This is a genomic window from Bacillus cereus group sp. BceL220 (assembly GCF_051776965.1).
Classification (GTDB): Bacteria; Bacillota; Bacilli; order Bacillales; family Bacillaceae_G; genus Bacillus_A; species Bacillus_A cereus.
Map to the genome: position 1 here is coordinate 1 of NZ_JBPWBC010000009.1, position 199,895 is coordinate 199,895.

Consider the following 199,895-nt stretch of genomic DNA (forward strand, 5'->3'; position numbering starts at 1 on the left):
AATACGAAACGGATTAAGGCAAAATTAAAAATGAGCCCAGTACAATACCGGACTCACTTTTATCAAGCTGCCTAATGAAATAACCGTGTCTAACTTTTAGGGGTCACTTCACAATACCGGACTCACTTTTATCAAGCTGCCTAATGAAATAACCGTGTCTAACTTTTAGGGGTCACTTCATTTTCTTAAGAGATATGCTCTTCTTTTTTTCGTTAAATTATTCATCAACATAAATAATTGTTTTTTATTGTGAATAGCTTTTTTAGTTCTGTAAATAATAATCTTGATCATTGTTATGGAGGATAGGTGAAGCTTGAGATAGATCAATACCTTTCTCTAAAGTTTCTAATAAGTAATATCCAAGTGCTTTATCCTTTTGTATCAAGTTATGTAATAGGGTGCTTGCGCGAGCAATTCTATATTTTGTTTCATCAAGGGTTAAGGATGAATTATCTATTGTAATGAGGTGAAGCTCATCTTGTAGCTTTTGTAATAATGAAAGTTGAATGGTATCCGTCTTTCCCGTTTCAAGATTACTTAAATAAGCTGGTGATACACCAAGCTGTTTTGCAAAAGTGTTTAATCCAATTCCTTTTTGAGTGCGAAGTGTACGAATGTGTGTACCAATTTCATTTATCATAAGACTAACCTCCACGGATTTATTGAAAGGAATATGTAAAATGAATAAGCAAAAGAAAATTACAATTACATCAGTAAGCTATGTTCATGATCCAGAATCAGCTCGAAAGTGGTTTGAAGCATATATCAAGATTGTTGAAAAAGAATTAGTTAAAGCAATTAATAAGGACTAGCTGCTATTTTTGATACATACAGTGTAAATAGAACATCATGAGAGGAGGTCCTGAATTGAAGACCGTTGCATATTATAGAAGTTCAATTGATTCTCAGGAAAACTCAATCGAAATGCAACAAAATTCTGTTCTTACTCGCTCCATTGATATGGCATTGATTATCGATGAAGAATATATTGATGAAGCGGTATCAGCCCGAAAAATCGGTTTAAAAAAGCGTTCAGCCCTACAAAAATTATTACAAGATATCAAAAATAATAATGTCGAAACCTTATTTGTATTTAAGCGAGATCGACTAGCAAGAAATGTAATGGAGTATTATGAAATTTATCAAATACTAAGAAATAAGAAGATAAATGTTATTTTAACTGCACCAAATGAGCCACCAGTGTACTACACACCAATTGGTGAGTATCTTGAATTAATTATGGCGGGTATGGCCCAACGTGAAGGCGAACAAATTATTGAACGTTTAAAGCAAACATTAAAGTCAAATTTTCAAAGTGGTAAAAACCCAGGACGTCTTCCGTATGGTTTCAAATGGAATAAAGAAACGAAAGAAATTGAATTGATTGATGAACAGGTACAAATTGTTAAAAGGATTTATCAAGAGCTTGTATCGGGAAAATATGAATCCTTGAAAGAACTTTGTAGTGTATTAGGCTTGAAGGAAAACGGTAAGTTTTGGACTTCGGCTGATATAAGAAAAATTGCATTAAACCCGACATATATTGGATTGCGTACTATGAATATTTTTGGTGAAGATGTTACTAGTAAATATGAAAGACTTTCCATTATCGATAAGAATACATGGGAAAAAGCATGTAGTATTGTCACTGTTTTATCTCCCAAAAAGACTCACCAAGATTATGTATTCGAACAAGTGTTATTTCCATTGCAAGACTTGCTAATTTGTTCGAAATGTAATGAATCATTACAAAAAGTAAAGGCTAGAAGAAAAGACAATTTAAAATATAAATGTTTAAACCATTCTTCAGTTTACGTTTTTAAGAGTACAATCGAACCATTAGTCTTTGAACGCTGCAAAGAATATTTTCATAGCCTACTCACTTCTCATTTCTATGAATTATTTGATCGATATGAACAGGATGCTAAGAAGCAAGTAAAACAGAAAATACAAACCATTGAAGAGAAAATCAAGCTTATGAATGAAAAATTAATTACAAAAGTAGATACGTGGTATCATGAAACTGATGCACCTTATAAGGAACAGAAAGAAATCGAAATTATGGCTCTGTATGATGAGCTGGCAAAATATAAAAAACAAAAAGAACGGGTAATACAGGAATTAAGTGATGTAAAGCAATTACGTGAAAAGATAAGTAATTACCAATCCTCTATCTCATTGTCCTATGATGATATAAAGGAGAATCGACAGTTAGGTTCCTTTTTTCAAGATTTAATACAACAAGTTAAAACCGACGGAAAGAACTGCGAAATTGTTTTTAAACACCCATTCTTACGTACTCAAGAGGTGTTAACATCATGAAGCTTTCTCATATATTACAACCAAATATGAAGGCTGCTTTTTATGGCCGTCATTCTACGGATAAACAAGACATGGATATGCAATTGAATTCGGTTATGGAAGTGATTCGCAAATATGATTGCATTCATACTCATTCTTTTCTTGATAAGGCTGTTTCTGCTCGTAAAAATAAAATTACAAGTAGGAAAGAACTTGAAAATATGTTCGAAGCGGCAAAAAGAAAAGAATTTGATTTTGTCATTGTTTATAAGAGTGATCGTTTGGCCAGAGATCCTCTTGAGCATCAAACGATACGTATTGTCATGAAGACACTAGATATTCCCATCATTATTAGTTCAACCGAGAGTGTGTACAATACTGATACTGACTTGATTGTGCAACTTATGGAAGATGGTTTTACTAAATATGAAGTTGACACCATTATAGCCAGAACACGATCAGGTTTAGAAAACAAAGCAAAACAAGGGAAATGGCTTGGTGGTAAGCCGCCATTTGGTTACACATATGATAAGAGTAGTGAGCAATTTATTGAACACACCGAAGAGCTTTGCTATGTAAAAGAAATCTTCAATTTATATGTAAATGGTCATGGGTTTCAGTATATTGCTCATACACTCCCTAACGGTTCCCGCCGCGGAAAAGATTGGGGGAAAGAGAATGTAAAGGCGATTGTGCTTAATCCTTTTTATTGTGGTTTATTATCATGGCGTCGACAAACAGATGGAAAGCAAAATGAAAGGGATATTTGGATTGAAGCCCCGAATCACTATGTGAAACCAATTATTTCACGAACGACATGGGAAGCATGTTGGCGTATATATTCAGAGAAACGTAATGGAAACATGGTGCCTAAGCATTATAAGACAAGTTTTCTGCTACAAGGGCTGCTTTCTTGTGAAAAGTGCCAAGAATTAATGAAAACAAAGAATCAACAAACAGTAAGCTCTACAAATAAAAAGTACGGAGGGAAAATTTATTTCTGCCCTAACTGTAAATTAAGAATAGAGGCAGACCTCCTTCATGATAAAGTAGTGAATCAAACACTTACTGATGTGAAAATAAGTGGATTTCATAATGTATATCATGCGATAGAACAAAAAATTCAGTATGAGATACAAGAACTGAATAACAATATTCAAAAACATCAGCGTCTCTACGAAAACCACATCATCAAGCTTCACAATATTACAGAAGAACTCAAACAGCGTATGAAAAATAATGACGATAAACGTTTTTTGAAGTCTTTGGCGATTTATCGTTCGGATGTACAGCGAAAACTAGATGGGATCATACAACAAATAAACAACTTTAAACAGCAAATCACCCTCAAAGAAAAAGTCGAGAAAAGTAAGGAAATATGGTTACATACTTTGAATGAAGTATTTCAAGATGATGTCAAGCTTCAAGAAATAAGCGATATGGATAAAAGACGATTTTTATTACCTCTCATTCAATCTGTATCCATTAAAGAAAATAAAAAGCGTAACGAGTATGATATTTCATTACAGTTACGAACCGATTTTTCAAAGCGTGATGTAAAAAAACAAATCAGCTTGATTTTGTAAAACAGCTATCACACATTGGTGGCTGTTTTTTCGTTATTGATGTATCGGTATTTGGGTTGAACTGTAGATGAAAATTCTTTTGCTACTCGGTGATTAGGAAGGAGTGGTATACCACTCCTTCCTAATCACCGAGTTTGATACTCTTGGAAAAGAGCTTGTATCTTAGGGATAAAGGGATTGTCGTTGTTTATTATTATGGACAGTGATTTAGAGAAATAAACGTACTCGGTGATTAGGGATAAGAAAATATTTAAGACATTTGAGATTTCGGTAATTGAGTAAATAAAAATACGCTGTTATTTTTGGTGTAAAGAGATAGGAGAAATTAATAATTATTTAATCTAAAATATAATGTTATTTATGGGAGGACATTATTTCTTGAGGTGAAAATTATAAAGTTACAGGTAGGTCTTTGCAATAAAGTATACTTTTAAATTTGGTTACATCCCTGCTAATTAAACCAGTACAACCGCCACAGTACACTCATGTCAGCCTATAAAAATATTAAAGATGAAAACTTTAGATATTATATTTTAAAGCAAAAAGCAGACGTATTTCATGCGATGAAAAGCTTTTTTAGAGAAGAATCAGGTGAGAAAATGGCATAACCTCTTGTAAAGAGGTTCTTTTTTTGTAAACTTTTTATTTTTCTAGTTGACAATGATAATGAAAATCATTATCATTTATTCGAGAAATGATTACATTTCGAATTATATATTTTGGAGGAGATGTAAAGTTGAAACAAAATAAAAGAAAACGTATAAATGCAATGATTATAGCGGCGGCGTTATCACTTCCGTTTGCTGTTTATTCAACACCTGCTTTAGCGGCAGTAGCAATTGAGGCGAATAAAACTGGACAAGGTTTAGAAGATGGTACATATGACGCTGTTATTAAAGCGTATAAAGATAAAACGAATGAAGAGTCTATGGCAGCTGTTTATATAAAGGATCCTAAACTAACAATTGAGAATGGAAAGAAAATTGTAACAGCAACGTTAAGTGATAGTGATTTCTTTCAATACTTGAAAACAGAGGATATTCATACTCCAGGTGTGTTTCATGATGTGAAAGTAATATCAGAAGATAAAAAGAAAAATGGAACGAAAGTGATTCAGTTTGAAGTAGGGGAACTAGGAAAAAGGTATAATATGCGAATGCATATTTATATTCCAACAATGGCCTATGATAATAAGTACCAAGTACAGTTTGAAGTAAATACATTGAATTTAGATAAAGATGTTCCAGAAGCACAAAAGGAAAATAAAGAGGATAAAGTGGATCAACAAGATGCGAATGTAATAGTAGATAAGCAATTACAAAGGCATATTAATAAATATAACTTGAATAGAGAGAATCTAGATACTCCAATAACTAAGGAAGATTTATTAAAAGTTAAATCCTTAATAGTCGTTGAAGCTAAAAGTAAAGGAATAAAAGACGTAAGTGGTCTAGAATATATGACGAACTTAGAAAACTTAACGTTGGAAGAAGTTAAGTTAAAAAATATAAAATTTATCTCGGACTTGAGACAATTGAAATCATTAAGTATAACCTATGGTGAACTTGAAGATATTGGACCTTTGGCTAAGTTAGAGCATATTGAGTTTTTAACTTTGAGAAACAATAAAATCTCAGGTTTAAGCCCATTAAGCCAAATGAAGAAGATTAAAATGCTAGATTTAAATAGTAATTATATAAAAGATATTAAACCATTATTTACAGTGAAATCTTTAAGGACTTTGACTGTAGCAAATAATCAAATTAGTAATGCAGGTCTTGAAGGAGTTCACCAATTAAAGAATTTAAAGACATTTGAAATAAGCAATAATGGATTGAGTAATGTTGAACATATTAATGGAATGAATAAATTAATTGAATTAGGGCTTTCCAAAAATGAATTAGTAGATCTTACGCCATTATCAAAATTGTCAGGTTTACAGAAATTAAATCTAGAAGAAAACTATATTTCAGATATAACGCCACTTAGTCAATTAACAGGTTTATATGATTTAAAACTAGGTTCAAATGAAATTCGTGATGTTAGACCAGTTCAAGAACTAGGAAAAAGAATGTATATCGATATTCAAAGACAAAAAATTTTTTTAGATGATGTAGAAAAAGATAAGGAAGTTAAAATACCTATCTATAATTTACAAGGAGAGCCACTTGATACTATTCAATTGAAGAGTGAAGATGGGATCGTTAATAATGGTTCTGTTAAATGGGGGACTACCGGTGAAAAAACATATGAATTTATGTTGGATATAAATCCAGAAGAGAATCGTATTAAGTTTAATGGAACAGTAATTCAAAATGTTGTTGAAAGATTAGACGAAATCAAGGAAACAATAAAAGAGAATAATGAACAAAAGGAAAATGTAATTCTCGATAAAACTTTACAACAACATATTAATAAAGAGAATTTAGGTAGAGAGAATGTAAACGCTCCTATCACAAAAGAAGATTTATTACAGATTAAAAAACTAGAGATACTTGAAGAAAAAGGAAATGAGATAAAAAATATAACAGGTTTAGAGTACATGACGAACTTAGAAAATCTCACTTTAGAAGGAGTAGACCTGAAAAATATTGAGTTCATCTCAAACTTGAAACAATTGAATAATGTGAATGTATCTCATAATCAAATTGAAGATATAAAACCACTATCTTCATTGGAAAATTTACAGTGGTTAAATCTTGCGGACAATCATATTAAAGATGTAACGGTTATTGGTTCCATGCTAAACTTATTTAGCTTAAATCTAGCTGGGAATGAGATTCGTGATGTAAGGCCGTTAATACAATTAGGTCAGTGGTTTACAATTGATGTTGGAAGACAAAATATCATTTTAAATGATGCAAAAATAAACGAAGAAATTCAAGTTCCTGTATATGATTTAGAAGGAGAAAGTATTGAAAATATTCAATTGGCAAGTGAGGGAGGGACGTTTAATAACGGAGTAATAAAATGGAATACCCCAGGTGAAAAGGTGTATAAATTTGATTTAGATTCTGATGAAATTAGCATCAGGTTTAACGGAACAGTTATGCAGAATATAGTGGAAAAAGAAGAAGTAAAAGAACCGGTAAAAGAAGTTGAAGAAACAAAAGAAGAAGTGAAAGAACCGGTAAAAGAAGTTGAAGAAACAAAAGAAGAAGTAAAAAAGCCGGTAAAAGAAGTTGAAGAAGCAAAAGAAGAAGTGAAAGAACCAACAAAAGAAGTTGAAGGATTGAAAGAAAAAGTGAAAGAACCAATAAAAGAAGTTGAAGGATCGAAAGAAGAAGTGGACGAGCCAACAACAGGAGTGGACGAGCCAACAACAGGAGTGGACGAGCCAACAACAGGAGTTGAAGAGTCGAAAGCGGAGGTAAAAGAAACAGGAAAAGAAATTGAGGGTTCAAAAGAAGCAGTAAATCCATCCGAAGTAGTCCAAGAACAAAACATGAATAATCAAGTTGTGAAAGAAAATAAACCAGTTGCTAATAAACAGGAAGAAAGTAAGAAATCATTAGGAGCAACAGGTGGACAAGCGAATACATCAAAGTTACTTTCAGGCGTAGCATTAGTTCTTTCGGCACTGAGTATGTTTGTATTTAGAAAGAGATTATTTAAGAAGTAAATAACGTTTTATCTTATTATATTGTAAAATAATTATATAAGTTTTTGAGAAGACATTATCATGGCAGTTTCATTTTGAAATAGGCTTATGATAATGTCTTTTTTAAGGGGGATATAAATGGAGAAGGTGTTGGAGAGCGGTTATTACAAGGAGCAATTCAGTATATTTTCTCCTTTCAAGGGATGAGAGAGATAGAACTATGTTTGAATCCGAATAATGATGGTGCTATGAAGTTGTACAAGAAAGTAGGTTTTGAGGAGAAAGCATGTTTACAACACTATATAATAGAGTAAAAAACCCATTCTTATGAAAATTATATTTCATAAGAATGGGTTTTATTAATCTACTTTTCCCTCAGTTATTACGGATTTAGAAGTAATTTGAGGTGCTAATCGTTACATAACCTTCTTTATTTTTTGCGGAACTTCTTTTGCTTGTAAATTAACATCTTCTTTTCGAAGCTCCTTAAAGAGTGAAATAACCATAAGAACGACTACGATAGAAAATGGTAGCGCAGCAATTATAGCTGCTATTTGCAGTGCATTTAATCCTCCAGCTTGTAATAAAATAGCGGCAATTATCGCGATTGTTAATCCCCATATAAGTTTTAAACTATTTTTCGGTGATAAGCTTCCGTTACTCGTTTGCATGGAAACAACAAATGTTGCTGAATCAGCAGAAGTAACGAAAAATGTGGCTACTAAAATTAACCCGATAATCGTTAAAAATGTAGAGAATGGTAGATGTGAAATAACAGCAAATAATCCAATCTCTGTACCATTTTTTGCAATTTCATCAGCTATTCCAAGCGATTGGAACATTTCCATATGGATAGCGGTACCGCCAAATACTGCAAACCAAAATGTACAGATAAGAGTTGGGACTAATACAACTCCAAAAATAAATTCTTTTATTGTACGTCCTTTAGAAATACGTGCGATAAATGTGCCGACGAATGGAGACCAAGAGATCCACCATCCCCAATAGAAAATAGTCCAGTTTTCAATCCAAGAAGAAGATTTTTCACTAAATGCTCCTAAATTTAATCCCATACTAGGTAAACCGCCGATATAAGAACCGAGTGTAGATGTGAAATATTTCATAATAAATACAGTTGGTCCTAAAAGTAAGAAAGAGATGAGTAAAATACCTGCAAGAGAGAAATTCAAGTTACTCAAATATTTAATCCCACGATCTAAGCCAGTTTGTGCACTTGTTAAATATAAAATAGCGAAGATAGCTATAAGTACGAGCTGGGTAAGTAAAGTGTTATGAATGGAAGGGAATAAATAGCTTAATCCTCCAGCAATTTGTTGAGCACCAATCCCAACAGATGGTACAATGCCAAACACTGTGGCTAAAACAGCTAAAATATCAACTGTTTTTCCGATACGGGAATTTTTCGATCGATTAAATAATGGAGTAACTGTAGCCCCGATAGTGCTACCTTTTTGTTTGCGGAATGTGAAATATGCAATTGTTAAAGCGACCATTGCGTATAGTGACCACGGAAAGAGTCCCCAGTGGAAAAATGAATATTGCATAGCGAGTTTGGCGCTTTCTTCTGTACCTGCTTTTCCTGTTAATGGATCTGTAAAATGTGAAATCGGTTCAGCGATTCCATAAAAGAGGAGTCCAATTCCCATTCCTGCCCCAAACAACATGGATAGCCAAGATGGATAATTATATTTTGGCTTTTCTCCATCTTTACCAAGACGAATAGAACCGTACTTAGAAAATGCTAAATAAGCAGCCCAAATAATCATTGTAGTCATAAGTAGAGAGTAAAACCACCCAAATTTATTGAGGATAAATGAGTTTAAAGAAGATGTAACACTTTGTAAATCGTAGCCTTGTATCCAACTTGCTGGGGTAATTCCCCATATAATGAATAATGTTGTTAGCAAGAAGGAGATATAAAATACACTGTTTTCTTTTTTTATCATAGAATCCCACCCTTATTTAATAAAGTTAACAATTATAATAATCATAACAATTAAGTTTTTAATTGTCAAAAAATTCTCTTTTTGTAACATGAAAGGATGTAATTTGTTTTAGGGAGGTAAAGAGCAATGCGTTCACGATATGTACAAATTATAGGAAGAAATAATATGAAATATTGCATTTTATATTGTTACATCCAGATTTTATGTTAAATTCTTGAATGGAATATTAAAATAGGGGGCAAGGATATGAACAAGAAATCAAAGATCAATAAAGTGATGCTTAGCATTAGTACAATGGCTTTATCGTTAGGGGCACTTCAAACTCATGCAGCAGCGGAAGAAAAAGTACCGTATAACGTGTTGAAAACGAAACCGGTTGGAATTGAAAAGTCGGTAGATGAAGTTGGACATATTTCAAAAGTTGATGAAACTTTATCATTTCAAGAACGTTTAAAAGTAGGAGATTTTTCACAGCGACCAGCATCTATTACGAAGAAAACTGCAGTAAAGCAAGTTAAAGAAAGCTATTCAATGGCTGATTTAAACAAAATGAATGATCAAGAATTAGTTGAAACGTTAGGCAGTATTAAGTGGCACCAAATTACAGACTTATTCCAGTTTAATGAAGATGCAAAGGCTTTTTATAAAGATAAAGGAAAAATGCAAGTCATTATAGATGAATTAGCTCATAGAGGTAGTACATTTACGAAAGATGATTCAAAAGGAATTCAAACGTTTACTGAAGTGTTGCGTTCAGCTTTTTATCTTGCATTTTATAATAGTGAATTAAGCGACTTAAATGAAAGAAGCTTCCAGGATAAATGTTTACCTGCTTTAAAAGCAATCGCAAAAAATCCAAACTTTAAGCTTGGTACAGTTGAACAAGATACAGTCGTATCTGCATACGGTAAATTAATTAGTAATGCTTCAAGCGATGTTGAAACGGTTCAATACGCATCGAATATTTTAAAGCAATACAATGATAATTATACTACTTATGTAAATGATCGAATGAAGGGACAAGCAATATACGATATTATGCAAGGTATTGACTATGATATACAGTCGTACTTAACTGAGGCTCGTAAAGAAGCGAATGAAACGATGTGGTATGGAAAAGTAGATGGGTTTATTAATGAAATAAATCGTATTGCTCTTCTAAATGAAGTAACGTCAGAAAATAAATGGCTCGTTAATAATGGAATTTATTTTGCTAGCCGTTTAGGGAAGTTTCATAGCAATCCAAATAAAGGATTAGAGGTTGTTACAAAAGCCATGCATATGTACCCGCGCTTAAGTGAACCTTATTTTGTTGCGGTAGAACAAATTACAACAAATTATAATGGTAAAGATTATAGCGGGAATACAGTAGATTTAGAGAAAATACGTAAAGAAGGAAAAGAGCAATACTTACCAAAAACGTATACATTCGACGATGGATCAATTGTGTTCAAAACAGGAGATAAAGTATCAGAAGAAAAAATTAAGAGACTATATTGGGCTGCGAAGGAAGTAAAGGCACAGTATCACCGTGTAATTGGAAATGACAAAGCGTTAGAGCCAGGAAATGCGGATGATGTATTAACGATCGTAATTTATAATAGTCCAGATGAATATCAGTTAAATAGACAATTGTATGGATATGAAACAAACAACGGTGGAATTTATATTGAAGAGACAGGTACATTCTTTACATATGAGCGTACACCAGAGCAAAGTATTTATAGTTTAGAAGAGTTATTCCGTCATGAATTTACTCATTACCTGCAAGGTAGATATGAAGTACCAGGTCTATTTGGAAGAGGAGATATGTATCAAAATGAAAGGTTAACTTGGTTCCAAGAAGGAAATGCAGAGTTTTTCGCAGGATCTACTCGTACGAATAACGTTGTACCAAGAAAGAGCATAATTAGCGGATTATCATCTGATCCTGCAAGCCGTTATACAGCAGAGCGTACACTATTTGCTAAATACGGTTCTTGGGATTTCTATAATTACTCGTTCGCATTGCAGTCTTACTTATATACGCATCAGTTTGAAACATTTGATAAAATTCAAGATTTGATTCGTGCGAATGATGTGAAAAATTATGATGCATATCGTGAAAATCTAAGTAAAGATCCTAAGTTAAATAAAGAGTATCAAGAGTATATGCAGCAGTTAATTGATAATCAAGATACATACACTGTACCAGAAGTAGCCGGTGATTATTTAGCTGAACATGCAACGAAGTCATTAACAGCGGTGAAGAAAGAAATTAGTGATACGTTGCCTATGAAAGATACAAAAATGACAAAACATAATTCTCAATTCTTTAATACATTTACATTAGAAGGTACGTATACAGGAAGTGTCACAAAAGGTGAATCAGAAGATTGGAAAGCGATGAGTAAAAGAGTAAATGAATCTTTAGAACAATTGGCGCAAAAAGAATGGAGTGGCTACAAAACTGTTACAGCTTACTTCGTTAATTATCGTGTGAATAGTTCAAATGAATTTGAATATGATGTAGTCTTCCATGGAATTGCGAAAGATGATGGAGAAAATAAAGCTCCAACAGTTAATATAAATGGCCCTTATAATGGGCTTGTAAAAGAGGGAATTCAATTTAAAAGTGATGATTCAAACGATGAAGATGGAAAAATTGTTTCTTATTTATGGGAATTTGGAGATGGAAGCACAAGTGCAGAAGTGAATCCAGTACATGTATATGAAAAAGAAGGTTCTTATAAAGTATCGTTAAGAGTAAAAGACGATAAAGGAAAAGAGAGCAGAAGCGAAACAACTGTTACGATTAAAGATGGAAGTTTAACAGAATCAGAGCCAAATAATCGTCCAGAGGAAGCAAATCGTATCGAGCTAAATAGTAAGATAAAAGGTAGTCTTATTGGCGGGGACCACACTGATGTTTATACATTTAATGTAGCATCAGCGAAAGATATCGATATTTCTGTTTTAAATGAGTATGGAATTGGGATGACATGGGTACTTCACCATGAATCAGATATGCAAAATTATGCGGCTTACGGTCAAGCTAATGGGAATCATATAGAAGCAAAATTTAATGCAAAACCAGGTAAGTATTACTTGTATGTATATAAATATGATAATGGCGATGGAACATACGAATTGTCAGTAAAATAAGTGCTTTTCCAATGTATGTTTAACTTTACTTTTTGTGGAAAATAGTATATTATATAGATATATAATATATCGGTTATTTTCTAGGAGGAGCCTGTCACAATAGGTTTCTCCTGTTCTTTTTTAGAGGCCTGTCTTACAGGCTTTTATTTAAAAGGTAAATGACTGAAAATTAAGAACAATAATCTTTGAAAGAGGTGGGGCATACACATAACAAAAAAGGGGATTGTTTAAGAGAGGGGGATAAGAAATGGCTTTGTTTGGTTATCCACTTGAAACAATTTATTTATACGGATTTATTATTGCTACTATACTCACTGTTATTTATATCTTTTTTGGAGATATATTTGAATCGATATTTAGTTTTGGGGGCGGATCTGTATCCGTTGTTACTTTATTACTTAGTTTTTTCGCCATGTTATGTGGGCTTAGTTATATAGGAGAGTACTTATTCTCCTTTAATAGTATTACTATTTTCGGGGCTGCATTTGCTATATCTTTTATCGGTGTTTTCATCATGAAAATACTAATTTTAAAACCGATTGCAGAAGCAGAACAAAATACGATGCAACGTATGGATGAATTTATCGGTTACAAAGGAGAAGTCATTACGACAATTCCTACAGAAGGATTTGGTGAAGTATTAATTTCATCCCAATTTGGAAGTAATGCAATCCCAGCTAAAACTGTTGGAAAAAAAGATATTTCGCAAGGAACAGAGGTTATTATCGAGGGAGTCCAAGATGGTGTTTTACTTGTACAAAACATCGCTTATTCTTTAAAGAAACCAAAATTATAAGGGGGAATTTACATGACGATTCCATTAATTATCGGTGGAGTTTTACTCGCAATTTTAATTCTACTCATTTTAGTATTTATTACGAAGTATCGTACGGTTGGTCCGGATGAAGCGTTAATTGTTACAGGGAACTGGCTTGGTGGAGGAAAGAATGTAGTTACCACTGATGATGGAAAGAAGATTAAGATTATTCGCGGGGGCGGTACTTTCGTAGTTCCAATTATGCAGAGAGCAGAGCCTTTAAGCTTATTAAACTATAAATTAGAAGTTGGTACACGTGATACGTATACGAAACAAGGTGTACCGATCACAGTAAACGGTGTTTCTATTATTAAAGTGGGATCAACAATTGAAGAAGTTTCCACAGCAGCTGAACAATATTTAGGAAAAGAAACAGAAGAGTTAAAAATAGAAGCAAAAGAAGTTTTAGAAGGGCATCTCCGTGCTATCTTATCTTCTATGACAGTAGAAGATGCGTATAGTAATAGAGAGCAATTTGCTCAAAAGGTACATGAAGTAGCTTCTACAGATTTAAAGAAGATGGGACTTCGCATTGTTTCTTTCACAATTAAAGAAATAATGGATAAAAACGGATACTTAGATGCGCTTGGTCAGCCCCAAATTGCGACAGTTAAGCGTGATGCAACAATTGCGAATGCAGAGCGTGAAAAAGAAGCACGTATTGAAAAAGCCCGTGCTGAAAAAGAGGCAAAAGAAGCAGAATATCAACGTGATGCACAAATCGCTGAAGCTGAAAAACATAAAGAATTAAAAGTACAGTCTTATAAGAGAGAACAAGAACAAGCGCGTGCAGATGCGGATCTTTCTTACGAATTACAACAAGCGAAAGCACAACAAGGTGTTACAGAAGAGCAAATGCGCGTTAAAATCATTGAGCGTGAAAAGCAAATTGAGTTAGAAGAAAAAGAAATTGCTCGTCGTGAAAAGCAATATGATGCAGAAGTTAAGAAAAAAGCCGATGCAGATCGCTATGCTGTTGAGCAATCAGCGGAAGCAGAAAAAGTAAAACAAATTAAAAAAGCCGATGCGGATCAATATAAGATTGAAGCAGAAGCGAGAGCACGTGCAGAAGAAGTACGTGTAGAAGGTTTAGCGAAGGCGGAAATTGAAAAAGCACAAGGTCAAGCGAAAGCGGAAGTACAAAAAGCGCAAGGGACAGCAGAGGCAGATGTTATTAGATTAAAAGGTTTAGCAGAAGCAGAAGCGAAACAAAAAATCGCAGAAGCATTTGAATTATATGGTCAAGCGGCAATTATGGATATGGTTCTTAAAATGCTTCCAAGTTATGCGAAGGAACTTGCAAGTCCGCTTAGTAATATTGATAAAATCACAGTTGTCGATACAGGCGGCGGTGGTAAAAATAGCGGGGCCGGAAAAGTTGCGGGTTATGCGACTGATTTAATGGCAACGATGCAAGAAACGTTAAAAGCTTCTTCTGGCATTGACTTAAAAGAGCTATTAGAAGGATTTGCAGGAAAAGGAGCGGTACAACAATTATCAAGCGATAAACCTGTTGTATCTGTAGTAGAAGATGAGAAAAAAGAAGTAGATAAAGAATAGTAAGGTGGAAAGAACCTCTAGTAAGTGAAATACTAGAGGTTCTCCTATGAATTATAATATTTCGAATAATATACATTTTTATACATTGTTTTAATTATTTAATTTATATAGAATGAAAAAGATATGTATCAATTCTTTAGATGTATAAAAAGATAGAGAGTCTCATTGATACATTTAAATCGTATTATTTTTATAGAAAGATTAAATGTTAATTAATTACATTTAAAACGGTATGGAGGGGTAGAAGTATGTTTCAAGGGAAATTAAGGAGTAGTAGTTTAAAAACAAAGTTACTTGTATCATTTATTATTATTTTAATTCTTCCAAGTATTATAATTGGTTGGACGTCTTATCAACAGGCGAAGACGAATTTTAATGAAACAATTTTAAACTCGGCGAAAGATAATATAAAAATTTTGGATAATGTAATTAATAAGGAATTGGATAGTAAAAAAATAGATGCAACTTATTTTACGAAATTATTTACACAATCAAGTTACCAAGCAGATCAAATTCAAAACATACAGAATAAACTAGAAGAATACAATAAACTGCATCCAGAAATGGAAGCAATCTATACAGGATCTAGTAATGGACAGTTCATTCAATCACCAGCTATTCAGATGCCAGATGGATATAATCCTACAGAAAGAGATTGGTATAAAGAGGCAGTGAAGAAAAGCGGAGAAGTAATTGTAACTGCTCCATATAAGTCAAAAACGACAGGAAATATTGTTATTACACTAGCAAAACAAAACGAGGATAAAAGTGGAGTTCTTGGGATTGACTTAATCATTAATGATATTGTTACTACTTCTAAGATGGTTAATATCGGTAAGGAAGGATATGTAGCGATATTTGATCAAGATAAAAATGTAGTAGCGCACCCGAAAATGAAGCCAGGAGAGAAATTAGAAGAGAAACTTAGTAAAGAATTGTATAAACAGGAAGCTGGGGATTTTCATTATTCATTAGATGGTGAAGATCGCAATATCACTTTTAAAACGAATAAGAAAACTGGATGGAAAATAGCAGGAATTATGCCTTCCAAAGAAATTATCGAAGCGGCTGAACCTATTTTCTATAAAACAATAACTGTTCTTGGAATTTCACTAATAATCGGTGGGATTGTAATTTACTTCATAATTGCGTCTATTATTAAACCGTTAAAACAACTTGTCATATCATCGAAGAAGATTAGTGAAGGTGATTTAACAGAATCAATTACAGTTCATTCTAAAGATGAAATTGGACAGCTAGGAGAAAGTTTTAACGAGATGGCTGCATCGTTACAAAGTGTCATTTCCAATATAAACACTTCAGCAAGTCATGTAGCGGCATCTTCAGAAGAATTAACAGCTAGTATGAAGCAGACAAGCGAAGCAACGGAACAAATTACACAGGCTATAGAGCAAGTATCAAGTGGTGCAGAAATACAAACGAAAGAAGTTGAAGAAGGAGCAACATTGTTAGAAGAAGTTACAGAAGGAATTCAGCGTGTTGCAGATAGTTCTTCATTAGTATCTACAGCCTCTATGTATACGAAGAAAAAAGCTGAAAATGGTGGGAAGTTAGTTGAACAAACTGTGAATCAAATGCAATTAATTCATGAGTCTGTTTCACAGTCAGACAAAATCATTGGTTTGTTAGACGATAAGTCGAAACAAATTGGAGCAATCCTTGAAGTAATTCAACATATTGCAGAACAGACAAATTTATTAGCGTTAAATGCGGCAATTGAGGCTGCGAGAGCTGGAGAGCAAGGTAGAGGATTTGCAATTGTAGCAGATGAAGTGCGAAAGCTAGCAGAACAATCAGGACAGTCTTCTACGGAAATTGGGAAACTAGTGAAAGAGATTCAATTTGATATAAAAGAAACAGTAAGCTCTATGAATCAAGTTGGAGCAGAAGTACAATCAGGACTTGTAGTTGCAAATGAAACGAAGCAAAGCTTTGTCGAAATATTGAAGTCTACAAATGATACAGTTGTACAAATTGATAGCATGGTAGATGTAGCAAAACAAATGACGGTAGATGCAAAACAAGTAAGTGCATCTATTAATGAAATTGCAGCTACGATTGAAGAAAATGCCGCAAGTGTTCAAAATATTGCTGGTTCCTCTGAGGAACAATTAGCTTCAGTAGATGAAATAAATGCAGCAGCAGTCCATTTATCACAAATGGCAGAAGAATTACAAGAGATGATTGGTAAGTTTAAAATATAATAATAAACTGTTAAGAAACGAAGTAGTACTTATGCTTCGTTTCTTTTTTTATGAAGATAAAAAAGAAAGAAATATATAGTAACCGTGTTATGATAATAAAAAACTGTATTTTCTTTAAATTCTATCTTTAATCATGTTAGGGGAATGGTTTTGAAATTTAAAAAATTAAAACTCCAACCGAGAATTACATTAACTATTAGTACACTTATTTTAGTTGTACTTATGCTAACGAGTTATTTATTTTATTACATATTATCTGAAACGGTAGAAGAGCAAATTGGTAAACGGGCTTTGCATGTTGCGAAAACAGTTGCCGCGATACCAGAAATTCAGGAAGCTTTTCAAAAAGAAAATCCAGCTTCTATTATTCAGCCAATCGCAGAAAAAATTCGAATTGATACAGAGGCTGACTTTATTGTAGTTGGAAACAAAGAGGGGATTCGTTATGCACATCCTGAGCGAGATAAAATAGGAGAAAAAATGGTTGGCGGAGATAATAAAGGCGTTTTATTAGAAGGGAAATCTTATGTTTCTAAAGCTAATGGATCATTAGGCCCTTCGTTGCGTGGGAAAGTCCCAGTCCGTAACCAGGAAAATGAAATTATTGGTGTGGTGTCTGTTGGGTTTTCAATGGCTGATATTCATGGAGCGGTAGAAGTGTATGGAAAGCGTGTATTTTGGATTACAATAATAGGTCTTTTAATTGGGATAATCGGCTCTATATATTTAGCGGCAAGTATAAAAAGAATGATGTTCGGGATGGAACCAGAAGAAATTTCATCTTTATATGAAGAGCATAGTACAGTGATTCAATCTGTACGTGAAGGGATTATTGTAATCGATAAAAATGGCATGATTAGTTTAGTCAATCAAGCAGCTTATGATATTCTTTCGCTAGATAAGCAACAAAATATTATTGGGGAATTTATTTTAAATGTAATTCCTAATTCAACGATACTAGATGTACTTCAAACTGGTGAAGAACAGTTTGATCGTCAATTAAATATAAAAGGACAGGCTGTTATTGCGAACCGTCTACCTATTAAAGTAAAGAATAAAGTAACTGGCGTTGTATCGAGCTTACGTTTGAAATCTGAAATGGATCAGTTAACAGCAGAATTATCTCAGACGAAGCAATATACAGAGGCATTACGAGCGCAAACGCACGAATATAACAATTTATTGTATACGCTTTCAGGTCTTATCCAATTAGAATCATACGAAGATGCTTTAGAGCTTATTCATAAGGAAACAGCGGTATATCAAGATTTTGTTCAATTTATTATGAAGCGGATTCAAAATCCATGGCTAGGTGGAATTTTAATTGGATTTTATAATAGAGCACGAGAGTTGAAGATTGATTTTATGCTAGATAGAGAAAGTGGTTTAGACAAATTAAGTCCACATATTGAGAGTAATTATGTCGTTTCTATTTTAGGGAATTTAATTACGAATGCATTTGAAGCAATTGAAAAAAATGAAGAGAATGATAAGAAAGTAAGGATGTTTGTAACTGATATTGGAGAAGAAATATTAATTGAAGTGGAAGATTCAGGGCAAGGGATTCATGATGAAATAATTACTAGCATATTCTATAAAGGCTTTTCGACGAAAGAAGGAGGAGAGCGAGGATATGGATTAGCAAAAGTGAAAGAGTTAGTAGAAGATTTAAATGGAAGTATTGCAATCGAAAAAGGGGATTTAGGTGGTGCGTTATTTATTATTGCACTACCGAAAGAGAGAGGCGAATAGTAATGGGTGAGGAGATTGAAGTATTAATTGTAGAAGATGATATTCGGATTGCAGACATTCATCGTCGTTTTACTGAAAAAATTGAGGGATTTAAAGTAATTGGAACGGCAACGACTGGAGAACAAGCGAAAGAATGGCTAGAGCTTGTGAAGCCACAGCTTGTTTTATTAGATGTGTACTTACCTGATATGCAAGGAACGGAACTTGTCACATATATTAGGCATCATTTGCACGATACAGATATTATTATGATTACAGCGGCATCGGAAACAGATGTAGTAAGGCACGCGCTGCGAGGTGGAGTAACAGATTATATCGTAAAGCCACTAATGTTTGACCGATTTAAAGCAAGTCTGGAAGGCTATCAAAAAAAGATTATACAGTTAAAGAAAAACAATCAATTATCTACGGAGCAAATTGAATATTTATGGTCTCAAAGAGGCGTGAAGGGAGATCAAATAGAATATGCCCCGAAAGGGATAGATCCTTATACTTTAGCGAAAGTAAAAAAGCATATGTTAACAGTTAATGAAGAAGGGATTACAGCAGAAATGTTAAGCTCAATGATTGGAGTAAGCCGATCAACGGCAAGGCGCTATTTAGAGTATTTGATATCTAGGAAGAAAGTCCACGCAGAGCTAATATATGGAAGTGTTGGGAGACCGGAGAGACGTTATTTTCTTGTTTCTTCATAATAAAAAACAGTAGAGGATTTTATTTCTTCTACTGTTTTTTTGCATCTTATATTGGAATAATCCCAATCACAATTCCGGTAATTAACATAACCATTGTCGTTCCAACGGCCCACAATAAAGTGAAGCGTTGATGTTCACCGAAATCAACTTTGGCCATTCCGACCAATAAATAAGTGGAAGCGACAAGAGGACTTAATAAGTGAACGGGTTGCCCAAGTAAGGAAGCACGTCCCATTTCAGCTGCACTAATTCCGTAAGTAGCAGCAGCTTTCGTCAAAATAGGTAATACCCCGAAGTAAAATGCATCATTAGACATGAAAAATGTGAATGGCATACTGAGAAGTGCTGTAATAATTGGTAGTTGTGGTCCAAGTGCATCTGGTATAAGAGTTACTACACTGTTAGCCATTGCATCTACCATTTTTGTTCCAGATAAAATACCAGTGAAAATACCGGCAGCAAATACGAGAGAAACAACTGCTAATACATTCCCTGCATGAGAAGCAATACGTTCTTTCTGTTGCTCTAAGTTTGGATAGTTAATCATAACAGCGATAGCAAAAGCGACTGTAAATAAAACAGGTAACGGCATAACTTCTAGTATGAGACAGACAAGTAATGTGGCGGTTAATAAAAAGTTAATCCATAGAAGTTTAGGACGTTTATGCACTGCTGCTTCGACAGTTGCAGCTTGCTCATCCATTGTTTGCATTTGTTTTAAATACTGTACATCCATAATTCCTAAACGTTTTCTTTCTTTTTTTCCAAGATAGTAGGCAACGAAAACAACCCAAATTGCACCAGCAATCATTCCTGGAATAAGAGGTGTAAATAATTCGGAAGCCTCAAGTCCAAGTGCGCTCATAACACGAGCTGTGGGTCCACCCCAAGGTGTAAGATTTGTTACCCCTGCCCCTAACATAACAACTCCAGCTAATATGAGGGGGTTCATTCCAAGGCGCTTATATAGTGGATACATTGCGGAAACTGTAATCATGTATGTTGTTGTACCATCACCATCTAGAGAAACGATAATAGTCAATATAGCCGTTCCGACAACGATTTTTAAAGGATCTCCTTTTACAAATTTTAAAATCTTACTAATGACAGGATCGAATAAACCGCTATCAATCATAATTCCAAAATATAAAATAGCGAACATAAGCATAATACCAGTAGGTGCTAATTTTTGAATCCCCTCTAACATCATTGGCCCCATATTGGCATAGAATCCGCCAATTAATGCAAAAACACTCGGAATTAATATTAATGCTACTAGCGCTGACATACGTTTCGTCATAATTAAAAACATAAAGACAAATACCATCGCAAATCCAAGTAGTGCTAACATGTAATTTCCCCCTCAAAAGAATGATTGCGCTTTCAAAATAGAATAAAAATTCAGAAAAAGGTTTTTTATTTATAATAAAAGCATCTATTCAAATGGTAAATAATTTGAAAAATAACATCATTAGAAGCATAATTTTTATTTTGTTCATTTTGTTCACGGTAGTTAATTTGAATTTTTAAAAAGTAAGCTGCTTCTCGTAAGAATGGTAGAATAAGATGAAAATAGTGAAGTGTGAAATAGGGAGTAGATGTTATATGAAAACGAGAATTGAAGAGATTTATAGCTCTTATGAAGGAAAAGTAGAGGAGATTTTTATTAATGAATCTTCTTACGTATATGAATGGGAAAAATTACTGATGATCCGAAAAAATGACGGTGAGCTTAAAAAAATTGCAGTCGGGATTAGTGGAAATATAAGATTGGTAAATGTAGAAGTTGGACAGGAAATTAGTGCGGATACATTATTAGTTAAATTAGAAGATGATTTGTTAATTACAGGTTGCGAGTGATGAGAGATGTGTAGAAATAACTACACATCTTTTTTTGTTTCCTATATTACAAAAAGCACATTGTTTTTTCACAAATCTCACACAACCTTTTGGTATTCTTTTCGTGGAGTATACGGTTTCTAGGGAGGAATATTGATGAAAGTAAAATATGTCGTACTTGCTATATGTTTATGTTTCGTATTTACGGTAGTCGGGTGTGGGAAAAAGGAAACAGCAGCTGTTGCCATTGATGAGAAACATGATAAATGTGATATTTGCCAAATTGGGGTAACAGATAATCAATTTGCAACAGAAATTATTTTAGAAAATGGAAAAGCGTTAAAGTTTGATGATATCGGTTGTATGTATAAATGGATGGAGATCAACTCAGATGAAAAGACGAAAGAGAAATTTGTCCGAGATTATGATTCGAAAGATTGGATTTCGTTAGAAGACGCTACTTACGTATATGATAAAACAATAACGACACCGATGGCTTATAATGTCATTTCATTTAAAAATAAAAAAGATGCAGAGAGCTTTGTATCTAACTATAAGGGGAAAGTTCTTTCGTATAAAGAGCTAGCAGAGCATAAATGGGAAATGAATAAAGAGATGATGGGGAAACCGAAAGCAGGAAATCATGGTGGACATCATTAATAGAAAAAGACAACTATGTAGTTGTCTTTTTCTATTATTACTCAGGTGCAAATATAGAAAAGGTGTAAAATTTTTAGCAGAACGGTTACAATGGAATATAGTAACCTAAAGCAATCATTTATGTACTTTTTAGAAATATATACAAATGCGGTAAAAACGTGCTAAACTAATTGCTTCATAATGTTAATGATGGGGCCATCAGGCGTATCATTTCAATAGGTTGAGAAACATAGTATAAGCTTAAGATAATCCGATTAAAGAAGGAATCTAAAGGGCTTATGGATAAATGTACTCAAGAAGAGTTATTGTATGTGATGGAGGAATGGTTAAGAAAACATTATCTTTCATAGGAGCTGTAGTTGTGAGAAAACAAAAAATTTTATTATGTATTTTATTAGGACTTTTAATGACGGTAGTGGCTTGCGATAAGCAAGAAGAACCAGAATCGAAACCGGTTCATGTGAAAAATGAAAAGAAAAAAGAGAAGCATAAAGAACAGGAAGAATCTAAAGAAGAGAAAAGTATAAATTTAATGGACAAACAGTTGTTACTTTCAGCTACTCTTGGAGACACAGAGACAGCTATGAAGTTGATTCAGGATGGAGCGAATATAAACGTAGAAGGTGACAACGGAGAAACGCCTGTCCTTGCAGCGACGTACCAAAATCATGTAGAGACAGTTAAAGCATTAATTGGTGCAGGTGCTAATATTGAAATTAAAGATGAGAAAAAAAGTAATCCACTTCTTTATGCAAGTAGAGAAGGATATACGGATATTGTAAAAGTATTAATTAATGCAGGAGTTAATACGAAAGAAACGACTAGGTCAGGTGGGACAGCACTTATTTCTGCATCTGAACGTGGCCATGTAGAGGTTGTTAAAGAATTATTAGAGCATACAGATATTGATGTGAATTATAAAAATGAACGTGGTGGAACAGCGCTATTAGAAGCAATTGTATTAGGAAATGGTAGTGAAAACCATAAGAAAGTAATTCAATTGCTTATTGATCACGGTGCAGATGTAAACATGGCTAACAAGGAACATCTGACGCCACTGCAATACGCTGAAAAAAGAGGTTTTAAAGATATTGTAAATATGTTGAGGTTAGCTGGAGCGAATGAAGTAGTACAGCCACAACAACCAGTAGAGTAAAAAACGAAAAATAATCCCATTTAGATAGACAGAATGAAGAAATCAGTTAGTATGATGGATTCAGTAATGTGTATTTAAATGGGATTTTTATTTTGAACATGAAAAATAGATTATGAATGGATGGTAAATGGAGTAAATAAGGAGGATAAAAATGAGGCTCTCAAAACTTGATTTAATAGTAATTCAGGCAGAGGTTTTATTTGTTCATAATCGAGTAGGAAAAATAAAATATGTAAATGAACAAGGAAATCCGAAACCACCACGTTTTTTTCTTGGCAGAACTCGTGAAGGGAGTATAACGAGATATCATTGTAATGTGGATGATGAAACGGTAAGTAAGATTGAGAAGTTAATTCGAGAACCTTCAAAGCATATAGAGATAGCAAAGATTATTAATATATTAAATGAAGAAAGAACAGTGGAAAATATTTGGATGGGTCCTGCTTTCATGTTTCATAGTAATTTACATAAGCCGACTAGAACAATACAAATAACTGAGAAGAATAGAGAGCTTTTGCGAGAAAATTTTCCTAATCTAATAGAACAGATGGAATGGAGGAAACCTTATTTTGCAATTGTAAAAAATGAAAAGGTAGTTTCTGTTTGTTGCAGTGCCAGAAGTACGCCCGTAGCTGCTGAGGCAAGTGTGGAAACTTTAGCGGAATTTCAAGGGAATGGATATGGTACTGATGTTGTTACAGCCTGGGCCTTATCAATACAAGAGGAAAAGCGCATTCCACTTTATAGTACTGCTTGGGATAATTTTGCTTCGCAAGCAGTGGCAAGCAAACTAAAACTTATTAACTATGGAATGAATTTACATATTGATTGAATTTTAAGTATTGTTTCGTTCTATTTGTTTGTATTTAAATATATAGATTAATGTAAATGGTGATATGGTGAATATTAACATTCGGTTAACACCTAATTAACAATCTATCAAAACTGACTTAATAAATGCGTAATATAGTAAAGGTAACAAAATAACTAGGGTAGAGAACATTTGAGAACACCCACTTACATATAATGTGCCACTTTCTTAGGTGTGCTCTATTCCCTAGAGTTCAAATAAGGAGAAAGGCGTTCTATGTAAGTAGGTGTTTTTAGTTTGGATAAAAATAGAACAGTTAGGTGGAATAAATGTTTAAAGAACCTTATATTGCGATGATAAAGGATTGGAAAGGATACAAAGCATACAAAAAATTGCCGAAAACAGTTTTTCTTATGACTGGTTCAATGCTGGAATTACCAGAGCGTGTATATGAATTGCAGAAACATGGACATGATGTATTTCTTCATTGTGATTTTATACAAGGTTTAAATACGAATACAGAGGAAGCGCTTTTGTATATTCAAGATGTTATCGGGGCACAAGGTATTATTTCAACAAAGGGTTCGACAATTCGAAATGCTAATAAAATTGGATTGAAAACAATTCAACGTATTTTTATTGTAGATACTTTATCTCTTACTAAATCAATTGAAAATTGTAAAACGACTAGACCAAATGCAGTAGAGATTATGCCGGGGATTATGCCTTCTATAATTAAACAGCTAGTAGAGGAAATAGAGTTTCCTATTATTGCAGGCGGGTTGATTCAAACGCGAGAAGTTGCGGAAATTGCAATTCGTGCAGGAGCAAGTGCGATTTCAACAAGTCATTATGAAGTATGGATACATGAAGAAAAAAGGAGTGCAACTTTGTGATTGAATTGAAAAATGTTTCAAAGGTATATAAAAATGCAGAAGAGACAGCGGTTAAAGGCGTATCGGTTCATATTAAGAAGGGCGAATTTTTTGTTTTAGTTGGACCTTCGGGATGCGGGAAAAGCACATTATTACGAATGATCGCTGGCTTAGAAGAGATTTCTTCGGGAGATTTAATTATTAATGAACGTGTTGCAAATGATCTAGAGCCGAAAGACCGTAATCTATCAATGGTATTTCAAAATTATGCATTATATCCACACTTATCTGTAGAAGAAAATATTTTATTTGGACTTAAGGTAAGAAAAGTACAAAAAGAAGAGCGACAAAAGCGACTAATGGAAGCTATTGAAATGGTAGGACTGAAAGAGTATGTGAAAATGAAACCAGGTCAATTATCAGGCGGACAAAGACAGCGTGTTGCGCTTGCTAGGGCGATCGTGAGTCAAGCACCAATCTGTTTAATGGATGAACCACTTTCGAATTTAGATGCGAAATTACGTGCGCAAATGAGAATTGAAATTAGAGAAATTCAGCAGCGATTAGGAATTACGATAATTTACGTTACCCACGATCAAATAGAAGCGATGACTATGGGAGATCGTATCATGGTTTTAAATAAAGGAAGTATACAGCAAGTTGGAACACCACTTGACATATATAACGAACCAGCAAACGAATTTGTTGCAAGCTTTATAGGTTCTCCTTCTATGAATATAAATGATGGAGAAGTGGATAAAGAAAAAGGTGTATTACATATAGGGAAATTGCAAATTCCATTATCTATTGGACAGTTAAAGCAATTACCAGAAGGAATAATTCGTATAGGCATGCGTCCTGAGCATATTGCACTGTCTGAGGAAGGACAAGAAGTGACGCTGCAATCTGTAGAAGTATTAGGGAATGAATCTATATTAAACTTTGCGGTAAATGGAACAACTTGGAGTGCGAAAGTCATCGGACAGTTACTCTTGAACAAAGGTGACAAAGTAAAATTATTATTCTCACAAGAAAAGTTATGCTTCTTTAACGAAAACACGAATGAACGCTTAAAAGTGGTAGCTGAAGAAGAGTTGAAAGTGGTGGCGAAATAATGATCGAAGTAAGTAAGTTACCAGTTCAAACAAAGGTGTCAAAAAAGAAAAAAATATGGGGGAGAACGAAAGATTTAAGAATAGGATTATTGTTTTTGGCGCCATCTATTTTGCTATTTTCGATTTTTCTGTTCTATCCATTGTTTAGGACGATTTACTATAGTTTTTATTTAACCGATATACATGGAGAAGCTAATCTTTTCGTTGGCTTAGAAAATTATCAATATTTATTCTCTGATCCAGCCTTCTACAAAAGTATAAAATCAACTTTACTATTTGTTTTATATACAGTGCCTACAAGTATTATATTTGCTTTGTTTCTTGCATTGATTGCAAATGGAAAGGTAAGAGGTATTGGGTTATTCCGAGTTCTGTTTTCTTCGACGATGGGAATTTCAGTAGCTGCTAGTGCAGTGATTTGGCTATTTTTATTTCATCCAAGTGTAGGATTATTTAATAATATATTAGCCGCTATGAATCTTCCTGCAATCGCATGGTTAACGAGCCCGGACTGGGCACTATTCTCTGTATCAGTTACAACAGTTTGGGTGAATACAGGGTTTGCATTTTTAGTTATATTAGGTGGTTTACAAAATATCGATACGTCTTTATATGAGAGTGCATCTATAGATGGTGCTAGTTATTTATATAAGCTTCGCCGTGTTACATTACCGATGCTATCGCCAACTTTATTCTTTATTGTAACAGTAACGTTAATTAGTGCGTTCCAAAGCTTTGGACAAATTGATATTTTAACGCACGGTGGACCGAATGATGCAACGAATTTAATTGTGTACTCGATTTACAAAGAGGCGTTTGTGAATCATCAATTTGGAACAGCAAGTGCACAAGCGATGGTATTATTTGTTTTCATTTTCATTGCTACATTACTTCAATTTAAGTTTGCTGAGAGAAAGGTGCATTATAAATGATTGTTAAACAGTGGAAGCAAAATTTCCTATTATACATGCTGCTCATAATTAGTGCAGTAATGGTATTTTTTCCTGTACTGTATGCGTTTTTAATAAGCTTTATGACACCAGACGATATTCAAATGAGAAGGTTATTTCCAACTCAATTTACTTTTGATAATTTCATTAATATTTTTCAAAAAGTACCACTTTTTACATACTTATATAACAGTTTAATTGTATCGACAGTCGTTATGATTGGACAACTTATCGTATCAAGCTTAGCGGCGTATGCTTTTGTTTTTCTTCAATTTAAAGGGAGAAACTTAATTTTCTTCCTGTTTATTTCAACGATGCTTATTCCGTGGGAAGCAACGATGGTACCTAACTTTTTAACGATTCAAAACTTTGGCTGGATCAATAGTTTCGCTGGGATGACAGTGCCGTTTTTTGCAACAGCTTTCGGTATTTTCTTGTTACGTCAACATTTTATGACACTCCCGAATGAACTGAAAGAAGCTGCTTTTATTGAAGGGATTGGAAATATAAGATTTTTATTCAGCGTTGTAATACCGTATTGTAAAACGAGTTTTATTACGCTTGGAGTATATAGCTTTTTAACAACATGGAATATGTATTTATGGCCACTTTTAGTGACCACTGATGAAAAAGTAAGAACAGTGCAAATCGGTGTAAAGCAGCTTCAGTCTCAAGAAGTTGCAACTGATTGGGGAAGCGTAATGGCCGGTGTTACGGTTATCGTTATTCCAACATTGATTTTACTATTTTTAGGGCAAAAGCAATTACAACAAGGATTAACAAAAGGTGCAATTAAATAACTAAGAGAAGGTGAGATTTAAATGAGTCTAGTTAAAAAAGGTGCTGCTTTATTAATGGCAGCAACAATGGCATTATCTAGTGCCGCTTGTTCAAATAGTAAAACAGAGGGAAAACCTGAAGCACAGGCAAAAGTAGCACCAGTTGAAAAAAATGGTGATAAAACTGTAATTCGCTTCTGGCATGCGATGGGTGGAAAAACACAAGGAGTACTAGATGGTCTTGTTGCAGACTATAATAAGTCGCAAAATAAATACGAGATAAAGGCAGAGTTCCAAGGGACATATGAAGAGTCTTTAACGAAATTTAGAACGATGTCTGCAACGAAAGAAGCGCCAGCTCTTGTTCAATCGAGTGAAATTACAACGAAATATATGATTGATAGCAAAAAAATCACACCAATTGATAGCTGGATAAAAAAAGATAAGTACGATACGTCAAAATTAGAAAAAGCAATTACAAATTATTATTCAGTTGATGGAAAAATGTATTCTATGCCATTTAATTCATCTACACCAGTATTAATTTATAATAAAGATGCTTTTGCAAAGGCGGGCTTAGATCCAGAGAAAGCTCCAAAAACATATGCGGAATTACAAGAAGCAGCGAAAAAGTTAACGATTAAAGAAGGCGGAAATGTAAAACAATATGGATTCTCCATGCTTAACTACGGTTGGTTCTTTGAAGAATTGTTAGCGACACAAGGTGCTTTATATGTAGATAACGAAAACGGTCGTAAGGATGCTGCAAAGAAGGCGGTATTTAACGGTAAAGAAGGACAGAAAGTATTTGGAATGTTAGATGATTTAAATAAAGCTGGCGCCCTTGGAAAGTATGGAGCAAGTTGGGATGATATTCGTGCTGCGTTCCAGTCTGGACAAGTTGCTATGTATTTAGATTCTTCAGCAGGTGTTCGTGATTTAATTGATGCATCTAAGTTTAATGTAGGTGTTTCATATATTCCATATCCAGAGGATTCGAAACAAAATGGTGTTGTTATTGGGGGAGCATCATTATGGATGACGAATATGGTTTCAGAAGAAACGCAACAAGGTGCTTGGGACTTTATGAAATATTTAACGAAGCCAGACGTACAAGCGAAATGGCATACTGCAACAGGTTATTTCTCAATTAATCCAGATGCATATAATGAGCCATTAGTAAAAGAGCAATATGAAAAATATCCGCAGTTGAAAGTAACAGTAGATCAACTGCAAGCGACAAAGCAATCTCCAGCAACACAAGGTGCTTTAATTAGTGTATTCCCAGAATCACGAGATGCAGTTGTAAAAGCATTAGAAGCGATGTATGACGGGAAGAATAGTAAAGAAGCGTTAGATGAAGCTGCCAAAGCAACAGATAGAGCAATTAGTATTTCAGCTCGTACGAGTCAAAAATAAGAGAAAGCCGTATCCTTAAAAGGGATACGGCTTTCTTTATAGGGAGATAAGGGATCAAAGAAATGATGAAGTCTTATCTCTTTTATATGAGTAAAGGGTCTAGAGTGAATGTTGTCCTTTTCATTATTTATTTAACTCCATTGCGACTTGTTTACCATTTACGAAAACCTCTACTACCGCTACTACAACTTCCATTACTTTTTTCATCTCTCATCTCTCCTTGTTTTTTGTTTCATTTCTTACTTTCAGTATAAGGAAATACAGTAATTACAACTATCGAATTGGATGACAAGAGACTTACATTGTTGTAAGGATAATAGTTTAGTTTGTAATAAAGTGAAACTTTAATCAGTGGGGGTCTTACGGCCCGTTAATGCGTGATAAATATGATTCAAGGTTAAGATTCGGAATTTTCCGTTGTTTTGAACTATAATTAGAAAGAGGGGGGATAATATGAAAAGAATTCTTGTTATTAGTGATATTCATGGAGAGATAGAAAAGTTCGAACAGTTATTGGAAGAAGCTCAATATGATGCGAAACAGGATCAATTAATCTTACTGGGAGATTATGTAGATCGTGGTCCAAATGCGCGTGCTGTAATTGAAAAGGTAAGAGAATTGAAAGAAGAGGGAGCACTCATTTTAAAGGGAAATCATGAAGATATGATGATTAAGGCGTTAACGACAAATGAGGAACGTTCATGGAACCATTGGGTAAAAAGAAATGGTGGAGATAAGACATTATATAGCTATGGATTTGTAGAAGAAGATATTGTGGTTAATGAGAAAGACTTCCAAAAACCAATTTTACACTCTCGTGTATTAGAGGAACATATAAAGTTTATTCAAGAATTAGATCATTATATTGAAACAGAAGAGTATATATTTGTACATGCTGGGGTTGAACCGATGAAACGAGTTTCTGAATCTGAACCATATACGTTAATGTGGATCCGTAATGAATTTCATAATGGATATAGCGGTGAAAAGGTTGTTGTATTTGGGCATACGGAAACAAAAACGCTTCATGGTAGTGAGGAGTGCGGAGTGTATTTTGGTAGTAATCGTATTATTGGAATTGATGGCGGGGCTGTGTATGGCGGTCAGCTAAATTGTTTAGAGTTGCCGAGTAAAAAGGTATATGTAATAAAAAATTGAAAGAGATAAGAGGAATCTTATTTCTTTCAATTTTTTATTAAGCTAAATTTAAGACAAAGTTTTTATAATAAAACTTCAAAATTTTAGAAGGAAATAGTTAAAAATGAAATTACGTAATGCAACTACATTCTTTTGTTATGAAGAGAAGAAATGTAATAATAAATAGAATTGAACTATTTGATGGAAGGTGAGAGCATGCGTTTACTTGTAGTAGAAGATAATGCTTCGTTATTAGAGTCTATCGTACAAATTTTGCGTGATGAATTTGAAGTAGATACGGCAATAAATGGAGAAGATGGATTGTTTTTAGCTCTTCAAAATATATATGATGCAATTTTGCTGGATGTGATGATGCCAGGGATGGACGGATTTGAAGTGATTCAAAAAATACGTGATGAAAAGATTGAAACACCAGTCCTGTTTTTGACAGCGAGAGATTCTTTAGAAGATCGGGTGAAGGGATTGGACTTTGGTGGAGATGACTATATCGTTAAGCCATTTCAGGCCCCTGAATTAAAAGCGAGAATTCGCGCTTTACTACGCAGAAGTGGTAGTTTAACAACGCAGCAAACGATTCGTTATAGAGGGATTGAATTGTTCGGAAAAGATAAAGATGTTCAAGTAGATGGACAAGGTATTAAGCTGACATTGAAACAATATGAGCTACTAGAGTATCTCATTCAAAATAGCGGGAAGATTTTAATGCGTGAACAAATTTTTGATCGTGTTTGGGGATTTGATTCAGATACGACAGTAGCGATTGTAGAAGTGTATGTGCATCATTTACGTAAAAAATTAGAGCCATCCGGTTATCAGAAAGATATTCAAACCGTTCGAGGTATTGGATATATATTAAAAGAACAATGAAAAACGGAAGTATGTTTCAAAAAACACGCATTCGTTTGACTATAGTGAACTCATTAGTATTTATTCTATTAATAGGTATATTAGGTAGTATTATTTATTCATACACATATAAGCGTATTTATAATGAAGTGGATCAATCTATAAAAATGATAGCTCAGTATAGAGAAAAATTAGATGTTAAAATACCACCAAGAAAACGCATGGAGAATATCCAAATTGGAGATCCGCGAGTAACTAGAATAACTTGGAATGGAAAAATAGTGAAAATAGAGGGCGATAACCGTAAATTTCGTTCTATTTTTGAAGAGAATTTGGAAAAGTTTTCTCCAAAAAAATTAGAGGATTTACAAGATATTGAAGTACAAGGACGATATTTTAGAGCATTTTCGCTTCAAAAAGATGGAGAAATAGTTCAAATCGTGCGAGATATAACAGCGGAAGAAGGAATGTTAAATACTTTATTTTTAATTCTCGTTATAGGTTGTAGCATAGGAAGCCTCTGTGCGATAGGTATCGGCTTTTTCCTAGCTGGTAGAGCACTTGTACCTATTCAAAATTCATGGGAGAAACAGCAACAATTCGTTTCTGATGCATCACATGAACTAAGGACACCACTTGCAGTTATTCAATCAAAAACGGATGTTTTATTCCAGTCACCATCCGCTACAATAGAAGAAAAGGCGATGGATATTTCTACAATTTCAAAAGAATGTAGGCGGTTATCAAAACTCGTTAGTAATTTATTATTGCTAGCCCGTTCTGATTCTAATCAAATTGAGATGGATAAGAAAACATTTGAACTCGATAAATTGTTAGAAGAAATAGTAGCTCCATATAAGGAGATTGCTTCTTATCAAGAAAAAGAAATGATACTAAAAGTAGAACGTGACGTATCTTTTATAGGGGACAGAGAGCGGATTCATCAAATGATGGTCATACTGTTAGATAATGCGATGAAGTATACAAACGAAGGTGGGCATATTCAAATCGATTGCACGCAAACGAGTAGTTCAATTCGTATACAGGTGAAAGATGACGGGATAGGAGTGAAAGAAGAAGATATTCCGAAATTATTTGATCGTTTTTATCAAGGGGATAAAGCAAGAAGTACGTCAGAAGGAGCTGGATTAGGTCTTTCAATTGCAAATTGGATTGTAGAAAAGCATTATGGAAAAATATCAGTAGAGAGCAAATGGGGAGATGGCACTTGTTTTGAAGTGATTTTCCCTAAAAACCAAAAAATATAAGTAAGAAGACGACCTTGTTTTTACAAGGTCGTCTTTTTTTAAGGGAAAGTTAAGAAACTATTTATAACATGTATGATATACAGAAAGTTCGCCGTATGAAGAAGCGATTATAAAAAGGTATTTGAGCAGATTATATCGATCATAACGTTATTTCGATTATGTATAGGGAATGATGTAAAAGAAAGTGGAAGAGGGAGGAATTAATTTTGAAAAAGAAAATGATGACGGTATTCACTATTGGAGTAATGAGTTTAAGTATATTAGGGGGTGCCTCTCCTTCTGAAACACAAAAAGGAAAGACAGATTACACACAGCGCAGTAAAGAACAATTGAACAATGGTAAGATACATGCAGTGCATACAGAAGAAAAAGCAGAGAAACTAGGTATTGAAACGGAAGGAAAAGAACAAATTACACTAGAAAAAGAAATTCATGAAACAGAAGTAGGAAGGGAAGCAGAGCAGTTAGGCATATCGATTGAAGGAAAAGATGTTGGGACGCTGTCAGAAGAAATCTATGAAACAAAAGTAAAGCAAGAAGCGTTAAAGCTAGGTATATCTATAGAGAATACATCAATTGTCGATTTAATTACTCAAATTAATGCGATTAAAATTAAAGATGAAGCAGATAAATTAGGTATTTTGACAGATGGAAAAGAAATCGAAGACATCGCGGAAGAAATCTACGGAAAGAAAGTAAGAGAAGAAGCAGGAAAGTTAGATATTTCTCAAAAAGGAAAAGAAATTGAAGAGTTAGCACAAGAAGTGTACGAACAAAAAGTACAGGAAGAAGCAAAAAAATATCATATTGATTTGTATGGTAAAGATATATATCAAATATTAAGAGAAATTAATGAACAAAAGGTGCTACAAATGGCAGATGAGCTTAATATGGATAAAATGAATATGAATATTCAAGAGTTAGCGGAAAAGATTAAAAAAGATCAGCCTGAAAAAGGAAAAAAACTAAATTTTGTACCGATGATACGAACGGATGCTGACGCATTTTATTCTTATTTAACGAATTAATAAGGACGTGAAAGCGATAAGAAAATTGAAGTGGTATATATGTATAGCTTTACTAGGTGCAGTAATATGGAGTGTATATACAAATGGAATTCCAAAGTATATAGAGAAGTTTACATTCTCAAATATACAAAGAGGAAAAGAAACGGAGTTTAGTAATAACGATGAAAAAGTCATCTTATCAAATGTTCCATTAATTCGGCAGTTACCAGAATTGGATAGAGGCTGTGAAGTGACAAGCTTAGCGATGATGTTACAATACGCTGGTGTTTCAGTGGATAAGATGACATTAGCAAATGAAATAAAAAAAGTTGATTTTATAGATGATGGTGTGCGCGGAAATCCGAATGAAGGATTTGTAGGTAATATTTACACATTTTCTGAATCAGGATACGCTGTATATCATGGGCCACTTTTTCAGTTAGCGGAAAAATATTTACCTAATAAAGCTGTAGACTTAACAGAGAAGAATATAGAAGAAATTTATAAGAGTGTAAAAGCAGGACAACCGGTAGTTATGATTACGAATGCAACATTTGTACCATTAGATGAAGATGAATTTACTACATGGGAAACAAATAGTGGAGATGTTTCTATTACGTATAATGAACATTGTGTTGTACTTATTGGATATGATCAGGAATCTGTATATATTCGAGATCCACTTGAGGATAGCTTAGATGTAAAAGTACCGAGAGAAACCTTTGAACAGGCATGGGTACAAATGGGAAGTCAGGCAATTAGTTATGTAAAGAGCGCCAAATAAATTAGGACGAAGAGTTTTAGTAATATGACTATAAGGCGAAGGGTAAAGATTTGAGGATTATAAGAGAAGTTTTGTAGAGTAGAAGCTGTTAAGAAATGAGAGAACTTTAGTATATATAATGCTAAAGTTCTCTTATTTTTATGATTAAAATACGTATAAGGAGTAAATATGCAAAAATGCATAATTGACGAAAAATTTACATGTTATCATTATATATTGTTTTATATATATTAATTGTATAAAATGACACAAGTATCCACATTACATAAAGGAGGCTTATTATGCAAAAAATATTTAACTGGGTTAAATGTATGAGTATCAATAAAAAATTAATCATTTCATTTTTTATTATTTTAACTATACCAGGAATTATTATCGGTGGTGTTTCATATCAAACTGCCAAAATAAATTTTGAACATCAAATGACAGATAAAGCAAAGGAGAATATTTCGATTTTAAATACTGTTATTTCTCAAAATATAGAAGAGAAATTTGTTGATGCGACGTACTTTGCAGACATCTTAACAGAGGATACATATCCAAATGGACAAGAAGAAATAGTAAGAACGAAGTTAGCACAATATATAAAGCTTCATCCAGAAGTAGAAGGTATTTATATTGGAACAGAGACGGGAAAGTTTATAAGAGAACCATTTATTCAAATGGCTGATGGGTATAATCCAACAGATAGATCTTGGTATAAAGAAGCACATGAAAATAAAGGGAAAGTAATTGTTACTGCGCCATATCAGTCAGCATCTACAAAAAATATGGTAGTGACGATTGCGAAAGAAGTAAAAGATGGTAAAGGTGTTATAGGAATTAATTTAAACTTAGATAACATCTTAAAAATTTCCAAAATGATTAACATTGGTGAAAAAGGTTATGCAGTTATTTTAGATCAAAATAAGCAAATTGTTAGTCATCCATCTAGAAAACCAGGTGCAAAAGTTACTGATCCTTGGATTAAACCAATTTATGAAGATAAACAAGGAAATGTGTCTTATACAGAACAAGATGATAAAAAGAATTTAATCTTTGCAACAAATGAGAAAACGGGCTGGAAAGTAGTTGGCGTTATGTTCGATGAAGAAATTACCCAATCTGCCAGTCCAGTGTTTTATAAGACTTTGATTGTCATTGCTATTGCTATTGCATTTGGTAGTGTATTAATTTATTTCATTACAAAGTCTATTACAAGGCCATTACGAAAAATAGCTGAATCGGCATATAAAATTAGTAACGGAGATTTAACAGAGAAAATTACAATCCATTCCAAGGATGACATAGGAAAATTAGGGAATTCATTTAATGAAATGTCTACGTCTTTACAAGATGTTATTACCCAAATTAGCTTTTCAGCAGAACATGTTGCAGCATCGGCAGAAGAGTTAACAGCAAGCGTACAGCAAGCAAATGATGCGACAGACCAAATTACAATTGCAATGGAACAAGTATCAGGTGGGGCCGAATCACAAAGTCAAGGTGTTGAAGAAGGTGCGGCTACATTGCAACAAGTAAATACAGCAATTCAAGATGTAACTGGAAGCGCAGAGTCAATTTCTATTTCCTCATTACATGCGCGAGAAAGAGCTGAAGAGGGAGAAGATTTAGTTGAACAAACCGCAAAACAAATGCAGTCTATTTCTAGATCGGTATCCGAGTCAGATGCTATTATTAAACTTCTTGATGAGAAATCAAAGCAGGTAGGGGCTATTTCTGAAGCAATTCAAAACATCGCTACTCAAACGAACTTATTAGCTTTGAATGCGGCTATTGAAGCAGCAAGAGCAGGTGAACAGGGACGAGGATTTGCTATTGTAGCAGATGAGGTTAGAAAATTAGCAGAGCAATCAGGAGAGTCATCTGGAGAGATTGCAAATTTAATCGCAGAAATTAAGACGGATATTGAACATACTGTTAAGGCAATGGATAATGTGAATGGAGAAGTTCAACAAGGCCTTGATGTTGTAACAAAAACGAAAGTAAGTTTTACGGAAATTTTAAGTTCTACTACACATATTGTTTCTCAAGTTAATCAAATGGTAGAAACAACGAAGAGAATTGCTGGAGATGCAAATGAAGTGACAAATGCTATTGATGAAATTGCAGCTGCTGCAGAAGAAAATACAGCTAGTATGCAAAGTGTTGCAGCTTCAACAGAAGAACAGGTTAATTCCATGGAAGAAATTAGTTCAGCTTCGCAAAACTTAGCTGAGATGGCCGAAGAACTACAAGCGATGACTAGTAAATTTAAAGTATAATAATAGCAGATAAGTAAGGTGAAAATAATATCACCTTACTTATTTTTCTATTCAGCAATTAGGGGAGTCATTAACGGGATGAACAAAAGAAAAAGACTATGGAATTTGTGGAAAACGATTACATTGTTAGTTTGTACAGTTGTAATTTTTTCTTTACTTGTGACAGATATATTAATTAGTCATAATGTAGAACGGACGACGGAGGATAGCCAAGCAGAGAAAGCAAAAACAATTGCACACATTGTGGCGAATGATTCGATTGTAATCGATGGCTTGGTTGGGAAAGCAGATACCTCTGCAATCCAAACGTATACAAATAGGATATTAAAAAACACAGGTGTTCAATTTATTGTAGTTATGGACATGGATGGAATAAGAAAATCTCATCCAGATCCTCAAAAAATAGGTCATCATTTTATTGGCGGGGATGAAGGGCCTGTATTGAAAGGAAAAGAACATGTATCGTTAGCAGAAGGAACTTTAGGTATTTCCATGCGAGTGTTTGTACCAATATTTTCCGAAACAGGTGAACAACTTGGAGCAGTGGCTGTTGGTATTTCAGCAGATAATGTAAAAGAGAGAGTTAAGGAAAGTAGACATATCATTTATATTGGTGTCGGAGTTGGTGTATTAGTCGGAATTATAGGAGCAATATTGCTAGCTAGACATATAAAGAAAAGTTTATTCGGTCTTGAGCCGCACAGGATAGCAAAAATCCTTGAAGAAAGAAATACGATGCTACAATCTGTAAAGGAAGGTATTATTGCTGTAGATAAAGAGGCTAGAGTAACGTTAATTAATAATGAAGCGAAACGTCTATTTAAAAAAAGCGGACTTGAAGAAGATTTTATCGGTAAAGATGTTGAGTTGTATATGCCAAATTCACGTATAAAAGAAGTATTGCAAACGGGAGAAGTACAATTAAACGAAGAACAAAATATTTACGGAATTACGATTGTGACGAATCGAGTTCCTTTATATGTAAAAGGAGAAATAGTTGGTGCAATTGCAACATTTCGTGATAAAACAGAGATTAGAAAACTAGCAGAGGAACTAACTGGTATTAGACTATATGCAGAAGCATTACGGGCACAATCTCATGAGTTTATGAATAAGATGCATGTCGTATTAGGGCTTACACATATGAAACAGTATGAAGAATTACAGAAGTATATAAGCGGCATGGTATCAGAGCATCAATATGAAATTGGTGGAGTTATGAAAAGAATAAAAAGTCCAGTATTTGCTGGTTTTTTACTCGGGAAGCTCAGCTATGCTAGAGAGAAAAATATAAAATTAATTATAAGTGAAGATTCTTATATGCCGGAAATAGATGATGAAAGTATTATCCATGAACTTATTACGATTGTTGGAAATTTAATTGATAATGCATTAGAGGCAGTTACGAATTGTGAACAGAGACAAGTTGAAGTTAAGATACAACAAGGGGATATATTAACTATTACAGTGCAAGATACGGGAAAAGGTATACAAGAAAAAGAAATAGAGGAATTATTTACGAAAGGTTATTCCACAAAGGGAGATAACCGCGGTTATGGTTTGTATCTTGTAAAAGAAAGTATACAGCGAATAAATGGGGAAATTCATATGCATTCATTAGTAGGAAAGGGAACAACGATAACAATTGAAATACCTAAAGGTAGGGATGAGAGGCAAATATGATTAAAGTTTTAATTGTAGAAGATGACCCGATGGTAGCAATGTTAAATACGCATTATTTAGAGCAAGTAGGAGGGTTTGAGCTTGTTCAAGCAGTTAACTCAGTAAAGTCGGCGATAGAAATATTAGAGAAATCACGAGTAGATTTAGTATTACTTGATATTTTTATGCCTGAAGAGACTGGTTTTGAGCTTTTAATGTATATCCGGAACCAAGAAAAAGAAATCGATATTATAATGATTTCAGCTGTACATGATATGGGAAGTATTAAAAAAGCATTACAATATGGCGTAGTAGATTATTTAATTAAACCATTTACATTTGAACGATTTAAAGAGGCATTAACTATATATCGAGAAAAACTTACTTTCATGAAAGAACAACAAAAAATTAGTCAATCGGAATTAGATTCGTTAATTTTACAAAAAGAAAAAAGGGAGCCTACTGTCACGAAAGAGCTTCCGAAAGGGTTAACGAAGCAAACATTGCAATTAATTTGGCAGAAGATCGAGTCGTTGAATGGAAGGGCGTTTACAACAGATGAAATGGCACAATTAGTTGGAATTTCAAGAGTTTCTATTCGAAAATATGTAATGTTTCTGACTGACATTGGGGTGTTAGAAAACGAAATGATGTACCAACATGTGGGAAGACCTGTAAGTAAATTAAGATGTGTTGATCAAAAGAAAATAGAGTTTTACGTATAAGCGACTTAGTATAAGTCGCTTATACTTTTTTTAATTACAAAATCAATTACAAAACTTACAAAAACTATTTTTACTATTGAAAGCGTTTTAATATTGTTATTAAGAAAACGAGGGGGTGCCATATGGGAATTCAAAAGAATGTGGAAGCGGTATCATTTTCTGAAGGAAATGAAGTACAAAGAGAATCTTTCGCTTCTAAAATTATGAATGTAAAAATCGGTGTTATACCTTTACCGTTATATGTAGTATTGGCTGCTATTATTTATGGGGCATCTGTATATAATAAATTGCCAGCAGATATGATTGGTGGATTTGCAGTTATTATGATCATGGGGATTTTCTTAGGCGATATTGGGATGAGAATTCCAATTTTAAAAAATATCGGCGGTCCAGCAATACTTTCGTTATTTATTCCATCATTACTTGTATTTTTTAACTGGATGAATCCAGCTTCAATGGAAGCTGCGACTATGTTAATGAAAAAATCGAACTTTTTATATTTATATATTTCTTGTTTAGTAGTCGGAAGTATTTTAGGAATGAACCGTAAAGTGTTAGTACAAGGTTTCGTTCGCATGTTTATTCCTTTAGTAGTAGGGACGTTAGTTTCTGTAGCAGTAGGGTTATTGGTCGGTTCATTATTTGGATTTGAAATGAAGCACACATTCTTCTTTATCATCGTACCAATTGTGAGTGGTGGTATCGGGGAAGGGATTTTACCATTGTCGCTAGCTTATAGTGATATTTTAAATGAATCGTCAGCAACGTTTGTATCACAGCTTATTCCAGCAGCTATTATTGGAAATATGTTCGCAATTGTAAGTGCAGGGTATATGAAGCGTTTAGGTGAGAAGAAACCGGAGCTAAGTGGTAACGGTGTATTAGTGAAAACGGACAATCAAGCAGAATTATTAAAAGAACAAAATACAGAGAAACCAATTGACTTCTCATTAATGGGAGCAGGTTTATTAATTGCGTGTACGTTCTTCATCTTCGGAGGATTTGCTTCTAAGTTCATCGGTATTCCTGGGGCAATCATTATGATTTTCTCAGCAGCACTTGTGAAATACTTTAAATTAATGCCAGCAAAAATGGAGCAAGGAGCATTCCATTTATATAAATTTATTTCGAAGAATTTAACTTGGCCTTTAATGGTTGGATTAGGATTGCTATATATTCCGTTAAAAGACGTAGCAGCAGTTCTTTCGGTAGGATATGTTGTTGTGTGCGCATCGGTTGTTCTTACAATGGTAGCATCAGGTTTTCTTGTAGGGAAAGTGATGAAAATGTATCCAGTTGAATCGGCGATTGTAACTGGATGTCATAGCGGTTTAGGCGGAACTGGAGATGTTGCTATTTTATCTGCTTCAAATCGTATGGAATTAATGCCGTTCGCGCAAATTTCAACTCGTTTAGGCGGGGCGGCAATGGTTGTAACGGCGACAATATTATTAAAAATGTTTTCATGATCAAACAAGCTAGCTATATTCATATAGCTAGCTTGTCAAATTAAGGGGAGATTATAAGTATGTTAGCAAATCAAATTAATGAAAGATCATTGTTATTGCATAAAGAATTAGTAGGGAAAATTGAAATTACAAGTAAAGTAGAAGTAAATTCAGCGGATGATTTAAGCCTGACGTATACACCAGGTGTAGCGGAGTCTTGTAAAGCAATTGCGGCAGATGAAGAAACGGTGTATGACTATACAGCACGTGGCAATATGGTGGCAGTTGTTTCAGATGGAACAGCGGTACTTGGTTTAGGAAACATTGGACCGAAAGCGGCTATGCCTGTTATGGAAGGAAAAAGTATTTTATTTAAGAAATTTGCGAATGTAGATGCTTTCCCATTATGTTTAGGCACAACGGATGTAGATGAAATCGTTACCCTTGTAAAAAATTTAGAGCCTACATTTGCAGGGATTAATTTAGAAGATATTGCAGCACCGCGTTGTTTTGAAATTGAAAAACGACTAAAAGAAGAAACGAATATTCCTGTATTCCATGATGATCAACATGGAACAGCTATTGTCGTTTTAGCAGCTGTTATTAATGCATTAAAAGTTGTTAGCAAACAAATGGATAATGTGAAAATCGTTATTAACGGTGCGGGTTCGGCAGGAATTGCAATTGGAAAATTATTATTAAAGGCTGGTGCAAAGCACATTACGTTAGTTAGCCTAGAAGGTATTGTTTGTGAAGGTGAAACATGGATGAACGAAGCACAAATTGAAGTTTCCAAAAAGACAAATCGTGAACATGTGCGTGGAACGTTAAAAGAAGCGATTCACCAAGCTGATATTTTTATTGGCGTATCTGCTCCTAACGTATTAACGAAAGAACTTGTACAGACGATGAATGAGAAAGCAATTGTGTTTGCAATGGCGAATCCAATTCCAGAAATCTTCCCTGAGGATGCATTAGAGGCTGGGGCAGCTGTAGTAGGAACTGGGCGCTCGGATTATGCGAATCAAGTAAATAATGTATTGGCGTTTCCCGGAATATTCCGCGGTGCGTTAGATGTGCGCGCAACTGATATTACAGAAGAGATGAAATTAGCGGCAGCATATGGGATCGCTAACATCATTACTGACGAAGAACGTAATGCGAATTATGTAATCCCGAATCCATTAGATAAAAGAGTTGTTCCAAGTGTTGCAGAAGCAGTAGCGAAAGCAGCTATTGATTCGGGCGTGGCGCAAATTACGAAAATACCAAGTTATTAATAGCTAAAAGCAGTGCCTAAAAGGCACTGCTTTTTTGAGATAAGAAATCAAAATAATGAAGAAGTGTAGAATTATTTATGTTTCTTCACTATTTATTTAATTCCATTGCAACTTGTTTACCATTCACTAAAACCTCAGTTACTGCTACGATTACTTCTATCATTTTTTTCATCTCTCATCTCTCCTCGTTTCATTTCTTACTTTAAGTATAAGAGAAGAGAGATAATTCAACTATCGAAGTACATGACGTAGAAATTACATTATTGTAAGAAAGTGGTTTATTTTTGTCACTTTACTCAGCAGTGATTACAAACTGATCATAATATTTTTCATTCACATATATATTTAATAACCATAATCCAGATGAAGGTAGTGACATAGTGAGAGGGAGTTCGTTTGCAGTAGAATCGATTGTATTTGAAGTGGTCCAAGTTTGTTTGGAAGTTTCTTTTTGAAAGAGTACTGGTGTCGGAGTTACAGATCCTTGTTTTAGCGCAATAATAGACAATTTTCCAGTTGGTATTTCAGAATCTAGAAAGTACCACATTATTTCATTTTGTTCATTCGCGATAATAGGACTATCAGCCATTGCGATTTTTCCTTCGATGCCTTTTAAAGGTATTTTTCCGTCTATGAATGAGGGGGCTTCTTCCCAATTTACATCTTTTAAAACACTAAGATGAAAAAAGGAAGGTGCGTTCACTTGATTGGATGACGTTGCGACAGCTTCAGTTTTAGATGCTTTTGAATCAGGTTGTGCTGGTGTGCATCCAGTGATGAGGAAGGAGAGAAGTAGCATAGTTCCGATTTTTTTCATGGTGCCACACTCCTAGTTTTTATTGTTAGTGTAATTGTATTTGCTAGAAGGCGGGACAATTCCTTTAAAGTATAAAAAGAGGTCGTAAGTTTTGTACGACCTCTTTTGACATTTTTTATCCCGTAAAAGCCCGATTGGTGTAGGTTAATAATCAGTGAGAGATAGTCCCACTAATTAAAGTTTCACTTTATACTTGTTCAGTTGTATAGGTTGGTTCGGTTTCTTTTTGAGGCATCGTCAAAAAAATAACGGACAGAACGATACATACGCCGCCTAATAATTGATATGTTCCAAAAGATTCATTTAGCCAAGTAATTGAAACGATGGCAGCTACAAGGGGTTCAATGCTAGATAAAATGCTTGTTTCTGTTGCTGCTAAATATTTAAGACTACCGATATATAGAAGGAAAGAAAGGGTACCACTAATAATGATAAGAATAAGCATAGAAAAAGTTTTTAGTGTAAGGGTTTGTGAAAAGTGACTCCACCCGAATGAACGATTATAAATAAGTAGTGCAATTCCTCCGATTAACATCCCCCAACCAATTACTACAGTTGTCCCGCATTCTTTAATGAGAGAAGCCGGATGAAGGGTATAAAATGCAAATCCAATTGCTGTTAATAGTCCAAAAATAATAGCTTCTTTAGATAAAACAACATTTTCAATTGAGCCATTTGTAATAATAAAGTATGTTCCTATTAGCGCGGCTATAATTGCGAATAGTTGCATGGAAGCAGGGAATTTTCTTTGTTCAAATGCAACATACATGGTTATAAGAACAGGACCTAGAAATTGAAATAGTGTTGCTGTGACCGCGTTACTAATATGAACTGTTTCGATAAAGGCGTATTGCGCACCAAGCATGCCGAGAATAGAAAAAATAATAAGTTGTATAGAATATCTAGGGTGTTTCCAAATTTGAAATATGTTTTGTTTCTTTATAAGTAAGAAAGACAAAATAAATATTCCTGCAAGCAACAATCGAATTGTTAAAAAATCAATTGAGGATACATTAGTATGTTGAAATAGCCACTGAATCATTGGACCAGATAATCCCCATAATGTAGCCCCTGTAATAATCATAATGAGTCCGATACGTCTACCATTGTTCATTATCATGTTTCTCCTCTCCAGTATTTGATTTTTTATGTGTGACATGATAAAAGGAATTATATATAACTTCTGGTACTATAAAAAGTATCAGATTTTAGTTTTATTAAGGGGTCAGATATTATGTTAGAATTAACGCCTAATTTAAATATGAATAGTAAAAAGGCATTGTATGTGCAATTGTATGAGTATATAAAAAAAGAGATTAAAGATGGATCGATTGTCCCTTTTACGAAATTACCGGCTAAGCGAAAGTTAGCGATACATTTACAAGTAAGTAAAAATACAGTAGAGGCAGCGTACGAACAATTACTTGCAGAAGGTTATATTGAGTCGATATCGAGAAAAGGTTATTTTGTATGCAAGATTGAGCAAATGGTTCATGTAGAGGATAGCGGAGATAGAATAGAAGAAGTACCGTTTCAGGAGAAGAGTTATAAATTTGATTTTACACAAACAGGAATTGATACAAATGCTTTTCCATTCAATATGTATCGGAAAATTGTAAATGAAGTATGGCAGCCGCATAATAACGAACTTCTCTTTCTAGGACACCCTCAAGGAGAAGCAAGCTTAAGAGAAGAGATTGCGAATTATTTGTATGAATCTAGAGGTGTGCGTTGTTCAGCTAGTCAAATTGTATTAGGAGCGGGAACACAAATATTAGTGAAACTATTGTTTCAATTGTTAAAGGGAAGCAATTATGCAGTTGAAAACCCAGGGTATCATAGGAAGATGGTTGTTTTTGAACAGGGAGAAGCAAGAGTCCAAATGTTATCTTTAGATAGAGATGGAATTTGTATTGCAGATTTAGAAAATAGCAATGCGAATGTTGTATTTGTTACACCTTCCCATCAGTTTCCATATGGAATGATTATGCCTATTACGAGAAGGGTGCAGCTTTTACAATGGGCAAAGAAAGAAGAGAGCAGGTATATTATTGAAGATGATTATGATAGTGAATTTCGCTATTCTGGAAAGCCTATACCGGCGCTGCAAGGGTTAGATACAGAGGGGAAAGTTATTTATATGGGGACGCTATCTAAAGCATTATTGCCATCGCTACGGATGAGCTATATGGTGTTGCCGAAGAAATTAATTAAAAAGTATCAACAGCAATATTTATTTTATACACAAAGTGTTTCAAGAATGGACCAAGAAGTGATTAGAAGATTTTTAAATGAAGGCTATTGGGAAAAACATATTCATAAAATGCGTGTCGTCTACCGAAAGAAGAGAGATCGACTTGTTTTTGAAATAGAGAAGTATTTCTCTAATCGTGTTGAAGTGATAGGAGAAGATTCGGGATTACACATTTTATTAAAAGTGCATAATGGAATGCGGGAAGAAGAATTAATTCAAGAAGCTGCGAAACATAGTATCAAAATATATCCTGTGTCTACGTACTATAAAGACGATACTGCACCTGAAAATGTAGTTTTACTTGGGTTTGCGATATTATCAGAGGAAGAAATTGCGAAAGCGATTCAATTATTACACACGGCATGGTTTACAAGAAAGTAAAAAACATCCTCCAAACATGAGGATGTTTTTTATTATTTATTTTCATCTAAGAATAAGACCATATGCTCTTCGTCCCAATATTGTCCGTTATATTTTAATGAACGTTCTTGTACACCGAATGTTTTAAAACCTAATGATTCATAAAGTTTTTTCGCTCCATCGTTGCCAACAACAACATCAAGCATAACTTGTTCTACTTCTAAAGATTTAGCAAGCTCAAGACATTCTTTAATAAGTGCTTTTCCTGCTCCAAGTCCGCGCGCTTTGGGAGATACATATACAGAACCGATTTTAGCTTTATGTTCTTGTTTTACATATGGTTTCGTTTCCAGTGTTGCAACCCCGATTAATTTTCCATCTTTAAATGCACCTAGCGTATAGTTTTCATCTTGTGCTAATTTTTGTGCTTTATATTCAATCGCACACTCTTTATTAATAATATCTTCATAAGAAGAGCTGAATGCTTCAGGGTTTTGCTTTAATCCTTCTACGCGAAGTTCTAAGTAAATTTCTGCTTCGTCTTTTGTTAATACATGGATATCCAATTATATCACCCTCCAAATCTTTGCAAATGTACCTTTATTTTATATTGAAATAAGAATAATTTCAAAAGCTTAGCTTATATCAGCTGTTTTTATGAACAAAATAACACCAGTAGTGTTTACTACTACTGGTGTTTTCACACGCATATTACTCAAAAGGTAGTTCAATTATAAAGTTTGTTCCTGCTCCTAATTGGCTTGTTACTAGAATAGAACCGTTATGCAATTCTACAATTTCCTTTGCAACAGCTAGCCCGATACCTTTTCCGCCTGTAGCTCGTGTTCTAGATTTATCGACACGATAAAAGCGGTCAAAAATATGCGGGATATCTTCTTCAGGAATACCTTCACCTTCATCTTGTACACTTATTGTAAAAGAATCTGTTTTCATGAGTACACGTATCGTAATAGATGTGTTTTCTGGCGAATGTTGATAAGCGTTGTGTAATAAATTTAACATAACTTGTTCCATACGTCTTTCGTCTATGCAAACTTCTAAATCATCTTTGCAATATACATGAAGCTGCATTTGCTTATTTGTTAATGTTGTTTTTGTTTTTTCTACCATTCGTTCTAAAAATGGCTGAAGAAGTACTTTTTGTTTTTTTATAACAAATTGGTGTTGTTCTAATTGTACAAGCATAAATAAATCTTGGACGAGATCGGTTACACTATCCGTTTCATCCTCAATGATTTGTAAGTATTCTTCTCGCTCCTCTTTTGTTAAAGAGTCTCTCTTTGCTACCTTTGCATAACCTTTCATATAGGTCAATGGAGTTAATAGTTCATGAGCGACACTAGCGAGAAATTCATTGCGCTCTTTTTTCATATACGTAAGTTCACTCGATAAATCTTCAATTGTTTTTGCTAAACTACCGAGTTCATCATTTCGTTTAATACCTAATTGAATTGGCTTGTTTAATTTTGACATTTTTTCTGTCGCTCTTTTCATTTTTACAAGTGGTTCTGTAATAACGCGTGAAAAAACAAAGACAGAAATTGTTGTTAAAATAATTGTTAAAACGCTAATGATAAGAAATTGGTTCATGAGTTTAAGCAACATATTTTCTAGGAAAGATGTTTTTAATAACATATATAGCTTTCCTTGAAACTTTGTTGTGTTAAGTGGGCTTACTGTTGTGATGAACTTTGATTTTTTCCAGTTCCTTTCAACGACTAAGCCGCCGTCTGGGACAGTTTCTGTTTTACAAGTAAGTTGTTTTTGCATATCTTTTGTTACGGGTTCTGAGGTGGAAATAATTTTGCCGTTATGGTCAGTAATAATGATAGCTATATCGGAGTTAGAAATTGATTCCGATTCAACTAAGTGTGCAGCCTCATTCGTAATATCGAACTCAGGGTACACAGGACGTTTAGGATTTTTATTATGTTCAGCGTGTTTCATTTCTTTATAATATTCATCCCGTCTCTCGCGGCTTTTAATTTTTTTACTATAGCGATTACCTTTCTCTAAAAGAGCATCTGTTTCCTCTACAATACGCATTTTTGAAAGGCTTTTATAAAAAGATACGAAAGCAATTGTTTCAATACATAAAGCTAATATTAAAAAGTATGTCCCAATTTTAAGGGAAAGTTTACTCATTTTTTCACCATACCTTATTCATAATAAAGAGTCAGTGGTATACGATTTCCCACTGACCGAAGTAATTATTCACTTTTCCATTTATATCCGACTTTATAGACCGTTTCTAGGTAATCTTCAATCGGAAATCCTTTTTTGCGTAGTTTATCACGGATATTACGAATGTGTGAGTCAATTGTTCTATATTCGATATCTGTTTCATAGCCCCAAATTTTTTCGATTAAATCATCTCGGCTATAAGCACGGTTTGTATTTTGCAAAAATAGCCCGAGTAACGAAAATTCGATAGGAGTTAGCGAGATTTTTTCATCATAAACTGTGACAGTATGTTTCGTTTTATCCCACTCAATACCATTGAAACTAACAAAGCCATCTTTTTTTGTACGGCGTAATATAGCCTCGATTCGCGCGACTAATACATGCTCATCAAATGGTTTTGTAATATAATCATCTGCGCCCATCGTGAGGCCTTTCACCATATCGTAGTTTTGGTTGCGAGCTGTTAACATAATGATAGGAACGTTGGAAATTTGACGAATTTGATAGCAAGTATCCCATCCATCCATATTTGGCATCATAACATCTAATAAAATAATATCGAATTCTTTTTGTTCGATTAATTTTAGTGCTTCAAGGCCAGAGGTAGCTTTCATACAAAAATAGCCGCGAGGGCTTAAGAACAGATCTAATAATCGTAACATACGTTCTTCATCGTCTACTAATAAAATTTTTACCATAATCTTGTGCACCCCAAACTGTTCATTCTACTTGTATAGTTTACATGAAAATAATAAAAAACTCTTTTTATGTGATTGAATGGAGGGCTGATTTTTTCGCTCAGAGTAATTGACATAAAAAATGCACTAGTTTTGCACAACTATTTTTTATAATAGAAAACGTAGCGACACAAAATACCCTATGTTGCGACATAACGTCATGTCATTTTATTTATAAAATGACAATTCCATTCTATTGTGTATGTGAGATAGAGAGGGTTTTCGTATTCACCTCGCATCGGATAAGAAAAATTTCCTATCTCACACTTTTTTTAAAAGGAGATCATACACATGAATTCAAAAGAAGAAATTTCAAAAAAAGAAAAGCAAGATCGTAATACGGTTGTCATGTGCGTTGCCGTATCTATGGTTATTATTATAAGTTGCGTAAATAAAATTTTGGGGATTTTATAATATAAAAAAAGCTGATTGCTTCTTAAGAAGCAATCAGCTTTTTTCATTGTTAGGGGGAGTGTTCATATAATAAACCAAGGTAAAATTGCTAATCCAGAAGTTACAATTGCTGTAGTAAATATTAAAAGCATAGCTCGTTTGTTTTGTTTCATGTCACATTCTCCTCTACATATCAAGTACATGCGATCAGCGTGGGATGTAGTTCCCCACTGAGTAAAGTTTCACTTTATATTTTTAGTATAATGAATGGAAAGGTTTGGTACGATCGATAAAGGTGACATGAAGATTACATTGTTGTAATGAAAAAAACATCTTTCTTATTAAGAAAGATGTTTTTGGAAAACTCCCCCACTGAGTAAAGTTTCACCTTATATTGAAGTATTAATCATTTAAGAACAGAACCATATGTTCCTCGTCCCAATATTGACCGTTATGTTTTAATGAACGCTCTTGTACGCCGTAAGTTTGGAAACCTAATGACTCATATAATTTTTTTGCTGCATCGTTACCAACTACAACATCGAGCATAAGTTGTTCTACATGTAATTTATCGGCATTTTCAATAATTGCTTTAATTAGAGCTCGTCCTGCTCCAAGGCCACGCGCTTTTGGGGAAACAAAAACGGAGCCAATTTTTGCTTTATGTTCTTGTTTAATGAAAGGCTTTGTTTCTAAAGTAGCGATACCAATTAAATCGTTATCTTTGAAGACCCCTAGAGTATACTTATCCGGATTGCTTAATCGTTTTGCCATAGCAGCTACAGGATCCTCATGTTTAAGAACATCTTCATAAGAAGAGCTAAAAGCTTCCGGGTTCTTCGTTAAACCTTCCATACAAACTTTTAAATATATTTCTGCGTCCTCTGTCGTTAATAAGCGAATTTCCATCGTTGTAACCTCCTTGGTCGATTTTAAATAAAATAAATCCATTACTTTTATAAGAATGTGTATGCGTTTTGTTAGAAGTCTCTTTTAATTTGTAAAAGAATGAAAAGATATATGCTACAATGTTTTGTTTTAATTATGTAATGAAATTATATATTAACTTTATTAACTATTCAAGTGTTTAATATGTTACATTTTTATAACTAAAATAACTCCTCGATTGAGGAGTTATTTTAGTTATTCGATTGATAACCATCAATTCGATGTGGATGTGTGTAAATATTACAAGATTCATTTCTAATAAATCCTACGACTGTAATGCCTAAATCGTGAGCAAGTTGCAATGCTAGTTTTGTTGGGGCAGATTTAGATAGAACAATTTCACATCCGATTTTTGAAACTTTGAGTAAAATTTCGGATGAAATACGTCCGCTAAATGCGATAATTTTTCCTTTAACAGATATATCATTGCGTAAACAATGACCGTATATTTTGTCTAATGCATTATGTCTTCCGATATCCATTCTTGATAGAAGGATATTATTTCGATCACATAGCGCGGTATTGTGAACACCACCAGTTTGGCGAAAGGTAGTGGAAGATTGTTGTAAAGTATTCATTAAGTAAAAACATTCTTCAGGAGTAATTTTTACATGTATATCATGTAAGTCTTTTGCTTTTGCCGCATCGTTTACGAAAATAAAACCTTGTCTACCTTTTCCGCAGCAAGAAGTGATGTATCGTTTATTATATAAAGTTCGATAGAGCGGATTCACTTTTGATGATTTTACATGGACAATTCCGTTATCTTTTTGAACCCATAGTTCTTCAACATCGTTATAGGAAGAAATAATCCCCTCAGAAATTAAAAAACCAATTACCATATCTTCAATATAATTTGGTGTGCATACGACTGTTACATATTCTTCACCATTCAATTTAATAGTAATAGGAGATTCTGTAACAATCTCGTCAAGTTGTTTTGAAAATGTACCAGATTGATAACGTACAATTGTATAAGTCTCTTGCGTAGGCCCCATATTTAATTCCCCTTTTATATGTATTTCTCTCCCACATTTATCATAAAACAATGGGAAAAATAAAAACACCTATTAACAAGAAGATCACAGATTATTTTGGTTATTATTGTATATGTACGATATAATAGAACTGTAGAATAGTGATATTTTCAAGCTTTCGTAGTTATACCTTATAACATCTAGAATCGACTTCATAAGAAAGTATTTGGGTAGAGCGTTTCAAAAATATGTACAGTAATGCGGTTTTGAAAACGGATTCATAATTGTGTTGTACAGTTGGTTGTAAGGAGAGGGGAAACTATGGCAGAACAGACAGTCCGTGTAACCGTCGATGGTAAAGAATTTTCTGCATCAGGTGAAAAGACGATACTACAATTATTTAACGAGAGTAATTTGGAACATCCTCAAATTTGTCATGTACCAGAAGTAGATCCAATTCAAACTTGTGATACGTGTATTGTAGAAGTAAATGGAAAGTTATTGCGTGCTTGTTCAACGAAATTAGAGAACGGTATGCATATCGAAAGGCAGTCCCAGCGTGCAAAAGAGGCACAGACTGAGGCAATGGATCGAATATTAGAGAATCATCTACTGTATTGTACCGTTTGTGATAACAATAATGGTAACTGTAAAGTCCATAATACAGTACATATGATGGGAATTGAGGAACAGAAATATCCGTATGAGCCAAAAGTAAGTGCGTGTGAAGTGGATATGTCACATCCATTTTATCGATATGATCCAAATCAATGTATTGCTTGTGGGCAGTGTGTAGAAGTATGTCAAAACTTACAAGTGAATGAAACTATATCGATTGATTGGAGCTTAGACCGTCCACGTGTTATATGGGACAATGGTGTAAGTATAAATGACTCATCTTGTGTAAGTTGTGGACAGTGTGTAACAGTATGTCCATGTAATGCGTTAATGGAAAAAACAATGCTGGGTGAAGCCGGATTCATGACTGGATTGAAACCAGATGTGTTAGATCCGATGATTGATTTTGTAAAGGATGTAGAGCCTGGATATAGTAGTATTTTAGCAGTTTCAGAAGTAGAGGCTGCGATGCGTAAGACGAAAGTGAATAAAACAAAAACAGTTTGTACATTTTGTGGTGTAGGTTGTTCATTTGAAGTATGGACGAAAGACCGCCACATTTTGAAAGTACAGCCTGTTTCAGATGCGCCGGTTAACGGTATTTCCACATGTGTAAAAGGAAAATTTGGATGGGATTTTGTAAACAGTGAAGATCGTATTACAAAGCCATTAATTCGCCAAGGAGATATGTTTGTTGAAGCTTCATGGGAAGAGGCTCTTGAAGTTGTTGCATCCAATATGCAGCATATTAAATCAGAATATGGAAGTGATGCATTTGGATTTATTTCTTCTTCGAAAGTAACGAATGAAGAAAATTATCTTATGCAAAAACTAGCCCGTCAAATATATGGAACGAATAATGTAGACAACTGTTCCCGTTATTGTCAATCTCCAGCAACAGATGGTTTATTTAAAACTGTCGGTATGGGAGGGGACGCTGGAACAGTGAAGGATATTGCGGAAGCAGGCCTTGTCATTATCGTTGGAGCAAATCCAACAGAAGGACATCCTGTACTTGCAACGCGTGTAAAACGTGCTCATAAATTACATAACCAAAAATTAATTGTGGCGGACCTTCGTAAACATGAAATGGCAGAGCGTGCGGATTTATTCATTCATCCGCGCCAAGGAACTGATTATGTATGGCTCGCTGGTATTACGAAATATATTATTGATCAAGATTGGCACGATAAAAAGTTCATAGCTGAAAATGTGAAGAATTTTGATGAATATAGCAAAATGGTAGAAAAGTATACGCTTGATTATACAGAAGAAATTACGGGGATTTCGAAAGAAAATCTGAAAGAAATGGCTCGTATGGTATATGAAGCAGATGGTACTTGTGTACTTTGGGGAATGGGTGTAACTCAAAATACTGGAGGAAGTACAACTTCAGCAGCAATTTCAAATCTATTGCTTGTTACGGGTAATTATCGTCGTCCTGGTGCAGGAGCATATCCATTACGCGGACATAATAACGTACAAGGCGCTTGTGATATGGCAACATTACCAAACTGGCTTCCAGGTTACCAAGCAGTTTCAGATGATGCGCTCCGTGCGAAATTTGAAAAAGCATACGGTACTACAATTCCGAAAGCACCAGGCTTAAATAATATTGCAATGTTACTTGCGGCAGATGAAGGAAAACTGCGTGGTATGTATGTTATGGGTGAAGAAATGGCTTTAGTAGATTCGAATGCCAACCATGTACAACATATTTTAGCGAATTTAGATTTCCTTGTTGTTCAAGATATGTTCTTATCGAAAACAGCTCGTTTTGCTGATGTTATTTTACCGGCAGCACCAAGCTTAGAAAAAGAGGGAACATTTACGAATACAGAGCGCCGTATTCAAAGATTATATGAAGTATTGAAGCCGCTTGGTGATTCAAAGCCAGACTGGTGGATTTTACAAAAAGTAGCTCGTGCACTTGGCGGGGACTGGAATTATGAAAATCCAAGTGAAATCATGGATGAAATTGCATCGCTTGCACCTTTATATTCTCAGGCAACATACGATCGTTTAGAAGGATGGAATAGTTTATGTTGGGGTAGCCATGATGGCAGCGATACACCACTATTATATGTGGACGGATTTAACTTCCCAGATAAACTAGCTCGTCTATCATTAGATGAATGGGTACCACCAGTTGTAGCGCCAGATGAGTATGATTTACTTTTAAATAATGGTCGTATGTTAGAACATTTCCATGAAGGGAATATGACGAATAAATCGGCTGGTATTTTATCTAAAGTATCTGAAGTGTTCGTTGAAATCTCGCCTGAACTTGCCCTAGAGCGCAATGTGAAAGATGGTGGTCTTGTAGAATTAGCATCACCATTTGGGAAAATTAAAGTACAGGCACTTGTTACAGATCGTGTAACGGGGAAAGAGCTATATTTACCGATGCATGCAACGGTAAATGAAGAGGCAATCAATATTTTAACTGGAACGGCGACAGATCTTTATACGTGTACACCAGCGTACAAACAAACGATGGTAAAGATGCGTGTACTACGTGAAAAAGGGAATCGTCCGTTACCATCTTCAAACCCGAGAGATAAAAAGCGTAATCCGCAAAACGGTGTTGAAATCCAGCAAAAATGGCAAAGAAAACAATACGTATCACTTGTGGACTAGGGGGCGGAGAGAGTGGCGAAAGAAATTACTGTAATTAAAAAGAAAGTTGTAACAGAGGAAGAACAGAAACAGCAAGTAGCAGATGAACTTCTAAATGAGCTATCTAATAATCGTGAAGCAGTAGAAGAAACGATGCAGCTTTTAGCACAGTTGCAGAAGGCTGGTATATTAGATGCGGCAATTAGTTTACTTGCTGCGAAGGAAGATGTTTCAAAAATCGCTGTGGAGCAATTAAATCGTGAACCCGTTAAAAATGCGTTAAATAATATGATGGGGGCAGGAGAAGCGTTATCTTCAGTTGACCCAGAAATAACGAAGCAAATTACGTCAAGTTTAGTTACAGGATTGCAATTTGCAACAGATGAATTAAATAGTGGCAAAAAAACAAAAGTGATGGATTTCTTTAAAGTATTAAAAGATCCAGATATCAATAGAGCTATTACATTCGGTTTTAGCTTCTTGAAAGCATTTGGACAAGGGCTAGAGAAAAAATAGAATAAATGAAAAAGTGATGGGAAGTAGCCATCACTTTTTTCATTATATGTATAAGAGTGTTCATGTTAAGCGGAATATATTATTATTAAAAAGATGGATTAGAACTGGAAATATGGAATCCATCTCAAATACCGTTTTAGAATTTGGAGGAATATATGCAACACCGTAAAAAACTATCTATACCAGGAGTAATGAGACATTCCTTTCAAACAGTTAAATTTGCTTTTTGGAATGTATTAACTTTTCAACTTGCTTATAAATTATTAGCAGCGATTGTGTTTGTTCCGCTATTTGGAATTATTTTTAATAAGTTATTGTATTTTGGTGGTTATGCAAATGCGACAAATGATGAATTATTAGCGTTTTTAAAGACGCCTTATGGCATCTTAGCAATCGTAATTTTATCATTGTTAGCACTGTTTCTTATCTTTACGGAATTTGCGGTGCTTATTATTATTTCGTATTTCGCTCATAAAAGACAGAAGGTGAAATTACGTCCGATTTTATATAAAACGGTAACGTATTTACCTACTCTTTTCACATATTGCTTACCGGGATTTATTTTATATGCTGTCGTATTGTTGCCTCTTTTAAATATGGGATATGAAACGGCATTAATCCCGCAAATTCAAATTCCTAACTTTATTACAGGAGAACTGTTTAAGACAACGATGGGGCAAGTTGGTTATTACACGTTCTTTGCTGTAGTCGCGTATTTGAATCTTCGATGGATTTTCGTTCTACCTATTGTTGTTTTAGAGCAAAAATCATTTCGCGTGGCAGCACGTAAAAGTGCAAATTTAGTAAAGGAAAGCTTTTTTAAAGTACTACTCTTTTTAGTAGGATTTTTTATTTCAATTGGAATTGTATATGTCGTATTTTTGGGAATATATTTATTGTGCCTATGGGGTGTTTATGAATTTACAAACCCGAAAGGAACATTTGCATTATTAGCTGAATCAACGATTTCTGTATTTTTAACGAGCACATTGTATTTATTCAGCTTTATCGTGACGCCATTTTATATTATGGCGATTACGCGATTATACTTACAAAAGGTACCGGTTGAAGATGTTTTATTAGAAGAAGGATTAGATTATTCGAAAACGAAAGCAGATAAATGTTTCTTCCAAAAACATCGTTGGAAATTCATTGGCGTATACATTGTAGGGATTATTACTGCGGGAATGGTCGTTGCCTTCATTGTAACGTTTATTTCAAATTCGTATAAAGAACCGATTATTATGGCGCACCGCGGGTATATATCAAAAGGCGTAGAAAATACGAAAGAAGCTGTGCAAGGTGCTATTGATGCAAAAGCAGACTACGCTGAAATAGATGTATTACAAACGAAAGACGGTGAACTAGCGGTTATACATGATTTGAAGCTGAAACGTCTCGCAAATGCAAATGTGCATGTGTCAGATTTAACGATGGCTGAGTTAAGGCAGCTTACCCTTAGTCAAGATGGACTTTCAGGACAAATAAGTACACTTGATGAAATCATTAAGCTAGCAAATGGCAAAATCAAACTTAATATAGAAGTGAAGCTTCATGGGGGCGAAAAAGACTTTGTAAACAAAGTCTTAAAAACGATTAAAGATAATGAATTTGAGAAGCAATGTGTAATTCAAACGTTACACTATCCGCTTATTAAAGAGTTTAAGCGTGCAAATCCAGATATAAAAGTAGGGTATATATTGTATGCAAGTAGAGCTAACTTAAAGAATGTGAAGGCTGACTTTTACGTAGCAGAAGAATATATGTTAAATAAGAAATTAGTAAAAGAAGCAAGGAAGTTAAACAAACCAATTTACGTATGGACAGTAAATGATATGGAAAATTTAAAGGCATATTATAAGTTAAACGTAGATGGTATCATAACTGATTACCCTGAAGATGCACGTGAAACAATTAAGATGTTAAAAGAGCAAGAAGCGGAAGAAAGTGATCTGTTTGATAAAATTACTGAAACGACAGATGATTTGTTTTTAAAATTATTTATAAGTTACCCAGCTGCTAGCTAAATGCTAGCAGCTGTTTTTTTGTGAAAAGAATATATCTCTAAAGTATTAAGTAAATTAATAACTGTATATGTATACGTTATCGCTTAGTTTTTTACATTGTTACATTATTGTCAAATAATAAATGATTACTGTTTATTTTGAAGAAGTATAATAAAAATTGAGTGAAAGATAATGGAATGTCACGAAACCCCTAATAGAATCAATGTTTTATATATTTACACTATTCTAAATATATAAACTTTAGAAAAATGATATGTTAGCGTTTTCATAACTTTTAAGTTATGCTAGAATAAGGACATAAGTTATTAATTATTACAAAAAGAAAAAAGAATCTCTTTTTTCTGTTAATTATAAGGGGGCATTTCATTATGCGTATTGGGGTACCAGCAGAAATTAAAAACAACGAAAACCGTGTGGCAATGACACCAGCAGGTGTTGTACATTTAATTCGTAACAATCACGAAGTATTCATTCAAAAGGGTGCAGGTTTAGGATCTGGTTTCACAGACGCTCAATATGTTGAAGCGGGAGCAAAAATTGTTGATACAGCTGAAGAAGCTTGGAACATGGAAATGGTTATGAAAGTTAAAGAACCAATTGAAAGCGAATACAAACACTTCAGTGAAGGCTTAATCTTATTCACATACTTACACTTAGCTCCAGAGCCAGAATTAACAAAAGCGTTAATTGAGAAGAAAGTTGTTGCGATTGCATATGAAACAGTACAATTAGAAAACCGTTCTCTACCATTACTTGCACCTATGAGTGAAGTAGCTGGTCGTATGGCTGCACAAATTGGTGCGCAATTCCTTGAGAAAAACAAAGGCGGTAAAGGTATCTTACTTGCAGGTGTTCCAGGAGTTAAACGTGGTAAAGTAACAATCATCGGTGGTGGACAAGCTGGTACAAATGCTGCTAAAATTGCAGTTGGACTAGGTGCGGATGTAACAATCATCGACTTAAGCGCAGAACGTCTTCGTCAATTAGATGACATTTTCGGAAACCAAGTAAAAACTTTAATGTCTAATCCTTACAATATTGCAGAAGCTGTAAAAGAGTCTGATCTTGTAATCGGTGCAGTATTAATCCCAGGTGCAAAAGCTCCAAAACTTGTAACAGAAGAAATGATTAAATCAATGGAACCAGGTTCTGTTGTTGTAGATATCGCGATTGACCAAGGTGGTATTTTCGAAACAACTGACCGTATTACAACTCATGATAACCCAACTTACGAAAAACACGGCGTTGTTCATTATGCAGTTGCAAACATGCCAGGTGCGGTTCCACGTACATCAACTCTTGCATTAACAAACGTAACAGTACCATATGCAGTACAAATTGCTAACAAAGGCTACAAAGAAGCTTGCCTAGGCAACTCTGCATTACTAAAAGGTATTAACACATTAGATGGCTATGTAACATTTGAAGCAGTTGCAGAAGCTCACGGTGTAGAGTACAAAGGTGCTAAAGAATTATTAGAAGCAGAAACAGTATCTTGCTAATAGAAGCATTATACAAAACAAAATCGAACAATATATAATACAACATGATAAGAGCTAAGAGATAATACCTCTTAGCTCTTCTTAGTAAAAGGGGGCATACATCGTGGCCAACCTATTTAAAAAGAAATCCGTTACGCAATTGTTAGGGGAAAGTAAAAGTAAAACTTTGACGAAAACGCTAGGGGCATTTGACCTAACAATGCTAGGGATTGGTGCGATAATTGGTACAGGAGTTCTAGTATTAACTGGATTAGTAGCAGCAAGAGATGCTGGTCCAGCAGTTATTTTTTCATTTATGATTGCAGCAATTGTTTGTGGATTTGCAGCATTATGTTATGCAGAAGTTGCATCTACACTTCCTGTTTCAGGTAGTGTGTACACATATTCGTATGCAACAATTGGTGAGTTTGTTGCTCATTTAATGGGATGGACATTGTTATCCGTATATGTCGTAACGACTGCCGCAGTAGCTGGCGGATGGACGGGTTATTTCAATAATTTAGTGAGTGGACTGGGACTTGAAATTCCGAAAGCGTTGCTAACGATTCCAGCGCAAGGTGGTATGGTAAACTTACCAGCAGTTATCGTTACGTTAGTGATAACTTGGTTATTATCACGAGGTACGAAAGAAAGTAAGCGTGTGAATAACATAATGGTATTAATTAAAATTGGTATTGTTGTTTTATTCATTGCAGTTGGTGTATTCTACGTGAAACCAGAAAACTGGATACCATTTGCACCTTACGGTTTAAGTGGAGTGTTCGCAGGGGGAGCAGCAGTATTCTTTGCTTTCTTAGGATTTGATGCATTAGCAACTTCTGCTGAAGAAGTAAAAAATCCACAACGTGATCTACCAATTGGTATTATTGCTTCGTTAGTCATTTGTACAATCATTTATGTTGTAGTTTGTCTTGTTATGACAGGCATGGTTTCTTATAAGGAATTAGATGTACCTGAAGCTATGGCATATGTGTTAGAAGTTGTAGGACAAGATAAAGTGGCTGGTGTAATTGCTATTGGAGCTGTAATCGGTATTATGGCTGTAATTTTCGCTTACATTTATGCGACAACACGTGTATTCTTTGCAATGAGTCGTGACGGTTTATTACCGAAATCTTTTGCGAAAATTAACAAGAAGACTGAAGCGCCAACATTTTCAGTTTGGTTAACAGGAATTGGTAGTGCTTTAATTGCTGGATTTATCGATTTAAAAGAATTGTCGAATTTAGCGAATATTGGAGCGTTATTAACATTCGCCATGGTTGGTGTAACTGTTATCATTCTTCGTAAAACGCACCCGAAATTACAACGTGGATTTATGGTACCACTTGTACCGATCTTACCGATTATTTCAATTGCATGTTGTCTATTCTTAATGGTAAATTTACCGTTAACAACATGGATATACTTTGGTATTTGGTTAGCGATTGGAGTAGTTGTATACTTTGTTTATTCGAAAAAACATAGTCATTTAAAAGACGATGGAAGTTCGCAGGATAATTTAGAACAAGCTAATTAAAGGGATATAACACAGTAAGCCTTGTGCGTCTAGGGAGCGCGCAAGGCTTTTTCTTTTGTTGAAATAAAGGGAATGTATATTACTTTGTTGAATTTTTATGTCGGAATATGAAAAAGGGTGGGAGCAAAATGCAAGAAACGAAAGTTGTTGTGGGAGCAGAGGGGTATAATAATAACCCTGGTTGGTTACATACGAATGAAGAAGAATTAAATTTAGTACGAAGAGAAACCTGGCTTGATAAATTTCAACCTAATTCTTTATCGGTAATTTTGGCAGAACATGTATGGGAGCATTTATCATATGAAGAAGGAATTGAAGCTGCAAAAATTTGTTATGAATTTTTAATAGAGAATGGATATATTCGTTGTGCAGTACCAGATGCATTTTTTCCAGATGAAGAATATCAGCAAGGGGTACAAGTAGGTGGACCTGGTCCATTAGATCATCCTGCAGCAAGCCATAAAATTGTTCATAACTACAAAACAATCACGTCCATGTTTGAATCAGCAGGTTTTCAAGTGAGGCTTTTGGAATACTGTGGTGAGAATGGTAAGTTCCACTATAGTGATTGGAATGAGAAAGATGGATTTATTTATCGATCGAAACGTTTTGACCATAGAAATCGGGATAATCAGTTAGGATTTGTTTCTTTAATTGTGGATGCGGTGAAAAATGAAAAGTAAGTAAAAAGGGGTGTGCGAATTGTACATCCTTTTTTGTATGAGAATATAGAGGATGCGGAAAATATGTATATGACTTATTAAAATATGAACGGAATGTTCATAAAAAAATTCAGATTTCATTGACACATATGAGTAGGCGCTCATATAATAAGAGTATAAGATATATGAATGATTGTTCATATGTTCAATTAAAGAGGTGAGCTATAATGGCTGGAAATAAAGTAGAAACACCACAAGAGACATGTTCTCAAACGATAATTCATGAAGAAGTTGTTGAGCAAGTAAAACAAACAATTCCAACTGATGAAAGTTTAAGTAAAGTAGCAGAACTATTTAAAGTATTAGGTGACCGTACACGTACGAGAATATTACATGCGCTATTTGAAGCTGAAATGTGCGTTTGTGATTTAGCTTATTTATTAGGAATGACACAATCATCTATTTCGCATCAGCTTCGTGTGTTAAAGCAAGCGAAACTTGTGAAGAATCGTAAAGAAGGAAAGGTTGTTTATTATTCGTTAGCTGACCAGCACGTAATTCATATCTTCGAGCAAGCGTTTGAACACGTAAACGAAGAAGAATAAAAAGAACGCGAGGAGGGAGAACGATGGCTGAAGCGTTAGTGAAAAAGAAACTGATGTTAGAAGGTTTAGATTGTGCGAATTGTGCAATGAAAATTGAAAAAGGTGTTGGGAATATAGAAGGAGTAAATTCTTGCTCTGTAAACTTCGCAACAAAGACAATGATCTTAGAAACAGCACAAAATAAAGAAAACGAAGTTGTTACGGAAGCAAAACAACTCGTTACAAAATTAGAACCGCATATTAAAGTGCAAGAAGAGCAAAAAAATAAAATTGCTAAAGAAGTATTTATATTAGAAGGTTTAGATTGCGCGAACTGTGCAATGAAAATTGAAAATAAAGTGAAGGAAATGCCAGCTGTCTCAGAAGCAACTGTTGATTTCGTATCGAAGAAACTACGAGTAGAAGTTGCGAATAAAAGAGAACTAGAAGCAACTGTAGCAAATATAACAAATGTCGTTCAAAAGTTAGAGCCAGATGTGAAAGTTGTTCGTGAAGAGAAGAACGGTCATGACCACGGACATAGTCACGATCATGGTGAAGCAAACGTGAAAAAGATGGTAGGGAGATTAGTGGTCGGCGGAATTTTGACAGCAATTGCTGCATTAGCGAGCTTACCACAAATGGTAACAATTCCGTTATTCGTCCTTGCTTATTTATTAATAGGTGGAGATATCGTTTGGAGAGCGGTAAGAAACATAACTCGCGGCCAAGTATTTGATGAAAACTTCTTAATGGCAATTGCAACTGTAGGAGCCTTTGCAATTCAGCAATATTCAGAAGCCGTAGCAGTAATGCTATTTTATCAAGTAGGAGAACTATTCCAAAGCATTGCGGTAAACCGCTCTCGAAAATCAATTACTTCATTAATGGATATTCGTCCTGATTATGCGAATGTAAAGATTGGGAATGAAACGAAACAAGTATCACCAGAAGATGTACAAATTGGCGATTATATTATCGTTAAGCCAGGTGAGAAAGTACCATTAGACGGAAAAGTAATTGAAGGAACATCAATGGTAGATACTTCAGCATTAACTGGTGAATCTGTACCACGTGAAGTTGAAGTTGGAAATGATGTATTAAGTGGTTTTGTGAACCAAAACGGCGTGTTGACAATTGAAGTTACAAAAGAATTCGGTGAATCAACTGTATCGAAAATTTTAGATTTAGTTCAAAATGCAAGCAGTAAAAAAGCACCAACAGAAAATTTTATTACGAAGTTTGCGCGTTACTACACTCCAGTTGTAGTTATTACAGCTGCGATCATGGCGTTTATTCCACCGCTTATTTTAGAAGGGGCTACATTCTCTGAGTGGATTTATAGAGCTTTAGTGTTCTTAGTAATCTCTTGTCCATGTGCGTTAGTTGTATCCATTCCCCTTGGATTCTTTGGAGGTATCGGTGGTGCATCTAAAAGTGGTGTGTTAGTAAAAGGTAGTAACTATTTAGAAGCTTTAAATGATGTAAAATATATTGTTTTTGACAAAACAGGAACATTAACAAAAGGTGTTTTCAAAGTTACAAAAATGGAACCGAGTGAAGGTACTACAAGCGAAGAGTTATTAGAGTATGCGGCATTTGCTGAAGTGTATTCTAACCATCCGATTGCCCAATCTATTCGAAAGGCATATGGAAAATCAATTGATGAAAAAATAATCGATGATTATAACGAAATTTCTGGTCACGGTACAGTTGTAAAAGTACAAGGAAAAGAAATTTTTGCAGGTAATGCAAAATTAATGAGAAAAGAAAATATTGAATTTAAACAACCAGAAACAGTAGGTACATTAGTTCACGTTGCTGTAGATGGAAAATATGCAGGTTATATTGTTATCTCTGATGAGGTGAAAGAGGATTCGAAACAAGCGATTCAAAAGTTAAAAGAACTAGGTATTAAAAAGACAGTAATGTTAACTGGTGATGCAAAAACAGTTGGTGAAGCTGTCGGTAAAGAATTAGGCTTAGATGAAGTTCATGCGGAATTACTACCGCAACAAAAAGTAGAAGAGATTGAAAAAATTGATGCAGCGAAGCACGGAAAAGAAAAAATTGCCTTCGTTGGTGACGGTATTAATGATACACCAGTATTAGCCCGTGCAGACGTTGGTATTGCGATGGGTGGTTTAGGATCAGATGCAGCAATTGAAGCGGCAGACATCGTTATTATGACTGATGAGCCTTCGAAAATTGCGACAGCTGTAAAAATTGCAAAACGCACAAGAAGTATAGTATGGCAAAATATCATCTTTGCTTTAGGTGTAAAAGGGATCGTTCTATTACTTGGTGCCTTTGGTATTGCAACAATGTGGGAAGCTGTTTTCTCAGATGTTGGTGTGACACTACTTGCAGTGTTAAATGCAATGCGTGTATTACGAGTGAAGGATTTATAAAAAGAGGACGCAACCTGCGTCCTCTTTTTTATTAGTGATTTTGTTGAAATTGATTCAATAAAATAATATCAAATATTATTTTACTTTTAAATAGTATAATATTAAAATTTGCAAATAAAAAAACATTCGTCTTATTATTTTAATATATTTTTTACAAATATCCATATAGTATTGAAAAAAACAGAGAAGGAGAAACTTCTCTGTTTACTTTTGTATGTTTTTTTCAACTTGTTCTCGAACAGTTTGAATGTAATTCATTTTATGATCCCAACATTCTTGGCTTAAATCGACAGGATACTCTTCGGGATTTAAAGTTCGCATGTATTCTTCCCAAAATAGAGCGAGACTCTGTTCATTATATTGTTGAATATCTAATATACTTGGTAGTTCATATGTTCTTTCACCGTTAACGAAAATGTCTTTATGGAGTTCACGGGCTTCAAAGTTTGTTACGAATTTACTTATATATGTGTGAACTGGATGGAACATTTTTAAGCGCTCTTCTTTTCCAGGTTCTTCAGAATCTAACGCAATATAATCGCCTTCTGCATGATCGTTAACCCGATTGATAATACGATAAATTCGTTTCAGTCCTGGAGTGGTAATTTTTTCAGGATTAGATGAAATTTTAATCGTATCATTTAATTTTCCGTCAGTATCTTCAATCGCAACTAGTTTGTAAACAGCCCCTAATGCAGGTTGCTCAAAGGACGTAATTAATTTCGTCCCAACGCCCCATACGTCAATTTTTGCTCCTTGAGATTTAAGGTGCATAATTGTGTATTCATCTAAATCGCTAGAAGCGATAATTTTTGTATTTGTAAACCCTGATTCATCTAGTAGTTTTCGTGCCTTTTTCGATAAATAAGCCATATCACCACTATCAAGACGTATACCATAGAAATCAATACGATCCCCAAATTCTTTTGCAACACGAATTGCATTTGGAACACCAGATTTCAATGTGTCATATGTATCAACGAGAAAGACGCACTTTTTATGAGTTTCAGCGTATTTCTTAAATGCGACGTATTCATCGCGATATGCTTGAACGAACGAGTGCGCATGTGTGCCAGCTACAGGGATCCCAAAGCGTTTCCCAGCACGAACATTGCTTGTAGAGGAGAAACCACCAATAAAGGCAGCACGCGTCCCCCAAAGGGCAGCGTCGAACTCGTGGGCACGTCTTGTGCCGAACTCTAAAAGCTCATCATTATTTGCAGCATGTTTCATACGGGCTGCTTTTGTTGCAATTAATGTTTGGTAATTCACAATATTTAAGAGAGCGGTTTCAATAATTTGTGCTTCACCGAGTGGTGCATCAACGCGTAATAAAGGCTCGTTATTAAATACAACTTCACCTTCTTGCATACTACGAATCGTCCCAGTGAATTTCATATTTTGTAAATAATGAAGGAATTCTTCTTCAAATTGTAATTCTGCTAAATAAGCGATATCGCTTTCAGTAAAGCTGAAATTTTCTATGTACTCTACAATTTTCTCAAGGCCAGCAAAAACAGCATAACCGTTCTCGAATGGAAGCTTTCGAAAGTATAAATCAAACACGGAACGGCGATTATGAATACCATCTTTCCAATATGTATAAGCCATGTTGATTTGATATAGGTCTGTATGTAAGGCATAACTATCGTCTTTATAATGAGTCATCGCGAGAACACCTCCATAATTTGGTTATAGTATACCAATTTTTCACCATTCGTAGCAAAGAAGAGATATTGAAGTGAAGTCAAGAGAGAAAAAAATGAAATTATGCATATTTTTTAGAAAATTTATATTTATCAATTTATATTTCTCCAAATTTTATGTATTATTAGAGTAATGGGGTAATGAGAATGGAGGAGGACAATGCAACAAACATTAGAAAAAATAGGCAAACAAGTCTTTTACAAACGGCTTCAGCAAAAAATGACACAAGAAGAATTATGTCAGGGCATTTGTTCTGTCTCATACTTAAGTAAGATTGAAAATGGAAAGATCGAAGCATCAGAAGAAATTCTACAATTGCTCTGCACAAGACTAGAAATTGCCGTGACGGATTTGAGAGATGTAGAAGAAGATGTGAAGGGGAAGCTAGATGAATGGTTAAATGCACTAGTTCATTTAGACAAGCAACAAGTAGAACGTATATATGAAGAGTTGCAAGGTGAAATGAAGCATGTGTTGGATTTTGAAATTATAAATTATTATAAACTGCTGTATACGCGATATTTAATTATGAAAAGGGACTTAGTAGCTCTTGAAGAAGAATTGGATAAGTTGAAAAAGGTGTATAAAAAATATTCACCATTTCAAAAAATGCTTTATACGTATAGTAGGGCGTTATTATATTCTTTACAGTATAAATATACACAGGCTTTGGAGTACTTACTGCAAACGGAAACCATGGCGAAGGCACTGGGCTATTATGAAACGGGGATATATTATAATTTAGCGCTCACATATAGTCAGATGGAAATAGACCACATGACTTTATACTTTGCCAATGTTGCGTTAGAAGGCTTTAAGAGTGAGTATAAGTTTAGAAATATAATTAATTGTAAATTTCTAATTGCATTTAGTTATACTCGAAAAAAACAATATAATGAAGCGATGGAAATCTATAATCATATTCTAAGAGAAGCAAATTCTTTTGCGGATAAAGATAATATTATGTCAATCGCTTTAAATAATATTGGTTATTTGTATTACCGTCAAAAGAATTATGTGAAGGCAAAAGAGTACTATATAGAATGTTTAAAGTATAAAAAAGAAGAGGATATGAATTATATTGATGCTATGTATGAACTATCCTTACAATGTATTCAATTGGGAGAATTTGAAGACGCGAAGAAATGGATTGAAAAAGGTATTTTTGCTGCAAAGAAAGCTGAAAGATACAAAGGAATGTTATATTTACTATTAAGTTTACAATATAAGTATTTTGAAAAAAGAGATACTTATAAAAGGTTTTTGGAAACAGAGGTAGTTCCTTTTTTTAAAGCTGAAAACAATATAAAAGATTTGAAAACTATATATTTAGAGTTGGCGGAGTACTTAGAAGAATGCGCAGATTTTAAAGAAAGTAATTATTATTATAAATTAGCAATAAAATTATTAGAAGAATAAAAAGGAGTGAGATTATGAAAAAGTTTATTGTAGGAACATTTGTAATTATGTCAATTGCGGCGATAGTATTAGATATTCAGTATGCTTGGAAACCAGATGTCCTTGGTCAAGAAGCTAAAACCGTTGAACAAATTAATTCATAATGAAGAAACCCCTTTCCAACCGGAAAGGGTTTTTTCATTATTTGTTCCTCAAAATTCTACAAAACTTGAGAAATAAATTAATTGAATTTTTAGTATATTAATAGTGGAAACATAATGCTAATATGAAACTACTCTTTTTCAAAAAAATTTTTATTAGGGGGAAGGTTCATGAAAAAGAAAAGTTTAGCGTTAGTGTTAGCGACAGGAATGGCAGTTACAACGTTTGGAGGGACAGGCTCTGCATTTGCGGATTCTAAAAATGTACTCTCTACGAAGAAGTACAATGAGACAGTACAGTCACCTGAGTTTATTTCTGGTGATTTAACTGGAGCGACTGGTAAGAAAGCAGAATCTGTTGTGTTTGATTACTTAAACGCAGCAAAAGGTGATTACAAGCTAGGGGAAAAGAGTGCGCAAGATTCTTTCAAAGTGAAACAAGTGAAGAAAGATGCTGTAACTGATTCAACAGTAGTACGTATGCAACAAGTTTACGAAGGAGTACCTGTATGGGGTTCTACTCAAGTAGCTCACGTAAGTAAAGACGGTTCTTTAAAAGTATTGTCTGGAACAGTTGCACCTGATTTAGACAAAAAGGAAAAGTTAAAAAATAAAAATAAGATTGAAGGCGCAAAAGCAATTGAAATCGCGCAGCAAGATTTAGGGGTAACACCGAAATATGAGGTAGAACCAAAAGCGGACTTATATGTATATCAAAATGGTGAAGAAACAACATATGCATATGTTGTAAATCTAAATTTCTTAGATCCAAGTCCAGGAAACTACTACTATTTCATTGAAGCAGACAGCGGTAAAGTATTAAATAAATATAATAAATTGGATCATGTAGCAAATGAAGATAAATCACCAATTAAGCAAGAGGCTCCTAAACAGGATGCGAAAGCAGTAGTAAAACCTGTAACAGGAACAAATAAAGTAGGAACTGGTAAAGGTGTATTAGGAGATACGAAATCACTCAATACAACATTATCTGGCTCATCTTACTACTTACAAGATAATACGCGCGGAGCAACGATTTTCACATATGATGCGAAAAATCGTACTACATTGCCAGGAACTTTATGGTTAGATGCAGATAATGTTTTCAATGCAGCGTATGATGCAGCGGCAGTAGATGCTCATTACTATGCAGGTAAAACATATGATTATTATAAAGCTACATTTAATAGAAACTCTATTAATGATGCAGGGGCACCGTTAAAATCAACAGTTCATTACGGAAGTAAGTATAATAATGCATTCTGGAACGGCTCACAAATGGTATACGGAGATGGAGATGGTGTAACATTCACTTCATTATCTGGTGGAATTGACGTAATTGGTCACGAATTAACGCATGCTGTTACGGAAAATAGCTCGGACTTAATTTATCAAAATGAATCAGGAGCGTTAAATGAAGCGATTTCTGATATCTTTGGTACTTTAGTAGAATTCTATGATAACCGTAACCCAGATTGGGAGATTGGTGAAGATATTTACACGCCTGGTAAAGCAGGAGATGCGCTTCGCTCTATGAGTGATCCAGCGAAATATGGTGACCCAGACCATTATTCTAAGCGTTACACTGGTACTAGTGATAACGGTGGGGTTCATACAAACAGTGGTATCATTAACAAACAAGCTTATTTATTAGCAAATGGTGGTACGCATTCGGGTGTAACTGTAACGGGCATTGGTAAAGATAAGTTAGGTGCAATTTATTACCGTGCAAACACACAATATTTCACGCAATCTACTACATTTAGCCAAGCTCGTGCTGGTGCAGTACAAGCTGCAGCGGATTTATATGGTGCTAGCTCTGCAGAAGTAAATGCAGTGAAGCAATCATTTAGTGCTGTTGGTGTAAATTAAGGATTTAAGGGACAGCTATTAATAAAATACTTCAAAAATAAAGAAGGAGCATAGGCTCCTTCTTTATTTTTTTCTCCATTTTTTCCACAAATAGAACAATCCAATGCAACCTGCGATTGTTACAATCCACTTCGCTTCATTTGTTCCGTTCATAACATGATATGCCGAATATACTTCAATCAATAATGCCGGTATTTTACCTATTGTACTGGCAATACTGAAGGAGAGTAATGACATTTTCCCTAGAGCTGCAAATAAAGTCACGATACTTGATGGGATGAAAGGTATCAATCGAAACGATAGAACGAGTAGAAAGGCCTCTCTACCTTGTACATAAAGAAGACGCTCTACCTTTGGGTACTTATTTACTTTATCGTGAGTGAACTTTTGAAGGCCTATTCGGTAAATATAAAACGAGATAATAGCCCCTAAGGCCTCACCTGTGATCGAAATGATTGTGCCATTTGTTACACCGAAGAGCTGTATATTAATGGCGGTTAAAAAGATGCTAGGAATAACGCCTAAAAGACTAATGATGATGTTAATTAAGATACTAAGTGGAATTGCGATTGAATAGTATTCTGTTAAGAAATTTTGAATCGTTTCAGCCATTGTTTAAAATCCTTTATCTTTTTTTGCATTACACCATATTTCGTTTGTATAGGCAAGGGTAAATTTACATAATGTAGAAAAACGTTGATAAGAAGGAGTCTTTATACCTTATATGGGTATTAGGTATATAAAAACAGGGGTATTTTAAAATATTTTGAAAAACACTATAAAAACCTTTGTATGAAAGAGTTTTATAGTTATATTATCAGTGTTTTCATATGGGAAATAATCATAAAATATAGGGGGTATATATTATAAAAGTCGAAAAATAGAGGATTGATGAAATTACGCGGGTAAATATGGAAAAATAGATGAAAAAAATGAAAACTGATAGATTTTTTCGTTGTGAAATTGACTTTTAGTGAAGTTGCGATAATAATCATGAAAGAGGTGATATGATGAAACGAATAAGTAGTCTTTTCTTGAGTGGTTTATTGGCACTAATGCTGATCTTAAGTGGATGTGCAGGAAAAGAACAAAAAACAGAGAAACAAACAGGGAATCAATCGACATCAGTAGAAAAAATTAGTGATAATATTTTAGATGAAATGGAAGGGCCACCTAAAAATGGTCATACGATTGAAAGACATGTAGGCAAATCAGAAGAAGATTTGAAGAATCGCTTGAAGACAGATAAAGTATCAGCAGCAAGTACATACTATGACAAGGAAACAGCAACGAAAGCTGTAAAAGATAGTTTGAAGCAGCATGATAAGGAAATTCAAGACTGGTTAAAAAATTCTAAAGAGGCTCGTCTCGTACTAAATACAACACATTCATTCCCGGTTGGAAAAACGGTAATAAAGAAAAATATGAGTGTAAAAGACAAGTTGGTAAAAACTGTTACTGTTTTAGCAAGAGATAAGTCAGGAGAATTAGGGTTTAAGATTATTACTTCTTATCCATCTGATAAATAAGAAGGGGGAGTACATTATGTATACGACATTACAATACTTTCTTAAATCGTACTGTACGTTAAGTGTTCATGAGGATGAAATAGTAAGCGTGATGGAAGAGTTTATTGAACAAGAAGACGAAGAAATTGTTTTGAAATTACGTGATGAATTAATAAATATGAAGAAAAAGAACGCGTGGGAAGAGGCGTGTGTATTAGCTGCGAAGCAAGGCAATCGTATGTGGTCTTTAGAAGAAACGAAAGACCATCTTGAAACTTTTTTACTATTACTGCAAAAGAAAAAGGCGTGATATAATCACGCCTTTTTCTTTATGCTATTCGGTGGATATTATCTATTCTTTTGGAGCGCTTTTATATACGCTTTTTGAAATTTGTCCATTTGATATTACTTCCCCGTTTTGTGTTACTTTTTTATACGTAACCGCTGTGATTTTATCACTAGTCCTACTAATTACTTGAGAAGAAACTTCAACATTTTTACCAGTATTTGTACCGAAAATGCGTGTAGTAATACTACCTCCATTTGAAAATGCTTGAATATAAATATGATTGCCCGTATTATTTTTAAATTTTAAATCTGGACCATAATCTGCTACTGCTGCATCTTGCCCAAGTGGTAAATAATTTACCGGCATAGAATGATTGCTTCGAGAAACAATGCCTAAATCTGCCCTTAAAGCTGCGCTGTATAATGTACTACTGACTTGGCAAACTCCTCCGCCTGCACTTTGTATTACTTTACCTTGTGAATATACTGCTGCAGATTTATAACCATGTGCAGCATCAGTTACGCCAACGCGGCCGTTAAAACTAAACGTTTCATCAGGTGCGACAATAACCCCACTTAAAGTATTGGCTGACTTATTTACGTTAAATGATTGATTTCCGTTACGGCCGGCCATTGGAGTAGAATATTCAGCGATGACTTCTTTAATACCCATTTTCTGTATGTCTTCTGTAGAACGTTCTGGTTTTATAAATGTAACTGGCAATGTAACATCTGATTTACCAGTAGTAATAGCTTCGTTTGTTAAACCGTTTAGTTTCCCTTTATCAATTTTTTCTCCGTTTTGGCTTTGACTAACATTTACTGTTGAGCCTTCAATACTCAATTCTGCATTAACAGGATTTTTTAATGTTTCATTATATTTATCTTTTATAAAGGTTTCATAAGCTGTTGCATTTAATTGTGGTGTTAATTTATAGTCACGTTTTAATTCACCGTTTTCAGCTTGCTTACGCATTTTGTAACGATTCATTACGTTTCCTTCTTGTTCTTTGAAGATTTTGTCAATAATATCTTTCTCTTTATAATTTATCCCCAAATCTTTCCATGTGTAAGTTTGTTTATCGTTTTGGAATATGTAGGTAAGGGATTTTTGATCTAACTCATTTACCTTTTTATTAATAATTGCTTGAATATCTTTCTTATTTTTTCCTTCGAGAGAAATACCTTCAAATGTAGTATTTGGTAATGCAGTAGTATCTAATTGATTATTTAATTTGGATACATATTGATATCCCCCAACACCGCCTACACAAAGTAATATGCCCCCAGCAATTGCAGAACCAATCAGTATTTTACTTAGCTTCATGTATTTCCCCCCAGAAATTTATGTATAAATATATGTATTACATTTTTTGTATAAAAATGATGAAAATAACATTATGTACGTACTAGTATACTATTATTTTCACTGTGTGTGTAATGTTTTCATAAAAAATGTTACATCACTGTAATAATTGTCACTTCTTGTCACAATGTGTATGAAAAATATGTTGAAAAATATAATAAAAAGGCTGTCTAGAAAGATCTAGCAGCCTTTTTATTATAATTTTTTATGTTCATTTTTATTCGTAACACCGAGATGTTTTTGAAGGGTAGTTGAAATAGTATCGACGCTTTTTTCATTTGGAACGTAATAATAAATACCGCCTATATATTTATCTGTACCTTCTACTTGCATTTTTTCCATTTTTAAATTTGAATCCATTGAATTTTTTGTAATTGTCATCATATCATCAAACGTTAAATTGGTTTTTAAATCCTTATCTACAGCGTCTAGTAGGCCACCGATTTTATTAATAGAATTAAGAGATAGTGCCTTTTCAGCAATGGCCTCTAATACAAGCTGTTGTCGTTGGCCACGCATATAATCACTATCGATATGACGAGTTCTAGCTAGTGCCAGTGCCTCTTCTCCATTTAAATGTTGACGTCCTTTTTTTAGATGAATTGCATCTGCTTCATCTTTACTATTTTGCTCTGTGAACTCAACTGGAACGTCCACAGTAATACCACCAAGAGAATCAACAATTTTGATAAAGGATTTAAAGTTGAATTTTACATAATAATCAACTGGAACATCTAAAAAGTTCTCTACCGTATCAATTGTGCTGTCTACACCACCGAATACGTGAGCATGTGTAATTTTATCGTATTTATCACGTGATTTAATGTAGACGCGTGAGTCACGTGGAATGCTTACAAGTTTAACGGATTTATCGTTTTTATTAATTGTTGCAAGTAATAACGCATCTGTTCGAGTTGCTTTTCCATAACCTTTTTCCCTAATTTCACTTTCATCAACACCCATAATAAGTACGGAAATGTTGTCGGTCATAGGTTTAACAGCTTTTTCACGTTTACTGGACTTATCTCCTCGACCTAGTTCAGCATAAGCATTATTTAAGACGGACTTTGCTTTACTGTATATATGGAATGAGTAGCCTCCTGCTCCAAGTGCTACAATTAGTAATGGAATAAGAAGGAACCAAAGTAGGCGTTTTTTCTTTGAGCGTCCTTTTTTGGCTCGCGTATTGTTGTTCATGTCGGATTTCATCATTTTTTCTCCTTTAAAACTATCAAAGTGTATACATTTAGAAGTGTATTCAAACACATAAAAAATATTTTACGCTAAATAAAAGCGATTGTACATGTATAAAAAATAGATGTCTTGATTATTTATAAGACACCTATTCGTTATTGTATACAAAAGATAGGGATAAGAAAATGATAAAATTTTACCTAATTACAACATAATGCTTACGATAATTGCAGATAAAATACTAACGAGAGTAGCTCCATATAGTAATTTTAGGCCAAACCTCGCAACAACGTTTCCTTGTTCTTCGTTTAGTCCTTTTACCGCACCTGAAATAATACCAATGGAAGAAAAATTGGCAAAAGATACAAGGAAAACAGAAATAATACCAACTGTACGGGGAGAAAGGCTATTAGAAATTTTACTGAGGTCCATCATTGCAACAAATTCATTCGTTACAAGCTTCGTTGCCATAATGCTGCCAGCCGCGACAATTTCAGAACTTGGTACACCGATAAGGAATGCGATAGGTGCAAATACATAGCCGATTAATTGTTGGAACGTAATACCGAATATAATGAGGAACAGGTCATTAATACAACTAATTAATGCGACGAATCCGATGAGCATAGCGCCGACAACAATGGCTACACGAAAACCATCAAGAATGTATTCTCCAAGCATTTCAAAAAAGCTTTGTTTTTCACCTTTGATTTCTAAAATATCTTCGTCATCTTTAACGTCGTAAGGGTTAATGATGAGTACGATAATAAAACCGCTAAATAAATTGAGAACGAGTGCAGTTACTACATATTTAGGTTCAATCATTGTCATATAGGCACCTACGATAGACATAGATACGGTTGACATAGCAGAGGCACAAAGTGTATAAAGACGGTGTTTTGGAATTTGAGCTAATTGCTTTTTCACTGTAATAAAAACTTCTGATTGGCCGACAATGGCAGAGGCGATAGCGTTGTAAGATTCTAATTTCCCAAGACCATTTATTTTACTAAGAAAGTACCCGATCCAATGAATAAAAAATGGTAGTATTTTGAAATGTTGTAATATACCAATTAAAACAGAAATAAAGACGATTGGTAATAATACATTAAGGAAAAATGGCATTTCACCTTTATTTGCAAGACCACCAAATACGAAATTTATTCCATCAGCAGCATACTCGAGTAGCTTGGTAAACAAACTGGAAATGATTCTAATTAGTATGAGGCCGACTTCTGTATTTAGTAGTAAATAGGTTAAAATTAACTGTATAATAAGCATGATAAAAATTGGTTTAAATTTAATATGCTTCTTATTATTGCTAGCAATATAAGCGAGCAAGAAAACAACAATTAGTCCGACGAAAAAAGTAATGAATTTCATGATAAGCCCCCTAAAAGAGATATTCTGCTATATATGTTTTTCATTTCAAGAGAGAATATGCATCTTTGGTAAAGAAAGGAATAGAGAGAGTATGAATATATGTAGAGTGCATCACGTTGCAATTATTTGTTCGAATTATGAGACGTCAAAGGATTTTTATACTAGAATATTAGGATTCAAAGAACTGAATGAAGTATATAGAAAGGAACGAGATTCTTATAAATTAGATTTATGTGTAGGAGAAGAGTATCAAATCGAATTATTTTCATTTCCAAATCCGCCTGAGCGCAAAAGTTTTCCAGAAGCAGCAGGTCTTAGACATTTAGCATTTGCTGTTACAAATATAGAAGAAGCTGTGAAGCATTTAAATCAATGTGGTGTTGAGACAGAATCGATCCGTATTGATGAAATAACGGAGAAGAAATTCGTCTTTTTCCAAGATCCCGATGGTTTACCTTTAGAATTGTATGAGGTTTGAAAATTGGTGGATTTTATATAGAGTTGCTTTCCAATAATTGAAGAAACTAAAGTGAAACTTCTTTTTAAAAGGAGGTGTAACTTTAGCTAAGAAAGCTAAAGGACATATGTGGATATTTTAAAATTATTGATGGTAGTCATTCTTATTGGGTTAACAGCATTTTTTGTGGCTGTTGAGTTTGCAATTATTAAGGTACGTAGCAGTCGTATTGATCAACTCGTTAGCGAAAAAAGACGAGGTGCACTGGCAGCTAAAAAGGTAACTTCAAATTTAGATGAATATTTATCGGCCTGTCAGCTAGGTATTACAATTACTGCTTTAGGGCTCGGGTGGTTAGGGGAACCAACTATTAAACATTTACTCGAGCCGTTGTTTTTAAAATTACAATTCTCACCTGCAATTTCCAGTACAGTTTCATTTATTATTGCCTTTGCAGTAATTACATTTTTACATGTTGTCATTGGGGAACTTGCTCCAAAGACATTTGCTATACAAAAAGCAGAACAAGTTAGCTTATTGTTATCGAAACCACTTATTTATTTTTACCGAGTTATGTATCCGTTTATTTGGGCTTTGAATGGTTCAGCGAGGGTTGTTACTGGTTTATTCGGATTACATCCAGCTTCTGAACATGAAGTAGCTCATTCAGAAGAAGAATTAAGGTTAATCTTATCTGAGAGCTATGAGAGCGGAGAGATTAACCAAAGGGAATTTAAATATGTAAATAATATTTTTGAATTTGATAATAGAGTAGCAAAAGAAATTATGGTACCTCGTACGGAAGTTGTAGGCTTATATGAGGACGAACCATTTGAAACACATATTAAAGTAATCGCACAAGAAAAGTACACGAGATATCCTGTATTTGGTGAAGATAAAGATGAAATTATTGGGATGGTTAATGTAAAAGATTTATTTATTCGTTATATGGATGGGAATCGGGACGAGGAGTGCTCGATTATGCCATATACAAGGCCAGTTATTGAAGTGCTAGAAAATATTCCAATTCATGATTTACTATTACAAATGCAAAGAAAACACATTCCATTAGCTGTATTGTATGATGAATATGGTGGTACAGCAGGGATTGTTACACTAGAAGATATTTTAGAAGAAATTGTTGGAGAAATTCGAGATGAATACGATGAAGATGAGAATCCACCTATAGAGCATGTAAGTGAAGGGTATAAAATCGTAGAGGGAAAAGTGCTTATTAGTGAAGTAAATGATTTGCTTGGCATACATTTAATTGCTGATGATGTAGATACAATTGGTGGCTGGATTATGGTACAAAAACAAATCGTTGCTGAAGGAGATGTTATTGAGAAACACGGTTTTTATTTTAAAGTCCTTGAAAAGGATATGCATCAAATTAAACGAGTGGAAATAAGGAAAGTAGAAGAATGATTTTCTATAAACTTTAATAAAAAGGATATACAGAAAAATAAATGTTTGCGCTTTCAAAAAAGGTGCTATATAGTGAAGGTGGATACTGAAAAATTCTTCTGAATGATACTCGTGTTTTTAGAGGGCGGATTTTTTGGATAAGGATTTAGAATGAAAAAGTATAGGTGATAAAAATGATAGCAACGAAGGATATACGTATAGAAAAAGATTTTTTAGGTGAAAAAGAAGTACCAAATGCAGCTTATTATGGTGTACAAACATTACGTGCCGTAGAAAACTTCCCAATTACAGGATATCGCATTCATCCATCACTAATTACAGCAATGGCAATTGTGAAAAAAGCGGCGGCACTTGCGAATATAGATACTGGTTACTTAGCTAAAGACATTGGACATGAAATTGCAGAAGCAGCGCAAGAAATTGTTGATGGAAAGTTTCATGATCAATTTATCGTGGATCCTATTCAAGGCGGAGCCGGAACTTCTATTAATATGAATACAAATGAAGTAATTGCGAATAGAGCGTTAGAACGCATGGGGTATGAAAAAGGTGCGTATGCGAAAATTAGCCCAAACACTCATGTGAACATGGCCCAATCAACGAACGATGCGTTTCCAACAGGGATTCATATTGCAACTCTTATGATGTTAGAAGAGCTTCTTATTACAATGGAAGCACTTCATTCTGCTTTTCGTAAAAAAGCAAAAGAGTTTGATCACGTTATTAAAATGGGACGCACACATTTACAAGATGCAGTTCCAATTCGCCTTGGACAAGAATTTGAAGCGTATAGCCGAGTGCTTGAGCGTGATATAAAAAGAATTAAACAGTCTCGTCAACATTTATATGAAGTGAATATGGGGGCGACAGCTGTTGGTACAGGATTAAATGCAAATCCTACGTATATTGAACAAGTGGTAAAACATTTAAGAACGTTTAGTGGATTCCCACTTGTTGGTGCAGAGCATTTAGTTGATGCAACGCAAAATACAGATGCATACACAGAAGTATCTGCAGCACTTAAAGTATGTATGATGAACATGTCTAAAATTGCAAACGATCTTCGTATTATGGCGTCTGGGCCACGTGTTGGGTTAGCTGAAATTCAATTGCCAGCACGTCAGCCGGGTTCATCGATTATGCCAGGTAAAGTAAATCCAGTTATGGCAGAAGTAATTAATCAAGTCGCATTCCAAGTAATCGGAAACGATCATACAATTTGCTTAGCATCAGAAGCAGGACAATTAGAGTTAAACGTAATGGAGCCTGTGCTTGTATTTAATTTAATTCAATCTATAAGTATTATGAATAATGGATTCCGTGTATTCCGTGAATATTGTATTGAAGGAATTACAGCAAATGAAGAATTGCTGAAGCAATATGTTGAGAAAAGTGTTGGAATTATTACAGCAGTTAATCCTCATATTGGTTATGAAGCAGCATCTCGTATTGCACGTGAAGCAATTGAAACAGGAAAATCTGTTAGGGAGTTATGTTTAGAACATGGTGTACTGACAGAAGAGGAATTGGATATTATTTTAGATCCATTCGAAATGACTCACCCTGAAATTGCTGGAGCTTCTTTATTAAAAAATAAAAAAATGTAATGTGAAAAACACCGATCCATTTGGATCGGTGTTTTATTTTTAAAAGATATTAAATACAGCGTTTAATTGAAGTAAGCTAATAACAGCTAAGAAGATTAAACTGTATTTCATTGCTGTTTTAAATAGAGCAGATTCTTTCCCAACTAGTCCAACTGCGGCACAAGCAACTGCTACAGATTGTGGTGAAACCATTTTTGCCATTGTACCACCTACTACGTTTAAGGCAACGAGTGTAGAAGGAACGATGTTTAACTGGTCTGCTGTTACTGCTTGAAGTGGTGCGAATAAAGAACCACTTGAAACTACTGAACCTGTAATGAATACGCCAATCCATCCTAAGATTGGAGAAAGAACTGGGAATGCATTACCAGTAGAAGAGAATGCAAGTCCAAGTGTAGATGACATACCAGAGTAGTTCTCTACGTAAGCTAAAGCGATAACGCTACAAATTGTATATACTGGAGCTTTTAATTCTTTCATTGTTTCAATCATTAATTCTTTAACCATTTTACCTTTTACGCGGTAAACGATAAGTGAAACGATAATTGCTAGTACAATCGCAGTAGTTGTAGAAGAGAATACATCGAATTTGAAAACAGCTGCGAAAGGTGTATCAGCTTTTGTAATTGGTGTAGTTTTCATAACAGCATTATGAAGACCAGGGAACTGAATGTTAAATACTAAGTTTGCTAACGCACCATCTGGAGCAAATAAAGCTTTAATCGGTTTTAAGTTAAAGATTGTTACAAATGCAGTTAAGAATACGAATGGAGACCAAGCATATAAAATTTGATTGAATGTATGTGATACTTTAGTTTCTTGTTTTTCTTCTTTAGTAGAAGATTTTGGTTGCCAAACACGTAAGAATAATGCAAGAGCAATCATACTTACAACGGCTGCGAAAATGTTAGTAAGTTCTGCGCCTAAGAAGTAAGTTACAAGGAACTGAGTAATTGCGAAAGAAACACCACTTACAAGAATACCTTGCCAAGTTTCTTTAATACCTTTAATTCCATCGACCATTGAAACAAGTAAGAAAGGTAAGATGATACTAATGAAAGGTAAAATAAGAACAGTTTGACGACCGATAGTTAATGCGTCAAGTTCAGTTAATTGTGCTGGTACTGTAACTGGAATACCCATAGCACCCATAGCACCACCAGCGATATTAGCTACTAAACAAATACCTGCTGCTTTTAATGGGTTAAATCCCATACCTACAAGTAGTGCAGCTGTAATAGCAACTGGAACCCCTAAACCAGCTGCGCCTTCTAAGAAAGCACCGAAAGAATAAGCGATTAATAATACTTGTAAACGTTGATCATTTGTAATGCTTGAAATACTATCGCGAATAATATTGAATTGCTCTGTTTTAACAGTTAATTTGTAAAGGAAAATTGCAGCGATAACGATAGTACAAATTGGATAAAATCCAGATAAAACACCGAACCCGGCAGATGCTACAGCTACTGTTGCTGGCATTTTATAAACAAATATTGCAAGGATAATAGCGACAATCACACTATAAAGACCAGCCATGTAACTTTTCATTTTGAATCCCATTAAACAAATGATGAAACAAAAGATTGGAAGTGCTGCGATTAGTGCAGATAACCAAATATTGTTTAATGGGTCATAAATTTGTGTCCAAGTACTCATAATAATGACAACTCCTATCTATTATATGTGAAGAAATTCACATTATTTGTGAAACTATTCACAATCAACTTACATGCTTAGTATATTCTCCTTCAACACTATTGTCAACGTAAAAAAGTATAATTATTCCATAATAGTGTTAAAAGAAAAGCTTTGTTCATAAAGTAGACAAAAAACACACTCAAATGAATTTAAGTGTGTTGTATAAACTATTTGCATATTATTTTGCTTATTCAGATGGCATGTTTCCTATAAGTGTATATTAGATGCCGTCTTTTATATTGAGTATAAAGTTTAATATATGCAATTATCTGTCCTGTCTGATCTAGTGAGGGGGGAACGGTGAGTGGATTTAATAGGAAGTTTTGCACAACAATCCAACCGCTTGCAATACGAATAAAAAATAAGAAACAAATTTTTAATATCACATCATCTCTTTTTACTGAAAATTCCTTTTAGCGTAACAAAGAGGTTAATTATAGTTCAACTACATTACGATAGGTTATCAATTATAGACGGTATTTTACAATACCGTTACTGTGCATTTCAATGAGGTGAAAATATAACAAAAAGCCTGATAAAACAACGTTTGCAAGCAAAGTATTCGTAGGCCATTATTTTGCTTTTTCGTTATATCATATAGTATAATATTCAAAATCAACAAGGATTTTTTCCTGAATTTTTGTTGATGAAAATGGAAAAATTTTTCGGCTTTATAGGTTGATAAAGTTATGTCGTAACAGGAAATATAAGAACAGATATATAAATAAATAAAAAGAACATAAAAACGCAAATAAAAACGAAAATGAGGGGAACTTTATGAGCCAAAATCAATTCGAATGTCGTATTTCAGAAGAAGATGTACAAATGTTAAGAGCGTTAGCTCACCCACTTCGTCTACGTCTAGTAATGGAACTTATGCAAAGAGGAACATGTAATGTAACACAACTACAGGAAGTATTAGAAATTCCGCAATCAACGGTTTCACAACATTTAACGAAGTTAAAGCAAAATAAAGTAGTGCGCTTTGAAAGACGAGGATTAGAAGTGTATTACCAAATCCATAATGATAAAGTAAGTGCGGTAGTAAAAACATTATTTTCTTAAAATTTGAATATTATGGAAAAAGACGTGTGGAATATACGTCTTTTTTTATTTGTCAGAAAGGTAGCGAGAGAGTAAATATTAGCATGTGAGGAAGAAATGACTATCAATCAACATGCTGCTTTACGGAATATATTCTAAAAGGAAAAGAAAAAATAGAAAGGAGTGTAGTAAGCAAAAGGAGGGATATTAGTATGGATGTGAAACGTGTGAAACAAATCTTATCTTCTTCAAGTAGAATTGACGTTACATATGAGGGCGTACCAGTATGGATTGAGAGCTGTGATGAGCAGAAGGGGAGTGCTCAAGTGTATGATGTATCTAATCCTGGTGAGAGCGTTCATGTGGACGTGACAGCTTTAGAGGAGAAATAATAAAAAAGACGCTTCTAATTTTAGAAGCGTCTTTTTGTTATTCCATCATATGTGCAATTTTCTTAGAGAACATAAGAAGTACTAATCCTAGTACGATTACGATAACACCGATGCTCGCGAATACTTCTAAATATCCTAAAGATTGAGTGAAAGCAGCTAATTGTCCTGCTAAGAAGTTTGCACATCCAGTACCAGCTAACCATACACCCATTAATAAAGAAGCTAATTTAACAGGAGCGATTGCACTAACCATAGATAATCCGATTGGTGATAAGAATAATTCACCGATTGTGTGGAACATGTAAGTGAATACAATGAATAGTAAGTTTGCCTTCATTGTAATGTTACCTTCATCACTACCAGTTTTTAAAACAGCTAAAGTTAGAACTAAATATCCAATCCCTAGTAAAATCATACCTAGGGCCATTTTTGTTGGGATTTTTAAATCACCATTTTTTGTTTTTGAAAGTTTAATCCATAAAGCTGAAACAGGTAATGCTAGTAAGATAATGAATAGTGGGTTTACAGATTGGAACCAAGGTGTTGGAATTGTAAATCCACCAATTGTACGATCTACGAACTTATCTGTGTAAAGTGTTAAAGAACTACCAGCTTGTTCAAAGCCTGCCCAGAAGAATACAACGAAACAAGTTAAAATTAAAATTGCAGCTGTACGTTTTTTCTCTTGTGTTGTTAAAGGTTTTTTCTCAATTACTTTTGCAGTTTTTTCTTTAGACTTCTTACCTACAACAGTTGTACCAATTGTTCCTAAGTAACGAGGTGCTAAGAAATTAAAAGCAACCTGTCCAATGATCATACCGATACAAGCTGTTAAGAATCCATATTTGTAATCTGTGAAGTAACCGCAAATGAATGGAGCGATAAGAGCTCCTAAGTTAATTCCCATGTAGAAGATAGTGAAAGCACTATCACGACGAGAATCGTTGTCGCTATATAATTGACCTAGTAAAGTCGAAATATTTGGTTTGAAGAATCCGTTACCGATAACTAATAATCCTAATCCTAAAAATAGTCCAGTTTTCGTATTCATTGAAAATAGTACAAAGTTACCAATTGCCATGATGATACCGCCAATAGTAATGGCGTGTCGTTTCGTAATGAAATGGTCAGTTAACCAACCACCAATGATAGGTGTGAAATATACAAGCATTGTGAAAATACCGTAAATTTGAACTGCAACTGCTTTATCAAATCCTAAACCGCCACTTACTAAGCTCGTTGTTAAATAAAGAACTAATAAGCCACGCATTCCGTAATAACTAAATCTTTCCCATGCCTCTGTAAAGAACAACAAGTATAACCCTGGTGGATGTTTTTTTGGTGATTGTTGCTCTCCAGCTTTGTCTAATTTTAAAGCTGCATCCATTTTTGTTTCCCCCTAATCCTGTATAACGGATATTTATGTAATCATTTTAATTTACAAAATATTTAGAAGTCAATAGAATTATATGGAAATAGAAAGAAAATTTCTAAAAAAGTTCTATTTTTCTTCAACCGTTACTGTATTTTGCCCTGAAAACGAGATGATAAGCGTTTTCAAATGTAATAATTGAATTCTAAAAGAAAATAAAATAGTGATTAATCAGAAAATTTAGATTAAAAAATCTATTCTGATATAAAGAAAATATATTCTATTTACTTTTATAATATAACATATTGGGAATAAAAATACAAAATGAAATAATGTGACACTTCAGTGAAATGAAAAAACCAGCTCCATCAAAGAGAGAGCTGGTTAGAATAAAATTATTTAACAAAGCGTTTTTCGATATCATCTAATAGTAGGTTAGCAGCCATTACACCGCCAGCTGTATTCCAAATAACATCGTCGACTTTGTATGCTTTACCATTTTTTACGGCATTTAAATTTTTAAATAGAGGATCGTTTATATATTCTTTTTCTAGTTCAGATCCTTTTTTCTCATTTCCTTTATCGAATGTGAAGTAGAATAATACGTCACCATCCATAGCAGAAATACGCTCTTTAGATACGTTACGCTCTGCAAAATCATCTTTGTTTTGATCTCCAGGACGTTTAAATCCAAGTTCTTTTAAAATAACACCAGAGAATGTATCGCCATGATAAATACGAACATCACCAGGCATGAAACGAACCATAGAGATTTCTTGATTTACTTTATCGCCAAGTTTGCCTTTTAAATCTTTCATACGTGATTCGTAATCAGCTACAACTTTTTGACCTTCTTTTTCTTTATTTAATGCTTTTGCATAAAATTTGAAGTTATCTTTCCATTCCCCACGTAATGTTTCTGAGAACACAGTAGGTGCAATTGCTTTTAGTTGTTCGTACACTTTTTCGTGACGCATTTTGTTACCGATAATTAAGTCTGGTTTTAAAGAAGCAATTGTTTCAACGTTAACTTGTCCTTCATCACCAACAACTTTTACATCTTTCATTTTATCCTTAATATGTGGATACCATGGGTCACCCGTCCAAGATTTTACAGCACCAACTGGTTTCACACCTAATTCAAGTAAAGCTTCAGTTCCTTCATTTGTTAAGATAACTACACGTTTTGGATTAGCAGGAACTTCTGTTTTACCCATTGCATGTTCTACAGTAACCACTTCTTTTTTATTATCTTCTTTTGTAGATTCTTCTTTGTTATTTGATTTTCCACAAGCGCTTAAAAGCATTGAAAATGCTAGTAAAAATACAAATACTGTAAACGATTTTTTTCGCATGAAATTCATTATGTACCCCCTACATGTTGAGAATATTTTTCAATAGCAAGCATGATATTAAGCCTTTATCTTTTGATTGTCAATACATATGGTTGAAAATAATTCTCATTTCCGTTGACAATAAGAATTAAGTTGAAATACACTTACAACGTATCATTATACATTGAAGGGGAAACGCTGCATGTTATTAAAAACAAATCAAGCAAAATGGATTGGATTATTTGTTGGAATCATTGCAGTCGTTATTTGTATTTGGGGAAGTATTATTTTCGGATATACAAATACGAGCTGGAAATTAGCGCTAGATGCTTTTTTCCATTTTAATGGTTCTAATGAACATATTATTATTCAAAATGTGCGCCTTCCAAGGGCACTTATAGCAGCAAGTGTTGGTGCTAGTTTAGCCATCGCGGGTTGTCTTATGCAAACTTTAACTAAGAATCCACTTGCTTCTCCAGATTTTATTGGATTAAATTCAGGTGCTGCGTTCTTCATAGTTGTAGCAATTGTAATCTTTTCAGTAACATCATTATCAGCTTTCACATGGATTGCCTTTTTAGGAGCTGCGGTTGCAGCTGTACTTGTATTTGCTTCTAGTTCTTTAGGAAAAGAAGGGACTACTCCTCTTAAGTTAACGTTAGCAGGGGTCGCAATTAGTGCGTTATTTTCATCATTAACACAAGGATTACTTGTGTTAAATGAAAAAGCACTTGAAGAGGTATTATTTTGGCTTGCTGGATCTGTGCAAGGGAGAAAGTTAGAAATTTTACAATCTGTATTCCCATATTTATTAATAGGATGGATTGCATCTCTTATGATGGCAGGGAAAGTAAATACATTGATGATGGGAGAAGACGTCGCGAAAGGACTTGGACAACGAACAATTTTAATGAAATCATTCGTGTTACTTATTATTGTACTATTGTCTGGTGGTTCAGTTGCGGTTGCTGGCCCAATTGGATTTATTGGAATTATTACTCCGCATTTTGCTAGATTTCTTGTTGGAGTTGACCACAGATGGAGAGTGCCTTATAGCGGATTGTTAGGTGCAATACTACTAATATTGGCTGATATAGCAGCAAGATATGTCATTATGCCACAAGAAGTACCAGTAGGAGTTATGACAGCATTTATTGGAGCACCGTTCTTTATTTATATTGCACGTAAGAGAGGGCTTAGCAAATGAAGAAATATATTCCGTTTCGTATAGGAAAAGGCGAGCTCTCGTTTTTAATGTATAAACGAGCTTGTCTCGTCTTGTTAAGTTTACTAGTTGTTTTAATAGGATTATTCTTTGCGAGCGCAGGTATGGGAGACATGAAAATTGCTCCTTATGACGTATGGCAAGCAATTACCGGAAATGGCGATGCAATGTCAAATATGGTTGTAAATAAGTTTCGTATGCCACGTATTTTAATTGCTATCCTCGTAGGAATTGCGCTTGCGGTAGCGGGCTGTATTTTACAAGGGCTCGTTCGAAATCCGCTTGCTTCTCCTGATATCATCGGGATTACGGGCGGGGCAAGTGTCGCAGTTGTATTATTTTTAGCGTTATTTAGTGATAAAAATAATGCACTAACGGTAAGTATTCATTATATGCCGCTCGCAGCTTTTGCAGGAGCAACGATTGTAGCGGTTTTTGTATACTTATTTGCATGGCAAAATGATGGATTATCACCAATTAGTCTCGTTTTAATTGGTGTTGGATTTTGGGCATTAACGAAGGCGGCGACAACATTATTTATGTTGCTAGCACCAATTTATCAAGCGAGCCAAGCGAATGTATGGATTACGGGTACCGTTTACGGCTCTTCTTGGCAAAATGTTATGGTACTTGCGCCTTGGGTTCTCATTTTAACAGTAATATCATTTATCGCAGCTAGGCATTTAAATGCACAAGAGCTAGGGGATGATATAGCGGTAGGACTTGGGGTTCCTTTAACGAAGTCGCGTGTATTTATGTTATTACTTAGTACAGCTTTAATTGGTGGTGCGGTAGCTTTTGCCGGAGGGATTGGATTTGTCGGTTTAATGGCACCTCATATTTCACGAAGATTAGTTGGTTCTTTATACGGTGCATTACTCCCAGTTGCAGCTATTGTCGGTGCAATTCTAGTACTTGCTGCAGATTTAATAGGGCGTACAATTTTCACACCACTTGAAATTCCAGCAGGGGTATTTACATCAGCAATTGGTGCACCTTATTTCATTTATTTACTTTATAAAAGTCGGAATTAATAAAGGGAGATGAATATGCAAAAAGCATTGGAGACGAAACGCTTGACGTTGTCTTATGGTGAAACAATTATTATTGATGAGCTGAACTTAGAAATTCCAAAAGGAGAAATTACAATTTTTATCGGTTCTAACGGTTGCGGGAAATCAACTTTATTACGTTCACTAGCCAGATTATTAAAGCCAACAAATGGTGATATTTTGTTAGATAATCAAGCAATTCAAAGTATGCAAACGAAGCAAATTGCTCGTCAAATGGCGATTTTACCGCAAGGACCACAAGCACCAGAAGGACTTACAGTATTACAACTTGTAAAGCAAGGACGCTATCCATATCAAACATGGCTGAAGCAATGGTCAGAAAAAGACGAGGAAATGGTACAGAAGGCACTTGCAGCAACAGGTATGACAGAATTTGCTGAGCGTGATGTGCATGCTCTTTCAGGTGGGCAGCGTCAACGTGCTTGGATCGCAATGACACTTGCACAAGATACAGATATCATTTTACTGGATGAGCCAACTACATACTTAGATATGACTCACCAAATTGAAGTGCTAGATTTATTATTCGAATTAAATGAAACAGAACAAAGAACAATTGTTATGGTATTACATGATCTGAATTTAGCATGCCGCTATGCAGATAACATTGTAGCAATTCAAGATAAACAAATATATGCACAAGGTAAACCTGAAGAAGTGGTAGATGAGAAACTAGTACGTGATGTATTCCGAATGGAGTGTCAAATTAGTACGGATCCGTTGTTTGGAACACCGCTTTGTATCCCTCACGGAAGAGGAAGACGTGTAGTTAAAGAAGTTGCTCAGGCAATGAGATAAAAAAAACGATGAGTGAGTCATCGTTTTTTTATTTGGTACAAGAAAATAAGAGGAAGAGAGGAATACGTAAGCGACGTTTATACTCTTCTTCATCTTGAAAATAGGTTGGATTTGGTGTAGCTTCTTTTAATGATGTAATGGTAAATCCGGCTTGCTGTAATAATGTGAAATACTCTTCCGTTGTACGATGATATTTAATAACTTCTTGGTCAATCCATGGTTCAACCCGTTTGCCTAGTTTAAAATAATCATCGACGAGCCAACTCGTTCTTTTACTACTTGTTTGTAAGCTTTCAAATGAAGAAGTAATAACGGGATGTTGAACGCTAAAGGTAAAGGTGCCATTTGTTTTTAAAGTTTGAAACACATTTTGAAAAATGATATCAAGATGTTCAATATAATGTAAGGCGAGTCTAGAGGTTACTAAATCAAAAGTGGAAGAGGGATAGGTATAATCTTTGAGGTTTAAAAAATGAACAGATCCATTTTTATTTTCTAGTTGTTTTTTAGCTTTTCCATACATAAGCTCGGAGCCTTCAATGCCGGTGTAAGAGTAGCATCCCTTTTCTAATAATTCCGCACCAAACTTAGCATCACCACAGCCTAAATCGAGAATTTGTTTTCCTTGCACATGACCAATGAGCTGAAAGAATACTGGTTTTTCAATGGATTCATTTGGGCTATTTTCTCGGTATCTTCGTTTCATATATTGTTCGAAAAATGCTGTGTTATTGTATACATCAGATTCTGTAAATGCCATGTTTGAAGCCTCCCTAAATATTTTTTTAATTCTATCAAATATGAAAAGTAAATGATAGATTTATTGTAATGAATCATATATAATCTAGAATTGTAAGCGGTTACTTTAAACTATTTTTCTATAATAAATTCTGAAAACGTGTTAAGCTAGTAGAGGGATTATTAGAACTATTAAGACAATAATCCGCTTACATGAACGATGGGAGGCTTCACGATGTCTAGTAAAACACTTGCGAAATTTTTAGAAGAAAATTTAGAGGATTTAAAATCAAAGGGGCTTTATAACGTAATTGATCCGCTTGAGAGTTCAAATGGACCAATCATTACAATTGGCGGAAAAGAATATATTAACTTATCTTCAAACAACTATCTTGGATTAGCAACAGATAGCCGTTTGCAAGAAGCAGCAATTGGTGCTATTCATAAGTACGGTGTTGGAGCAGGGGCTGTTCGTACAATTAACGGTACTTTAGATTTGCATATTAAGTTAGAAGAAACAATTGCAAAGTTTAAACATACAGAAGCAGCAATTGCTTATCAATCAGGATTTAACTGTAATATGGCAGCGATTTCAGCTGTTATGGATAAAAATGATGCGATTCTTTCAGACGAATTAAATCATGCATCTATTATTGACGGTAGTCGTCTATCAAAAGCAAAAATTATTGTTTATAAACATTCTGATATGGAAGATTTACGCCAAAAAGCAATCGCGGCGAAAGAATCAGGTCTTTACAATAAATTAATGGTAATTACAGACGGTGTCTTTTCAATGGATGGAGATGTTGCAAAACTACCAGAAATTGTTGAGATTGCAGAAGAGTTAGATTTAATGACATACGTAGATGATGCACACGGTTCAGGTGTACTTGGAAAAGGTGCAGGAACTGTAAAGCACTTCGGTCTTTCTGATAAAGTTGATTTCCAAATTGGTACATTATCAAAAGCAATTGGGGTAATTGGTGGATATGTAGCAGGGAAACAAAACTTAATTGACTGGTTAAAAGTTCGTTCACGTCCATTCTTATTCTCTACAGCATTAACACCAGCTGATGCGGCAGCTTGCATGAGATCAATTGAAATCTTAATGGAAAGCACAGAGTTACATGATCGTCTATGGGAAAACGGTCGCTATTTAAAACAAGGGTTAAAAGAACTTGGCTTTAACATTGGGGAAAGTGAAACGCCAATTACACCTTGTATTATTGGGGACGAAGTATTAACACAAGAATTTAGTAAACGTCTAAATGAAGAAGGCGTATACGCAAAATCTATCGTGTTCCCAACTGTAGCAAAAGGAACAGGTCGTGTTCGTAATATGCCTACAGCAGCTCATACGAAAGAAATGTTAGATGAAGCAATTCGTAAGTATGAAAAAGTAGGGAAAGAAATGGGCATCATTTAAGTAACGACATCTTTTGAATAGCTTGCAAATGAGGAGTGGGGAAAATGAAAAAAATTCTAGTAACCGGTTCTTTAGGGCAAATTGGTTCTGAACTAGTAATGAAACTTCGTGATGTATACGGCGCATCAAATGTTATTGCAACAGATATTCGTGAAACAGACAGTGAAGTAGTAACGTCTGGTCCATTTGAAACGTTAGATGTAACAGATGGACAAAAACTACATGATATCGCAAAGCGTAATGAAGTAGATACAATTATTCATTTAGCAGCTTTACTTTCAGCAACAGCAGAAAAAAATCCGTTATTTGCATGGAATTTAAATATGGGTGGACTTGTAAATGCTCTAGAAGCAGCTCGTGAATTAAACTGTAAGTTCTTCACGCCAAGTTCTATCGGTGCATTCGGTCCATCGACGCCAAAAGATAATACACCGCAAGATACAATTCAGCGTCCTACTACGATGTATGGGGTAAACAAAGTAGCAGGAGAATTACTATGTGATTATTATTATCAAAAGTTTGGTGTAGATACGCGCGGTGTCCGTTTCCCAGGTTTAATTTCTTACGTAGCTCCTCCAGGAGGCGGAACAACTGATTATGCAGTTGAAATTTATTATGAGGCGATTAAAAAAGGTGCATACACCTCATACATTGCTGAAGGAACGTACATGGACATGATGTATATGCCTGATGCTTTACAAGCGATCATTTCATTAATGGAAGCTGATCCAAGTAAGCTAGTGCATAGAAATGCATTTAACATTACAGCAATGAGCTTCGAGCCAGAGCAAATTGCAGCGTCAATTCGTAAACACATTCCGACGTTTACAATGGATTATGCAGTAGATCCAGCTCGTCAAACAATCGCTGATAGCTGGCCAAACTCTATTGACGCAACAGCAGCAATGAAAGAGTGGGGCTTCAAAGCAGAATACGATTTAGATAAAATGACAACTGACATGCTGGCTAAGTTAAAAAAAAAGCTTGCAGCTGAGTTAGTGATGAATTAATAGGAAGGGTCGATTCTTAGGAATCGACTCTTTTTATTTGTATTTTGGGAATATGCAAATAATTACAAATGTGATAGAATGAGTTAATTTGTGTGTAAAGGGGAGACAAGGAACGGAGAAATGGGAGTTAGCAAAGGAAATTTACAATACGTCACGTTTAACGGGAACATTTAAACTTCGATCAGGACAAGTATCAAATCAATACTTTGATAAGTACTTATTTGAATCTAATCCAGTACTGTTATTAGAAATTACTAAACAGTTGAAAGAGCTCATTCCTCCTGATACAGAAGCACTCGCTGGTTTAGAGATGGGAGGAATTCCAGTAGCAACGGCATTATCTTTACAAACAGGTATACCAGTCGTATTTGTAAGAAAAGAAGCGAAGAAGTACGGCACATGTAAGTTGGCAGAGGGTGTTGATATTGCTGGGAAAAATGTTTGTGTTGTTGAAGATGTCATTACGACAGGCGGTCAAATATTATTAAGCACGAAAGATTTAAGAGAACTAGGTGCGAAAGTTAATCATGTTCTAGGTGTGATTGAACGAACAAAAGAAGGAAGAGATAACTTATTAGAAGATGGATTGCAGTTGCACTCCTTATTTACAATGGATGAGTTAATTGAAGGGGAAATGCAACATGCAAAGAGTTGATGTCGTATATGCACTAATACATGACGAAGAAACAGATAAAATATTAATGGTACATAATGTAGAACAAAACGTTTGGTCATTGCCAGGCGGGGCTGTAGAAAAAGGTGAAATATTAGAGGAAGCACTAATGAGAGAAGTGAAAGAAGAGACAGGTTTAACTGCTACGTTAGGTGGACTTGTTGCGATCAATGAAAAATTCTTTGAAGAATCAGGGAATCATGCGCTATTTTTTACATTCCGAGCGAATGTAGTAAAAGGTGAACTTATTGCGGAAGATGAAGGTGAAATTTCTGCAATAGAGTGGGTGGATCGAACAATTGCGAATGAGCGCTTCCCATACTATGACGGAGGATTTGAATCTTTGTTAGAAGTAGCCATTCCATACAAGTTTCAACCAGAAACAAAGTAATTGAACGAAAAAACAGGAGCCACAAGGCTCCTATTTTCTATTCAATCGTCTTCAGTAATAGTTTTTTCAGCAATGGTTTAATCTTCAATCGTAAATCTTCAGCATGATTTGCAACTAAGAAGTGATGGTTATAAATGTTTTTCATCAATTGATAAGTTGCTTCTTTCGCTTCGCCTTCTTCTATGAAGATACCGATTACTTCCATACCACTTTTACGCGCGAGTTTAACAGCTTCATGCGTATCTAAAATTCCGTCTTGTTGATAGTCTAGCGCAGAAGGCTCACCGTCTGTGAAGACTAGTAAGAATTTATGTTTCTCAGGTCTTTTGGCAAGTTTTTCAGAAACGATACGAATAATATATCCGTCGCGGTTATCTTCTTCTTCACGAAGTTGCATAATTTCTGGACCAACGTTTGGTAACGTTGAGTTTTTATAATTTATAACTTCATGAATAACGTTCGGCTTATCTTCAGGTTTAGCGCTAGAGGCATCTTCCCAAAATCCGCTAATAGCGTGCGGGATTTTTAAAGATTTTAAAGCTTCATGGAATAGTACAACACTCTTCTTCGTTTCTTCCATTTTGTTATACATAGAACCAGAACAGTCAACTAACAGTTGGAATGCAACATCGAGTTCTTGTGACTCTTGTCCTTTTTTATAAAACATCCGCGGTTGTTTTTCGGTATAAATACGAAGGAATTTCTTACGAAGTCTTCCGTAATATTTATCACTATTCGCATTCGTTTTATTTTCAATCGTTTTTTCGATAATTTTCTTTAATTCTTTTACATCTTTATTGACGACTGATTTGATAGCTTGGTAATCTTTTTTCTCATCAATATTTACTTTGCGAGCTTCTTTAAATGTATGAGAAGCACCTACATTATACTTCCCATATGCACCGTCGTCCTGGCTAGAAGCGTGTGAAGCCCTTGCTTCTTCTGTATCAGCGCCATCAAAGTTGGATTGTGTACTTTTTTGAGAAGTACCTTGTACAGAACCAAGTGCTTGGTCGCCATCTTCTGATTCACGAGCAGTATCGCCCATCATGTTTGTTTTTGTTCCGCTTTCTAATTCAAAGCGTAAAAAGTTCTCGTTTTCGTTATTTTTATTCTCACGATGCCATGTGGAGAAACTTTCATCCATTTTGTTTTTATTTTCATCGTCATCTATAAGCTGCGTATCATCATTTGCTAAATCTTCGACGCGACAGTTCTTTTCGTCTGCAAGAACAGATAAGTAAAGTGGAGCATGTCCGAAATAGTTGTTAAGCATATCACTTTCAAGAAGCGCCTCTAAGCGATAGCGAATTTTCTCAACGATATACATAATATCTTCTGTATTACGTGCTTGGAATGTTTCATGTAAAATCGCTTCAATTTGCTCAAAATATTCATTATTAAACATTTCATATTTATCGCTCGTTAATGAAAGATAGCATAGGCAAAATAGACGATCACCGTGATAATTACGAACGCGGTTTATTTCATTTTGAGAGCCGAAATAATTGCGGTACATTTCTTTTCGGCGTTTAAAAATATGTTTCGTGCCAGGACGTAAGTTCTTTACGATTTCCTCAACGCGTAAATCTTCTAATAGAACAAATAATTGTGTTAAAAACTTTTTTAGGGGCGATTCTTGCAATTCAATCGCATACGAACGAATTAAAGTCATGTCCGAGTAATGTTTATTACCAAGTGCTTTTAAGAACACTTCGCTTTTTAATCCGATTACTGTATCTTCTTCTTTTCGATCATCCCAAAAGTGACTAATGACAACTTTCTTTTCAATTTCGTCGTAGTATGCTTTATAGCCATATTCAAGATAGGCATCGTCTTCTTTTAGAAGGGCATACATTAAATTTTCCATTTGTAGAAACAGCGACGCATCAATTTTTTTGTCACTAAAAATTTGTCTCATAAATTATCCCTCAAAGAAATAACTTTCTGCTAATTCACGGACAGTCATTTGTTCTGTTTCATCATTAAGTTTTGCAATTATGCTTCGTTCAATAGCGCGCATAACAGGAATATATACACCTAAATCACATGCGTCGATAATACCACGAATACTTGCTGCTTCTTCACTTACACGTCCATCGCGAGCTAAAGGCATAAGGTCGCTTGCAAATGCAACAAACTTTTCAATTGTTGCAACATCATTTAATTTTGATTCTGCTAATAATAGTTCTTTTAATGTGTCACCTTGAATGTAAGGAACTTCAATAATAACGAAACGGTTTTTTAATGCTTCATTTAGTTCACTTGTTCCAACGTAACCTTCGTTAATCGCAGCAATTACACGGTATTCGTCATCACCGTATACAACCTCTTGTGTAAATGGGTTTGTGATCATTTTACGGTAATCTAATGCGCCGTGAAGTAGCGGTAAAGTTTCAGGTTTTGCCATATTGATTTCGTCAATATATAGGAAGTGACCGTTCTTCATTGCTTTCATAAGAGGACCGTTAACGAATGAAACTTCAGATGCACCATCTTTCGTTTGTAGTGTGTTGTATCCTAAAATACCTTCTACATCTAAGTCGACAGAGCAGTTAATGCTATGCATTGGTTTTTGGAATAAAGAAGAAAGAGTTTCCGCTAGTACTGTTTTACCACTACCAGTCGGTCCTTTTAATAGAATGTTCTTGCCAAGAAGAAGTGCTGTAATCGCATCTTCAATAATGCTATTATCAGACGCTTTATATATTTTCGTTCCGATTAAATGTGCATTTTCACCAGCTTCTTGTTTATTCTTTTCATGAATCGTAGAAAGCTGTTGTTTTAAATCAGAATGTATATGAAATTGTTCTAACATGTATTTCCCACCTAACATTATTTTCATAAAGTAATACATCTTATGATAACTTGTTTTAATATGGTATGCAAAGAAAAGGAAGGAGGATAAAGGGAAAAGAAAAAGCAATCAAGATGAAGTTGATTGCTTACAGTAAAGGAGAAATGAGCCTCATGAAAGACTCCAATATGCGTTTTTTTATACTTCTTTTTTGGAAAGAGTTCCATTTAATTTCAGTTGAATGTTTAAAGTCTTCTTCAAAATCACGTTTAATATCGTGAACTGTTTTTGATTCATAAAGTACGCTAATAATTTCGTAATTTAATTCAAAGCTACGTACATCCATGTTTGCTGTTCCAATAGTTGCAATTGTATCATCAACGAGTACAATTTTTGCATGCATAAAACCATCTTTATAACTGTAAATAGAAGCACCAGCTTTTAAAAGCGGAGTGAAATAGGATTGAGATGCTTGATCACTAATGATGCTATCACTTTTACCTGGATATAAAATCCGTACATCTATTCCGGCAATTGCACTTAAGCGTAATAATGTTAAAGTTTCTTGATCTGGAATAAAGTAGGGTGTAGCAATCCAAATTGATTTTTTTGCAGAGCCCATAACAGCTAATAATGTATTACGAATACTTTTATCATCGGAGCTTGGTCCGCTGGCTACGATTTGAACAGCACCTTCTGCATTTGAAATCTCTTTACCTGGGAAGTATTGTCTATTCATGAATTGATCCCAGGAATAAGTATTTAAACCACTAGAGGCATAGAGCCAGTCTTCTAGAAAGATTGCTTGTAATTTATATAATGCTTTTCCTTCTATTTTTAAATGACTATCACGCCAAACAGGAAATTTCTTTGAACGACCAAGATATTCATCACCGACATTGAGTCCTCCGGTAAAACCAATTTCTCCATCTACAATAACAATTTTTCGATGGTTACGATAATTGACAGTTTCAAGTAACCAAGCTGAAAAAATAGGGTCAAATTCTACAATTTCAATCCCAGCTTCTTTCATAGGTTGTAAAAATCGTCTTCTTAACGTATTACTTCCAAGGCCATCATAAAGGAAGCGTACAATAACACCATCTTTTGCTTTTTGTATTAAAGCATCTCGAACTTTTGTACCAATTTCATCAGATTTATAAATGTAGTATTGAATATGTATATGATGTTTTGCCTGCTCTATAGCTCGCAAAATTTCTGAAAATGTTTGATCTCCGTTTGTTAAAAGTTTTGTAGTTGTTTTATCTGCGGCAGGACCGCCCCCAAATTTTTGTATGACTTCTGTTAAATGTAAGGAACGTTCATTTAGTGGGACTGTGAGTAATAACTCTAGTCTTCTTCCTTCTAATATTTCACGGAATAATTTTCTTTGTTCTTCTGAACGATGGAGATGTTTTTTTCTTCTCCAGCGGCTGCGTCCGAAAATAGCGTATAAAAGCACACCTATAATAGGAAGAAGTGCTAATACTAAAAACCATGCTAATGTACTTTGTGGAGATCTATTTTCTATAAAAATAACGAATGAAATTCCTACGATTGTGATGGACCATAGAGCACCGACAAATGTATATAACGAGATATACGATGTATTTAATAGGAACAGAACGATAGATACAATTGTAAATATTAATAGTAATTGAACGATAGGCTTCTTCATTTCTATATAATTCCCCTAATCTTTTTTCAATATAGACTTCTTAAATAGAAGATGTAATATGACATCTTTATTATAAGGTGTTTTGCTTTTTTTACAAAATATAGACATTTCACCTATACTTTCCGCATTTGTCCTACATACAGTGTACTATCCCATTTTTTATCTCACTCTTAACGCATATGAAAATGAAAAAATCGAAAAGGAGCGGAGAAACATGAATTATATAGAAAATAATGGATTGTACTATCGGAATCATCATGGAGGACACAATCATAACGGCGGACATCATCACCATGGAGGACACAATCACTATGATCACCATCATCATCACGGAGGCGGCTGGGGCTGGGGTGGTGGTAGTTCATGGGGAGGCGGATTTTTCCCTGGAAGCTTTGCAGGAGGAGTGTTAGGCGGACTGACAGCGGGTGCATTAACAGGTGCAACAAGTGGAGGATATTATCCGGCTCCATATCCAGTAGCTTATCCATCACCATACCCTGTAACGTATCCAATGCCATACCCAGGTTATCAGCAAATCCCATATTCGTATTAAACTAAAAAAGAGGCTATCCTCTTTTTTAGTTTAATACGGTATTTATTTATAAAATACTTCCAAAATTAAGGTGAAAATATGTTAATATTTTGTTATTGTAATTCAAAAACATATACATTGATGTAGAGTTTTATATTATTATTCGTGAATAGTTATGTAGTATGTTCTAATTTCTATTTCGTTATTAAAAACAAAGAGATCAGATGTGAGTGGTATTAGTTGGAAACAAGGCTTGCATAGAGCCACTTAAAGGGATTGCAGTATAATAAGGCGCGAAATAATTAGGGAGATGAGAAGCTACTAGTTATAATTGGAACGGTATAATATTGCTTTTTATTACAAATAATATTATGTTATTTTAATCGGTCTATTTAAAAAGATAATTTATGTAATGGGCTAGTATTAGAAAATGAAATATCTCTATTTCTATGAAGAGAAACAGGTTGTGTTTTAGTCAGATAGAAGCAAGGAGAGATGCGCATGCTAGAACAGAGAGGTCATGCATTATATGACTCTTCATTGCGAGATTTAAAGTTAGCATTAGATGAGTCTTCAATTGTTGCAATTACAGATCGAAAAGGTCTTATTACATATGTAAATGATAAATTTTGTGAAATCTCTAAATACAAAAGAGAAGAATTAATTGGAAAAGATCACCGTATTTTAAATTCAGGACATCATCCAAAAACCTTTTTTCAAGACTTATGGAAACGTATTTTGAATGGGAAAGTATGGACAGGTGAGATTCGGAATCGAGCAAAAGATGGTACATATTATTGGGTCAAAACAACAATTGTTCCATTTTTAAATGAAAAAGGAGAGCCATACCAGTTTATCGCAATTCGAAATGATATTAGTAGTAGAAAAGAAGCGGAACATAGATTACGGCTAAGTGAAAGTCGTTATAGGGAACTTGCCTATCACGATGCTTTAACGAGTTTGCCTAACCGTTTACAATTAATAACGACCGTTAATAAATTGATTGCAGATAAAAAAGAATTTGGTATGATTTACTTTGATTTGGACCGTTTTAAATTAGTAAATGATACGTTAGGTCATATGATAGGAGATTTACTTTTAAGCGAAGTTGCTTCAAGGTTGCATTATGTACTAGGAGAGAAAGATGTTCTGGCTAGGCTAGGTGGCGACGAATTTGTGCTGTTAACAAAAAATCATAGACAAGATGATATGAGTCAGTTAGCGACATCTGTGTTGTCATGTTTCCAGGCACCATTTATGCTTGAAGGCCATGAAGTATACATTTCAGCTAGTCTAGGACTTTGTTCTTATCCACAAGACGGACAAGATGTGGAAACTTTATTGAAAAACTCTGACTTAGCTATGTATAGTGCAAAAGAACAGGGGAGAAACGCTGCATGTTTCTTTACAGATGAGCTACGCGCGAAAATAAATCGTAGAATGAAAGTTGAGTTTGCTTTGCAAAAGGCAATTCGTGATGAAGAGTTAGATGTAGCATTGCAGCCTATTATTGATTTGAAAACGAAGAGATATTCTGGTATAGAAGCTCTAGTACGTTGTATGACAGAAGACGGACCTATTTCACCAAGCGAATTTATCCCTGTTGCTGAAGAGTCTGGACTTATTATAAAGCTAGGAGACTGGGTATTAGAAAAGTCATGCCGATTGTTTAAAACATTGCCAAATTACCAAGAAGGACTAAAGTTATCTGTGAATTTATCTATACAACAATTAATGCAGAAACGTTTTATTTTGTCAGTACGTAGCATTTTAAAGAGAACTGGTTTTCCTCCGAACCGTTTAATATTAGAAATAACGGAAAGCATTGCAGTTCGCCATTTTGATTATATTATTGCTACATTACAAGAATTAAGAAATATGGGTGTTTTAATTGCTTTGGATGATTTCGGAACTGGCTATTCTTCCTTATATTATTTAAAACAACTACCACTGGATATTGTAAAAATTGATCGTAATTTTATTCGTGAATTTCATTATGATCACGCACAACCAGAACGAACGATTGTAAAATCCGTTATTGAAATTGCTCATAGTTTAAATTTAGCAGTAGTTGCTGAAGGGGTAGAAACAGTAGAGCAAGAGAGTTTGTTACAATCAATGAGCTGTGATTATGTACAGGGATTTTATTATGCGAAACCTTTATCTGTAGGAGAGCTAAAAGAAAAGTTAATTACAGATTTTTAATAAAAAAGAGAAGCCAGCAGCTTCTCTTTATTTAATCCGTTTTTTGTGAGTCTTTCATTAGTACAGGATAAAGAATAAGACCTAATACGAACAATCCAATTCCTAAGAAGAACGTTTTTAAGTCAGCAGTTCCTGTTTTGATAACCCAAATTGAGTATATAAATGCTAATGTAGTGATGATCCCGTCCTTTATTCGAGAACCAGGCATTATATCATACGTTTCTCCTGTAATAACCAGTTTGAATTGGTACAGAGTAGAAACAAGGTATGGAATTAAATAGGCTAATGTTGCTACGACGATAGCGAAACTATACGCTTCTGAAACAGTACCAGAAATCGTTGAAAATAAGAAGATTTGCGTCATTACATTTGTAATCAATAATGATTTTGAAGGACTACCTTTTTTATTTGTTTTCCCGAAAAACTTAGGGAAAAGTCCATTCTTTGCTGCCTGGTAAGGTACTTCTGAACTAACAACAATCCAGCCAACTGTAGATCCAAATAAAGATATAAGAGCGAGTAAAGCCATTATATATGCACCTTTATTTCCAATTGCTAAATTTAATGCGTCTACTAAAGGTTTTTGAGACTCTTTTAAAGCATCTTGCGGAAGAGCTCCCATTGTAAGTAAAGTAATTGACATGTAAATAAGAAGAGCGATAATTAATCCGAAAATCGTAGCTTTTTTTACATCGCGCTGTGATTTTGCACGATTAGAAAGCATAACTGCTGATTCAATACCGATAAATGCCCAGAGTGTTGCAATAGCAGCTGAATTGATTTGTCCACCTAATGAGATTGATTGTCCTGCTTCATTCATAAAGGTTTGACCGTCTCCGAAATTAGAGGCGTTGAAAATGAATAATGTAATTACAATAAACATTGTAAATCCGATAATTTTTGCAATGGTAGCAAGTAGATTCATGTTTCCAGCTCGATCAATATTTTGAGAAAGAATATATTGAATTCCCCAAAGCATAAGGCTACATACGAGGAAAGTTAATCCTTTTCCGAGTTCCAGTGAAAATCCATTTATTGAAAAAAGAATTTGCTTACTTTGTAAAACTGGAAAGAATGTTGATAAATATCCAGCAAAGGAAATAATAACAGATGCTGTTGCAGCCCAGTTAGCAGCCCAATATCCCCATGCCATACTATATCCTGCAACTTTACCAGCTTTTTTTGAAGGAAACATAGCTTGAGCATAGCTTTGTGGTCCAGCTTTTAATTCTGGTTTCCGAATCGCTAAATTTCCAAATACAAGTGCAATCATAAATACGCCAAGTCCTGTAATACTCCATGCGAGTGTAGAACCCATCGGACCTGATACTTGTGCTAAATTTGCTGGTAGCATAAATACGCCACCGCCAACCATATTCCCGATAACAAATGCTGTTAAAACCCATAATCCCCATTTTTTCGTTTCCATTTTTGTTAACTCCTTTGTAGTAAGTTTTGCTTAAACATCATTTTTTACTAGCTTTTTGACAATAAAAAAAGAGCCATGTAGATAAAAAAATACCTACATGGCTCTTTCGCCAAAGCGTAGGTACAACGGGAATAACCCTTGTACCTACGCGTAATTTTTCCGCTAGGTTTCAAGGGTTACGTATGATGATGATGTTTTTGTGCAAATGTAACTACAGTTGTTGTATAAGTAAGCATAGTTCTTTGCTCCCTTTCTCCTCTGATTTTGAAGTTAGTATACTACATGTTTTTTTGAATGAAAAGAAAAATATAAAAATTTTTATAAAAATACGTTTTAAAGATTAAATATTTACCTATATTTTTCTTGTACTGGAAAATAAGTGAGAGATTGGCAGAAGAGTGAAGCATGTTATAATACATATAGAATTAGAAGGTGACAAGGGGCTATTGTAGATGATGAGTAAGTATGAACAAATTTATACAGAAATCAGTAAATCTATTGATAATAAACAATTAAAAGAGGGATGCAAAATCCCATCAGAAACAGAATTAATGAAGCAGTATGAGGCAAGCCGAGGAACGGTAAGAAAAGCGGTAGATTTACTGCAAGAGCGTGGATATGTGCAAAAAATTCATGGAAAAGGTGTTTTTGTTTTAAAGCGAAAGAATATTGAATTTAATTTTGGCGGTATTGTAAGTTTCCAAGAAGAAAATGAACGTTTAGGACGTCATTGTATTACAGAAGTTGTGGAAATGGGCAAAGAAGAAGCCACAAAAGAAATTGCGAAATTATTAAATGTAAAAGAAAAAACAGAGATTGACCATATTAAACGTGTACGAAATATTGATGGAGAAAAAGTAATTTTAGATATAAATCATTTTGTATCTGAGTTTATTCCAGGATTAACGAAAGAAATTGCAACAGCATCGATTTATAAATACATCGAGAAAGAGCTTGGGCTACACATTAGTTATTCGCAGAGGGTAATTGAAGTACAGCCATGTACAGAGGATGACAGAAAGTATTTAGATTTAAATGGAACAGACTATGTTGTCGTTGTGAAAAACTTTACACATTTGTATGATGGAAGTCAGTTTGAATATACAGAATCACGCCACCGTTTAGATATTTTTCACTTTTCGGATGTGGCACGCAGGAAGTAAAGAGGTGGAACAAAATATTGTTTCATCTCTTTTTTTTATAAAAAAAACACAAACTCGTATATACGAGTGTTGACTAACTTATATATACGAGTTAATATGTAATTGTAAACGGTATCAAAAAAAGAAAAGAGGGACGGGAATATGGGGAAAGACTATCGTAAAACAGCAGAGGAAGTGTTGCAGTATATTGGTGGGAAAGACAATATTGAACAAGCTGCACATTGTGTGACGAGGCTCCGTATCGCTTTAAAAGATGAAAGTAAAATAGATAATGATAAATTACAGTCTGTTTCATTAGTGAAAGGAGCATTTCATAACGCTGGTATATTTCAAGTTGTAATTGGTCCAGGGGATGTAGATCGTGTTTACGCTGAATTGATAACGCTTGCAGGTATGAAAGAATCGACTGTAGCTGACGTAAAAGACTCTGGAAATCAGAAGTTAAATCCAGCTCAAAAGTTTGTGAAAATATTTTCGGATGTATTTATGCCGATATTACCAGCGATAGTAACAGCTGGTTTACTAATGGGTATTAACAATCTATTAGGGGCAAAGGACTTATTTTTTGATGGGAAAAATTTATTAGATGTTTATCCGAACTTAGGCGGGCTTTGGGATTTAATTAATATGATGGCCAATACAGCATTCGTATTCTTACCAGCACTTGTCGGGTGGTCAGCAACGAAGCGTTTTGGTGGTAGTCCAATACTAGGGATTGTTATGGGATTAATGCTTGTGCACCCGGCCTTATTAAACGCTTGGGACTATGGAAAAGCAGCGACTGGTTTAGAGGGTCAAAAGATTGAGTACTTCAATATTTTAGGACTGTTCCAAATTGAGAAGGTAGGATATCAAGGACAAATTTTACCTGTTTTAGTAGCAGCATTTGTATTAAGTAAAGTGGAAATTTTCTTAAAGAAACATGTACCAAATGCAATTCAATTATTAGTTGTACCAATTACAACAATCGTTGTGACAGGTGTGTTAGCATTAGGAATTATTGGTCCAGTTACACGTCATATTGGAGATTTATTAACAGTAGGATTAGTAGGTGTATATGAAACAGTACCAGTAGTTGGAGCAGTATTATTTGGAGCGTTATATGCACCGCTTGTAATTACAGGTATGCATCATATGTTTATTGCAATTGATTTACAATTGATTGCACAACATGGCGGTACATTTATTTGGCCGATGATCGCTCTTTCTAACATTGCGCAAGGTAGTGCGGCACTTGCGATGTTCTGGATTTCTAAAAATCAAAATGATAAAAGTATGGCATCAACATCAGCCATTTCAGCATACTTCGGTATTACAGAACCAGCGATGTTTGGTGTGAATTTACGAAATAAGTTCCCGTTCTATGCAGCGATTATAGGGTCTGCTGTGGCAGCGATATTCATTACATTAAATGGTGTATTAGCACCTGCTATCGGAATTGGCGGATTGCCAGCATTTATTTCTATCATTCCGAAATCGATTCCAATGTTTATTGTAGGAATGATTATTGCAGTTGTAATCCCATTTACTTTAACATGGTTATTTGCAAAAAGAGTCAAACAGAAGTAGGAGGAAGTTAAACATGAAAGATTGGCATAAAAGTGTAGTCTATCAAATTTATCCGAAGAGCTTTAATAGTTATTACAATAGAGAAACCGGGGATATAAAAGGTGTTACAGAGAAACTAGATTATTTAAAAGAACTCGGAGTGGATTATATATGGTTAACACCGATATACCAATCACCACAAAATGATAATGGATATGATGTAAGTGATTACTACAGCATTGATCCATCTTACGGAACGATGGAAGAGTTTGAAGAACTTTTAGCAGAAGCGAAAGTACGTAACATTGAGATTATGCTTGATATTGTTGTAAATCATAGTTCGACTGAACATAAGTGGTTTAAAGAAGCGAAGGAAGATAAAAATAGTCCATATCGTAATTACTATATTTGGCGTGATGAAAAAAATAATTGGCAGTCTAAGTTTGGTGGATCTGCTTGGAAATATGATGAGAAGACGGAGCAATATTATTTACATTTATTTGATGAAACACAAGCTGATTTAAATTGGGAAAATGAAAAACTTCGTGAAGAAGTATATGATATGATGCGTTTTTGGCTGGATAAAGGAGTAACAGGATTCCGATTAGATGTCATTAACTTAATTTCAAAAGACCAATGCTTCTTAAACGATGAAGGTAGTACTGCGACAAGTGATGGACGCAAGTATTATACAGATGGTCCGCGTGTTCATGAATATTTACAAGAGATGAACCGAAATGTTTTTGAAGGAAAAGATGTAATTACAGTTGGAGAAATGTCATCTACGACAATTGATAATTGTATTAAATATTCTAATCCTGAGCGTAATGAATTAAGCATGACGTTTAGTTTCCATCATTTAAAAGTAGATTATCCGAATGGTGATAAGTGGACGAAAGCAGAGTTTGATTTTATTAAATTAAAAGAGATTATGTCTAACTGGCAAATTGAAATGCAAAAAGGCGGAGGATGGAATGCGTTATTTTGGTGTAATCATGACCAGCCTCGCATCGTGTCACGCTTTGGTGATGACGGGAAGTACCGAAACGAATCTGCAAAGATGTTAGCGACAGCCATGCACATGCTGCAAGGAACGCCTTATATTTATCAAGGGGAAGAAATCGGTATGACGAATCCTAAATTTGAGTCCATCGAGCAATATCGTGATGTGGAATCGTTAAATATATACGATATAAAGCTAAAAGAAGGGCTATCAAAAGAAGAGATTATAGGGATTTTAAAGCAAAAATCTCGTGACAACTCGCGCACTCCAATGCAGTGGAATGAAGAGATGAACAGTGGTTTTACAACAAGTACACCTTGGATTTCAGCGGCTGAAAACTTTAAAGAAATAAACGTAGAGAAGGCATTAGAAGATAAAGAGTCCGTATTTTATCATTATAAAAAGTTAATAGAACTTAGAAAAACGTATGATGTAATTACTGAAGGAGAATATGCTATTTTGGATAAAAATGATCCTAAAATTTGGGCATATACTCGTACTACAGAAAGTGAAGTACTACTTGTTATAAATAACTTCTATGAAGAAGAAATAACGTACTCTGTACCAGCGCACGTTCAATTAGATGGAATGAAACAAGAAGTACTACTGTCGAATTATAAAGATGCCAGCAAGGATATTGCAAAACTTAACTTAAGACCATATGAATCAATTGTGTATCGATATACGAAATAAAAGGTTGTATGCCGCATGGGCATACAACCTTTTATTTTAGGACACCACTGTACAAAATGTTTACCTCTACCTCAGGTTTGAATTTTACTTTTGCATAATCTTTATTCCAATTTTTCTTCTTCCATAAGTCAGGGTGATAGGCGATAAGGTGTCTGCCGATACCGAAAGCATCACAGTTTGCTTTTTGTAACTTTTTCGTTATCTTTTTAGCTTCTTTCGTAAGTTGTTTAGACAATTCTTTATTTAGTTTTTTTCTTTCATCCATTTTGTAAAGATTATCTCTCGGAGCTTCAAGCGCTATAACTTTTAGTTGGAGCTTAATGTGAGCATAAACATTTCCTTTTTTATCTGTTGTTATTTTTAAGTCTCGTTTTAACTTTCGATTGCTAATTTCCATTGTTAAATAATCAGATGTTTTCTCTGCTTCATCGCTAGTAAGCTTCTGGGTTATACGGGCACTTGTTCCCATTTTTCCGGTTAATAATACGAATAAAACAGATTGTTTCAAAGGTAAATGCCCAGTTAATTTATCATTGTTAAATAAAGCTAGACCGTTTGTAATTACTTCTTTTCCTTTTATTTTTATAGAAGGGAGGGTAAAGTCTTTACCGGGATCTAACATTTTTGTAGCAGCTGTCTCTAAAGTTTCTTTTGGAAATACACTCATATCTTCTAAGCTTTTCACTTTTTTCTTTAGAAAATCTCCAATTAGTAAATTTCCTACTTTCTTTTTTTCTAGTATCTCGGATGTTTCACCATCTACTGCAATAAGTTTTACTAAAGCAGTTGGGTTTGTTGGGTCCCGAAAGCTGACATCTAAATAAGGTAATATACCTTTTTTTAGGATTTTGGTTCCTAGTAATTGAACACCATATTTAAAATAACGAATATTCCCAGTCACATTTTTTTTTAGGGCATCGCTTGTATCCCTTATGTTATGCCCCGTTGCTGAATGTATTTCATTTTCGAATGAAGATTGCTCTCCGCTTGAACTTTTTACGAGCTCGATTGTTTGCTGGAGTTTATTCTCTTCCGTAATATCAGATCCAATACTATAAGCTAACCTTGCTTCCCTTAATGGTTCTTGATCCCAACAGCCAGAAAGGAGGGAACTAGCAAATAATATAGAAAGTAATTTAACTTTTCTTGTGAACATACTGTTCTCCTTTCTTATTTCGTATCACAGAATAAAGTAGAAATAAAAGAGGGAGGACAACAATAAAAATATACGTGAACTTATCAGTGAAAGTTGAGATTACTTTTAATTCTTCAGGTGTATCTATAAATAAGGCTACACTAAAAGCAATAATACCAATGATTGGAACAGCTTTTTTATGATTAGCAAGATTGAATATATGTCCCACTCCGATTGAAGCAGCGCAATAATAACTAGCAATAGAAGCTGCAACTGTTATCATCCATATGGGAATGAATAGTAAATCCGTCCGGTCTATAATCCCAATATGTAAGGAACGTAATAAGTAAGCAACTGGTTCTGGAATAAGCTCAATTTGTTTTGGACTAAATACGATAAAGCAAATCCAAACAGTAAAAGTATAAAAAAGTGTTACAAATCCATTAGCGATAGAAATGGCCTTCAGTTTTGCGACAGAACTGCCATTTACTTTTGGAAAAGCGATAAGAATGATTTCAAAACCATACATGGCTGTAATTGTTTCTTTGGATGCTTGAATTATATTCCACCAGCCGGCTTCTGTAATGGGAAAAATATAAGAAAAATCAGCTCGGGAAAGCCCTAGGGCAATTAAAAGGGCCATTGGAATAATGAGGATAGAGGCCATGACATAAAATCGTACGATGACTTTAAAAGTGTTATAAGCTACATAACAACAAGCTATTGTAAATAGCATGAGAATGGCAGACCAAGGAGTAGCTTGTAATATCCATACTTTAATGACATTACAAGCATTCAACATAACCGTCATACCAATAAGCGTAAAATAAAAAACATAAGCAAAACCTAATAGTTTTCCAAACTTATTACCAAATAGCATACAAACGCTTTCATACATATCTGCATCAGGAAATCGCTTTAAGAAAAGCCACATAAGTAAAATAATAAGTTGAATTGCAAGCCCAGCGACGAGAGCGGAAATCCATCCACCTCCTTTTGCTATTGGGTGAAGACGGTTAGGTAGAGAAAGGATACCAACTCCGATTTGGCATTGAATAACGAAAAAGGTAAATTGAACGAGCGAAATTTTACTTTGCGTGTTTGTCACCGTCCTCATCCTCTCTCGTTACATGTTGTCGTTGCATTTTTTTCGGTTTTGGATCATGTGGTCGTTCCCAAAACGACCAAATTGGAAGTCTTACGAAAGAATCTTTCATATCTTTTATCCGCATCGGGGCAACAGGAGAAAGATATGGCGTATGAAATGAATGTAATTGACATAAATGAACGAAAGTTATAATTAGACCGAATGATATTCCGACGTATCCGAATATAGCAGCAAGAATCATTAATGGAAAACGAAGAATTCGAACTGCTGAACTCATATCGTTTGATGGAACGAGAAAAGATGAGATGGCAGTTAAAGCTACAACAATAATCATCGTATAAGAAACAAGTCCAGCTTTTACAATTGCATCACCAATTACTAAACCACCTACAATACCGATTGTTTGTCCAACTCGGCTTGGTAAGCGAATACCAGCTTCCCGTAATAATTCAAAGATTAATTCCATTAAGAGAGCTTCAAAAATAGGAGGAAGTGGTACTTTCTCTAATGAAGCTTTAATTGTATACACAAGTTCGAGCGGCAATACATCAGGATGAAAGGCTACGGTTGCGATATATATAGCTGGTAAGAGAAAAGCAATCAAGAAACTCACTAAGCGAATCATTCGGACGAAAGAACCGACAATCCAGCGGTTATTATAATCGTCAGGTGATTGATAGAAAGCAAATAACGTAACAGGAACGATAAGCGCTGTGGGATCTCCATCAGATAAAATAGCAACTCGGCCTTCCATTAAATTAGCGACAGTTCTATCTGGTCGCTCTGTATTTAATTGTTGTGGAAATGGTGAGAAAGACGTATCCTCTATAAATTCTTGTATATATCCCGGAGGCATAAGTGCATCTGTCTTAATCGTTTCTAACCTTCTTTTTACTTCTGTAACTAAATCGTCATTAGCTATGTTTTGCATATAAGCAATAGCTACTTTCGTGTGCATTTCTTCACCGAGTGTAAAATATTTAACAACTACATTTGGACTCTTAATGAGTTTACGAATAGAGGCTAAATTCGTTGCTAAATCTTCTACAAAACCAGTATGCGGTCCACGTACAATACCTTCATTATCAGGCTCTGTTATATCTCTTTTTAAAGATAGAGCCGTTTCAAAAATGCAAAAGCTTTCGACATGTTCATGAAAATATAAAGATTTACCTTGTAATAAAAGCTGCACACCATAATTTAAATTCGTTTCTTTTTTCATATTTAATGTAGAAAAAGCTTTATCTAAAGATAAATCCGATCGCGTTAATAATGGCTCAAGAGCTAATTGATGAATTAGATTTGGGTCTGCTAAAGATTCGATATATATGATTATTCCTTTTCCGTTTTGAAAAGGGAGATCTAATTTTTTTATATCATCAGAATGAGAAAGTTTATTTTCAATGTAATTAATGTTCTCAGGGAGTGATGGAAACATATGCTTTTGTTTTTTACTCTCTTGCTGTTCTTTTTGCTCTGTCATAATTTCCACCTCTTTTAGTATAAAGTTACTTCTGTTAATTTTTGCTTTTTGTGAGAAATTTATGCTTGGATTATTTTTGAAAAAGCAGCTTGAAAGTTACGTTACGTCATCTTTTATACTATAGAAAATAGGATATAGGGGATGATATAAATGACTTTGAGGCATATGTGGGGATGGAAAGAAGTTTTATATTTATTTGTGTTTGTATTTATTATTGTTCCAGTAACTGTTGAATCTCTTTTTTATGACTATGCTTTAAAAATAATAGGTAACTCATTATATGCTGGGGTATTAATGGGATTTATAATGGCAGTGATATTTACTACTGTAGTTTATCTTTTTTGTATAAAAAGGTATAAACTCTCGTGGAAAGATATTGGAATTCGGAAGCTTTCATGGAAAAATCTCTTATGGACAGTTGGAGCGGTTATTTTCTTAATTGTAGCTAGTATTGCTGTATTAGTGATAATGGAGAAAATGGGTATTTCTTTTGAGAACAGTAAGACGGAGACGGTCCAAAATGATAAATCAATCTATTCATTCTGTATCGCGGTAATTGGAGCAGCAATTATATCACCAATCTATGAAGAGATTTTATATCGAGGTGTTTTTTATACATTTTTTCGTGATCGATATGGCATGTGGGGCGGTATGTTTATAAGTTCCATAATATTTACCGTTGTCCATATTCCAACATATAACACATTACCGGTGAACTTTTTAAGTGGAGTAGTATTTGCTTGGTTATATGAGAAAACAAATTCTATTTTATCGGCTATGATTGCCCATGCATTATTCAATTTCATAGCAGTACTTCTCACATTTGTGTCGAATTAAGAAGATATATAGGAGGGATATATATGGAAATAGCTGTAGAACGTGTTTTTACGAAAGAGATTTTAAAAAGAGCAGCGGGTTTGTTTCATGTAACAGTAGAAGAAAAGCCACTTGGGGATTTTGAGAATTATATTTTTAAGGCGAAGGGTGATAATGATGAAGATTACGTATTACGTTTAACACATTCTTCTCATCGCTCTAAACAAGAGGTAGAGGCTGAACTAGATTTTTTACGATATGTTGCGGAGAATGGGGCAAAGGTAGCAGGACCTCTTCATTCAAAGTCTCAAAATCTTGTAGAAGAGATTAGAGCAGAGGATGGGACTTTCTTTTTCGCTTCCTTATTTACATATGCAAAAGGTGAGCAAGTAAAAGGAGAAGAATCGCCTTATTGGGGCGAGCCTCTCTTTGAAGCGTGGGGAAAAGCGATTGGACAACTGCATCGCCTTACAATGGATTATCCTAAAACAGACTACCGTGATACGTGGGAAGAAGACGAAAGTGGAATTGCTAATGAATTAGAAGATGAGAAAGTGAAAGAGGTTGCTGCTGTATTAATGGGGGAAATAAAGACTCTTCCAATTGGAAGAGAAACATTCGGCCTTATGCACGGCGATATTCATCCAGGTAATTTCCATTATGATGGGAAAGAGCTTACAATCTTTGATTTTGATGATGCGGCCTATAATTACTTCATTCATGATTTGGCAATGGTTCTTTATTACTCGGTCCTTTTTACACCGTGGACAGTGGAGGAGAAGACGACATTCGCTCGTAAACAGTTACAAGTGTTAAGAAAAGGATACGAATATGAGCACAGGCTGGCGGATAGTTGGTATGAATCGTTACCACTATTTTTACGCTTACGTGATATAGGTTTATATGGAACGCTTCAAAAGAAGTTTAAAGGGAAAGATATGCCTGATAATTTCTTGAAATTATCGGAAGAGCTATACGGAAGAATTATCGAAAAAGAAGCAATTGTGAATATATAATACATTTAGTTCAAAACAAAGTATATAAAACAAATATATACTTTGTTTTTTTATACAAAAATATGTTTACTTTATTAAAATAATATTGTCCTAGATTCGGTATACACTTATAATTTTATATATATTCTGAATATTCTTTATAAAAAGAGGAGGGGGAATGTTGGAAGCTATCGTAAGTTGGATCAATAATATTGTTTGGAGTCCAGCACTTGTTTATTTATGTTTAGGAGCAGGTTTATATTTTTCCATTCGAACGAGGTTTTTACAAGTAAGGCATGTAGGAGAAATGGTGAAGCTTACATTTCAAGGAGAAAAATCGGATGCTGGTGTTTCTTCGTTCCAGGCGTTAGCACTTTCTTTATCAGGGCGCGTTGGAACAGGAAATATTGCGGGTGTTGCAACGGCTGTTGCATTTGGTGGTCCAGGAGCTGTCTTTTGGATGTGGGCGGTAGCTTTTCTAGGAGCAGGTTCTGCTTATGTAGAATCGACACTTGCACAAATATATAAGACGAAGCATCAAGGGCAATTCCGTGGTGGTCCAGCTTATTACATTGAAAAAGGGTTAGGGGTTAAATGGTATGCATTAGTATTCGTTGCAGCAACAATTCTTGCAACGGGGATGCTGTTACCGGGTGTTCAGGCAAATAGTATTGCTGTAAGTTTGGAAACAGCTTTCGGTATTAATACTTCTGTATCTGGAGCGGTATTAGTAGCGGCATTAGCGCTTATTATTTTTGGTGGAGTTAAGCGAATTGTTAACGTAGCGCAAGTTGTAGTGCCATTTATGGCGCTTGGTTATATTTTAGTAGCTTGCGTCATTGTTGCTATGAATATTGAAAAATTACCAGATGCTTTCATGTTAATTTTAAAAAGTGCATTTGCATTAGAAGCAGCTTTTGGTGGAATTATTGGTTTAGCAATCTCTTGGGGAGTAAAACGTGGTATTTATTCCAATGAAGCAGGACAAGGAACTGGGGCCCATGCGGCGGCAGCTGCTGAAGTATCACATCCAGCTAAACAAGGGTTAGTACAAGCATTTTCCGTTTACATTGATACATTATTCGTCTGTTCAGCAACAGCATTTATGATGATTATTACAGGCATGTATAACGTATTTGATGCAAGCGGAAAAAACTTTATTGTCAATAAATTAAATGGTGCACAGCCGGGTCCTGGTTATACACAGGCAGCAGTAGAATTTGTTTTTCCTGGATTTGGAAATGGTTTCGTTGCAATCTCTTTACTATTCTTCGCGTTTACAACAATTATGGCGTATTACTACATTGCAGAAACGAATATTGCATACTTAAATCGTGATAAAGACCGTCCTTGGATGTCCATCGTACTAAAATTTGTATTCTTAGGAGTCGTATTCTATGGTTGTGTAAAAACAGCTGCAACAGCATGGGCTTTAGGTGACATTGGTGTAGGGATTATGGCATGGGTTAACATTATCGCGATTTTACTACTACAAAAACCAGCATTGATCGCATTAAAAGACTATGAAAAGCAGAAAAAAGAAGGGAAAGATCCAGTATTTGATCCGCAGGAATTAGGAATTAAAAATGCTGATTTCTGGGAGCATGAGTACGGGAAAGATAAGAAAGAAGAAGTATCTTAACAGAATAGAAATGAAGAAGCAAAGGGGAAACTCTTTGCTTTTTTTTATGGACAAATTGAAGCTAAAAGTTATTTTTGGGACTGTTTTTGAATATAAAAAGAATGTACATGCTTTGTTAGGGGAAGGGGTGAGTATGTTGATAGAGTTTCGTAACGTAAATAAATATTATGGCAACTTTCAAGTTTTGAAAAATATTAATGTGCAAGTGAAAAAAGGCGAAGTGGTAGTAGTAGTTGGTCCTTCAGGATCAGGAAAAAGCACGTTGCTTCGGTGTATAAATCAGCTAGAGACAATTACCGACGGAGAATTAATCGTACAAAATACGGAGGTACACAATGCAAAAACAGATATGAATGAATTACGCCGAAATATCGGGATGGTTTTTCAGCATTTTTATTTATACCCGCATAAAACGGTTCTTCAAAATATTACACTAGCACCTATTAAAGTAAATAAAGTTTCCAAAGAAGAAGCAGAAAAAACAGCAATGTTTTATTTAGAGAAAGTAGGAATCCCGGAGAAGGCTAATGTATATCCGCATCAACTATCCGGAGGACAACAGCAAAGGGTAGCAATTGCTAGAGGACTTGCGATGCAACCGGAAATTATGCTGTTCGATGAGCCTACGTCTGCTCTTGATCCGGAGATGATCGGGGAAGTACTTGATGTTATGAAAACGCTAGCTAAAGAAGGGATGACGATGGTCGTCGTCACGCATGAGATGGGATTTGCAAGAGAAGTAGCAGATCGAATTTTATTTATGGATGATGGCCAAATCATTGAGGATACAACACCAGTGCAATTCTTTGCAAGTCCTGAACAAGAAAGAGCGCGTCTATTTTTAAGAAGAGTGTTAAATCATTAAAGGAGGAATTTCATGCTTAAAATGAAAAAGTTGTTTACGTTAATCGTATTTTCATGTTTATTCGTACTTGTCGTTGCTGGGTGCGGAAGTAAAAAAGATGAGGCGAAAGAAACGAATACGAAGCAAGGCGGGGCTGTTGAACAAATTAAGAAGCGCGGGAAACTAGTAGTTGGAGTGAAGAATGATACGAACTTATTTGGCTTGAAAAATCCTTCAACAGGGCAGGTAGAAGGATTTGATGTTGATATCGCAAAGGCGCTTGCGAAAAAAATCCTTGGAGATGAAAAGAAACTAGAATTAAAAGAAGTAACGTCTAAAACGCGTATTCCACTACTGAAAAACGGTGACATTGATGCAATTATCGCAACAATGACAATTACGGAAGAACGTAAAAAAGAAGTTGATTTTTCAGATGTATATTTTAAAGCAGGGCAATCGTTACTTGTGAAAAAAGGAAGCAATATTAAGAGTATTGATGATATAAAACAAGGTGTGAAAGTATTAGCTGTAAAAGGCTCAACATCTACAAATAACATTCGTCAAAAGTCACCAGAAGCGACTGTATTAGAATTTGAAAATTACAGTGAGGCATTTACGGCGTTAAAAGCAGGAAAAGGTGATGTTTTAACGACAGATAATGCAATTCTTTACGGTATGGCAAAACAAGATTCAAATTATGAAGTTGTAGGGAAAATTTTCACGGATGAACCGTACGGAATTGCAGTGCAAAAAGGTGCAGATGATTTAACGAAAGAGATTAATAGCTTGCTAAAAGATATGAAAGCGAATGGAGAATACGATAAATTGTATGAGAAATGGATTGGTCAAAAACAAGAAAAATAAAGTGACACTTAATTGGAATAAATAATAAGAGTGAGAGGATGAGGGATGCTCATCCTCTTCTTGTAAAGAAAGAGGGGAGAATATGTGCCTGATTTTTCTATACTAACGAATAACATTGATATGTATTTAGAAGGCTTTAAGTATACAGTTATGTCTAGTGTAATTGCATTAATAGGAAGCTTTATTTTAGGAGTAATTTTGGCGGTAATGCGTATTGCACCGATTCGTATTTTAAATTGGGTAGGATCAGCTTTTGTAGAGTTTGTAAGAAATATTCCACTCGTATTAATTGCATTTATATTTTATTTCGCTTTACCTGTAATAGGAATTACTTTAAATGGTTTTGTAGCAGGAACAGTTACGCTTACGGTATATACGGCAGCGTTTATTGCGGAAGTTATTCGCGCTGGTATTCTATCAGTTGCGAAAGGTCAGATGGAAGCAGCACGTTCCTCAGGATTGACTTATACGCAAGCAATGTACCATGTCGTTTTACCTCAAGCGATGAAAATCGTAATCCCTCCTTTAGGAAATCAATTTCTCAATTTAGTAAAAAACTCTTCCATACTCGGAATTATCGCTGGTACGGATTTGATGTATCAAGGAGATTTAATTTCAACGAAGACGTTTGTTACGTTTGATGTCTATATATTTGTCGGGATGTTTTATTTAATATTAACAATTCCGCTCAGTATGCTAGTGCGTTATTTAGAAAAACGCTTGGCAAAGGAGGCGGTGTAAATGGATTTTAAGGGAGCAATTACAGGAGATCATATTCTATTTTTATTAAAAGGATTACTTATAACATTAGAGGTAGCGCTCGTAGCAATTGTACTTAGTTTTATTATTGGAAGTGTAATCGGTATATTGCGCTACACGAAAATACCTGTCGTCTCACAAGTATTAGGAGTTGTAGTTGAAGTGATTCGAAACTTACCACTACTGTTAATTATATTTTTCACGTATTTTGCACTTCCAGAAGCAGGCTTGAAATTAGAAATTATAACAGCTGCAATTGTTGCTTTAACAATATTTGAGGCAGCAATGATATCTGAAATTGTTCGAAGTGGTCTGTTATCTATTGAAAAAGGACAGATTGAGGCCGCAAGATCTTCAGGATTAACGTATGTGCAAGCGCTTTGGCATATTATTTTGCCACAAGCATTAAGGAGAATGGTCCCGCCGCTTGTCAGTCAGTTTATTTCATTGCTGAAGGATACGTCGCTAGCGGTTGTTATATCACTCCCAGAGCTTATGCATAATGCTCAAATTATTAGCGGGCAGAATGTAAATTATATGATTCCAACGTTTATAGTAGTAGCTTGTATGTATTTTATCGTAAATTATAGTTTATCAATTTTATCGAGAAGGTTAGAACTTCGTTGACTCTTACAATATATGTAAGAGTTTTTTCCTTGTTTATCCTTATTTTCCTCTAAATAGAATCTAAATCTTGCAATAATTAGATTTTTTATATTATTTTATCAGAAAAGTTTTAATTTTATATAGAAAATGTAATCGCTTTCGTGTATATTTTTATTATCAGAAAATTTTAACAAGACATAGGGGTATGGTAGGGGGAGGATTTAGATGCAGCAACCAACGAATGAGAAATTACATCGTACGATGAAGAGTAGACATTTATTTATGATCGCACTTGGTGGTGTAATCGGAACTGGTTTTTTCTTAGGTTCAGGTTACACTATTAATCAGGCTGGACCAGGGGGGGCCATCCTTTCATATTTAGTAGGCGGATTTATTATGTATTTAACAATGCTTTGTCTTGGAGAGTTAACGGTAGCAATGCCAGTTTCAGGTTCTTTCCAAAAGTATGCAACGAAGTTTATTGGACCAGGAACGGGCTTTATGATCGGCTGGCTATACTGGCTTGGCTGGGCAGTAACAGTAGGACTAGAATTAACGTCAATCGGTTTAATGATGAAAAGATGGTTTCCAAATGTTGATGTTTGGGTATGGTGCCTTGTATTCGGCGTTATTCTATATGCGTCAAATGCTATCTCAGCGAAAAGCTACGCTGAATTAGAATTTTGGTTTTCTAGTATTAAAGTAATTACAATCCTTGCATTTGTTGTTCTTGGTGGTAGTGCATTATTAGGATTTATATCATATGACGGAAAAGAAGCAGCACCTCTTTTCTCTAACTTTGTAAGCGATGGTGGACTTTTCCCGAATGGACTAGCTGCCGTATTACTTACAATGATTACAGTTAACTTCTCGTTCCAAGGAACAGAGTTAATCGGAATTGCAGCGGGAGAAAGTGAAAATCCAGAAAAAACAATTCCACGTGCGATCCGTAATACAGTATGGCGCATTATGTTATTCTTCATTTTAACAATGACAATTTTAGTAGGATTAATTTCTTGGAAGGAAGCAGGCGTAATTGAAAGTCCATTCGTAGTTGTATTTGATAAAATCGGTATTCCATATGCAGCTGATATTATGAACTTCGTTATTATTACTGCGTTATTATCTGTAGCGAACTCTGGATTATATGCAGCGACACGTATATTATGGTCACTTGCAAATGAAGGAATGGCACCAACTTCTTTCAAGAAAGTAAATAAACGTGGTATTCCAATTACAGCGCTAGTCGTAACGATTGCGGTAGCTGGATTATCCCTATTCACAAGTTTCCTTGCAGAAGATACAGTATACATGTACTTATTATCGATAGCTGGTTTATCGGCTGTTTCAAGTTGGATCATTATTGCTCTATCGCAACTTCGCTTTAGAAGTCAGTATATAAAAGGCGGAGGAAAGTTAGAGGACTTAAAGTATAGAACACCACTATATCCGATTGTTCCAATTTTAGCTTTAATTACAAATAGCATCGTTGTTATTAGTTTAGCGTTTATTCCTGAACAAAGAATGGCGTTATACTGCGGTATTCCATTTATCATTTTCTGCTATATATATTATTATTATATGAGTAAGAAACAGCAGAAACCGATGAAAGTGGAGATGGACAAAACAAATGAAACTAACAATCAAACACGATGATATAAAGGCAGATTTATCGTACGCTCAATTAGCGATTGGAAAAGAAAACGGGTATTCACCGTTACAATTACTCGTTTCTTCTATCGCAGGATGTAGTGCAATTGTCTTTCGAACAATTTTAGAAAAGAAACGTATTACATACGATACGTTTACGATCGAAACTGAAATTGGTAGAAGTGAAGCTTTATCCAAACCAGTTGAAAGTGTTCATTTGCACTATAAAATTAAAGCGGAAAACATTACAGAAGAGCAGTTGGACAAAGCATTGCAGCTTGCAGTGAAAAATTGTACGATTGTTCAATCTGTAAAAGATAGTATAAAGGTTACGGAAACAATTGAACTAATAAAATGAAACATAAAAACGTGAGAGCCGTATTCTCACGTTTTTATGTTTTTAGAAAGAGGGGAAAGTGTAGTGGACTGTTTAGGTTGTAAATTAGCAAACGAAGAGGAAAAAATATATAAAGTATATGAAGATGATTATGTAACTTGCTTTTTAGATCATGCGCCTTTCTACCCAGGACATACTTTAATTGTGCCAAAGCAGCATGTTGTAGAAGTAGACGAATTAGATGACGTTGTAGCAAGATCAATTATGGATGCTTCTAAGCTGATTGCAAAAGCGATTAAGGCATTATATAAACCAGATGGAATTACAGTTTGTCAAAATGGTGGAGTATTTAACGAGTTAACACATTACCATATGCATGTCGTACCAAGATATAAAGAGCGTTCGTTTGCTGAGTTTTATACGGTGCAACCGGAGGAAAAGAAGAATCATAACTTTGAAGAGATAAAGAATTTGTTAAAAGAAGCGATAGAGCAAATACTGCATATTGAAAAGGTGTAAAAGAATTTTTCTTAGAGATACAGTCAGGAAAATTCTAATATTAAAAAGCCCAATTTCTTAGTTACAATAGAGAAATTGGGCTTTTGCTTATTCTATTATTAAATTTTATCTATAAAAAGATTTTGCAGTGTCACAAAGTTACAGTGCTCATTCGTTATATAGAGTGAGAGGAGGAATTATATGAAAGTTACAAACAACGATTATGAAAAGATGGAAGAGCTATATGAGTTGTATGAACAAAAAATTTATTATGTAGCTTATTCTATTTTAAATAATATTCAACAGGCTGAAGATGCGGTTCAAGAGACGTTTATTACTCTTTATAAGAACTTGGAAAAGCTCCATAGCTTGAGCACTGAAGAGCTTAAACGCTATATTTTGAGGGTCGCGAAAAACAAGGCGATTGATAGTTACCGGAAAAATAAACGACATGAAACATTTTTAGAAGAATATGAAAGAGAATCAATAGAAGCAGTAGATGAAAATATTGAAGAGTGGGAAAAACGTAAAATGTCTGAGGTTCAAATTGATACATTGCTAAACGAGTTAAATGAATCTAACAGACAGGTGTTTAAGTACAAAGTCTTCTATAACTTAACGTATCAAGAAATTTCAAGTGTAATGGGGATTACGGAGGCTAATGTCCGCAAGCAGTTTGAACGCGCTCGAAAACGAGTCCAAAATATGATAGGAGGTATACAACATGACGAATTCAAAGAACTCCAAAGAAATATATGAACTTGCTGAAAAAATTGCTTTAGATGATTTTGATAAATCCGAAGAACAACATGAATTTTCACATACATATACGCGCAAAAAGAAATTGTTTATGGAGGAAATGAAGCTGAAAGATGGACAACCACAGAAAAAGCGTAAAAGACATCGTGTGTTAATCGCTGCTGCCTGCTTATTGATTGGTATGCCGACAACCGTTTTTGGTGCAGTGAAAGTCTATAATATGATTGTCCAAAAACAAAATTACGAAGTAAATGTTTCAGTAACAAACAAGGACTCGAAAAAGAGTGATAAGTGGTATAAGTTGAAGATTGGTAAATTGCCAGAAAATATGGAAGCAATTGATGACTCTGCTATGAAATATTCATTTAAAGATAACGACGCAAATGGAGGCTTTTCATTTAGTCTTTGGAGAGTAGGGGAAAATGCGGACTTTCAAACTTTATATTCAAAAAGCTACGAAGAAAAAGAGATAGGTGGCAAGAAAGCAGTAATTGTTCATAAAGAAACTGGAAACAACAATGTAATGTTTGATAGGAAGGTCTTTCTCTTTTTTGAGAAAGAAGGGATTATGTTAGAAAGTTTTATTGGATCAGATATAAATGAAGAACAAATGATAGATGTCTTAGGGAATATTTCACTTGAGCCCACGTCAAAAGAAAAGGCATCACATATATCAAATTATGATAAAAAGTATTTTAGCCAAGCAGATGAACCTAAAAAACCTAAAGTGATTCCTTTGAAAAAAGATAGCAAACGACTATTTCATATAGGGCAAAAGGTTCCAGTAACGATATCTATGGATAACAGCCAAATTGAATATGTGATAGAAAAAGTTGAAGTTTTTGATTCGATTAAAGATTTTAAACAAGAGAACTTTAATGAACTTGGCCTAGGGATATTAAGCAAGAAGAAGGCTTTAGATCAGACGGGAAAACTGCTATCGTACAGACGGGATGTATATAAATTAGGGAATGGTAAAGATTCAATTGATACATTAGTAGATTCGCAATTAGTTAATGTTAAATTTGTCTACTTGACAACAACAGTGAGAAATATTGGTAAACAGGCGACAGAAGAAATCTATATGCATCCATCCATAAAGCAGCTTAAATTTGAAGGGAATGCATGGAAATACGCTAAAGAAGAGGGAATGGATGCAACGCGTATTATGACGGGAGAAGTTGATTATTTAGAGCCTCACGGAGATGGGAAAAGCTTCTACAATATTGGCAATATCCGACCAGGAGAAACGGTAAAAGTTAACTTCGGTTATTTTGTAGATGAAGATAAACTAGATTCAATCTTTTTGGATGTTTTTAATTACAGAGGGACTGGCGACACTGAAAATATGAATGCGAAACATCGTTGGTGGTTTGATATTCGTCAATAGTAACAACTGAACAAAAAAGCTGCTTATATTTAGCAGCTTTTTTCGTCTTCATACATATGTAAAACTTCTTTTGCGCGTATACGTAAACCATCTATCAATTCTTTCGGTTCTAAAACTTTTGCATCGTTTCCAAGTCTATAAAATAAAGGAGTAATAAAGTTAATCTCACCTTTATCAATTGTTGAATTTATATATCCTGTCCCATCCTCGTTTACTATAACGAATTCCTCAAGATAAGGAACGCTTTTACATTGGCGTACGCCTTCTGTTGTCAGTAAAACATGTAACTGAGTAGGATTGTGTACTACGTTAGAGTTAGAGGCAAACCACTCTTCTAAATTCATGAATGTATCTGTATTTTCTTCCATCGATAATATTGAGAGAATACGATCAACGCGATACAGTAATACTTTTTTTCTACCGAAGTCATAGGACGGTAAGTACCATAACCCGTCGTGAGCATATACACCAATCGGATGAACATGTTTTGTTTTTATCCCTGATTTAGATTCGTATTGAAAGTGTAAATTTTTATTTTCAATAGCCGCTGTTAACACTTTGTTTAAAAGTGGGGTCTCAATTGTTCTCTTCGGATTCCAAAAGGAGATATAAGAACGTATTTTATCAACTTTCGCTTTCGCCTCATGTTGTAGAGAGCTATATAGTTTATGAGTAACAGAATTGATTTCTGTATTAAAAGGCAAGTCTCTATAGTAGCTTAAAGATTGAAAGGCAAAAAAGATGGAGACTGCTTCTTCTTCCGTAAATAAAATAGGCGGAATTACTCTATTCGTTAATACTTTATATCCTCCGTTGCGACCTTGTTCAGCGTAAATGGGCAATCCCATATCACCTAAATCTAAAATGTATCTATGGACAGTACGAACGGAAATATTAAATTCATCAGCTATTTCTTGAGCTGTAAATGTCTTTTTCGCAGAAGCAAATATAAGAATATCTAATAAGCGTTTAGCTTTTGACAAATGTATCACCTTTTTTCTTTTTAAACATGACATAAATTGTCGTGTTTTATTGTTAGTATATTGTTTACATCATATGTTATCAAGATGAGATGCAAGGAGGAAAAGATATGTCACGTGAAATAGTTTTATTTATTGCGGCGAGCTTAGATGGATATATTGCGAAAGAAGATGATGATTTACAGTGGTTAATGGAAACCGAAGGGGAGGGAGATAACGGTTATACAGAAATGTACGAAACGATTGATACAATAATTATGGGAAAAAGAACGTACGATTATGTAGTAGAGCATATAGAACCATTCCCGTATTTAGATAAAAAATGTTATGTTTTTTCTAACTCAGAAAAAGGTTCAAACGAACACGTGGAGTTTGTAAATGAAGATGTAGTGGAGTTTACAAAAAGGTTGAAAGAGCAAGAAGGATCTAAAATATGGATGGTCGGTGGAGGGAGTCTACTGAGAGAGTTCTTTAAGAATAATTTAATTGATGAATATGTTGTTACAATTACACCGCATATATTAGGTTCTGGAGTTCCGTTATTTCAAGACAAGAACCCGGAAATTAATTTAACTTTAACGGATACGAAACGTTTTGGGCAATTTGTAAATTTATATTATAAAGTAAAATGATAAAGTGAAACTTTAATCAGTGGGGGTTTTGTTCATCTCCCACTGATTATTAGTTGAACCAATCGGGCTTTTACGGGCAGTTGATCCCCCACCTAACTTCTTTGCTTCCGCTGAATTTTGATGTAGGGGTCTTACTGCCCGTTAATGCGGGATAAAGAAACACGACTATTGATGATAGTCGTGTTTTTTTATGGATGGTAATGAAATTATAAAACAAGATCCATGATCAACTTCACTCGTGACAGTAATCGTCCCGCCGTGTAGTTCTACGATCTCCTTCACGATAGAGAGCCCTAAGCCAGTTCCACCTGTAGCGCGTGTTCTTGCTTTATCGACACGGTAAAAGCGGTCGAAAATGTGAGGGAGGTCTTCAGGTGGAATACCTTCGCCTTCATCTTCAATTGTAATGGAGATACGTTTATGTTCTTCTGTAATAGAAATGTTTATATGAGAATGTTCTTTTGAATGTCTATAAGCGTTATTTAAAATGTTTACTATAACTTGTTCAAATCGCTGTTCATCTAAGTTTACTAGCAGTGTAGGAGAACAAGAGAAAGAAACTTTAATGTATCTTTCTTTATACATGGCGTTTACTTTTTCAGCTATACGAGTAAGGAAGGTGTGTAAATGCACTTCCTTTACTTGAATAGAAAAGTTATGTTGTTCCATTTGTGCAAGTGAAAATAAATCTTGAACTAAGTTTGTAATGTAATCAGATTCATCTTTTATAATCGATAAATATCGCAAACGTTGCTCAGGAGAGGTGCTTTCTTTTAAAGCAATGTCAGCATAACCTCTTACGTATGTTAACGGTGTTCGTAATTCGTGAGCAACACTTGCTAGAAATTCACTTCGCTCTGTTTTCATATAATGTAAATCATTTGCGAGCGTTTGAATAGATGATGCTAGTTCACCAATTTCATCATTTCGAGTAGTCGTTAACGAAACGGACAAATCGCCTTTACTCATTTTTTCAGTGGCATGTTTCATGTGTAACAATGGTTTTGTTAATAAACGTGATAATAGAAAGATGGTGATGGCTGTTAGTAGAAACGTAATGACTCCGGCAATAATGAATTGTCTTGTTAGCCCGTTAACCATTTCCTCGATTGATTCCGTCCCGAGAAACATATATACGTAGCCTTCCGTTTTTCCAGCCACTACAATGGGGCTAACTGTACATATATAATTAGATGTTTTCCAATGATTCTCTATAATTGCTCCGTCATGATCTGTCCGTGTTTGCATCTTTTCAATATGCTTTTTTATAGTAGTATTTATTTCATTGGATTTAGCTAGTACCTCCTTATTTGCATTTGTAATAACAACAGTAGTTTCGGCTTCGGATTCCATTAGTGCAACATGGGAGATTGTTTGCTTATCAAAATACTTTTCAAGGACATCTCTGTGACTATTTCCGCGCTTTAATAAAGCTGTCATTTCTTCATTTACTCTATTGTTGACAAGGCTATAATAAAGCGAGACAAATAGAACACTTTCGATTAAAAGTGTAACAATCAAAAAATAAAATCCGAGCTGAATAGAAATTCGCTTCATTGCTTTGCTCCTTAATCTAGAGTATCAACCCATCGATATCCGACTCCGTAAACAGTTTTTAAATGATGATCAATAGGGAAATGTGCTTTTCGCAATTTATCACGTAAATTGCGAATATGTGAATCGACTGTGCGATCTTCTGTATTTGTGTTTAACCCCCAAATTCGTTCGATGAGCTGATCACGGTTTAATACGTAGTTCACATGGCGTAAAAATAATCCGAGTAAAGAAAATTCAATTGGTGTGAGAAGGAGCTCTTCATTATGGACAGAAACGAAGTGTTTTGTTTCATCCCATACAATACCGTGATATTGGATTTGTTTATGTTCATTTGTACGTCTTAAAACGGCTTCAATTCTTGCGAAAAGTTCTTCTTCATGGAAAGGTTTCGTTACGTAATCATCGGCTCCGAGTTTTAATCCTTGAACGACATCTACTGTTTGATCACGAGCTGTAACCATAATGATAGGAATGTTACTAAAAGATCGGATTTTTTTGCACGTTTCCCATCCGTCCATCTTTGGCATCATAATATCGAGTAAAACAAATTTAAAGTTTTGATTTTCTATATGTAAAATAGCTTCTTCTCCTGAATTCGCACATACGCAGTTATATCCAATTGGAGTAAGATAAAGAGTTAATAATTCAAGCATTCTCGGTTCATCGTCTACGAGCAGTATATCAATCATAGAGAGCCCTCCATATTTATAATCGTTACTTAAAGTGTAATGCAAAATCATGAAGAAATGGTGCAGATTATGATGTGTCTGCATAATTTCTTCAGAATTGCTTGTTATTGTGGAGTTGAAATTACATTTTAGGTAATCATATTGGCTCAAAAATGATTAATACGGAGGCGGTATAGTGAAAAAAATGACCCGAATTTTTGGGATAACAATAATTACAGCAGTTGGTCTTGCTGCATGCGGACAAACGAATACAGACCATAAAAACCATGAATCTACAAAAGAGAAAAAAACAGAGCAAAAGGAAATGAAAATGAATCAGGAGGTAACGGCGCCAAAAGAAATGAACGAAGGGGCATCGAATGATTTATTAACGACAAGTTTAAAAAATGTGACGAGGTTAAATACAAATGATCCCCTGCAAATGGCAGTGTTAACTTCGCAAACGATATGGCCAGCAACCCATAAAGAGAACCAGCCAGGTGCTGTTATTTTAGTACCAGTGAGCGAGTGGCAATTAGGTATTGCGAGTGCAGACCTTATTCATCATCCGAATAACGGACCGATTTTATTTATAGAAAAAGAAAAAATACCAGAAATGACGTTAAAAGAAATAAAACGATTAAATCCAATCGGAACGAAAGATGGAACACAAATTATGGTGATGGGGGATGTAGGTACTAGCGCGCTTGAACAATTAAAAGGTTATAAAATAAAACAAATAAAAGAAACGAACCCAGCTATATTTGCTAAAGATGTTGATAAGGAGTATGCCGATATAACAGGAAGCTACCCAAATAGTGTTATTATCGGTTCGTCTGCAGAAGAAGGACGTTTATATACAACCCCCGCTGTAAACTGGATTTCTCATATGCCGGAACCACTACTCTATACAGAAAAGAATAAAGTGCCAGAAGCGACAATAGAGGCATTAAAGATGAGAAAAGATAAAGCAAATATATATGTACTAGGACCAGAAAAAATCGTTTCAAAAGAAGTAGAAAAAGAGTTAAGCAAATACGGGAAAGTAACGCGTATTAGCGGTGAGACTCCAACAGAAAATTCTATCGCATTTGCGAAGTTTAAAGATGAAAAAACAAAATTTGGCTGGGGATTCACAAAACCTGGTCACGGTTTATCATTTGTTTCAAGCAAAACACCAGATTTAGCAGTTGCTGGGGCACCTTTTTCACATATGGGTAAACACGCACCTGTTGTCTTGTTAGAAGAAGGGAAAGCTTCACAACCAGTGTATGATTTCCTTGCTACTATTCAGCCGAAGTTTAAAGATGATCCAACACTTGGACCATATAATCATGGCTTCTTATTAGGAAGTACGAGTGATATTTCATTTGAAACACAAGGAATACTAGATGAGAGGTTAGAAATTGTTCAGGAAAGTGGTCAAGGACACGGTGGACATTAATGAAATGAGAAAAGACGCTACTGATATAGCGTCTTTTTTTATTTTTCTCGACAAAATATGACAAAAAAGTTGTAACTGTTTCTGTTATGATAGTTTCGGAAATCTTACATTTTACATAATCGGAGGAAAAAGAATGTATAAAAAATTGGGTACTATTGCTTTAACAGGTGCACTTGCTTTTAGTTTAGCTGCTTGTGGTGAAACTGAAGTTAAAGAAGTGAGTAAAAACGATGCTCCTAAACAGGCTGAAAAGAAAGATAAAAAGGAAAAAGCTGAAAGCAAGATTTATAAAATTGGAGATACGGTAGAAGTTAATGGTCTACAGCTTACTTTCAGTTCAGCTAAATTCGTTGAGCCTAACGAATACATAAAAGCTGAAAAAGGGAAAGTACTAGAAATCGCTTTTAACGCTAAAAATAATGGCAAAAAAGATATATATTTTGGAACTTCTGAGTTGAAAGTTGCTGATACTAACGGCAACCAATTCAAAGAGTACTTTGGTGGGGACAATACGTTTATAAACGAAAATATTGCGCCAGGTAACCAAATTACAAACAAAATGTTATTTGATGTACCAGAAGGCGATAAGTTTGTTGGTACATTTAAACCTACATTTACATTTGACGAGAAATCAGTGAAATTTGAATTTGAAGTTGCTAAATAAGGAGAGATTGAAATGAAAAGAACAGCTGAATTTGTATTAGGTCTTATTGGAGGTATTTTTGGTATTATTTGTGCATTTGTTGCTTTATTGATCGGCGGTATGGGAGCTGCTTTTGAAGCTGATGGAGCAAATACTGTTATTGGTTTAGGTTGGGGAGCTGTGGCTCTATCAATCTTAGGAATTGTTGGATCTGTTATGGTAAGAAGTAAAGCGAAGGTTGGCGGTATTATGATGACTGTGGCTGCTATCGGTGGATTTATTTGTATTTCTATAATTTACTTATTACCAGGCGTATTATTATTAATCGGTGGGTTAATGGGTATATTCCGTAAGGATAAAGCAACTGTATCTGCATAAAATGAGCACTCGAAAGAGTGCTCTTACTATTTTCATTAAATTAGCATAAACTCCTCTAATCCTAAACTATCCAAACTAAACCTCATATATGAAGTGGAAATATCTATAGAACTTTAAATGAATTCCCTTGGTAGCTAATATCTTGATCCTTGGATTATTCAATTAAATGAACTAAATTACATGTGCATTTTTCATCCATCCAAACAAAGTTCTCTTCATTTGACATACTGTAGAATCCGAAATCATTGTACGTTAAATCAACAATAGGTGATAGTATATTTAAAGTTTCCTAAAAAAGAAGCTACGAAGGTAACATCTTTTTAGGAAACTTTTACATAGTAAAAAATCTTCTACTCGTTATATAATAGCTTTCGTGCAGTCGGCTAGATTTTCTTATGGAGAAAATCAAATTATAAAGGAGTAGAGGAGTGGTATTTTGTTTCAAACGATAAAAAATGATTGGTTTTCTAATGTGAGAGGGGACGTGTTATCAGGAATTGTCGTTGCTTTAGCGTTAATCCCTGAAGCGATAGCTTTCTCTGTTATTGCAGGCGTGGATCCGACAGTTGGACTATATGCAGCCTTTTGTATTGCAGTTACCATTTCATTTGTTGGCGGAAGAACTGGGATGATTTCAGCTGCAACAGGTGCAATGGCATTATTAATGGTAACGCTCGTTAAAGATCATGGTTTGCAATATTTATTTGCTACAACAATATTAACAGGTATTGTCCAAATTATTTTTGGCGTGTTCAAACTGAGCTCATTTATGAAGTTTGTTCCGAAATCTGTTATGAGTGGTTTTTTAAATTCACTTGGAATTTTAGTTTTTACAGCGCAATTACCGCATTTTAAAAATGCAACTTGGCAAATGTATGCACTCGTTGTATTAGGACTTGCAATTATATATTTATTTCCACGTATTACAACGGTTGTACCTTCTACGCTTATTTCAATTATTATTGTGACGAGTATTGCACTTATGAGCGGATTACAGTTGAAAACAGTAGGGGATATGGGAAGCCTACCGAAAGAATTACCGTTCTTTAGTATTCCTGATGTGCCATTTACATTAGAAACATTAGGGATTATTTTACCTTATGCAGTTATGCTTGCAATTATTGGTTTACTAGAGTCTTTATTAACAGCTTCAGTTTTAGATGATATGACGCATACAGAAAGTAATAAGCATAAAGAGGCACGCGGACAAGGGATCGCAAACATCGTCGCTGGTTTCTTCGGAGGAATGGCAGGATGTGCAATGATCGGTCAATCTGTTATTAATATTAAATCAGGTGGACGAGGTCGCCTATCAACATTTGTAGCGGGCGGATTTTTAATCGTATTACTATTCGTTTTAGGAGATTATGTCGTTCATATTCCGATGGCAGCTTTAGTTGCGGTTATGATTATGGTTTCAATCGGAACGTTTGATTGGAACTCTGTAACAACGATTCATAAAGTACCAAAAGGAAACGCATTTGTTATGATCGTAACAGTTGTGATTGTCCTAATTACACATAACTTAGCAGTAGGTGTAATTATCGGAACAGTAATTAGTGCGGTGTTATTTGCATTCAATATGGCAAAGATTCACGTGAAACATTTATATATTGAAAATAAGAAAATATACGAAATTCACGGTCAACTTTTCTTTGCATCCACAGCCGATTTCATAAAAAATTTTTCATTTAATGAAGATGTAAAAGAAATTGAAATGAATTTTACTCATGCGCACGTATGGGATGATTCAGCGGTGGCATCAATTGATAAAGTTATCATAAAGTATGAGCAAAGTGGTGTGAAAGTAAGTATAACAGGATTAAATGAACGTAGCTCAAAACTTGTTGCAAATTTAGCTACTTATAATAAAAGAATTGCTAGTTAAAAGCCTCCTTTTTAGGGGGCTTTATTATATAATACGAGTAGGATAACGAAAAGGGGATTCAGCATATGTACAAACAAATTATATTAGCATGTGACGGTTCTGAACATGCACTTCGAGCAGCGGAACATGCAACATATATTGCGAAATGTAGCGAAGAAACAAATGTTGAAGTTGTGTACGTAGTAGATAATAGAACGGCAAAATCAGATATTATACAAGGTCAAACAGATTTAGAAACAATATCGGCTAGTCGAAAAGATAAATTAAAAGAGATTGAAGTTTTATTAAAGAAAGAGAACATATCTTATACAATTACGATATTACATGGTGATCCTGGAGATACAATTGTTCAATATGTAAATACAGGAGATATAGATCTTGTTATAGCGGGAAGTAGAGGATTAAATACACTGCAAGAAATGGTACTTGGTAGTGTAAGTCATAAAATAGCAAAACGAGTGAAATGTCCGGTGATGATTATAAAATAAAATGTAACTAAAGACCTTAGTATAGCTGAGGTCTTTTTTATGTATAAATAACTCTCATTTGTGGAAATACTAGATATATAAGTTGAAAAGATGTTAACTTACAAATTTGTAAGTTAGTTGTTAGAGAAATCGATGTTATGAAATTTTTCCCATTGGTAAAATAAAAGTATCAAAGGGGAGATAGGGAGGATGGAAGCAATGAAATCATTTCAAAATTTGTCATATAGTCAAGGGGTAAGCTTAATTTGTTTAGGGGGATTTGCTGGATCTGTTACGTTAGCTGTTTTAATAAAGGTATTTCATCAAATCTTTTAATATTAGAGTAGGGAAGGAATTGGTTGTTATCATTAGTAGGAAAAGCAATGAAAATAAAAAATAGCTCTTAGCATGTATGTAAATGCTAAGAGCTATTTTTATGTTTATTTTTCTACTTCTGGCTTCTCACTTGTTACAGTAACGTCTTTCCAATGTGAAGTTATTTGATTCACTTCAGTGTTGACATCATAATTTTTTACGCGCTTATTAACACCTGTTAAATCAAATGTGTAATGAATTGGAATCATCGGTGCTTCGTCATGAATTAATTTTTGCCATTTATCGTATACTTCTTTACGATATTTTTCATCAGTAGCTTTTTCTGATAATCCTGCTTCTAATAACTTCGTATTTTCATCATTTACCCAGCGTTGATAGTTGAATCCGGCATTTTTGCCCCATAGGCCAGAAAGGTCAGGGTCAGAGCCAGTGTTCCAAGCACCGGCAAAAATATCAACCTTCGGATCATCTTTTTTAATCATATCACGCATAGCATTAAATTCGTGTAAGCGTCCATCAACAAGTTCTACTTTTAAGCCGATATCTTTCCAAGATTGAATGTAGAATTTAGCCAGCGGTTCACTTGTTTCACTACCACTACTAGTTAAGAAGTTAATCTTCAATTCATTACCTTTTGGATCTTCACGGAATCCATCACCATTTTTATCTTTATACCCAGCTTCATCTAATAGTTTTTTCGCTTTATTTACATCGAAATTATACGCACCAACATCATTATTATGGTACTTTGGCATAGATGGTGGAATTGGAGAGTTAGCTGGAACGCGAAGTCCGTGATATACTTTCTCTCCTAATTTTTCTCTATCAATTGCATGTGCCATCGCTTGACGTAAACGAACGTCTTTGAACTTATCGTTATCCATTACAGCTTCATTCTTTGCTTTGTCCATATGTCCGAACTTAAATCCGATATAAGTGTAAGCAAGGTCAGTTTTACCAATTAGTTGTGTGTTTTTTAATTTACTTACGTTCGGATATTGATCAGCAGTAATTGCTGCAATATCAATATCACCTTTTTTCAGAGATGCACTAACAATAGATGGATTTACAACTTTTAATGTTACATTTTTTAGCTTAGGTTTGCCGCCCCAGTAATCATCAAAACGCTCATACTCAACTGATTCACCAGGAACGATTTTCTTCACTTTAAATGGACCGAATCCAATTGGATTTTGACGGATTTTATCTGATTCAGCTAGTTTTTCAATTGGTACATCACCTAAATATTTTTTAGGTGTAGGATATGTCCAAATACCAGTTTTTAGTGAAGGGTTTACTTCTTTATAAGTAATGGAAATTGTTTTTGGATCGACTACTTTAATACCAGAAATTTTGTCAGCTTTTCCATTGTGATATTCTTCCATACCTTCAATCATTTGCATTTGTGTATCGTAACGGATACCTGTATATTTGCTATTACCGATTATTAAGTAAGAATATTCTAAATCCTCAGCTGTTACAGGATTACCATCGTGCCATTTTACATTATCTTTAATTTTAATTGTAATTGTTTTTTTATCTTCAGAAATTGTATAAGTTGCAGCACCGTCATTTGTAATTTCCCAGTTTTTATCTGTAGCTAATAATTGTTCATCAAAGAAATCCATAATCTCTGAATCTGGAGCAACTTCATACAATACCCTACTTAAAACACCAGCGAAAGGTGAATTTGAAACGAGTCCATAAGTTAATGATCCGTCTTTAATTTCTTTACCGTCATTTTTTACAGCAGCACTAAATTTATTTGTTTCTACTTTTTTTGTGTTTGCCTTTTTACTACCGCTATCAGCACCCCCACATGCAGATAGTAATAATGTTGAAGCAGCAAGTGTACTTAATACTTTGTACAGTTTTGGTTTGTTCATAACTTCTCCACCCCTTATCCTTTTCTTTGTCTCGCATCAGCCGCACGCTTTAACGCTTGACCAATAAAATTTATACACAGCATCAACACTAAAATCATGATTGATGCGGGTAACCAAATCCACCACTTTTCTTGTAATACATCTGGGTTAGTTGCGTAACTTACAAGTGTACCAAGACTTGGTGTGCTCTCTGGTAGACCGAAGCCTAAGTAAGTTAAACTAGATTCAATTCCGATGTTACCAGCAAGATTTAATGTGATATTTACGATAATAATAGAACTTAAATTAGGTAATATTTGCTGGAAGATTATTTTCCAATTTGGTGTTCCTAATGTTTTTGATGCAGATACGTAATCAAGTTCTTTCTCAGTCAATACTTTAGAGCGTATAAGCCTTGCTTTTCCGACCCATAAGAAAGCGGTCATTATGAGAATAAATGTCGTAATATTGAAAGTTGGAACGAGTGAGATAAACACGATAACAATCATTAAGAATGGTAAAATCATCATAAAGTCGATAAAACGCATAATGATGTTATCGACAACTCCTCCAAAATAGCCAGCAATTAGTCCCGTCGTAAGACCGATAAGGGTTGCTAAAAGAGTGATGGCTAAACCAACCGTAAAGGAGTTACGTGTACCAATAATTAATTGTCCGAAAATATCACGGCCTCCATAATCAGTTCCTAACCAATGTTCAGCAGAAGGAGGGTCATAAATAGCGAATAAATCGACTCGGACGATATCTTCTTGCTTCATAATAAATGAAGTTGCGTAAACGGCTATTAATATTAAAGCTAAAAAGAATAGAGAAAACATTGCTAGTTTATCTTTACGAAATTCTCGCCACATAATGGAGAAACCAGAGGGGCTCTTTTCGTAATGAATGACTTCAGTTTGTTTTTCAGGATTTGCTAACATAACGTTTCTTCACCTCCATTAATCAATACGAATACGTGGATCAACGATGCTTAGAATAATATCGGAAAGAAGAGTCCCGAGTAGCGTTGCGAATCCAGTAAATAATACAAGAGCAGTTACGACACTGAAATCACGTTGAGTGATAGATTGGAAAAATAGTTGTCCAATTCCTGGATAGCCGAAAATATTTTCTAGAATAATAGAGCCTCCAACTAAACCTGTAATTTCATATCCTAAAAATGCTGCAATTGGTAAAAATGAATTTCTTAAAATATGTCTGGAATATACTTTAGATTCTGGTACACCTTTTGCTTTTACTGTGCGTACAAAATCTTTATGTTTCGTATCGATAATTTCACTTCGTAAATATTGTACAGTTCCTACAGTTCCAATTAATGCCCCAGATAAAGCTGGTAAAATCATATGATTGAATTTACTTAAATAGTAATCAAATGATCCTGTTGCAACTTGTGGATCAACGCTACCACTCGTAGGGAAAATTGGATATAAAAAGCCGAATAAGAATAACATTACTAACCCGAAAATAAATAGTGGTGTACCGAATCCTAAAAAGTTATAGAGCGTAATGAGTCGATCAGCCCACGTATCATTCCAACGTCCACTTATAACTCCAAGTGGAATAGCAATTAAGTAAGTAAGAATAAGAATAAGAAGAGCTAACAGTATGGTATTGCCAAGACGTTCCCCGATAATATCTGTTACTTTTATTTTATGTGCGTAAGAAATACCGAAATCCCCTTGTACAGCATTTGAAATCCACCTTACATATTGAGTGGGAATAGGATCGTTTAAACCTAGTTTTTCACGTTGTTCTTCGAGCACTTTTGGATCGGCTTTTGGGTTTGCTAGTTCAGCGCCACTTAATGCATCACCTGGCATTGCCTTAGCCAGTGTAAAGACGAGTACGCTTAATATGAATAATTGCGGTATCATAACTAAAACCCGGCGTAATATAAATTTCCACATGTTTTATCACTCCCTTAAGGTAATGCCACCCGGTGTGTTGGCGAGATTGGTTTTAAATCGTAAGCACGACCATTTTCATTGAAATAACTTTCGTATGATTTCTCATACTCAACGCTTACCTCACGACGCAATTTACGTTGTTGCTCGCGGTTTTCTGGACGAATATCAGGAATAGCTGATATTAGGCGCTTCGTATAGATGTGCTGTGGATTATTATAAATTTCAGCACTAGTTGCTTCTTCCACAATGCGTCCGCGATACATAACACCGATACGGTCACACATATGGCGAACTACACCTAAATCATGACTAATAAATAGGTATGTTAGTCCGAGTTCAGATTGTAAATCTTGCAAGAAGTTTAAAACTTGAGCTTGTACCGACACGTCAAGCGCGGATACAGGTTCATCTGCGATAATAAGCTTCGGTTTTAGTGTAAGTGCGCGTGCAATACCAATCCGCTGTCTTTGTCCACCGGAAAATTCATGTGGGTATTTATACATGGACTCAGGATTTAATCCAACTTTATCAAGATAATCTTGAACAGCTCTACGCTCTTCATCAGGTGAGAGTTTCTCAAAATTTCGAAGTGGTTCAGCGATAATATCCATAACACGTTTCTTCGGGTTTAAGGATGAATAAGGATCTTGAAAAATCATCTGAATATCTTTTCGTTGTTCTCTTAGTTCTGAGCGACTTAATTTTGTTAAATCTCTATTATTAAAATGAATGCTACCGCCTGTCGCTTTTGTTAAGTGCATAATTGCTTTTCCAGTTGTTGATTTGCCGCTCCCAGATTCCCCAACGATTCCGTATGTTTCGCCAGGTTGTAGTTCGAAGCTTACGCCATCAACAGCACGAACGTAATCTAATGTACGGCCGAAAACACCACCTTTAATTGGAAAGTGTACTTTTAAATCTTCTACTTTAAGCAGTGCCATGAGTTACGTCATCTCCTTTCTTATGTTGGAAGTTGAAATGTTTGTAGCAAGTGCAACGTACCCAATGGTCTTGTTTTACTTCATGTAAAACGGGATTTTCTTCATGTTGATCAGGTCTAATCCATGGAATCCGTGCTTGGAATCGACAACCTGTGCGAGGTAACTTAGCTAATGTCGGTACAACGCCTTGAATAACATGTAATTTTTCTTTTTCAGCAGATGCAGACGGGATTGAATTTAATAAGGAACGAGTATATGGATGAAGAGGGTTATTAAAAATCTCTTCGACTGTTCCTGTTTCTACAACTTGTCCTGCATACATAACGACGATACGATCAGCGGTTTCGGCCACGACGCTTAAATCGTGTGTAATTAAGATGATGCCCATTTTCGTTTGTTCTTGAATGGAACGTAATAAATCTAAAATTTGCGCTTGAATGGTTACGTCAAGTGCAGTTGTTGGCTCATCTGCAATAATGAGCCCTGGCTTACAAGCAATTGCAATTGCGATAACAATTCTTTGTCTCATTCCGCCAGATAATTCGTGTGGGTATTGTTTATATGTAAGTTCTGGTTTTGGAATACCAACTTGATGAAGTAGTTCTAAGGTGCGTTCTTTCTTTTCAACTTTTGAAAGGCTTGTGTGGTAGTCTAAGTTTTCTTCGATTTGTTTTCCAACTGTCATAAGAGGATCGAGTGCTGTAAGAGGTTCTTGGAAAATCATTCCGATATTTGAACCGCGTACTTTATTTATTTCGGCGGTTGACATGCTTAGTAAGTCCTTATCTCTATAGTAAAGCTGCCCTTGTAATTTTGTATTTGCTTCATTATGCAGTCGCATAATGGAAAGGGCAAGTGCACTTTTTCCGCATCCTGACTCACCAACGATAGCAACAATTTCATTTTCATGAACAGTTAAGGATACATTATCAACTGCTGCATGATACTGATCTTGTATACGAAAGGAAGTTTGCAAGTTTTCAATACGAAGAAGTGAATTCTTCATGGCTATCCCTCCATCTTTTCTGAAAAGACTAAATATTTTGTATGTTGTTATTTTAATATAAATTGACAATGTTTGACAAGGATAAGTTGAAAAAGTATTCAAAAATCTTTTTATATAAAAGTGGAATGCAGTTGTATTAGGTATTGAAGTGATTTGGAAACGCTAACATATATATGAGAGGAAAATAAATCTTTTGTAAGAAAAAAGATTTATATGTAGAAAAAAGAGAGGCATTCTGGAAAGAATGGTCTCTCTTTTTTTGATAAGTATAATATTTGTACTTAAGCTTGCTTTTGTTTTACTGACCCTGTATTTAAAGTAAGAGCAAGGAAGAACATTGCAAGTACGCAAGATGCAAGTAATAAGATGAATCCGCCATCCCATCCGAATGCATCTACGATAAAGCCCATAGCGGCACTAGCGAAAGCTGCTCCGCCTAAGTAACCGAAGAATCCAGTTAAGCCTGCTGCAGTTCCAGCAGCTTTCTTTGGTGCTAAATCTAGAGCGTGTAGACCAATTAACATAACCGGTCCGTAAATTAAAAATCCAATTGCGACAAGTGCGATACTATCAACCATTGGATTACCAGGAGGGTTTAACCAGTAAACAAGAACTGCGATAAATACACCGACCATAAATAGAATACCAGCAGGTGCACGACGACCTTTAAATAGTTTATCACTCATCCATCCGCAAAGAAGTGTACCTGGAATACCAGCCCATTCATATAGAGCGTAAGCAGTACGTGAGCTACTATGAGTAAAGCTTTTTTCTTCTACTAAATAAGTAGGAGCCCAGTCTACAACGCCGTAACGTACGAAATATACGAAAACGTTCGCAATAGCGATGTACCATAAAAACTTATTGTTTAATACGTATTTAAATAAAATTTCCTTTACTGAAAGCTCGCGTTCGCGGTCTTTTACTTTTTCATCTGGTGGATATTCTCCAGTATGTTCTTCAATAGAAGGTAGTCCACAAGATTGAGGCGTATCTTTCATTGTAATTAATACATAAATACCAACTAAAATTGAAAGAATACCTGGGAAGTAAAAAATACTTTTCCAGTCATCTGCGAAGAAGTATAAGCCTAATGTTACAAGAGAAGGCATAAGCGCGCCGCCGACATTATGAGCGACGTTCCAAATAGACATTTTTGTACCACGTTCGCTAATAGAGAACCAGTGAACCATCGTACGGCCACAAGGAGGCCAGCCCATACCTTGTACCCATCCATTTAAAAACTGAAGTACAAACATAAGTATAATGCTCGTTGTAATGAAAGAAAATGAGCCGAAAATAATATTAATGATACCTGATAAAAATAGCCCAGCTGCTAAAAAGTAGCGAGGATTACAACGATCGGATACGATACCCATCAAGAATTTACTTAATCCGTAAGCGATAGATACTGCTGAAAGGATAACCCCAAGTTCCCCTTTACTAAAGCCTTGCTCGATTAAGTATGGCATTGCTAGTGAAAAGTTTTTTCGAACAAAGTAGTAACCTGCATAACCGATGAAGATACCTAAGAATACTTGTAAACGTAATTTACGGTATTCGCTATCAACGCGATCAGCTGGTAAGCGTTCCGCGTGGGGCGCAGGTTTAAATAATTGTGTGAAAAACATAAAATGAAAATCCTCCCCTAATTAATTCGAAGCGTTTTAAGACAGAGAACATAAAAAGGCCATGAAATATAAAAAAGTTTCCTTTTTTATGATTCATAGCCGTGTACTCCGTTTCTCCGTGACTGTCAATATTAACTTCGTCGAAAATTATACAACTTTGTGACAAAAATGTAAACGTTTTTATAAATAAAAGTATTGACGGATTTTGTTCGCGGGATTAATATTTAAATACGTTAAATATTTTATTGTTTAAATAAGAGGTGGATAACATGCCAAATGATATGACGCATATCGATAAAATTCAAGCTCTTGCCTTTTCGATTGGAAAGAAAATGCAGACGGAGTTATTAGAACAAATGCAAGCAACAGGACTTACACCACCGCAGTTTTATATTTTAAAGATTTTAGATCATTATGGGGCTTCAAGAGCGACAACATTAGCAAAAAAGATGTATGTGAAGCCTAGCGCGATTACAGTGATGATTGATCGTCTAATCGATCAAGAACTTGTAGAACGCTATCACGACAAAGATGACCGTCGTGTTGTCATCATCGAGTTAACGAAAAAGGGGAAAGCTAGAGTAGAAGAGGCAATGACAGCTCGCAACGAGCATATTGCAAAATACTTTTCACATTTAGAGTTGCAAGAAAGAGAAGATTTATTACGTCTCTTTGAGAAGTTAGAAACCATTATTTGCGGGACACAAGAGAAAAAAGAGAATAACTAAGAGGAATTGAGGAGATTACATGGAGCAACAAGAAAATCAAAATAGAAAGTTGTTGTTAATCGGTTTAGTAATCGCGATGCTATTTGCTGCATTAGATGGAACAATTGTTGGTACAGCAATGCCACGTATCGTCGGTGACCTAGGCGGATTAAGTTTAATGACATGGTTAACGACAGCTTATATGTTAACATCAACGACAGTTGTACCAATTGCAGGTAAATTAGCGGATTTACTTGGTCGTCGTAACGTATATATAACAGGGCTAGTTATTTTCATGATTGGTTCGGCGTTATGTGGTATGGCGAATGGTATGACAGAATTAATTATTTTCCGTGGTATTCAAGGTCTTGGTGGCGGTATTATGATGCCAATGGCTATGATTATTATTGGAGATATGTTCACGGGAAAAGAACGTGCGAAATGGCAAGGTATTTTTGGTGCGTTATACGGTCTTGCTTCTGTAATTGGACCGCAAGTTGGTGGTTGGATTGTAGATGCAGTGAACTGGAGATGGGTATTCTACATTAACTTACCGGTTGGTATTTTAGCAACAATCTTTATTGCAATGGGATTAAAATCACATAAACAAACAGGACCAATTAAAATTGATATCGCTGGAATCTTTACGATGATTCTAGGTGTTGTAAGTTTATTGCTTGCGCTAACGTTTGGTGGAAAAGATTATGCATGGGATTCTTGGCAAATTATCGGTTTATTCGCACTAGCTGTAATTGGTATCGTTAGCTTTGTTATTGTTGAAACGAAAGCTGAAGAGCCGATTTTACCAATGCATTTCTTTAAAAATCGCACATTTACAATACTGAATGCGATTGGATTCTTTATGAGTATTGGAATGTTCGGCGCGATTATGTTCGTACCATTCTTCATGCAAGGTATTGTAGGAGTAAGTGCTGCTGAATCAGGAACAATTATGACTCCAATGATGATTACAATGATTGTAATGAGTATTATCGGTGGGCAACTTGTATTAAAAGTTGGTGTAAAACCACAAATTATCGCAGGTATGCTTATTATGGCCGGTGGTTTCTGGTTATTAACAACGATGGATATGCACACAACGAAGCTTACAGCTACTTCTTATATGATGGTTATCGGTTTAGGAATGGGTCTTGTAATGCCGACATTAACATTAGCGTTACAAGAAAGCTTCCCGAAAAAAGACCTTGGTGTCGTAACGTCATCAAGTCAGTTCTTCCGTCAAATTGGTGGAACATTTGGTATTACAATTTTAGGATCAATTATGAATAACACTTCAGGTACAACGTTAACAAATAAATTAGTACCTGTATTAGATACATTCCCGAAAGAAGCGGGACAAATGGTAACGAAATTTAAAGATATGATTCACACAGATCCACAAGGTTTATATTCGATGCTATTTAGCCCAGAGGCATTAAAACAAATGCCAGAAGCGTTTGCTAACAGCATTGTACCTATTTTGAAAAACTCTTTAGTAGACTCGCTTCATACTGTATTCTTAACAGGATTAGTATTTATCGTAGTAGGTGCCATCTTTACGATTTTCTTACAAAAAATTAAACTATCAGATCGTAAAAAAGATGCTGAAGAGCCTGCTGTAGAAGAAAAAGAAAAAACTGTATCATACTCGTAATGAAGAAGCATCGCCTTATGGCGGTGCTTTTTTGAGTATAACCTTAAAAGCTTTTTAGTGAGAAATGATTGACGTATTTTTAGAAATACGTTATATTATTTTCTGTAAACGGTTACATGAAATGAGGAGAAAAGAGAATGAGTACGATTAAAGACGTTGCGAAATTAGCGGGAGTATCTGTTGCGACCGTTTCCAGAGTTCTAAATAAAAATGGATATGTTCACGAAGATACATTAAAAAAGGTAGAGCGTGCAATTGAGATGTTAGATTATAAGCCTAGTACAGTAGCGCGTTCACTGTATAATAAAAAGTCTCGTTTAATTGGCTTAGTTGTTCCAAATATCGTGAATCCGTTCTTTCCAGAAGTTGCACGTGCCGTAGAAGATGTAGCACATAAACAAGGTTACACAGTTGTTCTTTGTAACTCTGATGAAAGTTTAGAAAAAGAGAAACAATACATTGATGTACTTAGACAAAATAATGTAGATGGATTTATTGTAGCAACGAATCCACAAAATAGTGTTAATTACATGAATTTATCTGTTCCGGTTGTTGCGATTGACCGTATGTTTAATGAGCGTATTCCTACTGTATATGCAGATAACTATGCAGGAAGTCAGGCTGCGACAAAGTTGTTACTAGATAAAGGATGTAAACATATTGCACATATTCGCGGTCCACGTGATGTGAGTACTGCAAATGAACGTTTTGAAGGTTTTGTAGACGTTATTACGCAAAATAATCTTTCGTATATGATTGCGGAGAGTACGTTTGATCCAGCAAATAGTGAGCGTGTAGCGATGGAATTATTAGAAGGATACCCGCATATTGATGGTATTGTTGCTGGGAATGATTTAATTGCGATTGGTATTGTAAAGGCTGCACTTCAAAAGGGGATTGCCATTCCAGATGATTTACAAATTATCGGATTTGATGGAATTTCTTTAACAGAAATGATGTATCCATCTATTACAACAGTTGCACAACCGATATATGAGATGGGAAAAATTGCAACAGAGTTGTTGTTAGAGCAAATGGAAGGAAATGCATTAGAAGAGAAACACTATCGTCTACCGATTAAAATTATTGAACGAAATACAACGAAGTAAGGAGATGAAACAGATGCCAAATATTGCAGTAGTAGGTAGCATTTCAATGGACTTAGTGGCTGTTTCAAAAAAACGGCCGAAAGCAGGAGAAACAGTAATTGGTGAAGCGTTTCATACAATCCCTGGAGGGAAAGGGGCGAACCAAGCGGTTGCTGCAGCTAGATTAGGAGCAAATGTAGCAATGGTTGGAGCGGTAGGAAATGATGATTACGGAACGGTAGTTAGAAAAAATTTAGAGAACGAACGTGTTTTTATCGACTATGTGGTACCGGTTACAGATGGAACGACAGGAATTGCTCATATCGTTTTAGCAGAAGAAGATAACAGTATTGTTGTCGTACAAGGAGCAAATGCTCTTGTAAATAAGTCAGTTGTAGATCGCTCAAAAGACCTTCTTATAAAAGCAGATATGGTTGTTCTGCAACTAGAAATTCCACTTGAAACAGTAAAATATGTATTGGCTATTTGTGAGGAGCATAATATTCCAGTTATGTTAAATCCAGCGCCAGCACAAGTGTTATCAGAAGATATTTTAGAAAAGGCAACTTATATTACGCCAAATGAACATGAGTGCCGCATTGTATTAGATGATTTTACATCACCAATTGAAGATTTATTGGCGAAGTATCCAAATAAATTATTGATGACAGAAGGTTCTAACGGTGTTCGTTTCCATAATGGAACGGAGATTGTACATGTTCCTAGCATTGCTGTTGATGTAGTGGATACAACTGGAGCTGGTGATACATTTAATGGTGCGTTAGCAGTTGCACTTTCTGAAGGAGAGACACTTCAAAAAGCAATTCGTTTCGCGAATATTGCCGGTGGTCTTTCTGTGACGAAACTTGGAGCACAGGGCGGTATGCCAACGAGAGATCGAGTACGTGAAGTGCAGGTGATTGTTGGATGAAAAAGCATGGTGTATTAAATAGTGAAATTGCGGCAGTCCTTGCTTCACTTGGGCATACAGATACAATTGTAATTGCTGATTGCGGGTTACCGATTCCGGATGGAGTAAAACGAATTGATTTAGCTGTTGAGATTGGAAAACCGAGTTTTTTAGAGGTGTTACAAGTTGTAGCTGATGATATGGCAATCGAAAAAGTGACGTTAGCAGAAGAAGTCATTATAAATAATGCGGAAGTAAATAAAGAGATCGAGCAAAAATTAATAGAGCCAGCATTTGAGTATGTATCTCATGAACAATTTAAAGAGCATACAAAGAAAGCGAAGGCGATTATTCGTACAGGCGAGGCTACGCCTTATGCAAATGTAATTTTACATGCAGGCGTGATTTTTTAATAAAGGGAAGTGATGGGAATGCATATTGAAATGAAAAACATTTCAAAGGCGTTCAATGGCAATCCTGTTTTGAAGAATGCACAGTTTATGATTGAAACAGGAGAAGTCCATGCATTGATGGGGGAAAATGGAGCGGGTAAATCAACGCTCATGAAGATTTTAACAGGTGTATACAAAAAAGATGATGGGACAATCACGATTGATGGGCAAGAGCGCACCTTTAAAAATGCGAAAGAAGCTGAAGAGTACGGCATCGCATTTATACATCAAGAACTAAACATATTGCCGAATTTAACAGTAGCTGAAAATATGTTTCTTGGTAAAGAGTTAATGTATGGGAAAACAGGTATTTTACGCACTCGACAAATGAACGCGATTGCGCAGCAGCAACTAGCAGAGCTAGGATTGCATGTAAGAGGTGCTATGTTAGCAGAGGAACTATCGGTTGGACAACAGCAAATTATCGAAATTGCGAAAGCGTTAATGACAAACGCGAGCGTTATTATTATGGATGAACCTACTGCGGCACTGACGGATCGTGAAATCGAAACGCTCTTTACAGTAATCAATAAGTTACGTAAAGAAGGTGTTTCATTCGTGTACATTTCGCATCGTATGGAAGAGATTTTCTCAATATGTGATGCCATTACGATTTTGCGTGATGGAGAATACGTTGGAAAGAGATTAATTTCAGAAACATCATTTGATGAAGTAGTGAGTATGATGGTGGGGCGCAGCATTGGTGAACGTTACCCAGAGCGAAATAGTCAAATTGGTGATGTCATTTTTGAAATGCGTAACGGAACGAAGAAAGGGAAATTTGAAAATGTTTCGTTTCAAGTGAGGAAAGGTGAAATCCTTGGTGTAGCTGGTTTGATGGGGGCTGGTCGCACTGATATTATGAAAGCGATATTTGGTTATGAACCTTTAGATTCTGGACAAATTTTTATAAATGGACAAGAAGTAAAGATTGATAGTCCGATAGATGCAATTAGACAAAGAATTGCTTTCATTACAGAAGATAGAAAGTCTGAAGGATTAGTGTTAGATTTTTCAATTCGAGAAAATTTAGCTTTACCGAATTTAGAAAGTCTTTCAAAGGGAAGTGTTCTAAGCAACGAGCTAGAACAACAGTTTACAGAGGATATGATGAAGCTTCTTAATGTGAAAGCATCTAGCGGAGAGCAGGCAGTGAAATCTCTTTCTGGTGGAAATCAGCAAAAGATTGTAATCGCAAAATGGCTAGGCATTCATCCGCAATTACTCATTTTAGATGAGCCAACAAGAGGTGTCGATGTTGGAGCGAAAAAAGAAATTTACTCTATCATGAATAAGCTTACTGAGCAAGGCGATGCCGTTATTATGGTATCATCTGAGCTTCCGGAAGTTTTAGGAATGAGTGATCGAGTTCTTGTTATTCATGAAGGAAAAGTCGGCGGCATTTTAGGGAAAGATGAGGCATCACAAGAGTCTATTATGGCACTAGCTACAGGGGGAGAGTAAGGATGGCTAAGAAGGGGAATGTATTACAACAACTCGGTTCTTTAATCGGTTTAGTATTAATTATCGTCGTAATTACAGTTTTAAATCCAGCGTTCATTGAAATTCCAAATTTATTTAATATACTGCGTCAAGTATCGATTAATGCGCTTATTGCATTCGGAATGACCTTCGTAATTTTAACAGGGGGTATTGACTTATCGGTAGGTTCTATTTTAGCATTATCAAGTGCACTTGTTGCTGGAATGATGGCAAGTGGCATGGATCCGTTCCTTGCAATGGCAGTTGGACTATTAGCAGGTCTTGTAATGGGAATTGTAAACGGTATCATCATTGCGAAAGGAAAAGTAGCTCCATTTATTGCAACTTTAGCAACAATGACTATTTTTCGTGGGTTGACGCTTGTTTATATGGACGGACGTCCGATCACTGGTCTTGGTGATCATTTAATGTTCCAAATGTTTGGCCGCGGTTATTTTCTTGGTATTCCGGTACCAGCTGTTACAATGATGATCGCTTTCGCAGTACTGTACTTCATTTTGAAGAAAACGACATTTGGCCGTCGTACATTTGCAATTGGTGGGAATGAAGAAGCAGCAGCACTATCAGGTATTAATGTTACGAGAATTAAAGTAATGATTTACGGTCTTTCCGGAATTTTGGCAGCGCTTGCAGGTATTGTCTTAACATCACGACTAGATTCTGCACAGCCGACTGCAGGTACTTCTTATGAATTAGATGCAATTGCAGCAGTTGTATTAGGTGGAACAAGTCTTTCTGGGGGAAGAGGATGGATTGTTGGTACATTCATCGGTGTACTAATTATCGGTGTACTAAATAACGGTTTAAATTTATTAGGTGTATCTTCTTTCTTCCAACAAGTTGTAAAAGGACTTGTAATCTTACTAGCTGTATTAATTGATCGCCGAAAAGAAGCGTAATGGAGGGACAGTTCATGAAGAAATGGTTACTTATACTCGTTGCATGTATTATGGTCATTACTGCTGGTTGTTCAATGGAACCACCAGAATGGGCAAAGGATTCTAGCGATAAAGGTCGAAATAAAACTATTAAAGTTGGATTCTCTGTTTCAACTTTAAATAATCCCTTCTTTGTAACTTTGAAAAAGGGTGCAGAAAAGAAAGCGAAAGATAGCGGCATCGAATTGATTGCTGTTGATGCGCAAAATGATGCAGCGAAGCAAACGAACGATGTTGAAGATTTAATTCAAAAGGGTGTCGATGTAGTTGTTATTAATCCGACCGATTCAGATGCTGTTGCTTCAGCGGTAAGTGCGGCAAATGCAGCAAATGTTCCTGTTATTACAGTAGACCGCGTTGCGAATTCAGGTAAGGTTGTTTCTCACATTGCTTCTAACAATATCGAAGGTGGTCAAATGGCTAGTGATTACATTCGTGAATTAGTCGGCGAAGGAGCAAACGTTGCTGAGTTAGAAGGAATCCCTGGATCGTCTGCTGCTCGTGAACGTGGGAAAGGATTCCATAACGTAGCCGATAAGTCTTTAAAAGTAGTTGCAAAACAAGCGGCTGATTTTGATAGAGCGAAAGGATTATCTGTTATGGAAAACATTTTGCAAGCAAATGATGATATTAAAGCCGTGTTTGCGCATAACGACGAGATGGCATTAGGTGCACTTGAAGCATTGAAGTCTGCTGGAAAAACAGATGTGGTAGTTGTTGGATTTGATGCAACAGAAGATGCTGTGAAAGCGGTTAACGATGGGCGTATGGCTGCAACAGTCGCTCAAAAACCGGAATTAATCGGAGAGAAGGCGATGCAAACAGCAAAAGAGATAACACAAGGTAAAAAAGTGGACAAATCTATTCCGATTGAATTAGAGCTTATTAAGAAAAATAAATAAATATAAAATGAAAATTAGGAAGGAAGAATAACAAATGAAATTCTTTATTGATACAGCAAACATTAACGAAATTAAAGAGGCAAATGCATTAGGCGTAGTAGCTGGAGTAACGACAAACCCATCACTTGTAGCAAAAGAAGGCGTAGATTTCCATGAGCGTATTCGTGAAATTTGCAGCTTTATAGAAGGACCTGTAAGTGCAGAAGTAATTAGCTTAGAAGCTGATAAAATGATTGAAGAAGGAAAAGAATTAGCGAAGATTGCTCCAAACGTTGTTGTAAAAGTTCCAATGACAACAGAAGGTTTAAAAGCAGTAAAAGCATTCTCAGATTTAGGAATTCGTACAAACGTTACATTAGTATTCTCAGCAGTTCAAGCATTACTTGCAGCTCGCGCTGGTGCAACATATGTTTCACCATTCTTAGGTCGTTTAGATGATATCGGTCATAACGGTATGGATTTAATTCGTCAAATCGCAGAAATCTTTGCAATTCATGGCATCGAAACAGAAATCATTGCAGCATCTGTACGTCACAGCGTTCACGTAACTGATGCAGCATTAAACGGTGCACATATTGCAACAATCCCAGCAAACGTAATTGCTTCATTAGTGAAGCACCCATTAACAGATCAAGGAATTGAGAAATTCTTAGCTGATTGGGAAAAAACACAAGAGAAATAATAGAAAATCAAGAATCCTAGTTTAATTGACTAGGATTCTTTTTTATTTAAAAGAATTTTCATGCAATTTTGCATATTGTCTTTTAAATTTGTTATATAAGATATTTAATATATATCACATAACTCTTTATTTTTCATATTTCGATATAAAGTGAAACTTTAATCAGTGGGGGCTTTGTTCATCAGCACACTGATTATTAGTTGAACCAAGGGATAAATAGATAGAGGGTCTGACCAGAAAACTGGAGGGCATGATTCTATAACAGAAAGTTTAATGTTTATAGAATTATGTCTTTTTATATAGGGAGGGTAGTAAACAGAGATTTCGACAAAAATGCACCGATTTATCTGAATTTTAAGTTTTATAAAAGGAGAGAAATAGAATGAGAAGAAAAGCGCCATTTAAAGTGTTATCGTCATTAGCAATTGCGGCAATTATCGGATGCACATCTGTAATGAGTGCGCCGTTAGCATATGCAGAAACGCCAGCAAAAGAGAAAGAGAATGTGTCTACAACGCCAATTGATTACAATTTAATTCAAGAAGATCGTTTAGCGGAAGCTTTGAAAGAAAGAGGAACAATTAATCCAGCATCTTCTAAAGAAGAGACGAAAAAGGCTGTCGAGCAATATATTGAAAAGAAACAAGGAGATCAGGCGAACAAAGAAATTCTTCCAGATGCTCACTTACAAGAAACGTCTGATTTCACAAAAAAAGTAAAAGAGAAAAAGATGGAAGAAAAGGAAAATGTAAAAAAGACTGAAAAAAATATTAATCTTGAGCAAAAGCCAGAACCAAATAAAAAGCAATTAAATGGGCAAGTTCCAACTTCAAAAGCAAAGCAAGCTCCATATAAAGGATCTGTTCGATCGGATAAAGTATTAGTGCTACTCGTTGAATTTAGTGATTATAAACATAATAATATTGATCAAACACCAGGTTATATGTATTCGAAAGACTTTAGTAGAGAACATTATCAAAAGATGTTGTTCGGTAAGGAGCCTTATACATTATTTGATGGTTCAAAAGTAAAAACGTTTAAACAATACTATGAAGAGCAGTCTGGTGGTAGTTATACGACAGACGGATATGTAACGGAGTGGCTAACAGTTCCAGGAAAAGCATCTGATTATGGAGCTGATGGTAGCAGTGGTCACGATAATAAAGGTCCGAAAGGTGCACGTGATTTAGTGAAAGAAGCTTTGCATGCAGCTGCTGAGAAAGGACTAGATTTATCTCAGTTTGATCAGTTTGATAGATATGATACAAACGGGGATGGGAATCAAAATGAACCTGATGGTGTAATTGATCATTTAATGGTAATCCATGCTGGTGTTGGTCAAGAAGCAGGTGGTGGTAAATTAGGTGATGATGCGATCTGGTCACATCGTTCAAAATTAGCAGTAGATCCAGTAGCGATTGAAGGTACAAAATCAAAAGTAGATTACTTTGGTGGAAAAGTAGCAGCACATGATTACACAATTGAACCAGAAGATGGAGCTGTAGGTGTGTTTGCGCATGAATTTGGACATGATCTTGGATTACCAGATGAATATGACACGAAATATACTGGAACTGGTTCACCTGTCGAAGCTTGGTCATTAATGAGTGGAGGTAGTTGGACAGGAAAAATCGCAGGAACGGAGCCGACAAGTTTTTCACCACAAAATAAAGACTTCTTACAAAAGAATATGGGTGGCAACTGGGCAAAAATATTAGAAGTAGATTACGATAAAATTAAGAGTGGTGTGGGAGTTCCTACCTATATTGATCAAAGTGTTACGAAATCAAATCGTCCAGGCGTTGTACGTGTTAACTTACCAGGTAAAAGTGTTGAAACGATTAAACCGGAGTTTGGAAAGCATGCATATTATAGTACAAGAGGCGATGATATGCATACAACGTTAGAGACACCATTCTTTGATTTAACGAAAGGAACAAATGCAACATTCAATTATAAAGCAAATTATGAGTTAGAAGCAGAGTGCGATTTCGTCGAAGTACATGCAGTAACAGAAGATGGAACGAAAACATTAATTGATAGACTTGGAGAAAAAGTAGTCCAAGGAGATAAAGATACAACAGATGGGAAATGGATTGATAAATCATATGATTTAAGTCAATTTAAAGGAAAAAAAGTGAAACTACAATTAGACTATATTACAGATCCGGCTGTAACATATAAAGGTTTTGCGATGGACAATGTAAATGTAACTGTTGATGGACAAGTTGTATTTTCTGATGATGCAGAAGGACAGTCTAAAATGAATTTAAATGGTTTTGTTGTTTCTGATGGGACAGAGAAGAAAGCTCATTATTACTACTTAGAGTGGAGAAACTATGCGGGATCAGATAATGGTTTAAAAGCAGGAAAAGGTCCAGTGTATAATACAGGTCTTGTCGTTTGGTATGCAGATGATAGTTTCAAAGATAACTGGGTTGGGGTGCATCCAGGTGAAGGATTCCTTGGTGTTGTAGATTCTCATCCAGAAGCGCTAGTTGGTAATTTAAACGGAAAACCAGCATACGGTAATACGGGCATGCAAATTGCAGATGCTGCATTTTCATTTGATAAAACACCAGCATGGAGTGTAAATTCATTAACACGTGGTCAGTTTAACTATTCTGGATTACAAGGTGTTACAACTTTTGATGATTCAAAAGTATATAGTAACAAGCAAATTGCAGATGCAGGAAGGAAAGTTCCAAACCTTGGACTTAAATTCCAAGTTGTTGGACAGGCAGAAGATAAATCGGCAGGCGCTGTTTGGATTAAACGTTAATAACATAAAAGCACATTCTTCATATGAAGAGTGTGCTTTTTAATTTGTACAGTAAGTTATTATTTTAGTTTATGTAATACAAGTGTTTATTCATGTGTAGTGTATCAAATTATGTGGGGAAAGGAAATATTTCCGAGGAAATTGTCGAAGTATCGTTGGTATTGATACACTTTTTTTGTAAAAGAAGAAATGTAGTATTGTCTTTACAGTTTAATTTATTTACATTGTTACTTGGCTATACACAAAAGTAATATATTCGGCAATAAAAGAGCGCTATTGGATAGTGCTCTTTTTTATGAATAGAAAGGAGTGAGTTAAATGAAAGAAGTAATTGAATGTCCACAGTGTGAAGGGGATATTACTGCGCAACATATTATGGATCTCCCGCATCCTTTTTCATTCAGGTGTCCACATTGTAAGGTGAAATTAAAAGAAATGAGGATCACACCATGTTTAATATTAGTGGCAATTTGTATCATTCCACTATTTATTATGATTGGAGAGAGTATTAAGGAATTACTAGTAAAATATTTTTCTATTATAGACGGTGTACCAACTGTACTTATTTTCTTCTTATTTTGTTATCCATTGTATTATCTCTATGAAAAATATAATGCCATATTGTTTATTAAATACGGCTTGTTGAAAGTTAAAAGTTGAATAGGGGTTTATCATTAAAAAAAGACAACGATGGATTATCCCATCATTGTCTTTTTTACTTTGCTTCTTACATAAATCATCCCAGCAAATGTTAATAAAAATGCTGTCCCGATAATGAAGCTGATGCTAGGTGATGCTCCGATTGCGCCGACTGTAAAGGAGCCAGCAACAACTCCTAATGAGAAGAAGGCATAAAATAATCCGAATGCCTTTCCGCGATTATCGTCTGTAGTATTTTCAACGAGTAAAGCGTTAATAGACGGAAAGAGGATTGCGAATCCAATTCCATAAATCATCATTACGATAAAGAGCATACCTTTTGTAGCAAATAATCCGAGTAAAGATAATGCGAATGCCATAACTGCAATTCCGATTAGCATTAGTTTCGAACGATTAAATCGATCGTAAATACGATTTGTTGGAAGCAAGAAGAAGAGGATAGCAGTTATACCGAATACACTTAACATCATGCCTGTTGTGGATGCTTTAAGCGCTAATGCCTCAACTTTTACTGGTAACATATAAGTGACAATTCCTTGTGAAAACATTAATGTGAAAGCACCAATATATGCTTGTAATAACGGTTCTGATTTTAAAAGTTCAACCATATCTTCTTTGTTCATCATTTGCGTTCTTGATGTATCTTTTCTTGATACGTTATTTGGTAAGAAGAATAGAGATACGATCGTACCAAGAGCCATTAAAATAGAAATAGTAATAAAGACCCACTCTACGCCAGCTGTTGCTTTCATAATACCGCTGAAAGCAGGTCCTACGATTGCGGCTGTTCCAACAGCCGCACCAGATAGAGCCATTGCTTTTCCTTGTCTTTTTGCATTTGTTTGTTTTGATAAAAATGTAAAGGCGGCAGGAATTAAAAAGCCATCACTAAATCCATGCATAAAGCGCACAACTAATAGTTGTTCACCACTTTGAACAACGGTGTATAACAAGACTATGAAACTCGTAATTCCCATGCTTATATAAAGGATTTTTTTTGCACCAAATTTATCGACAGCGGCTCCAGCAATAATATTACCGATCATATTAGCGAATGAGTACATACCGACAACTAGCCCGATAATAAGAGGAGTTCCTCCAAGGCTTTGAGCGAAAGTACTCATAATAGGTAATTGTGAAAATGTATCTAAAAATGCCACGATAACGATAAAGTAAATAAAATATTTCAAGCGATATTCACCTCTCCTATGCTATTATGGCACAATGCTAATTTCACCTGCAATGAAATTGAATTAACAGATGTGGAAAAAAGTACAAAGTGACAAAATATTGAACGTTATTTGTAAAAAATTAGTGGGAACGTGATTGTTTTTTTGAAATATATGGATAGAAGTATTATAATAGAATTGTAAACTTCACCAGGTTAAGTATATACATAGAGAGGGATGTATAAAATGAAAGCACTACTTTGGCATAATCAACGTGATGTACGAGTAGAAGAAGTACCAGAACCAACAGTAAAACCAGGAACAGTGAAAATCAAAGTTAAATGGTGTGGTATTTGTGGGACAGACTTGCATGAATATTTAGCAGGGCCTATTTTTATTCCAACAGAAGAACATCCATTAACACATGTGAAAGCACCTGTTATTTTAGGTCATGAGTTTAGTGGTGAGGTAATAGAGATTGGTGAAGGAGTTACATCTCATAAAGTGGGAGACCGCGTTGTTGTAGAGCCAATTTATTCTTGTGGTAAATGTGAAGCTTGTAAACATGGACATTACAATGTTTGTGAACAACTTGTTTTCCACGGTCTTGGCGGAGAAGGCGGCGGTTTCTCTGAATATACAGTAGTACCAGAAGATATGGTTCATCACATTCCAGATGAAATGACGTATGAACAAGGTGCGCTTGTAGAACCAGCAGCAGTAGCAGTTCATGCAGTACGTCAAAGTAAATTAAAAGAAGGGGAAGCTGTAGCTGTATTTGGTTGCGGTCCAATTGGACTTCTTGTTATCCAAGCAGCTAAAGCAGCAGGAGCAACTCCTGTTATTGCAGTTGAACTTTCTAAAGAACGTCAAGAGTTAGCGAAATTAGCAGGTGCGGATTATGTATTAAATCCAGCAACTCAAGATGTGTTAGCTGAAATTCGTAACTTAACAAATGGTTTAGGTGTAAATGTTAGCTTTGAAGTAACAGGTGTTGAAGTTGTACTACGCCAAGCGATTGAAAGTACAAGCTTCGAAGGACAAACTGTAATTGTTAGTGTATGGGAAAAAGACGCAACAATTACTCCAAATAACTTAGTATTAAAAGAAAAAGAAGTTATTGGTATTTTAGGATACCGTCACATCTTCCCAGCTGTTATTAAATTGATTAGCTCTGGTCAAATTCAAGCAGAGAAATTAATTACGAAAAAAATTACAGTGGATCAAGTTGTTGAAGAAGGATTTGAAGCACTTGTAAAAGATAAAACACAAGTGAAAATTCTTGTTTCACCTAAATAAGATAGAATCGAAAAGAGTAGCCCTTTTCTAGAAATAGAAGAGGGCTACTTTTTTTCTGTACAGAAAGGTGATAGACTTTCCTGTAACTAAAGGTATTTTGTTTGGAAGGGGAAGTCTAATGCTTTCATTTATGTTGACATTGAAACGGATGCTAAAAGCTTGTTTGCGAGCATGGAAAGATAAAGAATTTCAAGTGTTATTCGTATTAACAATTTTGACATTAATATCTGGTACAATCTTTTATAGTACAGTGGAGGGGTTACGTCCTCTGGATGCTTTATATTTTAGCGTTATGACGCTGACTACTGTCGGTGATGGACAATTTAGTCCCAAAACTGACTTCGGAAAGATATTTACGATATTATACATATTTATAGGGATCGGATTAGTGTTTGGATTTATACATAAGTTGGCAGTTAATGTACAATTGCCAAGTATATTATCGAATAGAAAAAAAGAGTAAAGCATGTGTATGCTTTACTCTTTTTTTACATTAGTTTAGACAAGCCTTAATAATAGTTTATTAAAATGAAAGTGTATTCATTCATTATATTCACTGTGTATAAAGTTATAATGATATGAACATTTGCATATTTTAATTTAGTGATAGAAATTTCGTGAAAGGTGGGATATTCTAGTCATAGGTTAACCGGACGACATCATAGGATCCTAACAAAATGTTTACAATAATTCAATTATAAAATGGAGGATTTTATATGAAAAAGAAAGTACTTGCTTTAGCGGCAGCTATTACATTAGTTGCTCCATTACAAAGTGTTGCATTTGCTCATGAAAATGATGGGGGACAGAGATTTGGAGTTATTCCGCGCTGGTCTGCTGAAGATAAACATAAAGAAGGCGTGAATTCTCATTTATGGATTGTAAACCGTGCAATTGATATTATGTCTCGTAATACAACACTTGTAAAACAAGATCGAGTTGCACTATTAAATGAATGGCGTACTGAGTTAGAGAACGGTATTTATGCTGCTGACTATGAAAATCCTTATTATGATAATAGCACATTTGCTTCACATTTCTATGACCCTGACAATGGGAAAACTTATATTCCGTATGCAAAGCAGGCAAAGGAAACTGGAGCTAAATATTTTAAATTAGCTGGTGAGTCTTACAAAAATAAAGATATGAAACAAGCATTCTTCTATTTAGGATTATCTCTTCACTATTTAGGGGATGTAAACCAACCGATGCATGCGGCAAACTTTACGAACCTTTCGTATCCACAAGGATTCCATTCTAAATATGAAAACTTTGTAGATACGATAAAAGATAATTATAAAGTAACGGATGGAAATGGATATTGGAACTGGAAAGGTACAAATCCAGAAGATTGGATTCATGGAGCGGCAGTAGTTGCGAAACAAGATTACGCTGGCATTGTAAATGATAATACGAAAGATTGGTTCGTAAGAGCAGCTGTATCACAAGAATATGCAGATAAATGGCGCGCTGAAGTTACACCAATGACAGGTAAGCGTTTAATGGATGCACAACGTGTTACTGCTGGATACATTCAGCTTTGGTTTGATACGTACGGAAATCGTTAAGTATTTGAAAAAGGTCAAATCTCAGAATAGAGTATTTGGCCTTTTTATGACTATACAATACATGGAGGTATGAAACGTGAAAGGTAAATTGCTAAAAGGTGTACTTAGCTTAGGGGTTGGTTTAGGAGCTTTATATAGCGGAACTTCAGCTCAAGCAGAAGCATCTACAAATCAAAATGATACATTAAAAGTGATGACGCATAATGTATATATGCTATCAACAAACTTATATCCAAACTGGGGACAAACTGAGCGTGCTGATTTAATCGGGGCGGCAGATTATATAAAGAATCAAGATGTTGTTATATTAAATGAAGTGTTTGATAATAGTGCCTCAGATCGTTTATTAGGCAATTTGAAGAAAGAATATCCAAATCAAACAGCAGTATTAGGTCGTAGTAGTGGAAGCGAATGGGATAAAACGTTAGGGAACTATTCATCTTCAACTCCTGAAGATGGTGGCGTTGCGATTGTGAGCAAATGGCCAATCGCTGAAAAGATTCAATATGTATTTGCAAAAGGATGCGGGCCAGATAATTTATCGAATAAAGGATTTGTATACACGAAAATTAAGAAAAATGATCGTTTCGTTCACGTGATTGGGACGCATTTGCAGGCTGAAGATAGTATGTGCGGAAAAACTTCACCAGCATCTGTACGTACGAATCAATTAAAAGAAATTCAAGATTTTATTAAAAATAAAAATATACCAAATAATGAGTATGTGTTAATTGGTGGTGATATGAACGTAAATAAGATAAATGCAGAGAACAATAATGATTCAGAGTATGCATCTATGTTTAAAACATTGAACGCTTCTGTACCATCTTATACTGGACATACAGCGACTTGGGATGCAACGACAAACAGTATTGCAAAATATAATTTCCCTGATAGTCCTGCCGAATATTTAGATTATATTATTGCAAGCAAAGACCATGCGAACCCATCGTATATAGAGAATAAGGTGTTACAGCCGAAATCTCCACAATGGACTGTTACATCGTGGTTCCAAAAATATACGTATAATGATTACTCTGATCATTATCCAGTAGAGGCGACTATTTCTATGAAGTAGTTTCAAAAAGTTTCTTCGTAAAGAAGAAACTTTTTTTATTTGCAAACAGGAAAATCATACTTTCTTTCCAATATGTATAAGACATATTGAAAAGAGGAGAGAAAAATGTGGATCGAGGAATTTTTAAAGAAGTTCCATTACCGTGTGCATTTTTGGATGAAGTGGCTTTAGATAGAAATATTCAATCGATTATAGAGTTAAGTGGAAATAAGAAGATTCGTATAGCGAGTAAATCGTTACGTTCTGTTCCGATTATGCAAAAGATTTTAGCTGCAAATGATCGATTTCAAGGTATTATGTGCTTTTCACCTAGAGAGGTTTTATTTTTAATAGAACAAGGATTTAATGATTTATTGCTCGGATATCCTGCTTATGATGAAAGAGCTTTGTGTGAAATTAGTTTGCTAACAAAGAAAGGTTTCATTATAACTTGTATGGTGGATTGTGAAGAGCATATTGTGTATTTAGAAAAAATTGCTGAGAAATCTAAAGGATGTTTTCGTGTTTGTTTGGATATTGATATGAGTAGTCGTTTCTTTCAATTTCATTTTGGTGTACAAAGATCCCCAGTAAAAAATGTGCAGGATGCGTTGAAAGTAGTAGAAAAGGTGAGAAGGTCATCATATTTAATGTTAGATGGTGTGATGGGTTATGAAGCTCAAATTGCTGGGGTGGGAGACCATATACCGAATCAATGGCTGAAAAGTAAAGTGATTTCGTATTTAAAGCAGAAATCAGTGCTAGAAGTGAAAGAAAGAAGAGAATATATTGTAAAAGCAATACAAAAACTTGGTATTGAGCTAAGGTTTGTAAATGGAGGCGGAACAGGAAGCATAAAAACAACTGAGAAAGATAATTCAGTTTCAGAGATTACAATAGGTTCTGCTTTTTATTCTCCGAAGCTGTTTGATTATTATAAAGAGGTGAAATTTCATCCAGCGGTCGGATTTGCCTTACCAGTTGTGCGTAAACCAGTCCCGTTTATTTACACTTGCCTAGGTGGTGGATATATTGCTTCAGGAGCAGTTGGAAAAGATAAAGAGCCTGAAGTTTGGAGACCGAAGGGTGCAAAACTATTAGCTTTAGAAGGTGCTGGCGAGGTACAAACGCCAATTTTTTATAACGGCGAGGAACGAGTGGATATAGGAGAGTCCATTTTGTTTCGTCATAGTAAGGCTGGTGAATTATGTGAGCGCTTTCCTTTTTTGTATCGTGTTAAAAAAGGAGAGATTGTTGGGGAGTATTCAACATATCGGGGGGATGGCCAATGCTTTCTATAAAGGGACAAAAGTGGAGGAATTGGACAGGGAATGTAGGAGGAACGCCGCATTATACGATGTATCCAGAAAGTATACAAGATGTAGTAGAAGTAGTGGGGCTTGCACGAAAAAAGGGGCGGAAAATTCGTGTTGTTGGTTCAGGACACTCGTTTACACCCCTTGCGCAAACCGAAGAAGTTTTAGTTTCTTTAGATGAATTGAAGGGCATTGTGAATATTGATGAAGAGAAGATGGTCGCTGAAGTGTGGGCAGGAACAAAGTTATATGATTTAGGGAAGTTACTTGAGGAAAAAGGTTATGCGCAAGAAAATTTAGGGGATATTGATTCACAATCTATTGCAGGAGCGATTAGTACGGGGACTCATGGAACGGGTATTACCTTTGGGAGTTTATCAACACAAGTTATAGAGATTACGGCAGTTTTATCTAATGGTGAGAGTATAGTTTGTTCGGAAGCTGAGAACGTAGAATATTGGAGAGCGTTTCAGTTGTCACTTGGAATGTTAGGTATCATTGTAAAGATAAAATTGAAGGTTATTCCAGCGTATTCACTCGTTTATGAAAGTGAAAAACAGTCATTATCTACTGTAATGAACAAACTAGAAGAGTATAAGAAGCATCGTCACTTTGAATTTTTCGTTTTTCCTTATTCTGATGAAGTACAAGTAAAACTTACGAACGAAACAACGAATCAAGGCAGTGATTTGAAATGGCATAAACTAAAGGTGGAGTTACTTGAAAATAGGATGTTCTCTTTACTATCTAAAGGGTGTAAATGGTTTCCTTCTATAAGTAAAGGAGTGAGTCGATTATCAGCTAAGGCTGTACCAAACACAAAAATAATTGGCCCGAGCTATGAAGTATTTGCTACATCACGTACGGTACCATTTTATGAAATGGAGTATAGCATTCCTTCAAAGTATATGAGGACTGTGGTAGAAGAAATCTCAAATATTATTGAAAAGAAAAAGTATAAGGTGCACTTCCCGATCGAATGCCGCTATGTGAAAGGTGATGATATATGGCTTAGTCCAGCCTATGGAAGAGATTCAGCGTATATCGCTGTTCATATGTATAAAGGTATGAAATATGCTGCTTACTTTGGCGAAGTGGAAAAAATTTTTCTAAAGTATGAAGGGCGTCCGCATTGGGGGAAAATGCATACATTATCGTATGAGCAATTACAAGATATATATCCAGAGTTTCATTCGTTTTTACAGGCGAGGAAGTCTCTAGATGAACTTGGAATGTTTTTTAATCCTTATGCAGAAAAGTTATTTATCCCGCTATTTGCCGGGCAGTAAGACCCCCACTGATTAAAGTTTCACATTATGTATATAAAAAAGCTGACAAATAATTATTTGTCAGCTTTTTTTAGTGTAATTGCATTTCTTGTATGACTAATATGTTCATAAAAAAGTAGTTTATCACGGCTAAATACATGCAGTAAAACATGAATAATAAATAGGCCGTTAATGATAAATAGGAATAACAATGTAACGAGTAATACTAAAGGCTCTGTATGATTTAACATAGAGCTACTAGAAAGAATGTAATTGATTCCGCCTAACGCAAAATAAAATATACCGTAGCGAATAAATAGTTCTTTTAATGTAATACGATCTGATTTTCCTTTCAGGTGAATGCGAAGCAATGCTTTCCCAATTGTTTTTCCATTCGTAAAGTATGGAATAATAATAAAGTAAATAAGGATTGAACACGTAATGAAAATGAGTTCATACATATTGGTGTAAGATTGCATATTAGAAACGAAGAAAGAATTTCCTTTGTTTTTAACGACAGGTACAACGATAGATAAGAAAATCCAATCAATTTGCATCGCGATAAGGCGACGAATGAATCCGACTGGTTTCGTTTCCAAATCAATATGACTATCTAACTCATTTGTCTTCGGAAGGAAGTACGTAAATATTGGTGCAATGATAAAACCAATTACGCCACCTAATGTATTTAAAAACAAATCATCGATATCAAATAATCGGTATGCACAATTGTATATACCGTATAATCCAGTCACTTGTGTTAGCTCGAAAAATAGTGAAAGGAAAAAGGAAATGCAAATTGTTTGTAAGAAACTACGTCGGAAATAATAACGTAAGTAAATACCGAATGGAACAGTTAATAGAACATTAAATGCAACTTGTAAAAACGCAGACTCTTTTAATAAGTAGAAATAAGTAGCTGGTTTCGTTAAAACTGCCGATGTATGACTACTAATCTCTTGTATGAAATAAAATGGTGAGAGTTGCATGTGTTGTGTATTAGCCGGTTGTAGGCTACAAGTATCAAACGTTTGTGGTAACGGCAAAATAACAAGAAAATAGGCATTTAATAAGTAAAGTAATAATGAGTATAAAATAAATGAGCGCCATTTATTTAAATAACCGTATTTTCGATAATTAAATATTAAAAAAGGGATTAAAAGAAACATTGCTAAAAAGGGAAATAAAATAAACGCTGTTTTCACTGGAAATAAATATGCAGTCAAAGTAAAACTCCTTTCAATAAAAATTCGTTTATCATTATAGCGCTAAAAATATTTAAATACAAAGTTAAAATCTTTCGAAATAGAAATAATTACTAATTTTATAGGAATTAAGTTATAATAAATTTAATATGAGGATATTATGATTATATAAGTTGAGAGAGGGTACAAGAGATGCGATATGAACTTTTTTCTGTAAGTGGGGATCATATTACGACTTTTGAAAGTGCATGGCGTTTTCAGGAGGGAGAACAGATTTTTGTTCATGATGATCAAACAAAAAGAAACTTTATTATTATTCGTCTGACGCATGATGTATTTCAACAAAATAAACATGTTATTCGTTTGTATTGTCAAGAGAAGAAAGTGTATGCATAAGAGAAGCCCTCTTACAGTATGAAAAGTAAGAGGGGCCTTATCTCGTTATTTGTGAACAGCCCGATTGATGAGAGCTGATTAAAGTTTCACTTTATCATTTTGCCCCTCGTAAGGAATAAAAAGAGGAGGGTTAATGTACATAGCTAGCATTTGATTTGGAAGAAAGGATATAGCCTTGTATTTTGCGCTTCAAAGTTACATTTCTTTCTCTTTGAGAAAGCCATGTATGGTAATCTTGTTGTGTTTTCCATAACATACGAATCATATATTCTGTCTTATCATTTGTACGATGAACATGTGAAAACTCTATGTTAATACAACCGTTCGTTCCGGGAGAAGGATAATATTGTTTAAGCCCATAAAGAAGCTCACATTCATATCCGTACTTAATATGAATGAGTTTAGTAACAATAAACATATAAACACCTCTTTTACGATAATAGTAGGAAAGATAGCTTTACTATAATAGTGAACTTAAATAATATTATACTATTCAGAAAATTCAAAGTAAATAATAGATTTTAACTTAATAAAGGTATAAAAAAGCGAGTCATCTAGTGTAATAGAATGACTCGCTTTCAATTTGTAAGTTTCATTTTATAAGAAAATAAGAGTAAGTACACCTACGATAATACAATAGAAAGAGAAATATTTTAAATTTCCTTTTGCCATAATGTTCATAAACCATTTTAGTGAAATATACGTCATGATAAATGTTGCGATGAATGCAACAACATATGGCACGAATAATGTGTCTAGATTTGGATCATTTGCAATGTCTGTAATGCTTAACAATAAGCCACCTAAGCTAACAGGAATGTATAGTAAGAATGAAAAGCGAAGAGCTGTTTCTTGCTTCATACCAAGTAACATTGCTGCTACGATTGTGGCACCAGATCGGCTTATTCCGGGAATCAGTGCGCAAGCTTGTGCTAATCCGACGATGATTGCATCTTTCATAGAAAGGTCGCCATCATTTTTACGACCGCGTAAATTTCTAATAATCCAAAGGCCGACAGCAGTAATAAGAAGGGAAATCCCAACCATCTTCACACCTTTTAAGTACTGATCGATGTAATCTTTAAATAAAACACCAATAACACCTGCTGGAATGGTTGCAATAACAAGATAAATAATAAAGAAGAAATCTGATTTTGCGTCTTCTGCTCTTGTAAATATATAAGAGAGACCATTCTTCGTTAGACGAATTAAATCATTTCTATAAATAAGTAATACAGCTAATAATGAAGCTGAATTAACAAGTAGTTCGAAGCTAAACCCTTCTATTTTTAGTCCTAGCAAATGTTGTGCTAAAACGAGATGACCACTTGAAGAAATCGGAATTGGTTCTGTTAGTCCTTGGAACAGACCGAGAATTAAATATTTTAAAACGTAGTAAAATTGTTCCATAATAACCTCCTTGTTTATTAGTTGAAAGAAACAACTTTTCCATTATAACAAAGATATGGATGAATATTGAAAAGAAATAAATATTCGAAATAAAATAAAAATCCCTCATAGCAGTATAAGGGATTTTTATTTTTAATTAAGAATTTACTGTTCCTTGAAGACTTTTAGACAATTGAACATCGACTTTTTCAGCATCATGAATATGATTCATAATAGTAGTATTTAATTTTTGGAACATTTGTTGTGTGTTAGCGAATTCTCGTAATATGTCATCATTACAAGATTTTTGGTTTTCAATAGCCTTAATAACATTTGTAGCACCATTTTGTAACGTTTGAATCATAACTAAAATATTTTCAATTCTAGCATTTGTATCGGCGCTCATTTCTACACCTTCATCGACTAAATGTAAATTATCTTTTGTGTTATCGTATGCTTTTTCAATTTCTTCTTGAATTTTTTTCGTTAAGTTGCCTATGTTTTTTGTACTTTCTGCTGTACTTTCTGCTAGTTTTCTTACTTCATTGGCAACGACAGCGAATCCTTTACCGTGTTCTCCAGCACGTGCGGCTTCAATACTCGCATTTAAAGCAAGTAAATTTGTTTGTGCTGCAATGTTTTGAATGACTTCTACAATTTGCTCGATTTCCTTTGAGCGTTCGCTTAGATGATTCATACTATTAGACGTGCGTTGGGATTGTTCACCTAATTTATTAATTACAATAAGTAAGCGGTGAACGGATTCTTTTCCTTCATTAGAGCAGTCAATAATTTCTGCAATAGACTGAATTAAGCTTTGTTCCTTTTGCAACATTTCATTATTTAACTCATTGGAATGTGTCGTACGTGTTGAAACATTTTCGAAACATGAACTTAATTGTTGAACTAAATTTTGGAGTGTATTGTGTTGGTTATTTACAAGTTGGTGCTCGTGGACAACGCTTTGTACACGATTGTGGATAGTAGAAATAGTCTCTTGTTTTTCAATATCTTTTTGTTTTAATTCTGCTTCTAATTCTTGTATACGCTCTTCTAATTGAGCAATTGTATGTTGGAGTGATTTCTTTTGAGTAAACATGTATTTATTTCAACCGCCTTCGAAAGTTATATTTTCTCTATATTTGGATTTTAGCATCTTTTGTATTTTTTAAATATAGGAATTGTTAAATATTTAAGAATCTATTACATTTTATTCATAATTCTCTTTTTTTTGTCACGAAAAATAAACTGTATTTAATCGTTTTGTAAACAAACTGTAAAATAAATCATGTATAACTGTATAAGAAGGGAGTCGGATTATGAACTATTTTAAGCGAATCAGCTGTCTAGTATTAGCAGGAATTATCGGTCTTTCTAGTACAGTCGCTGTTAAAGCAGAGTCAAACGACGAGAAACTTAACAACATGCAACAGCAATTGCAACAAAACGATGCAGAAATGCAAAAGAAAGAGCAAGAGAAGCAAGCTGTTAGTAAAGAAATTAAAGGTATCGAAAACGAACTACATAATTTAAATAATACAATTGCAAAAAATAAAGAGGATCAAGCTGCTATTCAACGTAAAATTGATGAAACACATAAGCAGATTGAACAAAAAAAGGAAGAAATTATCGTTTTGGAGGATAAAGTCCTTGCTCGTAAAGATATTATGAGAAAACGTATGGTTTCTGTTCAAAACAGTTCAAATACAAGTTTAGTAGTAGAAGTTGTAGTAGAGTCAAAAAACTTTGCAGACTTCTTACAACGTATGAACGCAGTTTCTACTATTCTAGAAGCTGATAAAGAAATTTTACGTCTACAAGAACAAGATCTTCGTCAAATTGAAGAAGATAAGAAAACAATTGACGAAAAAGAAGCATCTTTAGTAGTAGACAAACAAAAATTAGCAAAATCGCAAGCTGAACTGCAAGATAACTTGAAAAAACGTCAAGATAACTTACAAACAGTTCAAGCTAAATATAATGAGGTTGCAAGTCAACTTAATTTAGCAGCAGAAGAAAAAGCTAAAATTGAATCAAATATGAAGACAGTACAAGAAACGATTGCTCGTGAGCAAGAAGCAGCAAGAATTGCGGCAGAAGAGCGCGCAAAAGCAGAAGCGGCTGCAAAAGCAGAGCAAGAAGCTTTAGCGAAAGCGCAAGCAGAAATTGCTGAAAAGCAAAAGCAAGAAAAAGCTAGTAAACCAGCTGAACCTGTAGCAAAAAATACAGAAACAGAGTCTAAGCCTGATACGAAACCAACTCAAGGTGGAAAAGAATTTTACGTAACAGCAACCGCTTATACAGCTGACCCATCTGAAAACGGCTATAAACCGGGTGAAACTGTAAAATCTAAGTTAGGACATAATTTAACTGCAAATCCAAACATGAAATTAATTGCTGTAGATCCATCTGTTATCCCATTAGGTTCTACTGTATATGTAGAAGGATATGGAACAGCAATTGCTGGAGATACTGGTAGTGCAATAAAAGGGCATATCATTGATCTATTAATGCCAAATTCAGCTCAAGCTAATGAGTGGGGTAGAAGATCAGTTAAAGTTAAAATTTTAAATTAATATGCAATCCAACTTTACAATACGTAAAGTTGGATTTTTTTGTAAGGATAATGTTAAGTTGAGTTTACATTTTGTTAAGGATAGCATACAATAATGGTAAGAGGTGGTAAATTTGACCATTTTAAACAGAGTAAAAGAATTAAGAGCTCGTTTTAACTTTACACAAAGCGTATTAGCAGAAAAGGTGGGAGTAACGAGACAAACAATTGCAGCAATTGAAAAAGGGGATTACGTTCCTTCGTTGTTATTAGCACTTACGATTTGTGATGTGTTTCAGTTAAAGATGGAAGATGTGTTTGTTTTAAATAAGGAGGGGGAAGAGGATGAATAGAATTGTTTTTTCTTATATCATAAACGTGCTTTATACTGCTTTAGCATGCTGGACATTTGTTGAATTTTATAGTGTCATTACAGAGTTAGCAGATATAATTAAAAACGAGAAATTCCCATTTGAAGTATGGTTTAATGGAGTACCATTCATTTTATTATTTATTGGAGCAATTATAGTTACAATTTTTTATAGAATTCAAAAGAAAAAATATAAGAATTTATCTTTTTGGATGTATCCATTATTATTTCCACTAGAAGATGAACGTGAAAAAGCGATTACGGATAAAGCTTGCCGAACAACATTTGTATCGTTATGGTTTGTGTTACCTTGTGCAGTTGGATTTTTAACTTTTTCGCCTATTATTAATGAATATCTTCCTGGATACCCATTATATATTCTATTTTCGATTTTCTTTATTCAAATGACAGTATTTCACGTATCACTATACAGAAATAAATTAGCTTAAAAAGAAACCTTCTTGCACCGGCAAGAAGGTTTCTTTTTAAGCTAATACTTGTACATATGACGATATTATTTTATCATTTTATATAGAGTAAGATTTTGTAAGGGAAAGGAATTGTATATGAATAAGCAAAGAATTTATAGTATAGTAGCAATCCTTCTATTTGTTGTAGGTGGCGTGTTAATTGGAAAGCCATTTTATGATGGATATCAGGCTGAAAAGAAACAGACTGAAAATGTGCAGGCTGTTCAAAAGATGGATTATGAAAAGCATGAGACGGAATTTGTAGATGCTTCCAAAATTAATCAACCAGACTTGGCGGAAGTAGCGAATGCATCATTAGATAAGAAACAAGTAATCGGTCGTATTTCGATTCCAAGTGTTTCAGTAGAACTGCCTGTTTTGAAAGCTTCTACTGAAAAAAACTTATTATCAGGTGCAGCGACAGTAAAAGAGAATCAAGTTATGGGAAAAGGAAATTACGCACTAGCAGGACATAACATGTCTAAAAAAGGTGTTTTATTTAGTGATATAGCTTCTTTGAAAAAAGGCGATAAAATTTATTTGTATGACAATGAAAATGAATATGAGTATGCGGTTACTGGTGTATCTGAAGTAACTCCTGATAAGTGGGAAGTTGTAGAGGATCATGGGAAAGATGAGATAACGCTTATTACATGTGTATCTGTAAAGGATAATTCTAAGCGTTATGTTGTTGCTGGTGATTTAGTAGGAACGAAGGTGAAGAAGTAAAAAAAGAAGGTGAACTCTTTAAAGAGTTCACCTTCTTTTTTACTAATGTTGAGAAATAATAGAATATTTTGGTTGGTATTTAAGTATTCTTCTATTTATGTATAATAAAGTTAGAATTCTATATTTTGGGAGGAACAAGAGTGAGACAACAGGTGAAGAAACTTCTTTTAACAACGAGTATAGCGTTATTGGTAGCTCCAATTTCAGCTTATGCGCATCCAGGGCGTACAGATGCTAATGGCGGACATACGTGTCGTACAAATTGTGAGAAATGGGGATTACAGTACGGGGAATATCATTATCACAATAAACCAGCTTCTAGTAGTGGTGCAACGAGCCCAGCTCCTAGCCAGAATAATAATAGTGCTGTAGAAGCTGAGAGACAAGCAGAAGCCCAGCGCAATAATGAGGCTGAAAAACAACGTGCTGCAGAAGCACAGCGTAAAGCTGAGGCTGAAAAACAACGTAATGCAGAAGCCCAGCGTAAAGCTGAAGAAGAGAGACAACGTGTAGCCGAGGAACAAAGAAAAGCTGAAGAGGCACGTAAACAAGAGGAAGCGCAGCGCCAAGCTGATATGGAAAAAGGTCAACTTGAAGGTCAAAAGAATGGAGAAACTGATTTTAAAGCAGGAAAAAATGATGCAGAAGTGCATGTAGCTGGAAAATCTGATGCATATAAACAAGCGTTTAAAGCGACTTATGCAGCCGCATGGTCTTTAGAAGAGCAGAAGAAAACGCATTTTGAAAAAGGAAAAGAACAAGGTTTAGCACAAGAGACGATGGACGATAGTCAAGTTGCTCCAGAGTTTAAGGTAAACTTTGCAGACGGGTTCAAAGTAGGGAATAAAGAAAGAGTAGAAAAAATTGAAAAAGAGCAAGCTGAATTAGGGGAAAAGACAGGGAAAGAATTAGCTGAAAAGAATCCTGGAAATAGAGAGAAAGAAGTATACGTGAAGGCATATGAAACAGCGTATGAAAAAGGCTATAAATCTACAAAAAAGGCAGTAGAAAAAGCTGGCTATAAGTATGCATTTGAAAACTATGATTTAAAAGTTCCTGCTAAGTATGAAAGAAATGAATTGTTAAAGAAATGGTTTACTGAAGGATTTAAATCGAATAAAAAAGCAGCGGAAATTCGAGAAGAAGGGTATAAAAAGGGAGACAGCTGGTTCTCATTCTTCTATAAGAGTTTCGTACCAAGTGAATATAAAGAACATAAAGAGCTGTACGAACAAGCAATCGAAAAAGGTAAAACAGCATAAAAAAAGATGAGGAGAAATTCCTCATCTTTTTTAATCCATCCATTTCACTAATTTCTTAGAAATTAATAATAAAACACAACCTAATACAATTGCCACAGCGCCAATAACTGTGAATACTTCAGCGTATCCAAGTGAAGTTGTGAAGCTTGCAAGTTGTCCGCCTAAAATGTTGGCGATACCTGAACTTGCTAGCCATACACCCATTAGTAAAGATGCTAATTTTACCGGAGCAAGCGCACTAACCATTGATAGTCCGACAGGTGATAAGAATAGCTCACCTAACGTATGGAAAAGATACGTAAAGACGATAAATAGTAAGTTTGCTTTTTCTGTAATGTTATGTTCATCACTACCTGTTTTTAATGTAGCGATAACGAGAATGATATAACCGATACCGAGCAAGATCATCCCAAGTCCCATTTTAGTTGGGATTTTTAAATCACCGCGCTTGCGAGTTGCAAGTTTTGCCCATAATGCAGAAATGACTGGAGCAAGCAAAATAATAAATAATGGATTGACCGATTGGAACCAAGATGTTGGAACTTCCCATCCGAACACAGAGCGGTCTACAAATTTGTTTGTATATAATGTTAATGAGCTACCAGCTTGTTCAAAGCCAGCCCAGAAGAAGACAACGAAGCATGTTAAAATGACGATAACTGCGGTACGTTGTTTTTCTTTTTTTGTTAATGGTGTATCTCCTACTGATGGTTGTCCAGCAGCTGTTTGTAAATCGCGAGTTGGTTTTTTACCAATATTACCAAGGAAGCGATTTGATAGTGTTGTAAATAAAATTTGTCCAATAATCATTCCGATTGAAGCGGCTAAGAAACCGTAACGGAATCCGTAATGTACAACGCCATCAACTGTTGTTTTGAATAAATTTTCTGATAAAAATCCGCAAACGAGTGGAGCTAAAAATGACCCGACGTTAATACCCATATAGAAAATGGTAAATGCACTATCACGTTTTGGATCGTTCTCTTCGTATAATTCTCCAACCAGTGTAGAGATGTTCGGTTTGAAGAATCCGTTACCGATAATAATAAGCGCTAATCCGAGGTATAGGCCTAATTGGTTTTGCAAGGCAAATAGTGTAAGGTTACCGATTGCCATTGTTATACCACCAATTGTGATCGCTTTTCGTCTACCTAGAAAACGATCTGTTAAGTATCCACCAATCATTGGTGTGAAATAACAGGCTCCAGTGTAAAATCCGTAAATAGAGAGTGCCCATGCGGGACTAAACCCAAGACCACCGCTTACTAAAGCTGTCGTTAAATATAATGTTAATAATCCTCGTAATCCATAGTAACTAAATCTTTCCCACATTTCTGTAAAGAAGAGTAAGTATAAACCTGGAGGATGTTTCTTTTTTCTTTGTTGTTCTCTTTCTAGTTGTATCGTTGATTCCATTTTATTTTCCTCCTGACACAAACAAAAACAAAGTTAATAATTTTGTACATTTAATATTTTACCTTATTAACTATTATAAGTCAATAAAGGTTGATTTTTCAGAAGAAATTGGAAAAGGGGGATAGCTATAGAAGGGGTGTTTCTTTTGTGATAGACTATGGACTATGTTTTCTTTGTAAGGAAGCAGGTTATTGTACTTTTTTTATATGTGGAATTGATTTCATAAGAGATAAAATTAAAGAAGGAGAAAGAAATGAAATTGTTACAGAAAAAAGAAATTTTACTTATTAGTCTTATGTTATTTTCGATGTTCTTTGGAGCAGGGAATCTTATATTCCCACCTTTTCTTGGATATGAAGCAGGAGAACATGTGTGGATTTCATTAGTAGGATTTATTATATCAGCAACAGGTCTTCCTATATTAGGTGTTATCTCTATTGCAAAAGCAGGAAGTTTTCAAACGTTAGCGGGTAGAGTTCATTCTTCATTTGCAATTATTTTTCCATGTATCGTGTATGTATTTATTGGACCTGGGCTTGGTATACCACGTGCGGGAAGTTTAGCCTTTGAAATGGGGCCAGGTCAGTTATTCCCTGAAGCAGGAAGCGGAGTATTATTGTTTTATACAGTTATTTTCTTTAGTATTGTTTATTGGTTAAGTTTATCACCATCTAAGTTAATGGGTTTGTTTGGGAAAGTTTTAACACCATTATTATTATGTATGATTGCCATTATTTTTATAAAAAGTATGTTTACATCAGTAGGTGGCGTGAAAGAGGCTGCGGGGAATTATGGACAAGCTCCTATGTTTCAAGGATTTTTAGATGGATATTTAACAATGGACGCGTTAGCTGCTTTAATTTTTGGAATTGTGATTGCAAATGCATTACGTGCAAAGGGTATTGAAGATGATAAAGGTTTAGCGAAATATATGAGTATTGCTGGAATTGGAGCAGGACTATTATTATCTATTATTTATGTCATCCTTGGATATGTGGGGGCAATTAGTGGCTCATTAGGAACATTTGATAACGGTGCGAAAGTGTTAGCACAAGTTATGATTACATTATTTGGACAGGGCGGAGTCGTTTTATTAGGTCTTATTTTTACTATCGCTTGTTTATGTGTTTCAATTGGACTTGTTACGTCTTGTAGTCAATTTTTTGCGAGTGCATTTCCGAAAGTATCTTATAAAGTGTGGGCATTTATAGTAAGCGTTGTTAGTATGATCTTAGCTAATTTAGGATTAACGCAAATTTTAAAAGTATCAGTACCAATTCTTGGATTTATTTATCCAATTGCATTAACGCTTATTATTCTAGGGTTATTCCATAAGTATATTGGGAAGTATGCATACGTATATGCAGTAACTGTTTGGTTTGTAGCGATATTTAGTGCAATTGATATTTTAAATAAAAATGTAATGATGAATCAGTGGACGTCAGTATTAAAATACATTCCATTTTATACAGAAGGTGTTGGGTGGATAGTTCCAGCTATTATAGGCGTGTGTGTTGGTGTCATCGTTAGCATTGTTCTAAATAAGAATAAATGAGTAAAAAGGTGTTTTCCTATTTTGGGAAGGCATCTTTCTTTTTTTGGAAAAAATACTATTGAAAATGAATAGACTAAGAGTATGATAAAGATAATTGGTAATATATAGGTTTAATGAGAGTTACGAATAAGGGGGTAGCGTATGAAGAAGGATTTGGATAAGAAAATAGAAGCACTCGAAACGGCAATTGAAACAATTCAAGAAGCACTTGCTGAATTAAAAGTGAAGCAAAGGGAAATAGAAGTAGAGAACGCTCAGCAACATGTTAGTAAGGAAAAGAAAGAATATATTGAAACGGTAATGGAGGAAAAGCCAAAAGAAGAAATAGTTACGATAAAAGAGCCTGTGCAAGAATATGAGGTAAAACAAGTAGATATATCTGCTTTTAAACCAGAGCCATTTAATATTATTAAGTTTTGTCAAACGTGGTTACCGCGTGTATTTGTCGGTATTATGTTGCTTGGAGTGATCTGGTTATTTAAAGCAGGGGTAGATGCTGGTTTATTAACACCAGCAATACGAATTGTGTTTGGTATCGCATTATCTATCGGTTTGTATTATATAGGAGATATTCAAATTAAAAGAGAGCGGCAGGCGTTAGGATTAGTATTGGTTGGAGGAAGTATTTCGGGGATTGTTTTAACGACGTTTGCGGCACATTATTTGTATGCATTTATTCCGGCAAGTATCGCGTTTCTCTTTAATATTGCATGGGTTATTTTAGGGATTTATTTAGCGAAAAGATATAACTCGGAATACCTTACTATCTTCGTAGCGGTAGGAGCGTTCTTCGTGCCATTCTTGTTAAATAGTACGACTCCTAATCCTTATATTTTCTTTGGATATGAGACAGTGTTAACACTTAGTTTATTATGGTATGGATTGAAAAATCGTTATAAATATTTATATATGATTTCTTACGCTGTTGCGGCCATTGTTCTTTTTGTCTTCTTTGCTGTTATGTCAATATTATTAGAGAACTTGCAAATACAGTTAACGATTGTATATGGTTTGATTCATTTACTATTATTTTGGCATATGTTTACGGAGAGAAGTTTTATACCAGAACCGCGTTTGGCGATATTTAGTGCGAATGCAGTGTTCTTTATACTAGCTATTTCAAAAATACCTGATTTTACAACATGGGGATTAATTATTAGTGCACTCGTGCATGCCGCTATGTTCGTATTTGAATATAGGAAAAATAGACATTCTACATTTACAAATCTCTTATTTGGTTTCGCAATGGGAGCATTTAGTTTAGCGATTTTATACGAGTATAGTTTAGTGAATGCAGCGATCGTACTATTGTTACAAGGTTTCCTCGGTATGGTTACTTCTATTAAAGGAAAACAACAGATAAAGTTGTATGTTAGTGCAACGATTTACGCAATTGGAATGATACAGACGATTTTTAGCCCGTTTGATCAATTTATTTCGGCAGGTTTTGTTGCTCATCTTATTTTAATAGGAACGTTCTATTATTGCATGAGACAGGCGAAAGAAGTGTTAGCGAGTTTTGGTAAGTATGTGTACTCTATAGCACTCTACTGGTTAATGGTCATTGTATTTATTACAATCACTAGAATTGGTGAAGTTCTTTCTACAGATGGAAGTATAATTAGCGTATCTGTATCGTTATTATGGATGATATATGCGTTATTTGCAGTTTGGTTTGGCCGTTATAGACAGATGAATGAAATATTATATGCTGGATTAATCGTATTAGTAGTAACGGTAGGGAAGTTATTCCTACTTGACTTACCAGAGGTATCGATGATGATTAGGGCAGTGTTATTCCTAATCGTCGGTAGTATAGGTATCGTTATTTCAAGAATGTTTTTCTCGAAGGAAGAGAAGTGAGAAGAAGGCAATCCATGTATGGATTGCCTTTTTCATTATTTCTTATTAATCGTTACAGTTTCATTATATTTCGTTGTTGTATTTTGGCGTAGACGAAGAGTTGCTTGTCCAGTTGTATTTGAATCAATCTGTACATTTACAACTTTCTCAGCAGAGCCTAAGCTGTTGGTTGTGAAAGAGAAGGCACTACTATATCCAAAAGCAGATGGCCAAGTGCCGTTTGTATTTTGAATTTTTGCTACTTGTGTTCCACCAGTAGTGAATATACCTAAAGAATAGTTGTTATAAGTTGTATTAGGTAGTAAGTTGTTTACTTGAATCTTCATTTGGAAAATTTCATTGTTTGGTAGAATGCTAGGGTGTGTAACGACGTAGTCGCTTGTTGTTACCGCACCGTTATAACCGTATGAACCTGGTTTAAAAGTATTTGTATTAAACCATTGATAACCTGCATTTGGTGCACTCCAAGGTTCAGGTTGTGGTTCTGTTGATAAGCTTGGCTGTTCAAATGTTTGTAGAGCTGTAGGTGAATCAAGCTGTAAACCATTTACTTGATCTAAACTTGTAAATGTCTCTTTATTCGATAACCAATTTACGATGTTTTCTAATAAAATCGCATCGTTTTCTTCTTTATAACCATCGTAAGTTTTCTTTGTTTGGCCAGAATCTTCACGAACGTACTTTGGCGTAGCATCTTCAACAGGAGAAGAGTCACCAATAAAGGCAGCTTTTCCAAGTCCTACTTTTGCAATTGCAGCATATGGGCCTTCTGCAATACCACCGCCATTATAAACGCCACTATCAACAGCGTTATTCCATTTTGATGGATTTTCTGGAAGGTAAACAAGTCCTTTTGCTAGTTTTGGGTTTGTAATTGCTAGAGTAGAACCAGCATGCATTGCTACAGAAGAAACACCTTTTGTAATTCCGAAAGATTGTTCAGGCGATACAATTGTTTTCGCTGAAACATCACCAAGTGCATTGTAGCGGAAGCGAATACCGAAGTTGTCAGATAGCCAATCAGAGCTTTCTACTCCTTGCATAGCTTGTGAATTTGCTTCTTCATTAGACATTCCTTTTGCTGGATTATCCCAAGCACCGCGTCTATATCCATTAAATACTTCAGAAGAGTCCCAGCGATTTTTATTACGATCTGCATTGTAATGATCGGCAATAAAGAAGATACTACCGCCATTTTTTACATATTGTAACATAGCGTCCTGCTCAGATTTTTTGTAAGGAATATTAGCTTCTGGAACGATAAATACATTGTAACCTTTTAAGTCTTCGTACGTAATAGGTGTTGATTTACGAAGTTCTTTTACGTGATAACCGTTTTTTGCAATGCCGTTTCCGAAGTCAGAAAAGCCGCCGTCAATAACCCAGTCAGCTGTCCCAGCAGTTTGACCGTGTGTATTATCGAATAATACTTTCTTCCCATTGTTTTGATTTACAACTTTTGCAGCAATTTCAGGAGCTGGGTCTACAGAGCTTTCGGCATAAGTAGACGGTATGAACGAGGTCCCTATACTTAGTGTAATTGCTGTTGCTAAAGAAAATGTAATCCATTTTTTATTCTTCATAGAAGAATCCCCCTAATAATAAATATATGTGCTTTAATAATGTAATTTATTTTTCTGTAAAAATAAAGACGGAAAACATAAAAAATATTAAAAGATTGTAAAAATACCGTGAATTTTGTTGAGAAATATTTATATAGATATAAAAAAAACCTTCCAAGTAATAAGGAAGGGGTTTTTGCTTAACTAATTTTTGAGTTAGGTGTTTCATCAATCTTATGAAACCCTTTCATGTAATATACGATTGCTAAGCCGATAAGCCAAATTGGGCCGACAATCAATGCAATTCGTGTATCTTCTGAATACGCCATTATACCTAGTACTAATACAAGGAAAACGAGTGAGAAATATGAGCTTAATGGGTATAAAGGCATTTTATACGATAACTTTTGTTTATTTTGAGTAGGTAAGCTTTTACGGAATTTAATTTGAGCGACTAATATAATTCCCCAAGTCCAAATTGCGCCGAAAGTTGAAATGCTAGTAAGCCATGTAAATACCTTTGCAGGTACGAGATAGTTTAATATAACACCAATGAGTAAAACGATAGCAGTTGCTACAATTCCTTGGCTTGGAATGCCATTTTTATTTAAACGACCAAATCTTTCAGGAGCTTTTTTCTGCTGAGCTAATGTAAATAGCATACGGCCTGTACTAAATAAACCGCCATTACAAGAAGAAAGAGCTGCTGTTAATACGACAAAATTAATAATACCTGCTGCTTTTGCGATACCAATTTGCTGGAATGTTAATACGAATGGGCTTCCTTTCTCACCAAGTTCGTTCCATGGATAAATTGCCATCATAACGAATAGAGCTCCTACGTAGAACAGTAATATTCTCCAAAACACGTTATCAATTGCTTTTGCGAGTGTTTTCTTCGGATTTTGAGCTTCACCAGCTGTAACACCGATTAATTCAACGCCTAAATAAGCGAATAGTACCATCTGCATGGAGAGTAGTAACCCAGAAAAACCATTTGGGAACCAGCCACCATGTGACCAAAGGTTTGAAATACCAGTAGCGATACCACCGTTTCCGAATCCGAATAAAATAATACCAGCTCCGACTACTATCATACAGATAATTGTGACAATTTTAATTAGAGCAAACCAAAACTCAAGTTCTCCAAATACTTTTACCGATAAGAAGTTAAAAGCGCTCATTAACAATAGAGCAAGTAACGCCCAAGTCCAGCGCGGGATATCTGGGAACCAGTACTGCATGTAAATGCCAGCTGCTGTAATTTCAGCCATACAAGTAACCACCCATAAGAACCAGTAATTCCAACCAGTAATATAACCAGCGAGTGGGCTGATATAATCATATGCATATTTACTAAAAGAACCGGCAACAGGTTGTTCAATTGCCATTTCCCCGAGAGCTCGCATAATGAAAAAAATAACGAGTCCGGCAATCATATAGCCTAGTAAAATAGAAGGACCGGCTAGTTTAATCGCGGAAGCGGATCCTAAAAATAGCCCAACGCCAATAGCTGAGCCCAGTGACATTAAAGTAATATGTCGTTCTTTTAAACCACGATTTAAAGTTCCAGATTTGTTTGTGTGCTGCATAAGAAGACTCCCCCTTGTAGAGTGAACGATATTTGAATGCGTTTACTAAATATTTAACTATTTCAAATTATAAAACATTTCTATCTGTTATGCTACAAAAATAATCATAATGAACTGTACTACATCTGTACTTGTCAGACTTAAACTTAAAATTCGAACTATTAGGGAATATGTTGACTCTTCTTTTTATTGATTGTTAAGATTAAGTATTATATTTTCTCACATACTAGTAAGAAAAAGAATGTGTGATAATAATTCAGGTGTAGGAAGGGTACATAAGCATGTTTCAATTACAAAAATATAACACTTCTGTGAAGCAAGAGTTTTTAGCTGGCATCACAACTTTTTTTACATTTGCGTATATTCTTGTCATCAATCCAAAAATATTATCTGATGCAGGTGTACCATTTGACCAAGCGTTTACAGCAACAATTATTGCAACCGTTGTTGGAACAGTAGGTATGGCGATTTTCGCGAATTACCCGATTGTTATTGCTCCAGCTATGGGAATGAATGCATATTTTGCTTATTCTGTTGTACAGAAGGCAGAAGGGATTACATATGTAGTTGCCTTTTCAGCTGTATTTGTGACGGGGATTATTTTTCTTTTATTATCTTTTACTTCGTTTAGGCAAAAGTTAATTTTAGCAATTCCTGATAGTTTAAAGCATGCAATTGCAGGTGGAATTGGACTATTTATTGCTTTTATTGGATTGCGCCTTTCTGGAATTATCGTGGATCATCCATCTAATTTAGTTACGATTGGTGATTTTCATTCTCCAGCTGTTATTTTAACTTTAATTGGTTTAATATTAGCGGCGGTATTAATGACATTACGTGTGAGTGGTGCATTATTTATTAGTATGATTGTGACAGGAGTTATCGCCTTCTTTACAGGGCAATTGAAGTTTGCTGATAAAATTGTGGCGATGCCTCATTTGCCAGAGGGTATTATCGTTTCAAACCCAATCAATGCATTTTCAGATGTAATTGAATACGGATTATATGGTGTTGTATTTTCATTTTTACTTGTACTTTTATTCGATACAACAGGTGCATTACTTGGTTTAATTAAACAAGCAGGTTTAATTACAGACAATACAGAGAAGCGTTTTGGTAAAGCGTTTATTGCAGATGCAATTGGCGGGACTACAGGTTCTATCTTTGGAACAAGCCCAACAGCAGCGACGATTGAATCGTCAGCAGGTATTGCTGCAGGTGGTAAAACTGGATTAACAGGGATTGTAGTTGTTGGTCTAACAATTATAACGGCATTTTTTAGTCCTGTTATTGCTTCTTTATCAAGTGTAGCCGCTATTACAGCTCCTTCGTTAATTATAGTAGGTAGTTTAATGGCACAAAGCATTCGAGATATTAATTGGAATGAATTTGAAGATGCGTTACCAGCATTTTTAATTTTTATAGGTATTCCGTTAACATCTAGTATTGCAAATGGAATCGCAATTGGATTTTTAGTATATCCAGTCTTGAAAATTGTGAAGGGTAAAGGGATGGAAGTACATCCATTACTATACTTATTTGCATTCTTATTTGGATGTCATTTATTCTTATAATATAAATATAGGAGAGGGCCTTCTTATGGGAGGCTCCCTTTTTGTGTATAATAAAGTGAAACTATAGGCAGTAGGGGATATCCTCACTGTGTATTAGCCCGCACCAATTGGGATAAGGTGAAAACTTAATTGATTTCGTAAAATATAAATTACTTAATGGAATATATATGTTACAATAGAGGTAGAGGAGGAACATGAATGGCTGTAAGTAAAATAAAAGTCGCGCGTGTTCAGTTAGATTTAACACAGCAACAATTAGCAGAAAAAGTAGGCGTTACAAGGCAAACGATTAGTTTAATTGAGAAGGGGAAATACAATCCATCTTTAGATTTATGTTTAAAAATTTGTTATGCAGTAGATAAAACGTTGAATGATTTGTTTTGGGAGGAAAAGGAGTGGTAGGATGAAAATCGTGAAAGATGAACGTTTAATGATTGAAGGGTTAAAACATATTAGATTAGCTTTCATCTTACAAAATATCGTCATACTAGCTATCGTCTTTTACCGCTATGTCTTGCAAGGGGCAGGATATGAAAATGTTTCGGATTTATTAATGGTATTTATGGGCGGGATAATAATTATTAACTTTTTAAATCTGAAAAATTCAGTGGAAGTGTATGAGCATACGGGCGGAGTGTCGCGTCGTTATTTTATGAAGCTATTATTCATTCCGGTGGGTATTATTATTGGGATTTTAGCTATTTGTATCGTTGTAACACCAGATATTTCGATAAAGGAAATTAGTATGACAGGACTTATTATGTTTGCTTGTTTTTTAGTTCCAAGTTTGTTTATATACATATATATGAAAAAAATAAAAAGAGAAGATTGAAATATAAGAAAGGCTTTCCTATATTGAGGAAAGCCTTTCTTATATCTTTTTATACAAAACTTTATGAAGGCCAATTGGTTCAATTTCAAAAATTTCACCATGCTCCTGAAAGCCTAATCGCTTGTAATAGTCAGTTACAGTAATTCGGCCATTACACCATAGGATGTTTGCTTTTCGTTCTTTTAAAACTTGTTCTGCCTTATGAATTAAGGAGCTTCCAGCTCTTTTGTTCCGAAAGTTAGGTAATGTTGCCATTCCTCGTAGTCTATAATGGATACCATTTTGTAAATCAGGATATATTTCTTTTGAGAAGGAAGCGATGCTAATCAACTCAGCGTTTATAAAGGCGCCTAAGTGGAATGTGTCTTTTTCGTAGTCAGAAGAGTATTTACAGTCTGCTAGGGACTGATTTGGACGCAACACCGCTTGGCGTAATAAGTGTGTCTCGGATGCATCAATATATTGCACAGTAATCATGTTATCATCCTTTCTTATAAACCTTTTTCTATAAGTTGTATAAAGAAGTATGCAGGTGCAGCTAGAAGGCCGAGTATACTAGCGGTTCCGAGGAAGAGTGAAAGTAAAAGGCATGAGTATTTAACTCCAGTTGATTTTTTCCAACCATAGCTGCAAATTTCAATGCTAACACCGATGAGAATAATGGCGATGAGTACTTCCGCTAATAATAAGAGAGCTAAAGTTACAATAGACATAATGTAATCCATCCTCATAATATGTGATAGTAACATTTTACCATATGAAGTTAAAAAAATGCCCCTCAATTATGTGAGGGGCATTTTTTACTCTAATATGTTTTTTAGTGTATCGATATGTTCTTTTGAACCTGTTACAAGTAATGTGTCACCGTGTTGTAGTCTTGTATCACCATGTGGTATTAATGCTTTGTTACCGCGGTAGATTTGAATGACAAGCACATCACCTAAAAATGGGAGGCGGCGAAGCGCAACGCCGTTATATTTATTGCTGCGCAGTTCAACTTCGCGTACTGTTTCGTTTGCTGTTGTAATTAAGCGAACGAGACTAGGTTTATCAATAAGCGCACGTAATAAAATACGTGTAGAGTTAATTGTTGAGAATACAGCGATATGTTCTTGCGTTGCTTTTTCTTGTAGAAGTGGATCTTCTACACTTGCAATAACATGTTCAACACCTAGCTCTTTTGCATGTTCTGCCAATAATAAGTTTTGTTCATCATCACTGGTTGCAACAACGACGCGATCTGCATCAAATGCTGTTTGTTCAGTTAATGATGCGATTGTGATGTCATCTAATTTTACGATAGGGAAGTCATGCGATTTCGCTTCTTCATCATTTATTTTGTTTTGACGCATCATATATAGCGTTACGTCATAATCTTCTCGTTTTAAATCTAGTGATAACGGAAGGGTAATTCTGCTCGCGCCAATAATAGCTACTTTTGGTTTTGGTGTTTCTACTTTTGGGAACATTTTTTTAAACAATATAGGTGCAAAAATACAAGTAATAACTGCGCTTAAAATAAGAGAGGCAGATAAACTTGGACTGATAATCCCCAGTTTTTCACCAATTTGTGCAGCCGCAATAACTAAAGAAAGTGTCGATGTTAATAAAATTGCACTTCCAAGTACTATATTACGTGGATACCATTTTCGTAAGACGAGTGATGGTAAGAGTTTTGAAATAAAGAGTCCTACAATTAAGATTGGGATCATTAGCATGCTAGAAGGTTCTTTGAAAATAGACCATACCTCTAGATTTACACCAACCATTACGAAGAAAATAGGGATGAAGAAACCATAGCCGATGGAATCAAGTTTTTCAACCATATCTTCATTTGGTGATAATAACGATACAAGTACACCTGCTAAGAAGGCACCTAAAATATTTTCTGCTCCAACAGATTCCGATAACCCTACTAATATTAAAATGAGTGCAAAAACAGCTCGTGTATCAATTTGTACACTACCAGCTTTTAAACTATCTAAGTATGGAATGTTTTTAAAGCGTTTTGCAATAAAGTAAATGACAATACCAGCACCGAATAGAAGAAGTAGGAGCCACATACTTTGGCCGCTTTCGGAATTTAATCCGACGAAAACAGCGAGTAAAATCATTGTAACTAAGTCTGCAATAACAGCAACTAATAAAATGATTTGTCCGATTGCAGTTTTTCCTAGGTTGTTTTCTTTTAATGTTGGTACAACAACACCTAAAGAAATAGTTGAAATAATTAAAGTCATGAACATTGCATTATCTACAAATCCTAGCCATACGAATAGTAATGATAGGGCATAAGATAAGATGAAAATAAATAAGAAGATAATGCTTGCTACTTGAAATGTATTTGGCTCGTTTGTCGTATTTTTTTTCCCTTTTTGTTTAAAGATAGAAAAATCAATTTCTAAACCGCTTAAGAACATGAGGAAGATAAATCCTAATGTTGATAAAACTTGAAGCCATATATCTGGCTCAATAATATTAAACCCACTTTTACCTACAAAGATTCCTGCAATAATTTCTGCAACGACAACAGGAAGTGCTTTTAATTTAAAGCGTTGTAACAAAAGGGGAACGAAAAACGCGATTGCAACGACAACCATAAGTGATAGAACAGAAGTATGATGTTCCATTGCGTTCTCTCCCTTCAAATAAATATAGTACCTATTTAGCCATATAATAGGTAGAAAAGCAACGCATATGGATTCGATTTCATAAAGAAAGATTTTTCTTAACATTTGTCATAATAAGTATATTTTTCATGATTCTGTTGTTAATTCCGTAATGTGGATGTAATAGGGGAGGGGATAAAAAAAGACTGCTGAGGAATCTCAGCAGTCTTTTTCATGTACATTACATTGAGAAGAAGATCCATACAGTTAAACCAACTGTTGCAGTTGCAACGAAGAAACTGTATATCATTGTAAGAATTTGAACTCTTCCTTCTCCTTCTTTTAAATGCATGAACATAATTAATTGTAACAATGCTTGCGCAACAGCCATTATGATAATAGTTGTTAAGACTGTTGAAAGTGGCAATGTTGTGTAAAGTGCCACGTATAACGCTAGAAACGTTAATGCAAGCGATAAAATAAATCCGAAAACGTGTGACCAAGGGAATCCGCTATGCGCATGCCCGTTTGCTTGATTGTTGTTTTGAGCCATTTACGCCACCATCCCGTTCAAGTAAACTAGTGTGTAAATAAAGACCCAAACTAGATCAAGGAAATGCCAGTATAAGCTGATAATGAATACTTTACGAGCTGTAACTGGTGTTAAACCTCGTTTTAAAATTTGGATAATAACACAAGTTGCCCAAATGATACCGCCTGTTACGTGGGCTCCGTGCGTTCCAAGAAGAACGAAGAATGCAGATAGGAAAGCACTTGTTTGAATTGTTGCGCCTTCACCGATGTACATAATGAACTCTTCGATTTCAAAGAATAGGAAACCTGCACCTAAAAGTAATGTAAGGATGAACCATCCAAGCATTGCTTTTTGGTTGTGCTTACGCATTTCGTGAATTACGATACCACATGTGAAACTACTTGTTAAAAGTAGTAATGTTTGAATTAAAAGCGTTTTAAGTTCAAACAGTTGCGCTGGAGTTGGGCCATCTGCCGTACGACCAGCAAGGACTAGATAAGAGGCGAAAAGTGTTGCGAACAGCATAATTTCAGCCCCAAGAAAAATCCAGAATCCTAGGATATTCAATCTGCTTTGTTCGGATTGATATTCCAAAGGTAAGCTTTTATCTAAAGCCGCCATGTCATTTCACCTCTCATGCTATATGTTCTGTTTCTTTAATTTCATCAACACTTACGTAGTAGCCATCATCATAATCGAATGAACGATAGATTAAGCAAGCTAAAATACCAACGCCGCCGATTGCTGCAAGCCAGAACCAGCTAAATACTAATGCGAAACCTGCAAGACCGAAGAATAAAGACGCAATAATAGGCACACCAGAGTTACTTGGCATGTGAATTGGTTTGATATCTTCTGCTGCTGGTGTAACTGTTTCTCCGCGTTTTTTCATGTACCAGAAAGCATCAGCTTCTTTGATTTCAGGAAGTTTCGCGAAGTTGTAATGTTGTACAGGAGATTGAGTTGCCCATTCAAGTGTACGGCCATCCCATGGATCTCCAGTTGTGTCACGTTCACCGTGACGTGCACTCCAAATTACGTTGTAGCAAAGAAGTAGGAAGCCAATACCCATCATTACCGCACCAACAGATGCGATTTGGTTTAGCCATCCCCATCCAAGACTTTCAGAGTAAGTGTACATACGACGAGTCATACCGTCTAAACCTAAGAAGTACATTGGGAAGAAACAGATGTTGAATCCGCTCATAAAGATCCAGAATGTCCATTTACCTAGGCGTTCATTTAACATATGACCAGTCATTTTTGGATACCAGAATGTGAATCCAGCAAGCATAGCGAATACTGTACCTGCGATTAATACGTAGTGGAAGTGAGCGATTAGGAAGTAGCTGTTATGGTATTGATAATCAGCTGCTGCCATTCCAAGCATAACCCCTGTAACCCCACCGACTACGAAGTTTGGAATAAATGCCAATGACCAAAGCATTGGAACTGTAAAACGGATACGTCCTTTATACAGTGTAAACAACCAGTTAAAGATCTTAACCCCGGTTGGAATCGAAATCGCCATTGTCGAAATCGAGAAGAATGAGTTAACCGCTGGACCTGCACCCATCGTGAAGAAGTGGTGAAGCCATACGACGAAACTTAGTAAAGAAATTGCAACCATTGAGTATACCATCGCACTGTAACCGAATAGACGCTTACGTGAGAATGTACTAATGATTTCAGAGAAAATACCGAATGCCGGTAAAATAACGATATATACTTCAGGGTGACCCCATACCCAGAACAGGTTGGCCCATAACATCGGCATACCGCCGCTCGCCATCGTAAAGAAGTGAGCATCGAATAGACGGTCAAATGTCATTAATGCAAGAGCAACTGTTAATACTGGGAAAGCGAAAATAATGATAATTGTTGTAATTAAGATTGACCAAGTAAACATTGGCATTCTCATTAAAGTCATACCAGGTGTACGCATTTTTAAGATAGTAACAAGGAAGTTAATACCGGTCATTAGCGTACCGAGACCTGAAATCTGTAATGCAATTGCGTAGTAGTTATTTCCTACGCCTGAAGTAAACTCTGTACCTGCCATTGGGAAGTAAGAAGTCCACCCAGCGTCTGGAGAACCACCGATTACGAAAGCGATGTTGAATAACATTGCTCCGACAAAGAATAACCAGAAACTTAAAGCATTTAAGAACGGATATGCAACGTCACGAGCACCAATTTGTAATGGTACTACAAGGTTCATTAATCCCATAACGAATGGCATTGCCATGAAAAGAATCATTACTGTACCATGCGTTGTAAAGATTCCGTTATAGTGTTCAGCGTTTAAATAAGTTGTTTCTGGGAATGTTAACTGTGCACGGATCATTAAACCATCCATACCACCACGGAATAACATGATAACCGCAGAAATAATATACATGGCTCCGATTTTTTTATGGTCAACAGTTGTCAACCATTCGTCCCAAAGCCATTTCCATTTTTTATACTTTGTTAGTACGAAAATGATTGCTAATGTCACAAGAACGATAGAAGCGTCTGCACCGTAAATAATCGGGTCACCTGTGACAAAGAATTCATCAAGCTTCACTGTGTTCACTCCAATCTGTTGGAATAATAGCTATTATTTTTTGTTTTTGTAGTAGTTGTAATCACAATATTCAAGTGATTTTGGATCTACATAACTTAAGTGGTGACTAGAGAATGTCATACGACCAACTACACCAGGTTTAACAATTTCGTTGTACTTAGCTTCTGTTAGTTTAGGAGCAGTTTCTTGTACTTCTTTAACCCACTTGTCATATTTCTCTTTAGTTTTCGCTTCAACTTCGAACTCCATGTGTGTGAATCCTTCACCAGAGAAGTTCGCACTACGGCCTAGGTAAGAACCTGGCTTGTCAGCTTGTAAATAAAGATCCATAATCATGCCATCCATTGTGTACTTCATACCACCAAGTTCTGGTACCCAGAAAGCATTCATTGGGCCGACAGAAGTCAGTTTGAATTGAATTGGTACACCAGCTGGGATGTTTAAATAGTTAACGGTTTCAATTTTTTCCTCTGGGTAACTGAATAACCATTTCCAGTTTGCAGATGTAACATAAATTTCAACTGGTTTAATATGTTTGGACTCTTTCGGAACCTCTTCCGAAGCATAAGTTGCTTTTACTGTTGGAATCGATAATGCGATAACGATAATAACAGGAACAAGCGTCCAAATAATTTCTAGTAATGTGTTACCGTGTTGTTCAGGTGGCTCATAGTCCATATTCTCTGGTTTTTCACGATAACGAATCAAGATGACTGTAAACAGAATGAATACAATTGCGATAATTAATGACATAAGCAAGAATGACCAAACAATTAAATCATACTGTGCTTTTGCAACAGGTCCTTGCGGATTTAATACTGCGAGTTTTTTATCACAGCCACCGAGGAACAGAAGTAATGATAACGGAAGAAGCGAAGCCAACTTCCAAAACGCTTTCTTTAGTTGCACGATTGAAAATCTCCTTTCTCCTTGGATTGAAACTATGCCAATAAAACAATATAAACCTATTAATTTATAGAAGGCAATAGTTTTTGATATATTGTTAAAAAATAGACACAAATGCACACTTTTTAAGGTGAATATCATTTGTAACTTGATTACATTGTAAACTATTTTCCAGAGAAAAACGTGATTGTGAAAATTTTAAGATAAATAAAGTTATACCAGGATATCCAAGAAATAGAAAAAAGCTATCTTATCATAAGAAAGATAGCTGAATATTTCGTATATTTAGTTTATTTCTTGTGTGACAGTTCGTGGCTGTTCAAGTGTGACAACTTTTTTATATTTAACTTGGTATAAAATGTAACAAATAATCATAAATGGAATGCCACAATAAAGAGCAATTCTTTGATCTGGAATGAAAGCCAAACTAACAAATGTAATGAAATTAAGTGAGAACGCTACGATTGGAACTAGCGGATAGAGCGGTGTACGATATTTTAAATCATTTATGTCGCCACCATTTTTCACGAAATTTCTACGGAAGAAAAACTGTGAAGCGGCGATTGACATCCACACGACAACAGCAGCCATCGCTGCAATAGATGTTAAAACTAGAAAGACAGTATCTGCCGCAAATACACTTGTTAATAAGGAAAGGCTAGCGAAAATTAGGCTGAAAATTAATGCATTTAGCGGTACACCTTTTTTAGTTAATTTCGTAAATGCTGGACTTGCCATTCCTTGTTTTGCCATCGCCCACAGCATACGAGAATTTGCGTATAGACCAGAGTTAGCAACGGATAATACAGCTGTAATAATAACGAAGTTCATAATGTCTGCTGCATATGGGACACCGGCTACATCAAATACAAGTACAAAGGGACTTTCGACTAGATTAGCCTCTTGCCACGGGAGTAAACCTACAACAACTGATATCGCTAAGACGAAGAAGAAGAGAGTTCGCCAAATTGTATTTTTGATTGCTTTTGGAATTGTTTTTTCAGGATTTTCACTTTCTCCTGAAGCGATTCCGATTAATTCTGTTCCTTGGAAGGAGTAATTTACTGTAATCATCGTAAGAAGAACAGCTAATGCACCGTTTGGAAATAGCCCGCCATTTTCAGTGAAATTATGAAGCATTGGAGCTGGCTTTCCATTAAAGTCTAGTAGACCGAACATAACAGCGCCACCAAGTACGATGAAAATAACAATTGTTGCGACTTTTACACTTGCGAACCAAAACTCTGCTTCTGCATATGCTTTTGCTGATAAAGCGTTTACGAGGAAGAGCGCTGCTGCAAATGTAACGCACCAAATCCATGAAGAAACGTCTGGAAACCAGCGTTTCATTAAAATACTTACAGTTGTTAACTCTACGCCAACTGTAACAGCCCAATTTAGCCAATACATCCAACCGACAACAAATCCAAAACCAGGTGAAATGAATTTGCTTGCATAGCTTTGGAATGAACCTGCTTCTGGCATAGCAACGGATAATTCACCAAGACATAACATCGTTAAATACATAACAAATCCACCGACTAAAAATGCAAGAATAGCACCACCAGGTCCGGCATTATGGACAATTTGACCAGATCCCATAAATAGCCCGGTTCCGATAACACCGCCGAGTGCAATCATAAATAGGTGTCTACTTTTCATTGTTCGTTTTAAATCTGTTTGTTCAATTTGTTGATTCATATGCCCCTCACCCCGTATTTTCTTGAATGTGTGAACTTCGTTTTATTCTGAGTTTTTAATCATTAGTGGGGGATGCAACACACACTCGGTTTATTTACTATGAAATGAATGGAGTATGTAAAAAAACGAACTATGACTAAATACTCTAAGAATGTTTGTTAACATGGTGATATCTTCACCATGTTAACAATTTTGATTTTAGCAAAATATTCTGGAAATGTATATTTATTTTTCTTTTTATTAAAAATAATTAGAATTTTTATAATTAATTCTATGAGCGATAATTCACATGATCTTTCTAGCAAACTAGTAAGAAGAAGGGTACAATGATAAGAGTTGTGTCTGTAAAATAATAATTAATGGAGTTTTGTTTATAATGAAAAAGTTAAAATATCTTTTTGTTTTTGGGATTATACTTGCTGCTGCATTTTTTATAGGAAAAGATAAAATTATGCAAAAGGCGCAAGTTCTACGCTTAGAGTTTCTATCTGAAATGAAAGAAGCAGCTATGATTGAGGATGTTCCGTTTATTAAACAATTACCAGAATTACCTCGAGGATGTGAAGTGACAAGTTTAGCTATGTTGTTGCAATATAAAGGTGTACAAGTAGATAAGATGCAACTTGCTAGCGAAATTCATCGCGTTCCATTTGAACAAAATGGCGTACGGGGAAATCCTTACGAAGGGTTTGTTGGAAATATTTATACAAAGGCAGAGCCTGGATATGGTGTATATAATCAACCGATTTTTAATTTGGCAGAAAAATATGTTCCTGAAAAAGTAATTAATTTAACAGGTAGAGACATGCAAGATATATATAAAGTAATTAGTTCTGGTTCTCCGGTATGGGTCATTATTAATACGACGTTTAAGCCGCTAGCTGAAAGTAGTTTTGAAACATGGAATACGAGTTCAGGTGAAGTGAAAATTACATATTATGAGCATAGTGCAGTAGTAATTGGATATGATCAAAACTTTGTATATGTAAATGATCCTCTTAAAAATAATCCGCGTTTGGCTGTTCCGCGAGCAGAATTTGAGAAAGCTTGGGAGCAAATGGGAAAACAAGCAATTACTATTTTATAATAATGAAAAAGTCATCTTTTGGGTGGCTTTTTCTTTTTGGATTATTATTGCGGAAAATTCAGAAGATTCTTTTAAAAGTTAACAATTCACGTTATAATAACATTTAACTTGGTGAAGAAGGAGTGAAGGGGTATGGATGTTGCAAAGGAATTTGTTTTGTCAAAAAATCAGTTAGTTGAGTGGAGAAGGCATTTTCATAAGTATCCAGAGTTATCTTTTCAAGAAGAAAAAACATCGCAGTTTGTGTTCGATATACTTCGGAAATTCCCATATTTAGAAGTGTCACGGCCGACTAAATATAGTGTGATGGCAAAGTTAGTAGGTAAACATCCGGGCAAAACAGTTGCGGTTCGAGCCGATATGGATGCTCTTCCTATTCATGAAGAAAATGAGTTTAATTTTATTTCTACATATAAAGGTGTAATGCATGCATGTGGTCATGATGGACATATAGCGATATTACTTGGGGTTGTACATAAGTTAGTAGAAGAAAGAGAGAAGATTAAAGGGGAGATTCGTTTTCTATTCCAACATGCTGAAGAAAATTTCCCTGGTGGTGCAGAGGAGATGGTTGCTGCAGGTGTAATGGAAGGTGTGGATTATATTATTGGTGCTCACCTTTGGGCGTCGTTAGAGGTTGGGAAAATAGGCGTTATTTATGGTCCTGCAATGGCTGCACCAGATGTTTTTAAAATTAAGATAGAGGGAAAAGGTGGACATGCTGGAATCCCTCATGAAACGGTGGATAGTATTGCGATCGGAACACAAGTCGTTTCGCAACTTCAGCAAATTGTATCTCGCCTCACGAATCCATTAGATTCTCTCGTAATATCTGTTACACAATTTCATGCGGGGACAACTCATAATGTAATACCAGAGCAAGCGGAGATTGAAGGGACAGTGAGAAGTTTAAGACATGAATTACGAGGTGAAACAGAGAAGAAGATTGAGCGGATTGTGAAGTATATTACGGAATCTTACGGAGCGAAATATACATTTTCATATGAATATGGATATCGACCAGTTGTAAATGACTACGAAGCTACAGATCTTATTGAACAAACGGCATTACAACTTTATGGAAGGGATAGAGTTGTTCGTTTACAGCCGACGATGGCTGGAGAAGATTTTTCAGCGTTTTTACAAAAGGCACCGGGGACATTCTTTTTTATCGGAGCGGGAAATAAAGAGAAAGGTATTATATATCCTCACCATCACCCTCGTTTTACGATTGACGAAGATGCATTACCGATTGGAGTGGAAGTCTTTGTATCAGCCATTATGAATTTTATAAGTAAAGGAGAATGAGATGAAGAAAATACACATCCTAGCGCTTATTCCAGTTCTTTGTTTAGTAGTTGGGCCAATATTTGCGAATTCGGTTACTCCTTACGTATTAGGGATGCCCTTTTTATTATTTTGGGTATTATTATCAGTGTTTATTACATCTCTTTGTATGGGGCTTGTGTACGTGTTTGATCCTGCTAATAAGGAGGATGTAAAATGACTGCATTACTTATTATTATTTTATTTTTGTTTCTCGCACTATTTTTAGGGATTCGGGCACAACATGGAAAAGATATGAATTTAGAGCAATGGTCAGTTGGAGGAAGAGGGTTTGGCACTATTTTTGTTTTTCTCCTTATGGCAGGTGAAATTTATACGACGTTTACATTTTTAGGAGGAAGCGGCTGGGCATATAGTAAAGGCGCACCTACCTTTTATATTTTAGGCTATGGCGCTTTAGCTTATCTTTTATCGTATTTTTTATTACCACCGATTTGGAAGTATGCAAAAGAGCATAACCTTGTTTCGCAGTCGGATTTTTTTGCGAAGAAATACAGAAGTAAGGCGCTTGGACTTATTGTTTCAATTGTTGGTGTTGTTTCCATCATCCCATATCTTGTTTTACAGTTAAAGGGACTGGGAATTATCGTTTCAGAAGCGTCTTACGGAAGGGTATCACCTGTTGTTGCGGTTTGGATTGGTGCCATTGTTATAACTATATATGTAATGGTTTCAGGTATACACGGTTCAGCTTGGACGGCTGCTTTGAAGGATATTATGATACTGTTTATCGTTATGTTTTTAGGTATATATTTACCGTATCATTATTATGGAGGATTTCAGCCGATGTTTGAAGCTGTAGAAGCAGCGAAACCAGGATTTTTATCTTTACCTGAAGAAGGAATGAGTATTTCTTGGTTTGTTTCTACTATTATATTAACGGCCCTCGGTTTCTATATGTGGCCTCATACATTTGCTTCTGCTTTTTCTGCAAAAAATGAAAAAGTATTTCGTAAAAATGCAGCAATTATGCCATTGTATTCTTTAGTGTTACTCTTCGTATTTTTCGCAGGGTTTGCTGCTATATTGCAAGTTCCTGGGTTAAAGGGAGCGGATGTAGATCTTTCGTTAGTCCGTCTTGCTTTACAAACTTTTGATCCTTGGTTTATTGGGATTATTGGTAGTGCGGGAGTATTAACGGCATTGGTTCCAGGCTCTATGCTTGTTATGGCGGCTTCTACACTGTTAGCAAAAAATATTTATCGAACGATTGTTCCATCTGCTTCAGATAGACAAGTTGCTAAGATGGCAAAATTATTTGTGCCTGTAGTAACGCTCGTGGCAGTTTTATTTACATTTAAAGGAGGGGAAACAATAGGAGCGCTTCTCTTAATGGGGTACAGTATCGTTACGCAACTTTTCCCTGCACTTGTATGTAGCTTGTTTCCACGCCAAATTGTTACGAAGCAAGGAGCGATTGCAGGAATGGGAGTTGGGCTATTAGTGGTCGCATATATTACCTTATCTGGCTCAACTATAGCTACGATGTTTCCGAGTTTTCCGCAGTATATAAAAGATTTGAATGTGGGCATAGTCGCATTGTTAATTAATATGATTGTGATGTTTGTAGTTAGTGGATTTACAAAAGGTGTATTTATAAAGAAAAACACTACAATAGTAGAAAAGTAATTCGTTTATTGGAGCTATCTTTGCAAAGAGATAGCTCTTTTTTGTATATATTTTCTTCTATTAGCGGAATCTAACTAAAAACTTGTTGAAAAGGAAGTTAGGTGGGGAAATTGTTAGAGCTTGAAGGTAACTTATTTGAAGTTATGAAAGAAATTAGGGATGAGTTAGGTTCACCTAATGATTTAACAATTAGAGAAGTTGCTCTTGCTGGGAGTTTTACACGTTGTGCGGTTGTGTTTTTATGTGGATTGACAGATAAGGATAATGTTTATAAATATGTCATTCGCACACTGCAATACGAAGAAATTATAAATGAGGAAGCTGTTGTTCAAACGTTATTGGATCGTTTTATTTCTATCGCAGAAGTGGGTGTAAAGAAGAAGTTTCCAGATATTATGAATGCGATATTAGCGGGAGATACAGTTATATTAATTGATAATATTCAAACCGCTATCGTTATTAATAGTAGAGCTTGGGAGAAGAGAAGTTTAGAACCACCAGTGACAGAAGATTTAATACGCGGACCGAGAGTTGGATTAAATGAAGATATTAATGTGAATAAAATGTTAATCCGACGCGGTTTACGTGATCCAAAGTTGAGGTTCCAATCTTATATTATGGGGAAGCGATCGCAGAAAGAAGTAACCCTAGTATATATAGAGGATATTATTAATCCTCACATTGTAAAAGAGTTAGATCGCCGTCTTCAATCAATAGTGACAGATGTCGTTTTGGAAACAGGTACGATTGAACAATTAATTCAGGATAATAATTTATCCCCATTTCCACAGTTTTTGAATACAGAGAGGCCTGATAATATTATAGCCTCATTAGCGAAAGGGAAAGCGGCCATTTTAGTAGATGGATCCCCGTTTGCTCTTATTGCACCACTTGTGTTTGTTGATATTTTTCAATCTGTAGAAGATCATTACGAGCGCTGGGTGATTGGAACGTTATTAAGATTTTTACGTATGGGTTCAGGTATAATTGCGGTTTTGTTACCAGCTATGTATGTAGCACTTGTATCTTATCATCAAGGACTTATTCCTTCTAAACTGGCTTATTCAATTGCAGGTGCGAGGGAAGGTGTTCCATTTCCAGCATATATTGAAACGTTAATGATGGCCTTGACTATGGAATTAATACGAGAAGCTGGAATCCGATTGCCGAAACCGATGGGACAAACGATAGGGATTGTAGGAGGTCTTGTAATTGGAGAAGCTGCGGTAAATGCAGGGATTGTAAATCCGTTTTTAGTTATTATTATTGCGGTTACTGCGATTGCTACGTTTTCGCTTCCTGTATATAGTATTACGATTACGTTCCGAATTTTACTTTTCGTCTTTGTATTAGCTGCAACGGCTTTTGGGTTGTATGGGATCATTCTAGCTCTGATCGCACTTGCTATTCATATTACAAATTTAACAAGTGTTGGTATACCGTATACAACTCCAATTGCTCCTGCATTTTATAAAGATTGGAAAGAAGAATTTATTCGCATGCCAAAATCGATGTTGAAAGATAGACCAGAGTACTTACAAACAAAAGATTCTACAATACGTCCAAAGGAGCGAAAATAAGTGAAACCATTTGAGTATGGCGATGAAGAGATTGGATCTCGGGAAATTGGGTTTGCGGTATCATCGACCATTATTGGTATAGGGGCATTGTCTATGCCAAGAGATATCGCTAACCAAACTTTATTTTCGGACGGTTGGATTATCTTGCTTTTGGGTGGATTGATCTGCGCAGTTTTAGGTTGGTTTGTGACGAGAGTGGCTATCTTATTTCCGAAACAAAATTTTGTTCAATATACGAGTGCGCATTTGACGAAGCCTGTTGCATACACAATTAGTAGTATTTTAGTATTAACGTTTGCTGCTTTGACAGCATATGAATCGCGAATGATTTCAGTTATTTCTCAAACGTATTTATTTAGTGATACACCGATACAACTACTGTCTTTCTTCTTCTTATTAGTTGTTATTTATGGAATAGCAGGATCAAGAGCAGCCTTATTAAGGTTAAATGTTTTATTCTTACCTATTGTTTTAATTGCGATAGTACTTCTTTCTTTATTGAATATAAATTTAATGGAAATAAATAATTTACTACCAGCTTTTCAAACGAAAGTAAGTCAATATGCTGTTGGAGTTAAAAATTCTATTTTTACGTTTATTGGATTTGAAGTGGCTTTATTTTATGCGGTGTTGCTAAATGATAAGACAGCGAAAAAAGCGCCAATGGCAGTCGCGAAAGCGGTGATGGTAAACGTACTGTCATACATTTTAATTTATGTAACTTGTATTAGCGTTTTTACTTATATGACAACACGTGGATTGACATATCCAACAATTGAATTAGGGAAAGAAATTGAAATTGGGGGAGGATTTTTAGAAAGGTTTGATGCGATTTTTTTTACGACTTGGATTATTACAATTTATAACACTACAGCAATGTATTATGACGTCGCATCTTTATTGTTTTGTGCTATGTTTCCGAAAGTGAAGAAACATATTTTTATTTTCGTAAGTGCCCCTATTATTTTTATGGTGAATATGATACCTAGTAGTTTGAATACTTTATCAAGTTATGGGACTTATTTAGCTTGGATAGATATGGGGTTTGTTGTGTTAGCTCCTTTGCTCGTTTTAATTATATATAAAATAAAAAGAAGGAATGGTGGCAATGAAACACCTTCTTAAAATTATAATGGTTATGGCTTTAACTGGATTTATGAGTGGGTGTTCTGAGTTAGAAGAGATAGAAGAAAGAGGATTTGTAGTAGGAGCGGCTTACGATATCGTGAAGGAGAAGAAAGCGAATCCAATTATGAAAGGGACCTATCAGATGGTACTCCCTAGTAAATTGTCTCAACAGGGCGGACAAGGGGGTGGGGATAGCGAAAATTATATTAATGTTAGTGCAAAAGCAGATAGTGTATTTGAACAAATAAGAATAATCGCAAAAAAAATTAGTCGTACATTATTTTTCCCTCATATACAGGTGATTATTTTCTCTGAAGAATTACTTTCACATCCATACATTTTACAAAATACGTTAGATGTATATATTCGCGATCATGAGATGAGAAGAAATATTCGTTTGTTCGTTTCTAATAAAAATGCCGAAGCTATTTTAAAACAAAGTGCCAAGCCTGAAAATTTACCGGCGCAGTATATTGATATGTTAGCTGAACACCCTCCGAAAAATGCCCAAATGATTGAGGCTGCAAGAATTGGTGAGGTGCAGGAAAAGATGATCTCTAACCGAAGTTTTGTATTGCCTATTCTGGAACTAACAAAGCAAGGAGTACAAATGAACGGTGCAGCATTGTTTCGTGGAAAGGATAATAAGTGTGTAGGCAATTTGAGTGGGGAAGAAACATTAGGGATGAATTATATAATAGGTAAAAAAATTGGAGGTTTTTTTACCATCCGTAAAAAGAATCAACTTATTACATATGAAATTCATAAGTTACGTCGAAAAATTAAAGTATCCACAACGAATGCTACAAAACCGAAATTTAATATTCATTTATTTCTGGAAGGTACAATAGCTGAGTTGCACTTTAGTGATCATAAAAAGGTTTTGAATGAAAAGCGTTTAGAGAAGGATATATCGGAAGAAATGGAGGAGCGTATTCAAAAATCGATTAAGCTTGTTCAAAAAAAATATAAGGTAGATGTATTAGAGTTAGGGGAAGTGTATAAGAGACATAATTATAAAGAATGGACAAAAATAAGTAAGAATTGGGATCAAGGCGAAAATTACTTTAGTAATGCTGAAATTACTGTTCACGTTCATCCAACAATTGAACATTCAGGTTCAGCTTTACCGAAAAGAGTGAAATAAGGTGATGAAAGTTGTTTACTGGATTAGGAATTAGTTGCACGATATTAATGGCGGTGCTGCCGGGGGCTATTTATTTCATTCATAAAAAACTCACAACGTATGGAGCGCAGCCGTGGAATACTGATGTACAAAAAAAGAAACCTGAATGATTTTCAGGTTTCTTTCGGGCAAAGCATATGTGAAGGGGGATGCCTTCTATGTATGCTTTGTTTTATACAAGCCCTAACCAATGTACCAATTGTGTAGAGAGGAATGTAACAACAATGGCGATAACGGTAGGGATTGCAAACGATAAGAATGTCCATTTTGCACTTTTTGTTTCTTTGTATATGTTAACCAGTGTTGTTCCACACGGGAAATGAAGAAGTGAGAACAACATTGTGTTTAACGCTGTTAACCAAGTCCAACCATTTTCTAGGAATAGATTTTTAATTTGATTAAAATCATCTATTTCAGTTAAAGCCCCAGTTGATAAGTAAGACATTAATAAAATTGGGATTACAATTTCATTAGCGGGTAGTCCAAGAATGAATGCAGCTAGAATAAACCCGTCAAGTCCTAACATTTTAGCAAATGGATCTAGGAAATTTACAAAATACATAAGTAAGCTTGTGTCACCGATAAAAATATTAGCAAGTAACCAAGTTAATGCAGCTGCAGGGGCAGCAACAACTATAGCTCGTTTTAAAACGTAGATTGATTTATCGAGTGTTGCGCGAACAATTGTATTCCAAACTTTTGGCTTGCGGTACGGAGGTAACTCCAGTGTGTAGTGAGTTGGAACCCCTTTTAAGGCTGTTTTTGATAGTACCCAAGAAACAGTTAATGTCATAATAACACCAATTACAACCATTCCAACTACAACGCCAGCAGTAACCAATGTTTGCATACTGCCTGTATAACCAGCAGCCATAAATAGTGAAGCCATTAAAATTAACATAGGCCAGCGACCGTTACAAGGAACGAAGTTGTTCGTTAAAATTGCTAGCATACGTTCACGTGGTGATTCAATGATACGTGTTGACATAATGGCTGCTGCATTACAACCAAATCCCATTGCCATTGTTAAAGATTGTTTCCCGTGTGCGCCGGATCGTTTGAATAAGCGGTCCATATTAAACGCGACACGTGGTAAGTATCCGTAGTTTTCTAATAGCGCGAACATAGGGAAAAAGATTGCCATAGGTGGTAACATAACGCTAATAACAGCACCGATACCACGGAACAAACCAAGTATTAAAATGCCATGTAACCATTCAGGTGCATGCGCTGCTTGGAACCAAGATGTTAAATATCCTTCGGCCCATCCGAAGAATTCGGCAATCATATCAGATGGTACGTTAGCGCCTGCAATTGTAAGATAAAAAATAATAGATAAAATACCGAGCATAATTGGGAATCCCCAGATTGGAGATGTGAAAATTTTATCTAGTTTTTCGGAACGATATAATTTATCAGTATTTGTATATTGGACAGATTCTTTACATATGCTTGCAGATGTTCGGTAAATATCTCCGACTATATCATCTCGTATATCTTCTTTTGAAAGTGTTTGTGCATGTTGAATAATATAGTCTAATGGAAGAGCTTTACTGGCTGAGTGAGATTCCATTAATTACGACCTCCCTTACAAGTGGTTCATTATGGTGTTTTTGAAGTGTAGTTAAGAAATTTTTATCTCCATCTAATATACGTAACGCAATCCAACGTGCTGGATACGTATCACCGAACACTTTATAAATTTGTGGTTCTAATTCCTGAATCATATTTTCGATTTTTTCGCTGTAAGTAATTTTAATTGGTGTTGGAATTAGTTTTTTATTTGCTACTTTTGCAATAACATTTAGCAAATGACCAATACCTACTCGGTTACGTGCTGAAATTTTAACGACAGGTACACCAAGTGATTTTGCTAATTTCTTTTCATCGATAACAATCCCTTTTTTCTCGGCTTCATCAATTAAGTTAATGCAAATGACTACATTATTTGTCATCTCCATCACCTGGAGTGCTAAATTTAAATTTCTTTCCATAGCAGTTGCGTCTATGACAACTACAGTTACTTCTGGTTTTTCGAATATAATATAATCCCTCGCTACTTCTTCGTCTGCGGAATTTGAGTATAGTGAGTAAGTTCCAGGTAAATCTATTAATGTATAATTACTTCCGTTATGTTCATATTCTCCTTCAGCTTTTAAAACAGTTTTTCCCGTCCAGTTTCCAGTATGTTGTTTTAAACCTGTTAAAGTATTAAATAATGTACTTTTCCCGGTATTCGGGTTACCAGCTAAAGCAATACGATGTTTGCTCATCTGAAATCATCTCCTATTAATACCCCGAAAATAAGGGAGCTTTCTTCTTTGCGCAGTGCAATAGTTGTGTTGCTCACTTGATAAGCGACCGGATCTCCAAGTGGACTGCGTTGCAATACTTTAATCGTTGCCCCTGGGATAAATCCCAAATCTAATAAACGTCGTTTCATAGTTCCTTCTAATTGTATCTTCTCAATTTGTACAAACTCCCCTGTTTTAAACTCGGAAAGGGGTTTAGTATTAGCCGATACCATAAAAGTTACCTCTTCTCTATATTTTTAGTGTTAGTTTAAAAAGTTTCCTTAGGTAAACTTTTTGTTAGTAATATAGTAGACTACATTGGATGATGCTGTCAATTAGTACTTTAAAAATATTCATTTAATTTTAGAATTGTTCCAATTTATTTAGTTGTACTAAAAAATATTACTGAAATTCTTTTTAATGTGCATAAATTAGGCGTGAAAAAGTTACAAAATACAGCGGAATTGTAAATGTAACTTTAACTAAAAGGGAAAAAGAGAGAAAAACATTTACATTGAATTTACATTGTTAAGAATAAATTTACATTACAGCATAGTTAGTGTGGTTTTTGTTTGCTTCTTTAACTACAAATGTTGGGATTCCTAGCTTTTGAGGATGATTATCGTCATTTACTTAAAATTAAAAATTGCTTAACACTCACATAATATTGTTGTCCTACAATGAATTTGTGTTCGAAAGAAAATGAATTCGAAAAGTGATAATCCAAATGGGGGTACAAGACATGGTTATGAAAAAAGGTATTAAATTTTCTTTAGCAGCTTTAGTGGTAGCAGGAGCATTAGTTGGGTGTGGGAAAGCAGAAGATACAACTAGTAAAGAAACTGCTAAAGGAAGCGATAATACAAAACAAGAATTATCAGGTACGATTGCAGCAGCTGGTTCTACAGCTCTTCTACCTCTTGCGGAGGAAGCTGGAAAGAAATTCATGGAGAAAAATTCAAAAGTTTCTATTCAAGTTCAAGGTGGCGGTAGTGGAACTGGGATTAACCAAGTAGCATCTGGTGCAGTACAAATTGGTAATTCAGATGTTCCGTCTGGAGATAAAATAAAAGATGCTGAAAAGGCGAAAGAATTAGTAGATAACAAGGTAGCGGGTATTGCATTCGCTCTTGTCGTAAATAAAGATGTAAAAGTTGATAACTTAACAGTGCAACAAGTACAAGATATCTTCACTGGAAAAGTAACAAACTGGAAAGAAGTAGGCGGAAAAGATGAAAAAATCAACGTAATTAATCGTCCGGCTTCATCTGGTACACGTGCTACATTTGAAAAAACGATTATGAAAGACGCGAAAATTAATGATGGAACTGGTACAACACAAGATTCTAACGGTGCAGTAGAGCAAGCTATCAATTCTACTCCAGGTTCAGTAAGTTATTTAGCGATGTCTTACATGGTTGGAGATAAAAAAGGTGCACTACAAACAGTGAAAATTGATGGTGCTGAACCGAAAGTTGAAAACATTGCGTCTGGTAAATATCCATTCTGGTCTTACGAGTATATGGTAACAAAAGGTGAAGCGAAAGAAGCAACAAAAGCTTACATCGATTATGTAAAAGGTAAAGACTTTGAAAAGCAAGTAGAAGATATGGGCTACATTCCAATGTCTAAATTAAATAAGTAATAAAGTTTTATGGGGCTGGCTGCAAGGCCAGTCCTGTTCATTTCAATCTGTGAAGTGGGGTCTGTCCTGTGATGAAGGGGAAAAAACAAATTAATTACGTAAAAAGTGAATATATAGGAAGATCACTTGTTACGTTTTGTGGTATTTTTATTGTTTTAATTACATTAGCTATTATTGCGTTTATTTGTGGTAAAGGTATTCAATCTTTTACACAAAGTGGTATCTCGTTTACTGAGATGTTAACATCGACAAAATGGAATCCAAATGCTGATCAAGGATCCTTCGGGGCTTTAATTTTCATTGTAGGTTCAACGGTGGTTTCGTTAGGTGCGGTTATTATTAGTGCACCAATTGCTATAGCTCTTGCTATATTCATGAATTTAATTTCGCCAAAGTTTGGAAATAAAGTGTTGAAGCCTGTTCTAGAATTGTTAGTTGGTATTCCTTCGGTTGTATACGGATTATTAGGTGTTACGATTTTAGTACCACTATTACGTGATTCGTTTGGGGGAGTAGGCTTTAGTTTAATTGCAGGTATTGTTGTATTAAGTATTATGATTTTACCTACTATTGCTAGTATCGCTTCTGATGCAATACGTTCTGTTCCATTTGATTATTTAGAAGCTTCTTATGGTCTAGGATCAACGAAATGGCAAGCGATTAGCCGAGTGATTGTTCCTGCTGCGAAAAAAGGGATTTTAACAGGTGTTGTTTTAGGCTTAGCGCGTGCTTTCGGTGAAGCGTTAGCGGTTCAAATGGTAATCGGGAATACGATTAAATTACCAGAAGGAATATATAGTCCGACAGCGACGTTAACTGGTATTTTAACAATGGACATGACGAATACATTGAACGGAACTGCTTGGAACAATGCGCTATGGACTTTAGCGATGATTTTACTTGTTATTTCATTCCTGTTTATTTTAGTAATTCGAGCGATTGGGCAAAGAGGTGAGCGATAATAATGAATGCAAGAACGGTAAATAAAGTTTGGACAGGTATCTTTTATGCGGTTGCGGCTTTAGTTGTAGCTTTGCTAGTGTTCTTAGTATTTGAGATTTTACAAAAGGGATGGGGATTTTGGGATCCTAATTTCTTGTTTGGAGAACCAAGCAATACAAGAGCTGGTGGTGGGATTGGTCCGCAGTTATTCAATTCCTTCTACATGCTTGTTATAACGCTTATTATATCTATTCCTCTTGGATTAGGTGCTGGAATATATTTAGCAGAGTACGCAAAACAAGGACGTTTTTTAAATTTTGTTCGTCTATGTATAGAGACGATGGCGTCTTTACCTTCTATTGTTGTTGGTTTATTTGGTTTGTTAGTGTTCGTTACAATGACAGGTTGGGGATACACAGTAATGGGTGGTGCTCTTGCTTTAACTATTTTAAATTTACCAGGTTTAACGCGTGTTTGTGAAAATGCGATTTCAGAAGTTCCTCATAATGTAAAAGAGGCAAGTCTTGGATTAGGTGCAACGAAGTGGCAAACAATCGCTCGTATTATTATCCCATCGTCATTACCACAAATTATTACAGGGATTATTTTAGCGGCGGGTCGTATATTTGGGGAAGCGGCAGCATTAATTTACACAGCGGGTTTAACATCCCCGATTTTAAATTCAGCAGCGGATTTCTCAAGTCCTGCGCATCCTTTAAATCCGTTTAGACCAGCTGAAACATTAGCGGTTCACATTTGGAAATTAAATTCTGAAGGAGTTATTCCAGATGCGAAGTTGATTGCGACAAAATCTGCAGCTGTATTAATTATTATGGTATTACTATTCAATGTTATTTCACGCTTGATAGCATCTATATTACACAAGCGCTTTACAGGAACGAAAAGAAAAAGTAAAGCAACGAAAAAGGTAAAAGCGGCATAAATTATAAAGAAGAACTCTCTATTTATAAGTAGGGGGTTCTTTTGTATTTTAATATAGAAGGAATGGATGTAATGATTGTTGAATTTGTGGTTAATTATAAAGAAGAACAGATGTAATTTAGAGAGGAGTTTTAATTTGTTTTTTCTGCAAATGTCAGGTTTTCCTGGGTCAGGAAAATCGACAGTTTCTAAGTATATAGCGAAATTAACAGGTGCTGTAATTATAGATCATGATGTTTTGAAATCCGCGTTGTTAAAATCATTAAAAGTAAAAGGAATTGAATCAACGATTGTTGGTGGGCTTGCGTATGATGCCGAATGGGTATTGATTGATTCTTATTTAGAACAAGGGCATAGTGTTATATTGGATAGTCCGTGTTTATATGAGGGAATGGTTGAAAAAGGAATTAAATTATCAACTAAACATGGTGTGAAATATAAATATATTGAGTGTTATCTTAATGATATGGAAGAGATTAATAGGAGACTGCAAACACGTAAGCGTATGATCAGTCAAATTGAAAAGGTGGAGTCGGAAGTAGGTTTTGAAAAGTGGTTAAATGGTAGTCAAAGACCTTTAAATAATGAATACCTTATTGTGGATTCTAGTAAACCTATAGAGCAATATGTGGAAAAAATGATGGATTATATGACTAAGTAGAGAAAAGACGTTATCTTCATTTGTGAAGATAACGTCTTTTGTTTTTAAATATCAGGTGTTTCTGTAGAAGTGCTTATTTTCCTACGGGAGCGTCTTTTTCTCCCGATTTTATCTAATAGTTCATACATAACTGGAACGACTACTAATGTAAGAACAGTCGAGACTGCCAAACCGCCGATGACAACGACGGCTAAACTTTTTGATACCATACTTCCTGCTTGGGATTGGCCAAATAGGAGTGGGAGCATAGCGACGATTGTTGTAATAGCTGTCATAATAATTGGGCGTAGTCTAGTAGAACCTGCTTCAAGTAAGGCTTCTCTAGTTTCCATTCCGTGTTCCCGATTTTGTTGGACTCTTTCTATTAATACAATAGCGTTTGTAACAACAATCCCGATTAACATTAATGCGCCAATCAAGGAATTTATATCAACAGGTGTTCTTGAGATGATTAATCCTAAAATACCACCGACAGCAGCTAACGGTAAGGAGAATAGGATTGCAAAAGGAGCGCGTGCTTGGCCGAAGGTGATAACCATAATTAAATATACAATCCCGATTGCAATCCCCATAATTTTGAATAAATCTGTAAAATTCTCTTGCATAGATTCAGTAGCTCCTGCGATATTTACTTTTGAACCGCTAGGTAAATCTAAGTCGGTTATCGCTTTATTTACTGCTGTGTTTACTTTACTCAAATCTTCATTTGAAGCTTCGGCGGTAATTTGAATTGTTTCTTTTCCGTCTTTATGGAAAATTTCTGTTTGCGTTTGTTTTTCTGAAATAGTTGCGATGTCTTTTAAAGGAATTGGTCCATTAGTAGGTGATAGTATGTTTATATTTAAAATATCTTCTTGTTTACTAATGTTTTCCTTTTTATGTTCTATCATAATAGTAGTTTTTTCATTATTAATTGTAATTTCGCCAATAGGTGACTTCTTCATAAGGAATGCTACTTGTTGCGCAGCTATTTCTGGTGTTAAACCTAGTTGTTCAGCCTTTGTTTGATCAATATGAATTTGCCATTCTTTCTTAGAGTCTTCTAAATTCGTTTTTACTTTAGAAAGATCATCCATGCTTTTTAGTTTTGTTTCGACGATAGTAGCCGCCTCTTTTAAATCCGCTTCGTTAGTAGCTGTTACGTTAAATTGTAAGTTGTTGCCGCCGCCAGAGCTTGAATAACTTGTTTTTATATAATCAAGTTCAGCAGGCTCAAAAGTTTTATTTTCCTTTTTTAACTCTTTAATATATTGATCAATATCAGAACCTTTTTTAAAGACTACAAATATACTAGCAAGGTTATTTTTAGTTGTTTGCCCCCATTGTGCATCTTCTGCGCTAGATCCCATTCGTAAAATAACGTCTGTTACATCTGAATTAGAAAGTAATTTCTTTTCGAAATCAAATGCTTTTTGTTTTTGAGCTTCAGCATTATAATCGGCTGGAAATGTCATGTTAATAGATAACATTGTGTCGTCCTCAGATTTTATGTTTGCTTTCGGTAGTAATATATAGGCTGCAATTGATCCTGCAAATAATAAAAATGCAGTAAGTAGAATAATGAATTTATGAGAAAGAGACCACTTTAACGTAGCGACATATCGTGATGAAGAACTTGGCTTTCGATGCTTTGTTTTTTTGAGTAGTAAAAAAGCCATAAGTGGAACGACTGTGAGTGCAACGATTAAGGATGATAGAATAGAATATACAACTGCTAATACCATAGGTAACATTAATTTTCCGATTGCTCCCGATACGAGGCCGATAGGTAAAAAAACAGCGACCGTTGTTAAAGTAGAAGAAGTAATTGCGACGGCAACTTCTTTCGTTGCATCAAGAATAATATTTTTAGAGAAAGAATCTTTTTGTAAACGGCGGAAAATATTCTCGATGACAACGATACTATCATCGACGAGACGTCCAACCGCAACAGCTAAACCACCAAGGGTTAAAATGTTAAGTGTGATGTTAGATTGATGTAGTAAAAAGAGTGTTAATAAAATAGATAATGGAATACTGACAACAGCGATGAGTGTTGTTCGGAAGTTACGTAAAAAGATTAAGATAATTAGAGTTGCAGCGATTGCTCCAAGTATTACTTCTTTTCCCATGCTAGTAACAGCATTTTCAACTTGTTCATGGGTTGAGGCTAAAAGTTTAATGGAAAACTGATCTTTATATTCCTTATTTATCTCTTTAACTTTTTTATCAATCTCTTTTCCAATTGCAACTGCATTTTTGCTCGGTTCTTTCATGATGATTAATCCAGTGCCTTCTTCTCCGTTTATATGTGAGATTGTATCGTAGTGTTGTTTGATTTCGATTTGAGCAATGTCTTGCAATTTCACTTGGGGTACCACAGTGATGTTTTTAATGTCATTTACATTTTTTATGTCCCCAATGACGCGGAGGTTGTATTCTTCCTGATTAACAGTAATTGCCCCAGCTGGAGTAGAAGTTTCTTTTCCTTGTAAAACAGTGAGTACCTGCTGTGATGTTACGTTTTTGTTTTTTAATTGGTTCGGATCAAGTACGATAGATAATTCAGAGGTGGATTTTCCGAAAAACATAACATTAGCAACACCATCAATGTTTTCGAGTTGTGGTACGATTTCTTTTTCAATTTGTTTTTCATCTGCTTTTGAAAACCCGTTTTGTTTCTGGACAGTAATTTGGGCGAGTGGAATCATAGAAGTGTTTAGTTGACTAACTACGGGCTTGGTTACATCTTTAGGTAATTTAATTGTATTGACGGCTTTTTCGACTTCGCGTGCTGCATCTTTCATGTTTGCTTTTGATGTATACGCAATGTCGATACGTGATAATCCCTCGTATGTAGAAGAAGTAATGGTGTCGACGTGTTCTAAATTGCGAAATTGTTTTTCGAGAGGATCAGTTACATCCTTTGTCATCGTTTCAGCGTCGAGTCCTTGAGATAAGGTTGTGACGGTAATTGCTGGATTGTCGATACTTGGTAAAAATTCCATAGGTAATTTAGAGCCGGAATAAACACCGAGTATGGAAATGAGAAAAATCATGATGATAATGGCAGCTCGGTTTTTTAATGAAAACTTTGTTAACCTATCCATAAAATAATTCCTCCATTGGTTTATTTATAGTTGAGTACATCCTTTCTTACTATATAACAAAAAATGGATATTTTTCATTAATTAAATGTAAAAAAATTCTAACAATATTCTTAAGTTTATATTTGCATTGGAATTGTTTAATGTGGATGGGATTTTTTCTTACGGCTAAGTTATATCGTTATTCTATAGAAGGATAATTATTATAAACTTTAATATAGAAGAGAATGAAAACCTGGGAAGGTATTGTGAAATGCAATTTGGTTGAATGAAGTGTAGTAGTATACAATCAGAATAACTATTTTTAGTAGGAAGGATAATAATTCTTTCTATAGAAGAAAGTAGGATAGATAATTTTTTTTTGTTTTTTATAAAAAACACTTGTTATTTAAAAATCATGATGGTATATTAATAAACGTCGCTGATGCGGAAACGCAGAAAACGACAAAAAAGAAATTTAAAAACTTAGTTGACATCGAAAAATGAAGATGTTAATATGATGAAGTCGCTTCTGAAGCGGCGGACAAGTTCTTTGAAAACTGAACGAAACAAACAACGTGAAACGTCAATTTTTATTTTTAGATGCTAGACAAACTAACTTTATTGGAGAGTTTGATCCTGGCTCAGGATGAACGCT

The 199,895-nt window shown here is 35.1% G+C and carries 174 protein-coding genes and 5 pseudogenes; 124 read left to right on the top strand and 55 right to left on the bottom strand.

The genetic code is table 11. The features are described 5' to 3' along the window. Window positions 1-262 precede the first annotated feature (262 nt). A complete protein-coding gene (locus ACS2FK_RS21130; RefSeq protein ID WP_063546382.1) occupies window positions 263-640 on the bottom strand; it encodes a helix-turn-helix domain-containing protein in 378 nt (125 codons plus the stop codon). Between the two features lie 40 nt (window positions 641-680). Here ACS2FK_RS21130 and ACS2FK_RS21135 point away from each other — a divergent pair, with 40 nt between their 5' ends. From ACS2FK_RS21135 to ACS2FK_RS21160, 6 genes and pseudogenes are all read left to right on the top strand, one after another. Continuing rightward, window positions 681-812 carry a hypothetical protein gene (locus tag ACS2FK_RS21135; RefSeq protein WP_256891720.1) on the top strand — a complete coding sequence of 44 codons (132 nt, stop codon included), beginning with the start codon at window positions 681-683 and terminating at the stop codon, window positions 810-812. 55 nt (window positions 813-867) lie between these two features. Further along, window positions 868-2,322 (top strand): recombinase family protein, encoded by a 1,455-nt coding sequence (locus ACS2FK_RS21140; protein ID WP_061885391.1) that lies wholly within the window; start codon window positions 868-870, stop codon window positions 2,320-2,322. After that, entirely contained in the window at window positions 2,319-3,887 is a 1,569-nt protein-coding gene (locus ACS2FK_RS21145; protein ID WP_061885392.1) for a recombinase family protein, read from the top strand. Before ACS2FK_RS21140 ends, ACS2FK_RS21145 begins: the two co-directional genes overlap by 4 nt. A gap of 455 nt (window positions 3,888-4,342) precedes the next feature. Continuing rightward, window positions 4,343-4,495: pseudogene (locus tag ACS2FK_RS21150) on the top strand (sporulation protein YhbH); the annotation flags it as partial. Window positions 4,496-4,623: 128 nt separating this feature from the next. Continuing rightward, window positions 4,624-7,509, top strand: a complete 2,886-nt coding sequence (locus tag ACS2FK_RS21155; protein ID WP_438899736.1) for an NEAT domain-containing protein — start codon at window positions 4,624-4,626, stop codon at window positions 7,507-7,509. Between the two features lie 122 nt (window positions 7,510-7,631). Then, window positions 7,632-7,802: pseudogene (locus ACS2FK_RS21160) on the top strand (GNAT family N-acetyltransferase); the annotation flags it as partial. A 102-nt stretch (window positions 7,803-7,904) separates the two neighbouring features. Here the strand turns inward: ACS2FK_RS21160 and opuD are convergent. Next, a complete protein-coding gene (opuD, locus tag ACS2FK_RS21165; protein ID WP_063546385.1) occupies window positions 7,905-9,455 on the bottom strand; it encodes a glycine betaine transporter OpuD in 1,551 nt (516 codons plus the stop codon). Window positions 9,456-9,701: 246 nt separating this feature from the next. On the opposite strand from opuD, the gene colA reads away from it, so the two are divergent. The 7 genes and pseudogenes from colA (at window position 9,702) to ACS2FK_RS21200 (ending at window position 19,648) form a co-directional block, all read left to right on the top strand. Next, window positions 9,702-12,599 carry a collagenase ColA gene (gene colA / locus ACS2FK_RS21170; protein WP_063546387.1) on the top strand — a complete coding sequence of 966 codons (2,898 nt, stop codon included), beginning with the start codon at window positions 9,702-9,704 and terminating at the stop codon, window positions 12,597-12,599. A 247-nt stretch (window positions 12,600-12,846) separates the two neighbouring features. Beyond that, entirely contained in the window at window positions 12,847-13,395 is a 549-nt protein-coding gene (locus ACS2FK_RS21175; RefSeq protein ID WP_063546389.1) for an NfeD family protein, read from the top strand. 12 nt (window positions 13,396-13,407) lie between these two features. Further along, a complete protein-coding gene (locus ACS2FK_RS21180) occupies window positions 13,408-14,976 on the top strand; it encodes a flotillin family protein (protein WP_000154998.1) in 1,569 nt (522 codons plus the stop codon). A 248-nt stretch (window positions 14,977-15,224) separates the two neighbouring features. After that, a pseudogene (locus ACS2FK_RS21185) lies at window positions 15,225-16,259 on the top strand (HAMP domain-containing protein); the annotation flags it as partial. Between the two features lie 81 nt (window positions 16,260-16,340). Beyond that, entirely contained in the window at window positions 16,341-17,201 is an 861-nt protein-coding gene (locus ACS2FK_RS21190) for a methyl-accepting chemotaxis protein (RefSeq protein ID WP_369812832.1), read from the top strand. Between the two features lie 144 nt (window positions 17,202-17,345). Beyond that, window positions 17,346-18,953, top strand: coding sequence for an ATP-binding protein (locus ACS2FK_RS21195; protein WP_003269387.1), 1,608 nt, complete (start codon window positions 17,346-17,348; stop codon window positions 18,951-18,953). Between the two features lie 2 nt (window positions 18,954-18,955). Next, on the top strand, window positions 18,956-19,648 hold the full coding sequence (locus ACS2FK_RS21200; protein WP_053565294.1) for a response regulator: 693 nt from the start codon (window positions 18,956-18,958) through the stop codon (window positions 19,646-19,648). 46 nt (window positions 19,649-19,694) lie between these two features. Here the strand turns inward: ACS2FK_RS21200 and ACS2FK_RS21205 are convergent, their stop codons facing one another. Continuing rightward, entirely contained in the window at window positions 19,695-20,999 is a 1,305-nt protein-coding gene (locus ACS2FK_RS21205) for a CitMHS family transporter (RefSeq protein ID WP_000880474.1), read from the bottom strand. 254 nt (window positions 21,000-21,253) lie between these two features. On the opposite strand from ACS2FK_RS21205, the gene ACS2FK_RS21210 reads away from it, so the two are divergent. The 20 genes and pseudogenes from ACS2FK_RS21210 (at window position 21,254) to ACS2FK_RS21305 (ending at window position 41,694) form a co-directional block, all read left to right on the top strand. Further along, window positions 21,254-21,508, top strand: coding sequence for a hypothetical protein (locus tag ACS2FK_RS21210; RefSeq protein ID WP_000857376.1), 255 nt, complete (start codon window positions 21,254-21,256; stop codon window positions 21,506-21,508). A gap of 135 nt (window positions 21,509-21,643) precedes the next feature. Continuing rightward, entirely contained in the window at window positions 21,644-22,147 is a 504-nt protein-coding gene (locus tag ACS2FK_RS21215) for a nitrous oxide reductase accessory protein NosL (protein WP_000865665.1), read from the top strand. A gap of 286 nt (window positions 22,148-22,433) precedes the next feature. Further along, a complete protein-coding gene (locus ACS2FK_RS21220; RefSeq protein ID WP_000287335.1) occupies window positions 22,434-23,303 on the top strand; it encodes an ankyrin repeat domain-containing protein in 870 nt (289 codons plus the stop codon). Between the two features lie 151 nt (window positions 23,304-23,454). Beyond that, entirely contained in the window at window positions 23,455-24,135 is a 681-nt protein-coding gene (locus ACS2FK_RS21225; protein ID WP_063546394.1) for a GNAT family N-acetyltransferase, read from the top strand. Between the two features lie 308 nt (window positions 24,136-24,443). Further along, on the top strand, window positions 24,444-25,010 hold the full coding sequence (locus ACS2FK_RS21230) for a glycerol-3-phosphate responsive antiterminator (protein WP_000472004.1): 567 nt from the start codon (window positions 24,444-24,446) through the stop codon (window positions 25,008-25,010). Next, a complete protein-coding gene (locus tag ACS2FK_RS21235; protein ID WP_063546396.1) occupies window positions 25,007-26,104 on the top strand; it encodes an ABC transporter ATP-binding protein in 1,098 nt (365 codons plus the stop codon). Before ACS2FK_RS21230 ends, ACS2FK_RS21235 begins: the two co-directional genes overlap by 4 nt. Next, window positions 26,104-27,036, top strand: a complete 933-nt coding sequence (locus ACS2FK_RS21240; RefSeq protein ID WP_000573794.1) for a carbohydrate ABC transporter permease — start codon at window positions 26,104-26,106, stop codon at window positions 27,034-27,036. Before ACS2FK_RS21235 ends, ACS2FK_RS21240 begins: the two co-directional genes overlap by 1 nt. After that, entirely contained in the window at window positions 27,033-27,854 is an 822-nt protein-coding gene (locus ACS2FK_RS21245; RefSeq protein ID WP_000635946.1) for a carbohydrate ABC transporter permease, read from the top strand. The genes ACS2FK_RS21240 and ACS2FK_RS21245 overlap by 4 nt, the downstream gene beginning before the upstream one ends. A gap of 21 nt (window positions 27,855-27,875) precedes the next feature. Then, window positions 27,876-29,252 (top strand): ABC transporter substrate-binding protein, encoded by a 1,377-nt coding sequence (locus tag ACS2FK_RS21250; RefSeq protein ID WP_000060579.1) that lies wholly within the window; start codon window positions 27,876-27,878, stop codon window positions 29,250-29,252. A 453-nt stretch (window positions 29,253-29,705) separates the two neighbouring features. Then, entirely contained in the window at window positions 29,706-30,410 is a 705-nt protein-coding gene (locus tag ACS2FK_RS21255) for a metallophosphoesterase family protein (RefSeq protein ID WP_000821972.1), read from the top strand. Between the two features lie 195 nt (window positions 30,411-30,605). Then, a complete protein-coding gene (locus tag ACS2FK_RS21260) occupies window positions 30,606-31,277 on the top strand; it encodes a response regulator transcription factor (protein ID WP_001238624.1) in 672 nt (223 codons plus the stop codon). 11 nt (window positions 31,278-31,288) lie between these two features. Continuing rightward, the gene (locus ACS2FK_RS21265) at window positions 31,289-32,524 is read left to right on the top strand and encodes a sensor histidine kinase (RefSeq protein WP_063549253.1); all 1,236 of its coding nucleotides are present in this window, start codon (window positions 31,289-31,291) and stop codon (window positions 32,522-32,524) included. Between the two features lie 206 nt (window positions 32,525-32,730). Further along, window positions 32,731-33,552 (top strand): hypothetical protein, encoded by an 822-nt coding sequence (locus ACS2FK_RS21270; RefSeq protein WP_063546398.1) that lies wholly within the window; start codon window positions 32,731-32,733, stop codon window positions 33,550-33,552. Between the two features lie 7 nt (window positions 33,553-33,559). Continuing rightward, window positions 33,560-34,315 (top strand): C39 family peptidase, encoded by a 756-nt coding sequence (locus ACS2FK_RS21275; protein WP_063546402.1) that lies wholly within the window; start codon window positions 33,560-33,562, stop codon window positions 34,313-34,315. A gap of 422 nt (window positions 34,316-34,737) precedes the next feature. Further along, window positions 34,738-35,640 (top strand): annotated as a pseudogene (locus tag ACS2FK_RS21280) (cache domain-containing protein); the annotation flags it as partial. A 120-nt stretch (window positions 35,641-35,760) separates the two neighbouring features. After that, window positions 35,761-36,579, top strand: a complete 819-nt coding sequence (locus ACS2FK_RS21285) for a methyl-accepting chemotaxis protein (protein WP_438875515.1) — start codon at window positions 35,761-35,763, stop codon at window positions 36,577-36,579. A gap of 78 nt (window positions 36,580-36,657) precedes the next feature. Then, window positions 36,658-38,262, top strand: a complete 1,605-nt coding sequence (locus ACS2FK_RS21290; RefSeq protein WP_063546406.1) for a sensor histidine kinase — start codon at window positions 36,658-36,660, stop codon at window positions 38,260-38,262. Further along, complete coding sequence (locus tag ACS2FK_RS21295) at window positions 38,259-38,966, top strand: response regulator (RefSeq protein WP_063546408.1); 708 nt, start codon at window positions 38,259-38,261, stop codon at window positions 38,964-38,966. Before ACS2FK_RS21290 ends, ACS2FK_RS21295 begins: the two co-directional genes overlap by 4 nt. A gap of 122 nt (window positions 38,967-39,088) precedes the next feature. After that, entirely contained in the window at window positions 39,089-40,435 is a 1,347-nt protein-coding gene (locus ACS2FK_RS21300) for a 2-hydroxycarboxylate transporter family protein (RefSeq protein WP_063546410.1), read from the top strand. 59 nt (window positions 40,436-40,494) lie between these two features. Next, a complete protein-coding gene (locus tag ACS2FK_RS21305; RefSeq protein WP_000880781.1) occupies window positions 40,495-41,694 on the top strand; it encodes an NAD(P)-dependent malic enzyme in 1,200 nt (399 codons plus the stop codon). A gap of 292 nt (window positions 41,695-41,986) precedes the next feature. Here the strand turns inward: ACS2FK_RS21305 and ACS2FK_RS21310 are convergent, their stop codons facing one another. Further along, complete coding sequence (locus ACS2FK_RS21310; protein ID WP_000719680.1) at window positions 41,987-42,511, bottom strand: DUF4871 domain-containing protein; 525 nt, start codon at window positions 42,509-42,511, stop codon at window positions 41,987-41,989. A gap of 187 nt (window positions 42,512-42,698) precedes the next feature. Then, complete coding sequence (locus ACS2FK_RS21315) at window positions 42,699-43,625, bottom strand: DMT family transporter (RefSeq protein WP_063546412.1); 927 nt, start codon at window positions 43,623-43,625, stop codon at window positions 42,699-42,701. Window positions 43,626-43,745: 120 nt separating this feature from the next. Here ACS2FK_RS21315 and ACS2FK_RS21320 point away from each other — a divergent pair, with 120 nt between their 5' ends. After that, window positions 43,746-45,146: a PLP-dependent aminotransferase family protein gene (locus tag ACS2FK_RS21320; RefSeq protein WP_063546414.1), complete on the top strand. Its 1,401-nt coding sequence runs from the start codon at window positions 43,746-43,748 to the stop codon at window positions 45,144-45,146. 32 nt (window positions 45,147-45,178) lie between these two features. On the opposite strand, the gene ACS2FK_RS21325 is transcribed toward ACS2FK_RS21320, so the two are convergent. From ACS2FK_RS21325 to ACS2FK_RS21335, 3 genes are all read right to left on the bottom strand, one after another. Continuing rightward, complete coding sequence (locus ACS2FK_RS21325; protein WP_000351212.1) at window positions 45,179-45,691, bottom strand: GNAT family N-acetyltransferase; 513 nt, start codon at window positions 45,689-45,691, stop codon at window positions 45,179-45,181. Window positions 45,692-45,836: 145 nt separating this feature from the next. Then, window positions 45,837-47,291 (bottom strand): HAMP domain-containing sensor histidine kinase, encoded by a 1,455-nt coding sequence (locus ACS2FK_RS21330; protein WP_063546416.1) that lies wholly within the window; start codon window positions 47,289-47,291, stop codon window positions 45,837-45,839. A gap of 65 nt (window positions 47,292-47,356) precedes the next feature. Beyond that, entirely contained in the window at window positions 47,357-48,028 is a 672-nt protein-coding gene (locus tag ACS2FK_RS21335) for a response regulator transcription factor (protein WP_000238956.1), read from the bottom strand. 330 nt (window positions 48,029-48,358) lie between these two features. On the opposite strand from ACS2FK_RS21335, the gene ACS2FK_RS21340 reads away from it, so the two are divergent. Then, window positions 48,359-48,481, top strand: a complete 123-nt coding sequence (locus ACS2FK_RS21340) for a hypothetical protein (RefSeq protein WP_001085006.1) — start codon at window positions 48,359-48,361, stop codon at window positions 48,479-48,481. A 381-nt stretch (window positions 48,482-48,862) separates the two neighbouring features. Here ACS2FK_RS21340 and ACS2FK_RS21345 read toward each other — a convergent pair whose 3' ends face one another. Both ACS2FK_RS21345 and fdhD read right to left on the bottom strand, forming a co-directional pair. Then, complete coding sequence (locus ACS2FK_RS21345) at window positions 48,863-49,369, bottom strand: GNAT family N-acetyltransferase (RefSeq protein WP_000405875.1); 507 nt, start codon at window positions 49,367-49,369, stop codon at window positions 48,863-48,865. A 230-nt stretch (window positions 49,370-49,599) separates the two neighbouring features. Further along, on the bottom strand, window positions 49,600-50,406 hold the full coding sequence (fdhD, locus tag ACS2FK_RS21350) for a formate dehydrogenase accessory sulfurtransferase FdhD (protein ID WP_063546418.1): 807 nt from the start codon (window positions 50,404-50,406) through the stop codon (window positions 49,600-49,602). 300 nt (window positions 50,407-50,706) lie between these two features. Between fdhD and fdhF the strand changes: the two genes are divergently transcribed. The 8 genes from fdhF (at window position 50,707) to ACS2FK_RS21390 (ending at window position 62,843) form a co-directional block, all read left to right on the top strand. Continuing rightward, window positions 50,707-53,643, top strand: a complete 2,937-nt coding sequence (gene fdhF, locus ACS2FK_RS21355; protein ID WP_063546420.1) for a formate dehydrogenase subunit alpha — start codon at window positions 50,707-50,709, stop codon at window positions 53,641-53,643. 12 nt (window positions 53,644-53,655) lie between these two features. After that, complete coding sequence (locus ACS2FK_RS21360) at window positions 53,656-54,138, top strand: DUF1641 domain-containing protein (RefSeq protein ID WP_001040540.1); 483 nt, start codon at window positions 53,656-53,658, stop codon at window positions 54,136-54,138. Between the two features lie 155 nt (window positions 54,139-54,293). Next, window positions 54,294-56,165 carry a glycerophosphodiester phosphodiesterase gene (locus ACS2FK_RS21365; RefSeq protein ID WP_001164720.1) on the top strand — a complete coding sequence of 624 codons (1,872 nt, stop codon included), beginning with the start codon at window positions 54,294-54,296 and terminating at the stop codon, window positions 56,163-56,165. Window positions 56,166-56,533: 368 nt separating this feature from the next. After that, entirely contained in the window at window positions 56,534-57,667 is a 1,134-nt protein-coding gene (ald, locus tag ACS2FK_RS21370; protein ID WP_001219741.1) for an alanine dehydrogenase, read from the top strand. Between the two features lie 103 nt (window positions 57,668-57,770). After that, window positions 57,771-59,186, top strand: coding sequence for an amino acid permease (locus tag ACS2FK_RS21375; RefSeq protein WP_001284897.1), 1,416 nt, complete (start codon window positions 57,771-57,773; stop codon window positions 59,184-59,186). Between the two features lie 128 nt (window positions 59,187-59,314). Continuing rightward, the gene (locus tag ACS2FK_RS21380) at window positions 59,315-59,869 is read left to right on the top strand and encodes a class I SAM-dependent methyltransferase (RefSeq protein ID WP_063546422.1); all 555 of its coding nucleotides are present in this window, start codon (window positions 59,315-59,317) and stop codon (window positions 59,867-59,869) included. Window positions 59,870-60,075: 206 nt separating this feature from the next. Further along, window positions 60,076-60,453, top strand: coding sequence for an ArsR/SmtB family transcription factor (locus ACS2FK_RS21385; RefSeq protein ID WP_000918378.1), 378 nt, complete (start codon window positions 60,076-60,078; stop codon window positions 60,451-60,453). 23 nt (window positions 60,454-60,476) lie between these two features. Further along, a complete protein-coding gene (locus tag ACS2FK_RS21390) occupies window positions 60,477-62,843 on the top strand; it encodes a heavy metal translocating P-type ATPase (RefSeq protein WP_000796571.1) in 2,367 nt (788 codons plus the stop codon). A 204-nt stretch (window positions 62,844-63,047) separates the two neighbouring features. Here the strand turns inward: ACS2FK_RS21390 and ACS2FK_RS21395 are convergent, their stop codons facing one another. After that, entirely contained in the window at window positions 63,048-64,511 is a 1,464-nt protein-coding gene (locus ACS2FK_RS21395; protein WP_000150180.1) for a nicotinate phosphoribosyltransferase, read from the bottom strand. A gap of 198 nt (window positions 64,512-64,709) precedes the next feature. Here ACS2FK_RS21395 and ACS2FK_RS21400 point away from each other — a divergent pair, with 198 nt between their 5' ends. The 3 genes from ACS2FK_RS21400 (at window position 64,710) to ACS2FK_RS21410 (ending at window position 67,981) form a co-directional block, all read left to right on the top strand. Continuing rightward, window positions 64,710-65,969: a tetratricopeptide repeat protein gene (locus ACS2FK_RS21400; RefSeq protein ID WP_061661011.1), complete on the top strand. Its 1,260-nt coding sequence runs from the start codon at window positions 64,710-64,712 to the stop codon at window positions 65,967-65,969. Between the two features lie 14 nt (window positions 65,970-65,983). Beyond that, complete coding sequence (locus ACS2FK_RS21405; RefSeq protein WP_000713580.1) at window positions 65,984-66,112, top strand: NprX family peptide pheromone; 129 nt, start codon at window positions 65,984-65,986, stop codon at window positions 66,110-66,112. A 168-nt stretch (window positions 66,113-66,280) separates the two neighbouring features. Next, on the top strand, window positions 66,281-67,981 hold the full coding sequence (locus tag ACS2FK_RS21410) for a M4 family metallopeptidase (protein ID WP_000730375.1): 1,701 nt from the start codon (window positions 66,281-66,283) through the stop codon (window positions 67,979-67,981). A gap of 63 nt (window positions 67,982-68,044) precedes the next feature. On the opposite strand, the gene ACS2FK_RS21415 is transcribed toward ACS2FK_RS21410, so the two are convergent. Beyond that, window positions 68,045-68,593 carry a TVP38/TMEM64 family protein gene (locus tag ACS2FK_RS21415; RefSeq protein WP_063546424.1) on the bottom strand — a complete coding sequence of 183 codons (549 nt, stop codon included), beginning with the start codon at window positions 68,591-68,593 and terminating at the stop codon, window positions 68,045-68,047. A gap of 398 nt (window positions 68,594-68,991) precedes the next feature. On the opposite strand from ACS2FK_RS21415, the gene ACS2FK_RS21420 reads away from it, so the two are divergent. Both ACS2FK_RS21420 and ACS2FK_RS21425 read left to right on the top strand, forming a co-directional pair. Beyond that, window positions 68,992-69,510 (top strand): RNase A-like domain-containing lipoprotein, encoded by a 519-nt coding sequence (locus ACS2FK_RS21420; RefSeq protein WP_000822706.1) that lies wholly within the window; start codon window positions 68,992-68,994, stop codon window positions 69,508-69,510. A 16-nt stretch (window positions 69,511-69,526) separates the two neighbouring features. Further along, window positions 69,527-69,799 (top strand): hypothetical protein, encoded by a 273-nt coding sequence (locus ACS2FK_RS21425; RefSeq protein WP_023521032.1) that lies wholly within the window; start codon window positions 69,527-69,529, stop codon window positions 69,797-69,799. Between the two features lie 42 nt (window positions 69,800-69,841). Here ACS2FK_RS21425 and ACS2FK_RS21430 read toward each other — a convergent pair whose 3' ends face one another. The 3 genes from ACS2FK_RS21430 to ACS2FK_RS21440 form a co-directional block, all read right to left on the bottom strand. After that, a complete protein-coding gene (locus tag ACS2FK_RS21430) occupies window positions 69,842-71,104 on the bottom strand; it encodes a VanW family protein (protein ID WP_023521033.1) in 1,263 nt (420 codons plus the stop codon). Window positions 71,105-71,338: 234 nt separating this feature from the next. Next, on the bottom strand, window positions 71,339-72,355 hold the full coding sequence (locus ACS2FK_RS21435; protein ID WP_014481946.1) for an LCP family protein: 1,017 nt from the start codon (window positions 72,353-72,355) through the stop codon (window positions 71,339-71,341). Between the two features lie 186 nt (window positions 72,356-72,541). Continuing rightward, window positions 72,542-73,720 (bottom strand): NupC/NupG family nucleoside CNT transporter, encoded by a 1,179-nt coding sequence (locus tag ACS2FK_RS21440; RefSeq protein ID WP_000668875.1) that lies wholly within the window; start codon window positions 73,718-73,720, stop codon window positions 72,542-72,544. Between the two features lie 91 nt (window positions 73,721-73,811). Here ACS2FK_RS21440 and gloA2 point away from each other — a divergent pair, with 91 nt between their 5' ends. The 3 genes from gloA2 to aspA all read left to right on the top strand — a co-directional run bounded on the left by gloA2 (window position 73,812) and on the right by aspA (window position 77,212). Further along, window positions 73,812-74,198, top strand: a complete 387-nt coding sequence (gene gloA2, locus ACS2FK_RS21445) for an SMU1112c/YaeR family gloxylase I-like metalloprotein (RefSeq protein WP_001017676.1) — start codon at window positions 73,812-73,814, stop codon at window positions 74,196-74,198. 108 nt (window positions 74,199-74,306) lie between these two features. Then, entirely contained in the window at window positions 74,307-75,605 is a 1,299-nt protein-coding gene (locus ACS2FK_RS21450) for a hemolysin family protein (RefSeq protein WP_000353320.1), read from the top strand. A gap of 173 nt (window positions 75,606-75,778) precedes the next feature. Then, window positions 75,779-77,212: an aspartate ammonia-lyase gene (aspA, locus tag ACS2FK_RS21455; protein WP_000562125.1), complete on the top strand. Its 1,434-nt coding sequence runs from the start codon at window positions 75,779-75,781 to the stop codon at window positions 77,210-77,212. Between the two features lie 39 nt (window positions 77,213-77,251). On the opposite strand, the gene ACS2FK_RS21460 is transcribed toward aspA, so the two are convergent. Next, entirely contained in the window at window positions 77,252-78,871 is a 1,620-nt protein-coding gene (locus ACS2FK_RS21460; RefSeq protein ID WP_016083562.1) for an L-lactate permease, read from the bottom strand. Between the two features lie 819 nt (window positions 78,872-79,690). Here ACS2FK_RS21460 and ACS2FK_RS21465 point away from each other — a divergent pair. Both ACS2FK_RS21465 and ACS2FK_RS21470 read left to right on the top strand, forming a co-directional pair. After that, window positions 79,691-79,978, top strand: coding sequence for an ArsR/SmtB family transcription factor (locus ACS2FK_RS21465; RefSeq protein WP_000081428.1), 288 nt, complete (start codon window positions 79,691-79,693; stop codon window positions 79,976-79,978). Between the two features lie 191 nt (window positions 79,979-80,169). Next, the gene (locus ACS2FK_RS21470; RefSeq protein ID WP_000382679.1) at window positions 80,170-80,349 is read left to right on the top strand and encodes an acid-soluble spore protein H; all 180 of its coding nucleotides are present in this window, start codon (window positions 80,170-80,172) and stop codon (window positions 80,347-80,349) included. 37 nt (window positions 80,350-80,386) lie between these two features. Here ACS2FK_RS21470 and ACS2FK_RS21475 read toward each other — a convergent pair whose 3' ends face one another. Both ACS2FK_RS21475 and ACS2FK_RS21480 read right to left on the bottom strand, forming a co-directional pair. Continuing rightward, on the bottom strand, window positions 80,387-81,736 hold the full coding sequence (locus ACS2FK_RS21475; protein ID WP_000338305.1) for a peptide MFS transporter: 1,350 nt from the start codon (window positions 81,734-81,736) through the stop codon (window positions 80,387-80,389). A 380-nt stretch (window positions 81,737-82,116) separates the two neighbouring features. Beyond that, the gene (locus ACS2FK_RS21480) at window positions 82,117-83,085 is read right to left on the bottom strand and encodes an ABC transporter substrate-binding protein (RefSeq protein ID WP_001010277.1); all 969 of its coding nucleotides are present in this window, start codon (window positions 83,083-83,085) and stop codon (window positions 82,117-82,119) included. A 172-nt stretch (window positions 83,086-83,257) separates the two neighbouring features. On the opposite strand from ACS2FK_RS21480, the gene ACS2FK_RS21485 reads away from it, so the two are divergent. Genes ACS2FK_RS21485 through ACS2FK_RS21495 form a run of 3 tightly spaced genes read left to right on the top strand, consistent with a single transcriptional unit; the run spans window position 83,258 to window position 86,151 of the window. After that, complete coding sequence (locus ACS2FK_RS21485) at window positions 83,258-84,262, top strand: FecCD family ABC transporter permease (RefSeq protein WP_000925211.1); 1,005 nt, start codon at window positions 83,258-83,260, stop codon at window positions 84,260-84,262. Then, complete coding sequence (locus ACS2FK_RS21490; RefSeq protein ID WP_063546426.1) at window positions 84,259-85,314, top strand: FecCD family ABC transporter permease; 1,056 nt, start codon at window positions 84,259-84,261, stop codon at window positions 85,312-85,314. The genes ACS2FK_RS21485 and ACS2FK_RS21490 overlap by 4 nt, the downstream gene beginning before the upstream one ends. 15 nt (window positions 85,315-85,329) lie before the next feature. Further along, window positions 85,330-86,151 carry an ABC transporter ATP-binding protein gene (locus ACS2FK_RS21495; RefSeq protein ID WP_001167953.1) on the top strand — a complete coding sequence of 274 codons (822 nt, stop codon included), beginning with the start codon at window positions 85,330-85,332 and terminating at the stop codon, window positions 86,149-86,151. A 28-nt stretch (window positions 86,152-86,179) separates the two neighbouring features. Here the strand turns inward: ACS2FK_RS21495 and ACS2FK_RS21500 are convergent, their stop codons facing one another. Further along, window positions 86,180-86,911 (bottom strand): class I SAM-dependent DNA methyltransferase, encoded by a 732-nt coding sequence (locus tag ACS2FK_RS21500; protein ID WP_063546428.1) that lies wholly within the window; start codon window positions 86,909-86,911, stop codon window positions 86,180-86,182. A gap of 213 nt (window positions 86,912-87,124) precedes the next feature. Between ACS2FK_RS21500 and ACS2FK_RS21505 the strand changes: the two genes are divergently transcribed. The 4 genes from ACS2FK_RS21505 to ACS2FK_RS21520 all read left to right on the top strand — a co-directional run bounded on the left by ACS2FK_RS21505 (window position 87,125) and on the right by ACS2FK_RS21520 (window position 90,389). Beyond that, entirely contained in the window at window positions 87,125-88,315 is a 1,191-nt protein-coding gene (locus tag ACS2FK_RS21505; protein WP_000095906.1) for a glycine C-acetyltransferase, read from the top strand. 44 nt (window positions 88,316-88,359) lie between these two features. Continuing rightward, a complete protein-coding gene (locus ACS2FK_RS21510; RefSeq protein WP_016083557.1) occupies window positions 88,360-89,325 on the top strand; it encodes an L-threonine 3-dehydrogenase in 966 nt (321 codons plus the stop codon). A gap of 88 nt (window positions 89,326-89,413) precedes the next feature. Beyond that, window positions 89,414-89,980 (top strand): orotate phosphoribosyltransferase, encoded by a 567-nt coding sequence (pyrE, locus tag ACS2FK_RS21515; protein WP_063546430.1) that lies wholly within the window; start codon window positions 89,414-89,416, stop codon window positions 89,978-89,980. Beyond that, window positions 89,967-90,389 (top strand): NUDIX hydrolase, encoded by a 423-nt coding sequence (locus ACS2FK_RS21520; RefSeq protein ID WP_063546432.1) that lies wholly within the window; start codon window positions 89,967-89,969, stop codon window positions 90,387-90,389. The genes pyrE and ACS2FK_RS21520 overlap by 14 nt, the downstream gene beginning before the upstream one ends. 37 nt (window positions 90,390-90,426) lie before the next feature. Here ACS2FK_RS21520 and ACS2FK_RS21525 read toward each other — a convergent pair whose 3' ends face one another. From ACS2FK_RS21525 to ACS2FK_RS21535, 3 genes are all read right to left on the bottom strand, one after another. Next, complete coding sequence (locus ACS2FK_RS21525) at window positions 90,427-92,310, bottom strand: vWA domain-containing protein (RefSeq protein ID WP_063546434.1); 1,884 nt, start codon at window positions 92,308-92,310, stop codon at window positions 90,427-90,429. Between the two features lie 3 nt (window positions 92,311-92,313). Beyond that, complete coding sequence (locus ACS2FK_RS21530; protein WP_000892988.1) at window positions 92,314-93,207, bottom strand: ATP-binding protein; 894 nt, start codon at window positions 93,205-93,207, stop codon at window positions 92,314-92,316. A gap of 127 nt (window positions 93,208-93,334) precedes the next feature. Next, on the bottom strand, window positions 93,335-94,864 hold the full coding sequence (locus tag ACS2FK_RS21535) for a cardiolipin synthase (protein WP_023521037.1): 1,530 nt from the start codon (window positions 94,862-94,864) through the stop codon (window positions 93,335-93,337). A gap of 214 nt (window positions 94,865-95,078) precedes the next feature. Between ACS2FK_RS21535 and ACS2FK_RS21540 the strand changes: the two genes are divergently transcribed. Beyond that, window positions 95,079-95,417, top strand: coding sequence for a hypothetical protein (locus ACS2FK_RS21540; RefSeq protein WP_001106382.1), 339 nt, complete (start codon window positions 95,079-95,081; stop codon window positions 95,415-95,417). Window positions 95,418-95,897: 480 nt separating this feature from the next. After that, window positions 95,898-97,601, top strand: coding sequence for a putative bifunctional diguanylate cyclase/phosphodiesterase (locus ACS2FK_RS21545; RefSeq protein WP_000893346.1), 1,704 nt, complete (start codon window positions 95,898-95,900; stop codon window positions 97,599-97,601). 31 nt (window positions 97,602-97,632) lie between these two features. On the opposite strand, the gene ACS2FK_RS21550 is transcribed toward ACS2FK_RS21545, so the two are convergent. After that, window positions 97,633-99,030, bottom strand: a complete 1,398-nt coding sequence (locus ACS2FK_RS21550) for an amino acid permease (protein ID WP_000448445.1) — start codon at window positions 99,028-99,030, stop codon at window positions 97,633-97,635. Window positions 99,031-99,482: 452 nt separating this feature from the next. Here ACS2FK_RS21550 and treR point away from each other — a divergent pair, with 452 nt between their 5' ends. The 3 genes from treR to treC all read left to right on the top strand — a co-directional run bounded on the left by treR (window position 99,483) and on the right by treC (window position 103,437). Further along, window positions 99,483-100,193, top strand: coding sequence for a trehalose operon repressor (treR, locus tag ACS2FK_RS21555; RefSeq protein ID WP_063546436.1), 711 nt, complete (start codon window positions 99,483-99,485; stop codon window positions 100,191-100,193). Between the two features lie 141 nt (window positions 100,194-100,334). Beyond that, on the top strand, window positions 100,335-101,762 hold the full coding sequence (gene treP, locus ACS2FK_RS21560; RefSeq protein WP_000513942.1) for a PTS system trehalose-specific EIIBC component: 1,428 nt from the start codon (window positions 100,335-100,337) through the stop codon (window positions 101,760-101,762). Window positions 101,763-101,775: 13 nt separating this feature from the next. Continuing rightward, window positions 101,776-103,437 carry an alpha,alpha-phosphotrehalase gene (gene treC, locus ACS2FK_RS21565; protein ID WP_063546438.1) on the top strand — a complete coding sequence of 554 codons (1,662 nt, stop codon included), beginning with the start codon at window positions 101,776-101,778 and terminating at the stop codon, window positions 103,435-103,437. 31 nt (window positions 103,438-103,468) lie between these two features. On the opposite strand, the gene gerKC is transcribed toward treC, so the two are convergent. Genes gerKC through gerKA form a run of 3 tightly spaced genes read right to left on the bottom strand, consistent with a single transcriptional unit; the run spans window position 103,469 to window position 107,163 of the window. Beyond that, on the bottom strand, window positions 103,469-104,593 hold the full coding sequence (gerKC, locus tag ACS2FK_RS21570; RefSeq protein WP_063546440.1) for a spore germination protein GerKC: 1,125 nt from the start codon (window positions 104,591-104,593) through the stop codon (window positions 103,469-103,471). Beyond that, entirely contained in the window at window positions 104,574-105,680 is a 1,107-nt protein-coding gene (locus ACS2FK_RS21575; RefSeq protein ID WP_063546442.1) for a GerAB/ArcD/ProY family transporter, read from the bottom strand. Before ACS2FK_RS21575 ends, gerKC begins: the two co-directional genes overlap by 20 nt. Beyond that, window positions 105,661-107,163 carry a spore germination protein GerKA gene (gerKA, locus tag ACS2FK_RS21580; RefSeq protein WP_063546444.1) on the bottom strand — a complete coding sequence of 501 codons (1,503 nt, stop codon included), beginning with the start codon at window positions 107,161-107,163 and terminating at the stop codon, window positions 105,661-105,663. The genes ACS2FK_RS21575 and gerKA overlap by 20 nt, the downstream gene beginning before the upstream one ends. 150 nt (window positions 107,164-107,313) lie before the next feature. Between gerKA and ACS2FK_RS21585 the strand changes: the two genes are divergently transcribed. From ACS2FK_RS21585 to ACS2FK_RS21640, 12 genes are all read left to right on the top strand, one after another. Next, window positions 107,314-108,000 carry a CPBP family intramembrane glutamic endopeptidase gene (locus tag ACS2FK_RS21585; RefSeq protein WP_000175239.1) on the top strand — a complete coding sequence of 229 codons (687 nt, stop codon included), beginning with the start codon at window positions 107,314-107,316 and terminating at the stop codon, window positions 107,998-108,000. Between the two features lie 23 nt (window positions 108,001-108,023). Continuing rightward, on the top strand, window positions 108,024-108,995 hold the full coding sequence (locus tag ACS2FK_RS21590) for a phosphotransferase enzyme family protein (protein ID WP_000401638.1): 972 nt from the start codon (window positions 108,024-108,026) through the stop codon (window positions 108,993-108,995). Between the two features lie 160 nt (window positions 108,996-109,155). After that, entirely contained in the window at window positions 109,156-110,616 is a 1,461-nt protein-coding gene (locus tag ACS2FK_RS21595; RefSeq protein WP_063546446.1) for an alanine/glycine:cation symporter family protein, read from the top strand. Beyond that, window positions 110,561-111,481: an amino acid ABC transporter ATP-binding protein gene (locus ACS2FK_RS21600; protein ID WP_043924608.1), complete on the top strand. Its 921-nt coding sequence runs from the start codon at window positions 110,561-110,563 to the stop codon at window positions 111,479-111,481. Before ACS2FK_RS21595 ends, ACS2FK_RS21600 begins: the two co-directional genes overlap by 56 nt. 12 nt (window positions 111,482-111,493) lie before the next feature. Then, window positions 111,494-112,324, top strand: coding sequence for a glutamine ABC transporter substrate-binding protein GlnH (glnH, locus tag ACS2FK_RS21605; protein WP_000916477.1), 831 nt, complete (start codon window positions 111,494-111,496; stop codon window positions 112,322-112,324). Window positions 112,325-112,408: 84 nt separating this feature from the next. Further along, entirely contained in the window at window positions 112,409-113,065 is a 657-nt protein-coding gene (locus ACS2FK_RS21610) for an amino acid ABC transporter permease (RefSeq protein ID WP_001112681.1), read from the top strand. Next, entirely contained in the window at window positions 113,066-113,710 is a 645-nt protein-coding gene (locus ACS2FK_RS21615) for an amino acid ABC transporter permease (protein WP_023521047.1), read from the top strand. 204 nt (window positions 113,711-113,914) lie between these two features. Next, a complete protein-coding gene (locus ACS2FK_RS21620) occupies window positions 113,915-115,345 on the top strand; it encodes an amino acid permease (protein ID WP_001187093.1) in 1,431 nt (476 codons plus the stop codon). Beyond that, the gene (locus ACS2FK_RS21625) at window positions 115,320-115,697 is read left to right on the top strand and encodes an OsmC family protein (RefSeq protein WP_000778853.1); all 378 of its coding nucleotides are present in this window, start codon (window positions 115,320-115,322) and stop codon (window positions 115,695-115,697) included. Before ACS2FK_RS21620 ends, ACS2FK_RS21625 begins: the two co-directional genes overlap by 26 nt. A 63-nt stretch (window positions 115,698-115,760) precedes the next feature. After that, window positions 115,761-116,195 (top strand): HIT family protein, encoded by a 435-nt coding sequence (locus ACS2FK_RS21630; protein WP_063546448.1) that lies wholly within the window; start codon window positions 115,761-115,763, stop codon window positions 116,193-116,195. Between the two features lie 180 nt (window positions 116,196-116,375). Next, on the top strand, window positions 116,376-116,933 hold the full coding sequence (locus ACS2FK_RS21635; protein WP_000869277.1) for an RNA polymerase sigma factor: 558 nt from the start codon (window positions 116,376-116,378) through the stop codon (window positions 116,931-116,933). Beyond that, window positions 116,899-118,323 (top strand): DUF4367 domain-containing protein, encoded by a 1,425-nt coding sequence (locus ACS2FK_RS21640; RefSeq protein ID WP_063546450.1) that lies wholly within the window; start codon window positions 116,899-116,901, stop codon window positions 118,321-118,323. Before ACS2FK_RS21635 ends, ACS2FK_RS21640 begins: the two co-directional genes overlap by 35 nt. A gap of 29 nt (window positions 118,324-118,352) precedes the next feature. On the opposite strand, the gene ACS2FK_RS21645 is transcribed toward ACS2FK_RS21640, so the two are convergent. Beyond that, the gene (locus ACS2FK_RS21645) at window positions 118,353-119,339 is read right to left on the bottom strand and encodes a helix-turn-helix transcriptional regulator (protein ID WP_140157135.1); all 987 of its coding nucleotides are present in this window, start codon (window positions 119,337-119,339) and stop codon (window positions 118,353-118,355) included. Window positions 119,340-119,413: 74 nt separating this feature from the next. Here ACS2FK_RS21645 and ACS2FK_RS21650 point away from each other — a divergent pair, with 74 nt between their 5' ends. Continuing rightward, window positions 119,414-119,935, top strand: coding sequence for a dihydrofolate reductase family protein (locus ACS2FK_RS21650; protein ID WP_000085766.1), 522 nt, complete (start codon window positions 119,414-119,416; stop codon window positions 119,933-119,935). A 165-nt stretch (window positions 119,936-120,100) separates the two neighbouring features. Here ACS2FK_RS21650 and ACS2FK_RS21655 read toward each other — a convergent pair whose 3' ends face one another. Both ACS2FK_RS21655 and ACS2FK_RS21660 read right to left on the bottom strand, forming a co-directional pair. Then, a complete protein-coding gene (locus tag ACS2FK_RS21655; RefSeq protein ID WP_000822580.1) occupies window positions 120,101-121,492 on the bottom strand; it encodes a sensor histidine kinase in 1,392 nt (463 codons plus the stop codon). Between the two features lie 11 nt (window positions 121,493-121,503). Then, complete coding sequence (locus ACS2FK_RS21660; RefSeq protein WP_000565468.1) at window positions 121,504-122,181, bottom strand: response regulator transcription factor; 678 nt, start codon at window positions 122,179-122,181, stop codon at window positions 121,504-121,506. A gap of 175 nt (window positions 122,182-122,356) precedes the next feature. Here ACS2FK_RS21660 and ACS2FK_RS21665 point away from each other — a divergent pair, with 175 nt between their 5' ends. From ACS2FK_RS21665 to ACS2FK_RS21690, 6 genes are all read left to right on the top strand, one after another. Next, window positions 122,357-123,604, top strand: a complete 1,248-nt coding sequence (locus ACS2FK_RS21665) for a hypothetical protein (RefSeq protein ID WP_000738870.1) — start codon at window positions 122,357-122,359, stop codon at window positions 123,602-123,604. A 133-nt stretch (window positions 123,605-123,737) separates the two neighbouring features. Then, window positions 123,738-124,268 carry a DUF4352 domain-containing protein gene (locus ACS2FK_RS21670; protein ID WP_063546454.1) on the top strand — a complete coding sequence of 177 codons (531 nt, stop codon included), beginning with the start codon at window positions 123,738-123,740 and terminating at the stop codon, window positions 124,266-124,268. A gap of 12 nt (window positions 124,269-124,280) precedes the next feature. After that, the gene (locus ACS2FK_RS21675; protein WP_000831286.1) at window positions 124,281-124,625 is read left to right on the top strand and encodes a DUF4064 domain-containing protein; all 345 of its coding nucleotides are present in this window, start codon (window positions 124,281-124,283) and stop codon (window positions 124,623-124,625) included. A 436-nt stretch (window positions 124,626-125,061) separates the two neighbouring features. Continuing rightward, window positions 125,062-126,513, top strand: coding sequence for a SulP family inorganic anion transporter (locus tag ACS2FK_RS21680; protein ID WP_063546456.1), 1,452 nt, complete (start codon window positions 125,062-125,064; stop codon window positions 126,511-126,513). A gap of 65 nt (window positions 126,514-126,578) precedes the next feature. Next, the gene (locus ACS2FK_RS21685; RefSeq protein ID WP_000278001.1) at window positions 126,579-127,001 is read left to right on the top strand and encodes a universal stress protein; all 423 of its coding nucleotides are present in this window, start codon (window positions 126,579-126,581) and stop codon (window positions 126,999-127,001) included. Window positions 127,002-127,199: 198 nt separating this feature from the next. After that, the gene (locus ACS2FK_RS21690; protein WP_002094283.1) at window positions 127,200-127,316 is read left to right on the top strand and encodes a DUF4027 family protein; all 117 of its coding nucleotides are present in this window, start codon (window positions 127,200-127,202) and stop codon (window positions 127,314-127,316) included. Between the two features lie 104 nt (window positions 127,317-127,420). On the opposite strand, the gene opp4A is transcribed toward ACS2FK_RS21690, so the two are convergent. The 6 genes from opp4A to glpT all read right to left on the bottom strand — a co-directional run bounded on the left by opp4A (window position 127,421) and on the right by glpT (window position 134,687). Further along, window positions 127,421-129,202 (bottom strand): oligopeptide ABC transporter substrate-binding protein, encoded by a 1,782-nt coding sequence (gene opp4A, locus ACS2FK_RS21695; protein WP_001039729.1) that lies wholly within the window; start codon window positions 129,200-129,202, stop codon window positions 127,421-127,423. A 14-nt stretch (window positions 129,203-129,216) separates the two neighbouring features. Further along, window positions 129,217-130,122: an ABC transporter permease gene (locus tag ACS2FK_RS21700; RefSeq protein ID WP_000880730.1), complete on the bottom strand. Its 906-nt coding sequence runs from the start codon at window positions 130,120-130,122 to the stop codon at window positions 129,217-129,219. A gap of 18 nt (window positions 130,123-130,140) precedes the next feature. After that, complete coding sequence (opp4B, locus tag ACS2FK_RS21705) at window positions 130,141-131,109, bottom strand: oligopeptide ABC transporter permease (protein WP_000265452.1); 969 nt, start codon at window positions 131,107-131,109, stop codon at window positions 130,141-130,143. 14 nt (window positions 131,110-131,123) lie between these two features. Beyond that, a complete protein-coding gene (locus ACS2FK_RS21710) occupies window positions 131,124-132,050 on the bottom strand; it encodes an ABC transporter ATP-binding protein (protein ID WP_001196381.1) in 927 nt (308 codons plus the stop codon). After that, window positions 132,037-133,056, bottom strand: coding sequence for an ABC transporter ATP-binding protein (locus ACS2FK_RS21715; RefSeq protein WP_000798236.1), 1,020 nt, complete (start codon window positions 133,054-133,056; stop codon window positions 132,037-132,039). The genes ACS2FK_RS21710 and ACS2FK_RS21715 overlap by 14 nt, the downstream gene beginning before the upstream one ends. Window positions 133,057-133,337: 281 nt before the next feature. Next, window positions 133,338-134,687 carry a glycerol-3-phosphate transporter gene (gene glpT, locus ACS2FK_RS21720; RefSeq protein WP_000466384.1) on the bottom strand — a complete coding sequence of 450 codons (1,350 nt, stop codon included), beginning with the start codon at window positions 134,685-134,687 and terminating at the stop codon, window positions 133,338-133,340. Between the two features lie 269 nt (window positions 134,688-134,956). On the opposite strand from glpT, the gene ACS2FK_RS21725 reads away from it, so the two are divergent. The 11 genes from ACS2FK_RS21725 (at window position 134,957) to ACS2FK_RS21775 (ending at window position 146,965) form a co-directional block, all read left to right on the top strand. After that, a complete protein-coding gene (locus ACS2FK_RS21725) occupies window positions 134,957-135,415 on the top strand; it encodes a MarR family winged helix-turn-helix transcriptional regulator (RefSeq protein WP_001132365.1) in 459 nt (152 codons plus the stop codon). 19 nt (window positions 135,416-135,434) lie between these two features. Beyond that, on the top strand, window positions 135,435-137,048 hold the full coding sequence (locus tag ACS2FK_RS21730; RefSeq protein ID WP_000437647.1) for an MDR family MFS transporter: 1,614 nt from the start codon (window positions 135,435-135,437) through the stop codon (window positions 137,046-137,048). A 137-nt stretch (window positions 137,049-137,185) separates the two neighbouring features. Next, window positions 137,186-138,157: a ribose operon transcriptional repressor RbsR gene (rbsR, locus tag ACS2FK_RS21735; RefSeq protein ID WP_000104050.1), complete on the top strand. Its 972-nt coding sequence runs from the start codon at window positions 137,186-137,188 to the stop codon at window positions 138,155-138,157. A gap of 13 nt (window positions 138,158-138,170) precedes the next feature. After that, window positions 138,171-139,067, top strand: a complete 897-nt coding sequence (gene rbsK, locus ACS2FK_RS21740; protein ID WP_063546458.1) for a ribokinase — start codon at window positions 138,171-138,173, stop codon at window positions 139,065-139,067. Continuing rightward, window positions 139,064-139,459: a D-ribose pyranase gene (gene rbsD / locus ACS2FK_RS21745; RefSeq protein WP_063546460.1), complete on the top strand. Its 396-nt coding sequence runs from the start codon at window positions 139,064-139,066 to the stop codon at window positions 139,457-139,459. Before rbsK ends, rbsD begins: the two co-directional genes overlap by 4 nt. A gap of 18 nt (window positions 139,460-139,477) precedes the next feature. Beyond that, window positions 139,478-140,962: a ribose ABC transporter ATP-binding protein RbsA gene (rbsA, locus tag ACS2FK_RS21750; protein ID WP_063549257.1), complete on the top strand. Its 1,485-nt coding sequence runs from the start codon at window positions 139,478-139,480 to the stop codon at window positions 140,960-140,962. 2 nt (window positions 140,963-140,964) lie between these two features. Beyond that, window positions 140,965-141,900, top strand: coding sequence for an ABC transporter permease subunit (locus ACS2FK_RS21755; protein WP_001074649.1), 936 nt, complete (start codon window positions 140,965-140,967; stop codon window positions 141,898-141,900). Window positions 141,901-141,914: 14 nt separating this feature from the next. After that, window positions 141,915-142,841, top strand: coding sequence for a ribose ABC transporter substrate-binding protein RbsB (gene rbsB, locus ACS2FK_RS21760; protein ID WP_063546462.1), 927 nt, complete (start codon window positions 141,915-141,917; stop codon window positions 142,839-142,841). A gap of 34 nt (window positions 142,842-142,875) precedes the next feature. Further along, window positions 142,876-143,523 (top strand): fructose-6-phosphate aldolase, encoded by a 648-nt coding sequence (fsa, locus tag ACS2FK_RS21765; RefSeq protein WP_000667666.1) that lies wholly within the window; start codon window positions 142,876-142,878, stop codon window positions 143,521-143,523. Window positions 143,524-143,905: 382 nt separating this feature from the next. Then, window positions 143,906-146,305 carry a M6 family metalloprotease immune inhibitor InhA2 gene (gene inhA2 / locus ACS2FK_RS21770; protein WP_063546464.1) on the top strand — a complete coding sequence of 800 codons (2,400 nt, stop codon included), beginning with the start codon at window positions 143,906-143,908 and terminating at the stop codon, window positions 146,303-146,305. A 318-nt stretch (window positions 146,306-146,623) separates the two neighbouring features. Then, window positions 146,624-146,965: a hypothetical protein gene (locus tag ACS2FK_RS21775; RefSeq protein WP_021036119.1), complete on the top strand. Its 342-nt coding sequence runs from the start codon at window positions 146,624-146,626 to the stop codon at window positions 146,963-146,965. A 35-nt stretch (window positions 146,966-147,000) separates the two neighbouring features. On the opposite strand, the gene ACS2FK_RS21780 is transcribed toward ACS2FK_RS21775, so the two are convergent. Further along, window positions 147,001-148,155 (bottom strand): MFS transporter, encoded by a 1,155-nt coding sequence (locus ACS2FK_RS21780; RefSeq protein WP_000873271.1) that lies wholly within the window; start codon window positions 148,153-148,155, stop codon window positions 147,001-147,003. Window positions 148,156-148,380: 225 nt separating this feature from the next. Here ACS2FK_RS21780 and bdhA point away from each other — a divergent pair, with 225 nt between their 5' ends. The 6 genes from bdhA (at window position 148,381) to ACS2FK_RS21810 (ending at window position 154,663) form a co-directional block, all read left to right on the top strand. After that, window positions 148,381-149,433, top strand: a complete 1,053-nt coding sequence (gene bdhA, locus ACS2FK_RS21785) for a (R,R)-butanediol dehydrogenase (RefSeq protein WP_000645827.1) — start codon at window positions 148,381-148,383, stop codon at window positions 149,431-149,433. Window positions 149,434-149,551: 118 nt separating this feature from the next. Further along, a complete protein-coding gene (locus ACS2FK_RS21790; RefSeq protein ID WP_000948241.1) occupies window positions 149,552-149,896 on the top strand; it encodes a potassium channel family protein in 345 nt (114 codons plus the stop codon). A gap of 253 nt (window positions 149,897-150,149) precedes the next feature. Next, the gene (cerA, locus tag ACS2FK_RS21795) at window positions 150,150-151,001 is read left to right on the top strand and encodes a phospholipase CerA (RefSeq protein ID WP_000730997.1); all 852 of its coding nucleotides are present in this window, start codon (window positions 150,150-150,152) and stop codon (window positions 150,999-151,001) included. Between the two features lie 76 nt (window positions 151,002-151,077). Continuing rightward, entirely contained in the window at window positions 151,078-152,079 is a 1,002-nt protein-coding gene (sph, locus tag ACS2FK_RS21800; protein WP_000676799.1) for a sphingomyelinase C, read from the top strand. A gap of 107 nt (window positions 152,080-152,186) precedes the next feature. Further along, a complete protein-coding gene (locus ACS2FK_RS21805) occupies window positions 152,187-153,359 on the top strand; it encodes an amino acid deaminase/aldolase (protein ID WP_063546466.1) in 1,173 nt (390 codons plus the stop codon). After that, entirely contained in the window at window positions 153,347-154,663 is a 1,317-nt protein-coding gene (locus ACS2FK_RS21810) for a D-arabinono-1,4-lactone oxidase (RefSeq protein WP_063546468.1), read from the top strand. The genes ACS2FK_RS21805 and ACS2FK_RS21810 overlap by 13 nt, the downstream gene beginning before the upstream one ends. 53 nt (window positions 154,664-154,716) lie before the next feature. On the opposite strand, the gene ACS2FK_RS21815 is transcribed toward ACS2FK_RS21810, so the two are convergent. After that, window positions 154,717-155,868: a VanZ family protein gene (locus ACS2FK_RS21815; protein WP_000128017.1), complete on the bottom strand. Its 1,152-nt coding sequence runs from the start codon at window positions 155,866-155,868 to the stop codon at window positions 154,717-154,719. Between the two features lie 171 nt (window positions 155,869-156,039). On the opposite strand from ACS2FK_RS21815, the gene ACS2FK_RS21820 reads away from it, so the two are divergent. After that, window positions 156,040-156,243, top strand: coding sequence for a hypothetical protein (locus ACS2FK_RS21820; RefSeq protein ID WP_001268332.1), 204 nt, complete (start codon window positions 156,040-156,042; stop codon window positions 156,241-156,243). 130 nt (window positions 156,244-156,373) lie between these two features. On the opposite strand, the gene ACS2FK_RS21825 is transcribed toward ACS2FK_RS21820, so the two are convergent. The 3 genes and pseudogenes from ACS2FK_RS21825 to ACS2FK_RS21835 all read right to left on the bottom strand — a co-directional run. After that, window positions 156,374-156,661: a hypothetical protein gene (locus ACS2FK_RS21825; protein WP_000471243.1), complete on the bottom strand. Its 288-nt coding sequence runs from the start codon at window positions 156,659-156,661 to the stop codon at window positions 156,374-156,376. A gap of 179 nt (window positions 156,662-156,840) precedes the next feature. After that, the gene (locus tag ACS2FK_RS21830) at window positions 156,841-157,653 is read right to left on the bottom strand and encodes an undecaprenyl-diphosphate phosphatase (RefSeq protein WP_000434794.1); all 813 of its coding nucleotides are present in this window, start codon (window positions 157,651-157,653) and stop codon (window positions 156,841-156,843) included. Between the two features lie 136 nt (window positions 157,654-157,789). Next, window positions 157,790-158,320: pseudogene (locus ACS2FK_RS21835) on the bottom strand (methyl-accepting chemotaxis protein); the annotation flags it as partial. Window positions 158,321-158,951: 631 nt separating this feature from the next. On the opposite strand from ACS2FK_RS21835, the gene ACS2FK_RS21840 reads away from it, so the two are divergent. The 5 genes from ACS2FK_RS21840 to ACS2FK_RS21860 all read left to right on the top strand — a co-directional run bounded on the left by ACS2FK_RS21840 (window position 158,952) and on the right by ACS2FK_RS21860 (window position 163,017). Next, complete coding sequence (locus ACS2FK_RS21840) at window positions 158,952-160,208, top strand: 3D domain-containing protein (protein WP_063546470.1); 1,257 nt, start codon at window positions 158,952-158,954, stop codon at window positions 160,206-160,208. Window positions 160,209-160,320: 112 nt separating this feature from the next. After that, entirely contained in the window at window positions 160,321-160,539 is a 219-nt protein-coding gene (locus ACS2FK_RS21845; protein ID WP_000154019.1) for a helix-turn-helix transcriptional regulator, read from the top strand. Then, window positions 160,532-161,005, top strand: coding sequence for a hypothetical protein (locus tag ACS2FK_RS21850; RefSeq protein WP_001080043.1), 474 nt, complete (start codon window positions 160,532-160,534; stop codon window positions 161,003-161,005). Before ACS2FK_RS21845 ends, ACS2FK_RS21850 begins: the two co-directional genes overlap by 8 nt. Before the next feature lie 117 nt (window positions 161,006-161,122). Next, entirely contained in the window at window positions 161,123-161,755 is a 633-nt protein-coding gene (locus ACS2FK_RS21855) for a class A sortase (RefSeq protein ID WP_063546472.1), read from the top strand. A 140-nt stretch (window positions 161,756-161,895) separates the two neighbouring features. After that, entirely contained in the window at window positions 161,896-163,017 is a 1,122-nt protein-coding gene (locus ACS2FK_RS21860; RefSeq protein ID WP_001249808.1) for a YHYH domain-containing protein, read from the top strand. 30 nt (window positions 163,018-163,047) lie between these two features. Here the strand turns inward: ACS2FK_RS21860 and ACS2FK_RS21865 are convergent, their stop codons facing one another. Beyond that, window positions 163,048-164,433 (bottom strand): peptide MFS transporter, encoded by a 1,386-nt coding sequence (locus ACS2FK_RS21865; RefSeq protein WP_000446273.1) that lies wholly within the window; start codon window positions 164,431-164,433, stop codon window positions 163,048-163,050. Between the two features lie 253 nt (window positions 164,434-164,686). Here ACS2FK_RS21865 and brnQ1 point away from each other — a divergent pair, with 253 nt between their 5' ends. Both brnQ1 and ACS2FK_RS21875 read left to right on the top strand, forming a co-directional pair. Further along, window positions 164,687-165,988, top strand: a complete 1,302-nt coding sequence (brnQ1, locus tag ACS2FK_RS21870) for a branched-chain amino acid transport system II carrier protein BrnQ1 (RefSeq protein ID WP_023521188.1) — start codon at window positions 164,687-164,689, stop codon at window positions 165,986-165,988. A 141-nt stretch (window positions 165,989-166,129) separates the two neighbouring features. Then, window positions 166,130-167,851: a DUF2339 domain-containing protein gene (locus ACS2FK_RS21875; RefSeq protein WP_063546474.1), complete on the top strand. Its 1,722-nt coding sequence runs from the start codon at window positions 166,130-166,132 to the stop codon at window positions 167,849-167,851. Window positions 167,852-167,886: 35 nt separating this feature from the next. On the opposite strand, the gene ACS2FK_RS21880 is transcribed toward ACS2FK_RS21875, so the two are convergent. Both ACS2FK_RS21880 and ACS2FK_RS21885 read right to left on the bottom strand, forming a co-directional pair. Beyond that, the gene (locus ACS2FK_RS21880) at window positions 167,887-169,434 is read right to left on the bottom strand and encodes a DNA-binding protein (protein ID WP_000791513.1); all 1,548 of its coding nucleotides are present in this window, start codon (window positions 169,432-169,434) and stop codon (window positions 167,887-167,889) included. 179 nt (window positions 169,435-169,613) lie between these two features. Next, window positions 169,614-171,005 carry an amino acid permease gene (locus tag ACS2FK_RS21885; protein ID WP_001164901.1) on the bottom strand — a complete coding sequence of 464 codons (1,392 nt, stop codon included), beginning with the start codon at window positions 171,003-171,005 and terminating at the stop codon, window positions 169,614-169,616. Window positions 171,006-171,286: 281 nt separating this feature from the next. Here ACS2FK_RS21885 and ACS2FK_RS21890 point away from each other — a divergent pair, with 281 nt between their 5' ends. The 3 genes from ACS2FK_RS21890 (at window position 171,287) to ACS2FK_RS21900 (ending at window position 173,411) form a co-directional block, all read left to right on the top strand. Next, complete coding sequence (locus ACS2FK_RS21890) at window positions 171,287-172,579, top strand: NCS2 family permease (RefSeq protein WP_023521191.1); 1,293 nt, start codon at window positions 171,287-171,289, stop codon at window positions 172,577-172,579. A gap of 198 nt (window positions 172,580-172,777) precedes the next feature. Beyond that, window positions 172,778-172,981: a helix-turn-helix transcriptional regulator gene (locus tag ACS2FK_RS21895; protein WP_000301183.1), complete on the top strand. Its 204-nt coding sequence runs from the start codon at window positions 172,778-172,780 to the stop codon at window positions 172,979-172,981. Window position 172,982: 1 nt separating this feature from the next. Further along, the gene (locus ACS2FK_RS21900) at window positions 172,983-173,411 is read left to right on the top strand and encodes a hypothetical protein (protein WP_063546476.1); all 429 of its coding nucleotides are present in this window, start codon (window positions 172,983-172,985) and stop codon (window positions 173,409-173,411) included. A 39-nt stretch (window positions 173,412-173,450) separates the two neighbouring features. On the opposite strand, the gene ACS2FK_RS21905 is transcribed toward ACS2FK_RS21900, so the two are convergent. From ACS2FK_RS21905 to ACS2FK_RS21940, 8 genes are all read right to left on the bottom strand, one after another. Then, on the bottom strand, window positions 173,451-173,888 hold the full coding sequence (locus ACS2FK_RS21905) for a GNAT family N-acetyltransferase (protein ID WP_023521193.1): 438 nt from the start codon (window positions 173,886-173,888) through the stop codon (window positions 173,451-173,453). Between the two features lie 14 nt (window positions 173,889-173,902). After that, complete coding sequence (locus ACS2FK_RS21910) at window positions 173,903-174,160, bottom strand: DUF4022 family protein (RefSeq protein ID WP_071732208.1); 258 nt, start codon at window positions 174,158-174,160, stop codon at window positions 173,903-173,905. Between the two features lie 51 nt (window positions 174,161-174,211). Next, complete coding sequence (locus ACS2FK_RS21915) at window positions 174,212-176,041, bottom strand: monovalent cation:proton antiporter family protein (RefSeq protein WP_063546478.1); 1,830 nt, start codon at window positions 176,039-176,041, stop codon at window positions 174,212-174,214. A gap of 220 nt (window positions 176,042-176,261) precedes the next feature. Next, on the bottom strand, window positions 176,262-176,573 hold the full coding sequence (gene qoxD / locus ACS2FK_RS21920; RefSeq protein WP_000068425.1) for a cytochrome aa3 quinol oxidase subunit IV: 312 nt from the start codon (window positions 176,571-176,573) through the stop codon (window positions 176,262-176,264). Next, window positions 176,574-177,176, bottom strand: a complete 603-nt coding sequence (gene qoxC, locus ACS2FK_RS21925) for a cytochrome aa3 quinol oxidase subunit III (RefSeq protein ID WP_000729314.1) — start codon at window positions 177,174-177,176, stop codon at window positions 176,574-176,576. 13 nt (window positions 177,177-177,189) lie between these two features. Continuing rightward, the gene (gene qoxB, locus ACS2FK_RS21930) at window positions 177,190-179,124 is read right to left on the bottom strand and encodes a cytochrome aa3 quinol oxidase subunit I (RefSeq protein ID WP_000762374.1); all 1,935 of its coding nucleotides are present in this window, start codon (window positions 179,122-179,124) and stop codon (window positions 177,190-177,192) included. Between the two features lie 33 nt (window positions 179,125-179,157). Then, window positions 179,158-180,033 carry a cytochrome aa3 quinol oxidase subunit II gene (locus ACS2FK_RS21935; protein ID WP_001176165.1) on the bottom strand — a complete coding sequence of 292 codons (876 nt, stop codon included), beginning with the start codon at window positions 180,031-180,033 and terminating at the stop codon, window positions 179,158-179,160. 282 nt (window positions 180,034-180,315) lie between these two features. Beyond that, a complete protein-coding gene (locus ACS2FK_RS21940; protein WP_023521196.1) occupies window positions 180,316-181,731 on the bottom strand; it encodes an amino acid permease in 1,416 nt (471 codons plus the stop codon). A gap of 376 nt (window positions 181,732-182,107) precedes the next feature. Here ACS2FK_RS21940 and ACS2FK_RS21945 point away from each other — a divergent pair, with 376 nt between their 5' ends. The 8 genes from ACS2FK_RS21945 (at window position 182,108) to ACS2FK_RS21980 (ending at window position 189,798) form a co-directional block, all read left to right on the top strand. After that, window positions 182,108-182,818, top strand: a complete 711-nt coding sequence (locus tag ACS2FK_RS21945; RefSeq protein ID WP_000734491.1) for a C39 family peptidase — start codon at window positions 182,108-182,110, stop codon at window positions 182,816-182,818. A 132-nt stretch (window positions 182,819-182,950) separates the two neighbouring features. Continuing rightward, entirely contained in the window at window positions 182,951-184,126 is a 1,176-nt protein-coding gene (locus ACS2FK_RS21950) for an amidohydrolase (RefSeq protein ID WP_000382087.1), read from the top strand. Between the two features lies 1 nt (window position 184,127). Then, window positions 184,128-184,325 (top strand): DUF3311 domain-containing protein, encoded by a 198-nt coding sequence (locus ACS2FK_RS21955; RefSeq protein WP_000719836.1) that lies wholly within the window; start codon window positions 184,128-184,130, stop codon window positions 184,323-184,325. Further along, window positions 184,322-185,794, top strand: a complete 1,473-nt coding sequence (locus tag ACS2FK_RS21960) for a sodium:solute symporter family protein (protein ID WP_063546480.1) — start codon at window positions 184,322-184,324, stop codon at window positions 185,792-185,794. Before ACS2FK_RS21955 ends, ACS2FK_RS21960 begins: the two co-directional genes overlap by 4 nt. 101 nt (window positions 185,795-185,895) lie before the next feature. Then, window positions 185,896-187,374 (top strand): spore germination protein GerLA, encoded by a 1,479-nt coding sequence (gerLA, locus tag ACS2FK_RS21965; protein WP_003269520.1) that lies wholly within the window; start codon window positions 185,896-185,898, stop codon window positions 187,372-187,374. Further along, the gene (gerLB, locus tag ACS2FK_RS21970) at window positions 187,375-188,499 is read left to right on the top strand and encodes a spore germination protein GerLB (protein ID WP_000802006.1); all 1,125 of its coding nucleotides are present in this window, start codon (window positions 187,375-187,377) and stop codon (window positions 188,497-188,499) included. After that, window positions 188,483-189,649: a spore germination protein GerLC gene (gene gerLC, locus ACS2FK_RS21975; protein WP_023521200.1), complete on the top strand. Its 1,167-nt coding sequence runs from the start codon at window positions 188,483-188,485 to the stop codon at window positions 189,647-189,649. Before gerLB ends, gerLC begins: the two co-directional genes overlap by 17 nt. Window positions 189,650-189,660: 11 nt before the next feature. Beyond that, window positions 189,661-189,798: a hypothetical protein gene (locus ACS2FK_RS21980; RefSeq protein ID WP_000493991.1), complete on the top strand. Its 138-nt coding sequence runs from the start codon at window positions 189,661-189,663 to the stop codon at window positions 189,796-189,798. 62 nt (window positions 189,799-189,860) lie between these two features. Here the strand turns inward: ACS2FK_RS21980 and ACS2FK_RS21985 are convergent, their stop codons facing one another. Genes ACS2FK_RS21985 through ACS2FK_RS21995 form a run of 3 tightly spaced genes read right to left on the bottom strand, consistent with a single transcriptional unit; the run spans window position 189,861 to window position 192,215 of the window. After that, window positions 189,861-191,261 carry a nucleoside recognition domain-containing protein gene (locus ACS2FK_RS21985; RefSeq protein ID WP_000443602.1) on the bottom strand — a complete coding sequence of 467 codons (1,401 nt, stop codon included), beginning with the start codon at window positions 191,259-191,261 and terminating at the stop codon, window positions 189,861-189,863. Next, window positions 191,239-191,961 (bottom strand): FeoB small GTPase domain-containing protein, encoded by a 723-nt coding sequence (locus ACS2FK_RS21990; RefSeq protein ID WP_000033865.1) that lies wholly within the window; start codon window positions 191,959-191,961, stop codon window positions 191,239-191,241. The genes ACS2FK_RS21985 and ACS2FK_RS21990 overlap by 23 nt, the downstream gene beginning before the upstream one ends. Further along, the gene (locus ACS2FK_RS21995) at window positions 191,958-192,215 is read right to left on the bottom strand and encodes a FeoA family protein (RefSeq protein ID WP_000252989.1); all 258 of its coding nucleotides are present in this window, start codon (window positions 192,213-192,215) and stop codon (window positions 191,958-191,960) included. Before ACS2FK_RS21995 ends, ACS2FK_RS21990 begins: the two co-directional genes overlap by 4 nt. A 509-nt stretch (window positions 192,216-192,724) precedes the next feature. On the opposite strand from ACS2FK_RS21995, the gene ACS2FK_RS22000 reads away from it, so the two are divergent. The 4 genes from ACS2FK_RS22000 to ACS2FK_RS22015 all read left to right on the top strand — a co-directional run bounded on the left by ACS2FK_RS22000 (window position 192,725) and on the right by ACS2FK_RS22015 (window position 196,172). Continuing rightward, on the top strand, window positions 192,725-193,627 hold the full coding sequence (locus ACS2FK_RS22000) for a phosphate ABC transporter substrate-binding protein PstS family protein (protein WP_000245112.1): 903 nt from the start codon (window positions 192,725-192,727) through the stop codon (window positions 193,625-193,627). A gap of 71 nt (window positions 193,628-193,698) precedes the next feature. Then, complete coding sequence (gene pstC, locus ACS2FK_RS22005) at window positions 193,699-194,589, top strand: phosphate ABC transporter permease subunit PstC (protein ID WP_000676676.1); 891 nt, start codon at window positions 193,699-193,701, stop codon at window positions 194,587-194,589. Window positions 194,590-194,591: 2 nt separating this feature from the next. Further along, entirely contained in the window at window positions 194,592-195,512 is a 921-nt protein-coding gene (pstA, locus tag ACS2FK_RS22010; RefSeq protein ID WP_000994139.1) for a phosphate ABC transporter permease PstA, read from the top strand. Window positions 195,513-195,647: 135 nt separating this feature from the next. After that, window positions 195,648-196,172: an AAA family ATPase gene (locus ACS2FK_RS22015; RefSeq protein ID WP_063546482.1), complete on the top strand. Its 525-nt coding sequence runs from the start codon at window positions 195,648-195,650 to the stop codon at window positions 196,170-196,172. A gap of 44 nt (window positions 196,173-196,216) precedes the next feature. Here the strand turns inward: ACS2FK_RS22015 and ACS2FK_RS22020 are convergent, their stop codons facing one another. Continuing rightward, window positions 196,217-199,261, bottom strand: a complete 3,045-nt coding sequence (locus ACS2FK_RS22020; RefSeq protein ID WP_063546484.1) for an efflux RND transporter permease subunit — start codon at window positions 199,259-199,261, stop codon at window positions 196,217-196,219. Window positions 199,262-199,895 lie beyond the last annotated feature (634 nt).

Coding starts and splice junctions, on each gene's coding strand:
- ACS2FK_RS21645 (WP_140157135.1), bottom strand. CDS start 119,339: ATGTCATGTTTAAAAAGAAAAAAGGTGATACATTTGTCAAAAGCTAAA.
- ACS2FK_RS21890 (WP_023521191.1), top strand. CDS start 171,287: ATGTTTCAATTACAAAAATATAACACTTCTGTGAAGCAAGAGTTTTTA.
- bdhA (WP_000645827.1), top strand. CDS start 148,381: ATGAAAGCACTACTTTGGCATAATCAACGTGATGTACGAGTAGAAGAA.
- ACS2FK_RS21775 (WP_021036119.1), top strand. CDS start 146,624: ATGAAAGAAGTAATTGAATGTCCACAGTGTGAAGGGGATATTACTGCG.
- ACS2FK_RS21330 (WP_063546416.1), bottom strand. CDS start 47,291: ATGAGTAAACTTTCCCTTAAAATTGGGACATACTTTTTAATATTAGCT.
- ACS2FK_RS21495 (WP_001167953.1), top strand. CDS start 85,330: ATGCAAAAAGCATTGGAGACGAAACGCTTGACGTTGTCTTATGGTGAA.
- ACS2FK_RS21640 (WP_063546450.1), top strand. CDS start 116,899: ATGACGAATTCAAAGAACTCCAAAGAAATATATGAACTTGCTGAAAAA.
- glpT (WP_000466384.1), bottom strand. CDS start 134,687: ATGTTTTTCACACAATTATTTAAACCTGCGCCCCACGCGGAACGCTTA.
- gerKA (WP_063546444.1), bottom strand. CDS start 107,163: ATGACAGAGCAAAAAGAACAGCAAGAGAGTAAAAAACAAAAGCATATG.
- ACS2FK_RS21345 (WP_000405875.1), bottom strand. CDS start 49,369: ATGGAAATTCGCTTATTAACGACAGAGGACGCAGAAATATATTTAAAA.
- ACS2FK_RS21180 (WP_000154998.1), top strand. CDS start 13,408: ATGACGATTCCATTAATTATCGGTGGAGTTTTACTCGCAATTTTAATT.
- ACS2FK_RS21190 (WP_369812832.1), top strand. CDS start 16,341: ATGAAGCAGACAAGCGAAGCAACGGAACAAATTACACAGGCTATAGAG.
- treR (WP_063546436.1), top strand. CDS start 99,483: ATGATGAGTAAGTATGAACAAATTTATACAGAAATCAGTAAATCTATT.
- ACS2FK_RS21655 (WP_000822580.1), bottom strand. CDS start 121,492: ATGAAGCGAATTTCTATTCAGCTCGGATTTTATTTTTTGATTGTTACA.
- fdhD (WP_063546418.1), bottom strand. CDS start 50,406: ATGGGGCCTACGCAAGAGACTTATACAATTGTACGTTATCAATCTGGT.
- ACS2FK_RS21285 (WP_438875515.1), top strand. CDS start 35,761: ATGGAACAAGTATCAGGTGGGGCCGAATCACAAAGTCAAGGTGTTGAA.
- opuD (WP_063546385.1), bottom strand. CDS start 9,455: ATGATAAAAAAAGAAAACAGTGTATTTTATATCTCCTTCTTGCTAACA.
- ACS2FK_RS21410 (WP_000730375.1), top strand. CDS start 66,281: ATGAAAAAGAAAAGTTTAGCGTTAGTGTTAGCGACAGGAATGGCAGTT.
- ACS2FK_RS21955 (WP_000719836.1), top strand. CDS start 184,128: ATGAAGAAAATACACATCCTAGCGCTTATTCCAGTTCTTTGTTTAGTA.
- ACS2FK_RS21990 (WP_000033865.1), bottom strand. CDS start 191,961: ATGAGCAAACATCGTATTGCTTTAGCTGGTAACCCGAATACCGGGAAA.
- ACS2FK_RS21420 (WP_000822706.1), top strand. CDS start 68,992: ATGAAACGAATAAGTAGTCTTTTCTTGAGTGGTTTATTGGCACTAATG.
- ACS2FK_RS21725 (WP_001132365.1), top strand. CDS start 134,957: ATGCCAAATGATATGACGCATATCGATAAAATTCAAGCTCTTGCCTTT.
- ACS2FK_RS21685 (WP_000278001.1), top strand. CDS start 126,579: ATGTACAAACAAATTATATTAGCATGTGACGGTTCTGAACATGCACTT.
- ACS2FK_RS21340 (WP_001085006.1), top strand. CDS start 48,359: ATGAATTCAAAAGAAGAAATTTCAAAAAAAGAAAAGCAAGATCGTAAT.
- ACS2FK_RS21905 (WP_023521193.1), bottom strand. CDS start 173,888: ATGATTACTGTGCAATATATTGATGCATCCGAGACACACTTATTACGC.
- ACS2FK_RS21385 (WP_000918378.1), top strand. CDS start 60,076: ATGGCTGGAAATAAAGTAGAAACACCACAAGAGACATGTTCTCAAACG.
- ACS2FK_RS21365 (WP_001164720.1), top strand. CDS start 54,294: ATGCAACACCGTAAAAAACTATCTATACCAGGAGTAATGAGACATTCC.
- opp4A (WP_001039729.1), bottom strand. CDS start 129,202: ATGAACAAACCAAAACTGTACAAAGTATTAAGTACACTTGCTGCTTCA.
- ACS2FK_RS21820 (WP_001268332.1), top strand. CDS start 156,040: ATGCGATATGAACTTTTTTCTGTAAGTGGGGATCATATTACGACTTTT.
- ACS2FK_RS21810 (WP_063546468.1), top strand. CDS start 153,347: ATGCTTTCTATAAAGGGACAAAAGTGGAGGAATTGGACAGGGAATGTA.
- ACS2FK_RS21335 (WP_000238956.1), bottom strand. CDS start 48,028: ATGGTAAAAATTTTATTAGTAGACGATGAAGAACGTATGTTACGATTA.
- ACS2FK_RS21435 (WP_014481946.1), bottom strand. CDS start 72,355: ATGATGAAATCCGACATGAACAACAATACGCGAGCCAAAAAAGGACGC.
- rbsR (WP_000104050.1), top strand. CDS start 137,186: ATGAGTACGATTAAAGACGTTGCGAAATTAGCGGGAGTATCTGTTGCG.
- ACS2FK_RS21590 (WP_000401638.1), top strand. CDS start 108,024: ATGGAAATAGCTGTAGAACGTGTTTTTACGAAAGAGATTTTAAAAAGA.
- ACS2FK_RS21255 (WP_000821972.1), top strand. CDS start 29,706: ATGAAAAGAATTCTTGTTATTAGTGATATTCATGGAGAGATAGAAAAG.
- ACS2FK_RS21510 (WP_016083557.1), top strand. CDS start 88,360: ATGAAAAAAATTCTAGTAACCGGTTCTTTAGGGCAAATTGGTTCTGAA.
- opp4B (WP_000265452.1), bottom strand. CDS start 131,109: ATGTGGAAATTTATATTACGCCGGGTTTTAGTTATGATACCGCAATTA.
- ACS2FK_RS21380 (WP_063546422.1), top strand. CDS start 59,315: ATGCAAGAAACGAAAGTTGTTGTGGGAGCAGAGGGGTATAATAATAAC.
- ACS2FK_RS21500 (WP_063546428.1), bottom strand. CDS start 86,911: ATGGCATTTACAGAATCTGATGTATACAATAACACAGCATTTTTCGAA.
- inhA2 (WP_063546464.1), top strand. CDS start 143,906: ATGAGAAGAAAAGCGCCATTTAAAGTGTTATCGTCATTAGCAATTGCG.
- ACS2FK_RS21540 (WP_001106382.1), top strand. CDS start 95,079: ATGAATTATATAGAAAATAATGGATTGTACTATCGGAATCATCATGGA.
- ACS2FK_RS21245 (WP_000635946.1), top strand. CDS start 27,033: ATGATTGTTAAACAGTGGAAGCAAAATTTCCTATTATACATGCTGCTC.
- ACS2FK_RS21265 (WP_063549253.1), top strand. CDS start 31,289: ATGTTTCAAAAAACACGCATTCGTTTGACTATAGTGAACTCATTAGTA.
- ACS2FK_RS21485 (WP_000925211.1), top strand. CDS start 83,258: ATGTTATTAAAAACAAATCAAGCAAAATGGATTGGATTATTTGTTGGA.
- gloA2 (WP_001017676.1), top strand. CDS start 73,812: ATGAATATATGTAGAGTGCATCACGTTGCAATTATTTGTTCGAATTAT.
- ACS2FK_RS21710 (WP_001196381.1), bottom strand. CDS start 132,050: ATGGCACTGCTTAAAGTAGAAGATTTAAAAGTACACTTTCCAATTAAA.
- qoxC (WP_000729314.1), bottom strand. CDS start 177,176: ATGGCGGCTTTAGATAAAAGCTTACCTTTGGAATATCAATCCGAACAA.
- ACS2FK_RS21880 (WP_000791513.1), bottom strand. CDS start 169,434: ATGAAGAATAAAAAATGGATTACATTTTCTTTAGCAACAGCAATTACA.
- ACS2FK_RS21690 (WP_002094283.1), top strand. CDS start 127,200: ATGAAATCATTTCAAAATTTGTCATATAGTCAAGGGGTAAGCTTAATT.
- ACS2FK_RS21405 (WP_000713580.1), top strand. CDS start 65,984: ATGAAAAAGTTTATTGTAGGAACATTTGTAATTATGTCAATTGCGGCG.
- ACS2FK_RS21620 (WP_001187093.1), top strand. CDS start 113,915: ATGCAGCAACCAACGAATGAGAAATTACATCGTACGATGAAGAGTAGA.
- ACS2FK_RS21210 (WP_000857376.1), top strand. CDS start 21,254: ATGAAAACGAGAATTGAAGAGATTTATAGCTCTTATGAAGGAAAAGTA.
- ACS2FK_RS21305 (WP_000880781.1), top strand. CDS start 40,495: ATGTTAGCAAATCAAATTAATGAAAGATCATTGTTATTGCATAAAGAA.
- ACS2FK_RS21130 (WP_063546382.1), bottom strand. CDS start 640: ATGATAAATGAAATTGGTACACACATTCGTACACTTCGCACTCAAAAA.
- cerA (WP_000730997.1), top strand. CDS start 150,150: ATGAAAAAGAAAGTACTTGCTTTAGCGGCAGCTATTACATTAGTTGCT.
- ACS2FK_RS21475 (WP_000338305.1), bottom strand. CDS start 81,736: ATGGATGCAGCTTTAAAATTAGACAAAGCTGGAGAGCAACAATCACCA.
- ACS2FK_RS21625 (WP_000778853.1), top strand. CDS start 115,320: ATGAAACTAACAATCAAACACGATGATATAAAGGCAGATTTATCGTAC.
- fsa (WP_000667666.1), top strand. CDS start 142,876: ATGAAATTCTTTATTGATACAGCAAACATTAACGAAATTAAAGAGGCA.
- ACS2FK_RS21945 (WP_000734491.1), top strand. CDS start 182,108: ATGAAAAAGTTAAAATATCTTTTTGTTTTTGGGATTATACTTGCTGCT.
- fdhF (WP_063546420.1), top strand. CDS start 50,707: ATGGCAGAACAGACAGTCCGTGTAACCGTCGATGGTAAAGAATTTTCT.
- ACS2FK_RS21465 (WP_000081428.1), top strand. CDS start 79,691: ATGAGCCAAAATCAATTCGAATGTCGTATTTCAGAAGAAGATGTACAA.
- rbsK (WP_063546458.1), top strand. CDS start 138,171: ATGCCAAATATTGCAGTAGTAGGTAGCATTTCAATGGACTTAGTGGCT.
- brnQ1 (WP_023521188.1), top strand. CDS start 164,687: ATGAAATTGTTACAGAAAAAAGAAATTTTACTTATTAGTCTTATGTTA.
- ACS2FK_RS21950 (WP_000382087.1), top strand. CDS start 182,951: ATGGATGTTGCAAAGGAATTTGTTTTGTCAAAAAATCAGTTAGTTGAG.
- ACS2FK_RS21985 (WP_000443602.1), bottom strand. CDS start 191,261: ATGGAATCTCACTCAGCCAGTAAAGCTCTTCCATTAGACTATATTATT.
- ACS2FK_RS21200 (WP_053565294.1), top strand. CDS start 18,956: ATGGGTGAGGAGATTGAAGTATTAATTGTAGAAGATGATATTCGGATT.
- ACS2FK_RS21135 (WP_256891720.1), top strand. CDS start 681: ATGAATAAGCAAAAGAAAATTACAATTACATCAGTAAGCTATGTTCAT.
- ACS2FK_RS21230 (WP_000472004.1), top strand. CDS start 24,444: ATGTTTAAAGAACCTTATATTGCGATGATAAAGGATTGGAAAGGATAC.
- ACS2FK_RS21300 (WP_063546410.1), top strand. CDS start 39,089: ATGGGAATTCAAAAGAATGTGGAAGCGGTATCATTTTCTGAAGGAAAT.
- ACS2FK_RS21195 (WP_003269387.1), top strand. CDS start 17,346: ATGGTTTTGAAATTTAAAAAATTAAAACTCCAACCGAGAATTACATTA.
- treP (WP_000513942.1), top strand. CDS start 100,335: ATGGGGAAAGACTATCGTAAAACAGCAGAGGAAGTGTTGCAGTATATT.
- ACS2FK_RS21855 (WP_063546472.1), top strand. CDS start 161,123: ATGAATAAGCAAAGAATTTATAGTATAGTAGCAATCCTTCTATTTGTT.
- ACS2FK_RS21425 (WP_023521032.1), top strand. CDS start 69,527: ATGTATACGACATTACAATACTTTCTTAAATCGTACTGTACGTTAAGT.
- ald (WP_001219741.1), top strand. CDS start 56,534: ATGCGTATTGGGGTACCAGCAGAAATTAAAAACAACGAAAACCGTGTG.
- ACS2FK_RS21225 (WP_063546394.1), top strand. CDS start 23,455: ATGAGGCTCTCAAAACTTGATTTAATAGTAATTCAGGCAGAGGTTTTA.
- ACS2FK_RS21315 (WP_063546412.1), bottom strand. CDS start 43,625: ATGAACAATGGTAGACGTATCGGACTCATTATGATTATTACAGGGGCT.
- ACS2FK_RS21390 (WP_000796571.1), top strand. CDS start 60,477: ATGGCTGAAGCGTTAGTGAAAAAGAAACTGATGTTAGAAGGTTTAGAT.
- ACS2FK_RS21615 (WP_023521047.1), top strand. CDS start 113,066: ATGGATTTTAAGGGAGCAATTACAGGAGATCATATTCTATTTTTATTA.
- ACS2FK_RS21220 (WP_000287335.1), top strand. CDS start 22,434: ATGTACTCAAGAAGAGTTATTGTATGTGATGGAGGAATGGTTAAGAAA.
- gerKC (WP_063546440.1), bottom strand. CDS start 104,593: ATGTTCACAAGAAAAGTTAAATTACTTTCTATATTATTTGCTAGTTCC.
- ACS2FK_RS21730 (WP_000437647.1), top strand. CDS start 135,435: ATGGAGCAACAAGAAAATCAAAATAGAAAGTTGTTGTTAATCGGTTTA.
- ACS2FK_RS21395 (WP_000150180.1), bottom strand. CDS start 64,511: ATGACTCATTATAAAGACGATAGTTATGCCTTACATACAGACCTATAT.
- rbsA (WP_063549257.1), top strand. CDS start 139,478: ATGCATATTGAAATGAAAAACATTTCAAAGGCGTTCAATGGCAATCCT.
- ACS2FK_RS21995 (WP_000252989.1), bottom strand. CDS start 192,215: ATGGTATCGGCTAATACTAAACCCCTTTCCGAGTTTAAAACAGGGGAG.
- ACS2FK_RS21875 (WP_063546474.1), top strand. CDS start 166,130: ATGAAGAAGGATTTGGATAAGAAAATAGAAGCACTCGAAACGGCAATT.
- ACS2FK_RS21320 (WP_063546414.1), top strand. CDS start 43,746: ATGTTAGAATTAACGCCTAATTTAAATATGAATAGTAAAAAGGCATTG.
- ACS2FK_RS21790 (WP_000948241.1), top strand. CDS start 149,552: ATGCTTTCATTTATGTTGACATTGAAACGGATGCTAAAAGCTTGTTTG.
- ACS2FK_RS22020 (WP_063546484.1), bottom strand. CDS start 199,261: ATGGATAGGTTAACAAAGTTTTCATTAAAAAACCGAGCTGCCATTATC.
- ACS2FK_RS21260 (WP_001238624.1), top strand. CDS start 30,606: ATGCGTTTACTTGTAGTAGAAGATAATGCTTCGTTATTAGAGTCTATC.
- ACS2FK_RS21490 (WP_063546426.1), top strand. CDS start 84,259: ATGAAGAAATATATTCCGTTTCGTATAGGAAAAGGCGAGCTCTCGTTT.
- ACS2FK_RS21960 (WP_063546480.1), top strand. CDS start 184,322: ATGACTGCATTACTTATTATTATTTTATTTTTGTTTCTCGCACTATTT.
- ACS2FK_RS21480 (WP_001010277.1), bottom strand. CDS start 83,085: ATGAATTTCATGCGAAAAAAATCGTTTACAGTATTTGTATTTTTACTA.
- ACS2FK_RS21885 (WP_001164901.1), bottom strand. CDS start 171,005: ATGCAGCACACAAACAAATCTGGAACTTTAAATCGTGGTTTAAAAGAA.
- ACS2FK_RS21840 (WP_063546470.1), top strand. CDS start 158,952: ATGAACTATTTTAAGCGAATCAGCTGTCTAGTATTAGCAGGAATTATC.
- ACS2FK_RS21415 (WP_063546424.1), bottom strand. CDS start 68,593: ATGGCTGAAACGATTCAAAATTTCTTAACAGAATACTATTCAATCGCA.
- treC (WP_063546438.1), top strand. CDS start 101,776: ATGAAAGATTGGCATAAAAGTGTAGTCTATCAAATTTATCCGAAGAGC.
- ACS2FK_RS21900 (WP_063546476.1), top strand. CDS start 172,983: ATGAAAATCGTGAAAGATGAACGTTTAATGATTGAAGGGTTAAAACAT.
- ACS2FK_RS21525 (WP_063546434.1), bottom strand. CDS start 92,310: ATGAGACAAATTTTTAGTGACAAAAAAATTGATGCGTCGCTGTTTCTA.
- ACS2FK_RS21250 (WP_000060579.1), top strand. CDS start 27,876: ATGAGTCTAGTTAAAAAAGGTGCTGCTTTATTAATGGCAGCAACAATG.
- pstA (WP_000994139.1), top strand. CDS start 194,592: ATGAATGCAAGAACGGTAAATAAAGTTTGGACAGGTATCTTTTATGCG.
- ACS2FK_RS21700 (WP_000880730.1), bottom strand. CDS start 130,122: ATGTTAGCAAATCCTGAAAAACAAACTGAAGTCATTCATTACGAAAAG.
- ACS2FK_RS21295 (WP_063546408.1), top strand. CDS start 38,259: ATGATTAAAGTTTTAATTGTAGAAGATGACCCGATGGTAGCAATGTTA.
- ACS2FK_RS21850 (WP_001080043.1), top strand. CDS start 160,532: ATGAATAGAATTGTTTTTTCTTATATCATAAACGTGCTTTATACTGCT.
- rbsB (WP_063546462.1), top strand. CDS start 141,915: ATGAAGAAATGGTTACTTATACTCGTTGCATGTATTATGGTCATTACT.
- ACS2FK_RS21240 (WP_000573794.1), top strand. CDS start 26,104: ATGATCGAAGTAAGTAAGTTACCAGTTCAAACAAAGGTGTCAAAAAAG.
- ACS2FK_RS21895 (WP_000301183.1), top strand. CDS start 172,778: ATGGCTGTAAGTAAAATAAAAGTCGCGCGTGTTCAGTTAGATTTAACA.
- ACS2FK_RS21550 (WP_000448445.1), bottom strand. CDS start 99,030: ATGGAAACGAAAAAATGGGGATTATGGGTTTTAACAGCATTTGTTATC.
- ACS2FK_RS21715 (WP_000798236.1), bottom strand. CDS start 133,056: ATGAAGAATTCACTTCTTCGTATTGAAAACTTGCAAACTTCCTTTCGT.
- glnH (WP_000916477.1), top strand. CDS start 111,494: ATGCTTAAAATGAAAAAGTTGTTTACGTTAATCGTATTTTCATGTTTA.
- ACS2FK_RS21205 (WP_000880474.1), bottom strand. CDS start 20,999: ATGTTAGCACTACTTGGATTTGCGATGGTATTTGTCTTTATGTTTTTA.
- ACS2FK_RS21535 (WP_023521037.1), bottom strand. CDS start 94,864: ATGAAGAAGCCTATCGTTCAATTACTATTAATATTTACAATTGTATCT.
- ACS2FK_RS21825 (WP_000471243.1), bottom strand. CDS start 156,661: ATGTTTATTGTTACTAAACTCATTCATATTAAGTACGGATATGAATGT.
- ACS2FK_RS21440 (WP_000668875.1), bottom strand. CDS start 73,720: ATGAAATTCATTACTTTTTTCGTCGGACTAATTGTTGTTTTCTTGCTC.
- ACS2FK_RS21830 (WP_000434794.1), bottom strand. CDS start 157,653: ATGGAACAATTTTACTACGTTTTAAAATATTTAATTCTCGGTCTGTTC.
- ACS2FK_RS21600 (WP_043924608.1), top strand. CDS start 110,561: ATGCTGATTTCTGGGAGCATGAGTACGGGAAAGATAAGAAAGAAGAAG.
- ACS2FK_RS21755 (WP_001074649.1), top strand. CDS start 140,965: ATGGCTAAGAAGGGGAATGTATTACAACAACTCGGTTCTTTAATCGGT.
- aspA (WP_000562125.1), top strand. CDS start 75,779: ATGATAGCAACGAAGGATATACGTATAGAAAAAGATTTTTTAGGTGAA.
- ACS2FK_RS21505 (WP_000095906.1), top strand. CDS start 87,125: ATGTCTAGTAAAACACTTGCGAAATTTTTAGAAGAAAATTTAGAGGAT.
- ACS2FK_RS21915 (WP_063546478.1), bottom strand. CDS start 176,041: ATGGAACATCATACTTCTGTTCTATCACTTATGGTTGTCGTTGCAATC.
- ACS2FK_RS21530 (WP_000892988.1), bottom strand. CDS start 93,207: ATGTTAGAACAATTTCATATACATTCTGATTTAAAACAACAGCTTTCT.
- ACS2FK_RS21460 (WP_016083562.1), bottom strand. CDS start 78,871: ATGAGTACTTGGACACAAATTTATGACCCATTAAACAATATTTGGTTA.
- ACS2FK_RS21545 (WP_000893346.1), top strand. CDS start 95,898: ATGCTAGAACAGAGAGGTCATGCATTATATGACTCTTCATTGCGAGAT.
- ACS2FK_RS21585 (WP_000175239.1), top strand. CDS start 107,314: ATGACTTTGAGGCATATGTGGGGATGGAAAGAAGTTTTATATTTATTT.
- ACS2FK_RS21290 (WP_063546406.1), top strand. CDS start 36,658: ATGAACAAAAGAAAAAGACTATGGAATTTGTGGAAAACGATTACATTG.
- colA (WP_063546387.1), top strand. CDS start 9,702: ATGAACAAGAAATCAAAGATCAATAAAGTGATGCTTAGCATTAGTACA.
- rbsD (WP_063546460.1), top strand. CDS start 139,064: ATGAAAAAGCATGGTGTATTAAATAGTGAAATTGCGGCAGTCCTTGCT.
- ACS2FK_RS22000 (WP_000245112.1), top strand. CDS start 192,725: ATGGTTATGAAAAAAGGTATTAAATTTTCTTTAGCAGCTTTAGTGGTA.
- ACS2FK_RS21650 (WP_000085766.1), top strand. CDS start 119,414: ATGTCACGTGAAATAGTTTTATTTATTGCGGCGAGCTTAGATGGATAT.
- gerLC (WP_023521200.1), top strand. CDS start 188,483: ATGAAACACCTTCTTAAAATTATAATGGTTATGGCTTTAACTGGATTT.
- ACS2FK_RS21940 (WP_023521196.1), bottom strand. CDS start 181,731: ATGAATCAACAAATTGAACAAACAGATTTAAAACGAACAATGAAAAGT.
- ACS2FK_RS21660 (WP_000565468.1), bottom strand. CDS start 122,181: ATGATTGATATACTGCTCGTAGACGATGAACCGAGAATGCTTGAATTA.
- ACS2FK_RS21670 (WP_063546454.1), top strand. CDS start 123,738: ATGTATAAAAAATTGGGTACTATTGCTTTAACAGGTGCACTTGCTTTT.
- ACS2FK_RS21430 (WP_023521033.1), bottom strand. CDS start 71,104: ATGAAGCTAAGTAAAATACTGATTGGTTCTGCAATTGCTGGGGGCATA.
- pstC (WP_000676676.1), top strand. CDS start 193,699: ATGAAGGGGAAAAAACAAATTAATTACGTAAAAAGTGAATATATAGGA.
- ACS2FK_RS21635 (WP_000869277.1), top strand. CDS start 116,376: ATGAAAGTTACAAACAACGATTATGAAAAGATGGAAGAGCTATATGAG.
- ACS2FK_RS21175 (WP_063546389.1), top strand. CDS start 12,847: ATGGCTTTGTTTGGTTATCCACTTGAAACAATTTATTTATACGGATTT.
- ACS2FK_RS21910 (WP_071732208.1), bottom strand. CDS start 174,160: ATGTTACTATCACATATTATGAGGATGGATTACATTATGTCTATTGTA.
- ACS2FK_RS21215 (WP_000865665.1), top strand. CDS start 21,644: ATGAAAGTAAAATATGTCGTACTTGCTATATGTTTATGTTTCGTATTT.
- ACS2FK_RS21145 (WP_061885392.1), top strand. CDS start 2,319: ATGAAGCTTTCTCATATATTACAACCAAATATGAAGGCTGCTTTTTAT.
- qoxD (WP_000068425.1), bottom strand. CDS start 176,573: ATGGCTCAAAACAACAATCAAGCAAACGGGCATGCGCATAGCGGATTC.
- ACS2FK_RS21310 (WP_000719680.1), bottom strand. CDS start 42,511: ATGAAAAAAATCGGAACTATGCTACTTCTCTCCTTCCTCATCACTGGA.
- ACS2FK_RS21520 (WP_063546432.1), top strand. CDS start 89,967: ATGCAAAGAGTTGATGTCGTATATGCACTAATACATGACGAAGAAACA.
- ACS2FK_RS21865 (WP_000446273.1), bottom strand. CDS start 164,433: ATGGAATCAACGATACAACTAGAAAGAGAACAACAAAGAAAAAAGAAA.
- ACS2FK_RS21400 (WP_061661011.1), top strand. CDS start 64,710: ATGCAACAAACATTAGAAAAAATAGGCAAACAAGTCTTTTACAAACGG.
- ACS2FK_RS21675 (WP_000831286.1), top strand. CDS start 124,281: ATGAAAAGAACAGCTGAATTTGTATTAGGTCTTATTGGAGGTATTTTT.
- ACS2FK_RS21470 (WP_000382679.1), top strand. CDS start 80,170: ATGGATGTGAAACGTGTGAAACAAATCTTATCTTCTTCAAGTAGAATT.